The organism is Streptomyces sp. NPDC034037, assembly GCF_055575715.1.
Genome location: NZ_JBVISC010000001.1, coordinates 526701 through 757386 on the forward strand (window position 1 = coordinate 526701; position 230686 = coordinate 757386).

The 230686-nt window shown below is 72.7% G+C and carries 190 protein-coding genes, 4 tRNA genes, 1 other RNA gene and 6 pseudogenes (1 of these 201 running past the window's edge); 112 read left to right on the forward strand and 89 right to left on the reverse strand.

The annotated features are described in order from the left end of the window. Positions 1-81: 81 nt before the first annotated feature. Both ACZ516_RS02435 and ACZ516_RS02440 read right to left on the reverse strand, forming a co-directional pair. A complete protein-coding gene (locus ACZ516_RS02435) occupies positions 82-1254 on the reverse strand; it encodes a serine hydrolase domain-containing protein (RefSeq protein WP_469008116.1) in 1173 nt (390 codons plus the stop codon). Beyond that, positions 1209-2498 (reverse strand): Bcr/CflA family multidrug efflux MFS transporter, encoded by a 1290-nt coding sequence (locus ACZ516_RS02440; protein WP_361080673.1) that lies wholly within the window; start codon positions 2496-2498, stop codon positions 1209-1211. The genes ACZ516_RS02435 and ACZ516_RS02440 overlap by 46 nt, the downstream gene beginning before the upstream one ends. A gap of 471 nt (positions 2499-2969) precedes the next feature. Between ACZ516_RS02440 and ACZ516_RS02445 the strand changes: the two are divergent. Beyond that, positions 2970-3986 (forward strand): annotated as a pseudogene (locus tag ACZ516_RS02445) (glycosyltransferase); the annotation flags it as partial. Between the two features lie 1118 nt (positions 3987-5104). Here ACZ516_RS02445 and ACZ516_RS02450 read toward each other — a convergent pair. Then, positions 5105-6739 (reverse strand): alkaline phosphatase D family protein, encoded by a 1635-nt coding sequence (locus ACZ516_RS02450; RefSeq protein WP_469008117.1) that lies wholly within the window; start codon positions 6737-6739, stop codon positions 5105-5107. Between the two features lie 133 nt (positions 6740-6872). Between ACZ516_RS02450 and ACZ516_RS02455 the strand changes: the two genes are divergently transcribed. Together ACZ516_RS02455 and ACZ516_RS02460 are read left to right on the forward strand one after the other, a co-directional pair. Further along, positions 6873-7799, forward strand: a complete 927-nt coding sequence (locus ACZ516_RS02455; RefSeq protein WP_469008119.1) for an SDR family oxidoreductase — start codon at positions 6873-6875, stop codon at positions 7797-7799. A gap of 117 nt (positions 7800-7916) precedes the next feature. Beyond that, positions 7917-8387 carry a lamin tail domain-containing protein gene (locus tag ACZ516_RS02460; RefSeq protein WP_358585602.1) on the forward strand — a complete coding sequence of 157 codons (471 nt, stop codon included), beginning with the start codon at positions 7917-7919 and terminating at the stop codon, positions 8385-8387. A gap of 42 nt (positions 8388-8429) precedes the next feature. Here the strand turns inward: ACZ516_RS02460 and ACZ516_RS02465 are convergent, their stop codons facing one another. After that, complete coding sequence (locus ACZ516_RS02465; protein ID WP_361080679.1) at positions 8430-8756, reverse strand: nuclear transport factor 2 family protein; 327 nt, start codon at positions 8754-8756, stop codon at positions 8430-8432. A gap of 162 nt (positions 8757-8918) precedes the next feature. On the opposite strand from ACZ516_RS02465, the gene ACZ516_RS02470 reads away from it, so the two are divergent. Beyond that, the gene (locus tag ACZ516_RS02470; RefSeq protein WP_358585598.1) at positions 8919-9461 is read left to right on the forward strand and encodes a DoxX family protein; all 543 of its coding nucleotides are present in this window, start codon (positions 8919-8921) and stop codon (positions 9459-9461) included. 136 nt (positions 9462-9597) lie between these two features. Beyond that, positions 9598-10140, forward strand: a complete 543-nt coding sequence (locus ACZ516_RS02475) for an MOSC domain-containing protein (RefSeq protein ID WP_361080681.1) — start codon at positions 9598-9600, stop codon at positions 10138-10140. A gap of 9 nt (positions 10141-10149) precedes the next feature. On the opposite strand, the gene ACZ516_RS02480 is transcribed toward ACZ516_RS02475, so the two are convergent. From ACZ516_RS02480 to ACZ516_RS02495, 4 genes are all read right to left on the reverse strand, one after another. Then, positions 10150-11094, reverse strand: a complete 945-nt coding sequence (locus tag ACZ516_RS02480; protein WP_361080683.1) for an aminoglycoside phosphotransferase family protein — start codon at positions 11092-11094, stop codon at positions 10150-10152. A gap of 149 nt (positions 11095-11243) precedes the next feature. Beyond that, positions 11244-18656, reverse strand: coding sequence for a MupA/Atu3671 family FMN-dependent luciferase-like monooxygenase (locus tag ACZ516_RS02485; protein ID WP_469008121.1), 7413 nt, complete (start codon positions 18654-18656; stop codon positions 11244-11246). Next, positions 18653-22105: a type I polyketide synthase gene (locus ACZ516_RS02490; RefSeq protein ID WP_469008122.1), complete on the reverse strand. Its 3453-nt coding sequence runs from the start codon at positions 22103-22105 to the stop codon at positions 18653-18655. Before ACZ516_RS02490 ends, ACZ516_RS02485 begins: the two co-directional genes overlap by 4 nt. Continuing rightward, positions 22102-23367 (reverse strand): MFS transporter, encoded by a 1266-nt coding sequence (locus ACZ516_RS02495; RefSeq protein WP_469008124.1) that lies wholly within the window; start codon positions 23365-23367, stop codon positions 22102-22104. Before ACZ516_RS02495 ends, ACZ516_RS02490 begins: the two co-directional genes overlap by 4 nt. A 306-nt stretch (positions 23368-23673) precedes the next feature. Here ACZ516_RS02495 and ACZ516_RS02500 point away from each other — a divergent pair, with 306 nt between their 5' ends. Next, complete coding sequence (locus tag ACZ516_RS02500) at positions 23674-23919, forward strand: response regulator transcription factor (protein WP_358579886.1); 246 nt, start codon at positions 23674-23676, stop codon at positions 23917-23919. 407 nt (positions 23920-24326) lie between these two features. Here the strand turns inward: ACZ516_RS02500 and ACZ516_RS02505 are convergent. Further along, a pseudogene (locus ACZ516_RS02505) lies at positions 24327-24665 on the reverse strand (helix-turn-helix domain-containing protein); the annotation flags it as partial. A 231-nt stretch (positions 24666-24896) separates the two neighbouring features. On the opposite strand from ACZ516_RS02505, the gene ACZ516_RS02510 reads away from it, so the two are divergent. Then, positions 24897-25295 (forward strand): hypothetical protein, encoded by a 399-nt coding sequence (locus ACZ516_RS02510; RefSeq protein WP_469008125.1) that lies wholly within the window; start codon positions 24897-24899, stop codon positions 25293-25295. An 89-nt stretch (positions 25296-25384) separates the two neighbouring features. Here the strand turns inward: ACZ516_RS02510 and ACZ516_RS02515 are convergent, their stop codons facing one another. From ACZ516_RS02515 to ACZ516_RS02540, 6 genes and pseudogenes are all read right to left on the reverse strand, one after another. Continuing rightward, on the reverse strand, positions 25385-25627 hold the full coding sequence (locus tag ACZ516_RS02515; protein WP_469008126.1) for a DUF7848 domain-containing protein: 243 nt from the start codon (positions 25625-25627) through the stop codon (positions 25385-25387). Then, on the reverse strand, positions 25540-25917 hold the full coding sequence (locus ACZ516_RS02520; RefSeq protein ID WP_469008741.1) for a hypothetical protein: 378 nt from the start codon (positions 25915-25917) through the stop codon (positions 25540-25542). The genes ACZ516_RS02515 and ACZ516_RS02520 overlap by 88 nt, the downstream gene beginning before the upstream one ends. Beyond that, positions 25910-26302 (reverse strand): annotated as a pseudogene (locus ACZ516_RS02525) (DUF6881 domain-containing protein). Before ACZ516_RS02525 ends, ACZ516_RS02520 begins: the two are co-directional and overlap by 8 nt. Before the next feature lie 434 nt (positions 26303-26736). Next, positions 26737-33576 (reverse strand): polymorphic toxin-type HINT domain-containing protein, encoded by a 6840-nt coding sequence (locus tag ACZ516_RS02530; RefSeq protein WP_469008128.1) that lies wholly within the window; start codon positions 33574-33576, stop codon positions 26737-26739. 223 nt (positions 33577-33799) lie between these two features. Continuing rightward, positions 33800-37435, reverse strand: coding sequence for a LamG-like jellyroll fold domain-containing protein (locus ACZ516_RS02535; protein WP_469008129.1), 3636 nt, complete (start codon positions 37433-37435; stop codon positions 33800-33802). A gap of 32 nt (positions 37436-37467) precedes the next feature. Continuing rightward, on the reverse strand, positions 37468-39042 hold the full coding sequence (locus ACZ516_RS02540; RefSeq protein ID WP_469008131.1) for an FG-GAP repeat protein: 1575 nt from the start codon (positions 39040-39042) through the stop codon (positions 37468-37470). Positions 39043-39444: 402 nt separating this feature from the next. Here ACZ516_RS02540 and ACZ516_RS02545 point away from each other — a divergent pair, with 402 nt between their 5' ends. Both ACZ516_RS02545 and ACZ516_RS02550 read left to right on the forward strand, forming a co-directional pair. Beyond that, entirely contained in the window at positions 39445-40341 is an 897-nt protein-coding gene (locus ACZ516_RS02545; protein ID WP_469008132.1) for an alpha/beta fold hydrolase, read from the forward strand. Between the two features lie 108 nt (positions 40342-40449). Further along, on the forward strand, positions 40450-42279 hold the full coding sequence (locus ACZ516_RS02550; RefSeq protein ID WP_469008133.1) for a stealth family protein: 1830 nt from the start codon (positions 40450-40452) through the stop codon (positions 42277-42279). A gap of 7 nt (positions 42280-42286) precedes the next feature. Here the strand turns inward: ACZ516_RS02550 and ACZ516_RS02555 are convergent, their stop codons facing one another. Beyond that, on the reverse strand, positions 42287-42643 hold the full coding sequence (locus ACZ516_RS02555) for a hypothetical protein (protein WP_469008134.1): 357 nt from the start codon (positions 42641-42643) through the stop codon (positions 42287-42289). A gap of 187 nt (positions 42644-42830) precedes the next feature. On the opposite strand from ACZ516_RS02555, the gene ACZ516_RS02560 reads away from it, so the two are divergent. From ACZ516_RS02560 to ACZ516_RS02615, 12 genes are all read left to right on the forward strand, one after another. Further along, complete coding sequence (locus ACZ516_RS02560) at positions 42831-43124, forward strand: DUF6087 family protein (protein WP_469008136.1); 294 nt, start codon at positions 42831-42833, stop codon at positions 43122-43124. Between the two features lie 54 nt (positions 43125-43178). Continuing rightward, positions 43179-43412, forward strand: a complete 234-nt coding sequence (locus tag ACZ516_RS02565) for a hypothetical protein (protein ID WP_469008137.1) — start codon at positions 43179-43181, stop codon at positions 43410-43412. Between the two features lie 198 nt (positions 43413-43610). Next, on the forward strand, positions 43611-43874 hold the full coding sequence (locus tag ACZ516_RS02570) for a hypothetical protein (protein ID WP_358579896.1): 264 nt from the start codon (positions 43611-43613) through the stop codon (positions 43872-43874). Beyond that, a complete protein-coding gene (locus ACZ516_RS02575; RefSeq protein ID WP_358579899.1) occupies positions 43852-44364 on the forward strand; it encodes a DUF6879 family protein in 513 nt (170 codons plus the stop codon). Before ACZ516_RS02570 ends, ACZ516_RS02575 begins: the two co-directional genes overlap by 23 nt. A gap of 19 nt (positions 44365-44383) precedes the next feature. Next, positions 44384-45229 (forward strand): helix-turn-helix domain-containing protein, encoded by an 846-nt coding sequence (locus tag ACZ516_RS02580; RefSeq protein WP_361080715.1) that lies wholly within the window; start codon positions 44384-44386, stop codon positions 45227-45229. A 94-nt stretch (positions 45230-45323) separates the two neighbouring features. Next, the gene (locus ACZ516_RS02585; protein WP_469008139.1) at positions 45324-45713 is read left to right on the forward strand and encodes a hypothetical protein; all 390 of its coding nucleotides are present in this window, start codon (positions 45324-45326) and stop codon (positions 45711-45713) included. Positions 45714-46061: 348 nt separating this feature from the next. Then, a complete protein-coding gene (locus ACZ516_RS02590; protein WP_361080719.1) occupies positions 46062-46253 on the forward strand; it encodes a hypothetical protein in 192 nt (63 codons plus the stop codon). Positions 46254-46402: 149 nt separating this feature from the next. After that, positions 46403-46582: a hypothetical protein gene (locus ACZ516_RS02595; RefSeq protein ID WP_361080721.1), complete on the forward strand. Its 180-nt coding sequence runs from the start codon at positions 46403-46405 to the stop codon at positions 46580-46582. Positions 46583-46643: 61 nt separating this feature from the next. Continuing rightward, on the forward strand, positions 46644-47450 hold the full coding sequence (gene dapF / locus ACZ516_RS02600; RefSeq protein ID WP_469008140.1) for a diaminopimelate epimerase: 807 nt from the start codon (positions 46644-46646) through the stop codon (positions 47448-47450). Further along, a complete protein-coding gene (locus tag ACZ516_RS02605) occupies positions 47447-48538 on the forward strand; it encodes a D-alanine--D-alanine ligase family protein (RefSeq protein ID WP_469008142.1) in 1092 nt (363 codons plus the stop codon). Before dapF ends, ACZ516_RS02605 begins: the two co-directional genes overlap by 4 nt. Before the next feature lie 37 nt (positions 48539-48575). Next, positions 48576-49100 (forward strand): C39 family peptidase, encoded by a 525-nt coding sequence (locus ACZ516_RS02610; protein WP_469008143.1) that lies wholly within the window; start codon positions 48576-48578, stop codon positions 49098-49100. After that, positions 49100-49480, forward strand: coding sequence for a glutamate ligase domain-containing protein (locus ACZ516_RS02615; RefSeq protein ID WP_361080726.1), 381 nt, complete (start codon positions 49100-49102; stop codon positions 49478-49480). The genes ACZ516_RS02610 and ACZ516_RS02615 overlap by 1 nt, the downstream gene beginning before the upstream one ends. 236 nt (positions 49481-49716) lie before the next feature. Here ACZ516_RS02615 and rnpB read toward each other — a convergent pair. The 4 genes and pseudogenes from rnpB to ACZ516_RS02635 all read right to left on the reverse strand — a co-directional run bounded on the left by rnpB (position 49717) and on the right by ACZ516_RS02635 (position 53549). Continuing rightward, positions 49717-50120, reverse strand: an RNA gene (rnpB, locus tag ACZ516_RS02620) — RNase P RNA component class A. A gap of 118 nt (positions 50121-50238) precedes the next feature. Beyond that, positions 50239-51021, reverse strand: a pseudogene (locus ACZ516_RS02625) (DMT family transporter); the annotation flags it as partial. Then, positions 51018-51911: an AraC family transcriptional regulator gene (locus ACZ516_RS02630; protein ID WP_469008144.1), complete on the reverse strand. Its 894-nt coding sequence runs from the start codon at positions 51909-51911 to the stop codon at positions 51018-51020. The pseudogene ACZ516_RS02625 and the gene ACZ516_RS02630, both read right to left, overlap by 4 nt. A gap of 195 nt (positions 51912-52106) precedes the next feature. After that, a complete protein-coding gene (locus tag ACZ516_RS02635) occupies positions 52107-53549 on the reverse strand; it encodes an RNB domain-containing ribonuclease (protein ID WP_358913258.1) in 1443 nt (480 codons plus the stop codon). A gap of 475 nt (positions 53550-54024) precedes the next feature. On the opposite strand from ACZ516_RS02635, the gene yaaA reads away from it, so the two are divergent. Together yaaA and eda are read left to right on the forward strand one after the other, a co-directional pair. Beyond that, entirely contained in the window at positions 54025-54825 is an 801-nt protein-coding gene (gene yaaA, locus ACZ516_RS02640; RefSeq protein WP_469008146.1) for a peroxide stress protein YaaA, read from the forward strand. 82 nt (positions 54826-54907) lie between these two features. Next, entirely contained in the window at positions 54908-55534 is a 627-nt protein-coding gene (gene eda / locus ACZ516_RS02645) for a bifunctional 4-hydroxy-2-oxoglutarate aldolase/2-dehydro-3-deoxy-phosphogluconate aldolase (RefSeq protein ID WP_469008147.1), read from the forward strand. A gap of 15 nt (positions 55535-55549) precedes the next feature. On the opposite strand, the gene ACZ516_RS02650 is transcribed toward eda, so the two are convergent. Genes ACZ516_RS02650 through ACZ516_RS02660 form a run of 3 tightly spaced genes read right to left on the reverse strand, consistent with a single transcriptional unit; the run spans position 55550 to position 58869 of the window. Further along, entirely contained in the window at positions 55550-57253 is a 1704-nt protein-coding gene (locus ACZ516_RS02650) for a bifunctional RNase H/acid phosphatase (protein WP_469008149.1), read from the reverse strand. Positions 57254-57265: 12 nt separating this feature from the next. Then, entirely contained in the window at positions 57266-58009 is a 744-nt protein-coding gene (locus ACZ516_RS02655) for a zinc ribbon domain-containing protein (RefSeq protein ID WP_358580013.1), read from the reverse strand. After that, positions 58006-58869 carry a Nif3-like dinuclear metal center hexameric protein gene (locus ACZ516_RS02660; RefSeq protein ID WP_358579924.1) on the reverse strand — a complete coding sequence of 288 codons (864 nt, stop codon included), beginning with the start codon at positions 58867-58869 and terminating at the stop codon, positions 58006-58008. Before ACZ516_RS02660 ends, ACZ516_RS02655 begins: the two co-directional genes overlap by 4 nt. A gap of 205 nt (positions 58870-59074) precedes the next feature. Between ACZ516_RS02660 and ACZ516_RS02665 the strand changes: the two genes are divergently transcribed. Further along, positions 59075-60133 (forward strand): hypothetical protein, encoded by a 1059-nt coding sequence (locus ACZ516_RS02665; protein WP_361080742.1) that lies wholly within the window; start codon positions 59075-59077, stop codon positions 60131-60133. A gap of 34 nt (positions 60134-60167) precedes the next feature. Beyond that, the gene (locus ACZ516_RS02670) at positions 60168-60356 is read left to right on the forward strand and encodes a hypothetical protein (protein ID WP_361080744.1); all 189 of its coding nucleotides are present in this window, start codon (positions 60168-60170) and stop codon (positions 60354-60356) included. 118 nt (positions 60357-60474) lie between these two features. Here ACZ516_RS02670 and ACZ516_RS02675 read toward each other — a convergent pair whose 3' ends face one another. From ACZ516_RS02675 to ACZ516_RS02685, 3 genes are all read right to left on the reverse strand, one after another. Then, positions 60475-61416 carry a 3-oxoacyl-ACP reductase gene (locus tag ACZ516_RS02675; RefSeq protein WP_469008150.1) on the reverse strand — a complete coding sequence of 314 codons (942 nt, stop codon included), beginning with the start codon at positions 61414-61416 and terminating at the stop codon, positions 60475-60477. A 67-nt stretch (positions 61417-61483) separates the two neighbouring features. Beyond that, the gene (locus ACZ516_RS02680) at positions 61484-62560 is read right to left on the reverse strand and encodes a Zn-dependent alcohol dehydrogenase (protein WP_469008151.1); all 1077 of its coding nucleotides are present in this window, start codon (positions 62558-62560) and stop codon (positions 61484-61486) included. Positions 62561-62646: 86 nt separating this feature from the next. Continuing rightward, complete coding sequence (locus ACZ516_RS02685; protein WP_361080750.1) at positions 62647-63501, reverse strand: MaoC/PaaZ C-terminal domain-containing protein; 855 nt, start codon at positions 63499-63501, stop codon at positions 62647-62649. A 283-nt stretch (positions 63502-63784) separates the two neighbouring features. Here ACZ516_RS02685 and ACZ516_RS02690 point away from each other — a divergent pair, with 283 nt between their 5' ends. Beyond that, entirely contained in the window at positions 63785-65074 is a 1290-nt protein-coding gene (locus ACZ516_RS02690) for a sensor histidine kinase (protein WP_361080752.1), read from the forward strand. Here the strand turns inward: ACZ516_RS02690 and ACZ516_RS02695 are convergent. Further along, the gene (locus ACZ516_RS02695; protein WP_361080754.1) at positions 65041-65259 is read right to left on the reverse strand and encodes a hypothetical protein; all 219 of its coding nucleotides are present in this window, start codon (positions 65257-65259) and stop codon (positions 65041-65043) included. The genes ACZ516_RS02690 and ACZ516_RS02695 overlap by 34 nt on opposite strands. Positions 65260-65445: 186 nt before the next feature. On the opposite strand from ACZ516_RS02695, the gene ACZ516_RS02700 reads away from it, so the two are divergent. Then, positions 65446-66078 carry a response regulator gene (locus tag ACZ516_RS02700; protein ID WP_469008702.1) on the forward strand — a complete coding sequence of 211 codons (633 nt, stop codon included), beginning with the start codon at positions 65446-65448 and terminating at the stop codon, positions 66076-66078. Between the two features lie 13 nt (positions 66079-66091). On the opposite strand, the gene ACZ516_RS02705 is transcribed toward ACZ516_RS02700, so the two are convergent. Next, positions 66092-67540, reverse strand: coding sequence for an MFS transporter (locus ACZ516_RS02705; RefSeq protein WP_469008153.1), 1449 nt, complete (start codon positions 67538-67540; stop codon positions 66092-66094). A 188-nt stretch (positions 67541-67728) separates the two neighbouring features. Beyond that, complete coding sequence (locus tag ACZ516_RS02710) at positions 67729-68913, reverse strand: lipid-transfer protein (protein WP_358913270.1); 1185 nt, start codon at positions 68911-68913, stop codon at positions 67729-67731. Between the two features lie 267 nt (positions 68914-69180). Between ACZ516_RS02710 and ACZ516_RS02715 the strand changes: the two genes are divergently transcribed. The 5 genes from ACZ516_RS02715 (at position 69181) to ACZ516_RS02735 (ending at position 74867) form a co-directional block, all read left to right on the forward strand. After that, positions 69181-70923 carry an MFS transporter gene (locus ACZ516_RS02715; RefSeq protein ID WP_361080760.1) on the forward strand — a complete coding sequence of 581 codons (1743 nt, stop codon included), beginning with the start codon at positions 69181-69183 and terminating at the stop codon, positions 70921-70923. 94 nt (positions 70924-71017) lie between these two features. After that, the gene (locus tag ACZ516_RS02720) at positions 71018-71674 is read left to right on the forward strand and encodes a class I SAM-dependent methyltransferase (protein WP_469008154.1); all 657 of its coding nucleotides are present in this window, start codon (positions 71018-71020) and stop codon (positions 71672-71674) included. 22 nt (positions 71675-71696) lie between these two features. Beyond that, positions 71697-72704 carry an N-acetylmuramoyl-L-alanine amidase gene (locus ACZ516_RS02725; RefSeq protein ID WP_469008156.1) on the forward strand — a complete coding sequence of 336 codons (1008 nt, stop codon included), beginning with the start codon at positions 71697-71699 and terminating at the stop codon, positions 72702-72704. Positions 72705-72886: 182 nt separating this feature from the next. Continuing rightward, positions 72887-73741, forward strand: coding sequence for a hypothetical protein (locus tag ACZ516_RS02730; RefSeq protein ID WP_361080766.1), 855 nt, complete (start codon positions 72887-72889; stop codon positions 73739-73741). A gap of 115 nt (positions 73742-73856) precedes the next feature. Further along, positions 73857-74867, forward strand: a complete 1011-nt coding sequence (locus ACZ516_RS02735; protein ID WP_469008157.1) for an LLM class F420-dependent oxidoreductase — start codon at positions 73857-73859, stop codon at positions 74865-74867. A 7-nt stretch (positions 74868-74874) separates the two neighbouring features. On the opposite strand, the gene ACZ516_RS02740 is transcribed toward ACZ516_RS02735, so the two are convergent. Then, entirely contained in the window at positions 74875-75423 is a 549-nt protein-coding gene (locus ACZ516_RS02740) for a hypothetical protein (RefSeq protein ID WP_361080770.1), read from the reverse strand. A 117-nt stretch (positions 75424-75540) separates the two neighbouring features. Here ACZ516_RS02740 and ACZ516_RS02745 point away from each other — a divergent pair, with 117 nt between their 5' ends. Then, positions 75541-75834 (forward strand): hypothetical protein, encoded by a 294-nt coding sequence (locus tag ACZ516_RS02745; RefSeq protein WP_358579962.1) that lies wholly within the window; start codon positions 75541-75543, stop codon positions 75832-75834. Between the two features lie 19 nt (positions 75835-75853). On the opposite strand, the gene ACZ516_RS02750 is transcribed toward ACZ516_RS02745, so the two are convergent. The 3 genes from ACZ516_RS02750 to ACZ516_RS02760 are packed head-to-tail and all read right to left on the reverse strand — an operon-like array spanning position 75854 to position 79040. After that, positions 75854-76927 carry a prenyltransferase gene (locus ACZ516_RS02750; protein WP_469008158.1) on the reverse strand — a complete coding sequence of 358 codons (1074 nt, stop codon included), beginning with the start codon at positions 76925-76927 and terminating at the stop codon, positions 75854-75856. After that, positions 76924-77676 (reverse strand): class I SAM-dependent methyltransferase, encoded by a 753-nt coding sequence (locus ACZ516_RS02755; RefSeq protein WP_358579967.1) that lies wholly within the window; start codon positions 77674-77676, stop codon positions 76924-76926. The genes ACZ516_RS02750 and ACZ516_RS02755 overlap by 4 nt, the downstream gene beginning before the upstream one ends. Beyond that, positions 77676-79040: a glycosyltransferase family 4 protein gene (locus ACZ516_RS02760; RefSeq protein WP_361080774.1), complete on the reverse strand. Its 1365-nt coding sequence runs from the start codon at positions 79038-79040 to the stop codon at positions 77676-77678. The genes ACZ516_RS02755 and ACZ516_RS02760 overlap by 1 nt, the downstream gene beginning before the upstream one ends. 244 nt (positions 79041-79284) lie before the next feature. On the opposite strand from ACZ516_RS02760, the gene ACZ516_RS02765 reads away from it, so the two are divergent. Then, positions 79285-79905 carry a TetR family transcriptional regulator gene (locus ACZ516_RS02765; protein ID WP_358579971.1) on the forward strand — a complete coding sequence of 207 codons (621 nt, stop codon included), beginning with the start codon at positions 79285-79287 and terminating at the stop codon, positions 79903-79905. Between the two features lie 48 nt (positions 79906-79953). On the opposite strand, the gene ACZ516_RS02770 is transcribed toward ACZ516_RS02765, so the two are convergent. Together ACZ516_RS02770 and ACZ516_RS02775 are read right to left on the reverse strand one after the other, a co-directional pair. Beyond that, positions 79954-80190 carry a ferredoxin gene (locus ACZ516_RS02770; protein WP_361080776.1) on the reverse strand — a complete coding sequence of 79 codons (237 nt, stop codon included), beginning with the start codon at positions 80188-80190 and terminating at the stop codon, positions 79954-79956. Next, the gene (locus ACZ516_RS02775) at positions 80187-81653 is read right to left on the reverse strand and encodes an aldehyde dehydrogenase (protein WP_358699672.1); all 1467 of its coding nucleotides are present in this window, start codon (positions 81651-81653) and stop codon (positions 80187-80189) included. The genes ACZ516_RS02770 and ACZ516_RS02775 overlap by 4 nt, the downstream gene beginning before the upstream one ends. 188 nt (positions 81654-81841) lie before the next feature. On the opposite strand from ACZ516_RS02775, the gene ACZ516_RS02780 reads away from it, so the two are divergent. Further along, complete coding sequence (locus tag ACZ516_RS02780; RefSeq protein ID WP_469008161.1) at positions 81842-82900, forward strand: MBL fold metallo-hydrolase; 1059 nt, start codon at positions 81842-81844, stop codon at positions 82898-82900. Here ACZ516_RS02780 and ACZ516_RS02785 read toward each other — a convergent pair. Genes ACZ516_RS02785 through ACZ516_RS02795 form a run of 3 tightly spaced genes read right to left on the reverse strand, consistent with a single transcriptional unit; the run spans position 82875 to position 85677 of the window. Then, complete coding sequence (locus tag ACZ516_RS02785) at positions 82875-84632, reverse strand: M48 family metallopeptidase (RefSeq protein WP_469008163.1); 1758 nt, start codon at positions 84630-84632, stop codon at positions 82875-82877. The genes ACZ516_RS02780 and ACZ516_RS02785 overlap by 26 nt on opposite strands. Further along, positions 84629-85399: an RNA polymerase sigma factor gene (locus ACZ516_RS02790; protein ID WP_361080784.1), complete on the reverse strand. Its 771-nt coding sequence runs from the start codon at positions 85397-85399 to the stop codon at positions 84629-84631. Before ACZ516_RS02790 ends, ACZ516_RS02785 begins: the two co-directional genes overlap by 4 nt. Continuing rightward, the gene (locus ACZ516_RS02795) at positions 85396-85677 is read right to left on the reverse strand and encodes a hypothetical protein (RefSeq protein WP_361080786.1); all 282 of its coding nucleotides are present in this window, start codon (positions 85675-85677) and stop codon (positions 85396-85398) included. Before ACZ516_RS02795 ends, ACZ516_RS02790 begins: the two co-directional genes overlap by 4 nt. A 365-nt stretch (positions 85678-86042) precedes the next feature. On the opposite strand from ACZ516_RS02795, the gene ACZ516_RS02800 reads away from it, so the two are divergent. From ACZ516_RS02800 to ACZ516_RS02825, 6 genes are all read left to right on the forward strand, one after another. After that, on the forward strand, positions 86043-87269 hold the full coding sequence (locus ACZ516_RS02800) for a prenyltransferase/squalene oxidase repeat-containing protein (protein ID WP_361080788.1): 1227 nt from the start codon (positions 86043-86045) through the stop codon (positions 87267-87269). Continuing rightward, positions 87266-87970, forward strand: a complete 705-nt coding sequence (locus ACZ516_RS02805) for an SCO2322 family protein (RefSeq protein WP_469008164.1) — start codon at positions 87266-87268, stop codon at positions 87968-87970. Before ACZ516_RS02800 ends, ACZ516_RS02805 begins: the two co-directional genes overlap by 4 nt. A 42-nt stretch (positions 87971-88012) precedes the next feature. Beyond that, the gene (locus ACZ516_RS02810; RefSeq protein WP_469008166.1) at positions 88013-89254 is read left to right on the forward strand and encodes an energy-coupling factor transporter transmembrane component T; all 1242 of its coding nucleotides are present in this window, start codon (positions 88013-88015) and stop codon (positions 89252-89254) included. After that, positions 89251-90930, forward strand: coding sequence for an ABC transporter ATP-binding protein (locus tag ACZ516_RS02815; RefSeq protein WP_469008168.1), 1680 nt, complete (start codon positions 89251-89253; stop codon positions 90928-90930). The genes ACZ516_RS02810 and ACZ516_RS02815 overlap by 4 nt, the downstream gene beginning before the upstream one ends. Continuing rightward, complete coding sequence (locus tag ACZ516_RS02820; protein ID WP_469008169.1) at positions 90927-91820, forward strand: ECF transporter S component; 894 nt, start codon at positions 90927-90929, stop codon at positions 91818-91820. Before ACZ516_RS02815 ends, ACZ516_RS02820 begins: the two co-directional genes overlap by 4 nt. A gap of 337 nt (positions 91821-92157) precedes the next feature. Then, positions 92158-92613: an aggregation-promoting factor C-terminal-like domain-containing protein gene (locus ACZ516_RS02825; RefSeq protein ID WP_469008171.1), complete on the forward strand. Its 456-nt coding sequence runs from the start codon at positions 92158-92160 to the stop codon at positions 92611-92613. A gap of 152 nt (positions 92614-92765) precedes the next feature. Here the strand turns inward: ACZ516_RS02825 and ACZ516_RS02830 are convergent, their stop codons facing one another. After that, on the reverse strand, positions 92766-93935 hold the full coding sequence (locus ACZ516_RS02830) for a steroid 3-ketoacyl-CoA thiolase (RefSeq protein ID WP_469008173.1): 1170 nt from the start codon (positions 93933-93935) through the stop codon (positions 92766-92768). Positions 93936-94187: 252 nt separating this feature from the next. Between ACZ516_RS02830 and ACZ516_RS02835 the strand changes: the two genes are divergently transcribed. Together ACZ516_RS02835 and ACZ516_RS02840 are read left to right on the forward strand one after the other, a co-directional pair. Next, on the forward strand, positions 94188-95432 hold the full coding sequence (locus ACZ516_RS02835; RefSeq protein ID WP_469008175.1) for a cytochrome P450: 1245 nt from the start codon (positions 94188-94190) through the stop codon (positions 95430-95432). A gap of 99 nt (positions 95433-95531) precedes the next feature. Then, positions 95532-97154: a hypothetical protein gene (locus ACZ516_RS02840; protein WP_469008704.1), complete on the forward strand. Its 1623-nt coding sequence runs from the start codon at positions 95532-95534 to the stop codon at positions 97152-97154. Here ACZ516_RS02840 and ACZ516_RS02845 read toward each other — a convergent pair. Continuing rightward, positions 97108-99165 carry a bifunctional glycosyltransferase 87/phosphatase PAP2 family protein gene (locus ACZ516_RS02845; protein WP_469008177.1) on the reverse strand — a complete coding sequence of 686 codons (2058 nt, stop codon included), beginning with the start codon at positions 99163-99165 and terminating at the stop codon, positions 97108-97110. The genes ACZ516_RS02840 and ACZ516_RS02845 overlap by 47 nt on opposite strands. Before the next feature lie 325 nt (positions 99166-99490). Between ACZ516_RS02845 and proP the strand changes: the two genes are divergently transcribed. Together proP and ACZ516_RS02855 are read left to right on the forward strand one after the other, a co-directional pair. Further along, positions 99491-101008: a glycine betaine/L-proline transporter ProP gene (gene proP / locus ACZ516_RS02850; RefSeq protein ID WP_467464798.1), complete on the forward strand. Its 1518-nt coding sequence runs from the start codon at positions 99491-99493 to the stop codon at positions 101006-101008. 134 nt (positions 101009-101142) lie between these two features. Next, positions 101143-101835: an O-methyltransferase gene (locus tag ACZ516_RS02855; RefSeq protein WP_361080802.1), complete on the forward strand. Its 693-nt coding sequence runs from the start codon at positions 101143-101145 to the stop codon at positions 101833-101835. 45 nt (positions 101836-101880) lie between these two features. On the opposite strand, the gene ACZ516_RS02860 is transcribed toward ACZ516_RS02855, so the two are convergent. Beyond that, on the reverse strand, positions 101881-102273 hold the full coding sequence (locus tag ACZ516_RS02860) for a hypothetical protein (protein ID WP_469008180.1): 393 nt from the start codon (positions 102271-102273) through the stop codon (positions 101881-101883). A 246-nt stretch (positions 102274-102519) separates the two neighbouring features. Here ACZ516_RS02860 and ACZ516_RS02865 point away from each other — a divergent pair, with 246 nt between their 5' ends. The 4 genes and pseudogenes from ACZ516_RS02865 to ACZ516_RS02880 all read left to right on the forward strand — a co-directional run bounded on the left by ACZ516_RS02865 (position 102520) and on the right by ACZ516_RS02880 (position 104564). Continuing rightward, on the forward strand, positions 102520-103158 hold the full coding sequence (locus ACZ516_RS02865) for a hypothetical protein (RefSeq protein ID WP_469008182.1): 639 nt from the start codon (positions 102520-102522) through the stop codon (positions 103156-103158). 61 nt (positions 103159-103219) lie between these two features. Continuing rightward, a pseudogene (locus ACZ516_RS02870) lies at positions 103220-103543 on the forward strand (hypothetical protein); the annotation flags it as partial. Between the two features lie 31 nt (positions 103544-103574). Beyond that, entirely contained in the window at positions 103575-103901 is a 327-nt protein-coding gene (locus tag ACZ516_RS02875; protein WP_030777828.1) for an antibiotic biosynthesis monooxygenase family protein, read from the forward strand. Between the two features lie 75 nt (positions 103902-103976). After that, positions 103977-104564 (forward strand): GNAT family N-acetyltransferase, encoded by a 588-nt coding sequence (locus tag ACZ516_RS02880; protein WP_469008184.1) that lies wholly within the window; start codon positions 103977-103979, stop codon positions 104562-104564. Here ACZ516_RS02880 and ACZ516_RS02885 read toward each other — a convergent pair. Further along, on the reverse strand, positions 104491-106560 hold the full coding sequence (locus ACZ516_RS02885; protein ID WP_469008185.1) for a DHA2 family efflux MFS transporter permease subunit: 2070 nt from the start codon (positions 106558-106560) through the stop codon (positions 104491-104493). The two genes, ACZ516_RS02880 and ACZ516_RS02885, sit on opposite strands and share 74 nt — an antisense overlap. 358 nt (positions 106561-106918) lie before the next feature. On the opposite strand from ACZ516_RS02885, the gene ACZ516_RS02890 reads away from it, so the two are divergent. Together ACZ516_RS02890 and ACZ516_RS02895 are read left to right on the forward strand one after the other, a co-directional pair. Continuing rightward, positions 106919-107809, forward strand: coding sequence for a peptidoglycan-binding domain-containing protein (locus tag ACZ516_RS02890; protein ID WP_469008187.1), 891 nt, complete (start codon positions 106919-106921; stop codon positions 107807-107809). Positions 107810-107850: 41 nt separating this feature from the next. Beyond that, a complete protein-coding gene (locus ACZ516_RS02895) occupies positions 107851-109224 on the forward strand; it encodes an APC family permease (protein ID WP_469008188.1) in 1374 nt (457 codons plus the stop codon). A 397-nt stretch (positions 109225-109621) separates the two neighbouring features. Here ACZ516_RS02895 and ACZ516_RS02900 read toward each other — a convergent pair whose 3' ends face one another. From ACZ516_RS02900 to ACZ516_RS02910, 3 genes are all read right to left on the reverse strand, one after another. Beyond that, positions 109622-110320, reverse strand: a complete 699-nt coding sequence (locus ACZ516_RS02900) for a tectonin domain-containing protein (protein ID WP_358701632.1) — start codon at positions 110318-110320, stop codon at positions 109622-109624. Between the two features lie 268 nt (positions 110321-110588). Then, the gene (locus ACZ516_RS02905; protein ID WP_361080815.1) at positions 110589-111263 is read right to left on the reverse strand and encodes an HAD family hydrolase; all 675 of its coding nucleotides are present in this window, start codon (positions 111261-111263) and stop codon (positions 110589-110591) included. A 245-nt stretch (positions 111264-111508) separates the two neighbouring features. Then, positions 111509-112087: a TMEM165/GDT1 family protein gene (locus ACZ516_RS02910; RefSeq protein ID WP_358581745.1), complete on the reverse strand. Its 579-nt coding sequence runs from the start codon at positions 112085-112087 to the stop codon at positions 111509-111511. A gap of 496 nt (positions 112088-112583) precedes the next feature. Between ACZ516_RS02910 and ACZ516_RS02915 the strand changes: the two genes are divergently transcribed. From ACZ516_RS02915 to ACZ516_RS02930, 4 genes are all read left to right on the forward strand, one after another. Further along, the gene (locus tag ACZ516_RS02915; RefSeq protein WP_358700356.1) at positions 112584-113234 is read left to right on the forward strand and encodes an HNH endonuclease family protein; all 651 of its coding nucleotides are present in this window, start codon (positions 112584-112586) and stop codon (positions 113232-113234) included. An 89-nt stretch (positions 113235-113323) separates the two neighbouring features. Next, a complete protein-coding gene (locus ACZ516_RS02920) occupies positions 113324-114991 on the forward strand; it encodes an alkaline phosphatase D family protein (RefSeq protein ID WP_469008191.1) in 1668 nt (555 codons plus the stop codon). 121 nt (positions 114992-115112) lie between these two features. Beyond that, on the forward strand, positions 115113-117185 hold the full coding sequence (locus tag ACZ516_RS02925) for an FAD/NAD(P)-binding protein (RefSeq protein ID WP_469008706.1): 2073 nt from the start codon (positions 115113-115115) through the stop codon (positions 117183-117185). A gap of 49 nt (positions 117186-117234) precedes the next feature. Then, on the forward strand, positions 117235-117687 hold the full coding sequence (locus ACZ516_RS02930) for a DoxX family protein (protein ID WP_361080821.1): 453 nt from the start codon (positions 117235-117237) through the stop codon (positions 117685-117687). Between the two features lie 66 nt (positions 117688-117753). Here the strand turns inward: ACZ516_RS02930 and ACZ516_RS02935 are convergent, their stop codons facing one another. Then, positions 117754-118302: a superoxide dismutase family protein gene (locus ACZ516_RS02935; protein WP_361080823.1), complete on the reverse strand. Its 549-nt coding sequence runs from the start codon at positions 118300-118302 to the stop codon at positions 117754-117756. A gap of 262 nt (positions 118303-118564) precedes the next feature. Between ACZ516_RS02935 and ACZ516_RS02940 the strand changes: the two genes are divergently transcribed. Next, positions 118565-119179, forward strand: a complete 615-nt coding sequence (locus tag ACZ516_RS02940; RefSeq protein WP_361080825.1) for a DedA family protein — start codon at positions 118565-118567, stop codon at positions 119177-119179. Between the two features lie 133 nt (positions 119180-119312). Here ACZ516_RS02940 and ACZ516_RS02945 read toward each other — a convergent pair whose 3' ends face one another. Continuing rightward, positions 119313-119534 carry a DUF2277 domain-containing protein gene (locus tag ACZ516_RS02945; RefSeq protein WP_358581757.1) on the reverse strand — a complete coding sequence of 74 codons (222 nt, stop codon included), beginning with the start codon at positions 119532-119534 and terminating at the stop codon, positions 119313-119315. Positions 119535-119639: 105 nt separating this feature from the next. Here ACZ516_RS02945 and ACZ516_RS02950 point away from each other — a divergent pair, with 105 nt between their 5' ends. After that, positions 119640-120008: a hypothetical protein gene (locus ACZ516_RS02950; RefSeq protein ID WP_469008707.1), complete on the forward strand. Its 369-nt coding sequence runs from the start codon at positions 119640-119642 to the stop codon at positions 120006-120008. Positions 120009-120307: 299 nt separating this feature from the next. On the opposite strand, the gene ACZ516_RS02955 is transcribed toward ACZ516_RS02950, so the two are convergent. Then, complete coding sequence (locus tag ACZ516_RS02955) at positions 120308-120673, reverse strand: cupin domain-containing protein (RefSeq protein ID WP_469008709.1); 366 nt, start codon at positions 120671-120673, stop codon at positions 120308-120310. A gap of 439 nt (positions 120674-121112) precedes the next feature. On the opposite strand from ACZ516_RS02955, the gene ACZ516_RS02960 reads away from it, so the two are divergent. The 3 genes from ACZ516_RS02960 (at position 121113) to ACZ516_RS02970 (ending at position 124516) form a co-directional block, all read left to right on the forward strand. After that, on the forward strand, positions 121113-122393 hold the full coding sequence (locus ACZ516_RS02960) for an ice-binding family protein (protein ID WP_469008193.1): 1281 nt from the start codon (positions 121113-121115) through the stop codon (positions 122391-122393). Between the two features lie 145 nt (positions 122394-122538). Next, the gene (locus ACZ516_RS02965; protein ID WP_469008194.1) at positions 122539-123306 is read left to right on the forward strand and encodes a DUF5819 family protein; all 768 of its coding nucleotides are present in this window, start codon (positions 122539-122541) and stop codon (positions 123304-123306) included. A gap of 22 nt (positions 123307-123328) precedes the next feature. Further along, positions 123329-124516 (forward strand): HTTM domain-containing protein, encoded by a 1188-nt coding sequence (locus tag ACZ516_RS02970; protein ID WP_469008710.1) that lies wholly within the window; start codon positions 123329-123331, stop codon positions 124514-124516. Positions 124517-124652: 136 nt separating this feature from the next. On the opposite strand, the gene ACZ516_RS02975 is transcribed toward ACZ516_RS02970, so the two are convergent. After that, positions 124653-124724, reverse strand: a tRNA-Val gene (locus ACZ516_RS02975). Between the two features lie 182 nt (positions 124725-124906). On the opposite strand from ACZ516_RS02975, the gene ACZ516_RS02980 reads away from it, so the two are divergent. Next, complete coding sequence (locus ACZ516_RS02980) at positions 124907-126367, forward strand: hypothetical protein (RefSeq protein WP_469008195.1); 1461 nt, start codon at positions 124907-124909, stop codon at positions 126365-126367. 61 nt (positions 126368-126428) lie between these two features. On the opposite strand, the gene ACZ516_RS02985 is transcribed toward ACZ516_RS02980, so the two are convergent. From ACZ516_RS02985 to ACZ516_RS03000, 4 genes are read right to left on the reverse strand one after another with little or no spacing between them, the layout of a single operon-like run. Further along, positions 126429-126656: an FmdB family zinc ribbon protein gene (locus ACZ516_RS02985; protein ID WP_358581765.1), complete on the reverse strand. Its 228-nt coding sequence runs from the start codon at positions 126654-126656 to the stop codon at positions 126429-126431. Between the two features lie 9 nt (positions 126657-126665). Further along, on the reverse strand, positions 126666-127475 hold the full coding sequence (locus ACZ516_RS02990; protein ID WP_469008196.1) for an HAD family hydrolase: 810 nt from the start codon (positions 127473-127475) through the stop codon (positions 126666-126668). Next, entirely contained in the window at positions 127472-129952 is a 2481-nt protein-coding gene (locus tag ACZ516_RS02995) for a phosphoribosyltransferase (protein WP_469008197.1), read from the reverse strand. The genes ACZ516_RS02990 and ACZ516_RS02995 overlap by 4 nt, the downstream gene beginning before the upstream one ends. A gap of 14 nt (positions 129953-129966) precedes the next feature. Beyond that, a complete protein-coding gene (locus ACZ516_RS03000; protein WP_469008199.1) occupies positions 129967-131130 on the reverse strand; it encodes an HpcH/HpaI aldolase/citrate lyase family protein in 1164 nt (387 codons plus the stop codon). Between the two features lie 256 nt (positions 131131-131386). On the opposite strand from ACZ516_RS03000, the gene ACZ516_RS03005 reads away from it, so the two are divergent. Then, positions 131387-132319, forward strand: coding sequence for a TerD family protein (locus ACZ516_RS03005; protein ID WP_361080837.1), 933 nt, complete (start codon positions 131387-131389; stop codon positions 132317-132319). A 42-nt stretch (positions 132320-132361) separates the two neighbouring features. On the opposite strand, the gene ACZ516_RS03010 is transcribed toward ACZ516_RS03005, so the two are convergent. The 6 genes from ACZ516_RS03010 to ACZ516_RS03035 form a co-directional block, all read right to left on the reverse strand. After that, positions 132362-133102 (reverse strand): TerD family protein, encoded by a 741-nt coding sequence (locus ACZ516_RS03010; RefSeq protein ID WP_361081028.1) that lies wholly within the window; start codon positions 133100-133102, stop codon positions 132362-132364. 157 nt (positions 133103-133259) lie between these two features. Next, the gene (locus tag ACZ516_RS03015; protein ID WP_361080839.1) at positions 133260-134405 is read right to left on the reverse strand and encodes a DUF475 domain-containing protein; all 1146 of its coding nucleotides are present in this window, start codon (positions 134403-134405) and stop codon (positions 133260-133262) included. Between the two features lie 63 nt (positions 134406-134468). Further along, a complete protein-coding gene (locus ACZ516_RS03020) occupies positions 134469-135044 on the reverse strand; it encodes a TerD family protein (protein WP_469008201.1) in 576 nt (191 codons plus the stop codon). Positions 135045-135172: 128 nt separating this feature from the next. Further along, entirely contained in the window at positions 135173-135748 is a 576-nt protein-coding gene (locus ACZ516_RS03025; protein WP_358581783.1) for a TerD family protein, read from the reverse strand. 116 nt (positions 135749-135864) lie between these two features. Next, entirely contained in the window at positions 135865-136332 is a 468-nt protein-coding gene (locus tag ACZ516_RS03030; protein ID WP_358581785.1) for a peroxiredoxin, read from the reverse strand. Positions 136333-136514: 182 nt separating this feature from the next. After that, positions 136515-136946 (reverse strand): DUF3052 domain-containing protein, encoded by a 432-nt coding sequence (locus ACZ516_RS03035; protein ID WP_358581787.1) that lies wholly within the window; start codon positions 136944-136946, stop codon positions 136515-136517. 367 nt (positions 136947-137313) lie between these two features. Between ACZ516_RS03035 and aceE the strand changes: the two genes are divergently transcribed. Together aceE and ACZ516_RS03045 are read left to right on the forward strand one after the other, a co-directional pair. Beyond that, positions 137314-140046 carry a pyruvate dehydrogenase (acetyl-transferring), homodimeric type gene (gene aceE / locus ACZ516_RS03040; protein ID WP_361080842.1) on the forward strand — a complete coding sequence of 911 codons (2733 nt, stop codon included), beginning with the start codon at positions 137314-137316 and terminating at the stop codon, positions 140044-140046. A 97-nt stretch (positions 140047-140143) separates the two neighbouring features. Continuing rightward, entirely contained in the window at positions 140144-141100 is a 957-nt protein-coding gene (locus ACZ516_RS03045) for a potassium channel family protein (protein ID WP_469008712.1), read from the forward strand. Between the two features lie 440 nt (positions 141101-141540). Here ACZ516_RS03045 and ACZ516_RS03050 read toward each other — a convergent pair whose 3' ends face one another. Beyond that, positions 141541-141930 (reverse strand): peptidase inhibitor family I36 protein, encoded by a 390-nt coding sequence (locus ACZ516_RS03050; RefSeq protein ID WP_358581791.1) that lies wholly within the window; start codon positions 141928-141930, stop codon positions 141541-141543. Between the two features lie 340 nt (positions 141931-142270). Here ACZ516_RS03050 and ACZ516_RS03055 point away from each other — a divergent pair, with 340 nt between their 5' ends. Next, positions 142271-143491: an alpha/beta hydrolase gene (locus ACZ516_RS03055; protein WP_469008204.1), complete on the forward strand. Its 1221-nt coding sequence runs from the start codon at positions 142271-142273 to the stop codon at positions 143489-143491. A gap of 66 nt (positions 143492-143557) precedes the next feature. Then, positions 143558-144439: a DUF4429 domain-containing protein gene (locus ACZ516_RS03060; protein WP_361080846.1), complete on the forward strand. Its 882-nt coding sequence runs from the start codon at positions 143558-143560 to the stop codon at positions 144437-144439. Positions 144440-144481: 42 nt separating this feature from the next. Here the strand turns inward: ACZ516_RS03060 and ACZ516_RS03065 are convergent, their stop codons facing one another. Both ACZ516_RS03065 and ACZ516_RS03070 read right to left on the reverse strand, forming a co-directional pair. Then, entirely contained in the window at positions 144482-145483 is a 1002-nt protein-coding gene (locus ACZ516_RS03065; RefSeq protein ID WP_361081032.1) for an aldo/keto reductase, read from the reverse strand. A 78-nt stretch (positions 145484-145561) separates the two neighbouring features. Continuing rightward, positions 145562-146035 carry a MerR family transcriptional regulator gene (locus ACZ516_RS03070; protein WP_358581798.1) on the reverse strand — a complete coding sequence of 158 codons (474 nt, stop codon included), beginning with the start codon at positions 146033-146035 and terminating at the stop codon, positions 145562-145564. A gap of 178 nt (positions 146036-146213) precedes the next feature. Here ACZ516_RS03070 and ACZ516_RS03075 point away from each other — a divergent pair, with 178 nt between their 5' ends. Continuing rightward, positions 146214-147029 (forward strand): serine hydrolase domain-containing protein, encoded by an 816-nt coding sequence (locus ACZ516_RS03075; protein ID WP_361080850.1) that lies wholly within the window; start codon positions 146214-146216, stop codon positions 147027-147029. Positions 147030-147139: 110 nt separating this feature from the next. Here ACZ516_RS03075 and ACZ516_RS03080 read toward each other — a convergent pair whose 3' ends face one another. Then, a complete protein-coding gene (locus ACZ516_RS03080; protein ID WP_361080852.1) occupies positions 147140-147814 on the reverse strand; it encodes a pirin family protein in 675 nt (224 codons plus the stop codon). Positions 147815-147873: 59 nt separating this feature from the next. Between ACZ516_RS03080 and ACZ516_RS03085 the strand changes: the two genes are divergently transcribed. The 5 genes from ACZ516_RS03085 to fabF all read left to right on the forward strand — a co-directional run bounded on the left by ACZ516_RS03085 (position 147874) and on the right by fabF (position 152849). After that, a complete protein-coding gene (locus ACZ516_RS03085) occupies positions 147874-149139 on the forward strand; it encodes a PucR family transcriptional regulator (protein WP_361080854.1) in 1266 nt (421 codons plus the stop codon). Between the two features lie 89 nt (positions 149140-149228). Next, positions 149229-150140: an ACP S-malonyltransferase gene (locus ACZ516_RS03090; RefSeq protein ID WP_358581808.1), complete on the forward strand. Its 912-nt coding sequence runs from the start codon at positions 149229-149231 to the stop codon at positions 150138-150140. A 28-nt stretch (positions 150141-150168) separates the two neighbouring features. Then, entirely contained in the window at positions 150169-151170 is a 1002-nt protein-coding gene (locus ACZ516_RS03095) for a beta-ketoacyl-ACP synthase 3 (protein WP_469008208.1), read from the forward strand. 97 nt (positions 151171-151267) lie between these two features. Continuing rightward, positions 151268-151516, forward strand: coding sequence for an acyl carrier protein (locus ACZ516_RS03100; protein ID WP_030777934.1), 249 nt, complete (start codon positions 151268-151270; stop codon positions 151514-151516). Positions 151517-151586: 70 nt separating this feature from the next. Beyond that, the gene (gene fabF, locus ACZ516_RS03105) at positions 151587-152849 is read left to right on the forward strand and encodes a beta-ketoacyl-ACP synthase II (RefSeq protein WP_361080857.1); all 1263 of its coding nucleotides are present in this window, start codon (positions 151587-151589) and stop codon (positions 152847-152849) included. A 72-nt stretch (positions 152850-152921) separates the two neighbouring features. On the opposite strand, the gene ACZ516_RS03110 is transcribed toward fabF, so the two are convergent. Next, complete coding sequence (locus tag ACZ516_RS03110) at positions 152922-153416, reverse strand: DUF3145 domain-containing protein (protein ID WP_358581814.1); 495 nt, start codon at positions 153414-153416, stop codon at positions 152922-152924. Between the two features lie 342 nt (positions 153417-153758). Between ACZ516_RS03110 and ACZ516_RS03115 the strand changes: the two genes are divergently transcribed. Continuing rightward, positions 153759-154667 (forward strand): SGNH/GDSL hydrolase family protein, encoded by a 909-nt coding sequence (locus tag ACZ516_RS03115; RefSeq protein WP_469008210.1) that lies wholly within the window; start codon positions 153759-153761, stop codon positions 154665-154667. Positions 154668-154709: 42 nt separating this feature from the next. Here ACZ516_RS03115 and ACZ516_RS03120 read toward each other — a convergent pair. Both ACZ516_RS03120 and ACZ516_RS03125 read right to left on the reverse strand, forming a co-directional pair. Further along, positions 154710-155558: pseudogene (locus ACZ516_RS03120) on the reverse strand (glycoside hydrolase family 3 C-terminal domain-containing protein); the annotation flags it as partial. A 206-nt stretch (positions 155559-155764) separates the two neighbouring features. Continuing rightward, positions 155765-156736, reverse strand: coding sequence for a LysR family transcriptional regulator (locus tag ACZ516_RS03125; protein ID WP_469008212.1), 972 nt, complete (start codon positions 156734-156736; stop codon positions 155765-155767). 130 nt (positions 156737-156866) lie between these two features. Between ACZ516_RS03125 and ACZ516_RS03130 the strand changes: the two genes are divergently transcribed. Both ACZ516_RS03130 and ACZ516_RS03135 read left to right on the forward strand, forming a co-directional pair. Continuing rightward, on the forward strand, positions 156867-158102 hold the full coding sequence (locus ACZ516_RS03130; RefSeq protein WP_469008213.1) for an MFS transporter: 1236 nt from the start codon (positions 156867-156869) through the stop codon (positions 158100-158102). A gap of 270 nt (positions 158103-158372) precedes the next feature. Further along, positions 158373-159608 carry a pyroglutamyl-peptidase I gene (locus tag ACZ516_RS03135; RefSeq protein WP_469008713.1) on the forward strand — a complete coding sequence of 412 codons (1236 nt, stop codon included), beginning with the start codon at positions 158373-158375 and terminating at the stop codon, positions 159606-159608. Here ACZ516_RS03135 and ACZ516_RS03140 read toward each other — a convergent pair. Continuing rightward, positions 159566-160423 carry an EI24 domain-containing protein gene (locus ACZ516_RS03140; protein ID WP_358700706.1) on the reverse strand — a complete coding sequence of 286 codons (858 nt, stop codon included), beginning with the start codon at positions 160421-160423 and terminating at the stop codon, positions 159566-159568. The two genes, ACZ516_RS03135 and ACZ516_RS03140, sit on opposite strands and share 43 nt — an antisense overlap. A gap of 124 nt (positions 160424-160547) precedes the next feature. Between ACZ516_RS03140 and ACZ516_RS03145 the strand changes: the two genes are divergently transcribed. Then, a complete protein-coding gene (locus ACZ516_RS03145; protein ID WP_469008215.1) occupies positions 160548-163121 on the forward strand; it encodes a M14 family zinc carboxypeptidase in 2574 nt (857 codons plus the stop codon). 64 nt (positions 163122-163185) lie between these two features. Here ACZ516_RS03145 and ACZ516_RS03150 read toward each other — a convergent pair whose 3' ends face one another. Together ACZ516_RS03150 and ACZ516_RS03155 are read right to left on the reverse strand one after the other, a co-directional pair. Beyond that, positions 163186-163614, reverse strand: a complete 429-nt coding sequence (locus tag ACZ516_RS03150) for an organic hydroperoxide resistance protein (RefSeq protein WP_361080867.1) — start codon at positions 163612-163614, stop codon at positions 163186-163188. Between the two features lie 102 nt (positions 163615-163716). Continuing rightward, a complete protein-coding gene (locus ACZ516_RS03155; RefSeq protein ID WP_358699559.1) occupies positions 163717-164748 on the reverse strand; it encodes an NADP-dependent oxidoreductase in 1032 nt (343 codons plus the stop codon). A 117-nt stretch (positions 164749-164865) separates the two neighbouring features. On the opposite strand from ACZ516_RS03155, the gene ACZ516_RS03160 reads away from it, so the two are divergent. The 3 genes from ACZ516_RS03160 (at position 164866) to ACZ516_RS03170 (ending at position 167092) form a co-directional block, all read left to right on the forward strand. After that, positions 164866-165333, forward strand: a complete 468-nt coding sequence (locus ACZ516_RS03160; RefSeq protein ID WP_467464771.1) for a MarR family winged helix-turn-helix transcriptional regulator — start codon at positions 164866-164868, stop codon at positions 165331-165333. 260 nt (positions 165334-165593) lie between these two features. Beyond that, the gene (locus ACZ516_RS03165) at positions 165594-166145 is read left to right on the forward strand and encodes a DUF4232 domain-containing protein (protein WP_469008216.1); all 552 of its coding nucleotides are present in this window, start codon (positions 165594-165596) and stop codon (positions 166143-166145) included. Positions 166146-166225: 80 nt separating this feature from the next. Next, the gene (locus tag ACZ516_RS03170; RefSeq protein ID WP_361080871.1) at positions 166226-167092 is read left to right on the forward strand and encodes a YwqG family protein; all 867 of its coding nucleotides are present in this window, start codon (positions 166226-166228) and stop codon (positions 167090-167092) included. 41 nt (positions 167093-167133) lie between these two features. Here ACZ516_RS03170 and ACZ516_RS03175 read toward each other — a convergent pair whose 3' ends face one another. Next, positions 167134-168441 carry a PucR-like N-terminal domain-containing protein gene (locus ACZ516_RS03175; RefSeq protein ID WP_467464947.1) on the reverse strand — a complete coding sequence of 436 codons (1308 nt, stop codon included), beginning with the start codon at positions 168439-168441 and terminating at the stop codon, positions 167134-167136. A 12-nt stretch (positions 168442-168453) separates the two neighbouring features. After that, entirely contained in the window at positions 168454-168606 is a 153-nt protein-coding gene (locus ACZ516_RS03180; protein WP_358590719.1) for a hypothetical protein, read from the reverse strand. Positions 168607-168817: 211 nt separating this feature from the next. Between ACZ516_RS03180 and pgfA the strand changes: the two genes are divergently transcribed. The 10 genes from pgfA to ACZ516_RS03230 all read left to right on the forward strand — a co-directional run bounded on the left by pgfA (position 168818) and on the right by ACZ516_RS03230 (position 181198). Beyond that, on the forward strand, positions 168818-169852 hold the full coding sequence (pgfA, locus tag ACZ516_RS03185; protein ID WP_358698128.1) for a cell envelope lipid trafficking protein PgfA: 1035 nt from the start codon (positions 168818-168820) through the stop codon (positions 169850-169852). Positions 169853-170050: 198 nt separating this feature from the next. After that, positions 170051-171256, forward strand: a complete 1206-nt coding sequence (locus ACZ516_RS03190) for a glycosyltransferase family 4 protein (protein WP_361080874.1) — start codon at positions 170051-170053, stop codon at positions 171254-171256. Beyond that, positions 171257-171985 (forward strand): class I SAM-dependent methyltransferase, encoded by a 729-nt coding sequence (locus ACZ516_RS03195; RefSeq protein WP_361080876.1) that lies wholly within the window; start codon positions 171257-171259, stop codon positions 171983-171985. Next, positions 171982-176403, forward strand: coding sequence for an alpha-(1->3)-arabinofuranosyltransferase domain-containing protein (locus tag ACZ516_RS03200; RefSeq protein WP_469008219.1), 4422 nt, complete (start codon positions 171982-171984; stop codon positions 176401-176403). The genes ACZ516_RS03195 and ACZ516_RS03200 overlap by 4 nt, the downstream gene beginning before the upstream one ends. Continuing rightward, the gene (locus tag ACZ516_RS03205; RefSeq protein WP_469008220.1) at positions 176400-177854 is read left to right on the forward strand and encodes a condensation protein; all 1455 of its coding nucleotides are present in this window, start codon (positions 176400-176402) and stop codon (positions 177852-177854) included. Before ACZ516_RS03200 ends, ACZ516_RS03205 begins: the two co-directional genes overlap by 4 nt. After that, positions 177851-178588, forward strand: a complete 738-nt coding sequence (locus tag ACZ516_RS03210; RefSeq protein WP_358910543.1) for a class I SAM-dependent methyltransferase — start codon at positions 177851-177853, stop codon at positions 178586-178588. Before ACZ516_RS03205 ends, ACZ516_RS03210 begins: the two co-directional genes overlap by 4 nt. Before the next feature lie 17 nt (positions 178589-178605). After that, a complete protein-coding gene (locus ACZ516_RS03215) occupies positions 178606-179514 on the forward strand; it encodes a hypothetical protein (RefSeq protein WP_361081038.1) in 909 nt (302 codons plus the stop codon). After that, positions 179511-179738: a Trm112 family protein gene (locus tag ACZ516_RS03220; RefSeq protein WP_358588483.1), complete on the forward strand. Its 228-nt coding sequence runs from the start codon at positions 179511-179513 to the stop codon at positions 179736-179738. The genes ACZ516_RS03215 and ACZ516_RS03220 overlap by 4 nt, the downstream gene beginning before the upstream one ends. Before the next feature lie 67 nt (positions 179739-179805). After that, positions 179806-180609 (forward strand): FkbM family methyltransferase, encoded by an 804-nt coding sequence (locus ACZ516_RS03225; RefSeq protein WP_361080882.1) that lies wholly within the window; start codon positions 179806-179808, stop codon positions 180607-180609. Further along, positions 180590-181198 (forward strand): hypothetical protein, encoded by a 609-nt coding sequence (locus ACZ516_RS03230; RefSeq protein WP_469008221.1) that lies wholly within the window; start codon positions 180590-180592, stop codon positions 181196-181198. Before ACZ516_RS03225 ends, ACZ516_RS03230 begins: the two co-directional genes overlap by 20 nt. On the opposite strand, the gene ACZ516_RS03235 is transcribed toward ACZ516_RS03230, so the two are convergent. Next, the gene (locus ACZ516_RS03235; RefSeq protein WP_469008223.1) at positions 181182-182060 is read right to left on the reverse strand and encodes an ATP-grasp domain-containing protein; all 879 of its coding nucleotides are present in this window, start codon (positions 182058-182060) and stop codon (positions 181182-181184) included. The two genes, ACZ516_RS03230 and ACZ516_RS03235, sit on opposite strands and share 17 nt — an antisense overlap. Before the next feature lie 303 nt (positions 182061-182363). Between ACZ516_RS03235 and ACZ516_RS03240 the strand changes: the two genes are divergently transcribed. The 4 genes from ACZ516_RS03240 (at position 182364) to ACZ516_RS03255 (ending at position 186946) form a co-directional block, all read left to right on the forward strand. Next, a complete protein-coding gene (locus tag ACZ516_RS03240) occupies positions 182364-183269 on the forward strand; it encodes a LysR family transcriptional regulator (protein WP_361080887.1) in 906 nt (301 codons plus the stop codon). Positions 183270-183371: 102 nt separating this feature from the next. Continuing rightward, the gene (locus tag ACZ516_RS03245; RefSeq protein WP_361080889.1) at positions 183372-183941 is read left to right on the forward strand and encodes a cysteine dioxygenase family protein; all 570 of its coding nucleotides are present in this window, start codon (positions 183372-183374) and stop codon (positions 183939-183941) included. Then, a complete protein-coding gene (locus ACZ516_RS03250) occupies positions 183941-185026 on the forward strand; it encodes a YeiH family protein (protein WP_469008224.1) in 1086 nt (361 codons plus the stop codon). The genes ACZ516_RS03245 and ACZ516_RS03250 overlap by 1 nt, the downstream gene beginning before the upstream one ends. Before the next feature lie 432 nt (positions 185027-185458). After that, on the forward strand, positions 185459-186946 hold the full coding sequence (locus tag ACZ516_RS03255; protein ID WP_469008226.1) for an acyl-CoA synthetase: 1488 nt from the start codon (positions 185459-185461) through the stop codon (positions 186944-186946). A gap of 305 nt (positions 186947-187251) precedes the next feature. Here the strand turns inward: ACZ516_RS03255 and ACZ516_RS03260 are convergent, their stop codons facing one another. Then, positions 187252-190815 carry a S8 family serine peptidase gene (locus ACZ516_RS03260; RefSeq protein WP_469008227.1) on the reverse strand — a complete coding sequence of 1188 codons (3564 nt, stop codon included), beginning with the start codon at positions 190813-190815 and terminating at the stop codon, positions 187252-187254. On the opposite strand from ACZ516_RS03260, the gene ACZ516_RS03265 reads away from it, so the two are divergent. The 3 genes from ACZ516_RS03265 (at position 190789) to ACZ516_RS03275 (ending at position 194527) form a co-directional block, all read left to right on the forward strand. Further along, complete coding sequence (locus tag ACZ516_RS03265; protein ID WP_469008228.1) at positions 190789-191184, forward strand: hypothetical protein; 396 nt, start codon at positions 190789-190791, stop codon at positions 191182-191184. The genes ACZ516_RS03260 and ACZ516_RS03265 overlap by 27 nt on opposite strands. Positions 191185-191652: 468 nt before the next feature. Then, positions 191653-192690 carry a rod shape-determining protein gene (locus tag ACZ516_RS03270; protein WP_358590605.1) on the forward strand — a complete coding sequence of 346 codons (1038 nt, stop codon included), beginning with the start codon at positions 191653-191655 and terminating at the stop codon, positions 192688-192690. Positions 192691-192709: 19 nt separating this feature from the next. Next, the gene (locus ACZ516_RS03275) at positions 192710-194527 is read left to right on the forward strand and encodes a GAF domain-containing protein (RefSeq protein ID WP_469008230.1); all 1818 of its coding nucleotides are present in this window, start codon (positions 192710-192712) and stop codon (positions 194525-194527) included. Between the two features lie 20 nt (positions 194528-194547). Here ACZ516_RS03275 and ACZ516_RS03280 read toward each other — a convergent pair whose 3' ends face one another. From ACZ516_RS03280 to ACZ516_RS03290, 3 genes are all read right to left on the reverse strand, one after another. Continuing rightward, complete coding sequence (locus tag ACZ516_RS03280; RefSeq protein WP_469008231.1) at positions 194548-196575, reverse strand: ABC transporter permease; 2028 nt, start codon at positions 196573-196575, stop codon at positions 194548-194550. A 219-nt stretch (positions 196576-196794) separates the two neighbouring features. Next, positions 196795-197601: a molybdate ABC transporter substrate-binding protein gene (modA, locus tag ACZ516_RS03285; RefSeq protein ID WP_469008233.1), complete on the reverse strand. Its 807-nt coding sequence runs from the start codon at positions 197599-197601 to the stop codon at positions 196795-196797. Between the two features lie 16 nt (positions 197602-197617). Further along, positions 197618-198016 carry a TOBE domain-containing protein gene (locus ACZ516_RS03290; protein WP_469008234.1) on the reverse strand — a complete coding sequence of 133 codons (399 nt, stop codon included), beginning with the start codon at positions 198014-198016 and terminating at the stop codon, positions 197618-197620. 203 nt (positions 198017-198219) lie between these two features. Between ACZ516_RS03290 and ACZ516_RS03295 the strand changes: the two genes are divergently transcribed. From ACZ516_RS03295 to ACZ516_RS03305, 3 genes are all read left to right on the forward strand, one after another. Beyond that, positions 198220-199356, forward strand: coding sequence for a YihY/virulence factor BrkB family protein (locus ACZ516_RS03295; protein WP_469008236.1), 1137 nt, complete (start codon positions 198220-198222; stop codon positions 199354-199356). A 198-nt stretch (positions 199357-199554) separates the two neighbouring features. Continuing rightward, positions 199555-200805, forward strand: coding sequence for a helix-turn-helix domain-containing protein (locus tag ACZ516_RS03300; RefSeq protein ID WP_469008237.1), 1251 nt, complete (start codon positions 199555-199557; stop codon positions 200803-200805). A gap of 96 nt (positions 200806-200901) precedes the next feature. Next, the gene (locus tag ACZ516_RS03305; protein WP_469008238.1) at positions 200902-201384 is read left to right on the forward strand and encodes a hypothetical protein; all 483 of its coding nucleotides are present in this window, start codon (positions 200902-200904) and stop codon (positions 201382-201384) included. Positions 201385-202583: 1199 nt separating this feature from the next. On the opposite strand, the gene ACZ516_RS03310 is transcribed toward ACZ516_RS03305, so the two are convergent. From ACZ516_RS03310 to ACZ516_RS03320, 3 genes are all read right to left on the reverse strand, one after another. Further along, a tRNA-Ile gene (locus ACZ516_RS03310) sits at positions 202584-202660 on the reverse strand. Between the two features lie 186 nt (positions 202661-202846). Further along, a tRNA-Asn gene (locus ACZ516_RS03315) sits at positions 202847-202919 on the reverse strand. 5 nt (positions 202920-202924) lie between these two features. Further along, a tRNA-Asn gene (locus ACZ516_RS03320) sits at positions 202925-202997 on the reverse strand. A gap of 184 nt (positions 202998-203181) precedes the next feature. Between ACZ516_RS03320 and ACZ516_RS03325 the strand changes: the two genes are divergently transcribed. From ACZ516_RS03325 to ACZ516_RS03340, 4 genes are all read left to right on the forward strand, one after another. Then, positions 203182-203484, forward strand: coding sequence for a YtxH domain-containing protein (locus tag ACZ516_RS03325; protein ID WP_361080909.1), 303 nt, complete (start codon positions 203182-203184; stop codon positions 203482-203484). 75 nt (positions 203485-203559) lie between these two features. Then, positions 203560-204987, forward strand: coding sequence for an FGGY family carbohydrate kinase (locus ACZ516_RS03330; protein WP_469008240.1), 1428 nt, complete (start codon positions 203560-203562; stop codon positions 204985-204987). A 195-nt stretch (positions 204988-205182) separates the two neighbouring features. After that, positions 205183-206916 (forward strand): ABC transporter ATP-binding protein, encoded by a 1734-nt coding sequence (locus tag ACZ516_RS03335; protein ID WP_358584348.1) that lies wholly within the window; start codon positions 205183-205185, stop codon positions 206914-206916. Then, complete coding sequence (locus ACZ516_RS03340; protein ID WP_469008241.1) at positions 206916-208838, forward strand: ABC transporter ATP-binding protein; 1923 nt, start codon at positions 206916-206918, stop codon at positions 208836-208838. Before ACZ516_RS03335 ends, ACZ516_RS03340 begins: the two co-directional genes overlap by 1 nt. A 99-nt stretch (positions 208839-208937) precedes the next feature. Here the strand turns inward: ACZ516_RS03340 and ACZ516_RS03345 are convergent, their stop codons facing one another. The 5 genes from ACZ516_RS03345 to ACZ516_RS03365 form a co-directional block, all read right to left on the reverse strand. Next, the gene (locus ACZ516_RS03345; protein WP_469008243.1) at positions 208938-210392 is read right to left on the reverse strand and encodes an RNA polymerase sigma factor; all 1455 of its coding nucleotides are present in this window, start codon (positions 210390-210392) and stop codon (positions 208938-208940) included. Positions 210393-210511: 119 nt separating this feature from the next. Further along, entirely contained in the window at positions 210512-212410 is a 1899-nt protein-coding gene (gene dnaG / locus ACZ516_RS03350) for a DNA primase (protein ID WP_469008244.1), read from the reverse strand. 55 nt (positions 212411-212465) lie between these two features. Further along, complete coding sequence (locus tag ACZ516_RS03355) at positions 212466-213728, reverse strand: NAD(P)/FAD-dependent oxidoreductase (RefSeq protein WP_469008245.1); 1263 nt, start codon at positions 213726-213728, stop codon at positions 212466-212468. Between the two features lie 166 nt (positions 213729-213894). Continuing rightward, complete coding sequence (locus ACZ516_RS03360; RefSeq protein WP_469008247.1) at positions 213895-215220, reverse strand: deoxyguanosinetriphosphate triphosphohydrolase; 1326 nt, start codon at positions 215218-215220, stop codon at positions 213895-213897. A 47-nt stretch (positions 215221-215267) separates the two neighbouring features. Further along, complete coding sequence (locus ACZ516_RS03365) at positions 215268-216089, reverse strand: sirohydrochlorin chelatase (RefSeq protein WP_469008248.1); 822 nt, start codon at positions 216087-216089, stop codon at positions 215268-215270. A 542-nt stretch (positions 216090-216631) separates the two neighbouring features. Here ACZ516_RS03365 and ACZ516_RS03370 point away from each other — a divergent pair. Together ACZ516_RS03370 and ACZ516_RS03375 are read left to right on the forward strand one after the other, a co-directional pair. After that, positions 216632-217396 carry a SanA/YdcF family protein gene (locus ACZ516_RS03370; protein WP_469008249.1) on the forward strand — a complete coding sequence of 255 codons (765 nt, stop codon included), beginning with the start codon at positions 216632-216634 and terminating at the stop codon, positions 217394-217396. 297 nt (positions 217397-217693) lie between these two features. Further along, complete coding sequence (locus tag ACZ516_RS03375) at positions 217694-220006, forward strand: molybdopterin oxidoreductase family protein (RefSeq protein ID WP_469008251.1); 2313 nt, start codon at positions 217694-217696, stop codon at positions 220004-220006. A gap of 37 nt (positions 220007-220043) precedes the next feature. Here ACZ516_RS03375 and ACZ516_RS03380 read toward each other — a convergent pair whose 3' ends face one another. The 4 genes from ACZ516_RS03380 to ACZ516_RS03395 form a co-directional block, all read right to left on the reverse strand. Beyond that, complete coding sequence (locus tag ACZ516_RS03380; RefSeq protein WP_358910501.1) at positions 220044-220334, reverse strand: DUF6355 family natural product biosynthesis protein; 291 nt, start codon at positions 220332-220334, stop codon at positions 220044-220046. 238 nt (positions 220335-220572) lie between these two features. Beyond that, entirely contained in the window at positions 220573-221043 is a 471-nt protein-coding gene (locus ACZ516_RS03385; RefSeq protein WP_469008252.1) for a gamma-glutamylcyclotransferase family protein, read from the reverse strand. After that, on the reverse strand, positions 221016-221372 hold the full coding sequence (gene cutA / locus ACZ516_RS03390; RefSeq protein WP_469008253.1) for a divalent-cation tolerance protein CutA: 357 nt from the start codon (positions 221370-221372) through the stop codon (positions 221016-221018). The genes ACZ516_RS03385 and cutA overlap by 28 nt, the downstream gene beginning before the upstream one ends. Positions 221373-221470: 98 nt before the next feature. After that, the gene (locus tag ACZ516_RS03395; protein ID WP_469008254.1) at positions 221471-222145 is read right to left on the reverse strand and encodes an NADPH-dependent FMN reductase; all 675 of its coding nucleotides are present in this window, start codon (positions 222143-222145) and stop codon (positions 221471-221473) included. Positions 222146-222352: 207 nt separating this feature from the next. Here ACZ516_RS03395 and ACZ516_RS03400 point away from each other — a divergent pair, with 207 nt between their 5' ends. The 3 genes from ACZ516_RS03400 (at position 222353) to ACZ516_RS03410 (ending at position 224780) form a co-directional block, all read left to right on the forward strand. Then, a complete protein-coding gene (locus ACZ516_RS03400; protein WP_358698581.1) occupies positions 222353-223150 on the forward strand; it encodes an aminotransferase class IV family protein in 798 nt (265 codons plus the stop codon). Positions 223151-223459: 309 nt separating this feature from the next. Then, positions 223460-224011 carry a hypothetical protein gene (locus ACZ516_RS03405; RefSeq protein WP_358584334.1) on the forward strand — a complete coding sequence of 184 codons (552 nt, stop codon included), beginning with the start codon at positions 223460-223462 and terminating at the stop codon, positions 224009-224011. A gap of 118 nt (positions 224012-224129) precedes the next feature. Then, a complete protein-coding gene (locus ACZ516_RS03410) occupies positions 224130-224780 on the forward strand; it encodes a class F sortase (RefSeq protein ID WP_358584333.1) in 651 nt (216 codons plus the stop codon). A gap of 66 nt (positions 224781-224846) precedes the next feature. Here the strand turns inward: ACZ516_RS03410 and ACZ516_RS03415 are convergent, their stop codons facing one another. Further along, positions 224847-225629, reverse strand: coding sequence for a sulfite exporter TauE/SafE family protein (locus tag ACZ516_RS03415; protein ID WP_361080937.1), 783 nt, complete (start codon positions 225627-225629; stop codon positions 224847-224849). 343 nt (positions 225630-225972) lie between these two features. On the opposite strand from ACZ516_RS03415, the gene ACZ516_RS03420 reads away from it, so the two are divergent. The 4 genes from ACZ516_RS03420 to ACZ516_RS03435 form a co-directional block, all read left to right on the forward strand. Next, entirely contained in the window at positions 225973-227235 is a 1263-nt protein-coding gene (locus ACZ516_RS03420; RefSeq protein ID WP_361080939.1) for an NAD(P)/FAD-dependent oxidoreductase, read from the forward strand. Between the two features lies 1 nt (position 227236). After that, a complete protein-coding gene (nirB, locus tag ACZ516_RS03425) occupies positions 227237-229804 on the forward strand; it encodes a nitrite reductase large subunit NirB (RefSeq protein ID WP_469008256.1) in 2568 nt (855 codons plus the stop codon). Then, positions 229801-230139: a nitrite reductase small subunit NirD gene (nirD, locus tag ACZ516_RS03430; RefSeq protein WP_358587728.1), complete on the forward strand. Its 339-nt coding sequence runs from the start codon at positions 229801-229803 to the stop codon at positions 230137-230139. Before nirB ends, nirD begins: the two co-directional genes overlap by 4 nt. A 69-nt stretch (positions 230140-230208) precedes the next feature. After that, positions 230209-230686: the 5' portion of a TetR/AcrR family transcriptional regulator gene (locus tag ACZ516_RS03435; protein ID WP_469008258.1), read on the forward strand. 107 nt of this gene lie beyond the right edge of the window; 478 of the gene's 585 nt are visible here — the first part of the coding sequence; it begins with the start codon at positions 230209-230211; its stop codon lies beyond the right edge, outside the window.

Below are 230686 nucleotides of genomic sequence, written 5' to 3' on the forward strand. Positions count from 1 at the left end.
GCGGTTGCCGCGGCATCGGGCAGACGCGTGCGCGGGTCGTACGGGGCTGAGCGCGCCCCTCACCGAACCGGCCCGAGGTCGCTACGTTCGCGCCGCGCGAGCGAGGTGTGTGGCTGCCGTCGCTCGGGGGGCGTGGTCGGCGGGCCGGCGCCGGGGGTGGACGGTGTTGGCCAGCAGCACCAGGAACGTGTCCGTGGCCCGGTCGAGGACCAGCGACGTGCCGGTGAAGCCCGTGTGGCCCGCCGCGCCGCGCCCCGCCAGCTCGCCCATGAACCACGGCTGGTCGATGCCGAAGCCGAGGCCGGAGCCGGTGAACAGCAGCTCGACGAAGTCGGGGCCGAGGATGCGGGCCCTGCCGTGGGCGCCGCCGCACAGCAGGGTGCGGCAGAACACGGCGAGGTCCCGGGCGGTGGAGAAGAGCCCCGCGTGTCCGGCGACGCCGCCGAGCGCCCAGGCGTTCTCGTCGTGGACGACACCCCGCAGCATCCCCCGGTCCGCCTTGGCCCAGGGCCTGCGCTGGTCCTCCGTGGCGGCGGCGTCCGGCCGGGGTCCGAAGCCGGTGGCGGCCATGCCGAGCGGGCGGGTGATGCCCTCGCGCACGAGGACGTCGAGGGAGCGGCCGGTGAGGCGCTCCAGGACGTGCTGGAGGAGCAGCATGTTCAGGTCGGAGTAGACGTACGCGCCGGGCGCGGTGACCGGCGCCTCGGCGCGCAGGGCCGCGAGTCGGGCGGCGTCGTCCGGACAGTCGTACAGCGGGAGTTCGGGCCGCAGCCCGGAGGTGTGGGTGAGGAGCCGGCGCACCGTGATGCCGTGTGCGGCGGCGGCCCGGAACTCGGGGAGGTACGCCCCGACCCGCGCGTCGATGCCGAGCGTGCCGCGCTCCAGCTGCTGCACGGCGGCGACCGTGGTGAAGAGCTTGGTGAGCGAGGCCAGGTCGAAGGGCGTGTCGGCGCGCATCGGCACCTGCCGCTCGGGCGGCAGCTCGACGCCCGTGTCGGTCACCGGGTCGTACGAGGAGTAGCGCACCGCCCGGCCCACCGCCTCCTCGGCCGCGATCACCGGGCCCCGGCCGGCGAGCACCACGGCCCCCGCGCACCAGGGCCGGGGCCCGCGCGGCAGCGCCCGCACCTCGGCGAGGAGGTGGCCGATCTCGTCGGGGTCGAGGCCCGCGCTCTCGGGGGTGCCGGTGCGCAGGAGCCGGGGTGCGCTCAGTGGTCCGCCTCCTGCGTGGTCGCCTGCTGCCAGGGGCGGCACAGTCCCACGAAGCAGGCGATGGCCGCCAGCGCGCAGGCCAGTTGGACGACGGCCATGGGGACGGCCGTGTCCTCGCCCGCGATGCCGACGAGCGGCGAGGCGACGGCGCCGATGAGGAAGGAGGTGGTGCCGAGGAGCGCGGAGGCGGAGCCTGCGGCGTGCGGGGTGCGGGTGAGGGCGAGCGACTGGGTGTTGGGCATGACGAGGCCCATCGTCGACATCAGGACGAAGAGCCCGGCCGCGACGGGGAACAGCCCGACGTCGCCGAAGACGCCGGTGGTCATGAGCAGCAGCGCGGTCGCGGCGACGGTGAGGGCGGCCAGGCCGGTGGCGAGGACCTTGTTCAGGCTGACGCGGCCGACGAGGACCTTGCCGTTGAGCTGGCCGGCGGCGATCAGTCCGACGGAGTTGACGCCGAACAGGAGGCTGAACGTCTGCGGGGAGGCGCCGTAGATCTCCTGGATCACGAAGGGCGAGGCGGAGATGTACGCGAAGAGCGCGGCGAACGCGAAGCCGCCCGCGATCATGTAGCCGGTGAAGACGCGGTCGGCGAGGAGCGACCGCATGGTGCGCAGCGCCTCTACGGTGCCGCCGCTGTGCCGCTTGTCGGGGTCGAGGGTCTCGGGCAGGCGCCGCCACACCAGGAGCGTCAGCGCGGTGCCGACGCCCGTGAGGACGACGAAGACGCCGCGCCAGTCGGTGACGCGCAGGACCTGGCCGCCGATGAGGGGCGCGACGACCGGGGCGACGCCGGAGATCAGCATCAGGGTGGAGAAGAACCGGGCCATCTCCACGCCGTCGTACAGGTCGCGGACGACGGCGCGGGCGATGACGATGCCGGCGGCGCCCGCGAGGCCCTGGAGGAGGCGGAAGCCGATGAGGAGTTCGACGGTGGGCGCGAAGGCGCAGATCGCGGTGGCGGCGATGTAGACGAGCAGGCCGATCAGGAGGGGGCGGCGGCGGCCCCACTTGTCGCTCATCGGGCCGACGACGAGCTGGCCGAGGGCCATGCCCAGCAGGCAGGCGGTCAGGGTCAGCTGCACGGTCGCGGCGGGGGCGTGCAGGGCGTCGGTGACCTCCGGCAGGGCCGGCAGGTACATGTCCATGGAGAGCGGCGGTACGGCGGTGAGGCCGCCGAGGACGAGGGTGACGAGGGCGCCGGTGCGGCGGAGGGCGGCGAGCCTTCCGGGCTCCGCCGCCCCGGGTATCCGGTGCTCTTCCGTTGTCTGCCCGCACTCAGGCATCGTGCCCCTCCCGGTCGATCGGATCGCTGCCCATGGTCGCAGCTCCGGGTGCGTGCCCGGCACCGGATTTCACCTCGGGCGCGACCTCACGGGCCGTCCCGCGCGCGCGGCCGCCCTCGGGAAAACCTGGGACGCGGGGATAAGGAGGGGAGGGGAATTCCCTGCGCCCAGCGAATCCCGGGGCCGCCGAAAAAGCGTACAAGGCTTCCCTTTTCGATCACTATTACGTTCATGGCGAGCGGCGGATCAGCAATTGCCCCCGGCATTACTGTGCACCGGCACCCCCTTTTCCCTGGCGCCCGAAGTCAACTCGGCGACCGCCCGTTCACCGGACGGGGTGCCCCTCGGGCCCCGGAGCGTGTGCTCACCTCACGAGCACCCGGGAGGTGGAAGTGTGGCACCCCCCTGACCACTTGCCGATCCGGACAAGGCCCGATGAAAATCTCCTTTCTGCTGCAGAACGCTTACGGAATGGGTGGCACCGTCCGCGCCACTTTCAATTCCGCCGGTGCCCTCGCCGAACGCCATGACGTGGAGATCGTCAGCGTCTGGCGGACGCACGACCGGCCCAGCTTCCCGCTCAGCGGAAAGGTCCGGCTGCGGCCGCTCATCGACAGGCGTCCGCACTCCCGCCGGGGCGGCCCCGGAGCGGTGAGCGGGCCGAGCACGCTGGTCCCCCCGGTGGAGGCACGCGGCGCCGGCTTCGACCGGCTCACCGACCGGCGGGTGGCGCGGTTCCTCGCCCGCACCGACGCCGACGTGGTGGTGGCCACCCGGCCGGGACTGGTGATCTACCTGGCCGAGTTCGGCCGCCGCCACTACCTGCGGATCGGCCAGGAACACCGGGTCTACGGCACCCACGAGCCCGGCATCCGCGCCGCCCAGGACGCCGCCATCGCCGCGCTGGACGCGCACACCACCGTCACCGAGGCGGACGCCCTCACCCACCGCCGGCACCTCGCGGCCACGGGCACCCCGATCGCGCACCTGCCCAACTCCTCGCCGCCGCCCGCCACGGCGCCCTCGGACGGCGGCTCACGCCTGGTCGTCGCCGGCGGCCGCCTGATCCCGGTGAAGCGGTACGGCCTCCTCGTGGACGCCTTCGCCACCGTGGCCGCCGCGCACCCGGACTGGCGGCTGCGGATCTACGGCCGGGGCCCCCAGCAGGCCGCGCTGCGCGCCCGCATCGACGAACGCGGCCTGAACGACCACGTCTTCCTGATGGGCGCCAACCCCTGCCTCGCCACCGAGTGGGCCAAGGGCGCGATCGCCGCCGTCTCCTCGCGCGAGGAGTCGTTCGGCATGACCATCGTGGAGGCCATGCAGTGCGGCACTCCCGTGGTCGCCACCGACTGCCCGCACGGGCCCGGGGAGATCATCCGGGACGGCGAGGACGGGCTGCTCGTCCCGCCGGGCGACAGCAAGGCCTTCGCCCGTGCCCTGATCGGGCTGATCGAGGACGCGGACCTGCGGCGTGCCATGGGCACCGCCGCCCGGCGCAACGCCGAGCGGTACGCGCCGGAGCACATCGCCCGGCGCTACGAGGAGCTGATCGCCGGACTGCGGGCCTCCGTACCGCCCGCGCCGGTCCCGCTCGACCGCCGACTGGCGGCCGGCGTCGCCCACGCCGGGACGGCCGCCCGCCGGACGCTGTTGCGGACGGCGCGCACCGTGCGCCGGGCGGCGCGGGGACGCCCCGGCGGCCTGGGCCCGCTGCGCCCGAGGGCGGCGTGCGCCGTGGACGCCGGGGGCGGTCTCGTCGTACGTCTGGAGCAGGCGGGGATGCGGGGCGGCGCGTTCACGCTGACGGCGACGCTGCGGGGGGCCGAGGGCCGGGGCGAGGAGCCGCTCGCCGTGCCGCTGCGGCCGCCCGAGACGGACGGGGCGCCGTGGACGGCCGTCCTGGAGCGCGGCGCCCACGCGCTCGCCGAGGGCCGCTGGGACTTCCACGTCATCCGGTCGGACGACGGGGCCCGCCGCCGTGTCGCCGCCACGAGCGTCGACCAGCGCACGCTGGTGGACCTGGCGGCCCTGCCGGACCCGCCGTTCCGCTGGTGGATCCCCTATCCGACCGTCAAGAACAACCTCTCCCTGCGCACCTGGCGCCGCCCCGCCCACGCCGAGGCCCGCACGCTGACCACCGACCGCACGTCGTGCACGGTGGAGGGCGCCCTGCACGGCGCCGCGTTCGCGCCGGGCCAGCGCCCCCGCCTGCTCGCCGTGCCGCGCCGGGATCCCGCCGCCGCCTTCGAGACCGAGGTGACGACCTCCGGGGCGCACCGCTTCCGCTTCCGCCTGCCCTACGCCCTGGCCCTGGCGGCGGGCGACGGCGCGCCCGAGACCTGGGAGCTGTCGCTGCGCCTTGCGCCCGGGGCCGAGCCCGTGCGGGTGGGGCGCGTCCTCGGGGACGTCGTCGACCGCAGGCGGAGCGATGTGTACGCGGCCGCCGAGGCGCTCATGGGCGAGCCCGGCACGCCCGTCCTGGTGCGCCCCTGCTTCACCGCGCACCACGACCTGGCCCTGACGCTCAAGGAGGCACCGGCCCGGGCCGACCGGAGCCCCGCCGGCCAGGGCCTGACCGGACAGCGTCCGGGCGGGCAGGGCGACTACGCGGGCCGCAGCCCCGGGTCGCCCGCCTCGGTCACGAAGGACGCCGCCGTCCGGAGGGAGGCGCCGGGCGTCGTGACCGCCGAGACCGTCTTGAAGTCCGCCCGCGCCTCCTCGCGGCCGAGGCCGACCGTCACGTAGCCGCGGCGCCCGTTGTAGAACTTCAGGTGCGGGTTCGCCTTGGTGTAGGTGTCCCAGTTGGCCGGCTTGTCCGCGCCGTCCTTGCCGCTGGAGACGGACGTCGTGACGATCTCCGTGCCGACGGTCCTGGAGGACGGGTCGTCGAAGTCGGCCTTGATGTCGAAGGCGTAGCCGACGTGCACGTCACCGGTGAGGACCATGAGGTTCTCCAGGCCGGCCGCCCTGGCGCCCGCGAGGACGCGCGCGCGGGAGGCGCGGTAGCCGTCCCAGGCGTCCATGGAGAGCTTGGCCCGGTCGGTGAGGTCCAGTTTGCGCTGGGAGAAGGTGACCTGCTGCGGGACGACGTTCCACAGGGCGCGCGAGCGGCGCCAGCCGTCGAGGAGCCAACGCTCCTGGGCGGCGCCGGTGATGGTGCGCCTCGGGTCGTCCGTCTCGGGCCCGGGGGCGTGCGCCTTGTCGCCGTACGCCTGGTCGGAGCGGTACTGCCGGGTGTCGAGGATGTCGAACTGGGCGAGGCGGCCCCAGGTCAGGCGGCGGTAGAGGCGCGCGTCGGGGCCCTTGGGCCGCTGCGTGAGGCGCAGCGGCAGGTTCTCCCAGTAGGCGCGGTAGGCGGCGGCGCGGCGCAGCAGGAACTCGGCCGGGGGGTTGCCGTTCTCGTCGACGTCGTCCGCGTAGTTGTTCTCCGTCTCGTGGTCGTCCCAGGTGACGACGAAGGGGTGCGCGGCGTGCGCGGCCCGCAGGTCGGGGTCGGACTTGTAGAGGGCGTACCGCAGGCGGTAGTCCTCCAGGGTCAGCGTCTCCTTGTTGAAGTGCGCGGGCAGCGTGCGGTCGGTGTAGGCGCGGGCGCCGCCCCTGGCGTCGACCGCGTACTCGTAGAGGTAGTCGCCGAGGTGGAAGACGACGTCGACGTCGTCCTGCGCCAGGTGCTTGTACGCGGTGAAGTAGCCGTCGTGGTACGCCTGGCAGGAGACGGCCGCGAGGGTGAGGGTGCTCGCGGCGCCGCCCGGCGCGGGGGCGGTGCGGGTGCGGCCCGTCCCGCTGGTCCAGCGGCCCGCCTTGAAGCGGAAGTAGTAGCCGCGGCCCGGCTCCAGGTGGTCGACCTCGACGTGCACGGTGTGGTCGAACTCGGGGTGGGCGGTGGCGACGCCCCGTCTGGCGACACGCCGGAAGCGGGCGTCGTGGGCCAGTTCCCAGTGGACGGCGACGCGTTCGGCCGGCAGGCCGCCGCCGGGCTCATAGGGGGCGGGGGCGAGCCGGGTCCACAGCAGCACCGAGGAGGGCAGCGGGTCGCCCGAGGCGACGCCGAGGGTGAAGGGGTCCTTGCCGATGCGGCGGGCGTCCAGCTCGGCGGCGCCGGCGACACCCGCGACGGGCAGGTTGGTGGTGAAGGCGAGCGCGGCGGCGGCGCCGGTCACGGTGAGGAAGCGGCGGCGCCCGACGTGGCGTGCGGCGGCGCGGAGTTCGGGCGAGTACTGCTGGGCTGCGAGTGACATGTGGCCCTCCCCTGACGATTGCTGTCAGGGGCATGTAACTGGCGGGGAACGACCTGTGACTGTCGCGTACACAACAGCCGCATGGCGGGCGGGTGATGTCCCCGTGGCCGGGCCTCCCGTACGCTGCGGGGCCATGAACGCTGAGCGAACTGCCTCATCGACCGCGCCGGGCATTCCCGTGGAGACCACCGGGGACGGCACTGTGGAGACCACCGCGGAGGGCGTCGGGGAGCCGGCCGTGGTCGCCGCCGCCGAGAGCGTCGTGGAGAGCGCCGCGGAGAGCCTCGTGGAGAGCGCCCCGCACAAGACGCCGAAGGTCGCCGTGGTGACCGGCGCCGGGTCCGGGATCGGCCGGGCCGTCGCCGTCGAACTGCTCGCGGCGGGGTGGTCGGTGGCGCTCGCGGGCCGCCGCGTGGAGGCCCTGGAGGAGACGGCCGCCCTCGCCGTCGCGAAGGACGGCGCCACCTTGTGCGTACGGACCGACGTGTCGCGGCCCGAGGACGTGGCGGCGCTCTTCACCGGCGTACGCGAGCGCTTCGGCCGCCTGGACCTGCTCTTCAACAACGCCGGGACGTTCGGCCCCGGCGGCGTCCCGGTCGAGGAACTCCCCTACGACGCCTGGCGCCACGTCGTCGACACCAACCTCAACGGCGCCTTCCTGTGCGCCCAGGCGGCCTTCCGGCAGATGAAGGAGCAGCTCCCGCAGGGCGGACGGATCATCAACAACGGGTCGATCTCGGCGCACGCGCCGCGGCCGCACTCGGTGGCGTACACCGCGACGAAGCACGCCCTGACCGGTCTGACGAAGTCACTGTCCCTGGACGGGCGGCCGTACCGGATCGCCGTCGGGCAGATCGACATCGGCAACGCCGCGACCGACATGACCGCGCGCATGCAGTCCGGGGTCCCCCAGGCCGACGGCCGGCTGGCGAGCGAGCCCGTGATGGACGTGGCGGACGTGGCGCGCACGGTGCGGCACATGGCGGAGCTGCCGCTGGAGGCGAACGTGCAGTTCGCGACGGTCCTCGCCACCACCATGCCGTACATCGGGCGGGGTTGAGTCCGCCCGCGCCCGGCACATCTGCACAAGTGGAATGGGAACTACCGACTCAGTCCCGGGCGGTGGGCCCCGTATGCTCAGCTCCTCTCCACGAGAACTTCACACCTGGAGCACTCCTTGCGCATACGCACCATGGCCCCCGCTGTCCTGGCCGCCACCGCCCTGTCGGTGTCCCTGCTCGCCGCGTCGCCCGCCTCGGCGGTGACCGCGCGCCACCAGGGCGGGCTGCACCTCGGCTACATCCAGTACGACAGCCCGGGCAGCGACACCCGTTCGAACTCCTCGCTCAACGCGGAGTGGGTGAACATCCACAACAGCAGCTCGTCCGCGATCCAGCTCAAGGGCTACCGGCTCAAGGACGACACCGGCTACACCTACACCTTCGGCAGCTACCGGATCGGCGCCGGCAAGACCGTCAAGGTGCGCACCGGCAAGGGCTCCGACGCCTCCGGCGTGCGCTACTGGGGCCGGGGCAGCTACGTCTGGAACAACACCGGCGACAAGGCCCGCCTCGTCAGGCCGAGCGGCTCGCTCCAGGACTCCTGCTCCTGGACGCGCGCCGACCACGGCACGAAGAACTGCCACTGACCTGCGCCGAGGGGGCCGGGCCGGCGCGCGGTGCGCCGCGGGTCAGGCCTGGCCCGTCTCGAAACGGGAGATCCGGCCGTCGTCCTCGACGGTGAAGTACCACTTGGTGCGCATCTCGCCCCAGGTGTCGTTGCGGTAGCCGACGAGCAGCGTGCGGCCGCCGGCCGACTCCGACTCGACGTCCATATGGCCGTTGGAGGAGAAGATCTCCCGGTCGGCCCACTCGGCGAGGTCCCGGTCCGTGCCGTCGTCGGACATCGTCGCGTCCGGGGTCAGCAGCGCCTCGAAGGTGGCCCTGTCGTGGGCGTTCACCGCGGTGACGAAGGCCCGGACCGCGGGGTCGCCGAGCCGGTTTACCTGAATGGTCATGGGCCCACCGTCACATCGAGCCACCGGCCGCGCCACCGGGGGCCAGCGGACGTCTCACCCGTACGGCCGCGCGGGCCGGGTGCCCGGCGCCGGTCCGTCGGACGGTGGAGGAAAGGCAGGCCCACCTCACCGGCTTGCCGCCCCACCGACCCGGGAGCCCCGATGACCTGTTCTTGCCTGGACCGACGCGACCTCGGACTGCTGCTGCTGCGCGTGGGCACCGGAGGGGTGCTCGCCGCACACGGCGCCCAGAAGCTGTTCGGCTGGTTCGGCGGCGGCGGCCTGGAGGGCACGGGGGCGTGGATGGAGTCCATCGGCTACGCGCCCGGTAAGGCGAACGCCACGGTCGCGGGCCTCGCCGAGGCGGGCGGCGGCACGCTCCTCGCCCTCGGCCTCGCGACCCCGGCCGCCGGGTCCGCCGCGGCGGGCGCGATGGCGGGCGCCGCCGCCGTGCACACCCCGCACGGCTTCTTCAGCCAGGGCGGCGGCTACGAGTACCCGGCGTTCCTCGGCCTGGTCGCCGCGGCCCTCGCGGTCACGGGCCCCGGCCGCTACTCCCTCGACCACGCGCTCGGCCACTCCCTCAACCGCGCCTGGATGGTGCCGGCCGCGCTCGCCGGGACGGCGGTCGGGGTACTCGCGACACTGGGCGCCAGGAACAAGAAGGTCCGCGAACAGAGCGAGGACGCCGCCCCGCAGGCGTAGCCGCCGGTTCCGGCCGAACGGGCGTACACGTCCGGCGAGGCGCCGCCCGCGTTAGGGTCACGCGGGTACGGCGCGCGGCCGGCCGGGGTGGCCGGGGGCGCGGGCAGGACGGACGGGAAAGAGGGGGCCGCGCACGATGGGCGCGAGGGTCACGGCGGTCAGCAGCAATCCCACGTACTCCTTCAGCAAGCCGAACCGCGAGAGCGTCACGCTGCTCGCCGGGCTCGGGGTCGAGGGGGACGTGCACGCCGGGGAGAAGGTCAAGCACCGGTTCCGGATGCGGCGGGACCCGGACCAGCCGAATCTGCGCCAGGTCCACCTCATCCACGAGGAACTCCTGGACGAGCTGGTGGCGGACGGCTTCGCCGTGGCGCCGGGCGAACTGGGCGAGAACATCACCACACGCGGCGTCGACCTGCTCGGGCTGCCCACGGGCGCGCTGCTGCGCATCGGCGCGTCCGCCGTCGTGGAGGTCACGGGGCTGCGCAACCCGTGCCGCCAGATCGACGGTTTCCGGGCCGGCCTCATGAAGAAGGTCGTCGGACGCGACGAGAACGGCGCCGTCGCCCACCGGTCCGGGGTCATGAGCGTGGTCCGTCAGGGCGGCGAGATCCGCCCCGGCGACGCCATCGAGGTCGTCCTGCCCGAGGGACCGCACCGCCGGCTGAGGACGGTCTGACATCCCGCCCTACAGTCCCTGTCCGAACCAGGTCTCGGCCAGGGCGTCCAGCGTGGGCTCGGGCGGGGCGGGCAGTTCCCGCAGGTACCAGGGCAGGTTGCTGTACACGTGGAGCAGGGTGTACGCGAGGATCTGACGCGGCTCGTACGTCGTTCCGTACGCCTTCATGAAGCGCGGCAGCAGTCCCGGCTCGGCCCGGGTGACGAAGAGCCCGACACCCACGAAGTCGTACGCCGGGTCGCCGATCATGGCGGGTTCGAAGTCGAGGAGGCCGGTGAGACGCCAGCCGTCGGCGGGGTCGACGGTCAGGTGCTGGCGCATGAACTCCGTGTGCAGCAGGGCCCGTCGGGCGCCCGAGCCGTTGTCCGTCACGGGCAGGGGCACGGAGTCGAGGAAGCCGGGTATCTGCTCCCGCCAGTGCGCGGGCAGCGCGAAGGCGCTCTGCCGGTCCACCGCGCCCGCCCGCTGCCCGGCGAGGAAGGCGTCCCAGTCCTCGGGCCCGAGCACGTCCGCGAGGGGTTCGGGGTCCAGGGCGTGCAGCGCCGCGAGGGCCTCCGCCGCGTCGGTGACGATCCGTTCCCGGTCGGCGCGCGGGATGTCGGGCCAGGCGGTGGCGAGGCCCCGGCCCGGCAGGCGGGACATCAGGACGTAGCGCCAGCCGTTCTCGTAGTCGCCGAAGTCGTGCACCTGGGGGGTGGGGACGGGGAGTCGGCCCTGGACGTGGGCGAGCACGCGGGCCTCGGTCACGGCGTCCTGGGCGTCCAGGCCGGGGAAGAGCTTCACCACGTGCCGGTCACCGACCGCGTAGACGGGCTGGGACCCCTCCGGGTAGCGGGTCAGCGGCGCCCCGGCGAACCCGAGCCGCGCGCACAGGTCCTCCGCCCCCGGCCGCATGATCGCCTCGTCGGGGACGACGCGGTCCCACTCCTCGTCCGTGTACACCTCGGGCAGCATGAGGGGCACGGTAGTGCTCGCCGTGGCGGGGCCGCGAGCGAGTTTCCGCCGCCGGCGGGGCCGCGTGACGCGACAGGGCGGGGCGGGACGGGCGCGGCGGGGCGCGGCGGGGCGCGACCCCATCGGGCCGCGCCCCGCCGTGGGTCCGCTCAGCTCCCGCCTTCCGTCTCGGCGACGCTCTGGGCCAGCAGCTCGACGTACGCGGTGGTCCACGCCTCGACCGTGGCGCGGTCCCACAGGTCGGTCGAGAACTCCAGATAGCCGGAGAGGACGTCGCCCGTGGGGATCAGGCCGAAGTTGAACTCCGAGCGCGCGCCCGGCACCGCGAGGTCCTCCACCGCCGTGGTCAGGCCCGGCAGTTCGATGTCCGTCTCCAGCGAACTCTGGTACTGGAAGCCGAGCGGCAGCCGCTCGGGGACCTCGGTGCCCAGCGCCTCCCCGAGGTCCGCCGCCAGCGTCCGGATCGGCGCCGCGTGGTCGAGTGCCCCGACCGCGCCGCGCGCCACCTGGTCCACCAGCGCGCCGAACGTCGTCGCCTCGTGGCCCCTGATCCGCAGCGTGAAGGACGACACCGTGCAGGCGGCGAGGGCCTCGAACTCCCGCCGCTCGCGGTTGGCGTGGGAGATGCCGAGTACGACGTCCGGCTCGCCCGCGACCTTCTCGACCAGCCGGGCCAGGGCAGCCGCCGTCACCACGAAGGGCGTCGTGCGGTGCCGCCGCGCCAGCGCTTCCACGCCCGCCCGGGTCTCCCGGTCCACGGTGAACAGCACCACGTCGCCGGCGCCGCTCAGCTCCGCGGGACGGGGCCGGTCCAGGGGCAGCGGCAGGGCGAAGGGGGCGCCCTTCAACTGCCGGGCCCAGTAGTCGACCAGGCGGCCCTTGTCCCGCGTCAGGCCCTGCTCGCGCTGCCAGCGCGCGTACGCGCCGGGCTGCGGCACGCCGTCGGGGAGGCCGTGCGGCTCACCGGTGACCTCCGCCCGGTACAGCGCGGCCAGTTCGCGCAGCAGGACGCTGACCGACCAGCCGTCGCAGGTGGCGTGGTGCAGGACGAAGAGCAGCGTCCAGCGGTCGCGGCCGACGCGCGAGAGCCGGAACACCGGCGCGAGTTCGGCGCGTATGTCGAACGGCACCGCGGCCGTGGCGGCGGCCAGGCGCTCCGCCTCCGCCGCCGCGTCCCGCGCCGAGCCGAGCCGGGCGACCAGGTCGTCCTCCGGCAGCTCGACCGGGCGGGGGCGCAGCGCCTCCTGGCGCCACTCCCCCGTGCCCTCGTCCTCCACGAGCCGGGTGCGCAGCGCCTCGTGGCGGGCGACGAGCCGGGTCAGGGCGTTCCGCAGGGCCGGGACGTCCAGCTCGCCGGTGAGGGTGAGGCGCATCGCCACGTTGTAGATCTGCGGGCGGGGGTGGGTCAGGTGCCGGGTGATGAAGGCGCCTTGCTGGGCGGTGACGGGGGCGGTGGCGACCACGTCGTCCGGATCCTCGGCGGATCCGTTCAACTCCCCGGGCTCGCCCGCCCTGCCTGCCGCCCCCGGCTCGGTCTCGCCCGTCTCGCCCGTCTCGCCGGTGAGGTACGCCGCCATGGCCCGCAGTGACGGCTCCTCGTAGAAGCGGGCGACGGGGTACTCCGCGCCGAACTCCTCGCGCACGGCGTTGGCCAGGCGGATGGCCGTGATGGAGTGGCCGCCCAGCTCGAAGAACGAGGCGTCGGGGCCGATGGCCCCCGCGTCGGTCCCGAACTCCTCGGCCCACAGCTCCCGCAGGCGTGCCTCGACGTCCCGCCGGGCGGTGCGCGCGGGGGTGGGCGGGGCGGCGGGGCCGGTGGGCGAGGCGGTCAGGGCGGGCTCGGGCAGCGCGGCGCGGTCCAGCTTGCCGTTGCCGGACAGCGGGAACGCGGGCAGGACGGCCCATGCGCGCGGCACGAGGTGGTCGGGCAGCCGCGCGGCCAGCTCCCGCGCCAGACGGTCGGCGACCTCCTGGGACCGTGCCGTCCCCGCTGTGGGCGTCGCGGGGACGACGTAGGCGGCGAGGCGGGCGTCGCCCCGCCGGTCGCGGTGGGCCAGGACGACCGCCTCGGCGACCTCCGGCGAGGCGTTGAGGGCCCGCGTGACCTCTTCGGGCTCGACGCGGAACCCCCGTATCTTCACCTGGTCGTCGGACCGGCCCCGGAACTCCAGGGCCCCGGTCGCGTCCCACCGTACGAGGTCGCCCGTGCGGTACATCGGCGCATCGCCGCCCAGCGGGTCGCGGACGAAGCGCTCCGCCGTCAGATCGGGCCGGCCCAGGTAGCCGGTGGCCACCCCGGACCCGCCGACGTACAGCTCCCCCACCTCCCCGGCGGGCACCTCGCGGCCGTGCGCGTCCAGCACGCGCAGCGTGACGTTGTCCACGGGACGGCCGATCGGGATCGGGGCGTCGGCCGCGCCGGCGGCCGAGGTGCCCGGGGCGCCGGCGGGCTCCACCGTCTGGCTCGTGCAGAGCACGGTCACCTCGGTGGGGCCGTAGACGTTCACCGTCTCGTACGGGGCGCCGGGACGCGGCCGGGTGCGCAGTACGTCACCGCCGATCAGCAGGTGCCGCAGCGGGGGCTGGCGGTCGTCCGGCAGCGCGAGGACGGCCTCGCCGAGCGCGGTCGGCAGGATGGAGAAGGTGATGCCGTGGTCGGCGTACCAGCGGGCGAGGGCGGCGGGGTCCTTGCGGACCGTGTCGTCGGCGACGACGACCGTGGCGCCCGCGGTCAGCGCGGCCCAGATCTCCAGTACGGCGGCGTCGAAGCTCTGCCCGCAGACGGCCGCGCTGCGGTCGTCGGCCGTGAACCCGAAGCGCTCGTGGTGCCACTGGCACAGGTCCACGACGGCGCGGTGCGGCACGGCGACCCCCTTGGGGGTGCCGGTGCTGCCCGAGGTGTAGATGGCGAGGCAGAGCGAGTCGGGGCCCGGCTCGGCGTCCGCCGGGGCGGCGCCGGGCGCGGGGGCCGGCGGCAGGGCGTCGAGCTCCACCACGGTGGTGCCGTGCGGCGGTGTCGGCCGCTCGTCCGTACGCCCCCCGCCGCTCACCACGAGGAGGCGCGCGCCGCTCTCGCCGAGGATCGTCTCGGCCCGGGCCCTGCCCTGGCCGGGGTCCAACGGCACATAGCCGTGGCCTGACTTCAGGGAGGCGAGCATGGCGACGATCAGGTCCGCGCCGCGGGGCAGCCACAGCGCGACCGGCGCCCCGGTGCCGCCCGCCCCGCGCAGGACGGCCGCGAGCCGCTCGGCCCGCTCGTCCAACTCGCGGTAGGTCAGGGTCTGTTCGCCGCCGATCACCGCCGTGCGGCCGGGGGCCGCCTCGGCCCACCGCGACGCCAGGGCGTGCACGGTGCTGCGGGTCCGCCGGCGGACGGGCCCGTGCCGCCAGGCGTCGGGCACGGCGCCGGCGCGGGCGCCCACCGCGTCGGCGAGGACGGCACGGAACGTTCCGAAAAGGGCGTCGACGGTCACCTCGTCGAACAGGTCTGTGTTGTACTCCAGGTGGCAGCGGATGCCGTCGGGCTGGTCGGTGAAGTAGACGCTGAGGTCGGTCAGGGCCTTGTCGGGCCCCGAGTCGAGCGGGGTGGCCCGCACCCCGGGCAGGTCGAAGTGGAACGGGTCGCCGGTCTCGAACTCGGCGAGGGTCTGGAAGACGGGGGTCCTGTCCAGCGCCCGCGCGGGGGTGAGTTCCCGGACGACCGCCTCGAAGGGCACCTCGGCGTGGTCGTAGGCGTCCAGGGCCACCGCCCGCACCCGGTCCAGGAGCGTGCCGAAGTCCGGGTCGCCCGAGAGGTCCACGCGCAGCGCCAGGGTGTTCACGAAGAAGCCGACGACGTCCTCGTACGCGGGGGTGCGGTCGGACATGGGGGTGCCGATGACGAGGTCGTCCTGCCCGGTCACCCGGCCCAGCGCGGCCGCGTACCCGGCGAGCAGCGTCATGAAGAGGGTGCTGCGCCGCTCGCGGCTGAACTTCCGTACGGCGTCGGAGAGTCCGGTGTCGAGCGTCCGGAACAGGGCGCGGCCGTTCGACGTCATCACGCGCGGCCTCGGCCGGTCGGTGGGCAGGGCCAGGACCGGCAGGTCGCCGTCGAGCGCCTTCTTCCAGTACGCGAGGTCCTCCGCCGCCTTCGGGCCGCCGAGGGAGTCGAGCTGCCGGCGGGCGTGCTCGGCGTAGGTGTGCGGGAGGGCGGGCAGTTCGGCGGCCGGGGCGCCCGCGAGTTCCGCGCGGTAGAGGGCGGACACGTCGCGGGCGAGGACGGCGGCCGACGCGGCGTCCATCACGATGTGGTGCAGGGACAGGACGAGGACGTGCCGCTCGGCGCCCAGCCGGACCAGGCGGGTGACGAACAGGGGCCCGCTCGCCAGGTCGAAGCGGCGCTCGCTCTCCGCCTTGAGGGTGTCGGCGACGGCGTCACGGTCGCCCGCCGTGCCGTCGACGACGGCGAAGTCCACCTCGCCGGGTGCCCGCGCGAACTGCCGTGCCTCTCCGGCCACTTCCCGGAAGATGGTACGAAGCTGCTCGTGCCGGGCGACCAGTGCGCGCAGGGCCGACCGCAGCGCGCCCGCGTCCAGCGGGCCCGCCAGCTCGATGGCCTTGACCTCGTTGTAGGCGGTGCGGCCGGGGAGCATGCGCTCCAGGAACCAGATCCGCTGCTGGCCGGGGGACAGGGGCGCCCCGGGGTCGGACACCGGCACGGGGGCGTTCGCGGCCCGGGCGGGGGCGGGGGTGGTCGTCGCCGGGGCGGGGGCGGCTGTCGCGCAGGAGCGGCGCAGGGCGTCGAGGTGGACCAGGCCGGCCCGCAGGGAGGTGGGCCGCACGCCGAAGTCGACCAGAGCGACGACCTCGTCGGCGCCCGCGGCACGCACCTCGTCCACGACGGGCCGCACGCTCTCGGGGCTGCCGATGAGGGCGCGCTGGTCGCAGTAGCGGTCGTAGGCGCGGCGGAACAGGACGTCCAGGTCGTCCTCCGACATCGCCGACATGTCGACCTGGTGGCCCAGGCTGTTGGCGACCCCGCCGAACAGCGAGAGCGACGCCCGCATGTACCGCGACAGCGGTTCGCGGGCCTCGGCGCGGGCCGCCGCGTGGTCCTCGGCGAGGTAGGTGTGCAGGAGCACGGCGACGCGCCCCGCGTCCGGGTCCAGGCCGTGCTCGGCGCGTGTACGCCGGTAGAGGGCGACGTTCTCGCGGAGCCGGTCGATGCCCTGCGTCATGAGGTTGGTGACGATGCCGAGGTCGTGGCGGGCGGCCAGTGCGTACGAGGCGGGGTTGCCGACAACGGCCGTGTACATGGGCGGGGCGTCCTGGACGGGGCGCGGGAACAGGCGCAGGTCGCTCTCCCCGTCGCCGGTGGTGCGGCGCACCGTGTCGCCGCGCCACAACTGCCGTACCTGGGCGACCTGTTCGTACATCTTCTCCTTGTGGGTGCCGAAGCGCTCGGGGAAGAAGACGAAGTCGTTGGCGTGCCAGCCGCTGGCGCAGCCGATGCCGATCCGGCCCCCGGAGAGGTTGTCGACCATCGACCACTCCTCGGCCACGCGGATCGGGTCGTGGATCGGCAGGACGACGGAGCCGGCGTTGATGCGGACGCGGTCGGTCTCGCGGGCGAGGGCGGCGGCGAGCACCGCGGGGTTGGGGAAAAGGCCGCCGAAGGAGTGGAAGTGCCGTTCGGGGATCCACAGGGAGTGGAAGCCGTTGCGGTCGGCGAAGCGGGCGGTCTCCAGGAGGTGGTCGTACTTGCCGTGGCGGGGGCTGTTCTCGTCCTGCGGGTAGTCGCCGAAGAAGTAGACGCCGAAGTCGAGGGGGCGGGTGGGCGTGCGTTCCGTCGCCTCGGCCCGGGGCGCGGCGGCGGCCGCGGCGCCGTTCCAGGCCATGGCCTGCGGCCTGGACGCCGCCTCGGACCGGGGGCCGGGGGCCGTCGCCGTCACCGACGTCGTCCGGGGCGCGAGTGCTGTCTCCGGGCGGGGCAGGGGCGCCGCTTCCGCCGACGGCTTCCGCTCCGGGATCGCCGCGGCCGGCGTCGCCCGTGCCTTCGTACGGAAGAAGCCGGCGTCCCGCAGTTCCCGCAGGGAGCCCTTGACCGCGTCCACGATGAACTCGACGTCGTCGTCGGTGTGTTCGGTGGAGAGGAAGAAGTTGCGCCACTCCCACACGTGGACGCCGCGCAGCATGAGGTGGTGGTAGAGCAGCTCCATGTCCGCCCGGTGCTCGAACCGGAACATCGAGCCGAAGTGGCTCAGGCTCAGCGCGAACTCCTCCGCCTCGAAGAAGGCGTTGAGCGAGTCGGCCAGGTGGTCGGTGCGGGCGTTCAGCCGCTCCTGGAGCCGCGGACTGTGCTCCTTCAGGTGGGCCAGCACGGCCCGCGTGGCGACCATCGACACGGGGTGCTGGATGTACGTACCGCCGAAGAACGTCGTGTCGGCCGCGGGGTAGCTGTCGTCGCCGTAGCTCCAGTACCCGCCGTCGATGCCGTCCATGATGTCGGCCCGTCCGGCGATGGCGCCGATGGGGAAGCCGCCGCCGAGCAGTTTGCCGTAGGTGGCGAGGTCGGGGGTGACGCCGTACAGCTCCTGCGCGCCGCGCGGCGCGGGGCGGAAGCCGGTCAGCATCTCGTCGAAGAGCAGCACGATGCCGTGGCGCGCGGTCAGCTCGCGCAGCCGGCGCACGAAGGCGGCGGGCCGCAGCGAGGGGTGGCGGCTCTGCACCGGCTCGACCACGACCGCCGCGATCTCGCCCGCCTGCCGTTCGATGACGGCGAGGCTCTCCTCGCTGCCGTAGGGCAGCACGAGCAGGTCGGCGACGGCGTTCTGCGGGATGCCCGCGGACATCGGGACGGTGGTCAGGCCCTCGCCGCCGGTGTGCGGGGAGCGGCCGAGGACGTTGTCGTTGTGGCCGTGGTAGGCGCCCTCGAAGGTGATGATCTTGGAGCGGCCGGTCGCGGCGCGGGCCAGGCGGATGGCGGCGGAGTTGGCCTCCGTGCCGGAGTTGGCGAAGGCGACGCGCTCCATGCCGGTCAGCTCGGCGAGCAGCTCGGCCGCCTCGCCGGTCTCGACGTTGCGGGGGCCGAGCTGGATGCCGCGCGAGAGGTGCTCGCGGACCGCCTCGGAGACGAAGGCGGGCTCGTGGCCGAAGAGCAGCACGCCGAAGCCCATGGTGATGTCGACGTAGTGGTTGCCGTCGATGTCCTCCAGCCGGGAGCCGTGCGCCCGCCGGCCCGCGATGGGGTACAGCATCTCCTTCGTGCTGCTGCGGAAGCCGACGGCGGCCCGGCTGTCGGCGAGCACCCTGCGGTAGCGCTGGGCGATGCGCTTGGAGGTGGGCGTCTTGGCGGTGTAGCGCCGCACGAGGTCGTCCAGGTGGGCGCGCTGCGACGCCGGGGAGCCGCCGCGGACCATGCCGGAGGCGCGGGACACCTCCAGGCGGGGGCCGTGCTGGGCGGGGCGTTCCGCCTCGGCGGCGCTCCCGGCGCCCAGCTGCTCGGTGATGCGCCGCGACAGTTCGGCCATCGCGGCGAGGTCCTGGTCGACGGCGGCGGAGACGGAGCCCTGGCCCGCGCTCATCGGTTGGCCTGGCCGGTCTGGGCCGCCAGCAGCTGGGAGAGCTGCCCCATCAGTTGGAGCTGCATCTGCGAGAGCTGGTGGACCTGGCGTACGAGGTCCTCCACCTCGCGGCGGGTGGCGTACTCGGCGCCGGGGGCGGGGGCGGGGGCGACCGCCGGGACCGGCTCGGGCGGGTAGGCGGTGGCGGCGGCCGGCGTGGGGGCGTACGCGATGGGTGCGGGCGGCACGGCCGGCGTGGGGGCGTACGCGGTGGGTGCGGGCGGCACGGGTGGCGTGGGGGCGTACGCGGTGGGTGCGGGCACCGGTGCGGCCGGGGTGTACGGAGCGGGGGCGGGCGGGGCCGGTGGCGCGCTCGGGGCCGGTATCGCCTGCGGGGCCGGTATCACGTCCGGGGCGGGCGTCACGTCCGAGGCCGATGGGGCGCTCGGGGCCGACGGCGCCCCGACCCCCATCTTCCGTACGATGATCAGAGCGAGGCCCTTGGACGTGCCGGCCTCCTCGAACAGCTCCCGCATCGAGACCTTGACCCGGTGCTCCTCCTCCAACTCCCGCAGCACACCGATCATCTGCAGCGAGTCGGCACCGAGGTCGAAGAAGGAGGCGTCCTCCGCTATCTCGCTGGTGTCGTAGCTGAGGTGTTTCGCGGTGACCTTGATGATGTGCTGGAGCACACGCTCGACCGCTGCCTCGTCCTGTGCCACTTCGGCCCCATCCCTTGCCGGTTGTGCGGGCCGGGGAAGGAAATTCTCCGGCCCTGTCCAGTAGTCCTTGTGCTGGAATCGGTAGCCGGGCAGGGGGATCCTGCGGCCCGCCCCGGCCATGAGAGTCCGCCAGTCGACCGGCGCCCCGCGCCGGTACAGGCCCGCCGCCGCGTCCCACAGCGGTGCGAGCCCGGCGCCGCGCCGCAGCGTCGGATACGCCGCCCGGTCCGGCAGTTCGCGCCGCGCGAGCCCGCTGAGCGTGCCGTGCGGGCCGGCCTCCAGCAGCGTGCCGACGTCGGGGTGCGCGGCGCCGAGTTCGCGCAGCGCGTCGGCGAAGCGCACCGGTTCGCGCGCCTGCCGCACGAGGTAGTCGGCGTCCGGGAGCCAGCCGGGCGGCCGGGTGCGCCCGTCCAGGCCGCTCACGAACGGCACCGCGCACGGGCGGAACTCCACCCCGGCGCACAGCTCGCGCAGCCCGTCCAGCACGGGGTCCATCAGCGCGGTGTGGAACGCGTGCCGCACCGGCAGCTCCCGTGCCGGTATGCCCCGCCCGGCGAGCAGGGCGGTCAGGCGTGCCACGGCGGCGGCCGGGCCCGCGAGGACCTGGCTGTGCGTGCCGTTGCCGACGGCGAGTTCCACGCCGGGCACCTCGGCGGCCAGCTCCCGTGCCGCGCCCTCGGCGAGGGGTACCGCAACCATCGCGCCGGGTGCGCACAGGCGCTGCATGAGCGCGCCGCGTCCGGCGGTCAGGCGCAGACCGTCCTCGACGGAGAGGGCGCCGGCCGCGTGCAGCGCCGCGTACTCCCCCACGCTGTGCCCGGCGACCACGCTCGGCGTGATCCCGGATGCGCCCCACAGGCGTACGAGCGCGCACTGGAGGGCGTAGAGCGCGGGCTGCGCCATGTCGGTGGGCCACGGCGGCTCGGTCCCGTCCTCCCCCTCGGGCGCGAGCAGCGGGGTGAGGAGGCTGTCGCCGCCGGTGAGCGCCGCGTACTGCCGCTCGCAGGCGTCCAGGACCTCGCGTACGACGGGAAAACGCTCGTACAGGTCGCGGGCCGCGCCCCGGTGCAGGCTGCCCTGCCCCGTGAAGAGGAACCCGGTGTCGGCCCCGCCGGTACCGGCTCCGCCCGTCCTTGGCGCGTCCCGTGCCGGGTCCCGCGTCGGGTCCTGTGTCGGGTCCGCGAGCCAGGCGTCGAGGCCTGCGGTGAAGGCGGCGACGGTGTCGCCCCGCAGCGCGAGGCGGTGTCCGCGGTGGGCGCGGCCGAGCGCCAGCGTCGTGACGAGGTCGGCGGGATCCGTGCCGGGGTGGGCGCGCAGGTGGTCGCGGAGGGCGGACGCGTTGTCGATGAGGGCGGCCCGCGTGTGGCCCGCGACGAGGAGGATGCCGGGGGCCGGCGGGGCGCCGGTGGGGCGTGGCGCGGGTTCGGGGGCCTCTTCGAGGATGACGTGGGCGTTGGTGCCGCCGACGCCGAAGGAGCTGACGCCGGCCCTGCGCGGCTCCTCGCCCCTCGGCCAGGGGCGGGCGGATTCGGGGACGTAGAACGGGCTGGCCGCGAGGTCCAGGGCCGGGTTGGGGCGGCGGAAGTTGGCCATCGGCGGGATGACGCCGTGCCGCAGCACGAGCAGCGCCTTGATGAGGCTCGCCAGGCCCGAACAGACGTCGAGGTGCCCGATGTTGGCCTTGACGGAGCCGAGCGCGCAGTAGCCGGTGCGGTCGGTGTCGGCGCGGAACGCGGCGGTGGCGCCCTCGAACTCGATCGGGTCGCCCTTGAACGTGCCGGTGCCGTGGGTCTCCAGGTAGCCGACGCTTCCCGCGTCGACGCCCGCCCGGTCCAGGGCGCGCCGGATGGCGCCCCGCTGGCCGTCGGCGCTGGGGGCGCTGAACGCCCGCTTGTCGGCGCCGTCGTTGTTGACGCCCCAGCCCCGGATGACGCCGTGGACGTGGTCACCGTCCGCGAGGGCCCGGTCGAGCCGCTTGAGGACGAGGGCCGCGACGCCCGTGCCGCCGACGGTGCCGTCCGCGTCGGCGTCGAAGGGCCGCAGCCGGCCGCTCTTGGAGAGGATGGACCCCTTGACGTACTGGTAGCCGAGGACCTGCGGCACGTGGATCGCGGCGGCGCCCGCCACCGCGAGGTCGCACTCGCCGTGGACGACGGCCTGCGCGGCGGTGGTCACGGCGACCAGCGAACTGGAGCATGCTGTCTGGATGTTGAGGGCGGGCCCGGTCAGATTGAGGCGGTGGGAGACGCGGTTGGCGGTGAAGTCGGTGAAGTTGCCGACGGTGACCTGGAGTCCGGCGACCCAGTCGGCCACGCCGGCCGGCAGGACGTTGTTCTGGAGGTAGGTCTGGAGGGAGTAGAGGTGGTAGCCGGTGCTGGCGTAGACGCCGATGTCGCTGCCGCCGGCCCCTTGCCCGCCCGCGTACCCGGCGTCCTCCAGGGCGTGGTGCACGCACTCCAGGAACAGTCGCTGCTGCGGGTCGGTGATGCGGGCCTCGTGGGCGCTCATCCCGAAGAAGCCCGGGTCGAAGCCCGCGATGTCCTCCAGGACGCCGCTCGCCCCGACGAAGTCGTCGGCGCGGTACTGCTCCTCGCCGACCCCGGCGGCGGCCAGTTCGGCCTCGGTGAAGCGGCGTACGCGGTCGGCGCCGTCATGGATGGTGCGCCAGTACTCCTCCGGGGTGTCCGCGCCGGGCAGCCGGAAGGACATCCCGACGACGGCGACGGCATCGCGGGCGGCGGCACTCATCGGGCCTCGCTCTCGACGGAGGGCACCTCGCGTGGCGGCGGGGCGGGCGCGGCGGCGCGCTCACGGCCGTACCGCACGAGGACGACGAACATCGCGAGGCACAGCGCGATCGCGAGGCCGTGCAGCAGGCCTACGACCTGGAGCGGGCGGAAGTGGTCCAGGAGCGCGCCGCTGACGAGCATGCCGAGCCCGAAGCCGGTGTTCTCGACGGAGGCGGAGAGGCCGAAGAGCCGGCCGCGCTGCTCGTCGGGGGCCGCCTGGAGCCGGCTGACGTAGGCGATCTCGGTGAGCCCATCGGCCATGCCGGCGATCAGGGCGGCGGCGACGGCGACGACGGTGGGCAGCCCGGCGAAGACGACGATGAACGCGGCCGACATCACGCAGGCCCCGACGGCGAAGGCCCGCTCGCCCGGCCCCTGCCGCCCGTCGCGGCCTGTCCACAGGCGCCCGCAGAGCTGCTGCATGACGATGTTGCCGATGGCCCAGGTGGCCCAGAACTGGCTGACGAACGTGGCGGGGTGGGTGGGGTCGAGGGCGCTGGAGTAGACGGGCAGGGCGACGTTGTGGGACGAGGACCCGAGGCCGTCGGCGGCCCGGACGGCGATCATCACGGCGAGGACGGGCGCGGCGCGCAGCAGCACCAGGGAGCCGGTCCGCGGCGGCCGCTCGCGTCCGGCCTCGTCCTTCCCGCTCTCCGAGGCCCGGGCCGCTTTGGTACGGATGGGCAGGGCGAGGAGGACGCAGGCGGAGACGGCGAAGGAGGCGGCGTCGAGGGAGATGGCGGCGGTGTAGCCGAGCTGGGCGACGATGAGCCCGGCGGAGGCGAACCCGGCGATCATGGCGAGGGAACGCCCGGTGGCGAGCAGGGAGTTGGCGCGTACGCGCAGCTCACCGCCGACGATCTCCGGGATGCTGCTGCGCAGGGCGACGCCCGAGAGGGTGGAGCAGAACCCGGTGACGACGGCGAGGACGTACAAAAGCCCCGCCCGGCCTGCCTCAGGAGCGATCAACAGCGCTACCATGGCCAGGCACTGCGTGAGATCGGCGCCGACCATCAACCTCTTGCGGTCGTACGCCGAGACCAGCCGTCCGCTCACAAAGCCGGATACGACGCTGGTCATCAGGCGCACGGCCATGAAGAGCCCGGCGGCCAGGGCGCTGTCGGTCACCTCGTAGATGAAGACGTTCAGGGCGACCATGTTCAGGTAACTGCCGTACGCCGAGACGCCGTTCCCCACGACGAGCAGGCGAAAGTGCCTCAACGTTCCCCCTGGTCCGCCTCTGTACTGGCCCTGTGTTGTTTCTGTGCCGCCCTCGTGCTGCGGCTTCACACTCACTCGCCCCGAAGCGCGCCTAAAGTCACCCGAGTTGGTGACTTGACAGGTCCTGGGGCGCTCGGTACCGCGAGCCTCGGTGGGGAGTCGGGCACGGGCGGGGGATTCCTTTCTGTTTCCGCACGGGCGTGGTTAGATCAAGTGGCGGTCACAGCCGTGCAGAAGCGGTCGCCCCCTGTAGCGGCAGAAGCGGCCGCAGCCCCGCAGAAGTCGCCCGTCCCTCCGGGAGGGAAGATGCCAGCAACCACCCGCCCGCAGAGCGCACCGGCGCTGTCCCACAGGGAGCGTCAGGTGCTGGCGCACCTAGCGGAGGGCCTCTCCCACAAGCAGGTCGCCAGGCGCCTGGGCATCAGCGTGCACACGGTCAGCACGTACCTGCGCCGCATCCGCACCAAGCGGACGGCGCCGACGGTGGCGCATCTGATCCGCTTGAGCATGACGGAGAACGCGACGCAGACGGGGGCGCGCTCGATGCCTTGAGCGGCGCCTTGACCGCCGGCTTTGCGGCCCGTCGCCCCGCCGGGCAAGCGGCCGGCGACCGTGTCGGCTCGAATCGACGTACGCCCATGGTCCACCTGGCCCGCAGCCACCGCACAATCTTCAGGAGTCCCCGCAACCCCCGATGATCCCGCGATGGCCGCACCTGTCCCCAGCCGAATCCGCCACAAGATTGCGCATTCAGAACGGATTACCAGGCGTCGCGTCACCCTCGACATTGGCCCCATCTTGCGCAGTACCTTGAGCCGGCCACCTACTCATCAGCACTGATGCCCTGGTCGCCGTCCCATCCCTGAGAGTAATCTGGACCTTCGACGGAAATTTAGGATCATCCACCATTACCGAGCAGATCACAGAGCCACGGAAACCCGCGAATTGCATTGGGCGGTGGCGATCCGGTCGATCGGCAGCAGTGTCCCGTCCATGATTACGAACACCTTGGCCGAGGCGGCTGTCACCGCCGTCGCGAGATCGGGCGCCTGCGCCGCGAGCAGACCGACGGCTTCCGTGATGTACCGGTACACCGTGCTCACGCCCACCTCGCACCCGGCCGCGAGCTGCGCGTAGGTGTGCCCCAGGCGTAGGTGCGCCAGAACCAGCAGTGCCCGGCGGTCGGCGGACAGCCGGCGCCACCGGGTCACGCACGCCGCCCGATGCGCGGCCAACCGGTCGGCCAGGAACTGCAGGTGCCGGGTGGACAGGTCGAGGGCAGACGGGTAGACAAGCACATGAAGCTCCTGGCGGCACGGGTGATCTTGGTCATGAACCGTCTATCAGGAGCTTCATCGCGTGCGCAGACCAACCGGCGGAGTCAACAACCAAGTTGGCCGTCGACATCGTCACTGGGGGCTCTGTATAGGCTGAGGCACGTGGATGTGACGGGGTGTCTTGGGTGTGACCTTCTGACCGGGCGCCGGGAGTTGCCCGGGGGCGTCCTGCATGAGACCGCTGCTTGGGCGGTGAACCACGTCGTCGGTCCGATGAACCTCGGCACCTTGATCGTCGGTCCGCGGGAGCACGTCGTGGCCATTGCGGAGCTCGACGACACGGCAGCGGCAGAACTCGGCCCCTTGTTGCGCGATACCGCTCGTGTTGTGGAGACGTTGTGCCAGCCCGAGCAGACCTACGTCTGCATGTGGTCGCACGGCCGCGACGCGCGCAAGCACCTGCACATCGCGGTCCAGCCGGTGACCGCTGAGGTGCGGGCCCGCTACGGCGGGCTGCGCTCCGAGCAGCTCCAGGCCCGGATGCTGGCGGACGGTGACGAGCCGGACACCACGGAGGTCGAGCAGTTCTGCGAACGGGCTCGCGAGCTGTTCCGAGCGATCGCCGACAACAGCGCCGAAGACCGCGGCTGATCACCGGTACCGCGCCGACGTCACGATGCAGTCGGGCACCCATATGCGAGGAAGCACTGCAGTCTTCTATCCATCACGCCCCCTCAATGTCAGGTTGGAAAAGGCCCCGTGATTGTGCGGAGGGGCCGTGGAGTTTCCGTCACTACGGCCTGACATGCTCCGGGCTCGGCCTGGAGTATGGCGCGCACGGTCTGCTCGTAGTGCTGGTGGCCGGTCTTGGCACAGTGTTCGGTGATCCAGCGGGTCAGCTCGTCGAAAGGTGCAGGGGCGTCGGATACCGCACCGCAGTTGTGTTCCTCACTGGTGATGCAGAGCGCCGTGAAGGCTGGCACAGCCAGGGGGCGGGACGGTGGTCACGCGGCTCTCCGGTTTCAGCCTCGTCGTGCTTACTGTCGGTCGGCTCGGCGCTTCTGATCGCGGACATGCTGACCTCCTCGGGCACGCCCCCATCGGCGTCACCGCCGGCGTCTACGCCCACGTCCGACTCCGCCTCCAGCGAGACGCCGTCGATACCCTCGGCGTCGCCCTCGGCCAGGGCGACGATGCCCCCGACGACCACCCACCGCAGCCGTCGTCCGCTGACGATGCCGTTGCCGTTGCCGTTGCCGTTGCCGTCAAACACCTCTGGGGCCCACCGAATATCGGTGGGCCCCAGTGCCTGTTTTCGCCGGACAGAGAATTAAATTGCGCCGGACTTCGACCCCCCAAATGGAATTCAGGGAACCATCAGAAAGAAGAGCGGACCGAATCCACGCCTGCTCAAATTCCTTTCGATCGATCAACTCGGCACCGAACTCAGGTTGACTGGAAATTTCCTCAAGCGCTGAAAATGGAATTTCCGAGAGACCAATCGTCGCGGTCTCATGACTTTCGTCCGCCTACTCGGCTCGACCGTCCCGATATAACTGCACTTTCCGAGTTTCGTAACCGTCGCCACCTAGCTCGCTTAGGTAGAGCGCAGGATCGTCGGCGAAATCGTGCCTCCAAGCGACCCTGCCGTACCTCATGAATTTGAGTCACCGCGAGGAGAGTCAACCCCCAGGCAGGCAACAACCAGATCTAGCTCGGTATTCATGAAGAGCTGGAAGTAGTATCCACCCCGGCTACGATCATCGATGAATCCGATGGAAAGTTCGGCGCGGTCGTAAGCGCGGAGGGCATCAACAGCGTCACCGAACCCGATCGAGGACTGCCCAGAGCGCAGCATGCCGCGCCACCTCCTCTCATACACAGCGAGTAGTCGCTGAGCTGGCACAGCTTCAGGCCAGACCTCAAACGCGGCGCCGGCGCTTAGAGCCGATCGCGAAAGAAGACGCACTTCACCCTCTCCCGCCAGGAGCTGAATGAGACGACTTCTTTCCACGACACCCTCCACTAAATCACCAAACTTGCCCGACTCTGATCTAGCGACCTTCCGGCGCGCTAGATCTCGCATCGACTGTCACCCGCCGGGTATACGCCATGGCCCTCTATTGAGACTGATCTCCGCACCCTCAATCACTCCACGCAGGGCGTGTTCGGATTCCTCGTATACTTCATGCGCGGTTCCATGAATCTGCACATCTCTTCCAGCGGGGACACTCGAATGCGGAATCCGCATCACGATCCCTCCAGGACCCAGCTCATCTGCCGCGTCAAGAGCTACGTCCTCATAGTCATGAGTCCATGACGTGAATTCGCTATCCGTATTACCGCCCGCGTGACGCCCCGGATCGCCATGACCGCCGTGCGGGACAGCACGCCCCTCAAGTGCATCGTCATACTTCGGATGCCCATTAGGAACTCCGCGATAAAGGTAGCCATCCCCTCCGCCACAGTTATGCACGAGTACCGGCGTGGCCCCCGCCACCACATAGTACGTATGCAACCGTGCAACGGTGAGGTTGTGGACCCTCGTATTCGGGGTCGTCCAGCGCTTGAGCTTCGTCACCTGGACGCGCGTGTTCGCGCTGGTGCGCAGCGTCTCGCCGGCCTTCAGGGCCGTCGCGTCGATCCATTCGCCCAGCTCCGGGACCCAGAACGGGTGCCCGTCCGTGGCCGTGATCGAGGCGGTCTTGGTGCCCTTCTTGCCGTCCACGTCGATCGTGATGCGGACGAGGTGCTTGAGGCCCTTGCCCTTGATCTCCGCCGTGACCGTCTCGACCTTGGTCTTGCCGGCCCTGGGGTCGGTGGCCAGGACCTTGTCGCCGATGTCGACGTCCTCGATGGCCTTGGTCTTGCCGTTGGCCATCAGAACCCGGGTCTTGGGCGTGAAGCTGTTGCACGCCTCCGCCGCCTGCGCCGCCTTGTTGCTCTTGCGCCAGTCCTTGAACGTCCCCCACAGCTGCTTGCTGAGGGTCACGATCCGTTTGCCGAGCGCGTACGCCTTGTCCAGCCGGTTCCAGTACTTGGCGACCAGCTTCGCGGCGGGGCCACCGCCGATGAGGGACGTGACGATGTTGGCCGCCGTGGCGCCGCACGCGCCGAGCGCACCCGTGGTGAAGCAGTCCAGCGCGTCGGTGATGCCGAGCTCGTCCGCCAGGATCTTGCCGAGTTCCTTGGCGATGGCGATCGTCCGCTGCTTCGCGGCGTCCGCCTTCGCCCGCTGCTGGCGGGCCCGGAAGACGGCCGGTGACTCATCGGGAGCCTTGACGCCGTAGTACTTGTAATAGGTCTTGGTGGCCTGGACCTTCCAGCCACCGTTGCTCTTCATGCTGCACTGCACGCCCGCGTACATGCAGTCGTCGGGCTTCAGGCCGTCGGGGTCCGAGAAGCTGACCGGGTTGTTGTAGCTGTAGGCGTAGCCGTTGATCTGTTGGGGGTCGGTGTAGTCGATGACGGGGTCGGCCGAGATGAACCGGCCGGTCGAGGCGTCGTATTCACGAGCGCCCAGGGTGACCAGGCCCGAGGTGTCGTCGTTGGTGCCGCCGACGAAGCCCTTGTCGTCCACCCACTTGGAGGGGTCCCCCGAGTCGGCGTCACGGCCCGCCCCGAAGGGGTCGAGACGGCGTCGCTGTGTCGTGCCCGTCTTCGCGTCGACCGCGATCTGGGCGGTGCCGTGGTGGTCTGCGGCCAGGAACGTGACACCGTCGGAGTCGCGCACCGCCACCGTCTGACCGCCGAGCGCGTAGTACCGGGTCGCCTTGACCGCCTTGGTGGAGGCGTCGAGGTGCAGCTCCATACCGGGCAGGTAGAAGGTCGTCTCGGTCGGCGACTTGCGCAGCACGCGGCTGCCCGCGGCGTCATACACGTAGGAGGACGAACTGCCGTCCGCGTTGGCGGCCTTCGTCAGCTTGTTCTGCTGGTCCCAGGTCAGGCTCTGCCTGTCGCCGTTGAGAACGCGCGTCTCGGTGTTGCCGGCGGCGTCGTACGTGTAGGTGTCCAACGAGGTGACCGCGGGCTTCGTGCCGGTCGACGCCGTGTCCGTGGTGACCGACGTGAGCTGGTGCGGGCCCTCGCCGTTCTCCCCGTACTTGTACTTCTTCGTCGCCGTGGCGGTGCCGTCGATGCCGTGGTCGGTCTGGGCGGTGCGGTTGCCGGTGGCGTCGTACGCGTAGCTGTGCCAGAAGGGCGCGATGCCGCCCACCGTGCTCGCGGACGGGTCCGACGCGCAGGCCGCGTCCGCCTTGCCGGTGCCGAGGGCGCCGTCCGGCACCTGGGACGACGTCCAGTCGTCGGTCGTCCGGCGCAGGCTGTCGTGGCGGAAGCACTGGGTGTCGCGGGCCCCGCCCGTCGGGTTGTCGACGATGGACAGGACGTTGCCGCCCGCGTCGTAGGTGTACCGCGCGTCATAGGCCTCCGCGGCGGCGTCCTCGACCCTGGCGATCGTCCTGTTGACCCGCTTGGTGCCCTGCTCGTAGTAGTAGTTCAGCCAGGTCTTCTTGTCCGCCGCCCCACCGGTGGACAGCTCCAGCTGCTCCAGCTGGTTCGTGGGTGAGTACTTCACCTGCGGGACGTACGTACCGCCGCCCAGCGAGGTCTTGAGCGCCGTCGGGCGCTGCAGCGCGTCGTACTGGTACGAGACGGCTTCGCCCGCCAGTCCGCCCGCCGCGGGGAAGTTCTGGCCTCCCACCGTTCCGTCGCCGTTGTACTGGGTCTGGAACTCGTAGGTGCCGCCCAGCTCGGGCTCGGCCGTCTTGGACAGGTAGTACTTCGCCGAGGTGGGCTTGTAGTCGTTCTTCTCGTCGAGGACCGGATAGGTCACCGAGGAGTGGACCGCGCCGCCCTTGTAGGTGTAGGTGCCGTACAGGGCGCCCTTGGCGACCGTGTCGTAGGTGGAGACGGACAGTTTCGTACCCGTGTCCGCGGCGCCCTGCCAGGTCGACTTGGTGCGCCCCAGTTGGTCGTAGACGGTCGTGGTGGTGTTGTCGCGGGAGTCGGTCACCGACGTCTGGCGGTCGAGTTCGTCGTAGCCGAACGTGGACCGCCCGGTGTCCGGGTCGACGGCCTCGATCTTGCGGCGGCGCTGGTCGTACCCGTACGTCCAGGTGTTGCCGTCGTTGTCCGCCACCTTCGACAGCTTCCCGTCGGGCGTGTAGCCGTAGGTGGTGGAGAGGTAGTCCGCCGATGTGCCCGAGGGCAGCGGCTTGTCGCCCTTGTACTGGCGCAGCTCGACCGTGCGGTCGTCGGCGTCCGTGATGGTGGTGGTCGCGGTCTGGCCGGCCGGCGGATCCACGTGCACCCGGTCCCCGCCGTAGGTGTACGTGGTGCGGTGCTTCTCCACGCCGGCGACCTTGAGGATCGTCGCCGTGGGGCGGCTGTCGCCGTCGAACTCCGTCACCGTCTGCGCGTCGATGTCGTCGTTGCGCGGTGCGAAGAGCGTGGAACTGGGCGCGCCGGTCGTCCAGTACGTCTCGTTCGTCTTCACCGTGCGGCCGGAGCCGTCGTAGTAGGTGTCCGCGACGAGGCGGCCGCCGTCCTGTCCGTCCGTCTGCACTTGGCGGGGGCGCAGCATGCCGTCGAACAGTGCGTACTCGCTGCCGTAGGTGGTGCCGCCGTTCTCGATCCGCTGGGTGCGGATGTAGTTCGCGCCGGTGGTGCGGATGCCGTACGCGTACTTGATCGACGGGGAGAAGGAGTCCGCCTTGAGGCGGTCGGGGAGCCATACGGAGGTCAGCCGGCCCAGGCCGTCGTAGGCCAGGTCGGTGCGCTTGCCGTTCACGTCGATCTGTGCGACCGGCGAACCCCACTGCGGGGCGTACTCCGTCTTGTTCGTCCAGCCCAGCACATTGGTCTCGGTCTTGGCGGTCGCGAGGCCGTTCGTGTCGGTGTAGTCGATGGTCTTCGGCGTCCCGGCCGCGTCGGTGACCTTCACCGGTCGTCCGAACGGGTCGTACTTGGTCGTGGAGACCGTCTGGTACGTGCCGGCCGTGCCGTTGTGCGAGGTGATCCGCTTGACCGTGGTCGCGTTGCCCAGGCTGGGCGCCGCGCCGAGAGTGGTGGTGTCGTCGTACAGCGTCTGGTCGTCGGCGAGTACGTGCTTGGAGCGGTCCGGCGTGGTGGCGCAGTCGACGCTCACCGTCTCCACGCGGGAGACGTAGGCGTACATGTGCTTGTCCACGTTGTCGGCGTACTCGGTGCGGCTGCACTTGTTGTCGGAGACGCCCACCACACCGAGGTCGTTGGCCTTGGTGACACGACCGGTGTCGTCGTCGTAGCTGGTGACGGACGCGGACTGACGCCAGCCGCCGGACGCCAGTGCCTCGTAGGTGTCCGTGCGCTCGGGGCGGATGAACCGCGCCTCACGGGTGCCCCAGTCCTTGGTGCGGGTGGCGGTGACCTTGGTCCAGGGCGTGTTGATCGACTTCGAGACGACCTTGTCGCCGTTGTACGTCGTCGTCTCCAGCTCGAAGCCCGACTTCCAGTCGGAGTCGGTGTGGCTGGTCCCGGTGGAGTCCTTCACCGTGGACGATCTCGTCCCGCCGTCGGGGTCGCTGTCCCCGTCCAGGCCCTGGAAGAAGACGTGCTCGGACTTGGTGTTGGAGGCGTTCTCCGTGCCGTCGGAGGTGGTGACCCGGACCTTGCCGTAGCCCCGCCAGTCGCTCCAGGTCAGGTACTCGGACTTGGTGAAGCCGTCGGCCTTCGCCTTGCGCCAGCCGGCGTCGCCGAGGTAGGAGTAGGCGGTGATCTGGTCCGGGCTGTTGCCGACCAGGTCGGTCTCGACGACGGACGAGACGACGTACTTGTGGAACCACTCGGTGACGGGGTCCTTGATGCCCGGCGGGTTCCACTTGACGGGGTAGCAGCGGACGGTGGACTTCCCGGGAGTGGGATGGTCCGAGGAGGTGCACTGGGTGTCGGCGTAGTTGACCGACAGCACGCCCCCGGATTCGCTCTCCACCGCCGACATGCGGAAGCGGATGAACGGCTGGATGTTGTCGTTGGGCACGTCGACCCGGTTGGCCAGCTGCTTGCCGTACAGCTTCACCGACGGAACGGTCTCGTCCGTGCCCACCCGGCCCGTGTGGTCGATCGACTTCAGCCACAGCGACCTGGAACCGTCGCCGTTGTCGGTGAAGTCGTGGTTCAGCGTCCAGGAGTCGACGTCCGCGAAGGTGGTGGCTCCTGTGCGGATCTGGGTCGTGATCTTCTTCAGCTGTTTGCGGGTCCAGAACGTCGGTGAGTTCTGGCCGGTGCACTTCGTGTCGGCCTTGCAGTTGCTGTCCCACGGTACGTCCGGCCAGTCGGCGGCCGTGGCGTCGGTCAGCGCGCCGGAGGAGCAGTCGGTCAGGTCCCCGATGCACCGCTCACCGGTGGTGAACACGACGCGCGCCGAGGGCGCGGTGGCGTACACCTTGTCGGCACGCTGGCCGTAGTCGACCCGCTTGAGGTAGCCGCCGCGGGTGTAGGACTTGCCGTTCTCCCCGGTCTTCAGGCCCTGGGTGTAGTAGTTGGTCTCCTTGCCGTAGAAGTACGACATGGCGTTGCCGTGCGGGTCGATGACGTGGTCGAGGTTCCAGCGCCAGGCCTGTGCGCAGTGGGCGTCCGCGAAGTTCGCGTCGTAGCAGGGCTCTCCGGAGTCGTCGCCGTAGACCGGGACGGTCCACGCGGAGTTGGTCGACTCGTCGCCGGTGGCGTACCCCGGCAGCCGGTTCAGGCCGAAGAAGTACTGGGTGCCGTCGTCGTCGGTGACCTTCCAGTGCTCGCCGTTGTTGTCGCCGTTCGTGGTGCCGGTGAGTCGCTCGACCTTGCTGAAGTCGTCGGAGCTGACGCGCCACTTGCCGGTCTTGTCGTCCTGGATCAGTTCTCCGGAGGCGCCGCCCGCGAGGGAGATCGTGGCGTTGTATCCGCCCCAGCACTGGTCGCCGTAGGTGTCGCTGTGTCCGTCGTCGGCACATGGCTTGTAGCGGCGTTCGATGTAGCCCGGCTCGTAGGAGAAGCCCTGGCCGATCCACGAGCCCTGGTTGTTGGTGGTCGCGGTCTGCCCGTCGATCGACTGCGAGTTGTAGCCGAGGGAGACGGCGGGGGACAGGGTGCCCGGTACCGGTGGGGCCGAGATCGGATACGACCAGTTGAAGACGCCCGAGGAGTTCGAGACGCTCCACTGCGACGACGCCTGCAGCGGGGTGGCGGCGAAGTCACCCTGGTCGCCGGAGGAGCCGGCGACCGCGGCGAAGACGGTGACCGCCGCTCCCTTGTCGGCCGCGGCCGGAAGGGTCGCGCTCAGGGTCCGCTTCGCCGTGTCGTTGCCGCCCTTGAGCGGCCTGGGCGTGGCGCAGGACTTCTTGCGCGGAGTCGTCAGTACGCAGGACGGGTACTGGACCAGGCGCAGCCGGGATCCGTAGCCGCCCCCGTAGGCGCCGGCGAAGTCGGCGTAGTCCAGGGCGACCTCGACCGGCGCCGGCGTCTTGGCCCCGTCGGTCCGGGCCACCGTCATCAGCGGGGCCCGCACACCGGCGGCCCTGGCCTTGTCGCGGTTCAGGACCGCCACGCGTACCGAGGCCGGGCCGGCCTTTCCGGTGGTGGCCACCTTGAGGGGCAGCCCCTTGGCGCGTGCGCCCCGCTCGTTCCCGGGCAGGTCGACCTCGGCGGCGGCGGCCTTGGGCCAGCGGGTGGCGTCGGCGGACTTCACCGCGGCACGTGCCGCCGGGTCCGCCTTGCCGTACGTCTTGGCCCTGACGTTCTTGCCGTCGACGGGGTCGTCGAGGTTCTTCTGGGTGGCGGGGCGGCTCAGTCCGCCGTCTCTGGCGGTGGCCTCAGGGGCGTATTGCGGCAGCAGGCCGACGGCCAGGGCGACACCGAGCCCCAGGGCCGTGGTCCTGGCGGCCGGTATTCGCCACCGTGACCGGAAAGGCGAGCGCATGGCAGCTCCGAAGAAAGAGTTGGACCGTCGTGACGACGGAAGAGGGCAGTGCGGAGGGGTGGGGAACGAGGTGAGGGCGCTGAGCAGGGGCGGAGCGACAGGGTGAGGGGGCGGGCCCCCGGGGGCGCTCCCCCACCGTGTCGCCCCCGGGGGGCGCTCCGCCGCCGTGTCCCCACGACCTGCGCTGCGGAGCGCCCCCCTTGCCGTTCACGCCGTCAGGCCCTCATGTGACGGTCTCCTCGATGCTCGCCCCGGCCGGCAGCAGCGCCACGGTGGGCACGGCGCTCGCGTCCAGGGCCCCCCGGAACACCCGCAGTTCGTCGACGGCGCCGTCGAAGAAGGCGGACGGCGTGGAACCCGTCAGGGCTCTGCCGATCTGCAGGGACGCCGTGGTGAAGTCCCAGGTGTTGTCCCAGGGCACCTGTGCGGCGAGCGTGCCGTCGACGTAGAGCAGCGCGTCGCCGAAGACGGCCGAGTAGACCAGCGTCAGATGGTCGCCGTCGCCCTCACTGCTCGGGGCGAAGCCCTGGGCCCTGACGATCGACTCCTTCGCGCCGGTGGCGTCCTTGTCCGTCACGACGAGCGCCCAGCGTTTCTCCGCCGCCTGGTACTTCACCGTCAGCGCGCTCCCCCGGGTGCCGGCCAGTGACATGACCGTCTGGTCCTTCGTCGGGCCGGCGGTCGCCAGACGCGCGCGTGCCGTGAGGGTGAAGCTGTCCTCCTCGGCGAGCAGCCCGGCCGCGCGTGCCGCGTGGCCGCCGGTGCCGTTCAGCTGGAGGTGTCCGTCGCCCCAGAGCGGTTCGGCGGGCGCCTTGCAGGCGGGGTCCGCCTCCACGTCGCAGGTCTCGTCGGGCACGTAGATCGCGGCGCCACCGCCCAGCCTCAGACCGGTGCCTCCCGTCTCCTCGGGGGACACGCCGCTGTTTTCTCCGTCGACCTGCCAGTAGGCGAGCTGGCGTGCCGAGATGCCGCCCAGCGCCTCGCCCTCGGCCTCCGGCACCACCCGGTCGTAGATCTTGACGTCGGCGACGCTGCCCTTGAGGTGGGAGGTGTAGCCGTCCAGGGTGAGCTTGCGTCCGATCTGCACACCGCCGGTCGCGTTCCACTTCGTGCGCCGCCTCTGGACGTCCTCCTCGATCAGGTCTCCGTTGACGAAGAGGCTCAGGGTGCCGAGTTCGTCGTCGTAGACACCGATGAGGTGGGTCCAGCTGCCGGGTACGGCCCTGGCCCCGGACACCTTCCACGACCCCATGTTCTCCATGTCGTTCATCGGGGTGCGGAAGGTCCACGACCGGGTGTCCACGTCGTAGCCGAGATCGAATCCCGGTGCGGACGTCCCGTCCTGGCTGACCACGCTCACGTCGTCCTTCGGCCGCTCGGGCAGGTTCACCCAGGCGCTCACGGAGAACGTCCCGCTCGTGTCGACCGCGGGCTTGCCCGCGTCGAGGTAGGCCTTCTCCGAGCCGTCGAGAGAGGCGGCGGTGTCCGTCGGACCCAGCGGGCCCTCCGCGCCGAAGGTGACGCCCGCGCCCGCGGCCGCCGCAGGGGCCCCGCTCATGCCTGCCGCCGCCGTGGCCCCCTTGGCGTCGCCGAGGGTCCAGCCCGCGGCGGGGGCACGCCCGTCGCTGACGAGGAAGACATGCGAGGTCGGTGTCTTCTGCGCGTTGCCGGCGCCGTCGACCGCCTTCGCCTCGAGGGACATGGGGCCCTCGTCCGGCGGCATCCACCGCACGACGATCGGACCGCCCGGGCCGATGGCGTTGGCGGTCTTCCAACTGCCGCCGGTGAAACGGTACTTGTACTGCGCGACGTCCGGCGACGGCGAGTCGATGATGAAGGTGCCGTAGTCACCGACGCCCGCGTGCCAGGCGTCGTCGTCCGGATACCTCGTCGATGTGATCGCCGGGGCCTTGGGGGCCGTGGCGTCGTAGATGAACTCGCAGCGGGTGCCGTTGCCCGCCAGGCTCCAGGGCCCCCACGACCTTCCGTCGTGGCCGCGTACCGCCCAGCCGACGGTGACGTTCTGCGGGATGGTGTAGCTCGCGTCGTCGGGGTCCGAAGCCAGGTTGGTCCCGACCGTGTACGAGAACGACGCGCCGCCCGTCTGACCGCTCTTCGACGCGTCCACCGTGTCCTGCGCCTCCGTGGTGGAGTAGTGGTCGTACGTCTTGCCGCCGGTCGTCCAGAACACGTGGAACTGGGCGCGCAGACTCTCGGAGTTGCTGCCGATGTCACCGTGGTCGTAGTCCTTGAGGAACGCCTTCAGCCTGGGCGCGTCGGAGACGTAGTGCTCCTCGGCGCTGCCGTACTCGCACGAGCCGCCCGGGGTCATCTTCAGGTCGTCCATGGTCGGCTGCAGCGGCGGCCGGTTGTAGGTCACCTCCAGCTGCGCGTTGCCGCAGAAGCGCTTCCAGTACGCGTAGCTCCCCTCGTCCTCCGCCTTGAGGCGGAAGGTCGTCGTGTCCCAGCCGCTGCCGGCGGCCTTCTGCAGGGTGCCGCGCACGTCGAAGCGGACGTTCTGGTTCGTGGAGGTGCACGCGCCGGCCGGGTTCGTCGGCGACTTGGTGGTGATGGCGTCCTTCAGCGAGGGCTGGTTGTCCCAGTTGGTCCTGGAGCTGATGGCGCTCGCGCCACCCGAGTTGACACGTCCGAGCTGCACCGCCTTCCCGGCCTCGCTGTACGTGTGGACCATCGTCACCGCGAAACTCGCGGAGACGATGTCCTTGTCCTCGAAGATCCCCGTGGGCAGGGCGAAGAACTGCCGCTTGACGTCACTGCCGCTGGTGCAGCGGTAGGAGACGTCGGCCGGGCAGCGTCCGACGCCCTCGTCGTCGTCGAACTTCCAGAACTCCGAGGAGGAGTAGTACGAGGACACCATGGTCCAGCCGGTCCGGTGGGCCGTCTTGAAGACCGGATCGATGTACACGGGGTAGACCGTGTCCTCACCCTTGAGGAGTCCGGCGTCGGGCTCCAGCGTCACCGAGTCGGCGTCCGCGTCCACCGCCACCTCGGAGATCCGCGCACCCTGCGGGGGTACGTCCACGCCGTCCGGCCCGCTCATGCCCTTCCGCGCGGAGCGGCCGGTCCGCGGAGCGTCGGCCGCGTGGCCGGAGTCCCACATCATCGGCTGCGGGGCCTCGAAGACCGTGCCGCCACCGCCGTCCGCCTCGGCCTCCAGCCCGCCGTCCGCCGTCTCCTTGAGCGTGACGGAGTCGGTGTCCAGGGCCAGTTGGAGGTGGGCCAGGTCCGGATGGGCGGCGGCCTTCGCGTTCTTGACCACGAGGACGTGGGAGAAGCCCTCGGCGGAGGCGGTGACCTTGAGGTCCACTCCCTCCAGCACATCGCCGTACGTGGCGGTGGATCCGGTGACCCGCGGCTGTGGCAGCTTGTGCGGCCAGCCCAGGGCGAGCGAGCGGCCGTCCTTGTCGATCTCGGCGAACGTGGTGTCACCGCCGCCGGAGAAGGCCATGGCCGACAGCGCGGCCTTGGGTGCGTACCTTCCGTCGGGCCGCTCGACGAGCGTGGTGTCGATCTCCGTCCACCCGCCGTCCTTGCGGGTGCGGATCGGCTGGACGTACTGGGTGGTGGTGAAGGTGCCGTCCGGGTTGGCGACGGTGGTGCTGCGTTCGTTCCTGAGGGCCGCCACCTCCACCTTCTCGCCGGACTTCGCCGCCTCGGCCTGCGCGTCGGACGCGCTCTCGACCTGCGGCGCGTCCTTCTCCGCGGCGGCCGCCGGCCGAGGGGCGCCCGCGAGGCCCGGGGGCATCGCGCCCAGGCCGCCGGTCAGCAGCGCGGTCGCGGTGACGGTGACGGCGAGAGCCCGGAGCCGGGGGCGGGCCCCGGTGGTACTTCTCCTCATGATGGTCCGCTTCCTTCTGGCCATGTCGCCGGTCACCCGACCACGCCGAAGGACGTCCCGGCGTCGGGTATCCCGCCCGCGCCCGGCTTCAGGGTGGTGGTCCCCTCGGTGGTGGAACCGGTGATGTCCGTCCACGGGATGACGTAGAGGACACCCTTGGGCGTCCCCGACTCCTTGCTGTAGGGCACGCCGACGTAGAGGTTGACGCCGCCCGAGGTCAGGCTGATGCCGGTGTAGTCCCGTGATGTCGCCGTGCCGGGCAGGTCACTCCCGCTCGGGGCCCGCGTGATGACCTTGTCGTTCGCGCCGATCGACGTGTCCAGGGGGCGCAGGATGTGCACGGCTCCGGCGTCCGCGACACCCTTGACGTCGCGGCCCGGGACACCCACCGCGAGCCGGACGGTGGCGTCGCTGCTCACCACCGAGGTGTCGGTGTTGGTGAGGGCCACGCGCTGACCGAAGAAGTCGCCCTCGGTGGGCAGGCCTTCGACCCCGTCGCTCGAGGCGTCGACCGCCGCGATCTGGGTGTAGGCGCCGGACGGCTTGATCCGGACCACGGTCAGGGCGCCCGAGTTGGTCACCGAGCCGACGGCCTCGCCCGGGGTGCCGATCGCCAGGAGGGCGTCGGAGTTGTACGTCTGGTCGGCGGGGCGGAAGTTCGTCATGTCGATCGACGCGCCGAACTGGTCGTTCGCCTCCGCCGTTCCGTCCAGGCCCTCGTTCGCCGCTCCCTGGTCGAGGCCGGTCAGGGGGGTCGGTATGCCACCGGTGAGGGTGTGGTTGAACACCGTCACCGCCCCGGCGAACGGGGTGTCGGTGCCGATGGTCTCGCCCGGCGCCCCCACCGCGAAGTACCGGTTGGTGCCGGTCAGCGAGTAGCCGAAGCGGTCGTGGGCCTCGACGATGCCCGGGACACCCGGGTCGTCCTCGTTGACGGTCGTCTTGACGGTGCCCTGCAGGTAGTGCACGCAGCCGGCGTCGGCGAAGTCCTTGCCTCCGGCGCTGACGTTCTCCCCCGGCGCCCCGATGACCAGGTAGGGGGCGCCGGCCGAGGTGGTGCCCGCCTGCAGGGCGAAGCCGAAGCGGTCGTACTCCTCCGTCACGGTGCTCGCATCGAACTGGGTCTGCGTGTAGCTCTCGATCACCGAACCGGCGCCGATGCCGGCGGGGGTGCCGTGGACGACGTAGACCGCACCCGCGTCGTGGAGGTCCGCGCCGTCCTTCGTCACGTCCTCGTAGGGCGCGCTGATCACGAGGTCGGTGCAACCGTCCCCGTCGGCGTCATAGGCCGCGCGTGCGGCTCCGAACTGGTCACCGCGCTCAGGGACGGCGTTCATCCCGCTGGTCGCCTGTGAGATCTCGGAGACGCCCTTGCCGCCGCCGAGCACCACGCGCACCAGGCCGGCCCGCACCGACTCCGCCACGGTCGCCTGCGGATCGGCCACCACCGTGTCCGTGATGCCGTCGCCGTTGAAATCCGTCGCGGTTCCCCCGGTGCATGCGGCGGCCGCCACGGCCTGCTGCCCTTGTGGAACCGGTCCCCCGGCCACCACGAAGACGGCAGCCGCCATCGCCACCAACCCGGCCCCGCTCATGCGCCTACGCATGAGTCATCCCCCACCCCTTTGTATGTCGTTATCCGCCTCGTCGATGATTGCGGCGTGAAACTTTCAATTCTTTAGTCGCGCATCGACTCGGCGGGCGCAAAGGTAATTGCCGCGACAGCCTGTATGTCAAGACCGTGTCCGTTTTATGACAGAGAAATAGCTCCAAGCTCCCCACGGAAGCCGATTGGCGCCTTCTCCTGAAGTTTCAGGCAAGTCGGACATACAGCGAGGTGCTTGCTTGACGAGGTGTCAGTACACACTTCATAGTTTCTTCACCTCGAACACGCGGATCGTTCGGGGAGCCGACACACCGCTCCACGAAAAACTGCGCCACCAGGTGAACAAATCGGCACATCAGACGCATGTCCGGATGCCGATGGCACCAGAGGGAGAGAAGTTTTCGTGAAGCGGATCTTGGCGTGCCTGGCGGCCTGCGCGGTTCTCGCCGCCGGCTTCCTGAATGTGGAGACACCGGTCAGCGCGGCCGCCGCCGGACGCAGCGAGGCGACCTACTCATACGGCTCGCACACCAGGCAGAAACTGGACGCTTTCTGGAATGCCGCCGACTCGAAACGGCCGGGAATCGTCATCCTCCATGGCGGATACTGGTACGAGGATTCCGGCTGGACGACCTGGTCCCGGTACTTCACCGACAAAGGCATGGCTGTTTTCTCGGTCGACTACCGGCTGAATTTCGATGCCGCCTGGCCCGCACAGCGCAATGACGCCCTTTCGGCCATCGAATGGATCCGGTCGAACGCGGCGAAGTTCGACCTCGATCCGGAGCGCCTCGTGGTCCTCGGCTCCTCCGCGGGCGGTCAGATCGCGACCTCCCTCGCGACGTACGGCGCGGGCGGGGACCGGGTCAAGGGGGTCGTCGCGCTCTCCCCCGTGGCCTCGCCCTACCGCGCCTGGAACGACGGCAACCGCGACGACAGCGCGGCCAAGGAACGCAAGGTCCGGGACAATGCCGCGATCCTCGCCCGCTGCTTCCCCGACCCGGCCGACACCGATACCTCGCTGCACGCGAGCTGCTGGGACACGTGGAAGGACATGGTCGTCAAGAACCGTGCCTCCGGCGCGGACGACGCCCCCATGTACCTCATCCACTCCGAGGGCGACTTCGTCCCCGTCCAGCACTCCCTGGACCTCGAAGTGGCCGAGGAAGCCGATCACGACATGCCGGCGGACGGGGTGACCGTGGAGACGGTCGCGGGCAGCACCGCGCACGGCGGCGGGCTCCTGGACACCGCGGGCATGCCGGAGAAGGTCCTCGCGTGGATCAAGGCCCGCACCTGACGGGAAGCCCGTCGCCGCAACACGAACACGAACACGAACACGACAACTGACCACGACGACGGATCCCGTGGCCTCGCCCCGGGGCCGACCAGGTAGGAACGAACCCCCATGCCGTTACGCACGAAGAGACTCACCGCACGCCTGCTGCCCGCCCGGGCCCGCGCGGAACGAGCACGGCAGAGCAACGCCGTTCAGGCCGCGGACGCGGAACGAGCACGGCAGAGCACCATCGAGCAGGCCGCGGACGCGGAACGCGAGCGGCAGAGCAACGCCGATCAGGCCGCGGACGCGGAACGCGAGCGGCAGGAGAAGATCGCGGCGCGTCGGCGCGCGCTTCTGCGGTCGCATCCCGACGTCCAGGAGATCCGCTTCGAGGAGCGCACGTACTACGGCCGCGCCGTCGACCGTTTCACGGCCGCCGGGGCGTCCGCCCACAACCTCGACCTCGTGGTCGGCGCCCTGGAGCGTACGGGCGTCGACTACTTCCTGGCACCGGGCCGCTCGCACACCCGCCACGTCGTCGCGATCAACCTCGCGGACCGCAAGAAGCTGCTGGACGCGCTGCGTGCGATGTACGGGGCGACCGCCCTGTACGCCCTGAAGCCCGGCAGCGCCCCCCTGCCGGCCGACGCCGTGCTGTACGCGGACGGCTCACTGCCCACCGCGCTGAAGCGGCAGGACGTCATCCGTTTCGGGGAGATCCTGCTCGGCCCCTCCGGCCAGGTCCTCGCCGACCTGACCTACGGGTGCGACGTCGAGTTCTGGCAGGACGGAGGCCGGCTGCTCGACGACGAACGGGCCGCCGCGCGTCTGGACGCCCTGCGCACCCAGGCGCCGCCCGCCGTACTCGGCGACGCGCTCGTCGCCCCTCGTCCGAACTCCGTGACCGACACGCTGCCGCGCCAGGCCCGGGTGCCCGCCCGCCGCACCATCGGGGACCGCGACTACCCGACCTACGAGGCCTTCGCCCACCCCCGCGTGGACACCGTGGACTTCCCCGTCGACCTCGTCTACACGTGGGTGGACGGTGCGGACACAGCGCTGAGGGCCCGCCGCGAGCGCTATCGGGGCGACGGGCGGACGGACCTCATCCACGCGCGCGAGACCGGCGCCTCCCGCTACACCAGCCGCGACGAACTCAAGTACTCCTTGCGCTCGGTCGAGATGTACGCGCCGTTCGTCCGGAACGTCTACGTCGTGACCGACGGGCAGACGCCGGCGTGGCTCGACCCGGACGCGCCGGGCATCCGGATCGTGGACCACAAGGAGATCTTCACCGACCCGGAAGTGCTCCCCGTCTTCAACTCGCACGCCATCGAGACCCAGCTCCACCACATACCGAGCCTCTCCGAGCACTACCTCTACCTCAACGACGACTTCTTCTGCGTCCGCCCGGTCACCGCGGGCCACTTCTTCCACGGCAACGGCATCGCCAAGCTCCCCTTCTCCTCCTTCCAACTCGGCCTGGGCACCCCGCACCCGGACGAGCCGGCCCCCAACTCCGCGGGCAAGAACGTACGAAGACTCCTCCTCGACGCCCACAGCCGCCTCACGGTGAGCAAGTTCAAACACGCTCCGCAGCCGCAGCTCCGGTCCGTGATGGCGGAGCTGGAGGAGGCGTACGCGGCGGAGGTGACGCGCACGAGCCGCAGCCGTTTCCGCTCCGTCGAGGACATCGCGATGACCACGGCCCTGCACCACCACCACGCGTATCTCACCGGGCGGGCCGTGCCCGGCACGTACCGGCAGCGCTACATCGACATCGGGAAGACGGACGTACGGAAGGCCCTCGCGGAGTTCGGCCCCGGGCACAAGTACGACTTCCTGTGCCTCAACGACGTCAACACTCCGGCGGCCGACCAGGAACGGGTCACGGCGGAGCTGGGCGCGTTCCTCGACACCTGCTTCCCCTTCGCCAGCCGGTGGGAGCGGGCGTAGGCCCCGCTCAGGCGGTCACGGTGAACTCGCCGATCTTCCGCATGTCGCTGCCCTTGACCGACATGATCCAGAAGTTGATCTTCTTGCCTTCCTTGACCGAGTAGTCACACGTCTTGCTGCTTCGGCCCTTGGTGCTGCAGAAGGGCGTGAGGTTCTTGTTGGTGCCCACATACTGGCCCATGGCGTAGATGTACCGGTGATCGCTCTTGGTGTCCTTGACCTCGAGGACTTCGCCCTTGGCGGCCCAGGAGACCTTGGCACCGGGGTACTCGTACGTCGCGGCCTGGGCTCCCCCGGCGGAGAGACCCACCATGGCCACGGCCAGAGCGCCGGCGGCCAGGGGCATGGTCAGGTGCTTCTTCAACTGTGTTCCTTTGCTCGCTGTCCCATGTGACAGATGGCCAAAAGCCGACGCAACTCTCCCATGCGCCCGGAGACTGAAGATGGCCAGGTACGCGCAAACGGCGCTTCGCGAGACGGCGTTGGGGTCCGGTCCGGTCACACTTGCCCGCGCGGAGACGGCCGCCGCAGAGACCCACTACGCTCCGGGCATGGACGACGAGCCGCTCGCCGAGTGGGCCGAGCGCCGGGATGCGAGGATCGGGCAGCTTCGCGCCGTACCCCTCGTGACCGGCGAGGGCCCGCGGGCATCGCATCTGAACCCCGAGGCGCCCCGCGCAATCCAGCGGTGGAACGGCCACATGTGGGAGCCGCACGGCTTCGCGGCGAACCTCGCGGAAGCAAGGCGCGTCCTGTTTCCCCACGCCGGGGCTGCCTCCGCGCCGGAGACGACAACACCGAGGCTGGGCCCCGGGACCGGCAGGCACCGGAAACCGCCGCCCTGATATCTCTGCTGGAGTGCCGGGGCCTACGCCGAGCCCCCCAGCGTGGCCAGCTTCATGGCTACCTTCGTAGCGGCGAGGTGGGCGTCCTGTCCGCTCGAACTTGGTGAGTGGCGGGCGCTGTTCATGCGGTTCGCCCTCGACTGGCCCGATGCCCTGATCACTGCCCGCGACGGAGTGACCGACCGAGCCGTGCGGTATCGCGGCGAACGGGGTGTGGGCAAGCTCGCCACCTGGTTGAACGGTCGGGCCTACATCGACGGGTACGACGAGCTGGAGGCCGCCGCATAGGTGCCAGGACGTGGCGGTGAGGGATCACATCGGGCCAGGTCACAGACGTATGCGGCTGATCAACTGCTCGTTCCTTCCGCCACGTCCACTTAGGTCTTCGTCGAGGCCCTGGCAAGTTTTGGCAAGTTCCTCGCTTCCCGGTGACGCTACGGGCAAGCTCAGGCACACAGATCGTCTCCGACGTTCGAGGAGGACATCATGGCCCTGGTTGCGCTCGGCAAAGACCCGGAGAGCCCTAGCGGCGGATCGCCCACCATCTACCTCGACGATGAGAAGGACACCTACCTCGTCCAGGGGTGGAAGGTGGAAGAGGCCGAGCGCCTCGATGTGATGGACATCCCCGGCCACGAGTCGGTGGTAGAGATCCCCCGGCGCATGGTGCAGTTCTTCTTGGAGCTGAGCCAGGAGACCAAGGACGCCGACCCGGAGGTGAAGAAGGATGACGCGGACCCCGACGTTTGAGGAGCTCTTCCGCGACTGCCAGAGGACAGCCGTCCACCTGGAGATGCGCGACGCCTACATGAAGTCTGACCCGGCCTTCATCGACTGGAAGGCCGGCGTGGTCCTCGACCCTGCCGAGCGCTGGGCAGGCTGGCACGCAATCGTCACGGAAGCTGCCTCACGGGGTGTCGAGGTCCGACGCGCCCGCATCGTTTCGACGCCCGTCAGCGAGTACGTCCGTTTCGAGTACGACGTGACGGATGGGTTGAACATCGCTGCTGGGGAGAGCGTGCGTTGGCTCTCGCGACGCAACGCAACCGGGTTGACGCTTCCGGGCAACGACTTCTGGCTCTTCGACTCCAAGCTCGTGCTCGTCAACCACTTCGACGGCGAGGGCGAGAACATGGCGTTGGAGCTGACCGAAGACCCGAAGGTGGCGAAGCTCTGCGACTCGGCCTTCGAGGCCGTGTGGGAGCGTGCGACTCCACACGCAGAGTTCGAGCTGATCTGATAGCCCCAGCCACGATGACATGACATCGCCATCTTCGAGCGTCCAGGAAGCCCGCAAAGCGCTCGGAAAACGACTGGCTGATATCCGAACCGCAGCCGGAATCACTAAGCGGGAGTTGGCCAAGCGTTGCGGCTGGCACGAATCGAAGGCTTCGCGCTTCGAGAGGGGCACGCGCGCCCCCTCGGAGCGCGACCTTCGCGATTGGTGTGCCGCCTGTAACGCGCAAAGCGAAGCGGAAGACCTCATCTCGACAGCCCGCGGGATCGAGGGCATGTACGTCGAGTGGCGAGACATGGAGAGCAACGGCCTCAAGCTGGCCCAAGAGTCTGTCGTCCCCCTCTGGGAGCGCACAGAACGCTTCCGCATCTACTCGCCGTGGCTCATCCCTGGCCCCGTACAGACGGCCTCGTACATCACCGCCCTCCTGACCTCCCTCCGCAGTCGCCGAGGACTCATCGACGACGTACCGGCGGCAGTGAAAGTACGCGTTGAGAAGCAACAGGTCGTCTACGGAAGGCACACCTTCGCCATCATCCTGGAGGAAAGCGTCCTCCGAACCCGCATCGGCGGCACCGACGTGATGGCGGGACAACTCGGCTATCTGCTGAGCGCAATGGCACTCCCCTCCATCAGCATCGGCATCATCCCTCAGGACGCCGATCGCTCGGGCCTGTGGCCTGTCGAGGGGTTCTTCCTCTACGACGATGAACTCGTGAATGTCGAGCTGGTCTCCGCACACCTCACCATCGTCCAGCGGCACGAACTTGTCATGTATGCCCAGACGTTCGCCGAGCTGGCCGAACTTGCCGTCACGGGTGTCGCCGCACGCGAAATCATTACGGACGCCATCGACTCTCTCGGGTGAATGCCTGGCAAGTCCGGGCACACTCGTGGCCCCTCACCCACTCCTCTTTCTAACTTCATGGGCACGGCTCAAAACGTGCCCGGAGGGGGCAGTGATGACGTTGGCAAGTATCGGCAAGGAAAAGGGACTAGTCGGGAACACGGTGGACGGGCCCCCGACTGCCATCGACGTTGAGGCGATCTCCTCGCGCACCGACTCCGTACTCACCATGCGGATGGACTGCTCGACCCGTGCGGACATAGACGGCGTCACGCCGGCCATCGTCCGGCAGCTCAACTCTCTGCTCGGTGAGGACTTGGGTGCGGAGGATGACCCGCAGGTGCGGGAGCTCGTCCGCAAGGGCAATAACCTGATCGACCCCAAGAACCGGCCGACCGAGAACACTCCGGCTTTCGGGGCGTTCCTCTCCCTTCGGGACGCGGCAACGCTCACTCGACGACTCCTCTGGATCTACACCGAGCACAACGGGCTGGGTACGCCGTGAGCGTCAAGGAAGACCAGATCATCCGGGAGCTCTCGCACTACATCTACGAGCACCCGGACGAGCGGATGGCCTTGATGCCGGTGTACGACACCGCCGTTGACCACTCGCGGCGCCGGAGCTGTACCCACGACGAGCGTTGCCCTCTCATCGTGACGGGGGCCGTCGTCGTGAACGAGGAGGGCTCCGTCCTCTGCCTGCGGAACGGACCCCCGCTTCGCCCTGGCCGAGGCCGAACCGGAAGACGAGGACGACACGCTCAGCGGTGCCGCTCTGCGCCTGCTGGCTGAGCAGGTCGGTATTCGGGACGTGTGGAGCCAACCGGGCGCCGAGGGGGCCTTTCTGGTCGACGTGACCAGGCCGGGACACCACCACTACGGCCCTCGGCTCCGCGTCGGCATCCGCTACCTGTTCCGCGCGCACTCCGGCGCCGTCTTCCCCTCAGCGATCGAGATGGGCGCAGCAGCCTGGATGCCCCTCCCCGAGATCGGCATCGAGGCGGTTCAAGAGCGCGTCGAGAGCCTCTTGGTCGGAGCCCGATGAGTCACCGCGCACAGCAGCTCGCTTACATGGCTGCCGTCTTCTTGATCGGTGGAGCCATCGTGTTCGGAATCTGGAGGGACTGAATGCGGTACGTCCACCAGAGCAGCAAGGTTGCGCGTGCTGAAGCACCGCCTGCCCCAGTCGGGACCGTGAAGACGCACAGCACGCCCCACGAGGTCCGCATCGGCGACTTCGTACTTCTCGACGGCCAGTACCAGCGGATACGGGACATGCGATCCCTGGGCACCGCTTCCGTTCGCGTCCTGCACTTCGCCGGACGACCGCCCTGGATCATGCGCGAGGCACGCACCGTCTTCCGCCCCATCTGATCAGCCCGCTCGGGCTTCGCACCAAACACCTTCACCACCGCACGACGCGAGGAGCTTTGGCATGGAATTTCGCAAGGTCCATGGGGCGGGCAACGACTTCGTCCTCGTCACCAACGCGGAGCCGAGAGACGCCAGGGTCTGGGTCAAGACGGCAGAGCGCCTGTGTGCGAGGCGTACCGGCGTCGGCGCCGATGGCCTGGTCATCAGCCGTCCCGCCGAGGACGACACCAACGTGCTCGAAGTCGCCTGCTTCAACGCGGACGGGTCGGCGGCAACGATGTGCGGCAACGCGCTGCGGTGCGTGGCGTGGGTCGCCCACGACGAGAGCTCGGGGTCGACGACCGCCATGAAGCTCCGCATGGCGGGAGTCATGCACGAGGCGCTCGTCGACCAGGAAGCCGTATGGGTCACGGCCGAAGTGGGCGCCATCCAGCCCCGCGTCTTGCAGACGATCACCAACGGCAGGATGACGTGGTTCGACAGCGCGCACACCGGCACGGAACACGTCGTCGCCGTCGTGGACGACGTGGACGCCATCCACGCGGAAGTGGTCGGCCGAGTCGTGCGGCACCACAAGAAGGTGGCGCCGCTCGGCACGAACGTCAACTTCGTCCAGCGCCTCGGCCGCCAGGCGCTCAAGATCCGCACCTACGAACGCGGTGTCGAAGCCGAGACGCTCTCCTGCGGCAGCGGGGCCGTCGCAGCCGTCGTCATCGCCACCATGCGCGGTCTCGTCGCCAAGCGCGAGGTCACCGTTCACAACCGGGCCGGTGAGCCGCTCACCGTCCGTCCGCACGACGACCGCCCGGAACGAGCCGCCTGGGTTGGCGGGCCTGTCACCCAGACCTTCGAAGGGGTACTCGCATGACCGTCTTTCTCGACTCGACCTCGAAGCAGGCGGCGCAGAACGCCGCCGAGAAACTCCGCGAGTGGGCGCAAGGCCGGCAGGGCCTCGGCGTCGCTCTCATCTACGGGCCCGTGTCCGCCGAAGACAGGCTCTACCACTCCCAGTGCCCCGTCGAGCAGCGGTCCGTGACCGCCCTGGGCGAGGCCCTCGAAGAGATCGGCGCGCGGTGGAACGTGCTGGACCCCACCCAGCCCGACTTCATCAGGGAACTGGTCTCGTACGAGGTGGCCCTCTCTAACCTGCACGGCCCCTACGGTGAGGACGGCCGTCTTCAGGGCCTGCTCGACTACCTTCGCGTGCCCTACTGCGGCAGCGGGGTACAGGCGTCCGCGGTGGCCGTTGACAAGATCCTCTGCAAGCGGATCATGCTGACCCTCGGCGTCCCGACGCCCGGTTGGCGCGTCTGGTCCGGCGGCCCGGTGAACTGGGGCAGCCGAGCCGTCATGGTGAAGCCGCCCTTCGGCGGGTCCAGCGTGGGCATGAGCCTCGTCCGCGACGCGGTCGACCTGCCCGGCGCCCTGGCGGAGGCCGCAGGTGAAAGCGGCGACGAGGTGCTGGTCGAGGACTACGTGGTCGGCACACCCGTGACCGTGGGAATGCTGGAGCTTCCGGGCGGCTCGGTGATCGTCTTCCCCCCGCTGACCACCGAGGCGACCGATGCCGAGTTCTACGACGCCGACACCAAGCTCGACGTGGACTCGAAGGGCGCCGTCACCGTCCGCGCCGCCGAGCTGGAGACCGTAGCGATGAACCGGATCGCCAGGGACGCCCGGACGCTGTGGGAAGGGATCGGACTGCGCGGCTCGGCCCGCATCGACTTCATCGTCACCGAGAAGGGCGACGCGTACGTGCTGGAGGTCAACAGCACGCCGGGCATGTCCCGTGACAGCAACTTCGCGGTCGGGGCGGCGATGGTCGGACTCACGCACACGGATGTCGTACTGGCGATGCTTCATGAGGCCCTGACCCGGCCGCCGTACGATGTTCCCCTGCCCACTCCCGTGTTTTCCAGCACCACGGTGACGCGGGAGGCTGCCGTCTCCTTGTAGGAGCAATGCCGCTGTGCCGCGCGCCCACGAAGTCCCCATGTGCCGACAGCTCATCACCCCCGCCGAATGGGATCTCCACGGAGGGTGGGCACTGGGAGACAGGATCGAGTGGTCCAACCGGGCGTGCGGCCTGGCGTCACTGAGAATGATCCTGCTTGCCTACGGGCCGGAGGCGCCCACGGTGACTGAACTCCTGAAGCTCGCTGTGAAGCACGAGGTCCTGACCCCGCGTGGAGCACTTCACGCGGGGATCGCGAACCTGGCGACCGAGCTCGGAGTTCGTTCTCAGGCGGAAGCCGTCCCCGTTGAAAGCCTGCTCGGCCGCCTCGACGACGCTCCGCTCATCGTGTCCGTGACCGAGCAATTCCCCGAGGACGGCCGCAAGGGCGGGCACCTCGTCATCCTTCGCGGCTACGACGACCGCCCCGACCCGACGATCCTCTTCCGAGACCCCTCACGTTGGGGCCAGGCCCAGGATCGAGTCCCCCTCAGCCGCTTGTCCGCTTCTTACACGGGCCGCGCCATCACGTTCGCGCCCCTGACGGCCAACGGAGAGATTTAATGCCCGAGGCAGACGGCGAGACGACCGAAGCCACAGCCGGCCGAAGGATCGCCGTACTCGGCGAGATGCTGGAGCTGGGCGAGGAGGCGGTGGAAGCTCATCGCTCGGTCGGGCAGTTCGCCGCCGAGGTCGGCGTCGATCTCGTCCTTGCCATTGGCGGAGATCTAGCGAAGCAGCTTGCCCTCGCGGCCGGGGCCGCAGGAGTGCCCGACGTGGCCATGGTGGGCGACAACAAGACCGCCGCGACCTTCCTGCACAGCATCCTTCAGCCAGGGGACAAGGTGCTCGTCAAAGCGTCGCGCGGTGGTCAGCTCTGGCAGATCGCCCAGTCCCTCACGGGCCAGCCCGTCACGGATCTGTCTGGCCGGCATCTGACCTGAGACTCCCGTCTGACTCGCCGCCGTGGAGACCCGTGGCCGACCCTCAGATTCATCCAGCACCTATCCAGCACGGTAAACACCTAGGGGCGTTCTCGCCGCCACAGGATCGCCACACAGCACCGGGAAGCACCCGGAAACAGTCACAAAGAGTGAGGTAGTTGCTCGACTCCAGGGAGATGAAAGTGGCCCCTGACCAGGCAAAAGACCCGATCAGGGGCCTGCCCCCGAAGGGGCGGCAGACGAGTCGGGCTGTACGCCGGGTTCTGTGCCGCGGGTCCTCGCGGACGTCGCGGTGACGGCCATCCATCTAGGGCCGGCATTGCTGCCGGCCTCGTGCGGTCTACCCGCGGACTCGGGCGGGCAGCCCTCGGTCGTCCGCGCAGAGACGCCGGGGCGTCTCCTTTTGACCTTGCTCCAGGTGGGGTTTACCTAGCTGCCCAGGTCACCCTGGGCACTGGTGGTCTCTTACACCACCGTTTCACCCTTACCCGGCACCGAAGCGCCGGGCGGTCTGTTTTCTGTGGCACTGTCCCGCGGGTCACCCCGGGTGGCCGTTAGCCATCACCTTGCCCTGTGGAGCCCGGACGTTCCTCGGGAAGGTCCCCCGAAGGGGTCTTCACGCGGCCGTCCGCCCGGCTCGTCTGCCGTGCCGACCATGTTACCCGCCGGGCCCCCGGGCTCGGCGCCGTGGCCGCCGTCGCCAGGAAGGAGCCCGCCAGGATCAGCGTGAAGGCCGCCACGACGTCCGCCGTCAGCGGCTCGGACAGGAAGGTGACGCCGGCCGCCACCGCCACCGCCGGATTGACGTACGTGAAGACGACCGCCCGGGTCGGGCCCGCCTCCCGGATCAGCTCCAGGAAGACGACGAACGCCAGCGCCGTGCAGATCACGCCGAGGCCCGCCAGGGACGCCAGCGTCGGGGCGTCGGGCAACGTCCCCGGCCAGGTGGCCGCCGCCGCGGGAGCGTAGACCAGGGCCGCGAGGACCAGGCAGGGCGCGATCAGCTGGAGGGTGGGGACCTCGCGGAGGTGGCGGGCCGCGATGAGCGGGGCCACCGCGTAGCCCAGCGCGGTGAGCATGACCTCGGTCAGGGACCACGCGTCGCCGCCCCTGAGATGCGGCACGGTCAGCACCGCGACGCCCGCGAGGCCGAGGCCCAGGCCGGTCAGGCGGCGCGGGCCGAGGCGTTCCGTGTCGCCGAAGAAGCGGGCCAGCAGGGCGCCGATGATCGGCACGGCGGCGATGAGCAGCCCCGCCGTGGAGCTGGAGATGCGGCGTTCGGCGTCGGTCAGGGTCCACCACGGGCCGAGGATCTCCACGCCGGCGAAGGCCAGCATGGGGCGCCAGTGCGTCCTCAGTACGCGGGGCAGCCCGCCCTGTCGTACGGCGAAGGGCAGCAGGAGCGCGGCGCCCAGCGCACAGCGGGCGAAGACCACGAACGAGGGGGACAGGTCGCTGTCCACCGCCACTTTGATCATGAAGTAGGGGATGCCCCAGAGGACTCCCATGAGTGAGAAGAGGAACCAGCCGCGTGCCGTCATGCGGGCAGTCTCGGTCGCGTCGGCGCTCCCCGTCTTGAACGCTGTTGCGGGCCGACGCTGTCGCGGTACGCCGCCGGGGTCACCCCGAGCACCCTGCGGAACCAGCGCGTGAGATGCGCCTGGTCCGCGAAGCCCACCAGGGCGGCCGCCTCCGCCGGGCGCAGGCCCGCCTCCAGGTGCGCGCGGGCCAGTGTCACGCGGTGCTGGGCGAGCCAGGCGTAGGGCGGCATCCCCGTCGACGTACGGAAGGCACGCAGGAGTTGGTAGCGGGACAGGCCGAGCGGGGCGGCGAGTTCGGCGAGGGTGGGCGGGGCGAGGAGTTCGTCGGCGAGGCGGTCGCGGACGGCGCGGGTGAGGTGGTCGGCGCCCGGCACGCGGTCGGCGAGGGGGCGGGCGGCCCCGTGCCTGCGGGCGAGGGCGGTGAGCAGCCAGGAGAGCCGGGATTCCGCCTCCAACGGGTCGCCGTGACCGCCCAGTTCGGCGTGCGCCGCGCGCAGGGCCGCCGCCAGTTCGGGGTCGTCCATGACCGGCTCGGGGAAGTGCGGCGTGGTCGCGGTGCCCTCGGTGAGGAGGGACGGGGCGGGGTACATGGCCCGGTAGGCGTAGCCGCCGCTCGCGCCGGGGCCGCCGGTGTGCACCTCGCCGGGGGCGAGGACGACGATGGTGCCGGGTCCGACGTGCAGCTGTCCGCCCCGGTAGTCGATGATCTCGGTCCCGCCGACGCAGACGCCGACGGTGAACTCCGCGTGGTAGTGCGGGGCGTAGCGGTGCCGGTCGAAGCGCGCGGTCAGCAGGTCGAGGCTCTCGCCGCCCGGCCCGAGGGGCGCTCTGGCCCACTGCGCCTGTTCGCGTGGGCGGCCCGCCCGTGCCGTCGTCGTCCGCTCGTTCATGTGCCGCCGCTCCCCCGTGCCGCTCCGCGCGGGACGGCGCCCGCGGGACCTCGACCTTCCTGTACGAGGGGCAACGCCCGCACGTCCTGCTTCCATGCCGCGCCGGCCGGGGGCCGCACCCTCGGACCGGGATGTCCGGGACATCCAGGACGTTCGTGAACGCCGTCTCTCCGGTCGCGGCGGGTCCCTCCCGCGTCAGGCCGGGGTGAACCGGACCTTCGACGTCTCCGGGTCGGCCTGGGTGAGGCGTACGCGCAGATGCTCGCCCAGGGGGAGTTCCGTGGGGCCGCCCTCGACGCGGGCCACGATCGCCGGATCGGTCAGCTGCACGGTGCCGACGGCCGGCTGGTGCTCCTTGACGTCCACCACCACCGCGTCGAAGACCTCCCCCACCCGGTCCCTGAGCAGCGCGGCCTCCACGATGTCCACGCACTCGCGCTCCACGGTGTTGCCGCGGCGGGCGCCGTCCGCCATCTCCTTGGGCAGCTCGTCCAGGGCGGCGAGCACCCACTGCGGGACCCCCGCGTCCGCGCAGGCCGCGAGGCACAGCTCGGAGGCGTAGCGGTCCACCAGGCGGCGCAGCGGGGCCGTGCAGTGCGTGTAAGGGGCGGCGACGGCGGCGTGCAGGGTGTGTTCGGGGAGCGCGCCGCCGCTGAACGCGGTGTAGCCCGCGCCGCGCAGCAGCGTCGTGCACTCCTGGAGGAACGCGGCGTGGTGGGGGTGCCGGGGGTCGAGGGAGCGGACGAGTTCGGCGTAGGGGACGTGGTGCGGCCAGTCGATGCGCAGGGCCTTGGCGGTGCGGCGCAGACGCCCGACGGCGCCGTCGGGGGCGGTGGGCAAGGTGCGCAGGATGCCCGTACCGGAGTCGATCATCAGCTGGGCGGCGGCCATGCCGGTGAGCAGGGAGATCTGGGCGTTCCAGCCGTCGGCGGGCAGCGGGGCGCGGTAGGCGAGTTCGTAGGTGCCGGCGCGCTCGACGATCTCCTGTTCGGGCACGTTGAGGGAGATGCCGCCGCGCTCGACCTCCAGGTGCTCGCGCAGGGTCCCGATGTCCCGCAGCAGGGCGAGCGGCTCCTCCGCGGTGCCGTCGTCGATGGCCCGCTGCACGCCCGCGTAGTCCAGTTTCGCCCGGCTGCGTACGAGGGCACGGCGTACGTCGGTGTGGGTGGCGCGGCCGTCCGCGTCGAGGTCGATGGTCCACAGGACGGCCGGGCAGGTCTGGCCGGGCAGCAGGCTGGCGGCGCCCTCGCTGAGGGCCGCGGGGTGCAGCGGGACCTTCTCGTCGGGGAAGTAGAGCGTCGTGACGCGGCGGTGCGCCTCGGCGTCGGTCGGGCCGCCGGGTGTGACGTAGGCGGCGACGTCGGCGATCGCGTACCGCACCCGGAAGCCGCCGCTGCCGCGCCGCGCGAGGTGCATGGCCTGGTCCAGGTCGACGGAGGCGGGCGGGTCGATGGTGAACAGGGGGATGTCCGTGGCGTCGTGGTCCGGGAGCCGGGGTGCGGCGGCGGCCTGTTCCGCCTCGGCGAGGACGTCGGCCGGGAAGGCGTCGGGCACGTCGAGTGCCGTACGCAGTTCGCGCAGCGCGGCCCGCAACGGAGCCTCCGCTGCGCCGGTCACATGGAGCTGGCGGCGGGGCATGCCCCCGAGCGTAGGGCGCCGGGGACGGCTCGGCACCCTGTGCGGGCGGTCCGGTTTGTGGGGGGTGGGCGGGTGCCCCGGCTTGCGGGGGGGTGGGCCGGTGCGCCGGCTTAGCGGGCATCCCCGCTTACGTAAGGCTGGCAGGGGCGCCGGCTAGCGCGGACCGGCGCCGGGCACCCCGGCTTGCTGGGACCGTGCCGCCGCCCCGGAGCGCGCAGGCGGCGCCCGCGCCCCAGCTTGCTCGGACCGAGCGCCCCCGGCTCACGCGGACCGGCGGGCACCCCGGCTTACCCGGGCCGAGCAGGCGCCCCGGCTTGCCTAGGGCGGGCAGGCACCCCGGCCACCCAAGCCCGGCGTGCACCCGGGACCACGCGGCCCCCGCGAGGCCCCCGCCCGCGCGGACCGGCACCCGCTCGCGCCCCCGTAACCTTTTACGCGTCCCCCGTCACCCTCGTACCGCTCAAGGAGTCCGATCGTGCTCGTCCTGCTGCCGCCGTCCGAAGGCAAGGCCTCTTCGGGGCGGGGCGCCCCGCTCAAGTTCGAGGCCCTGTCGTTGCCGGGGCTGGCGGAGGCGCGTCGGGCGGTGTTCGACGAGTTGGTCGAGCTGTGCGCCGCCGACGAGGAGAAGGCGCGGGACGTGCTCGGGCTGAGCGAGGGGCTGCGGGGCGAGGTCGCCAAGAACGCCGAGCTGCGCACCGCGGGTGCGCGTCCCGCCGGGGAGATCTACACCGGCGTGCTGTACGACGCGCTGGACCTCGCCTCTCTGGACGCCGCCGCCAAGCGCCGCGCCGCCCGCTCCCTGCTCGTCTTCTCGGGGCTGTGGGGTGCCGTCGGCGTCAGCGACAAGATCCCCTCCTACCGCTGCTCGATGGGCGTGAAGCTGCCGGGCCTCGGCGCCCTCGGCGCGTACTGGCGTACGCCGATGGCCGACGTCATGCCCGAGGCGGCGGGCGACGGGCTCGTCCTGGACCTGCGGTCGTCGGCGTACGCGGCGGCGTGGAAGCCGAAGGGCGAGATGGCCGGGCGGACGGCGACCGTGCGGGTGCTGCACGCGCAGCTGGTCGACGGGGTGGAGAAGCGGTCCGTGGTCTCCCACTTCAACAAGGCCACGAAGGGCCGGATCGTACGGTCCCTGCTGGCGACCGGCGCGCAGCCGAAGGACCCGGCCGAGCTGGTCGAGGTGCTGCGGGAGCTGGGGCACGTTGTGGAGGCGCAGGCGCCGGTGAGGGCGGGGAAGCCCTGGGCGTTGGATGTGGTGGTGCGGGACATCCACTGAGGCCGGCCCCCGAGCGCCGGGGGGTGTTGCAGAATGCGCAACGGCCTTTGCGCATGCTGTGGGAGCGGGGCAGGATTCCGGCATGCCGTCTGCGAAGCCCTCTGTCCTCGATCTCGCTCCCGTCGTGCCCGTGGTCGTCGTCCACGATCTCGACGACGCCGTGCCGCTGGCACGGGCCCTGGTGGCCGGCGGGCTGCCCGCGATCGAGGTGACGCTGCGGACGCCCGTCGCGCTCGACGCGATCCGGGCCATCGCCGCCGAGGTGCCGGAGGCGGTCGTCGGCGCCGGGACCGTGATCAGCGCGCGGAACGTGGCCGACGCCACGGCGGCCGGCGCCCGCTTCCTCGTCAGTCCGGGTTGGACGGACACGCTGCTGGAGGCCATGCGGGGGTCGGCGGTGCCGTTCCTGCCCGGGGTCTCCACGACCTCGGAGGTCGTGGCGCTGCTCGAACGCGGCGTCACCGAGATGAAGTTCTTCCCCGCGGCGGCGGCCGGCGGCACCGCCTATCTGAAGTCCCTCGGCGGCCCGCTCCCCCAGGCCCGCTTCTGCCCGACCGGCGGCATCACGGCCGGCACCGCGCCCTCGTACCTCGCGCTGGGCAACGTCGGTTGCGTGGGCGGCAGTTGGATGCTCCCCGCCGACGCCGTGGCCGCGCGGGACTGGGCCCGCGTCACGTCCCTGACGCGCGAGGCGGCCGCCCTGCGCTGAGCCCGGCCGGCGGGGCTAGCGCAGGTGCGAGGTGTCGTTCAGGAGGCGCAGCGAGGCGTTGCCGTCGGCGTAGTACGCCACCGCGGAGACCGAGGCCGCCGCGAGTTCCATGCGGAACAGGGACTCCGGCGGGGCGCCGAGCGCGAGGCGCACCAGCGTCTTGATGGGCGTGACGTGCGTGACGAGCAGGACCGTGCGGCCCGCGTACGCCTTGGTCAGCCGGTCGCGTGCGGCCGCGACCCGGTGGGCGACCGTCGCGAACGACTCGCCGCCCGGCGGCGCCGCCTCCGGTGAGGCCAGCCAGGCGGTCAGCTGCTCGGGGTGGCGCTCGCGCACCTCACCGAAGGTCAGCCCCTCCCAGGCGCCGAAGTCCGTCTCGCGCAAGCCCTCTTCGACGCTGACGTCGAGTCCGAGGCGGGCGGCGACGGCGTGGGCGGTCTCCCGGCAACGCCTGAGCGGCGAGGAGACGATGGCCTGGATGGTGCCGCGCGCGGCGAAGGCGGCCGCGGCGCGGCGCGCCTGCTCGCGCCCCACGTCCGACAGGGACGGGTCGGAGCCGCCGCTCCCGGAGAACCTCTTCTGGGGCGTGAGCGCGGTCTCGCCGTGCCGCAGCAGTACGAAGGTGGCGGGCGCCCCGAGATCGGCGGACGCCCCCCAGCCGACGGACGGCGTCCGCGCGACACTCCCCGCCGCCCGCCGATCGCCCCTCTCCGCGCCGCCGACAGCGGTCACCGCGGAGGCGTCGGCCGCAGCGGTTACGCCGGCTGCGTCGGTTGCGTCGGCCGCAGCGGTCGCGCCAGCCGCGTCGGTCGCGCCGCCCGCACCGGCCACGCCGTTCGCGCCAGCCGCGTCGGTCGCGTCGGTCGCGTCGGTCGCGTCAGCCGCATCGGGCACGTCGGTCGCGTCAGCCGCATCGGGCACGTCGCTCGCGTCAGCCACGCCAGCCACGTCGGTCGCACCGCCCACACCGGCCGCCTCGGTCGTGCCAGCAACGCTGGTCCCGTCAGACCCGTCAGACCCGTCAGACCCATCAGACCCGCCAGACCCACCGGCCCCGCTGGTCCCGCCCCTCACATCGGCCGAGCCCGACGCGGCGGACCACGTCTGCGAGCCGCCCATACGGGAGGCGGACGAGGCCGAGGCGTCGGGGCCCGACGTTCCCGCCGCCAAGGCCTCCGCGAGGGCCGCCCGCGCCTTGGCCGCGCCCGCTGCCGCGTCCCCCGGCGGGTCCGCCGGCCCGGACGTCGCCGCCGTTCGCGCGGCGCCGGCGTCGAGGTCCGCCGTGGACGCCGCCGGCGACCACCGCTCGCCCCGCTTGCCCGCGTCCATCGCCTCGTTCGCGAGCCGGTCCGCGTGCTTGTTGCGCTCGCGCGGGATCCACTCGTACGTCACCTGGGACGGCGGGAAGACCCGCGCGGCCTCGGCGGCGAGCGGCTTCATGGCGGGGTGCTTGATCTTCCAGCGGCCCGACATCTGCTCGACGACGAGCTTGGAGTCCATGCGGACCCGCACCGAGGCCGCCGGGTCCAGCCGGTGGGCCGCCTTCAGGCCGGCCACCAGGCCTTTGTACTCCGCGACGTTGTTCGTCGCGACGCCGATGTACTCGGCGGCCTCCATCAGGGTCTCCCCCGTGGCCGCGTCGATGACCACGGAGCCGTAGCCGGCGGGCCCCGGGTTGCCCCGGGAGCCGCCGTCGGCCTCGACGATGAACTCGCGCACGGCCGGCGGTCCCTACAGGCCGGACTCGGACGTGCGGATCAGGATGCGGCGGCAGTTCTCGCAGCGCAGGACGGTGTCCGGGGAGGCCGCCTTCACTTCGTTGACCTCGGTGATGTTGAGCTCCAGGCGGCAGCCCTCGCAGCGCCGCTGGTAGAGCTTGGCCGCGCCGACGCCGCCCTGCTGCCCGCGGAGCTTGTCGTAGAGCTTGAGCAGGTCGGCCGGGATCGAACCCGCCACGACCTCGCGCTCCTTGGTGACCGTCGCGGCCTCGCCGTCCAGCTCCTTGAACGCGGCGTCCCTGCGGCCCGTCGCGTCATCGATCTTCGACTGGACGGAGGAGACCCGGCCGGTCAGCTCGGCGACCCGCTCCTGCGCGGACTCGCGGCGCTCCATGACCTCCAGGACGACGTCCTCCAGGTCACCCTGGCGCTTGGCGAGGGAGACGATCTCCTTCTGGAGGTTCTCCAGGTCCTTGGGCGAGGTGACCGCGCCGGAGTCCAGGCGCTGCTGGTCGCGGTTGGCGCGCTGGCGGACCTGGTCGACGTCCTGCTCCGCCTTGGTCTGCTCGCGGGCGCAGTCGCTCTCCTCGGTCGTCGCGGCGACGAGCAGGTCGCGCAGCTGCGTCAGGTCCTTGGTCAGCGAGTCGATCTCGTCGTGCTCGGGCAGCGACCTCTTCTTGTGCGCGAGCTGCTGGAGACGCGTGTCCAGGGTCTGGAGGTCGAGAAGGCGGATCTGGTCGGCGGGCGCGGCGTTCAGTTGGGGGCTCCTGTGGATCGAGAGGTGGGAGAGTGGGTGGACGCCGCGTGGGCGGTCCAGGGGTCGGTGACCGTGTGCGAGACGTGGACGCGAAGTCCCCATCCGTTCCGGTCGGAGATCTCGTCGAGCTGGGCTGCGGCCAGCTCGCACCAGGGCCACTCGGTGGCCCAGTGGGCGGCGTCGAGCAGCGCGAGCGGCGTGCGCTCGCGGGCCTCGGACGCCGGATGGTGGCGCAGGTCGGCGGTGAGGAAGGCGTCCACGCCCGCGGCACGTACGTCGTCGAAGAGGCTGTCGCCGGAGCCGCCGCTGACCGCGATGGTCCTGATCGGCGCGTCCGGGTCGCCCGCGACGCGGATGCCCTGCGCGGTGGCGGGCAGCCGCCCGGCCGCGTGCGCGGCGAGTTCGGCGAGGGTCAGCGGGTGGTCGAGCTCGCAGATCCTGCCGAGTCCGCGGCGGCCATGCCGGTCGGCGGGGTCCGGCACGAGGGGGCGTACGACCCGCAGGTCGAGGGCGCCCGCGAGCGCGTCGGAGACGCCGGGGTCGGCGCGGTCGGCGTTGGTGTGCGCGACGTGCAGGGCGATGTCGTGCCTGATGAGGTCGTGGACGACGCGGCCCTTGAAGGTGGACGCCGCGACCGTCGTCGTGCCGCGCAGGTAGAGCGGGTGGTGGGTGACCAGGAGCTGGGCGCCCAGGCGCACCGCCTCGTCGGCGATCTCCTGGACCGGGTCGACGGCGAAGAGGACCCGGGAGACCTCCGCGTCGGGGTCTCCGCAGACCGTGCCGACCGCGTCCCAGCTCTCGGCCAGATCGGCGGGCCACAGGGCGTCGAGGGAGGCGATGACTTCAGACAGACGGGGCACGGGGAAAGGCTACCTTCCCGCCGTGACCGGCAGGTCTCCCGTGACGGACCGTGCCCGGGCGCCCACGGAGGGGTGGAGTGCACAACCTCCCCCCGCTTCTCAGGCGAACCGGGACATCTCCACCCATCCGTGTGAAGCGGACGGCCACCCATGCCACGCCAGTGCGGACGAAACTAGCTTCAGGGCCGGAGGTGGCACCGAAACGATGACAGCGGCAACGATCACGGTGGACGGTTCCTACGCGGCGCGGCTCGCCCGGCGGGGCGAAGCGTGGTTCCCCGAGCGCTGGACGCTCGACTCCCCCGAGCCCTACGTGGTGCCGCTGGCCGGCCACCAGCCCGAGGAGCCCGGCACCGAGGTGCTGCCGATGTCCGACGGCCGCGTCCTCATCCACCGGCTCGTGGCCGGACGGCACGCCTTCGCGCTGCTCTACCCGACGGGCCCGGAGACCGGCGAGGTGCCGCTCGGCTCCGTGGAGTGCGAGGGCACCCTGCGGCTGCTGCCGCCCGCCCCCTGCGGGACCCGCGCCTACGCCCTCGCGGTCGGCGCCCGCTCGACGGACGTCTGGCTGGTGGCGGGCGGCTCGTTCGGGCCCGAGCATGTCGCCGAGGTGCCGGGGCGCTGCTCGGGCGGGGTCTGGCTGGACCGCGCGGGGCGGCTGCTCGCCCTGGACCGGGAGTTCGGCGGCAACGTCAAGACGGTGGCGGTCGACCTGGAGCGCGGCGGCGAGGTCTCGCCGCTGCTCCAGATCACCGAGGAGAGCGACGACCGGCTGCTGCTCGCCGACGCCGACAGCGGCCTGCTCCTCATCCGCTCGAACGCGCCGGGCCACGACCGGCTCGGCTGGGGCGTGCTGGGCAGCGCCCTGCCGGTGCGCTTCCCGGAGTCGCTGCGGCTGGCGGACTGCGCGGTGACGCCGTTCGCGATCCAGCCGGGGCAGACGCTCCTGCCCGAGGGCTGCGCGGTGGCGCTGCGGATCGACGGCGCGGCGGGCACCTGGCTCGGCGTCTGGCGGCCCGCCGAGCGGCGCCTGCGTCAACTGCGCGCCCCCGAGGGGTGGTTGGCCGGATCGGGGCGCTGGACGAAGGACGGCGAGCTGCACCTTCCCTTTGTGACGCGTGCGGTGCCCTGCGGTGTCGCGCGGCTTCCCGCGCCCGCGCAGGACACTCCCGCGACGGTGCGGATCGAGCCGGCACCGCCCGCCCCGACCCGGCCCGTCCCGTTGCAGCAGGCACCCCTGACCGGCCGGGTGGCGGCCGGTTAGACTCGCTCGGTTGTACGAAGGATCTTCTTACGGGGTGAGTAACGAGATGTCGACCGAGACCAGTACGGAGACGCAGTGGGACACCGAGCGGTGGCAAGGGGCGCACGCCGCCTCGCAGGCCGGCGCCCACTCCGGCGCGGGTAGGCACCGGGGCCCGGTGGCCGAGCACGACGAGGCCACGGCGCCGCGGGGCCGCCACCGCAGGCAGCCGTCGGATTCCTGAGCGACGCGTCGCGCCGTGACCCGCGGCGCCTCGCGCAGAAGTCCCGCTCCCCTGCCGCCACGAGCGGCGCGGGGGGCGGGACTTTCCCGTCGCCGCCCCCCTTCTCTCGCCCTGTTGGTCAGCTCCTTTTGAGCCCGAGGATTTCGGCGGCCGCGAACGTCTCGTTCGGCGGGCGGCCCGCGTAGTACGGCGTGAGCAGCTCGTCCAGCTCGTCGTACGTGAACGCCTCCTTCGCCGCGTCGAACTTCGCCGCCACCTTGGGGCGTTCGACGACCGCGACCATGCCGCTGTGCACGACGAGCAGCTGGCCGTTGACCTTGGCGGCGGCGGGCGAGGCGAGATAGCCCACCAGGGGCGGGACGTGCTCGGGGGAGAGCGGGTCGAGGCGGCCGTCGGACGGTTCCTGGAAGCCCTGGAAGACGTCCTCGGTCATGCGGGTGCGCGCCCGGGGGCAGATCGCGTTGGCCGTCACGCCGTATTTGGCGAGCGCCAGCGCCGTCGACGTCGTCAGACCGACGATGCCGCCCTTCGCCGCCGCGTAGTTGGGCTGGCCCGCCGATCCGGCGAGGAAGGCCTCCGATGAGGTGTTGACGATCCGCCCGTACACCGGCCCGCCCGCCGCCTTGGAGCGCTCGCGCCAGTGGGCGGACGCGAAGCGGGTGGTGTTGAAGTGACCCTTGAGGTGGACACGGACGACCGAGTCCCACTCGTCCTCGCTCATCGAGAAGATCATCCGGTCCCGCAGGATGCCCGCGTTGTTGACGAGGATGTCCAGCTTCCCGTACGTCTCGATCGCCAGCTCGATCAGGGCGTGCGACTGTTCGTGGTCGGCGACGTCGCCGGTGTGGGCGACGGCGTGCCCGCCCGCGGCCCGGATCTCCTCGACGACCTCCTCGGCGGGCGCCGCCGACGCCTCGCCGGAACCGTCGCGGCCCGGCCGGCCGAAGTCGTTGACGACGACGCTCGCGCCGAGCCGGGCCAGTTCCAGGGCCTCGGCGCGCCCGAGCCCGCGGCCGGCGCCGGTGACGATCGCGGCCAGGCCCTCAAGTGGCAGTGACATCTTTGTCCTCCCGGATCTACTGCGGTCCCTCAGATCCCCTGCGGCCTCTCGGATCCCGGACGGCCCCTCAGATCTCGATGCACGTGCGCAGGGCGGTCCCGGTCCGCATCTGCTCCAGGGCCTCGTTGATCTCGCCGAGCCGCACGCGGTGGGTGATCATGCGCTCCAGGTCGATGCGGCCCGCCCGCCACAGCGCGATGGCCCGCTCGTACGAGCGCAGGACGTCACCCCCGCCGTACAGGGAGGGCAGGATCCGCTTCTCGTCGAAGAACAGCTCGAACATGTTGAGCCGCAGGTGGTCGTCCATGGCCCCGGCGCCGACGACGCACAGCGTGCCGCCGCGCCGCGTCGCCTCGTACGCCGTGCGGGCCGTGGCGGACCTGCCGACGACCTCGAAGACGTAGTCGAAGCCCTCGCCGCCGGTGATCCGCTGCTTGGCGTCCGTCAGCTCCTCGGGGGCGACGGCCTCCGTCGCGCCGAACCCGAGGGCGGCCTCGCGGCGCGCGGCGACCGGGTCGACCGCGACGATCTGGGCCGCGCCCTTGAGCCGGGCACCCTGGATCGCGGAGACGCCGACGCCGCCGCAGCCGATGACCGCGACGGAGGAACCGGCCGCGACGTCGGCGGTGTTGATGGCCGCGCCGAGCCCCGTGGTCACCCCGCAGCCGATGAGGGCCGCGACGTCGAAGGGCACGTCGTCGGGGATCGGCACGGCGCACCCGGCGTCCACCACGACCTCCTCGGTGAACGTGCCGGTGCCCGCAAAGCCGAAGACGTCTCCCCCGGGGCGCCTGAAGTTGGGGGTGCCCGCGTTCAGGAAACCGGCGAGGCACAGATGGGTCTCGCCGCGCCTGCAGGCGGGGCAGGTGCCGCACGCGGGCAGCCAGCAGATCAGGGCCCGGTCGCCCGGCGCGAGGCCCCGCACGCCCTCGCCCACCTCGATGATCTCGCCGGCGCCCTCGTGGCCGGGGACGAAGGGCGCGGGCTGCGGCAGCACGCCGCTCATCGCGGAGACATCCGAGTGGCACAGGCCGGTGGCCCGGACCCGGATGCGCACCTTGCCGGGGCCAAAGCCCAGCGCCTCGACGTCGTCGAGGACCTCCAGCTTGTCCTGGCCTGTCTCGTGCAGTACGGCTGCGCGCATGGCGCGGCCTCCTCTCGTACGAAGAAGACTCGGTGAAGCCGGTACAGCGGGTGAAGCCGGTGGCGCAGTGGCGTGCCGGGCGGGGGTCAGGCGTACTCGACGACGGTGTCGGCGAGGACCGGTGCGTCGTCCCGCTCGACCGCCGTGACCGCCGCCGCCACGCGGCCCTCGCCCCGCCACATGCGGATCCGCAGGGTCTCGCCGGGGAAGACGATCCCGGTGAAGCGCGTGCCGTACCCGCGCACCCGGGACACGTCGCCGCCGAGCAGGGTGTCGACGACGGCCTTGAGCGTCATGCCGTAGGTGCACAGGCCGTGCAGGATCGGCCTGTCGAATCCGGCGAGCTTCGCGAACTCGGGGTCGGCGTGCAGGGGGTTCCAGTCGCCGGAGAGGCGGTAGAGCAGCGCCTGGTCCTCGCGGACGGGCCGCTCGACCTCCAGGTCGGGCTCGCCCTCGGGGGCGGGCGGCCGGTCGGCGGGGCCGCGGTCGCCGCCGAAGCCGCCTTCGCCGCGTACGTAGATCTGCGCGTCGCTCGTCCACAGCGGGCCCTCGGTGTCGGCGACCTCGGTGCGCAGGACGAGGACGGCGGCCTTGCCCTTGTCGTACACCGCGGCGACCCGGGACGTGGAGAGCGCCTCGCCCCGGACGGGCAGGGGGCGGTGCAGGGTGAGGGCCTGGCCGCCGTGCAGCACCGCGGCCAGGTCCACCTCGACGCCGGGCGCAAAGAGCCCGCCGACCACGCCCATGCCGGCGCCGGCGACGGTGGCGAAGCTGGGCAGGACGTGCAGCCGGGACTCCAGGGTGTAGCGCAGTTCGGCGGGGTCGGTGGCGGGCAGGCCCGCGCCGAGGCCCAGGTGGTAGAGCTGGACGTCCTTGTGGTCCCAGGCGATCTCGGTCGTCCGGGGTTCGGCGGCCACGGCCTTCGCGGCGTCAATGGGCATGGGGTGGCGACTCCTTGAGCTCCTGGGGCGACGGCGGAAGACCTCGGTGCGACCGTCCGCACCGTCGACCGCACCGAGGCCGCAACCGGGCCGTTCTAGAACGCGTTCCAGTCCGGCGTCCCATGTATAGCCGAGGCGCGGGGAGTTGGGAAGGCCATTGACAGGACGTCAGGTGAGGCGGGCACCGGTGACTTTTGTCCCGGCCGGGCCGGCACAGGCGTACCGGCCGGGTCGGGACAACCGCATCTGCCGCCGCCGCGCCCCGCTCCGTACCGTCGTCACCATGAGAACGACATCCCAGGACACGCCCGCCCGGCCGGATCGCGCCCGGCGGTTCCCCGGCCGGGGGGCCGGCGCGGGGAGCCGGCTCGCCCGGGCCCGCGCCCGGGTCCGCGCCCATGCCCGCGCCCGAAAGGGGTGCGGCCGCACGGGGCCCGAGGAGCTGGGGCCGCCCAACGGCTTCGCGATGCTGCCCTGGCTCCTGATGGGCATGGGCTCCTTCTCCAACCTCCTCCAGGGCAGGACCCCGAACCCCTGGATCGGCGGCCTCGGTCTGCTCGCCTTCAACTCCCTGTACATCACCGTCGTCTTCCGGGCCTTCGTCAAGGAGGCGCGGCAGGCCCGGCGGACGCGGTGGCTGCTGGCCGGGCTCACCGCGATCACCCTGGGCCTCGCCCTCGGTTACGGCGGGAGCTGGCTGATGTTCTTCCCCCTGCTGGGCCTGGCCACCGGCTCGGTGCTGCGGGGCCGGCAGCTCGCACCGGCGGCCTTCGGGCTGAGCGTCGCCGCCGCGGTCGTCGGCGGGGTGCGCGAGGGCTGGGAGGCGACCGGCATCGCGTACGGCACGTTCCTGTCCGTCATGGTGACGGCGGCGATCCTCGCCCTGTCGGAGACCGTCAAGGACCTGCGCGCCGCCCGCGAGGAGCTGGCCCGCGCCGCCGTCGAGAAGGAACGCCTGCGCTTCTCCCGCGACCTGCACGACCTGCTCGGGCACACGCTCTCGGTGATCGTCGTCAAGGCGGAGGCCACCCGGCGTCTGGCCCCCCGCGACCTGGCCGCGGCGCTCGGCCAGGTCACCGACATCGAGGCCGTCGGACGGCAGGCGCTCACCGAGATCCGCGAGGCCGTCACCGGCTACCGCGAGGGCAGCCTCGCCACCGAACTCGACCGCGCCCGCGACCTCCTGGAGGCCGCCGGTGTCGAGGCGGCCGTCCGTCAGTCGGGGCCGCCGCTCGCCCCGCCGACGGCGGCGCTGCTCGGCTGGGTGGTGCGCGAGTGCGCCACCAACGTCGTACGGCACGCCGGGGCCACCCGCTGCGAGATCGAGGTCTCCGGCGGCGCCGGGCAGGCCCGCCTGGTGATCGCCGACGACGGGCGCGGCGAGGGGGCGGGGCCGCCCGGCAGCGGGCTGAAGGGCCTGGCCGAACGGCTCGCGGCGGCGGGCGGCTCCCTCGCCTCGGGCCCGGTGGCCGGATCAGGCTTCCGGGTGACGGCCGTGCTGCCGGTCACCGAGCCGGATCCGGCCACCGGAACCGTCCGTCAGAAGCAGATCGTGGCGGACGGGGTGGCGTAGAGGTCCCGGTAGCAGGGCGGCAGGTCGCGCTCGCCCAGGGAGTTGACGGCGCTGACGACGTACTTGGGCCGGTCCTGCCTCTCCTGCGGGTAGCCGGGTCCGGCGTCGGCGGCCGCGGTGGCCGCGCCGCCGAGCAGGGAGGTGGCGGCCAGCGCCAGAGCGGCGAGTGCGGTCCGTGCACGCATGATTCCTCCAGTGGGAAGCAAGGGAAAGGTCACCCAGCACCCTGGCCGTCGGCGCCGCCCGCGGGCCTCGGGCACACGGGAGGTCACCCGATCGCCCCGCGCGTCTCACCCGAGTGCCCCCGGCGCGGCCCCTCTCCCGTCACCCGCCCGCCCCGCCGCCCGTCCTATTCTCTTCCCGTGACAGAGATGCCCCGGGACCACCGCCCGGCGAAATCCGTGAGAGTCCTGCTCGCCGAGGACCAGGGCATGATGCGCGGCGCGCTCGCGCTGCTGCTGGGCATGGAGAAGGACATCGAGGTCGTCGCCCAGGTCGGCGCGGGCGACCTCATCGTGGACGCGGCCCTGACCGCCCGCCCCGACGTGGCGCTGCTGGACATCGAGCTGCCGGGCCGCAGCGGCCTGGACGCCGCCGCCGACCTGCGCGAGGAGTGCCCCGACTGCCGGGTCCTGATCCTCACCACGTTCGGCAGGCCCGGGTATCTGCGCCGCGCCATGGAGGCGGGCGCCGTCGGCTTCCTCGTCAAGGACGGGCCCGTCGAGGAGCTGGCCGAGGCGATCCGCCGGGCGCTGCGGGGCGAGACCGTCGTCGACCCGGGGCTCGCCGCGGCCGCGCTGAGCGCCGGCCCCAGCCCGCTGACCGGCCGGGAGAGTGACGTGCTCAAGGCGTCGGTGGACGGCGCCACCGTCGCCGACATCGCGGGCGAGCTGTGCCTGTCGGAGTCGACCGTGCGGAACTACCTCTCCGCGGCCATCGGCAAGACGGGCACCCGCAACCGCATGGAGGCGGTACGGGAGGCCCGGCAGCGCGGCTGGCTCTAGACCGGCGCAGGCGCTACTCGGAGGCCTGGGCCGCCCGCTTCGTCCCCGGCATCCACAGCAGCAGGACCACCACGCCCGCCAGCAGGATGAACCCGCTCGTGCGGAACGCCATGGCGTAGCCGTCCGTCAGGGCCTGGCGCGAGGTCGAGCCGTCCATCCGGGCGGCGGCCACCGTGGAGAGCACCGCGAGGCCGAGCGCGCCGCCCATCGTGCGGGAGGTGTTGACCAGGCCCGAGACGAGTCCGGCGTCACCGGGCGCCGCCCCCGAGGTGGCCAGCGAGGCGAGCGGGGTCGTGGCGAGGCCCGCGCCGAACATCATCACGATGCCGGGCAGCATGATCGAGGTGACGTACGACCCGTCGACGGTCATCGCCGACTGCCAGCCGAAGCCGGCGGCGGCCACCACGATGCCGAGCACGGAGACGTTCTTCGCGCCGAGCACCGGCATCACGCGGGGCGCCAGCATCGAGCCGAGGACGATGGTGAGGGAGGACGGGATGAGGGCGAGGCCGGCCTTCAGCGGGGAGTAGCCGAGGACGTTCTGGGCGTACAGCGTCATGAACATCCACATGGCGAACATTCCGGCGCCGCACACGAACATCGCGGCGTTCGCCGCCGACACCGAGCGCACCCGGAACAGCTTCAGCGGCATCAGCGGCACCTTGGTGCGCGCCTCCACCACGAGGAAGGCGCCGAGCAGCGCGAGCCCGGCCGCGAGCGGCACCAGCGTCGCGGCCGCCGTCCAGCCCTTCTCCTCGGTCTGCACGATGCCGTACGCGAGGGTGGCGAGCCCGGCGGTGACGAGCACCGCGCCCGGCACGTCGAGGCGGCGGGCCTGTCCCGCCCTGCTCTCGGTGAGCCAGGCCAGGCCCGCGACGATCACCAGTGCGCCGATCGGTACGTTGATCAGGAGCACCCAGCGCCAGGAGAGCAGGTCGGTCAGGACCCCGCCGACCAGGCCGCCGGCCGCGCCGCCGCCCGCGCCGACCGCGGACCAGACGCCGATCGCCCGTATCCGGGCCGGGCCCTCGGGCACCGCGGAGGTCAGGATCGTCAGCGTCGAGGGCGCGAGGACCGCGGCGCCGAGTCCCTGCACGGCCCGCGCCACGAGGAGCTGCCAGTCGGCCTGCGCGAGCCCGCCGCCGAGCGAGGCGGCGGTGAACAGGCCGAGGCCGAGCAGGAACATCCGCTTGCGTCCGAAGAGGTCGCCGGCCCGTCCGCCGAGCAGCATGAAGCCCGCGAAGGCGATGGAGTAGGCGTTGACGACCCACTGGAGTCCGATGGCGCTCATGCCGAGGTCGGCCCGCATCGAGGGCAGCGCGGTGTTGACCACCGACACGTCGAGGACGACCAGGAACTGGCCGGCGCAGGCGGTGAGCAGGACCGCCCACACCGGCACCGGCCTCTTGGGCGGGGCGGTGGCGGGTGCGGTGGTGTAAGCGGCGGAAGGCGTCGGGACCATGACACCCATCCTCTCAAGCCCCGGAAGCGGACCGCATCGGAAATTGGCTGCACGCGTCCGGGCCGAAGGGCCTAGGTCCGAGGGGTCCGACGCCCCTGGGGCCCGTCTGACGATTCCCGTCCGCCTAGGGCGTGTTTCGAAAGTCCCGTCTGCCTGGCGGGCGGACGACGCTACTTCCGAAACACGCCCTAGCGCCGCAGCAGCGTCACCACCGCCGCGCCGCCGAGGCCGATGTTGTGCGCGAGGCCCACCCGGGCGCCGGTGACCTGCCGGGCCCCGGCCTCGCCGCGCAGCTGCCAGGTCAGCTCCGCGATCTGCGCGATGCCCGTCGCGCCGAGCGGGTGCCCCTTGGAGATCAGGCCGCCGGAGGGGTTCACGACCCAGCGTCCGCCGTAGGTCGTCGCGCCGCTCTCCACCAGCTCGCCCGACTCGCCGGGGGCGCACATGCCGAGCGCCTCGTACGTCAGGAGTTCGTTGACGGAGAAGCAGTCGTGCAGCTCGACGACGTCCACGTCCTCGATGCCGAACCCCGCCCTCTCGTGGGCCCGCCGCGCCGCCTCCCGCGACATCGGCTGCCCGACCACGTCGACGCAGGAGCCGGAGGCGAAGGACTCCGCGGTGTCGGTGGTCATCGCCTGGGCCGTGATCTCCACGGCCCGCTCCGCCAGGCCGCGGCGCTCCACGAACCGTTCGGAGGCGACGACCGCGGCGGCCGCGCCGTCCGAGGTCGGGGAGCACTGGAGCCGGGTGAGCGGCCGGTGGACGGTCTTGGCCGCGAGGACCTCGTCCACGCTGTACACGTCCTGGAACTGGGCGTACGGGTTGTTCGCCGAGTGCCGGTGGTTCTTGGCGCCGACCGCGGCCAGCTGCGCCTCGGTCGTGCCGTACCTCTCCATGTGCTCGCGGGCCGCGTCGCCGAAGATCTGCGCGGTGGGCGGGGTCGGGTCGAAGCCGTGCCGGGCGGCCATGATCCCGTAGTGGCGGGCGACCGGGGACGTCTTGAAGTCGCCCTCGCCGCCGCCCCCGAGCGGGCCGCGCGCCATCTTCTCGAAGCCGAGCGCCAGTACGCAGTCCTCCAGACCGCCCTCGACGAACTGCCGGGCCATCATCAGCGCGGTGGACCCGGTGGCGCAGTTGTTGTTCACGTTGTAGACGGGGATGCCGGTCAGACCCAGTTCGTAGACGGCGCGCTGCGCGGCGGTCGAGGGCTGGAAGCAGTGGCCGACGCAGGCCTGCCCGATGGCGTCGTAGGCGAGGCCGGCGTCCCCGAGGGCCTTGGTGCCGGCCTCCTTCGCCATGTCCCAGTACTGCCATTCGCGCGCCCCGGGCTTCTCGAACCGGGTCATTCCGACGCCGACGACGTAGCTCTTCACGAAGCGCTCTCCTTCGGTCACGGGAGCGCGACAGAGTAGAACACGTTCCATTGTGACGGAAGGTCAGAGGCTCCGCCGATCCGGAGCGTCCGGGGATCCACGGCCTCCCGGAGCGCCCGGACGAGGGGCCGGTCAACAGAAGGTCAAGAGTTCCCCTCGTACGACATTCATCGGAATAGTCGCCCGGGGAAACAAGTTCGAGCTACACGTATCTCCTGCCCGACCGACCCCCGCCGGGTCCGACTTCCGCCTCGGAGGCCCCACGCAATGTCGATGACGACGACCCACCCACGCGGCATACGCGGAGTCGTCCCCGTACTCGCCTTCTCCGGCATCGTCGTCGCGGTGATGCAGACCCTGCTCGTGCCGGTGATCAAGGACCTGCCGGCCCTGCTGGACACCGCCCCCTCGAACGCCACCTGGGTCATGACGGCCACGCTCCTCGCGGGCGCCGTCGCCACCCCGATCATGGGGCGCCTCGGCGACCTCTTCGGCAAGCGCAGGATGCTGCTCTCCAGCCTCGCCGTGATGGTCGTCGGCTCGCTGGTCTGCGGTTTCACCGACGATCTGCTCGTGATGATCGTCGGCCGCGCGCTCCAGGGCTTCGCCATGGGCGCCATCCCGCTCGGCATCGGCCTGATGCGCGACCAGCTGCCCCGCGAGAAGCTCGGCTCCGCGATGGCCCTGATGAGCTCCTCCATCGGCGTCGGCGGCGGCCTCGCGCTGCCGCTCGCCGCGCTCACCGCGCAGCACGCCGACTGGCACGCCCTGTTCTTCGGCGCCGCGGGCCTCGGCGTCCTCGCGATGCTGCTGACCGTCGTCTTCGTGCCGGAGAGCCCGATGCGGGCCGAGGGCACCTTCGACGTGCTCGGCGCGATCGGCCTCTCGGCGGGGCTCGTGCTCTTCCTGCTGCCCATCACCAAGGGCAGCGACTGGGGCTGGACCTCGGGCACCACGCTCGGCCTGTTCGCCGCCGCGGCCGTCGTCCTGCTCCTGTGGGGCGTGATGGAGCTGCGCGTCACGGCGCCGCTGGTGGACCTGCGCACCACCGCCCGCCGCTCGGTGCTCTTCACCAACCTCGCCTCGATCATGGTCGGCGTCGCCTTCTACGCCGTCTCGCTCGTCCTGCCGCAGCTGCTCCAGCTGCCCGCCGCCACCGGCTACGGCCTCGGGCAGTCGATGGTCGTCGCGGGCCTGTGCGTGATGCCGCTCGGCCTGACGATGATGTTCACCGCGCCGCTCTACGCCCGCCTCTCGGCGAGGTACGGCCCGAAGACGACCCTCATCCTCGGCATGCTGATCATCGCGGTCGGCTACGGCGCGGGCCTCGGCCTGATGAGCGCCGCCTGGCAGACGATCGTCATCGCGGTGGTCCTCGGCGCGGGCATCGGCCTCGCCTACTCCTCGCTGCCCGCGCTCATCATCGGCTCCGTCGACCCGTCCGAGACGGGCGCGGCCAACGGCCTCAACACCCTGATGCGCTCCATCGGCACCTCGGTGTCCTCCGCCGTGATCGGCATGGTCCTCGCCAACACCGCGGACCACGTCGGCGGCGTCGCCGTGCCCACCATGCACGGCTTCCGCGTCTCCTTCCTGATCGCGACGGGCGCGGTCGTCATCGGCCTGCTCTTCGCCCTGCTGCTGCCCTCCGCGCGCCGCCCCACCACCACGCAACTGCGCGCCAGCAGCGAGGAGGACGCCAACCTGGAGCGCGCGACCGAGGCCCTCACGGGTTTCCGGGGCCGGGTGCACAGCGCGGACGGCGCCCCGCTGGCCCGCGCGAAGGTGACGCTGATCGACCGCCGCGGCAAGCAGGCGGGCGCCGCCCTCACCGACGCCGAGGGCAACTACGCCCTGGCCGTCCCCGCCGACGGCTCCTACGTCCTCGCGGCCACCGCCGCCGGCCACGCGCCGCGCGCCTCGGCGGCCGCCCACGACGGGGGCGAGCAGCCGGTGCGGGTCGACCTGGCCCTGTCCGGCTCCGCCGATTCCGACGCACTGCCGGTCTGACCCGATAGGCGTACGCACGCACCCCCGTCACCCGGATGGCGGGGGCGCCGTGCATCATGGGCGGCCAGACCCGCGTACGACCTGGAGGAACCCCATGGCCGCCGAGCCCGAGCCCACGCCGGAGACCCTCGCCGCGTTCGAGGCCGCCAAGGGCTTCATGCCGCGCGGCGAGGGGCTCGCCCTGTACGCGGCCGCCGTCCGGGCCGGCGCGCTCGGGCTCCCGCTCCTGGAGGTCGGCACGTACTGCGGGCGCTCCACGATCCTGCTCGCCGACGCGGCCCGGCGGGCCGGGGTGAGCGCGGTCACCGTGGACCATCACCGCGGCAGCGAGGAGCAGCAGCCGGGCTGGGAGTACCACGACCCCCGAACGGTCGATCCCGAGGTCGGCCTGATGGACACGCTGCCCACCTTCCGGCGCACGCTGCACCGGGCGGGCCTGGAGGAGCACGTCATCGCCGTCGTCGGCCGCTCGCCGCAGGTGGCGCAGGTGTGGGGCGGGGCGCTCGGCCTGGTCTTCATCGACGGCGGCCACACCGACGAGCACGCCACCGCGGACTACGAGGGCTGGGCGCCGCACCTCGCCGAGGGCGGCCTGCTCGCCATCCACGACGTGTTCCCCGACCCCGTCGACATCATGACCGGCCAGGCCCCCTACCGGGTCTATCTGCGGGCTCTGGCGTCCGGCGCGTTCACGGAGGTCTCGGCCACGGACTCGCTGCGCGTGCTGCGGCGAACGGGAGCGGGGATGTGACCGCGCGACTAGGCTCGCCCTCGTGTCGTACGTAGGTCCGGAATTCGATCCGTCCCAGCCGCCCAGGCGCCGCCTCGGTCACCCGCTGACCGTGGCGGTGGCCGCGCTGGTGCCCACCTGCCTGGCCGGATGGCTGGTCTATCAGGCGACCGGCGGTGAGGGCGGCGGCCCCGCGCGAGCGCTGCCGGCGTCCCCGAGCGCCTCGGCCACCGCCTCCGCCGACGGGTCCCTGCCCCACGGCGGCGACTCCCCCGCCCCGTCGAAATCCGGCAAGGGGAAGGAAAAGGACAAGGACGGCAAGGGCGACGGCAACGATTCGACCACGAAGCCGTCCACGCACGCCCCGGCCCCCAACGGCCCCCTCAAGGGGAAGGTCGTCGTCGTCGACCCCGGCCACAACGAGGGCAACTTCCGGCACACCGCCGAGATCAACCGCCAGGTCGACATCGGCACCAACCGCAAGGAGTGCGACACCACGGGCACGTCCACGAACGACGGTTACACCGAGGCGAAGTTCACCCTGGACGTGGCCCGCCGCCTGCGGACCCTGCTCCAGGAGCAGGGCGCCACCGTCACGTTCACCCAGGACGGCGACCGCCCCTGGGGCCCCTGCGTCGACGAGCGCGCCCGGATCGGCAACGAGGCCCGCGCGGACGCGGTGATCTCCCTGCACGCCGACGGCTCGGGCGTGGGCAACCGCGGCTTCCACGTGATCCTGCCCGCGAAGGTGAAGGGCGGCGCGGCCGACACCTCCGCGATCGTCGCGCCCTCCAAGGAGTTGGGCGAGCGCGTCGCGGGGAAGTTCGTCGCCGCGACCGGCAGCGCCCCCTCCAACTACGTCGGCGGCGGCACCGGCCTCGACGTCCGCAGCGACCTCGGGGGCCTCAACCTGTCGACCGTGCCGAAGGTGTTCATCGAGTGCGGCAACATGCGGGACCCGCAGGACGCGGCGCTCCTGAAGAGCGGCGAGTGGCGGCAGAAGGCGGCGCAGGGCATTTCCGAGGGAATCGGCGGATTCCTGCGGCGGTAGCTCGGAGACGTCCGCGTATCAATACGTGCACGTCTTTATCCCGAGCAGACACCCCCTGTGTACGGACGATATTGTCCTCCCTACGATGAGGGGCCACCCCCGCGCTTCGCGCACCGCGGCACGAACGCGACTACGGCGACAGCGACGCCTCCACTGACGAGACGACTGACGAAGGACCTGAAGTGAATTTCCGCTCCCTCACTCGAGGCGACGGCGTGGTGATCGGAGCAGCGGTGTTGCTCTTCATTGCCTCGTTCCTCGACACCTTTGACGCCGACGGCGCCGACAGCGACAAGCTGCCCAACGCCTGGGACAACGGCAACCTGCTGCTGAGCGTGTACCTGCTCGGCATCATCGGTGCGGTGCTCATCGTCCTGGGCCGCGCGCTGCCGCAGCAGCGCAAGGTCGCGGGCCTGGACCTCGGCCAGCTCGGTGTGGCCTTCGCCATCGCGGCCGCCTGGAGCTCGCTCGGCGCGATCTTCGACACCGACCAGTCCTACAACTTCTTCTTCGACAGCGGCATCGGTCGAGGCGACTCCCCCGACGCCGGTGTCGGCCTCATCCTGGGCCTGATCGCCGCTCTCGTCCTCGCCGCCGGCGCGGTCGCGACGCTGGTCGTCCCGGCCCTGAAGGCCCCCCTCATGGGTGCCCCGCGACCGGCCGCCCCCGGCCCCTACGGCGGTCAGCCGCAGGGTGGCTACGGCTACCCGGGCGCGGGCCAGCCGCAGGCGGGCGCCCCCTACGGGCAGCCCGGCCAGCCGCAGGGCCAGTCCTTCGGCGGTCAGCCGCAGCCGCAGGCCGGGCAGACCCCGCCGCCCGCGCAGGCGCAGGCCTCCGGCGACTTCTCGCCGTTCTGGTTCGCCGTGCCGGTGCCGCGTCCGCTGTACGCGGAGGACGGCTCGTCCACGCCGATCGCCGAACTGGCGCCCGGCACCTGGTACTTGGCCGTGGAGCAGCGCGGTCCCGGCCTGGTGGCCCAGACGCAGGACGGCCGTCGCGGCGTCCTGCAGGACACCACGGGGATCCAGCGCGGCTGACCCTCTCGGCGCCTCGCGGCCCCTCGCCCTTCCGGGTGGGGGGCCGTTGTCGTACAGTCGCCCCCTCGCAGTGGACTGACGCTTCGTCAGGTTTGGACGGTGACCGGGAGGGCGTATGCGGCTCGGGCTCGCACTCGGCTACTGGGGGCGCGGCCCCGACCCTCGCCATGTCGCCCTCGCCCAGGAGGCCGAGCGGCTCGGCTACGACTCGGTGTGGACGGCCGAGGCCTGGGGCTCGGACGCCTTCACGCCGCTGACCTGGATCGCGGCCCGGACCTCGCGGATCCGGCTGGGCACGGCCGTCGCGCAGATGGCGGCGCGCTCTCCCGTCACCACGGCCATGCACGCCCTCACGCTCGACCATCTGTCCGGGGGCCGGATGCTGCTGGGGCTCGGTCTTTCCGGGCCGCAGGTGGTGGAGGGCTGGTACGGGCGGCCGTTCCCGAAGTCGCCGCTGACCGCGACGCGCGAGTACGTCGAGGTGGTCCGCCAAGTGCTGCGCCGACAGGGACCGGTGGAGCTGGCCGGGCGGTTCCACGCCCACCCCTACCGGGGCGCGGACGGCACCGGCCTCGGCAAGGCGCTCAAGCCGATCACCCATCCGCTGCGGGCCGACCTGCCCGTGCTGCTCGGCGCCGAGGGGCCCAAGAACGTCGCGCAGACGACGCGGATCGCGGACGGCTGGCTGCCGCTGTACTGGTCGCCGACGCGCCCCGAGGTGTACGAGGCCTCGCTGAGCGGGCTGCGGGAGGGCTTCACGATCGCCCCGATGGCGCGGGCCGAGGTGTGCGACGACGTCGCCGAGGGCCTGCTTCCCGTCAAGGCCATGCTGGGCTTCTACATCGGCGGCATGGGGCACGCGGCCCGCAACTTCCACGCCGACCTGATGGCACGGATGGGGTACGCGCGGGAGGCCCTGCGCGTCCAGGAGCTGTTCTCGGCGGGGCGCAGGGAGGAAGCCGTGCTGGCCGTACCGGACGCCTTCGCGGACGAGATCTCCCTGGTCGGCCCCCGCGAACGGATCGCGGAACGCCTTCGGCTGTGGCGCGCGGGCCCGGTCACCGACCTGCTGGTCCTCGCCCCGGACCCGCACACCCTGCGCGTACTGGCCGACCTCAACTCGTAGTCGTCGCCTAGCCCTTGCTCAGCTCGCCCGCCGAGGGCACCTTGTCCTTGACCTCCGCGCCCGCGCCCTTGCCCGCGTCCTTCACGGAGTCGATGACGCCGTCGAAGGAGTTGACGATCGAGTCCGTGGACTCGCCCTTGCGGAGTTTGGACGGCAGGTCCTTCAGCGCGTCGATGCCGGCGGTGAGCGGTGCCACGGCCTTGGCGAGGGCCGGGTCGCCCTGCGCGTTCTTGGTCGCCGCCTTCAGCCTGTTGTACGTGAACGCGCCCGCGAGGCCCGCCTTGACCAGGGCGATCCGCCGGCCGTCGGCGCCCTTCTTGAACTTGCCCGCGCGAAACGGCTTCACGATCCACTGGTAGGTCGCCCCGGCCGCGAGGCCCGCGTTGGCGACGAACCGCGTCTTGGCGAACTTCTGCTTCTCGGCGCTGCTGCTGGCCGAGGGGGCGGCGGCCTCGGCGTCCTTGTCGTCGCCGCCGCAGGCCGTCGCGCCGACGAGCAGGGTGCAGCACAGGGTGAGGGAGACTCCGGCACGGCGGACGGATACGGGGCTGGGCACGGCAGCGGCCTCCAGGGGTGAGCGGTCCTCACCGCAGCCTCACCCCCGGCGCGGGGCGCCGCCAGCGGGGCGGACCCGAACGGGTTCGAACAGAGCCCGTCCGGGTACGCGGAGCCCATGTCTCCCACGCGGCACTCCCACGGCAGCACAGCGGCACGGGTCATCGCGCTCGTCGCCGACGTCATGGCCGGCATCCTCGGCCTGTGGATCCTGATGTACCTGCTGGACGCGAACCGCGCCAACGACCTCGTCCAGGTCGTCCACGACGTGGCCCGCTGGCTCGCCGGCTGGTCGCACGATCTGTTCACCTTCGACGAGACCTGGGCCAGGGTCGTCGCGGGCTACGGCCTCGCGGCGGTGGTCTACCTGCTGGTCGGCCACGCCGTCGCGGGCCGCCTGCGCCGGTACTGAGCCCGGGACCGCGCGGGCGTCAGCCGCAGCACCCCGGGTCGAGTCCCCGCGGCAGGCGCTCGCCGGAGAAGACCGCGCACGTCGCCTCGTCGCCGCCGAGCGCCGCCACGGCCAGCAGCAGCGAGCCCGCCGTCCAGGCGGTCAGCTCCTCGGGCCAGACGGCCTTGTCGTCGAAGACGTAGCCCGTCCAGTACAGGCCGCTCGCGTCGTCGCGCAGGTGCTGGATGGACTGGAGGATCTCCAGGGCGCGGTCGGATTCGCCCACCACCCACAGGGCGAGGGCGAGTTCGGCGCTCTCGCCGCCGGTGACCCACGGGTTCGGGTCGACGCAGCGCACGCCGAGGCCGGGCACCACGAAGCGGTCCCAGCCCCGCTCGATGCGGGCCTTGGCCTCCTCGCCGGTCAGGGCGCCGCCGAGGACCGGGTAGTACCAGTCCATGGAGTAGCGGTCCTTGTCGAGGAAGCGCTCGGGGTGGCGTCGTACGGCGTGGGCGAGGGCCCCGGCGGCCAGCTCCCAGTCGGGCTGCGGCTCTCCGCGCTGGTCGGCGACGGCGAGGGCGCAGCGCAGGGCCTGGTGGATCGAGGAGGAGCCGGTGAGCAGCGCGTCGGTGACGGGCGTGCCGTCGGGCTCCCGCTTCCAGCCGATCTGCCCGCCGGGCTGCTGGAGGGCCAGGACGAACTCGACGGCGGCGACCACGGAGGGCCACATGCGGTCCAGGAACGCCTCGTCGCCGGTGGCGAGGTAGTGGTGCCAGACGCCGACCGCGATGTAGGCGCAGAAGTTGGTCTCGCGGCTGCGGTCGGTGACGTCGTGCGGGTCCCCGTCGGCGTAGGCCGCGTACCAGGAGCCGTCGGGGTTCTGGTGGCGGGCCAGCCAGTCGTAGGCCCGCTCGGCGGCCGCGTGCTCGCCCGCCGCGTCCAGGGCCATGGCGGCCTCGGTGTGGTCCCAGGGGTCGAGGTGGTGCCCGCGGAACCACGGGATGGCGCCGTCCGCGCGCTGGCCGGCGAGGATGCCGCGGACCGTCGCCGCCGCCTGATCGGCCGTCAGGACGCCGGGCAGGACGAGGTGTTCGGTGCGCTCGGGGCTCGTCACTTGGCGGCCACCGCGGCGTCGGCCGCCGCCCGCGGCAGGTGCGGTTTGGTGGCGTAGGCCACGAAGCTCTTGCCGACGACCGGGTTGAGCAGCTGCTCGGCGACGCGCGTGGCGAGGGGCTTCTTCATGATGTCCCACACGAGCAGCTTGTGGTACGCCCGCACGGGCAGCGCCTTGTCGTTGTCGACGCCGAACGCGCACTTGAGCCACCAGTACGGGGCGTGCAGCGCGTGGGCGTGGTGGGTGCCGTACGGCTTGAGGCCCGCCTCGCGCATCCTGGCGAGGAGTTCGTCGGCCTTGTAGATGCGGATGTGGCCGCCCTCGACCTCGTGGTAGGCGTCGGACAGCGCCCAGCAGACCTTCTCGGGGCCGTAGCGCGGGACCGTCACGGCGATGCGGCCGCCCGGCTTGAGGACGCGCACCATCTCGGCGAGGACGCCCTTGTCGTCGGGGATGTGCTCCATGACCTCGGAGATGATCACGACGTCGAACGACGCGTCGGGGAAGGGGAGGTTGAGGGCGTCGCCCTCCATGGCGGTGGCCGTGGCGCCCGCCGGGGCCTCGCCCGCCTCCTTCATCGCGGCGAACCACTTGGCGACCTCGCGGATCTCCTCGGCGTTCTGGTCGAGGGCCACCACCCGAGCGCCGCGCCGGTAGCACTCGAAGGCGTGCCGGCCCGCGCCGCAGCCCAGGTCCAGGACGCGGTCGCCCGCGGCGAGCGGGAAGCGGGTGAAGTCGACGGTCAGCATCAGCGATGGCTCCCGGAGTGCGTCGGGGTGGCCGCGGCGCGGCCGGGGTTCGTGGCGGCGGAGCGGCTCATGGCCTCGCGGTAGCGTTCGGCGGTGCCCTTGGCGGCCTGCGCCCAGGTGAACTTCCGCAGCACCCGCTCGCGGCCCGCGCGGCCGAGACGGGTGCGCAGTTCGGGGTCGCCGAGCAGCCGCTTGAGGCCGAGCGCGAGCGCTCCCGCGTCGCCGGGCGGTACGGCGAGGCAGGTCTCGCCGTCGGGGCCCGCGACCTCGGGGATCGCGCCGCCGGTGGTCGCGAGGAGCGGCGTGCCGGTGGCCATCGCCTCCGCCGCGGGCAGGGAGAACCCCTCGTACAGCGAGGGGACGCAGGCGACCTGCGCCGAGCGGACGAGGTCGACCAGTTCGGCGTCGGTGATGCCCTTGACGAACTCGATGCTCCCCGCGAGGCCGTGGCGTTCGATGGCGCGGGCGACTGGCCCGTCCTCGGCGCGCTTGCCGACGACGACGAGGTGGGCGCCGGGGTGCTCGCCGCGCACCTCGGCGAGCGCCTCCACGAGGTGGACCAGGCCCTTGAGCGGGACGTCGGCGCTGGAGGTCGTGACGATCCTGCCGGGCACCTCGGGCACGGCCGGGTCCGGGGAGAAGAGGCCGGTGTCGGCACCGATGTGGACGACGTCGATGCGGTCCTCGCGGACCCCGAGGTGGTCGACGATCTCCTGGCGGGAGGTGCCGGAGACGGTGAGGACCGACGGGAGGCGGCGCGCGACGCGCTTCTGCATGCGCGTGAAGGCGTACCAGCGGCGCACGGAGAGCCGGCGCCTGAGGTCGGGGGCGGCGTCCAGCTCCAGTCGCCGGTCGACGGTGATGGGGTGGTGGATGGTGGTGACCAGGGGCGCGCCGAGGTCGCCGAGGAGGCCGTAGCCGAGGGTCTGGTTGTCGTGCACGACGTCGAACTCGCCGCGCCGGGCGCGCAGATGGCGCCGGGCCCGCAGGCTGAAGGTGACGGGCTCCGGGAAGCCGCCGGTCCACATGGTCGCCACTTCGAGGGCGTCGATCCAGTCGCGGTACTCGTCGCGGCCCGGGGTGCGGAAGGGGTCCGGCGAGCGGTACAGGTCGAGGCTCGGCAGCTCGGTGAGCCGCAGGCCTTCGAGGCCCTGGCCCTCGTCGAGGACGGGGTAGGGCTGCGCGCCGATGACCTCGACGCTGTGGCCGAGCCGTGCCAGCTCGCGCGAGAGATGACGTACGTACACGCCCTGGCCCCCGCAGAACGGGTTCCCCTTGTACGTGAGGAGGGCGATGCGCAGCGGGCGGTCGCCGTCGGCGTCGGTGCCCTTGCGGGGGCCCGCCTCCATGGCCTCAGCGGTCACTCTCGGCCCCCTTCTCCGTGCAGTTGTCCGCGAGGTTACGCCGGGACGCTAATCTAGAACAAGTTTCAGACTCGATCCCTGGGTGATCTCTGGCGGATCGCCGGGTGATCGGTGGATGATCGCTGAACGAGCTTTGAATCTACCGGCAGGTAGGCGAGGTGTACGGCCCGGATCAGGTGATTCGCGCCACGACGGGCTCCCTGCCATGCTGTGCGATCTCGCGAGGCGTTTCGGAGGGGCCCACATGACAGCGGAAGCCAAGGCGGCGAGCCCTGCGACGCCGCCCCTCACCGAGCGTCAGGAGGCGCGGCGCCGCCGCATCCTGCACGCCAGCGCCCAACTGGCCAGCCGGGGCGGTTTCGACGCGGTGCAGATGCGCGAGGTGGCCGAGGCCGCGGGTGTGGCCCTCGGCACGCTCTACCGCTACTTCCCCTCCAAGGTGCATCTGCTGGTCGCCACCATGCAGGACCAGCTCCAGCACATGCACACGACGATCCGCAAACGCCCGCCGGCCGGGCGAACGCCCGCGGAGCGGGTCGCGGAGACGCTGATGCGGGCCTTCCGCGCCCTCCAGCGCGAGCCGCACCTGGCGGACGCGATGGTGCGGGCCCTGACCTTCGCCGACCGCTCGGTGAGCCCCGAGGTCGACACGGTCTCGCGGCTGACGACGGCGATCATCCTGGAGGCCATGGGCCTGACCGAGCCGCCGAGCGCCCGGCAGCTTTCGGCGGTGCGCGTCATCGAGCACACCTGGCACTCGGCGCTGATCACCTGGCTCTCGGGGCGGGCCTCGATCGCCCAGGTGAAGATCGACATCGAGACCGTCTGCCGCCTCATCGACCTCACGGCCGAACCCGGTACGTGAGCCCGCGGCGGCCCGGCGGCGGGGCGCCTCGGACCTCCGGCGGGCCCGTCAGTCCTCCGGGGGGAAGACCACCTCCCCGGTGTCGGCCAGGGTGATGGTGATCGCCTCCACGGGGCAGCCCTCGGCGGCCTCCAGGACGCGCTCGTCGGCGTCGCCCTCGGGGGTGGCGGGGCGGGACTGCCGGGCGGTGTCCAGCGCGAAGCCGCCGGGCGCGGTGACCACGCACATGCCCGAGCCGATGCAGAGCGACCTGTCGACCTCCACGCGCCAGCGGTCGCCCCTCACGCGCCGCTCCCCTCGTGGCCGGCGGGCAGGTGGATCATCTTGTGCTCGAAGTACTCGCCGTACCCCTCGGGCCCGAACTCCCGGCCCAGGCCGGAGTTCTTGTAGCCGCCGAAGGGTCCGAGCATGTCGAGGCTGAAGGTGTTCACGGAGTACGTGCCGGTGCGCACCCGGCGGGCGACGTCGATGCCGCGCTCGACGTCGGCGGTCCAGACGCTGCCGCTGAGGCCGTACTCGGAGTCGTCGGCGATCCGCACCGCCTCGTCCTCGTCGCCGTACGGCAGCAGGCAGACGACGGGGCCGAAGATCTCCTCGCGGGCGACGCGCATGGAGTTGTCGACGCCGCCGAAGAGGGTCGGCTCCACGTACCAGCCCCGGTCGAACCCGGGGGGACGGCCGCCGCCCGCGAGGATCTTGGCGCCCTCCTCCTGGCCGATGCGGATGTAGTCCAGGGAGCGGCGCTGCTGGCGTTCGGCGACCAGCGGGCCGAGCTCGGTGGCGGGGTCGAGGGGGTCGCCGACCTTGAGCGCGGACGCGGCGGCGGCGAAGGCGTCAGCGAACTCGTCGTAGCGGGTGCGCGGCACGAGGACGCGGGTCTGGGCCACGCACGCCTGGCCGTTGATCATCCAGGCGAACGGCACGATGCCGGCGACCGCGCTCGCCGCGTCGGCGTCGGGCAGGATCACCGCGGCGGACTTGCCGCCCAGCTCCAGGGTGACGCGGGTGAGGTTGCGGGCGGCGACCTCCATGACGCGCCTGCCCGCGGCGACGGACCCGGTGAAGGACACCTTGTCGACGTCCGGGTGCCCGACGAGGTACTCGCTGACCTCGCGGTCGGCGCACAGGATCGAGAGCACGCCCTCCGGCAGGCCCGCCTCGGCGGCGATCTCCGCGAGGATGTAGGCGTCCAGGGGTGCCTCGGGCGAGGTCTTCAGGATCACCGGGCAGCCCGCGAGCAGCGCGGGGGCGAGCTTGGCGGCGGCGGTGAACTGCGGGACGTTCCAGGGCACGACGGCCGCGACGACGCCCATCGGCTCGCGGCGCACGAGCAGTTTCCCGAGGACGCCGTCGCGGGGCTCCTCGTACGGGAAGTCGCGGGCGACGGTGATCGCCGCGTCCCACACCATCATCGCGGCGAGGGCCTGCACCATCACGCCGGAGGTGTACGGCGTGCCGTTCTCGGAGCTGATGACGCGGGCGATCTCCTCGTGGCGCACCGCGAAGCCGTCCTTGATCCTGGTGACGACCTCGATCCGCTCGTCGACGGTCAGCCGCGGCCAGGGCCCCTCGTCGAACGCCTTGCGGGCGCATGCGACGGCGCGGTCCACGTCGGCGGTGCCCGCGTGCGGCACACGGGCGAAGACCTCGCCGGTGTGCGGGGAGACGACGTCGATGACGTCCCGGCCGAGCGGGTCCACCAACTTCCCGCCGATCAACAGCTGTCCGTGTTCCACGAGCTCCGTCATGGCTGACTGCCTCCTGCGGGCCGTTTTCTGACCTGGTGTCAGAACTGATACCAGTTCCACTTGGCGGAGTCCACGCGCCGGACGGTCAACTCGCTTTTGAGCGGGTCGACTTCGGGGGCCATGGAACGGGTTCTAGTTATAGTGAGAGCGTCGGTCGGCGAGCGGCGTCGGCGGGAGACGAGGCGCCCATGGCCCAGGTGAGCGAACCACCGGTGATCGAGCACGGCGGAGGCGTCTGGAGCCTGCGGGTCCCGATCCCCGACAACCCCCTCGGCTGCACCCTCGTCCACCTCCTGGACACCGACGCCGGGCCCGTCCTCGTCGACACCGGCTGGGACGACCCGACGTCCTGGGCCGCGCTCACCGCCGGGCTCGCCGCCTGCGGTACCTCGGTCGAGGAGGTGCACGGCGTGGTCCTCACGCACCACCACCCCGACCACCACGGCCTGTCCGCGCGGGTGCGCGAGGCGTCCGGGGCGTGGCTCGCGATGCACGAGGCGGACGCGGCCGTGGTGCGCCGCACCCGCGCCAACCCGCCGAAGCGCTGGTACGGCTACCTGGCCGCGAAGCTGGCCGCCGCGGGCGCCCCCGCCGAGCACGTCGCCCCGCTGCTCCGCGCGCGCGACGCGGACCGCCCCCGCGGGCTGCCCGGCCTGCGGCCCGCGCTGCCCGACCTCGGCATCGCCCCCGGTGAGCTGCTCGGCCTGCCGGGGCGCCGGCTGCGCGCCGTCTGGACGCCCGGCCACACCCCCGGGCACGTCTGCCTGCACCTGGAGGAGGCCCACCCCGCCGCCCTGCCGGGCACCGGTCGGCTCTTCTCCGGCGACCACCTGCTGCCCGGCATCACTCCGCACATCGGCCTGTATGAGGACCCGGACGACGCCACGGTCACCGATCCCCTGGGCGACTACCTCGACTCCTTGGAGCGCGTCGCCCGTCTGGGCCCGGCCGAGGTGCTGCCCGCGCACCAGCACGCGTTCACCGGCGCCGGCGCCCGCGTCCGCGCGCTGATCGCCCACCACGAGGAGCGTCTGGCCGGGCTGCTCGGGCTGCTCGCCGAGCCCCGCACCCCCTGGGGGCTCGCCGAGCGCATGGAGTGGAACCGTCCCTGGGCCGAGATCCCGCACGGCTCGCGCACCATCGCGGTCTCGGAGGCCGAGGCCCATGTGCGGCGCCTGGTGAAGCTCGGGCGGGCGGAGGCGGTGGCCGGGAGCGACCCGGTCACGTTCGTCGCGGTGGGACGCTGAGCTCCAGCGGGGGGACGCGGCTCGGCAGGGGAATGCGGGACGGCAGGTCCAAACGGCGGTCGTAGTCGGGCAGACGGTGGTCGTAGTCGGGCAGATGATCGGGCACCGCGTAGTCCGGCGGCTCGTGTCCGCCGTAGTCCGTCCGCGCGGGCAGGGGCGTCCGGTACGACGGTGCCGGGTCGTCCCCCGAGCCGTAGTCCGGCACCGCCGCGGCCACGATCAGGACGACGGACACCGCCATCGCGCGCGTCAACCGCAGCGTGCGCGTGGCCGGGGTGCGGACGGCCGCCGCGACACACCGGTGGGGCGCCGGCAGCGGTGCGAGCCGGCGGTCCAGGTCGCCCGCGCCCGCCCGCTCCCGCGCCACGGCCAGGTCGAGCAGCCCCTTCCACTGCGCGTGCGTCAGTCCGCCCCGCCGCTCGGCCGCGCGCAGCCGGGCGGCCCGGTCGGTGCCCGCCTCCGTGTACAGCAGCGTCCGCATGCCCCGCAGGGTCGGGCGCTCGGGGACCCGGTAGGCGCCCGCGCGCCAGTACAGGTCGTACAGGCGGTGCAGCCGCTCCTCGGCCCGCACCGCCTCCAGGCGCCGCACCTCCGTCAGCCAGTCCGCGACGGGCAGGACGTCGCCGGCGCACTCGCAGCCGAACATCCGCGCCCCCACCTCGGCGGGGAGCGCCTTGGCCAGGACCGCCGCCAGGCCGGGACCCTCGGACCAGGCGCCGACGGCGTGCTCCCGGGGCCCCGGCGCCCCGGTGAGCGCCGTCAGGCGCGCGGGCATCGTCGGGTGGGTGCCGGGGTGGCGCCGCTGCCGGGGCGGGTGCGGCGCGTGGGCCGCCACGAGGGTGCGCAGCTCCGGGTCCCGGCGCACGGCGAGGAAGGCCGCGAAGGGGTCGTCGGGCATCCGTGCGCGGTGGTGGAGCAGGGTGAGGACGCCGCCCCGGAACGTGCCCCAGTCGCGGTGGACCGCCTCCGCCGACCCCAGCGCGCGGGCGAGAACGGCGGGCGGGACCACCCGGGCGGCGAAGGCGTCCGCCGCGTGCTCCTGGCGGCGCAGGACGGGCGAGGTGACGCCGGCGTAGAGGTACGCGAAGCCGCCGAAGAGGCCGCGCAGCACGTACGCGTACCCCTTCAACAGCGTGTTGGCGAGCCGGACATCGGTCATCGGGAGCGCGGGGCGGCTGAGCCCCGCGTCGATGTCCCGCAGCTTGGCGGCGCCCCGGTGGACCAGGGCGGAGAACCACGGGTCGCGGCGTGCGTAGTGCCCCAGTTCGTGGGCGAGGACGGCGCGCAGTTCGTCGGTGTCCAGGGTGAGGAGCAGCGGCACGCCGAGGTAGAGGGAGCGTCTGCGGCGACGGCGGGTCAGGCCCGTCAGCCGCACCTTCGCGTTGGCGCCCGCGGTGAGCCACAGGTGGGTGGGGGCGGGCGTGCCCGCCCGGTGGGCGAGTTCCTCGACGAACCTCCACAGGTCCGGCGCGTCGAGCCCGGACACGCGCCGCGCGCCGGGCTCACCGCGCCCGACGCCGCCGCGCACGGCGCCGAACACGGTCTTCACGACGGGCAGGACGGCGGCCTTGCCGATCACGAACAGCGGTGACATCGTGATCAGCAGGACAGCGGCCAGCGCGAGGACGGTGATCGACCCGACCACGACGACGGCGGCCAGCAGGTAGAGCAGCGCCAGAAGGGTCAGGACGAGCCCCGCGGCGAGCCCGCGGGACCATCGGTCACGGATCAACTACCGCCCCCCTCGTGTCCGTTGACGCCATTGTCCGCCGCCGCGCGCCGGTACACCTCCGTGAGCCGGGAATTCGTCCGTACGGGATGGGCCCGTGCCGCGCAGGCGGCGGTGAGCCACTCCTCGGCGTGCCGCACGGCGTCGGCGACCGGGTCGCCCTGCGCGGACGGCGTGTACGGTGCCCGGGCCGCCGGGCCCACCGCGCACACGGGCGCGGGCAGCAGCGCGTCGCCGCCGCCCTCGCCGACGGGGGCGAGGTCGAGGTCGAGCGCGCGCGCCAGCCGGCGGCGGGCCTGGTGCAGGCTCGCGGCGACCGTGCCCCGGCTGATGCCCAGCGCCTCGGCGATCTCCTTCTGCCCCATGCCCTCCAGGCAGTACAGGACCATGACCTCGCGCTGCCGCGGGGGCAGCCTCGGCATGGCGTCCAGGACCGCCCTGACCTCCGCGGTGTCCTCGACGCGGGCGGTGGGCGGCGGGGCGATCTCCAGCTCCCGCCGCCGCGACCACCGCTTGAACGCCCTGTGCTGCCGTCGCCTCATCACCAGATACACCCACGCTTCGGGGCTGTTGTAGGTGCGCACCTTGTCCCAGTGGCGCAGCAGTGCGACGTACGCGTCCTGTACCGCATCCTCCGCCTCCCCCAGGTCGCGCCACTCCATGAGCGCCCGCGCGAGGGTGCGGGGGTAGGTGCGGCGGTAGAACGTGTCGAAGTCCTCGTGGTCCGCGGGGTCCGCGGGGCGGTCGTGGGTGCGGTCGCCGTGGCTCACCGCTGCTCTCCCGTCGTCGTCGCGTGGTCCGTCCGGTCGGTCTTGTTCGCTCGGTCCGTGTCGCTCGTTCGGTCCGGCCGGCCTGTCCGGTCGCCTTTGTCTGCGGGGGACGAGGTGTACTCCCACGCGGTTGCGCGGCCGTGGACGCGCAGGGCGCGGGTGACGGCGCGGCGGTGGCCCCCCTGGCCCTCCAGCCACGCCCGGAGCAGGTTCCCCAGCGCGGCGACGGCGCTCAGGGCCGCGGTGAGGACGGCGGGGTCCCGTACGAAGGTCGGCATCTTGCCTCCTGGAATCGGTGACGACACCCTTGAGCACCCCGCGGCGGCCGATGTGTTTAGCGCTCCCCGCACCTTTCTTCTTTCCCCCGCGCTCCCCACCCCCGCCGCCCCTCCGGTGTCCCCGCCGCGGAATCCCGGCCACCGGTACGGGCCGGTAGAGTGGCCGGGTCGTCCTCACGTCCGCCGTGTACCGGCCGCTCGGTCGGTGAGCCGGATTGCCCGGCGCGGAACCGTGACCGGCTCGCTTCATCGGGGCCCCCGATGAGCGGCACCGTCGAGGTACACGGAGCCGGAGCCGCCCGGAACCCGTGCTCGCACGGGCCGTGCCGCCCCGCTCCCCGCAGGGAGAGGCAACCCGCCGCATCATGAACGTTCGCCGCAGCGCAGCGGTCCTGGCCGCCGTCGCCGTGTTCGGCCCGGCCGCCGCACCGGCCGCCTTCGCGGATGACACCTCGCCGTCGCCCGCCGCCCTCCCCTCGGGCCTGTACGGCACGTCCGACCCGAAGTTCGACGGCGTCTTCCGGCAGTCGTACGCCCTGCTCGCCCAGGACACCGTCGGCGTGAAGCCCGCGGCCAAGGCCGTGCACTGGCTGACCGGACAGCAGTGCGCGAGCGGCGGCTTCGCGCCCTACCGCGCCGACGCGAGCGAGCCGTGCGACTCCAAGACGCCGGTCGACAGCAACTCCACGGCCGCCGCCGCGCAGGCGCTCGCCGCGCTCGGCGACGACGACAAGAGCCTGGCCAAGACGGTCGACAGGAGTGTCGACTGGCTCAAGTCCGTGCAGAACCAGGACGGCGGCTGGGGCTACAACCCGGGCCAGCCCTCCGACGCCAACTCCACCGGCCTGGTGGTCGGCGCGCTCGTCGCCGCCGGCGAGAACCCCGCGCGGTTGAAGTCCCAGAAGGGCAGGTCCGCCTACGACGCGCTGCCGAAGCTGGCCCTGGACTGCGGCAAGGACGGCGGCGCCTTCGGCCTCGCCGACGCCAAGACCAAGAAGCTCTCCCCGAACGCGGACGCCACCGCCGCCGGCGTGCTCGGCAGCCTCGGCAAGGGCCTCGTCGTGGCCCCCGCCCCCAAGGCGGACGACTCCGCGCCCAAGTGCGCGAAGCCGGACACCGCCTCGCAGGCCGCGAGCAACGGCGCGGGCTATCTCCTGAAGACGCTCAAGGCCGGGGACGACCACCTCACCGGCGCCGGCGACGTGCCCGACGTCGGCAACACCGCCGACTCCGTGGTCGCCCTCGCCGCCGCGGGGCAGCGCGAGCAGGCGGAGAAGTCCGCCCGCTGGCTCGCCGGGAACTCCGCGAAGTGGGCGAAGGACTCGGGCCCCGCCGCCTACGCCCAGCTGATCTTCGCCGCCCACGCGACGGGCATGGACCCGCGCGACTTCGGCGGCGCCGACCTCGTGAAGCAGCTCGGCGCCCAGGGCCCGCCGGCCGCGACCGCCTCCGACTCCTCCGCCGCGGACGCGGACCGGGACGAGAAGAAGGACGAGGGCGTCAACATCTGGTGGATCGTCGGCGTCGGCATGGTCGCCGGCATCGGCATCGGCTTCCTCTACAGCGCCAACCGCAGGAAGCAGCAGCCGTGACGCGCCGCCGGACGCGGCCGGCGCCGGGCCGCGCCCGGCGCCGGCGCGGGGCCCTCGGCGCGCTCGTCGCCGCGCTGCTCTGCCTGCTCGCGGCCGCGCCCGCGCAGGCCGCCGGGTACCGCTACTGGTCGTTCTGGGAGCGCGCCGGCGACACCTGGACGTACGCGAGTCAGGGGCCCGGCACCGACCGGCCCGAGGACGGCGACGTGCAGGGCTTCCGCTTCTCGGTCTCCGAGGACTCGAAGGACTCCGCGCGGCCGCGCGGCTCCGCGGACTTCCGGGACATCTGCGCCGGCACCCCCGCCGAGGACGGCCGCAAGCGGGTCGCGCTGGTCATCGACTTCGGCCTGTCCGGGGACGCGCCCGAGGGCGAGGCGCCGCCCGCCCCGCGCGAGGCCTGCGCGCGGGTCACGAAGGACGCCACCACGGCGGACGCCCTCGCCTCGGTCGCCGAGCCGCTGCGCTACGACAGCAAGGCGCTGCTGTGCGCCATCGCGGGCTACCCGAAGTCGGGCTGCGGCGAGCAGGTCTCCGGCGACGGCTCGGCGCGTACCCGCCCCGGCAAGGACGGGAAGGGCACGGACGCCGGGGGCAGGGTCGAGGGGGAGCGCGGTCCCTCCGTGGGCCTGATCGCGGGGGCGGTCGCGGTCGCGCTGGTCGGCGGCGCCGCGTTCTGGCAGGCCCGGCGCCGTCGCGGCTGACCGGCCCCGAAAACGGACGCGGACACGGAGACGGACAGCACGATGACGCAGCACGGCAGCGGCGCGCCCAGTCGCCTGAGGCGCCGCCCGGCGCCGCTGGCGCACCGGGGCAACGCCCTGCACCCGGGCGCCTGGTGGGTGTGGGCGCTCGGCCTCGGCACCGCGGCGTCCCGCACGACGAACCCGCTGCTCATCGGGCTGCTGATCGGCGTCGCGGGCCATGTCGTGGCGGCGCGGCGGACGTCCGCTCCGTGGGCGAGGTCCTACGGCGCGTTCGTGAAGCTGGGTCTGCTCGTCATCGCCGTCCGGCTGGTCTTCGCCTTCGTGCTCGGCTCCCCGATCCCGGGCACGCACACCCTCGTGACCCTGCCCGAGGTGCCGCTGCCCGAGTGGGCCAAGGGCGTGCGGATCGGCGGCCGGGTCACCGCGGAGGGTATGGTCTTCGCGCTCTACGACGGGGTCAAGCTGGCCGGTCTGCTGATCTGCGTCGGCGCCGCGAACGCCCTCGCGAGCCCGTCCCGGCTGCTGAAGTCGCTGCCGGGCGCGCTGTACGAGGTGGGGGTGGCCGTCGTCGTGGCGATGACCTTCGCGCCGAACCTCATCGCGGACGTGCAGCGGCTGCGGGCCGCGCGGCGGCTGCGCGGGCGGTCGGACAAGGGGATGCGCGGGCTGCTCCAGGTGGGCCTGCCGGTACTGGAAGGGGCGCTGGAGCGGTCCGTCGCGCTGGCGGCCGCGATGGACGCGCGCGGCTTCGGGCGCAGCGCACCCGTGCCGGCCCGGGTGCGGGCGCTCACCGCCGTGCTGACGCTGGGCGGGCTGATGGGCGTGTGCGTCGGCGTGTACGGGCTGCTGACCGCGCGGGGTGTTTCCTACGGTCTGCCCGCCCTCGGCGCGGGGCTGCTGGCCGCGCTCGCGGGGCTGCGGCTCGGCGGGCGCCGCGCGGTGCGCACCCGCTACCGGCCCGACACGTGGGGCGTGCGGGCCTGGCTGGTCGCCGGGTCGGGCCTCGCCGTCGCGGCCCTGACGATCTGGGCCGCGTCCCACGACGCCGCCGCCCTGCACCCCGGTGTCGTACCGCTGGTCGCGCCGACGCTGCCGCTGTGGCCCGCGGCGGCGGCGCTGATCGGGCTGCTGCCGGCGGTCGTGGCGCCCGTCCCCGCCGAGTCCTCGAACACCGGGAAGCCCGTGCCGCCCCAGAACCCCGTGCCGCCCGAGAGGTCCGTGCCGCCCGAGAACCCCGTGCCGCCCGAGAAATCCGTGAAATCCGTGGAGGAGACGCCGTGATCCGCTTCGAGGACGTCTCCGTGACGTACGAGGGCAGCGCGGGGCCCACCGTCCGGGGCGTCGACCTCACCGTCCCGGAGGGCGAGTTGGTGCTGCTCGTCGGCCCGTCCGGCGTCGGCAAGTCGACGCTGCTCGGCACGGTCAGCGGCCTGGTGCCGCACTTCACCGGCGGCACCCTGCGCGGCCGGGTCACCGTGGCGGGCCGGGACACCCGTACGCACAAGCCCCGCGAACTCGCCGACGTCGTCGGCACGGTGGGCCAGGACCCGCTCGCGCACTTCGTGACGGACACGGTCGAGGACGAGCTGGCCTACGGCATGGAGTCGCTGGGCCTCGCCCCCGACGTGATGCGCAGGCGCGTCGAGGAGACCCTGGACCTGCTCGGCCTCGCCGGGCTGCGCGACCGGCCCATCGCCACGCTCTCCGGAGGGCAGCGCCAGCGCGTCGCCATCGGCTCGGTCCTCACCCCGCACCCCCGCGTCCTCGTCCTGGACGAGCCGACCTCCGCGCTCGACCCGGCCGCCGCCGAGGAGGTGCTGGCCGTGCTCCAGCGGCTCGTCCACGACCTCGGCACGACCGTCCTGATGGCCGAGCACCGCCTTGAGCGGGTCGTGCAGTACGCGGACCAGGTGCTGCTGCTCGCGGCGCCGGGCGAGCCGCCGGTGCTCGGCGACCCGGCCACGCTGATGGCCCGCTCCCCCGTCCATCCGCCGGTGGTCGCGCTCGGCCGCCTCGCGGGCTGGTCGCCGCTGCCGCTGACCGTGCGGGACGCGCGGCGCGCGGCGGGCGCGCTGCGGGAGCGGCTCGCCGGGTCGGGGCCCCGCCAGGAGACGGCGGCCGGGCGGCCCGAGGAGCGGCCGGCGAGCCGCTGGCCCCGGCTGCGCAGGGAACGTACGTCCGGCGAGGAGCCCGCGGCGGCCGTCGAGCGGCTGGCCGTGCGGCGCGGGCGCGTCGAGGCGCTGCGCCGCGTCGACCTCACCGTCCTGCCGGGCGAGACCGTCGCGCTCATGGGCCGCAACGGCGCCGGCAAGTCCACCCTGCTGGCCACCCTGGTCGGCCTCCTGGAACCCACTTCGGGCACCGTCCGCGTCGGCGGGCGCGTCCCCCACCGCACCGCACCGCGGCAGCTGATCCGGCACGTGGGCCTGGTCCCGCAGGAGCCGCGCGACCTGCTGTACGCGGACACCGTGGCCGGGGAGTGCGCCGCCGCCGACCGGGACGCGGACGCGGATCCCGGCACGTGCCGGGCCCTGGTGAGCGAACTGCTGCCCGGCATCGCGGACGACACCCACCCCCGGGACCTCTCCGAGGGCCAGCGGCTGGCGCTCGCCCTGGCGGTCGTGCTGACCTCGCGCCCTCCCCTGCTCCTGCTGGACGAGCCGACCCGCGGCCTGGACTACGCGGCCAAGGCCCGCCTGGTCACGATCCTGCGGGACCTCGCGGCCGAGGGGCACGCGATCGTGCTGGCCACGCACGACGTGGAGCTGGCCGCCGAGATCGCCCACCGCGTGGTGATCCTCGCGGACGGCGAGGTCGTCGCGGACGGCCCGACCCCGCAGGTGGTGGTGGCGTCGCCGGCCTTCGCGCCGCAGGTCACGAAGATCCTCGCGCCGCGCGAGTGGCTGACGGTGGCGCAGGTGCGCCGGGCCCTCGCGGCGACGGAGGACGCGTCGTGAGCGGCGCGGGGCGCGAGGGGCGCGAGGGTCGGCGGAGTGCGGACGGCGTCGGACACGAGGGGCGGCGCGGTGGTGCCCCGCAGGTGCGGCCCATCCGGCTCGGTCCCCGGTCCGTCGCCGCGCTCGTGCTGGTCAGCGCGGTGGGCGTGGTCGCCATCGGGTGGCCGCTGCTCGCGGGCGCCGAGTCGGGGTTCACCGAGCACGCGCAGGACGCCCCGTGGCTGTTCGCGGCGCTGCTGCCGCTGCTGCTCGCCGTGGTCGTGGCGACCATCGCGGACGTCGGCCTGGACGCGAAGGCCATCGCCATGCTCGGGGTGCTGGCCGCCGCGGGTGCCGCGCTGCGGCCGCTGGGCGCGGGCACGGCGGGCATCGAGCCGATGTTCTTCCTGATGGTATTGAGCGGGCGGGTGCTCGGCCCCGGCTTCGGGTTCGTGCTCGGGGCGGTGTCGATGTTCGCGTCGGCGCTGCTCACCGGGGGCGTCGGGCCGTGGATGCCGTTCCAGATGCTGTCGATGGGCTGGGTGTGCATGGGCGCGGGGCTGCTGCCCGGGGCGCACACGCTGCGGGGGCGCGCCGAGCTGTGGATGCTCGCGGCCTACGGTGCCGTCTCCGCCCTCTTCTACGGCACGGCGATGAACCTCCAGGGCTGGACCCTGCTCGGCGGGATGGCCACCGGTGTCTCCTACGACCCGAGGGCTCCCCTCGGGGAGAACCTCGGCCACTTCGTCGCGTACTGCCTGGCGACCTCGCTCGGCTGGGACCTGTCGCGGGCCTTCGTCACGGTCCTGCTCGGCCTCGCGCTCGGGCCCGCGATCCTGCGGGCGCTGCGCCGGGCCACGCGGCGGGCGGCTTTCGAGGCGCCGGTCACATTCGAGGCCCCGAAGTCGTGAGGGTTCTTCTGCTCTCCGTGACATCGGGGGCGCAAACCCGTGAGGCGGCCCACAGGACTTTGGTCCTCCACTAGGTCGCCCAGTAGCCACCGTCTCTTGATGTACACGCATCAATAGGGGGTCTGACCTGCGGATTGAGAGCCACATCACAGAGGGGTCATTCGGCCGGGATGCGACGTCCACTAGTAACAGGGGTCATTGCGGCGGCGTCCCGGGCCTGTTTCTCTGGAGGAGTCGCACGGCGCCGACGACCCCCCGGGGACGCGGCGCCTCCGCATGTCCCCCACGTTTCACGGCGTGCGGCGCGACGCTCCCGTCCCCCACCGGAAGGTCCTCTGTGTCCGCCTCGCTCATCCGCCGCATCGCTTCCCCGAAGAAGGCCATCACCGGCGGCATCGTCGCCGCCGCCACCACCGGCATGGTCTTCGCCGCGGCACCGGCCCAGGCAGCCACCCCGACCACCGCGAAGGCCGCCGCCCCGGCCGCCGCTCCCGCCGCCGCCCCGACGTCCGCCAAGGCCATCGCCCAGAAGCTGATCTCGGACCCCGCGCAGTTCGCCGCGTTCGACAAGATCGTCTCGCACGAGAGCGGCTGGAACGTCAGCGCGACGAACTCCTCCTCCGGCGCCTACGGTCTGGTCCAGGCGCTGCCCGCCTCGAAGATGGCCTCGGCGGGCGCGGACTGGAAGACCAACCCCGAGACCCAGATCAAGTGGGGTCTGAACTACATGAACGACCGCTACGGCAGCCCCGTCGGCGCGTGGAGCCACTGGCAGGCCAACGGCTGGTACTGAGTCTGGCGGGGCGCCTCTAGCTGCGTTCCTTAGACGTACCGTCGGTCACCGGCTTCGCCGGGTTCGTCCTCAAACGCCGGACGGGCTGGATATTCACGCCGGGCAGGTTGGATATCTCCAGCCCGTCCGGCGTCTGCCGTTTCCCGGATCTTCTACAGGCGTTGGATGATGGTCGCCGTGGCCAGGGCGCCGCCCGCGCACATGGTGATCAGGGCGAACTCCTTGTCGCGGCGCTCCAGTTCGTGCAGGGCCGTCGTGATGAGCCGCGCTCCCGTCGCTCCCACGGGGTGGCCCAGCGCGATCGCGCCGCCGTTGACGTTGACCTTCTCCAGGTCCTGGTCGAAGACCTGCGCCCAGCTGAGCACCACGGAGGCGAACGCCTCGTTGATCTCCACCAGGTCGATGTCCTTCAGGGACATCCCCGCCTTGCCGAGCACCGCGCGCGTCGCGTCGATCGGACCGTCCAGGTGGAGGTGCGGGTCGGCGCCGACCAGCGCCTGGGCGACGATCCGGGCCCGCGGCCTGAGCTTCAGGGCGCGGGCCATCCGCTTGGACGCCCACATGAGGGCCGCCGCGCCGTCGGAGATCTGCGAGGAGTTGCCGGCCGTGTGCACCGCGGTCGGCATGATCGGCTTGAGGCCCGCGAGCGCCTCCGTCGTCGTGTCGCGCAGCCCCTCGTCGCGGTCGACGAGCCGCCACATGCCCTGCCCGGCGGCCTGCTCCTCCTCCGTGGTCGGCACCTGGACGGCGAACGTCTCGCGCTTGAAGCGCTCCTCGGCCCAGGCGGCGGCCGCCCGCTCCTGCGAGAGCAGGCCGAGACGGTCCACGTCCTCGCGGGTGAGGCCGCGCTTGCGGGCGATGCGCTCGGCGGCCTCGAACTGGTTGGGCAGGTCGACGTTCCACTCGTCGGGGAACGGCTTGCCCGGACCGTGCTTGGAGCCGGAGCCGAGCGGCACCCGCGACATGGCCTCGACCCCGCAGCTGATCCCGACGTCGATGACCCCGGCGGCGACCATGTTGGCGACCAGGTGGCTCGCCTGCTGCGAGGAGCCGCACTGGCAGTCCACCGTCGTCGCCGCCGTCTCGTACGGAAGCCCCATGGTGAGCCAGGCCGTGCGCGCGGGGTTCATGGACTGCTCCCCGGCGTGCGTCACCGTGCCGCCGACGATCTGTTCGACGCAGTCGGCGTGGATGCCGGTGCGCCCGAGGAGTTCGCGATAGGTCTCCCCGAGCAGATAGGCGGGGTGGAGGTTGGCGAGCGCGCCCGCGCGCTTGCCGATGGGGGTGCGTACGGCTTCGACGATGACAGGTTCCGCGGCCATGGGGCTGGTCCTCTCCGTCCATGTCCCGCGAGCCGTCCCGGCGCCTCGCGGGAGGAACTAGTACGCGTTCTAGTTCTCTCCAGCAGTCTGCTGAGCCGGACCCCGGCCCCGCAAGGGTCGTGCACCCACCTTGCGCGGCGGGCGCGCACAATCGGCCGCGTCATGGGCCTTGCCACTTGTGGAACCCGTTATTACCTTGCGGCGCAAGCCTCCTGATGGCCTGTCAGACCCATTCCATGCCGGGAGATGCCGATGCCCTGCCCAGCGCTGCCCGACGGGTTCGACTTCACCGACCCCGATCTGCTGCAAGAGCGCGTCCCCCTCCCGGAGTTCGCCCGGCTGCGGCAGAGCCAACCGGTGCGTTGGATCGCCCAGCGCCCGCGCGTCTCCGGGTTCGACGACGCCGGCTACTGGGCCGTCACGCGGCACGAGGACGTCAAGTACGTCTCCACCCATCCGGAGTTGTACTCCTCGACCCTGAACACCGCGGTCATCCGCTTCAACGAGTCGATCAGCCGCGACCAGATCGACGTCCAGAAGCTGATCATGCTCAACATGGACCCGCCCGAGCACACCCGGGTCCGGCAGATCGTGCAGCGCGGCTTCACGCCCCGCGCCATCCGCTCGCTGGAGGACACCCTGCGCCGGCGCGCCACCTCCATCGTGGCGGAGGCCCTGGAGAACGCCGGTCCCGACGGCGCCTTCGACTTCGTGACGAACGTCGCCGTGGAACTCCCGCTCCAGGCCATCGCCGAGCTGATCGGCGTGCCCCAGGAGGACCGCTCCAAGATCTTCGACTGGTCCAACAAGATGGCGGGATACGACGACCCGGAGTACGCCGTCACGGAGGAGATCGGCGCCGAGGCGGCGATGGAGATCGTCTCCTACGCGATGAACCTCGCCGCGGCCCGCAAGGAGTGCCCGGCCAAGGACATCGTCACCCAGCTGGTGGCGGCGGAGGACGAGGGGAACCTCGCCGGCGACGAGTTCGGCTTCTTCGTGATCCTGCTCGCGGTGGCCGGCAACGAGACCACCCGCAACGCCATCACCCACGGCATGCACGCCTTCCTCACCCACCCGGACCAGTGGGAGCTGTTCCTCCGCGAACGCCCCGCGACCACCGCCGAGGAGATCGTGCGCTGGGCCACGCCGGTGGTCGCCTTCCAGCGCACCGCGACCGAGGACACCGAGCTGGGCGGGGCCACGATCAGGCGCGGCGACCGCGTCGGCCTCTTCTACTCCTCCGCCAACCATGACCCCGACGTCTTCGCGGACCCCGGCGCGTTCGACATCACCCGCGACCCCAACCCGCACCTCGGCTTCGGCGGGGGCGGCCCGCACTACTGCCTCGGCAAGTCGCTCGCGGTCCTGGAGATCAACCTCATCTTCGACGCGATCGCCGACGCCATGCCCGGCCTGCGGCTGGCCGCCGCCCCGCGCCGGCTGCGCTCGGCCTGGCTGAACGGGGTCAAGGAACTTCGGGTCACCACCGGCTGACCGCCGCCGTTTCGCCCGACGGGGCCGACCTCTCCGTTGCGGGCCGCGTCCCGAGAGGTGAACCTTGCCTCTCCAGGACTTCGAACGGAAACGGTGGCCGTGGTCTTCGCCGACTTCTCGACCGTCCCGCCCGGCAGCGCGTCCACCGAGCGGAAGTCAGCCTTCCGTACCTTCCTGCGGCGGTACCGGGTGCCGCTGCTCGCCACCGCCCCCACCCTTCCCCTGTACGCGGTGTGGGCGGCGTTCCTGGCCACGGGCGGCGGCGACCTCGCCGCCCAGCAGGCGTGGGCGCGGTTCGCCGCCGAGCACGGCGCGAGCGCGTACAGCCTCTTCTGGTACGGCGGCATGCACACCGCCAACTACAGCCTGATCTCGCCCTATCTGATGGCCGCCGTCGGCGTGCGGACCGTGACGGTGCTCTCCGGGATCGCCGGCGCGTGGCTGGTCGCCGCGCTCATCGAACGCACCGGCGTCCGCAGGCCCCTGTGGCCGGCGGTCCTCGCCTCGCTCGGCGTGTGGTGCAACGTCGCCTCGGGGCGCACCACCTTCGCCCTCGGCACGGCCTTCGCCTTCGCGGCCTGCCTGGCGCTGGTGCGGGAGCGGCGCGCGGTCCTCGCCTCGGTCTGCGCGGCGCTCGCCACCATGGGTTCACCCGTGGCGGGCCTGTTCCTGCTGGTCGCGGGCGCCGGCTACCTGCTCGTGCGCGACGTCGGGCGTGCCGCGGCGCTCGCCGTGCCGCCGGTGGTGGTCGTCGCGGTCACCACCCTGCTCTTCCCGTTCGACGGCGAACAGCTGATGCCCTTCGACCGGATCTTCCCGCCCGTGCTGTTCGGCCTGGCCCTGGTCCTCGCGGCCCCCCGCGAGTGGCGGGTGCTGCGCCTGGGCGCGGGCGTGTACGCGGCCGGGACCGTGCTCGCGTACCTCATCCCCTCGCCCATCGGCACGAACGTGGAGCGCCTCGCGGAGCTGGTCGGCCCCGCCGTGCTGCTCGCGGCCCTGCTCGTGCCGGGCCGCGACCTGCTGCGGCGGGCCGCGCTGGCCGTGGCGCTGGTGCTCTGCTCGGGCTGGCTGGTCCAGAAGACGTACGACGATCTGGTGGTGTCCACGAAGGTGCCCGGCTGGGCGGCCGACACCCGGGGCGTCGTGCGGGCGCTGGAGCGCCTGGGCGCCGACCGGACGCGCGTGGAGGTGGTCCCGGCCCGCAACCACCGCGAGGCCACCGCCCTCGCCCCCTACGTGCACATGGCGCGCGGCTGGAACCGCCAGCTGGACATCCGGCGCGGCCGGCTCTTCTACGACGGGACGTTCTCGGCGGCCACCTACCGCGCGTGGCTCGACCGGTGGGCCGTCGGCTATGTGGTGCTGCCCGCGGGCAAGCCGGACGGGTTCGCCGAACAGGAGGCGGAGCTGGTGGCGAGCGGGCCCGCGTGGCTGAAGCCGGTGTGGGGGGACGGGCACTGGCGGGTCTTCCGGGTGCGGAAGCCGGTGCCGCTGGTGTCGGCGCCCGCCTCCGTGGTCCGCACCACGGGCTCGGACGTCGTCGTGCGGGTCCCCGAGCGCGGTTCGGTGACGGTGCGGCTCGTGTACTCGCCGTGGCTGCGGGCGCGGGGCGCCTGCCTGCGGCGGCAGGGTGAGTTCACCCGGCTCTCGGTGCCCGCGCCGGGCACCTACCGGATCACTTCGGGCTACGGTCCTTCGCCGCGTCCCTCGGCGTGCCGCTGACCGGGGCCGCCGCGCGGGCCGTCGGGGGCGGGCTCGCCCGGGGGCCCGAGAGGAGGTGGGTGAGGCCGAAGCCCGCGCCGACCACGGCCGCGCCGCCCACCGCGTCGAGCACCCAGTGGTTGCCGGTGCCCACGATCGCGCAGAGCGTGAGGAAGGGGTGCAGCAGGCCGAGCGCCTTCAGCCACCACCTGGACGCGAGGACCACGACGACCAGGCCGCACCACAGGGACCAGCCGAAGTGCAGCGAGGGCATCGCCGCGTACTGGTTGGTGAGGTCGGTCAGCGTGCCGTAGTTCGGCTTGGTGAAGTCCTGGACGCCGTGCACGGTGTCGATGAAGCCGAGGTCCGGCATCAGGCGCGGCGGGGCGAGCGGGTAGGCCCAGAAGCCGATGAGCGCGAGGACCGTCGCGAAGCCGAGCGCCGAGCGCGCCCAGCGGTACGCGGCGGGGCGGCGCGCGTACAGCGCGGCGAGGACGGCGAGCGGCACCACGAAGTGGAGCGACGTGTAGTAGAAGTCGAAGAAGTCCTCCAGCCACCCGGTGCGGGCGGTGAGGTGGTTGAACCGGCGCTCGACGTCGAGGGACAGGAACCGCTCGATGGCGTGGACCTGTTCGCCGTGGTATTCGGCGGTGGCCCGGCCGCCGGAGATGGTGCCCCCGGTCGCGGCGAGCCTGACCTGCTGGTACGCGGAGTAGCCGACGCGGATCAGGAGCAGTTCGAGGAGCAGGTTCGGGCGGGTCACCACGCGCCGCCAGAACGGCACCAGCGGCACCCGGCTCCAGCGGGCGGGCACCGGTTCGGCGTACTCGGTGGGGATCGGGTCCCGGTAGCGCGGGTGCGTGCGGGACAGGAACGGCACGGCGGTGGCGGCGGCGAGCGCCGTGAGCAGCACGACGTTGTCGCGGATCGGCTGGGTGGCCGGCAGGTTCGGCAGCATCATCGTGGCGGGCAGCGTCGAGACGAGCACGACGGTCACGGGCCACACGTACCGGTCACAGCGGCGGCTGCCGACGCGGCCGACCACCGCGAGGAGCACCCACAGCAGCTGGTGGCGCCAGGTCGTCGGGGACACGGCGACGACCACGCAGCCGGTGACGGCGACGGCCAGGAGCAGCTGCCCGTCCTCGGCACAGCGCACGGCGCGGCGCAGCCCGAGGTGGGCGACGGCCGCGCCCAGGGTCAGGAAGAGCCCTGTCTCCAGGGGGCCTTGGAGGCCGAAGCGCAGCAACATGCCGTGCAGCGACTGGTTGGCGCCCGCGTCCGGGCTCGCGCCGAGGCCCGCTCCCGCGAGGTGATGGACCCAGTACGCCCATGAGTCCGCCGGCATCGCTGCCCACGCGAGGGCCGTGCAGGCGGCGAAGGTGAGGCCGGTGGAGGCCGCGGCCTTCTCGCGGCCGGTGCACCACAGCAGCACGGCGAAGAGCAGCATCGTGGGCTGCAGCGCCGCGCCGGCGCCGATCAGGGCCCCGCCGGCCCGCTCGCCGCGCACGGCGAAGAAGCCGAGCAGCACCAGCAGGACCGGCAGGATGCTCGTCTGGCCCAGGTGCAGGGTGTTGCGCACGGGGAGGGAGAGGATCAGCAGGCTGATGGCCACGGGGGCGGCGAGCAGCGAGGTGCGCCGCGAGACGGGCGGCGGCAGCGCGCGGGCGGCGACCAGACCGAGGACGACGACGAGTCCGAGCGTGCCGAAGGTCCAGGCCCAGCCGAGCGCCTGCTCCCCCGGGCTGGCGAGCGGTTTGAGGACGAGCCCGGCGAAGGGGGTGCCGGTGAACCGGTCCGCGTCGTACAGGGAGCCTGCGACGTGCAGGACGCCGTCCGGTCCCAGCCAGGTCTCCAGGTCGATGAGACGTTCACCCCTCGGGGTGCCCAGGACATCGGCCACCTGGCGGATCGCGAGGACGGCGGCGATCAGCCACAGGGCCGCGCGGAGCGCGCCGATCCGCGCGCCGGGCTCGCCGGCCGACCCCGTCCGCACCGCGTTTCCGGGTCCGCCGTGCTCAACGTTCGCCACGCGCCGTCGGCCCTTCCGCCCCGTCCGTCCTGCCTGCGGTCCGATCCGTCATGCCCGCGACCCCGTCCGTGGAGAGCCGCGTCCCCTCTCGCGGGACGCGTGCGACCGCTCGTTCACCCGACGGCCACACCGCTTTCTATCGGCATTTATCGGTCATTCCCAACCACCATCCGGTGTGGTTCCGGTGGCGTGGTTCCGGGCCGGGCAGCGACATAGATCACAAGATCGGCGCTCGCCCGCTCCCGGAAGAAACGGCGTTTGACCTGCATAAGGGGCCTTTCCTCGCCCTCTGCGGTCGCCCGGCAGCCGTCCGTAATGATGGCTGATGCACCTATGGTCGCTTTTCGGGTCGCCCCGGGTAAGCGCGGGCGGCCCCGTCCTTGTCGTCGACCGAAAGCGGGCGAGCGAACCCTTGCCGAGCGCCACTCCCGTCGCACTCCGGAAGCCCGAGTCCGCACCGGGGACCGTCCCCCCGCCCGCCGCCGGCGGCGTCACCGTCACCGACCCCGCGATGGTCAGGCGCGCGGTGAAGGCGGCCGCCCTCGGCAACGCGATGGAGTGGTTCGACTTCGGCGTCTACAGCTACATCGCCGTGACGCTGGGCAAGGTCTTCTTCCCCTCGGGCAACCCCACGGCCCAGCTGCTCTCCACCTTCGGCGCGTTCGCCGCGGCCTTCCTGATCCGACCGCTCGGCGGCATGGTCTTCGGCCCGCTGGGCGACCGGGTGGGCCGCCAGAAGGTCCTCGCCCTCACCATGATCATGATGGCGGCGGGCACGTTCGCGATCGGCCTGATCCCCTCCTACGCGACCATCGGCGTCTGGGCGCCGGTGCTGCTCCTGCTCGCCCGGCTGGTGCAGGGCTTCTCCACGGGCGGCGAGTACGCGGGTGCCTCCACGTTCATCGCGGAGTACTCCCCCGACAAGAAGCGCGGCTTCCTCGGCAGCTGGCTGGAGTTCGGCACGCTCGCCGGCTACATCGGCGGCGCCGGCCTGGTCACCCTGATGACGGCGCTGATGTCGTCGCAGGACCTGCTGGCCTGGGGCTGGCGCATCCCGTTCCTGATCGCGGGCCCGATGGGCCTGATCGGCCTCTACCTGCGGATGCGGCTCGAGGAGACGCCGGCGTTCGCCGCCGAGCTGGAGAAGGCCCACCAGGACGAGCAGGCCCGCGCGAAGGTCCGGCTGCGCGACATGGTGACGGGCCAGTGGAAGGCCCTCCTCCTGTGCATGGGCCTGGTCCTGGTCTTCAACGTCACCGACTACATGCTGCTCTCCTACATGCCGAGCTATCTGACCAGCGAGCTGAAGTACGACGAGACGCACGGGCTGCTCGTCATCCTCGGCGTCATGGCGCTGATGATGTGCGCCCAGCCGTTCGTCGGCGCGCTGAGCGACCGGGTGGGCCGCCGCCCGGTCATCGCCACGGGCTGCGCGGGCTTCCTCCTGCTCTCCGTCCCCGCGCTGCTGCTGATCCGCGAGGGCTCGCTGTGGGCGATCGGCCTCGGCCTCGGCGCCCTCGGCCTGCTCCTGGTCTGCTTCACGGCCGCGATGCCCGCGACGCTCCCGGCCCTCTTCCCCACCAAGGTCCGCTACGGCTCGCTCTCCATCGGCTTCAACATCTCCGTCTCGGTCTTCGGCGGCACGACGCCGCTGGTGGTGACGGCACTGATCGGAGCGACGGGCGACACGATGATGCCCGCGTACTACATGATGGCGGCGGCCGTCATCGGCGGGATCGCCGTCTGGTACCTGACGGAATCAGCGGGCAAGCCCCTGCCGGGCTCCCCGCCGGCGGTGGAAGGCCCCGGTGACCGGGCAGGTTTCAGCACCTCCGGCGTTTGAGGAGCGGGGTCCGGGGCGCAGCCCCGGCAGCCGGGCCGAGCACGGACGGCACCGACACCGACACCGACACCGATCAGGCAAGGCGCCCCCTGCCGCGGGACTAACCGGCGGGGCCGGTGGGAACGTACGCCCTCATGAGCCCCCAGCCCCAGCCCCCGCAGCCGTGGACCTCCGTCGACGACTACTTCTCCGACCTCCTCGCCCCGTCAGACGAGGCCCTCACCGCCGCCCTCCGCGACAGCGACACCGCGGGCCTGCCGCAGATCAACGTGACCCCGAACCAGGGCAAGCTGCTCCACCTCCTGGCACGGACACAGGGCGCCCGCCGCATCCTGGAGATCGGCACCCTCGGCGGCTACAGCACCATCTGGCTGGCCCGCGCCCTGCCCGCCGACGGCCGCCTGATCACCCTGGAGTACAAGCCCGAGCACGCGGAGGTGGCCCGCGCCAACCTCGCCCGCGCCGGGCTCGACAAGGTCACCGAGGTCCGCGTCGGCCCCGCCCTGGACTCGCTCGCCGCGCTCGGCGCCGCGCACGCCGAGCAGCCCGCGCCCTTCGACTTCGTCTTCATCGACGCCGACAAGGCCAACAACCCGCACTACGTGGAGTGGTCGCTCGAACTGACCCGCCCCGGCAGCCTCATCGTCCTCGACAACGTCGTGCGCGGCGGCGCCGTCACCGACGCCGACGACCCGGACCCGGCCGTGCGCGGCACCCGCGCCGCGCTCGACCTCATGGCACGGCACCCGAAGCTGAGCGCGACGGCGGTGCAGACCGTGGGCGCCAAGGGGTACGACGGCTTCGCGCTGGCCCGCGTACTGGACTGACCCCGCTCCGCCCTCCACCGGGAGAGGCCTTCTGCCGGGACCGGCTCAACCCTCGTGGTAGAAGCCGACGTTGACGCTCCGCGGCCCGGACCTCTCCTGGACGAGCACCTCGCCCGAGCCGCCCCGGGGAAGCGGCGCCGCCCCTCCGTACGCGAGGGGCCGCGCCGCGCCCCCGGACACCACCCGCACCTCGGAGGCGGGGTCGGGGTGCGAGCCGCGCAGCCAGGTCACCGACCAGGCCCCGTCGGCTCCGCAGCGGAACTCCAGGTGCGTACGGGAGACGAACAGCCAGTCGTCCGGCGTCACCAGCCGGCACGCGCTCGCGTCGCGCCCCACCCGCAGCACCGCGCCCGGCTCGCTCGGCGCCTCGGCCATGAGCATGCCCGCGGTCGCGCCCGCGTCCGCCCCGGAGACCGAGGCCATCGTCAGCTCCAGCACGTGTGTACGCTCCTTCGACTCGGGGCGGCGCGAGCGCCGTCGCTCCACGCGCGCTGCGGCATTTTAGGGCGCTCCCGGGGGCGGACGCACGGGCTTGCGGGACGACGGAGGGCCAAGGCCCGGCGGGCCGGGTCGGTCAAGCCCCGTTTGACGGCGCGCTTACGGGCAACCCGGTCCGAGGACAGGTGCGGGGGCGGCGTGCGGCCCCGCATCGCAAGGCCCACCCCCCGGGAAGGCACCCCATATATGTCCACAGTCATGATCATCATCCTGATCGCGGTGGTCGTCGTCATCGCCGCCGCCGCGCTCGTCCTGCTGAACCGCAAACGCAACGCGGGCGGCGGGCAGAGCCTCAAGCGCCGTTTCGGTCCCGAGTACGACCGCGCGGTCGCCCGGCACGACGGTGACACCAAAGCGGCCGAGCGCGACCTGGGCGAGCGGGTGAAGCGCCACGGCTCCCTCCAGGTACGGCCGTTGGAGCCCGCGGCGCGCGAGCAGTACTCCGCCCGCTGGAACCACGCCCAGGAGCGGTTCGTCGACTCCCCGCGCGAGGCCGTCGCCGAGGCGGACCGGCTCATCGCCGAACTGGCCGGAGCCCGCGGCTTCCCCGACGCCGGCCACTACGAGGACCAGGTGGACGCCCTCTCCGTGCACCACGCCACCCACGTCCACGGCTACCGCAAGGTGCACCGCGCGGCGCTCGGCACGGACACCGCCGAGGGCGGCGCCGACACCGAGCAGCTGCGCGAGGCCATGGTCGAGGCGCGGGCGCTCTTCGACGCCCTGGTCACGGACCGCACCGAGCACTCCGGCGCCCACTTCGGCAAGCACACGGCCGACAAGCACTCCGGCGGCATCACCCGAAAGGGAGTCCAGCATGGCTGACACGACGACACTGTTCCCGGCCGAGGAACGCGACAAGCTGACCCTGCGTCTGCAGAACGCCGTCAACGGCTTCGTCGACGGCCCGCGCGGCTCCGTCGAGGAGGTCGACCACGTCCTGGAGGAGGCCATCGCCCATCTCACGGACACCCTCGCGGAACGCCGCCGCGTCCTGCGCTCCGCCTGGCAGACCACCCCCGCCCGCTCCACGGCGGACGCGGACGGCGGCGCGCCCCCGGCCGCCGGGATGGCCCCGGGCGGCGCCCTGGCCACCGAGGGCACCGGCGCCCACACCCCCGCCCCCGAGGCCTCGACCACCGACACCGAGCAGCTGCGCCTGGCCCTGCGCGACTACCGCGAGACGGCCGAGCGCCTGCTGCGGCTCTGACGTCACCGGCACCGTACGGCAGGATGGCCGCATGAGCATCGTGAAGATCAACGCCCTGACCGTCCCCGAGGAACAGCGCGAGGTCCTGGAGAAGCGCTTCGCGTCCCGCGCGGGCGCGGTGGAGAACTCCGACGGCTTCGAGTGGTTCGAACTGCTGCGCCCCATCGAGGGCACCGACCAGTACCTCGTCTACACCCGCTGGCGCGACGAGGCCTCCTTCCAGGCGTGGATGGAGGGCCCCATGAAGGCCGCGCACCAGGGCGGCGGCGAGGGTGGCGGCGAGCGCCCGAAGCCCGCCGCCTCCGGGTCCACGGTGTGGTCCTTCGAGGTCGTCCAGCAGGCCGCGCCCAAGAGCTGACCCCGTACGGCACGACGGCGCCCCGTGAGCAATCCGCTTGCGGGGCGCCGCTCTTGTGCCCCGAGAATGACCCCCATGACCGCAACCCCCGCCCGCTCCGCCTCCTGGACCGTCACCCCCGAGGCGTACGACGCGCCCGTGGCCGCCGCGCTCTGGCGCGCGTACTACGCGGAGGTCAGCGACCGCTGGTATCTGCGCCACGACGGGCGCCGCACCGACCCCCGGGAGCTGGAGCGCGGGATCGCCGCCGAGACGGGGGCCGATCTCGCGCCGCCGGGCGGGGTGCTGCTGGTCGCGCGGTACGGCGGCGAGGCCGTCGGCACGGCGGGCGTACGGCTCCTGGAGGCGGGGACCGCCGAGCTGCAGCGGGTCTTCCTGCGGGCGGACGCGCGGGGCAGGGGCGGCGCCCCGGTCCTGCTGGCCGCCGCCGAGGACGCGGCCCGCGCCCTCGGCGCCCGGCGGATCGTCCTGGACACCCGCACCGACCTGGTGGAGGCCCGCGCGCTGTACGCGCGGCACGGCTACGCGGAGACCGCGCCCTACGAGGAGCGGCCGTACGCCGAGCACTGGTACGGCAAGGACCTCGTCCCTACACCGCCCGCAGGCGGCGCGTGGCCCCGTCGTGCGGGCGCTCCGACTCCGAGCCGCACAGCTCCGCGCTGAGCTGCTCGACCAGCTGGACCAGATCGGTCGGACGGCGCGGGTCCCACCAGTCGCCGAGCAGCTCGGACAGGGACTCCTCGCGGGCCTTGGCCAGGTGTGCGGCGACCTCGCGGCCCTCGTCGGTCAGCCGCATCTCCAGGCCCCGTCGTTCGGCGAGGCGCCGCTCCTCCACCTGGCGGGCGGCGGCCGTGATGACACTCAGCGGCACGGTGGTGCGTTCGGCGAGCACGGCGGGTTCGACGGTGCCGTGCCGGGCGATGCGCAGGAGGAGCCAGCCGGCGGCGGGCAGCAGGTCGTAGCCCGCGCGGGCGGTGATCCGCTCGTAGATCTCCCGGCGGCCCTCCCGCGTCCCGAGCACCGACAGGGCGCGCGCCACCTCGTCGTACGACGAGCGTTCGACGGGGTTGCTCGCGAGCGTCTGCGTCGTGTCGGGCGCGGTGACCGAGCCCCGCAGCTTGTCCTCGCGCAGGAACCAGGCGAGGACGAAGGCGGCCAGCGCAACCGGTGCCGCGTACAGGAAGACGTCCGTGATCGAGGAGGCGTACGCGTGCAGGGCGCTCGGCCGCAGTTCGGCGGGGAGGCGTGCGATGCCGCGCGGGTCGGCCTCCAGGGTGCTCACGCCGACGCCGGGCGGCAGCTGCTGTCCGGCAAGGGCGTCGGTGAGCTTGTCGCCGAGGCGGTTGGTGAAGATCGTGCCGAAGATCGCGACGCCGAAGGAGGCGCCGATCGAGCGGAAGAAGGTCGCGCCGGAGGTGGCGACGCCGAGGTCCTCGTAGCCGACCGCGTTCTGCACGATGAGCACGAGGACCTGCATGACCAGGCCGAGTCCGAGGCCGAAGACGAAGAAGTACGCGCTCATCTCGCCGGTGGAGCTGTGCTCGTCGAGCCGGTGCAGCAGGAGCAGGCCGACCGTGGTGACGGCGGTGCCGACGACGGGGAAGACCTTCCAGCGGCCCGTGCGGCTGACGATCTGGCCGGAGGCGGTGGTCGACAGGAGCATGCCGGCCACCATCGGCAGCATGTGCACGCCCGACATGGTCGGTGAGACGCCCTGGACGACCTGGAGGAACGTCGGCAGGTAGGTCATCGCGCCGAACATCGCGAAGCCCACGACGAAGCTGATGACGGCGGAGAGCGTGAAGGTGCGCACGCGGAACAGCCGCAGCGGGAGCACCGGCTCCGCGGCCTTGCGCTCCACGGCCACGAAGGCCGCGGCGAGGACCGCGCCGAGCACGGCCAGGCCGATGATCCGCGGCGATCCCCACGCCCACGTGGTGCCGCCGAGGGAGGCGACGAGGACCAGGCAGGTGGCGACGGAGGCGATGAGGAACGTACCGAGGTAGTCGATGGTGTGCCGGGTGTCGCGCTTCGGGATGTGGAGGGTGGTGGCGATGACGAGGAGCGCGACCACGCCGATCGGCAGGTTGACGTAGAAGACCCAGCGCCAGCTCAGGTGCTCGGTGAACAGGCCGCCGAGCAGCGGCCCGAGGACGCTGGTCGCGCCGAAGACCGCGCCGAACAGTCCCTGGTACTTACCGCGTTCGCGGGGCGGCACGAGGTCTCCGACGATCGCCATGGACAACACCATGAGCCCGCCGCCGCCAAGGCCCTGGAGGGCCCGGAACCCGATGAGCTGGGGCATGTTCTGCGCCATGCCGCACAGCGCCGAACCGACCAGGAAGATCATGATCGCGGTGAGGAAGAGCCTCTTGCGGCCGTACTGGTCGCCGAGCTTGCCCCAGAGCGGGGTCGCGGCCGTCGCGGCCAGCATGTACGCGGTGACGACCCAGGACAGGTGGTCCATGCCGCCCAGCTCGCTGACGATGGTCGGCAGGGCGGTCGAGACGATGGTCTGGTCGAGGGCGGCGAGCAGCATGCCGAGCAGCAGCGCGCCGATGGAGACCAGCACGCCGCCGTGAGGATGCCCGTTCACCCCCGGCCCGTGCGCGGGGTCGGGGCCCGGCCCGGCCGGGCGGGCGCTGACGTCCTGCGTCATGGGCACCTCCTGGAGGTTCCTGGGTCGGCCCGGAGCTGAGGGCGCTCCCCCTCCATCGTGGTCCGTGTGACCGGTTATGGCCTGTTGAAGCCGGGCCCCGCGTACTTCGCTGGACTCCTCGGGCGGACGGGACGGACGGGGCGGACGGGGCAGCGAGGACTGGGGGACGACGATGACCGAACCGGACAGACGGCGGTGCCCCGGGTGCGGGGCCGTGCGGGAGCCCGGCGGGGCCTCGGTGTGCGGCTGCGGCGGCCTCGGGGGGCGGTGCCCCGGGTGCGGGGCCCTGCGAGGGCCCGGCGGGGCTTCGGTGTGCGGCTGCGGCGGCCTCGAGGGGCGGTGTCCCGGGTGCGGGGCCGTGCGGGGGCCCGGCGGGGCCTCGGTGTGCGGCTGTGCGGGGCGTGCGGGGGAGGACGTCCGGCGGGAGCGGGCCGCGCAGGCGGCGGTCGCCGAGGACTTCGATCCGCTGCGCATCCGCCCGTACGTGTCCCTGCCCGCCCCGCCCCCGCCGGGCACCGCCACCCTGCCGACCGCCGCCGCCGTGGGCCTGCCGTCCGCTCCCCGGGGCGCCAGGGACGGGGCCGGGTCCGCTGAACCCGGCGCGGGCGCGGCGAGCGGGGACGCCGAAGCCGGCGGCCCTAGGGCCGGGCGGGGACGGGCGTACGTCCTGGTCGGCGGGGCCTGCGCGGTGGCGGCCGTCACCGCTGCCGCCGTCTTCGCGACCGGGCTCTTCTCGTCGGCCGCCGACCGGCCGACCCGGAACCACGCGCTGCCCGACGCCCCGGCACCGGCCCTCGCCCACCCGACGGGGTCCACCCCGCCCGCCGCGAGGCGCCCCGCGTCCCCGCCCCGCACCCACGCGCCCTCCGCCGCCCCGCCGACCGCGCCGAAGCCGTCCGCCTCGCCCACCCGCTCGGGACCGCCGAGACAGTCGTCGCCGCCCGCGCCGCCTCCCTCCGCACCGCCCTCGACCCTGCGCGCCACGGGCTCCGTGGACACCACGGGGTCCGGCGGACCGGCCACCGGGACGACCCTGCGGGAGGGCGACACGGGCCCCGGGGTCAGGGAGCTGCAGGCCCGTCTGGCGCAGCTGCGCCTGTACGCGGGCGAGCCGGACGGCGCGTACACCCGGGCCGTCACCGCCGCCGTGCTGCGCTACCAGTGGGCCAGGGGCCTGGCCGCCGACCGGCCGGGCGAGTACGGCCCCCGGACGCGGCGCAGCCTGGAGGCGGAGACACGGGAGCCATAAGTCCCGTGGTCGAGGACGCCGCACCGGGTATACGGCTCTGCGTGAAAGATCCCCGCTCCACGCCGCAGGCGGCCACCGCCCCGACGGCGCTCAAGAAGGCCCTGACCACCCCGCTCCTGTACTTCTTCATCCTCGGCGACGTCCTCGGCGCGGGCGTGTACGTCCTCGTCGGCCAGATCGCGGCCGACTCCGGCGGCGCCGTATGGGTGCCGCTGGTCGTCGCGCTGTGCCTGGCGCTGCTGACGGCCGCCTCGTACGCCGAGCTCGTGACGAAATACCCCCGCGCGGGCGGCGCCTCCCACTACACGACGCTCGCGTACGGGCCCTTCGCGGGGTTCCTCGCCGGGTTCTGCATGCTCGCCGCCGGCATCGTCTCGGTGGCCGCGCTGGCCCGCGGCTTCGCCGGTGACTACCTGACGGAGTTCGTCTCCTTCCCCGTCGCCCTGGTCGTCGTGGTCTTCCTGGCGGCGCTGGCGCTGCTGAACGCCCGGGGCATCAGGGAGTCGACGCGGGCCAACGCCGTCGCCACGGTCGTCGAGGTGAGCGGGCTGCTCATCGTCATCGGGCTCGGCCTGTGGATCGTGCTGCGCGGTGACGGGGACCCGGGGAGGCTGACGCAGCTGGGCACCGACAGCCACGGGCCCGCGGCGGCGGTGCTGAGCGGTGCGGTGCTCGCGTACTACTCGTTCGTGGGGTTCGAGACGTCCGTCAACGTGGCCGAGGAGACGCGGGACCCACGGCGTTCGTATCCGAGGGCGCTGTTCGGTGCCCTCATCACGGCAGGCGCGGTGTACGCGCTGGTGGGGGCGGCGGCCGCGGCGGCCGTGCCGACCGGGAGGCTGGCGGAGTCCAGCGGGCCGCTGCTCGAAGTGGTCCGGGAGGCCGGCGGTGTCCCCACGTCGCTGTTCAGCGCCATCGCGCTGGTCGCGGTCGCCAACGGCGCGCTGCTCACCGGCATCATGTCCTCGCGGCTCGCGTTCGGCATGGCGCGGGACGGCCTGCTGCCGGGGTTCCTGACGAAGGTGCTGCCGGGGCGGCGCACGCCGTGGGCGTCGATCGCCGCCACGACGGCGCTGTCCCTGCTGCTCGCCCTGACCGGCGACGTGGCCACGCTGGCCTCGACGCTGGTGCTGCTGCTCCTGGTGGTCTTCTTCCTGGTCAACACCTCGGCCCTGGTACTGCGCCGACGCGCCGCAACCGCCGGGGGCGCCGGGAGCGCCGGGGGCGCCGGGGAGCAGCCTGTCGGGGACCACTTCAAGGCGCCGGTGGCGGTGCCGTTCCTCGGCGCGGTCTCCTGCGTGGCGCTGGCGACCCAAGTGGAGCGCGAGGTGTGGTTCCGGGGCCTGATCGTGCTCGCGGTCGGCGCGGTGTGCGGCGCCTTCGCAGCGGCCCGCCTCCGCCGCGCCGCCCGCTGAGGCACCCGGCCCCGGGGGGGCCAGTCCCCCGCCGTGACGCCGGGCAAGGCGCATGGCGGGGGGCGGGGCGCCGGCAAGGCGCATGGCGGGGGGGCGTGGCGGGGCGCCGGCAAGGCGTATGGCGGGGGGCGTGGCGGGACGCCCGGCCGGTCACCCGACGGCACGCCCGATGGGGGACGTGGCGGGACGCCCGACAAGGCGCATGACGGAGACGCCGGCCGGTCACCCGGCGGGAGGCATGGCGGACGCCCGGAAAGGCCTGGCGGGCCGCCCGCCGGGGCGCCCCAGGTAGACGCCCGGCCGACGCCCGCCAGGGCGCCCGGTGAAACGCCGGCCGGGGGCGTGGCGCAGCCCTGTGCCACGCCCCCCGCCTGGCGCTCTGGGCGGCGGGAGTCGGTCAGGCGGGCAGGTCACCGGTGTAGCGGTAGATGTTGCCCGCCGAGTTGACGCCCCAGACCGTGCCGTCCGCACCCGCACCGATGTCCGTGAGCGCACCCGGCACCTGCGCCCAGGGACTCGCGTCGTTGTTCGCGAAGCGGTAGATGTTCCCGCCCGCGTTCACTCCCCACACCGTGGTGCGGGAGCCGGCCGCGATGCCCTTCAGGCCGCCGCTGATCTGCTTCCAGTGGCCCGCTTCCTGGTCACCGGTGTAGCGGTAGATGTTGCCCGCCGAGTTGACGCCCCAGACCGTGCCGTCCGCACCCGCACCGATGTCGGTGAGCGCACCCGGCACCTGCGCCCACGGGCTGGCGTCGTTGTTGGTGTAGCGGTAGATGTTCCCCGCCGCGTTGACACCCCACACGTTGGTCCTCGACCCCACCGTGATCCGGACCAGGCCGCCGCTGATCTGCTTCCAGTGGCCGGACTCCTGGTCACCGGTGTAGCGGTAGATGTTGCCCGCGGAGTTGACGCCCCAGACCGTGCCGTCCGCACCCGCACCGATGTCGGTGAGCCCACCGGGCACCTGCGCCCACGGGCTGGCGTCGTTGTTGGTGTAGCGGTAGATGTTCCCCGCCGCGTTGACACCCCACACGTTGGTCCTGGACCCCACGGCGATCCGGACCAGGGCCCCGCTGATCTGCTTCCAGTCGGCCATGTGCCGACTCCTCTCGCTGGGAAGTGGTGCCAGGACGCTTCCACAGCGGAACGGTTCTTCTGTTGAGCGGATTTAATACGGCAGGGGACTCATTGTCCGTAAGAGTACGTTTACGGAGAGGGTCACCCGCCCCGACTGGGTCACCGGCGCCGCACCCGGTCATGGAGCGACGCGAATGATCGTCGCCCGTGTGGGTTACTCACCGGCGCCAGGTTGACGGCGGGAACGTCACGCCGTGGCCCGTCCGGTCACCGCCCCGGCCCCCGCGTCACCCGAACGTCAGCCGGAACGCCCCGTCCCCCGCATCCGCGACCCGCACCCGCGTCAGGTCCGCCACATGGACGGTCGGCTCCAGCGAGGCGGCGCGTGCGCCGACGCCCACCACGCGCATCCCGGCCGCCCGGCCCGCGAGGATGCCCGCCCGCGAGTCCTCGAAGACCACGCAGTCCGCCGGGTCGACCCCGAGCGCCGCCGCCCCCTTGAGGAACCCCTCGGGGTCCGGCTTGCTCGCGCCCACGCTCTCCGCGGTCACCCGCACCTCCGGCAGCGCCAGCCCCGCCGCGGCCATCCGACCGGTGGACAGCGGCACGTCGGCGGAGGTCACGAGCGCGTGCGGCAGGCGCAGCCGGGCCAGCGAGGCCAGGAACGCGGGCGCGCCGGGCACCGGCACGACGCCCTCCATGTCGGCGGTCTCCGCGGCGAGCATCTCGCGGTTCTCGGCGTGGTTGTCGGCCATGGGCCGGTCCGGCAGCAGCAGCGCCATGGAGGCGTACCCCTGCCGTCCGTGGACGACCTCGATGACCTCGCCGAAGTCGAGCCCGTGCCGCTCGGCCCAGCGCCGCCAGCAGCGCTCGACGACGGCGTCCGAGTTGACGAGGGTGCCGTCCATGTCGAGGAGGACGGCCCGGACGGTCAGTGCAGAGTCGGCGGTCGTGGCCGTCATCGACGTACTCCAGGGCGCAGAGGAAGATCCCGCGGGAAGAGCCGCCACGGGCCGGACCCGCGACGGGAGGATCAAGGCGGCCCCGCCCGCCGGTCAGGGAGTACGGGCGGAGCCACTTTGTTCCTGCACGGTACAAAACAAGCACGCCAAAAGCCAACGCCGCAGGTCAGATGGGCCAAGGTCGGCAAAACGGACCGCATCACGCAAGCGCACGGACCGAGGTCACGCAAGCGCACGGACCGACGTCACACAAGCGCCTCGTAGAGGCTCCACACGCCGAGGCCCAGCATCAGCAGCGCCGCGATCTTCGTGATGAGCGCCAGCGGAACCCGCTTCATCAGCGCCTTCCCGCCGACGATGCCGAGCCCGGCGACCGCCCACAGCGCGAGCACCGCGCCGAGGCCCACGGAGAGCGGGTCGTCGTAGCGGGCGGCCATGTTCGCGGTCATGATCTGCGTCAGATCGCCGAACTCGGCGACCAGGATGAGCATGAAGCCCGCCCCGGCGACCTTCCAGAAGCTCTGGTCCTCGGGCTGCCTGACCTCTTCCTCCTCACCGGCGCCCTTCAGCAGCAGCATCGCGGCGCCGCCGAGGAAGAGGACGCCGGTCAGGGCGTGGACCAGCTGCTGCGGCAGCAGGGTCAGCACACTGCCCGCCGCGACGGCGAGCACCACATGGACGGTGAAGGCGGCCGCGACCCCGGCGAAGACGTACGAGGCGCGGTAGCGCGTGCCGAGGACGAGGCCGGCCAGGGCCGTCTTGTCCGGCAGCTCGGCAAGGAAGACGACGCCGAAGACGAGTGCCGTCACGGTGATGCTGATCAAGGGTTCCTCAATCGGTCGGGGCCGCCCCACCGAGAGTGTTCCACCGCTTCGCGTACGACACCTCGGCACGGCAGCGCACACGGACGCGCACGGATGTGCGCGTCCGGGCACACGCGGTTCGCGCATGCCCGCACTGCTTGCCGAAGGTCTCGCTGGCCGGCCCAACGGGGCCTGCCTCCGGGCGCCGGCTCAGACGAGCTGAGCAGTATGTCGACGGTCCGGCGAAGAGCTACTCCCCTTCTGCGCCGTCCATCGTACGGGACGGCGCACGACACGCGGCCAGGGCCTTTCGGCCCGCGCCGGAGCGACGCCAAGTGACCTGGATCACTCGAACGCAACTCCCGCCCCACGCAATGCACATGACGGCGCGCCAGAACCATTGAACTTTCCACCTGATTGACGCGACCCTGTCATCAGACACACACCCCCCGGCCATCCCGCCCCACGAGCCTGGCCGCCCCACCGGTCAACGTCCCCCCACGTCAAGGGAGTTCACATGTCCTCTGTCTACGCGCGTCGACACCGCACGGCCGCCCTCGGCGCCACCGCCCTGCTGGCCTGCGCGGCCGTCCTCACCACCGGCACCCCCGCCCAGGCCGCTCCCCCCGAGCCGGTGAGCGCCGCCACCGCGCGCACCTACCTCGGCGAGCTGACCGTCAAGGCGGAAGGTTCCTCCGACGGCTACAGCCGGGACAAGTTCCCGCACTGGAGCACCCAGTCCGGCACGTGCAACACCCGCGAGGTCGTCCTCAAGCGCGACGGCACGAACGTCCAGCAGGACGCCGCCTGCGCGGCGGTCTCCGGCACCTGGAAGTCCCCCTACGACGGCGCCACCTGGACCGCCGCCTCCGACATCGACATCGACCACGTCGTGCCGCTCTCCGAGGCCTGGCGCTCCGGCGCCAGCGGCTGGACCACCGCGCAGCGCCAGGGCTTCGCCAACGACCTCTCCCAGCCGCAGCTGATCGCGGTCACCGACAACGTCAACCAGGCCAAGGGTGACCAGGACCCCGCCGAATGGATGCCGCCCACGGCCTCCTACCACTGCTTCTACGCCCGCATGTGGGTCGACGTGAAGCAGCACTACAAGCTCACGGTGGACCCCGCCGAGAAGAGCGCCCTGACCTCGATCCTCAGCGGCTGCTGAGCCCCTCGCCGGGCCGGACACCCCGGAATCGCCCCACCGGCCTCCGTCGTTCCGTACCGTACGGGGACGACGGAGGAGGGTGATCGCCTGTGGCACGGCTGCGGCTCGGTCCACTGCTGAGACATGTCGACGGCGCCTCGGCGACCGTCTGGGTCGAGACCGACGGGCCCTGCGCCGCCGAGGTGCGGTGCGCGGACGGCTCGCGCGGCTCCGCGCGCACCTTCCAGGTCGCGGGGCACCACTACGCCCTGATCCCGGTCACCGGGCTGACGCCGGGCACCGAGACGGCGTACGAGGTGCGGCTGGGCGGCGCCGAGGGTCCCGGGGACGGCGAGCACGTCGTCTGGCCCCTGCCCGACTCCCGCTTCCCCGCCAGCACCATCCGCACCCTCGCCGAGGACGGCACCGCCGAGCTGCGCGTCACCTTCGGCTCGTGCCGCTGGGCCGCGCCGCCGTCCGGCGGGGACGACCCCGTGGGGCCCGACGCGCTGGACACCCTCGCCACCCGCATCGCCGCCGACCCGACCGCCGCCCGCCCCGACGTCCTGCTGCTCCTCGGCGATCAGGTGTACGCCGACGAGACCTCCCAGGCGATCCGGCGCCGGCTCGCCGCGCGCAGGGACCTCTCCGAGCCGCCGGGCGCCCAGGTCGCCGACTACGAGGAGTACACCTACCTCTACTACGAGTCCTGGCTGGACCCGGAGGTGCGCTGGCTGCTGTCCACCGTGCCGAGTTGCATGATCTTCGACGACCACGACGTGATCGACGATTGGAACACCAGTGCGACCTGGGTGGCCGACATGCGGGCCACCCCCTGGTGGCGCGAGCGCATCCTGAGTGGCCTGATGTCGTACTGGGTCTACCAGCACCTCGGCAACCTGCGGCCGGCGGAACTGGAGAGCGACGACGTCTACGCCGCCGTCCGCGCCACGCCCGACGGCACGGACGCGCTGCGCGCCTTCGCCGCGGCCGCCGACGAGGATCCGGCCTCGACCCGCTGGAGCTACCGGCGGGACTTCGGGCGCGTACGCCTGTTGATGGTCGACACACGCGCGGCCCGCGTGCTGCGGGAGGACGAGCGCGCCATGCTGGACGCGGGCGAGGCGCGCTGGCTGCGCGAGCAGGCGGTGGAGGGCGCGGGCGGCTTCGACCACCTCCTCATCGGCTCGTCCCTGCCCTGGCTGCTGCCGCACCTCATCCACGACGCCGAGGGCTGGGCCTCGGCGCTGTGCCGGGGGGAGCGGGGCGAGCGCTGGGCCCGGTTCGGCGAGAACCTGCGCCGCCGCGCCGACCTGGAGCACTGGCCGGCCTTCCCGGCGTCCTTCGAGGCGCTGACCGCGCTGGTCGCCGAGGCGGGCACGGGCGAGGGCGCGCCCGCGACGGTGCTGGTGCTCTCCGGGGACGTCCACCACGCCTATGTCGCCGAGCCCGCCTGGCCCAAGGGCACCGGCCCCGACGCCCATGTCCTCCAGCTGACCTGCTCCCCCGTCCACAATTCCATCCCCACCTCGGTCACGCTCGGCTTCCGCTTCGGCTGGAGCCGCGTCGGCCGGGCGCTGGGCCGGCGTTTCGCGCGGCACGCCGACGTCACCCAGGCGGGCATCGACTGGCGGCGCACGGGCGGCCCCTGGTTCGGCAACCAGCTCATGACCCTGACCCTGCGCGGCCGCACCTGCCTCCTGCGCCTGGAGCAGGCCCGGCGGTCCCGCGGCGCCGAGGCCCGCCTGGAGACGACGGAGGAACGACGCCTGTCCTAGGGCCTGACTTCCGGATCTCGCCGGGCTCGCCCGGCGAGCCCCTCGCGCCCCACGTGACACACCCCACACCCTTCGACGGATCCTCCGTGCGGGGTTCGGCATCCGGGGTCACGGCGGCATGATGAGGCGGACCATCCGCTTCCAGCGTTCACCAAGCGTTCTCTATGCACCGGGAGTCACGCCTTTGTCCGCATCTCTGCCCGTGCCGCGCCCGTCCGCGCCACGTCCGCCCGCACCGAAGGCGACCGTCGCCCTCGCCCTGGTCGGCGCGGGCCCCCGCGGCACCAGCGTGCTCGAACGGCTCTGCGCCTCGGCGGGCGAGCTCCTCGCCCCGGGGACACGGCTGACGGTGCACGTCGTGGACCCCGCGCCGCCGGGCGCCGGGCAGGTCTGGCGGACGGCGCAGCCCGAGACGCTCCTGATGAACACCGTCGCCTCGCAGGTGACCCTCTTCACCGACGAGAGCGTGGACTGCTCGGGCCCGATCCGGCCGGGACCGAGCCTGTACGAGTGGGCGGCGGCCGGCCGCGTCCCGGGGCTCGGGCCCGACGACTACCCGAGCCGCGCCTGCTACGGCCGCTACCTGGAGTGGGTCTTCGCCGAGACGGTGCGCGGCGCCCCGGGGCCGGTCCGCGTGCAGGTCCACGCGGCGCGCGCCGTGCGCCTCGACGAGACCGCCGCCGACGGCACGCAGCACCTCGTACTGGACGACGGCCGCGAGCTGACCGGCCTTTCGGCCGTCGTCCTCGCCCAGGGTCATCTGCCCACCCGCGCCGACCGCGAGGAGGAGCGCCTGGCCGGGCACGCCGCCGCGCACGGCCTGCGCCACTTCGCGCCCGCCAACCCCGCCGACCTCGACCTGACGGCGATCGCCCCCGGCGAGCCCGTCCTGCTGCGCGGCCTCGGCCTCAACTTCTTCGACCACATGGCGCTGTTGACCGGCGGTCGCGGCGGCCGTTACACCCGCACCCCCGACGGCGCCCTGCGCTATGAGCCCTCCGGTCGGGAGCCGCGGCTGTACGCGGGCTCGCGGCGCGGCGTTCCGTATCAGGCGCGCGGGGACAACGCGAAGGGCCCCTACGGGCGGCACGAGCCGGTCGTCCTCACCGACGACGTCATAGCCGGCTTCCGCAAGCGCGCGGACAGCGGTGACGCCCCCGACTTCCTGGACGAGATATGGCCCCTGGTCGCGAAGGAGGTGGAGACGGTCCATTACGCGGCGCTGATCGCCGCGCGCGGCGGCGACCCCGAGGAGTTCCGGGGGAGGTTTCTCGCCACCGCCCACCGCAGCCCCCAGGAGGCCGCGCTGCTGGACGCGGCGGGCATCGCCGAGGCCGACCGCTGGTCCTGGGACCGGCTCTCGCGGCCGCACCCCGACCGGCCCTTCGTCACCCCCCAGGAGCACCGGAGCTGGCTCCTCGCCCATCTGCGCGAGGACGCCGCGCAGGCCGCGCTCGGCAATGTCGCGGGCCCGGTGAAGGCCGCGCTCGACGTCCTGCGCGACCTGCGCAACGAACTGCGCAGGATCGTCGACCACGGCGGCCTGTCCGGCGCCTCCCGCCGCGCGCACCTGGATCGCTGGTACACGCCGCTCAACGCCTTCCTCTCCATCGGCCCGCCGCGCCGCCGCATCGAGGAGATGGCGGCGCTCGTCGAGGCGGGCGTCCTGGACGTGCTCGGCCCGCGCCTGGCCGTGCGGCCCGACGGCGGCGCGTTCCTCGCGTACTCGCCGGACGTGCCGGGTTCCGATGTGCGCGTCACCACACTGATCGAGGCCCGGCTGCCCGAGCCGGACGTGCGCCGCACCGCCGACGAGCTGCTGCGCGACCTCCTCGAAGCGGGCCGGTGCCGCCCCCATGTGGTCGACGGCTACGAGACCGGGGGCCTGGACGTGACACCGCGCCCGTACCACCTGATCGACCGTCAGGGGCGGGTCCACACACGGCGCTTCGCGTTCGGCGTGCCCACGGAAGGGGTGCACTGGGTGACGGCGGCCGGCGCCCGGCCCGGGGTCGACTCGGTCACGCTGTCGGACGCGGACGCGGTGGCCCGGGCCGCGCTGCGCGCCGCCGCCGAGGACGCCGGCGCGGCCCTCTCCAAAGGCGGGCAACCGCGGCCGGCCCCCGAAGTGGAGTCCCCGGAGTCCCAGGCTGACCAAATGTTGAACTTGCAAGCACTAATTAGGTACCCCTAATCTTGGGCCTCCGCTCGGTTCCCGTCCCCAACCGAAGGAGTCCCCTGCCATGACCGAACACCTCAACAGAGCCCAGCCCTACGCCCTCGGGCTGTTCCGCATCGTGATCGGCCTGCTCTTCGCCTGCCACGGCGCCGCCTCCCTCTTCGGCGTCCTCGGCGGCGCGGGCGGCGACGGCAGCACCGTCGACGCCGGCACCTGGCCCGGCTGGTACGCGGCCGTGATCCAGCTCGTCGGCGGCGGTCTGGTCCTGCTCGGCCTCGGCACCCGCGCCGCGGCGTTCATCTCGTCCGGCTCGATGGCCTACGCCTACTTCAAGGTCCACCAGCCGGAGGCCCTGTGGCCCATAGAGAACGGCGGCGAGGCCTCGGCGATCTTCTGCTGGGCGATGCTGCTCCTCGTCTTCACCGGCTCCGGCGCGTTCGGCCTGGACCGGCTCCTCGCCGCGCGCGGCGCCCGCGAGGACGACAAGCCCTCGGAGCGGGCGCCCGTCGCGGCCTGAGCCTCTCCCGACCGACAGCACCCTCTCGTACGCCTGTACACGTCCGTCCCTGCGTACGAGAGGGTGCTAGCGCGGCTCGAACGGCACCGTGAAGCAGGCCAGGCGGTCGCCCGCGCCGCCCTGCTCGCGGTGCAGGACCACGGAGGCCGCCTCGCCCGGCCGGAAGCCCCAGCGATGGTGCGCGCGTGCCGAACCGGTGCCGTCCGCCTCGGCGGTGAAATCCAGCCACACCTCGTTGCGCGGGTTGAGATAGGCGGGGTCCTTCGACGGCTGCACCGGGTCCACGCGGTGCTGGTAGTGGCCGCCGGAGGCCTCCGGGCGCGCGCCGCACGGCTTGCGGTGCACATGGACGCCGTACGCGTGTCCCGGCTTCAGTCCCCTGACCCGCAGCGTGACGGTCGTTCCGCGCTCGTCGCCGTGCTGGCGCACCAGGATCCAGGACGCCGCGGGCACCAGCCGCATGTCGTAGGTGACCGCGGGCGAGGGGATGAACGCCGTGGGCGGCGCGAACCGCCCCTCCGCCAACACCTCGTGGGATGTGGCTCCGCCGCCGCCGAGGCCGCCCGCGGCCAGTACCGCCGTCGCCACGGCGCCGACCAGTGTCGCTGCCACCATCACTAACTCCTGTCGTTCGCGCCTGCCGTGGGTGGGATCGCGCGGCCACCTTCGTCCTGCCTCGTTCGTACGGGATTCCGGGGCCGCGCGCTCCACCGGAGGGGGCAGCCGGGTGAACGTGACGCGGCGGTCACCCGGGCCCCCAGTGGATCTACGGCACGGTGTGCGGCGTACGCTGTACAGCTGTCATCAGGCCGCCCCTGCCGTTTCCCCGGGACACAGCGGCAACGCGCTGCCGATCGGGGAGTCACGGGGAGTTGTGGTGCTTGTCGAGAGTGTGGGGGCGCTGACCGGCAGTCCATGGATCTACGCGGTCGTGGCCCTGTCCGTCCTGTTCGACGTGTTCGTGCCGGTCCTGCCGAGCGGCGTCCTCGTCATCATGTCGGCCACCGCCGCGGCCGCCGCGGGCACGGGTCGTGTGCCGCACAACGTCCCGGACATCCTGCTGCTGACGCTCAGCGCCGCCACCGCCTCGGTGCTCGGTGACATGGCCGCCTTCCGCCTCGCCTGGCGGGGCGGCGAGCGCCTCGACCGAGCCATCGCCCGCTCCCGCCGGCTGACCAGCGCGCAGGAACGTCTCGGCGCGGCGCTCTCGCGGGGCGGCGGCGCGCTCGTCGTCATCGCGCGCTTCGCCCCGGCGGGCCGCTCGATCGTCTCGCTCGGCGCGGGCGCGGCCCATCGCAGGCTGCGCGAGTTCCTGCCCTGGTCGGCGCTCGCGGGTCTGGCCTGGGCCGGCTACAGCGTGGCGCTCGGCTACTTCGGCGGCCAGTGGCTCGGCGCGACCTGGCTGGCCACGGGCGTCTCACTGCTGCCGCTCTTCGCGGCGGGCGCGGCAGCGGCGTTCCTCGTCCGCCGCCCCCGGACGAGGGCCGCCTGACCCTCGCCGACTTAGGCACGGGCCGGGGCGAGGGGTGGCTGGCGCCGCTCATGATGTGCGGGCCCCGGCGAGAGCTGGCTGACCCCCGGTCTACAAGGCGCGGGCCCGGACGACGACCGGCCGATCCCCCGCTTTACGAGGCGCGGGCGCCGCGTACCTCCAGGTCGTCCAGCAGGTGCGCGGTCGCCTCGGCGACGGCTTCGACGGCCCGGTCGAAGACCTCGCGGTTGTGCGCGGCCGGGGCGCGGAACCCGGACACCTTGCGCACGTACTGGAGCGCGGCGGCCCGGATCTCCTCCTCGGTGGCGTCCTCGGGGATGGCGGGCGGGCGGAGCGTCTTGATGCTTCGGCACATGCCTCCAGCTTGCCACCGTGCTTCCCCGGCCTCCATACGCCCGGATGGGGCGAACTCCGACATGACCCGGGTGTCACTCGCACAACAAATTCGAACAGGAGTACCATTCCCCTCGTGCCCGCATCCCCTTCCGCCCGTGACTTCCCGAGTGACCTCCTCGCCGGTCAGGAGGAACTGCACCAGGTCCGCTCGGAGCTTCTCGCGCTGCTCAAACGGCTCCCCTGGTCGGTCGCGCCCCACGACGGCTTCAGCGACAGCGGCGGCTGGCGCAGCGTGGAACGGTCCGCCTCCCCCGGCTGGACGCCGGAGGAACAGGCCGAGGTGGAGAAACTGCGGGCGCGGGAGCGGGAGTTGGCGATCTTCGTGACCTGCCACCGCTACTGGCAGCAGCTGTCCGGCCCCGATGCGGTCGCGGCGCGGGCCGCCCTCAAGCACGCGCACGAGGCGCCGGACGAGCCCGGGCCCGCAATCTAGGGGGCGGCGTAACGCGTCACGTCGGTGATCCGGCAGGTCACCTGCCCGGACGCCTCCCGCGTACCGGTGGCCGTTTCGTTGGCCACCCGGCCCGGGGACCAGATGGTTCGTACCGGTGGAGCCGTCGGAGACGCGTTCGCCCCGCGCATCGAGGAACTCGACATCAACCCAGTAGTTCGCGGTCTTGGAACTGTGGTCGGTATTGCGCACCTCGGCGGTCGGCCACCGCATGCCTTCCAGGACGGCGCACTTGGTGACGCCCCCAACAACTCACGCGACTCACGGCCGAGAACCGCGGATCATCCCTCCGCCGCTCGCGCGTAGTCCTGTGCCATGCCGCCGGCGAAGTCGTACAGGACGACCGCTTCGTCGCCGACGACCCAGGCGTCGTGACCGGGCGAGCACACGAAGACGTCTCCGGGTCCGACCTCACTCTCGGCCCCGTCGTCCATGCGCAGATGCATCCGCCCCTCGACGACGTAGCCGTTGTGGTGGATCTGGCAGCTCTCCGTGCCCGCGAGCGGGGCCACGGACTCCGACCAGCGCCAGCCGGGCTCGAAGGTGCCCACGGCGAAGTCCAGCCCCGTGAGATGGACGGCTTCCAGATGCCCCCGCGGAAAATCGCGCCGCTCATCCGACTTCTCGACCGTCTTGACCTCCATCATGACGATCTCCTCCTCCACTCGGGCCGCCCCTTCCACTCCATCGTCCGTCTGTCAAACGGGGGGCGCCACTTGGGGGTTGTAGGGCGGCAGCGCGCACGACAGAGCCCCACCAATTCAGGTGCGAGGCTCCGCCACTGGTCAGACCCGCGAGACCACCGAGATCACCGAGTCGTTTCCCTCTCGGTCACGATCGGCCGGTGCGTGGACGCGCGACGGCCGTATTTCCTCACCAGGCCGCATCCAGAAAGGCAGCGTCAATTGGAAGTCGATTTTCCATTTCTTCATATATTACATGATGTATTTGGTGACCCCGTCCCGAATCACCCTGAGAGATCTCAACCCAAGGAAGTTGCCCGCGTAATATGCCAGGCGACAGAAATGGCGATTTCCGGATATCCGGCATTCGCGCGCCACCATCCCGTCAGGAGCTGGCTTCTCGATGAGACTGAATACATTCGCCGCACCTCACTGGCCCCGAACATCGGCCTGGCTGGCAGCGCTGCTCGCTGCGGTGATCGCCGCCGCTGTCGTGGCCGTGACGCCGACGCGGGCAAACGCGATCGCCCTACCGGTGCCCCTGGGGACCGCTGACAGCTTCGCGGTTCTGGCCGGGGAGTCGGTCACCAACACCGGCCCCTCGGTCATCACCGGCGACGTCGGAGTGCACCCGGGGACCGCCATCTCCGGTTTCCCGCCGGGAGTGGTGAACGGGACGTTCCATTCCGCGGACGCCGTGGCCGCAGGAGCCAAGAGCGACCTGGTCGCGGCCTACAACAATGCGGCCGGGCAGTCCTCGGACGCCGATCTCCCTCCGGACGCCGGCGGTCTGACGCTCGCCCCGGGCGTCTACACGGCGTCGTCCACTCTCGGCCTCACGGGCACGCTCACCCTGGACGGCGAGAACAACCCCGATGCCATCTGGGTGTTCCAGGTCGGTTCGGGCCTGACGACGGCCTCGGCCAGCAGCGTCAGCCTCATCAACGGCGCCTCGCCGTGCAATGTGTTCTGGCAGATCGGCAGCTCGGCCACCCTCGGAACCGATTCCGACTTCGTCGGCACCCTCATGGCCATGACGTCGATCAGCGCCACCACGGGGGCGGACATCGAGGGCCGGGCGCTGGCCCGTAACGGGTCCGTGACGCTGGACACCAACACGATCACGCGACCTGCCTGCACCGGGCGCACCACGGGCGGGACGACCGGTGGTGCCATCGCGGGCACGACCGGCGGGACCGCCACGGGCGGCCTGATCGCGGGCACGACCGGAGGAACGAACGGGGGCACCGCCAGCGGGGGTACCTCCAACGGCGGTACCACGGGCGGCACCGGCGGTGTGATCGCCGGTGTCACGACGGGCGGTGCCACTGGCGGAGTGCTCGGCGGAGTGCTTGGTGGGGTGACGACGGGCGGCCTCATCGCGGGCACCACGGGTGGCACTACAGGCACGACGACCGGCGGCGCGACAGGCGGAGGCGGCCACAAGCCACCGGGCAAGCCTGGCCATGAGCACGGGCACGGGCACGACAAGCCTGGCCACGGCCATGGGCACGGGGACGGGCATGGGCACGGGGACGGGCATGGGCACGGGGACGGGCATGGGCACGGGCACGACAAGCCTGGCCACGGACATGAGCACGGCCATGGGTACGGGCACGACAAGCCTGGCCACGGCCATGGGCACGGGTACGGGTACGGCAAGTCCGGCGGCAGCCACGGCTGACCCGGCGGTCACGTGGGCCCGTAATCCCTCGCGTCGAGCGCGTCGGGCCGGCCGGTTGCCTGTGGGTGGGTAAGACGCGGGGCGTGCGGGTGGGTGGTCAAGTGACTCCCCCCGCACGCCCCGCGCGACAACGGAAGAAGCGGAAATGAGCAGCGAGATGGGACGGTCGGGCAGCATCTTGCCGAGCTGTGCCGAGCACGCGGAAACAAGAAAACCGGAGCCCTCCGGCGCCGGCTCGGCGGAAAGTGGACGCAGCGGAATGCTCGACGCCGGTCATGGTGGGGCGGGGCGACCGTGTCGCTCACTGCGGGCGGCCATGCAGGCCACCGTGGTCCTGTGCCTTGCCGTGACAATAATTCATGTGATCCTCGTATTTCTCCACGTGGCGCCGACGAATGCCATCTCGCAGCGGTACACCAAGCAGATCAACGCGTGGGTCTATCCGTTGTTCGAGCAGAACTGGCGACTCTTCGCCCCGGATCCGGAAAGGGTCAACAGGCAGATCTCGGCACGCACTGCGCGGACCACTCCGGACGGCACCGTGCGGGTGAGCCGCTGGCTCGATCTGAGTGGCGTGGACAATTCCGCGATCGAGCACAACCCCTTTCCGAGCCATACGACGCAGAACATGCTGCGCCGAGCCTGGAGCTCGTACCTCGAAACGCTGGGAGGCAACGACCAGCCGCGATCGGAGCGGGCCGTGATGATCCAGCAGTACCTCCGCAACATCGCGGCGGATCGCATCGCCGACCGGCGCGGCGGCACCTTCGACTCCCTTCAACTGCGGGTGGTGACGCTGCCCGTCGCTGCCCCCGGTCGGTCCGGAGGCAGTCGTTCGGACCGTGCCACGCACAAACCCGTGGACACCCGTTACCTGCCCTGGTGGAAGGTGGCCCCCCATGGCACCCGCTGAGCCGACCCCGACCACGCCACCCATGCCGGTGAAGCGCGACACCGAGCGAGCAGGCACACCCGCCACGACGCAGCGCGTGCTCGACCGCATCGCCGCGTACTGCACCCTGCTGGTCGAGCGGCCGCACTCCCTGTACGCGGCGGCAGTGCTGCGCATCGGCTACGGCCTGCTCTACCTCGTCTTCCTGCTACGTGAATTTCCGCACCGCAACGAGATCTGGGGGCCGGATTCGCCGTGGGCCCCCACATTGGCGAGACAATTGTTCGAACAGACGGGATGGGCGAGCTTCCTCACCCTGTCCGACAACCACGCGTATTTCGAGTTCTGTTACGCGACGGCCGTGCTCACGTCCGTGTTGTTCACGCTCGGTTGGCGGACCAGGGCGATGTCCGTACTGTTCGCCGTCGTCGTGGCGTCCTTCCACGCCAGGGCGATCTTCATGACGGACGGGGGAGACAATCTCATCCTCCTCATGGCCGTCTACCTCGCGTTCACGGCCTGCGGCCGACGCTGGTCCCTCGACGCCCGCCGGGCCCGGCTGGGCTCAACCGGGGGGCCAAGGACACCCTTCCCCCTGAGGGCCGGGGGCGAGCGCCTGCCCCATCTCCGCGACGCCCGACTGGGCGTGGTCACAGTCCTGCACAACTGTGGCATGTTCGTCATCGCCGCCCAGGTGTGCTTCCTCTACGGATCGGCGGGCCTGTACAAGGTGCAGGGCGGTACCTGGGGCGACGGGACCGCCCTGTACTACGCCCTGAACCTCGATCTGTTCCAGCCCTGGCCCGCGCTCTCGCACATGGCCGACGACCACCGGATGCTGATCGCGGCCGCCTGCTACCTCACCGTCTTGTTGCAGGTGGCTTTCCCCTTCGCCCTCTTCGGCAGGCTCAAATACCCGGTCCTGGTCATGCTGCTGACCATGCACACCGGCATCGCGGTGCTCATGGGCCTGCCGCTCTTTTCCGCTGCGATGATCGTCGCGGACGCGGTCTTCCTGCCGGACCGCTTCTACCGCTTTTCAGAACTGGTCTGCCGGCGTGCACTCCGGCGCGTCGGCCCCGGCGGCCGGGTCCCGGCATCCGGGCCGGAAGCCGACCTCGTGCCAGCCCAGCCGAACCGGGCTCCTGAATGCCCGTCCTGTCGGACGCGAACACCCTCACCCGTGTCGTCGGCGCCCCGGGCCGCAACGTCCACGACGGCGAAGGGCTGAAGCCCGTGATCGCGGGTCACCGGACGCCCGTTGCGATGCCGCCCCACATCCAGACCGGGCAGGGCGCGAAAAGGCCCCCCGACCGATCACGGTCGAGGGGCCGGTAACAGGCTTCGCCTGCTCTCGTACCACCCGGTGGGCGCGGACGGTTTCGAACCGCCGACATCCTCCTTGTAAGGGAGGCGCTCTACCCCTGAGCTACGCGCCCGGGACGAGTGGACAGCCTACCTTGCCGCAGGCGGTGCCCCGCAAACCCGTCCGCCCGCCGCGAAGGCCGCGGGCCCACCGCGCGCGCCGCGAACTGATCGGCCCGTGTGTTCGTCCCTCACCGGTGGGAGAATGTGACACCGGGGCAGGGCGGACAGGGCGGAACAGCACGGGAGAGGGATAGTGACGGCGACACTTTGGCAGCCGTACACACCGGACGGATCGGAGACCGAGAGCGGGAGCGGGTCCAGGGAGGGCGTCGGCTTGAGTGGCGGGAGCGTATGCCCCCGTGCCCCCCGTGCCCCCCGTGGTGGCGCCCGCGGAGCTCTGCGGGACGTTCTCGCCCTCGCCCTGCTGCCCCTGCCGCTGCTCGCCCTCGTCGCCCCGGCCGCGTTCGCGGGCGGCGGCACGCGCCGGTGGTTCGGCGGGCGCGGCGAGAGCGAGCGGGCCGAGGCGCAGGCCGCGAAGGACGCCGCGGCCGCCGCCTTCTACGAACTGGACACCGCCCAGCGCGATCTGCGGATCTCCATCGAGACGATCACCGCGGTCGACTCCTCGCCCGCCGCTCAGCGCGCCGTCTCCGACTTCGCGGCGATCGGCCGCCGCATCGACGAGGCCAGCGGTCGGTACATCAGCGCGGTGGATGCCCACGACCTCGACCGGGACGATCTGGAGGCCTCGGTGGCGTCCCGGGCCAGGGCCGAGCTGACGCGGGCCACGGACGAGCTGACCCAGGTCCGCGCCGACCTGGACCGCTTCCAGCAGGGGCTCGGCCCGCTGCTGGACAAGGCGGAGACCCAACTGGCCCGCCTCGCCCCCGCCGTCGAGCGGGCCCGCCAGACGCTGCTCGCCGCGAGCAACGCCCTGGACGCGGTGCGGGCCGCGGGCCTGAAGGCCGACGACCTGGCCGCCCGCCTCGCCGCCCTCGGCCCCGAGCTGACCAAGCTCAACCAGGGCGCGGGCCGGCACGGCGTACCGGAGACCCTTCAGCGCGCCGACCGTGTGCTGCGCGACGCCGAGGCCGTGCGCGCCGAGGCCGAGCGGCTGCCCGAGCGCGCCGCCGAGATCGACCGGCGGCTGGTGTCCCTGCGTACCCGCGCACAGGCGCTGACCACCCGCAGCGGCCAGGTCGAGCCGATCCTCAGCGAGCTGCGCCGGCGGTTCACGCTGGCCTGCTGGCAGGACCTCCAGCACGTGCCCGAGCAGGCGGCGCAGAGCGTGCACCAGGCCGAGGCCAAGCTGACGGAGGCCCGTCAGGCCCGCGAGGAGCAGCGCTGGCCGGACGCCACGGCGCTGCTCTCCACGGTCCGGGCCCTGCTGAACTCCACGGACGAGGCGGTCTCCGCCGCCGGTGACCGGCTCCAGCGGCTCAACGCCGTGGCGAAGGACCCCCAGCAGGAGATCGAGCGGACCCGGTTCGCGATCCGCGACGCCCAGCGGCTGGCCATGGCGGGCCGCCAGACCCCCGAGCCGCGCCACGCCCGCCCACTGGACGACTCGGTGGCCCGCCTCGACCGCGCGGTGGCGTCCCTGGAGGGTCGCCACCCCGACTACTGGCACTTCCTGACCGAGACGGAGGCGGTCCGCGCCACGGTGGCCCGCGTGGTCACGCAGATCCGCGAGGAGCGCGGCCACGGCGCGTGAGGGGCACGCACGCATACGTGAGGGACACGCACGCATAAGGGACACGCACCCTCACGCCCCCTCAGCCGCAGCAGCCCCCACCGCAGCAGCCCCCGCCCCCGCCGCCCCCGCGAGGCGCGGACGCGGGCGCGGAGGCCGAGGAGGAGCCTCCGACGGCAACGGTCGACAACAGCTTCACCGTGTCCTCATGCCCGACAGGGCACACCGCGGGATCGGCGGACTCCGCCATCGGACGGCTCAGTTCGAACGTGTCGCCGCAGGACCGGCACCGGTACTCGTATCGAGGCATGCGCACAGGCTAACCGGGCTTCCCCGCCCCGAGGAATGCCCGCAGGATCTCCTCCCCCGCCGCGATGCCGCGCTGCGGCAGCACCGTGAGGCCCGGCGCGACGAAACCGGCGTCGGCCAGTTCGCCGTGGCCGGGGCGCCAGGAGCGGTCGCCGGCGAGCAGCAGGTCGGTGTCGAGCAGCGAGTCGCCGGCGGTGAGGATCTCGTCCGCGCCGATCCGCCGCGCGACCTCCCGGACCGCCGCGCTCTTGGTGAGCGGCTGCGGCACGGCGTAGATCTTGCGGCCCTGGAGCGAGACGGTCCAGCCGCGGGCCAGGGCCCACTCCCCCAGTTCCTTGACCCAGCCCTCGGGCAACAGTGAGCGCTCTACGACGAGGTACGCGAAGAGGTCCTCGGCGACGCGTTCCTTGAGGAGCCAGGCGGGGTCGGCGGTGCGCACGAGGTGCGCGCGGACCTCGTCGAGCGAGGCGCACTCGTCGGCCAGGCGGCGCGCCACCCGCGCACGCCACTCGGGGTCAGGGGCGCCGTCGACCAGGATGTGCCCGCCGTTGGCGCAGATCGCGAAGCGCGGGGGCGGGCCCGGGAGATGGATGCGGCCGTACTGTTCGCGGGTGCGGGTCGTGGTCGGCACGAAGACCGTGCCGCGGCCCAGTTCCTCGAGGAGACCGGCGGCGGTCTCGGTGAGGTAGGAGAGCGGCCTGCCCTCGTACACCTCGACGCAGAGCAGGCGCGGCGCCTCCGCGTCAGGCATGGTCAGGCCTAGGGCGGCGGCGGAGTAGATGAGGGTGCGGTCGAGGTCGCTGGCGACGAGTCGGGTCACTGGGACGCCACCGCCCTGCCGTCCGCGCCGGTCGCGCCCCGCGTGTACTTGGGGTGGATCAATCCCACGCAGCTGTACGGGAGTTCACCGACCTCCTCGACGGGTACGCCCCGCTGTTCGGCGAGCAGCCGGATGTGGTCGAGGTCCGCCCCCGCTCCGGTGCGGGCCAGGATCTTCCAGGGGACGCGGCGCAGCAGCACCCGGGTCGTCTCGCCGACGCCCGGCTTGACGAGGTTCACGTCGTGGATGCCGTACTCCTCGCTGATGCGCTCCACGGCGGCCCAGCCCTCCCAGGTCGGCGCCCTGTCGGCGGACAGCGCGTCCTTGACCTGGACGTCCACCGCGTCGGCGACCGCGTCGAAGTGGGCGGTGACCGTGTCGACGAAGTGTCCGGACACATCGGCGTCCGCCAGTTCGCGGTAGAACTTCGCGCCGTGGAAGTCGTCCGGGCCGACCAGGTCCGCGCGCAGCACTGTGCGCGAGATCAGGCCGGACACCGTGGAGTTGAGGCAGGCGGAGGGGATGAGGAAGTCCTCGCGGGTGCCGTAGGTGCGCACGCACGAGCCGGGGTCGGCCAGCACCGCGATCTCGGGGCGGAAGCCCACCGCGCCGCCGTCTGCCTCGAACTCCCTGATGGCGTCGGCGAGTTCGCGGGTGATCGCGCCCTTGCCGGTCCAGCCGTCGACGAAGACGATGTCGGCGGGGTCGTGATGGGCGGCGAGCCAGCGCAGCGCGTTGGCGTCGATGCCGCGGCCGCGCACGATGGAGACCGCGTAGTGCGGCAGGTCGATCCCGTGCCGGTGGGCGGCCCAGCGGCGCATCAGGACGCCGACGGGCGTGCCGGCGCGGGCCAGCGACACGAGGACGGGGCGGGGCAGCCGCTCGGCGAGGACGATGTCGGTGACGGTGCCGACGGCCTGGGCGATGCGGGCGGCGGAGGTGTCGAGCGCGGCACGGAACAGGTCCTGGTAGCGCTCGCTCGGCTGGTATTCGACCGGCAGCGACTCGGCGTAGTGCGCGCCACCGCTCTGGATCGCCTCCTCGCGCTCCTCGGTGGGCGCTTCGAGCGTCACGCCCGAGAGGTCCTGGAGCAGCCAGCCCACGTCGTCGGGCGCGTACGAGGAGAAGGCGGGGCCACGGAGCGGCTCGGGGAGCATGGGGGACCTTTCGGGGACGTCCGCACCCCGCGTCGCGGCGACGCGGGAGGGGACGTACGAGGGGACGACGGCCAGCAGCACCTGTGCGGTGTGCGCGGAGAGCTGCGCCAACAGGCCGTCGGCGGCGTGCAGTGACGGGGTGTCCGCGACGGAGTCCACCACCGCGACGACCGCGTCGAAGCCGCCGCCCGCGACGTTGTAGGCGAACCGGGGTCCGGCCCCGTCGGCGGGCGCGTCGTGCGCGGGGAAGACCAGGCGGGTGCGTATCGCGTAGCCGGGGTCGTCCACGGCGAGGACGGGCGAGCGGGTCGTGGTGGAGTACCGCACCTCGGCCTCCACCTGCCGCTCCAGCTCCACGCCGAGGGCGAGCGGCGCGTACATCAGCTCCTCGAAACCGAGGACGAGTACGCGGCCGCGGCGCGCGCCGTCCGGCAGGGCCCGCGCGATCCGCTCGGCCATGCCGGGCAGCGCCGCGCGCAGCCGCTCCCGGTGGACGGGCGTGAAGCCGTGCCGCCCGCCGTCGGGTACTCCGGCCGGCCAGTCCAGCTCGACGCGGGAGACCGTGCCGCGCTCTCCGCGCGGCGGCGGCGGGGCGGGGTCCGTCTCGTGCTCGGCGACCAGGCGCCGCCCCTTCTCCAGGACGTCGTCGGGCAGCCGCACGGTCCCCGACGCCAGCGCGATGAGGTCGACGCGGGCGCCTATCTCGTCGGCGAAGGCGGCGAGGCGGCCCTGGTCGTCCGGCGAGCGCATGTCGACCAGCGCCACGATCACGTACCGCTCGCGCGGGAAGCTCCCGTGCAGGTCGCGGATGGTGTTCAGGACGGTGTTGCCGGTGGAGAACTCGTCGTCGACCAGGACCAGCGGGCCGTCCCCGGCGAGCAGGCGGGGGTCCTCGGGCAGGAGCAGGTGCGAGGTGGCGTGCGAGTGGGCCTCCTCGAAGCCGCCCGCGCGCGCGACGCCCTCGACGGGGCGCCGGGTGGAGTGCAGGTAGGGCGCGAGGGCGACCCCGTCGGCGACGGCGTGGCCGAGGCCGGTCGCGGTCTCCGCGTAGCCGAGGACGACGGCCCGTCCGGCCTCGTCGTCGCCGAGCAGGGCCCGCACCCGGACCCCGAGGTCGTGCCCGGCCGCGTACACGACCGAGGGGTGCTGCGGCACGTGCTTGCCGAGCACGTTGGACACCAGGAGGTGCGCCCGCTTGGGGTTGCGGCGCAGCGCGAGGCCGAGCAGGCCGGGCAGCGCCTCGTCGCCGTCGAGATCGACCCCGAGCCGTTCGGCGACCCAGCTCCCCGACCACACCGCGTCTTGTCTCACGTACGTCATGTTCCTCACGTTCATCAGCCGGGCAACCCGGCGGTGAGCAGCTCCACGAAGCCGATGTCCTCCCTGGCGACGCCGAAGACCTCGGCCCGCCGCAGGGTCCGCTCGGCCCAGGCGCGGTGCGGCTTCACCTCGTTCATCTTGTTCGTGTACGAGGAGCGCAGGACGCCGCCCCCACCGCGCTCCGGGCGCAGGATGTCCTCGGCGTCGCTGAACTCCTCGTGGCTGACGACGGACAGGGCGTGCACGGGCAGCACGTGCGAGGGGTGGATGCAGGTCTTGCCGAGCAGGCCGTTGGCGCGGTCCAGCTCGATCTCGCGCAGCAGGCCGTCCATGTCGTGCTCGATCAGGGCCTGCCGCAGCTCCTCGGCGCGGCCCGCCAGGAAGGGGCTGCGGCGCAGCTGCGGCTTGAACATGCGCTCCTGGACGCGGAAGTACTCCCACACGGGCCCGGTCACGGTGAAGCCGGTGCCGTCGGCCCGGCCGAGGACGTTCACCACGTCCGCGATGACGGAGGCCACGATCCGCACGTCGTAGGCGGTCATGTCCGGCGGTCTGCGCAGTCCGTAGGCCGAGCAGAAGTCGGTGACGCCGAGGCGCAGCGCGAGCACCCGGTCGCGGTACTTGTCGACGGTGCGGGCGATCCCGGCGAGGGTCTCGGCGCGGCTCTCCAGGTGCAGCAGCTCGGGCGACTCCAGGACCGGCATGGCGAAGAGCCGGCGTCCGCCGTCCGCCTCGGCGGCGACGATGGCCTCCAGGAACGGAACCCCCCGCTCCTCGGTGAACTTCGGCAGGACGAATCCGGACAACAGCCGAAGGCTCGGTCCGAGCCTTCGGGTCAGGTCGGGGATCTGCTCGGCGGCCCGGACCCGGATGAACAGCAGCGGGGGTTCCTGGCCCCGTTCCGCCAGGTCGCGGAAGTGCCGGACGAGGTTCTCCTCGGCGTCGGCCACCTCGGAGTCGTCGATGGAGTCCTCCAGGCAGATCACCATGGAGGTCACGCCGCGGCCGGCCTGCTTCAGGATGTCGTCGGCGAGGCGGGGGCGGGTGGCCGGGCTGTAGAGCGTGGCGCCGAGCGCGGATGCGAGCAGGTGGGGCGGGGAGTCCGCGCCGAAGGCACAGGGCTCCCGGTGGAAGATGCGCTGTCGCACCTCTGGGGCGATGTGCCCGAAATGACGCATGAGATTCCCTTTTTCCGCCGTTATCGCCTGTTTCGTCGGCATGGACCGTTGTGATGTGGCCGGTAATAGTACGTAGGGACGGGTGCCGGGGGTTCCCTCCGGGCATGAACTTCAGGTAACCCGGCCATGTCGCACACCCTCACCACACAACCGTCGCACGCTCGCACCGCCCGCAGGTCAGGGGCCTGTCGACGCGGTCGGGACCGGGAAAGCCCCCGCGTTGTCCCGCCCGTGCGGGGGAAGGCAGGATGACCGCATGACGCACGCGATGTTGAAGGGGTCCAACGTCCCTCTGGAGGCCTCGGCGGTCCGCGCCGTGCTGCGCTGGACCCCCGGCCAGGGCGTGCCCGACGTCGACGCGTCGGCGCTGCTCCTCGGCGGCGACGGCAGGGTGCGCTCGGACGAGGACTTCGTCTTCTACAACCAGCCGCGCCACCCCGGCGGCACGGTCTGGCGGCTCGGCAAGAAGCGGGCCGCCGAGGGCCTGACCGACACCATCCAGGCGGATCTGGCCGGCATGGAGGCCGGCGTGAGCCGCGTCCTGCTGGCCGCGTCCGCGGAGGGCGTCGCCTTCGAGCACGTGCCGTCGCTGCGCATCCTCCTGTACGACGCCGCGGTCACCGAGGGCGAGCCGCTCGCCTACTTCGACATCACCCCGCAGACCGGCGAGGAGACCGCGCTGATCTGCGGAGAGCTGTACCGCCGCGGCGAGGGCTGGAAGTTCCGGGCGCTCGGCGAGGGCTACTCCAACGGCCTGGAGGGACTCGCCTCCGACTTCGGGATCTCCGTGGACGACACGGACTCCGGCGCGACGGCGCCCACCGCGGCCGTGCCCGCCGCGCCGGCGGCGTACTTCCCGCTGCCGCCCCAGCAGAGCGCGCCGCAGCCGCAGCCGTCCCTGGTCCAGCCGCCGCCCTCCGTCGCGCAGCCGCTGCCCCGGCCGGCCGCGGCCCACCCCGGCCCGCAGCCGTCCCCGCAGCCCTCCTACGGCCATCCCCCGGAGCCGCCCCGGTACCCGGCGCCCCAGCCCGCGTACGGCTACCCTCCGGCGGCTCCCACGCATCCGGCGCCGCTCGGCGGACCGCCACCGGCGCCGGCTCCCTCGTACGGCTATCCGCAGCCAGTGGCCCCCCTGCCCGACCCGAACTTCCGGCTGCCTCCCCAGGGGCCGCAGTTCCTGCCCCGCTGAGGTCGGGGGAGGACCGACCCGGACGCCCGGGGGCGCTCGGGCTCAGCCGACCTTGGTCTTGTAGCCCCGGCCCCACTGGAGTCCCCAGCCGTAGAGCCGGTCCAGCTCGGCCTGGAAGCCGTAGACGAACTTCACCTCGCGCCGCACGACCAGCTCGCCCTTGACGTTCTCGACGGACACCACGGCGCACGAGCGGGCCTGCGGCTGGCGCTCGTCCAGGTCGATCTCGATCCTCGGCCCGTTGCTGGGATAGAGCGTGACCTTGGCGTGCGTGCGGTCGAAGGCGGGCGTCTGGTCGTAGATGTACGCGAAGACCAGCAGCCGCTTGATGGACTCGCGGTGGTCGAGATTGACGTAGATCGTCTCGCCGGAGGGCGAGCCGAACCGGTCGTCGCCGCTCAGCTTCACGTACGGCGGCGCGTTGAGGCTGCCGAAGAAGCCTCCCAGCGGCTGCACGACCCCCTTGGTGCCGTCCATCAGCTCGTACAGGCAGCCGATGTCGAGGTCCACGTTGACCACGCCCTGGGTGTGGGCCTGGACCACGTCGGGCTGGAACAGCTTGAGCGGGTGCCGCAGCAGGCCGCCGCGGCGGCGCTGCTTGCCCATGAAGTCGGACGTCCGCATCTGCCAGGAGAGGTTGACGCGCAGATTGCCGGTGGCCGCGCCCTGCTTGCTGAGCGAGACCGTCGGGCTGCGCTTGGTCAGTTCGATGGAGTTGGTCGCGGCGCCGCCCGAATCGAAGTCCATCGATCGTCCTCGCCACAGACCGTCCCAGAAGGACATGCCGCCCCCAAGTGTCCTCGTGCCCCATACGTACGGCGACGGGGCGGCCATGAGGACTCCTCCTCGACGGCCGCCCCGCACAGAGCGTTCCTCACCGGGGCCGCCGTCACACTCCGCGGTGCGGAATCGGCCGGCCCGGTGCGGGAATCGGTCGGTGTCAGACCCCGGACGGGACCTCGGTCTTCTCCCCGGAGCTGCCCTGTCCCTCGCTCGCCGCGAGCCGCTTGTTGCGCCGCACGGAGGAGAGGAACGACCAGGCGATCAGGAGGACGCCGATGGAACCGGTGATGACCTCGTGGATCTCGTACTGGATGGTGACCAGGAGGAGGACGGCGAGGGCGCCGATCGCGTAGTGCGCGCCGTGCTCCAGGTAGACGTAGTCGTCGAGGGTGCCCTGGCGGACCAGGTAGACCGTGAGCGAGCGGACGTACATGGCGCCGATGCCGAGGCCGAGCGCCATCAGGACGATGTCGTTGGTGATCGCGAAGGCGCCGATGACCCCGTCGAAGGAGAAGGACGCGTCCAGGACCTCCAGGTAGAGGAACATGAAGAACGCGGCCTTGCCCGCCATCACGACGGCGGGAACCTTCTTGCCGCTCCGCTTGGCCTCCTCCTCGGCCTCGTGCTCGCGCTCCTCGTCCTCCTCCAGCTTGTTCTCGAAGTAGCTGGAGAGGCCGCCCACCACGAGGTAGGTGATGAGGCCGGCGATACCGGAGATCAGGACGGTCTGCGCCTTGTCCACATGGATGCCGCCGTGCTGGTGGGCGTGGGTGGCGACGGTCATCGAGCTGATCAGGAGCACGACGAGCGCGATGCAGACCGACAGCATGTCGACCTTGCCGAGCTTGGCGAGCGGGCGCTCGATCCAGCCCAGCCACTTGATGTCACGGTCCTCGAAGATGAAGTCGAGGAAGATCATCAACAGGAACATGCCACCGAAGGCGGCGATCGACGGGTGAGCGTCGGTGACCAGCTGCTGGTACCGGTCCTTGTCGTTGAGCGCGAGGCGGACCGCCTCGATCGGACCGATCTTGGCACTGATGGCCACGATGACGACGGGGAAGACCAGCCGCATGCCGAAGACCGCGATCAGGACACCGACGGTGAGGAAGATCTTCTGCCAGAAGGCACTCATCTTCTTCAGGATTCCGGCATTGACCACCGCGTTGTCGAAGGACAGCGAGATCTCGAGGACGGACAGGATCGCGACGACGCCGAACCCGGTCCACCCCCCGTAGAGCACCGCGGCGACAAGGCCGAGCGCGGTCACCGCGAACGACCAGCCGAAGGTTTTCAGAATCACTGGTTACCCAATCGTGTGTGTACGGGCTCCCGTTCAGCGGTCTCCCCCGCGCCGGTCCCGGCTTTACGAAACGTTGACCCCGAAGTCTAGAGCGATACCACGCAGGCCCGACGCGTACCCCTGCCCGACGGCGCGGAACTTCCACTCGCCGCCGTGGCGGTAGACCTCCCCGAAGATCATGGCGGTCTCCGTGGAGGCGTCCTCACTGAGGTCGTAGCGCGCCAGCTCCTGCCCGTCCGCCTGGTTCACCACCCGGATGAACGCGTTGCTGACCTGGCCGAAAGCCTGACCGCGCGTGTCCGCGTCATGGATCGAGACCACGATGACGATCCGGTCGCAGTGGGCCGGCACCTGCGAGAGGTCGACCAGGAGCGACTCGTCGTCGCCGTCGCCCTCACCGGTGAGGTTGTCCCCGGTGTGCTCGACGGAGCCGTCGGGGCTCTTCAGGTTGTTGTAGAAGACGAACCAGTCGTCGCCGAGGACCCGGCCCGCGCCGCACAGCAGCGCGCTGGCGTCGAGGTCGAAGGGGGCGCCGGTGGTCGAGCGCGCGTCCCAGCCGAGGCCGACGAGGACCTGGGTGAGGTTCGGTGCGGCCTTGGAGAGGGAGACATTGCCTCCCTTGGCGAGTGTGACGCCCATGTTCGTGGTCCTCCCCGGTGATGACGGCGGTGTCCCCGCGGTGGCGGGGGCACGGGGTGATGAGCGCGTCCGGCGCCGCACCTTCGACATGTGCGGCGCCGGACGGGACGGCGGAGGGGCTGCTCGGCTCAGACGTTGACGCCGAAGTCCTGCGCGATGCCGCGCAGGCCCGAGGCGTAGCCCTGGCCGACCGCGCGGAACTTCCACTCGGCGCCATGGCGGTACAGCTCGCCGAAGACCATGGCGGTCTCCGTCGAGGCGTCCTCGGAGAGGTCGTACCGCGCGATCTCCGCGCCGCCCGCCTGGTTCACGACGCGGATGAACGCGTTGCGGACCTGGCCGAACGACTGCTGGCGCGTCTCCGCGTCATAGATGGAGACCGGGAAGACGATCTTCTCGACGTCGGCGGGGACCGCCGAGAGGTCGACCTTGATCACCTCGTCGTCGCCCTCGCCCTCACCGGTGGTGTTGTCACCGGTGTGCTCGACGGAGCCGTCGGGGCTCTTCAGGTTGTTGAAGAACACGAAGTTCTGGTCACTGCTGACCTTGCCCTCCGCGTTCGTCAGGATCGCGCTGGCGTCCAGGTCGAAGTCCGTACCGGTGGTGGTACGCACGTCCCAGCCGAGGCCGACCAGAACCGCGGTCAGGCCGGGCGCCTCCTTGCTCAGCGATACGTTGCCGCCCTTGCTGAGGCTGACTCCCACTAGTCCTCCCAATTGGTGTCCAGGGGCGGGGAGCCCCAAGCGTTGCGTTGCCATCGGATCAACGAGTGGATCCTAGTGACCGGTTCCCGGCGACCCCGGGCTCTGCGGCCGAAGTGTCACAGGGTGTCGAGCGCCTCGAGGTACTCGTTCAGGTCACGCGCGTCGGGCAGGTCGTTGACGACGCTCCAGCGCACGACGCCTTCCTTGTCGATGATGAAGGTGCCGCGCACCGCGCAGCCCTTGTCCTCGTCGAAGACGCCGTACGCCCGCGAGACCTCGCCGTGGGGCCAGAAATCGGAGATCAGCGGGTACTCCAGGCCCTCCTGCTCGGCGAAGACGCGCAGGGTGTGGATGGAGTCGGTGGAGACGGCGAGCAGCTGCGTGTCGTCGTTGACGAACTTCGGCAGCTCGTCGCGGAGCGCGCACAGCTCGCCCGTGCACACGCCGGTGAACGCGAACGGGTAGAAGAGCAGCACCACGTTCTTCTCGCCGCGGAAGTCGGACAGTTTCACGGACCGGCCGTGGTTGTCCTTCAGCTCGAAGTCCGGGGCCTTGGTGCCGGTGGCGATTCCAGCGAGCGCCATGGGTACGCATCCCTTCGACGGGGCCCCTCGGATGGGGCCGTTCGGGTGACACCACCCTACGTGCGCCGATCTGTGCCCCTCGTGGGCCCGTTCACACACGCGTGAGGCCCTCGCCGACGGATGGTCGTCGGCGAGGGCCTCACGGTTGACTCTTCTGGGGTCGCGGCTCGGCGCGCGGGTGGCTAGCGCTTCTTGGCGGCGCCCTTGGGGGTGCTCAGCCGGCTGCCGTTCCAGTCCTTGCCGGCGTTGATGCTCTTGGTCTGGGAGAGGCCCGCGGTGGTGGCCGCCTCGCCGATCTCGCTCGGCTCGACGTACCCGTCACGACCGGTCTTCGGAGTGAGCAGCAGGATCGAGCCGCCTTCCTCCATGTAGGCGATGGCATCCACCAGCGCATCGGTCAGGTCCCCGTCGTCCTCACGGAACCAGAGCACCACGGCATCGGCCACGTCGTCGTAGTCCTCGTCGACGAGCTCGGAGCCAATGGTCTCTTCGATGAGCTCGCGGAGCTCCTGATCGACGTCGTCGTCGTAGCCGATCTCCTGGACCACCTGGTCGGGCTGGAAACCAAGCCTTACGGCAAGGTTCGTCTCCGCGTGGTCCGCGGTCGCGCTCACGGATTGCCTCCTGATCATGTTTCTGAAAATGCCTGTCAGCCACGCGCGGGCGCGGGGCATTGGCCGTAGTCCACACGGGCGGGGCGGATCGCGCAAGTACCCGGCCGCCGAGACCGCCGAAACGGTGACGTTCCCCGCCGTGTCGCCGCAACTGCCGCCTCATCCGTACGGGACCGAACGGCTCTGCGAAGCGGCTAGGCAGGATGGGCGTATCGTTGCGATTTGGTCGAGCCTACCCCAGGGACACTGGGCGATCGCCTCGGTTACCCATTGGTAGAGATGACGTTCGCGTCAGCCGGGTACACGATGGGGAGCGGTGTACGGCCAGGCAGAACCCAGGCGAGAGCCCCAACAGCGAAGGAACAGCGTGGCTTCCGGATCCGATCGCAACCCGATCATCATTGGCGGCCTGCCGAGTCAGGTCCCGGACTTCGATCCCGAGGAGACCCAGGAGTGGCTGGACTCCCTCGACGCCGCGGTCGACGAACGCGGCCGCGAGCGGGCCCGCTACCTGATGCTCCGGCTGATCGAGCGCGCGCGCGAGAAGCGCGTGGCCGTCCCCGAGATGCGCAGTACGGATTACGTCAACACGATCGCCACCAAGGACGAGCCGTTCTTCCCCGGCAACGAGGAAATCGAACGCAAGGTCCTTAACGCGACCCGCTGGAACGCCGCGGTGATGGTCTCGCGCGCCCAGCGCCCCGGCATCGGGGTCGGTGGCCACATCGCCACCTTCGCCTCCTCCGCCTCGCTCTACGACGTGGGCTTCAACCACTTCTTCCGAGGCAAGGACGAGGGCGACGGCGGCGACCAGATCTTCTTCCAGGGGCACGCCTCCCCCGGCATCTACGCCCGCGCCTTCCTCCTGGACAGGCTCTCCGAGCAGCAGCTCGACGCGTTCCGCCAGGAGAAGTCCAAGGCGCCGCACGGCCTGTCCTCGTATCCGCACCCGCGCCTGATGCCGGACTTCTGGGAGTTCCCGACCGTCTCCATGGGCCTCGGTCCGCTCGGCGCGATCTACCAGGCGCGGATGAACCGCTACATGGAGGCGCGCGGCATCGCCGACACCTCCAAGTCGCACGTCTGGGCCTACCTCGGTGACGGCGAGATGGACGAGCCCGAGTCGCTCGGCCAGCTCTCCATCGCCGCCCGCGAGGGCCTGGACAACCTCACCTTCGTCGTCAACTGCAACCTCCAGCGCCTCGACGGCCCGGTGCGCGGCAACGGCAAGATCATTCAGGAGCTGGAGTCCCAGTTCCGCGGGGCCGGCTGGAACGTCATCAAGCTCGTCTGGGACCGCAGCTGGGACCCGCTGCTCGCCCAGGACCGGGACGGCATCCTGGTCAATAAGCTGAACACCACCCCCGACGGCCAGTTCCAGACGTACGCGACCGAGACCGGCGCCTACATCCGCGAGCACTTCTTCGGCGACGACCACCGCCTGCGCGCCATGGTCGAGAACATGACCGACGAGCAGATCCTGCACCTGGGCCGCGGCGGTCACGACCACAAGAAGGTCTACGCGGCCTACGCGGCGGCCAAGGCCCACAAGGGCCAGCCGACGGTGATCCTCGCCCAGACGGTCAAGGGCTGGACCCTCGGCCCGAACTTCGAGGGCCGCAACGCCACGCACCAGATGAAGAAGCTGACGGTCGACGACCTCAAGGGCTTCCGCGACCGTCTGCACATCCCGATCACGGACAAGCAGCTGGAGGACGGCGCCCCGCCGTACTACCACCCCGGCCGTGACTCCGAAGAGATCCAGTACATGCACGACCGCCGCAACAGCCTGGGCGGTTACGTCCCGACCCGCGTCGTGCGCGCCAAGCCCCTCCAGCTCCCCGAGGACAAGACGTACGCGACCGCGAAGAAGGGCTCGGGTCAGCAGTCGATCGCCACCACCATGGCGTTCGTCCGCATCCTGAAGGACCTCATGCGGGACAAGGAGATCGGCAAGCGCTTCGTGCTGATCGCCCCGGACGAGTACCGCACCTTCGGCATGGACGCGTTCTTCCCGAGCGCGAAGATCTACAACCCGCTCGGCCAGCAGTACGAGGCCGTCGACCGCGAGCTGCTCCTCGCCTACAAGGAGTCGCCCACCGGTCAGATGCTGCACGACGGCATCTCCGAGGCGGGCTGCACCGCCTCGCTGATCGCCGCCGGCTCGGCGTACGCCACCCATGGCGAACCGCTCATCCCGGTCTACGTCTTCTACTCGATGTTCGGTTTCCAGCGCACCGGCGACCAGTTCTGGCAGATGGCCGACCAGCTGGCGCGCGGTTTCGTCCTCGGGGCGACCGCCGGCCGCACGACGCTGACCGGTGAGGGCCTGCAGCACGCCGACGGCCACTCGCAGCTGCTCGCCTCGACCAACCCGGGCTGCGTCGCCTACGACCCGGCCTTCGGCTACGAGATCGCGCACATCGTCAAGGACGGCCTGCGCCGGATGTACGGCCCCGAGAGTGAGGACGTCTTCTACTACCTCACCGTCTACAACGAGCCGATCCAGCACCCGGCCGAGCCGGCGGACGTCGACGTCGACGGCATCCTCAAGGGCATCTACCGCTTCAAGTCCGGCGAGCAGGGCACCATCCCGGCCCAGATCCTCGCCTCCGGTGTCGCCGTCCCGTGGGCGGTCGAGGCCCAGCAGATCCTCGCCTCGGAGTGGGACGTCAAGGCGGACATCTGGTCGGCGACCTCCTGGAACGAGCTGCGCCGCGAGGCCGTGGACGTGGAGCGCCACAACCTCCTGCACCCGGAGGAGGAGCAGCGCGTCCCGTACGTGACGCAGAAGCTCTCCGGTGCCCAGGGCCCGTTCGTGGCCGTCTCCGACTGGATGCGGAGCGTCCCCGACCAGATCTCCCGCTGGGTGCCCGGCACGTACCAGTCGCTCGGCGCGGACGGCTTCGGCTTCGCCGACACCCGGGGTGCCGCCCGCCGTCACTTCCACATCGACGCGCAGTCGATCGTGGTCGCGGTCCTGACCGAGCTGGCCCGCGAGGGCAAGGTCGACCGCTCCGTCCTGAAGCAGGCGATCGACCGCTACCAGCTTCTGGACGTCACGGCCGCCGACCCCGGCGCGGCCGGCGGCGACGCGTAGCCGCATCCGCGGGACGCCTCCGGAGGGCGACGGGCCACGGGTCCCGTCGCCCTTCGGCGTTTCCTACGATGCGCCCATGAAGGAACGACCGCCGCAGGTGCGCGGTGAGCGGAAGTCCCGGGACCGGCGCCGGGAGCGGGAGCGGGAGCACCGGGGATCGGACCGCCCGGGGCGCGGGAGGTCGGGGCGTTGGGAGACGAGCCGCTGGGAGAAGGACCGCTGGGAGCAGCTCACCCAGGGGCCGCTCCTCGGGCTCGCCGTAGCGTTCGCCGTCGCGTACGCCGTGCCGATCGTCGTGCCCGACGCCGATCCGGCCGTGTCGCGGGCCTGCACGGTCGTGGAGTGGGTCGTCTGGGGTTCGTTCGCCTTCGACTATCTCGTGCGTCTCCTCCTCACCGATCACCGCGGACAGTTCATCCGCACGCACTGGCTCGACCTGTGTGCCGTGATCCTTCCGATGATCCAGCCGCTGCGGCTGCTGCGGCTCGTCTCCACGCTGATGCTCGTCGGCCGGCGTGCCCGCATGGCGTCGCAGATCAGGTTGACGACGTATGTGGTGGGCTCGGTGGTCGGCCTGCTGATGTTCGGTTCCCTCGCGGTGCTCTCCGTGGAGCGGGACTCACCGGACGGGAACATCAAGACTCTGGGTGACGCGGTGTGGTGGTCCTTCACCACCATGACGACGGTCGGTTACGGCGATCACGCCCCGACGACGGGCCTCGGCCGGGTGCTCGCGGTCGGGTTGATGCTGTCGGGCATCGCGCTGCTCGGTGTGGTCACCGCGAACATCGCGGCGTGGTTCATCGCCCGCTTCGAGAAGGACGACGTGGAGGAACGGCGCCAGACGGCCGCCATCGAGGCGTTGACGGCCGAGGTACGGGCCCTGCGGGCGCAGGTGACGGCTCTGTCGGGAGCCGGCTCGGCACCTCGCCCGGTGGGCGGGGAGGGCCCCGTGGGGGACCCCGCCGCCGGGGAGGCCGCCCCCGGGAAGGCCGCACCCCGCGAGGCCGCCGCCGGGGAGGCCGAGGCGCTCGGTGGGCGAGGGACGGCCTGACCCCGGGGCGGGGCGGCGGACGCCAGCCCGGCTGGGCACCAGGGCGAGGCAGCAGCCAGGATGCGTCTCAGGGCGGGCGCTGGCCCGGATGCGCCTCAGGGCGAGACGGTGGCCCGCCTGTGCCGCAGGGCGAGGCGGCCGCCCAGCTGTGCCCCGGGGCGAGGCAGTGAGCCGGCTGCGTTCTCAAGGCGAGGCAGCGGCCCGGATGCACCTCAGGGCGGGGTGGTCGCCGGCGGGCCGAGGGGGGGCCTCGGCCCGAGGGGCCCGGCGATCGTGTGGATGGCTTTGGCCCTTTCGGGTGGCGCGCGGTCCGGCCCGCTCCGCGACCACGTGCGGCCGCGTGAGCGAGGGTTCTCGCGCGTGCTGTGCCCGAAGCCCGAGACCCGCCGTCATCGCCCTTGACGCGGCCGGTTCGGGCCCGTCACCGCGAGTACCCCTCCTCAGCTCTCCCAGACCTTGAAGGCCCGTACGCGGTAGGGGGATTCGGGCGCCCAGGTGCCGCTGCCCGGGTAGGTGTTGAATTCACCGGTCTCCGCGCATTTCGCGGACTGGTACGCGGTGACGGGGCGGCCGGTGCGATTGGAGACGGCCTGCGCGCTGCCCCCCTCCGGCAGCGCGACGCAGCTCTCGATGTCGATGTCGGTCAATTCGTAGGCGTGCCGCGCACCCTTGAATCCCGCTTTCTCCCAGAAACACACCGCGCCGGGGTCACACCTGCCGAGCGTCGGCGGAGCGGCGGCCGCGAGGTGTGCGGGAGAGAGGATCAGCGCGCTGAGCCCGGCGAGTGCGGTGAGTGCGGCCGCCGTGACGGCTGCGACGCTCGTGGGCATGGTCCTGGGCATGGTCGTACGCATGTGTTCAACCCCCGTGTGGTGTGGATCAGTTGTCCGCGCCGTGCGGACCTCACGTCAGAACTGTGGACCGCCCGACCGCGCCATCGGAAGGGGTACGAATGTGCGTCACCCGGATAGGCGAAAGCCCCCCAGAACACCCCTTAAGGGTTCCCCCCTGCGCCACACCTCCGGCCCCCGCATCACGCCCGCACGCCGCACACGGAGCGTGACGACACCACTCAAACGCGCCCGCTTTTACCCCGATTACCCACTCGAAACCGTGATCTGTCTCACGCGATGCACGGTATGCATCGGGGTTCTCCTAGGCTGTTCCGCAGTGACTTCCTTCGACTCATCCCCTCAACTCAACGCCTGGCGCACTCTGCTCGCGCTGGCCGTCGTGTTCGTCATGCTGGCGACCACCGGCTGGACCGCCGTACGCGACCACAAGGGCGAATCCTCGCCCCTGGAGGCCGCGCGCTCCGCATGGGAGCGGGGCAGCATAGGCGGACACGCGCTGCCCGACCCCGAAGGTCCCGCCGCCCGGCTCGGCCACTTCTTCGCCTCGCTCGACGAGCGGCAGCGCGACCGGCTCGCCCGCCGCTACCCCCTCGCCGTCGGCAACATGAACGGCGCGCCCGTCGACCTGCGCTACCGCGCGAACCGCGTCGCCCTGGCCCAGGCCCGCAAGGTGGAGCGGCAGCGCATGCGCGACAAGCGCCTCTCGCCCTTGGGGCAGCAGGAGGCCGAGCGCAGGATGAAGCGGTTCGGGGTCATGATGCGTCCCAGCCGGCACGTCCTCGCCTTCGACCCCATGGGTACCGGGCGCATGGCCGAGGTCTTCGGGGATCTCGACACGGCGCGCCGGGTCTCCGTCGTGGTGCCCGGCGTCGACACCACCGTGCTGACGTTCGAGCGGACGTTCCGCAAGTACTCGGCTCCGGTGGGCATGGCGAAGGCGCTCTACCGCGAGGAGCGCGCCGTGGACCCGCGCGCGCGTACCGCCGTGATCGCCTGGGCCGACTACACCGCGCCCGTGGGCATCGGCGTGGACGCGGCCACGGCCATGCGCGCCGAGAGCGGGGCCGTACGCCTCGACTCCCTGGTGCGGGCGCTGCCCGGACGCTCCCCCGTGGCGCTCTACTGCCACAGCTACGGCTCGGTGGTGTGCGGGGTGGCCGCGCGGACCCTGCCCGACCGGGTCACCGACATCACGGTCGCGGGCAGCCCCGGCATGCGCGCCGAGAAGGCCTCGCAGCTGGGGACCGAGGCCCATGTCTGGGCCGCGAGGGACAGTGACGACTGGATCCAGGACGTGCCGCACCTGGAGGTCGGCGGGCTCGGCCACGGCGCGGACCCGGTGTCCGGCGGCTTCGGCGCGCGAGTGCTGTCCGCGGCGGGCGCGGCCGGGCACACCGGTTACTTCGAGCCCGGCACGCAGAGCCTGCGCAACTTCGCCGAGATCGGCACCGGGACCTACCGCGACGTGCGGTGCGCGAGCGGGGACGGCGCCTGCCGGAAAGGCCTTTTTGGCGGGGCAGCGGCCCGACGCGCGTAGAAATCGTCGAAACAGCGGCCCGCCGCAGGAGGGACGGAGGCACGCGTGCCGCCTACGATGAGCCGCATGGGTGATGTTCTGGCCGGATTTCACGCCGCCTGGGAGTTCGAGTCCGACTCCGTGCTCATCCGCTTCGAACGGGGGATCCGCACACCGAAGCTCTACCAAGCGCTCGGTGAGCGGCGTATCCCGCTTGAGGCGATCGCGGCGGTGACGCTCTCCCCGGGCAAACGCGGGACCGTCGTCCTGCATGCCGTGCCGAGACCGGGCGCCGATCCTCTGATGGAGGCGGCGGCGGGGCAGCTCAAGGACGGCTGCGACCCGTATCGTCTGGTGCTGCCGGCCGAGCGGGAGACGCTCGCCGAGTACTACGCGGACGAGCTGCGGGCGCTGCTCCCGGCGCACGACCGCGGGCCCTGCGATCGCTACCTGGTGGCCGCGCCCGAGGCTCCACTGCAGTTCAAGGCGTACGACGGCAAGGCGTCCTTCGACGGCAAGCAGGTGTCCTTCCGGTGGTTCTGGACGGGCGCCTCCTCGGCGAAGTGGAAGGCCGGGGACCAGAGCTTCCCCGTGACGGACCTGTGCGGCATCGAATGGCGTTCACCGGAGGTCTTCGAAGGCCATCTGCGGCTGCTGCGCCGGGAGAGCCCTGTCACGCAGCCCGCGCAGGCCGACCAGGACCCGGCGGCCGTCGTCTTCGGTCTCGGCTACGGCCCGGTCCACGAGTCGCTGCCGTTCGCCGCGTCGGTCCTGGCCGCCGTACGGGCCTCGGGGCCGCTCGCGCCGGGCGACGGGGTCGGCGCGAGCGTGGCCGTCGCCGCGGTCGTCCGCCGCGACCCGGCCGACATCGCGGACCGCATCCGGCACCTCGGCGAACTGCACCAGGCGGGTCTCCTCACGGATGACGAGTTCACGACGAAGAAGGCCGAGCTGCTGGCGGAGCTGTGAGCGGCCGGCGCGGCGGCGCGATGCGGGGGCGGTGCGGCCCGGTTACTCCCGGCCCGCCGAGGTGAAGGTCATGTCGGCGTACCGGTCGCCCGCGACCTCCGCGGCGATGGGGTCGAGCAGGGCGAGCTCGTCGTCGCTGAGGGTGATGCGGGTGGCCGCGGTGTTCTCCTCGACGCGGGTGCGCTTGCGGGTGCCGGGGATCGGGACGACGGACAGGCCGTGGACCGCGGACCGCTGCTGCACCCAGGCCAGGGCGATCTGGCCGAGGCTCGCGCCGTGGGCGTCGGCGACCGTGCGGACGGGGGCCAGCAGGGCCGCGTTGGCGGCGGCGTTGGCGCCGGTGAAGCGGGGCTGCTGGCGGCGGAAGTCGTCCTCGCCGAGTTCCTTGTCGGCGTGGACGAACGCGCCGGTGAGGAAGCCGCGGCCGAGCGGCGAGTAGGGCACGAGGGCCACGCCGAGCCCGGCGGCCGCGGGGACCACGCCCCGCTCGATGTCGCGGCTGAAGAGCGACCATTCGGACTGGACGGCGGCGATGGGGTGGACGGCGTGGGCGGCACGCAGCTCGTCGCCGGTGACCTCGCTCAGGCCGAGGTGCCTGACCTTGCCCGCGGCGACGAGTTCGGCCATCGCGCCGACCGTCTCCTCGATGGGGACACTCGGGTCCCGGCGGTGCATGTAGTAGAGGTCGATGACGTCCGTGCCGAGGCGGCCGAGGCTGGCATCGACGCTGGAGCGGATGTAGGAGGGGGAGTTGTCGATGCGCCGCTTCGCCGGCTCGTTCGGGTCGATGGCCAGGGCGAACTTGGTGGCGATGACGATCTCGTCGCGGTGCGCCTTGAGGAAGGGGGCGAGGAACTTCTCGTTCTCGCCCATGCCGTAGACGTCGGCGGTGTCGTAGAGGGTGACGCCCAGTTCGAGGGCGCGCTCCAGGGTCGCCCGGGCCTCGTCGGTGTCGGTGGGGCCGTAGGCGAAGCTCATGCCCATGCAGCCGAGGCCCTGGACACCGATCTCGGGGCCGTCGGCGCCGAGGCGGGTCGTGGCCATGCCGTGAGCAGTGGTGTCGGGCGTCGTCGTCTTGCCGGGCGTCGTCTTGTCAGGCGTCTTGTCAGGCGTCATCGCAGTTCAGAGCCTCTCCGGCGCCGTGCGGGCGCCAGCGTACGTATTGATCTTGTGGTCGAGGACCGCGAGCGTGTCCCGCAGCTCCGCGATACGGGCGCGGACGTCGTGCCGGGTCCGCTCCAGGAGGTCCTGGCGCTCGGAGAAGGTGTGCTCGCCCTCCCGCACCAGTTCCGCGTAGCGGACCATGTCGGCGACGGGCATGCCGGTCAGGCGGAGTTTGCCGACGAAGGCGAGCCAGTCCAGGTCGCGGTTGCGGTAGCGGCGCTGGCCCGTGTGGGAGCGGTCGATGTGGGGCATCAGGCCGATCCGCTCGTACCAGCGCAGGGTGTAGGCGGTGAGGCCGGTGAAGGCGGCGACTTCGCTGATCGTGTAGTGGTCCTGCCCGTCCGGGCGGCGCGGCCCGGCGGGCGCGGGGGCGCAGGGGTCGGCACCGCGGGCCGGGCGGGCTGGTGCAGGCGTGGTCTCCATCACCGTCATGTCCCTCACGCTATGACCTTGGAGTGCGCTCCAAGCAAGTGGGTCAGGAGGAATTCCCGGGAACGTCTCACCTGACGAGCGGGCCCAGGAGCCCGGCCTTCACTGGTGCCCGGCGCCCCCCAAGTCCCCGGTGTCCCCGGTGTCCCTGGAGTCCCCGGGAGGAATTAGGCTCGGCGGCATGCAGAGCTTGGCGATGATCGAGAACTGGCCGGTCCCCACCGCTGCCGCCGCTGTGGTCCGCGCGGACGGGACGATCGCCGGGGCGCACGGGCCGACGGACCGGCGCTTCGCACTCGCCTCGGTCACCAAGCCGCTCGCGGCGTACGCGGCGTTGGTCGCGTACGAGGAGGGCGCGGTCGAGCTGGACGAGCCCGCCGGGCCCGAGGGGTCCACGGTGCGGCATCTGCTCGCGCACACCAGTGGCCTCGCCTTCGACGAGCACCGGGTGACGTCGGCGCCGGGGACGCGGCGGCTGTACTCCAACGCGGGGTTCGAGGTCCTCGGGGAGCACATCGCCAGGGCGACGGACATCCCGTTCGCGGAGTACCTGCGGCAGGCGGTGCTGGAGCCGCTCGGGATGAGCGCCACGGCGCTGGAGGGCGGCGGTTCGCCGGCCAAGGACGGGGTGTCGAGCGTCGACGACCTCGTCAGGTTCGCGGCGGAGGTGCAGGCGCCTCGGCTGCTGGACGCGCGGACGGTGGCGGCGGCGATGACGGTGACGTATCCGGGGCTGAAGGGTGTGCTGCCGGGCTACGGGCACCAGAACCCCAATGACTGGGGGCTCGGGTTCGAGATCCGGGACGGCAAGGCGCCGCACTGGACGGGCAGTACGTCGTCGCCTCGGACCTTCGGGCACTTCGGGCAGGCGGGGACGTTCCTGTGGATCGACCCGGACGCGGGGGCGGCCTGTGTCGCGCTGACCGATCGGCCCTTCGGCCCTTGGGCCGTGGAGGTCTGGCCCGCGTTCACCGACGCGGTGCTCGCGGAACTCTGAGGACGGCCGCACGGCAAGCACCACGTACGCCCGCACGGCAAGCACCGCACAGCAAGCGCCCCGCACGGCCAGGACCCCGCCCGGCGAAGACAGGCGTGCCCCCGGCCCCGTCAGCCCCGCTCGGCCCCCGCCATCTCCCACACCAGCAGCTCCGCCGGGGCGCTCGCCCCGGCCACCGCCTCCAGGGCCCGCTCGTCCGTGGCCCGCGCCGAGTCCCCCGGCCCCAAGTGGTGCTCGCCGAGCCGTATGTCGCCGCGGACGACGTGGACGTAGGTGAAGGGGGCGTCCGGCAGGGCGGTGCGTTCGTCCGGGGCGAGGCGGCGGATGTGGAGCAGGGCGCCGGCGCCGGGGATCTCGTACGGGGTGGAGTCGGCGATCCCGTGGACGACCGCGTAGGACGGGTCGCCGCCCGGGGAGAGCGGGGCCAGCCACATCTGGACGAAGACGAGGGGGGTGTCGCCGTCGTTGCGCTCCACGTGCCGCACACCGCCCGCCGCCGAGAGGTGCTGGAGGTCGCCGGGGCGCACGAGTGACTCCCGGCCCGTCGAGTCGCGGTGGGTCAGCTCGCCCGCCACGACCCAGGTCACGATCTCCGTGTGGCTGTGGGGGTGTTCGTCGAAGCCCGCGCCGGGTGCGAGGCGTTCTTCGTTGCAGGCCAGGATCGCGCCGAAACGGAGGTTGTCGGGGTCGTAGTGGGGCCCGAAGGAGAAGGCGTGGAAGGACTCGATACCGGCCTCCGCCTCCCCGCCGCGGTACCGGTCGCCTGAGCGCCGCAGGTCTATCACGGACCCCACGTTAGCCCCGGCACCGCATGTCCCCGCCCCGATAAGGCAGTCTTGTCCCCGTGCCCGAACCCTCAGCGAACGAAGACCGCCAGGAGTCCCCGCCGGGGTCCGCCCCCGGGTCCCCCTCGGATCCGGGAGCCGGTCCCGGCCGGGACCGCCGCACCCCGCACGCGCACACCGCGACCCTCAAGCGCCTGGAGAAGTCGTCGGGGAGCCTCGCGGCGCAGGCGATCGCGCGCATGGACGAGACGCTGTCCTGGTACCGGGCCATGCCGCCGGAGAACCGCTCCTGGATCGGCCTGGTCGCGCAGGCCGGTATCGCCGCCTTCACCGAGTGGTTCCGGCAGCCGGACGCCCCGCAGGCCATCTCCACCGACGTCTTCGGGACCGCCCCCCGCGAGCTGACCAGGGCGATCACCCTGCGCCAGACCGTGGAGATGGTGCGTACGACGATCGAGGTGATGGAGTCCGCGATCGACGAGGTGGCGGCCCCGGGCGACGAGTCCGTGCTCCGTGAGGCGCTGCTCGTCTACGCCCGCGAGATCGCCTTCGCCACCGCCCAGGTGTACGCGCAGGCCGCGGAGGCACGCGGTGCCTGGGACGCCCGGCTCGAATCGCTCGTCGTGAACGCGGTGCTCTCCGGGGAGGCCGACGAGGGTGCCGTCTCCCGCGCCGCCGCGCTCGGCTGGAACTCCCCCGAACACGTGTGCGTACTCCTCGGCACCGCCCCGGACGGCGACAGCGAGCTGACCGTGGAGGCCATCCGGCGCGCCGCCCGACATGCGAAGCTGCAGGTCCTGACGGGCGTCCTCGGGGCTCGCCTGGTCGTGATCGCGGGCGGCAGCGACAATCCGCTGGCGGTCGCGAAGGCGCTGATCGGGCCGTACGCCGCGGGTCCCGTGGTGGCCGGGCCGATCGTGCCGGACCTGCTCGCGGCGACGCGCTCCGCGCAGGCGGCGGCCGCCGGGCTCAAGGCGAGCATCGCCTGGCAGGACGCCCCGCGGCCCGTCCTCGCGGACGATCTGCTGCCGGAGCGCGCGATGGCCGGGGATCCCTCGGCCCGCGAACAGCTGGTGGAGGAGATCTACAGACCGCTGGAGGAGGCGGGCTCCGCGCTCCTGGAAACACTCAGCGTCTATCTGGAGCAGGCGAGCAGCCTGGAAGGCGCCGCGCGGATGCTGTTCGTTCACCCCAACACCGTGCGCTACCGGCTCCGACGTGTGACTGACGTCACCGGATGGTCGCCCTCCGATGTGCGCTCCGCGTTCACGCTGCGCATCGCGCTCATCCTGGGGCGTCTGGCCGACGGGGATCCTCAGTCGTAGGGTTTTGTGGGGCCCCTACAATTCCCCCACCCGTTCTTCGTCCCTGTCCCCACGGGCGGCTCAGGCCGTCGACAAGAGAGAGTGTGAGAGTGCTCGTACTCGTCGCTCCCGGCCAAGGCGCTCAGACGCCCGGCTTCCTGACCCCCTGGCTCGACCTCCCCGGCGCCGCGGACCGCCTCGCCGCCTGGTCGGACGCCATCGGGCTCGACCTCGCCCACTACGGCACGCGGGCCGACGCGGACGCGATCCGCGACACCGCCGTGGCCCAGCCGCTGCTGGTGGCCGCCGGACTGTTGTCCGCCGAGGCACTCGGTGACATCGCGCCGGGCGCGGTCGCCGGACACAGCGTCGGTGAGATCACGGCCGCCGCGTACGCGGGTGTGCTCGGCGACGACGACGCCCTGCGTCTGGTGCGCAAGCGCGGGCTCGCCATGGCCGAGGCCGCGGCCGTCACGGAGACCGGCATGGCGGCGCTGCTCGGCGGCGACCCCGAGGTCACCGTCCCGCACCTGGAGAAGCTGGGCCTGACCCCGGCGAACATGAACGGCGCGGGCCAGATCGTGGCCGCCGGCACCAAGGAGCAGCTCGCCGCCCTGGAGGCCGACAAGCCCGAGGGGGTGCGCAAGGTCGTCGTCCTCAAGGTCGCGGGCGCCTTCCACACGCACCACATGGCCCCGGCGGTGTCCCGCCTGGAGGAGGCCGTCCAGGGTCTCGCCCCCGCCGACCCGAGGACCACCTACGTCTCGAACCGCGACGGCCGGGCGGTCACCACCGGCGCCGAGGTGATCGAGCGCCTGGTCGGCCAGGTGGCCAACCCGGTCCGCTGGGACCTGTGCATGGAGACCTTCCGCGAGCTGGGCGTCACCGCGCTGATCGAGGTGTGCCCCGGCGGCACCCTGACCGGCCTGGCCAAGCGTGCGCTGAAGGGCGTGCAGACGCTCGCGGTGAAGACCCCCGACGACCTCGAAGCGGCCCGCGCGCTCGTCGCCGAGCATTCCTGAGCCGACGACAGACAAGGAGCCGTTGCGCATGTCGAAGATCAAGCCCAGCCAGGGCGCACCGTACGCGCGGATCATGGGTGTCGGCGGCTACCGGCCCACCCGTGTCGTGCCGAACGAGGTGATCCTGGAGACGATCGACTCGTCCGACGAGTGGATCCGTTCCCGTTCGGGCATCGCCACCCGCCACTGGGCCTCCGAGGAGGAGACCGTGGCCGCCATGTCGATCGAGGCGGCCGGCAAGGCGATCGCCGACGCGGGGATCACTCCCGAGCAGATCGGCGGCGTGATCGTCTCGACCGTCTCGCACTTCAAGCAGACCCCGGCCATCGCGACCGAGATCGCGGACAAGATCGGCGCGGGCAGGCCCGCCGCGTTCGACATCTCCGCGGGCTGCGCCGGCTTCGGCTACGGCCTGACGCTGGCCAGGGGTATGGTCACCGATGGTTCGGCCGAGTACGTCCTGGTCATCGGCGTGGAGCGGCTGAGCGACCTGACCGACCTGACCGACCGCGCCACGGCGTTCCTGTTCGGTGACGGCGCCGGCGCCGTGATCGTCGGCCCCTCCAAGGAGCCGCGGATCGGTCCGACGGTCTGGGGCTCGGAGGGCGACAAGTCCGAGACCATCAAGCAGACCGAGTCCTGGGAGGCGTACCGCAACGGCGCGCCCGACAAGTTCCCGGCCATCACGCAGGAGGGCCAGGCGGTGTTCCGCTGGGCCGTGTTCGAGATGGCGAAGGTCGCCCAGCAGGCGCTGGACGCGGCCGGGATCAGCGCGGACGACCTGGACGTCTTCATTCCGCACCAGGCCAACGAGCGGATCATCGACTCGATGGTGAAGACTCTGAAGCTGCCCGAACACGTCACGGTCGCCCGTGACGTGCGCACCACGGGTAACACCTCGGCCGCCTCGATCCCGCTCGCCATGGAGCGGCTCCTGGCGACCGGCGAGGCCAAGAGCGGCGACACCGCGCTCGTCATCGGCTTCGGGGCGGGTCTCGTGTACGCCGCCACGGTCGTTACCCTCCCCTAGGCATCACGTCCGGATCGCGAGGTCCGGACGGTCCCACCAACCTGCCGCTGCCGCGGCGGGCGCCACACCCTCTGGATACATACGAAGGAGCGCCAACATGGCCGCCACTCAGGAAGAGATCGTCGCCGGTCTCGCGGAGATCGTGAACGAGATCGCCGGCATCCCGGTCGAGGACGTCCAGCTGGACAAGTCCTTCACCGACGACCTGGACGTCGACTCGCTGTCCATGGTCGAGGTCGTCGTCGCCGCCGAAGAGCGTTTCGACGTCAAGATCCCGGACGACGACGTCAAGAACCTCAAGACGGTCGGCGACGCGACCAAGTACATCCTCGAGCACCAGAACTGACCGAGCCCGAGCTCAGTCGCCACCCGGCGGTGGCGCCGTTGATCCCCTCAACACCGTGGAGAAAATTCCTGTGAACTCGACCAATCGCACCGTGGTCGTCACCGGTGTCGGCGCAACCACACCGCTGGGTGGCGACGCGGCCTCGACGTGGGAGGGCCTGCTCGCGGGCCGCTCCGGCGTCAGTCTGCTGGAACAGGACTGGGCGGCCGAGCTGCCGGTCCGCATCGCCGGTCAGATCGCCGTGGAGCCCGGCGAGGTCATCCCGCGCCCGCAGGCGCGCAAGCTGGACCGCTCGGCGCAGTTCGCGCTGATCGCGGCCAAGGAGGCGTGGGCGGACGCCGGCTACACCGCCAAGGCGGGCGAGGACTCCTCCGTGGACCCGGACCGCCTCGGCGCGGTGATCGCCTCCGGCATCGGCGGCGTGACCACCCTCCTGGACCAGTACGACGTGCTCAGGGAGAAGGGCGTACGCCGCGTCTCCCCGCACACCGTGCCGATGCTGATGCCCAACTCCCCGGCGGCCAACGTCGGCATCGAGCTGGGCGCCCAGGCGGGCGTCCACACCCCGGTGTCGGCCTGCGCCTCGGGCGCGGAGGCCATCGGCTACGCGGTCGAGATGATCCGTACCGGCCGGGCCGACGTCGTCGTCGCGGGCGGCACGGAGGCGGCGATCCACCCGCTGCCCATCGTGGCCTTCGGCAACATGATGGCGATGTCCAAGAACAACGACGACCCGCAGGGCGCCTCGCGCCCCTACGACGCGAACCGCAACGGCTTCGTGCTCGGCGAGGGCGCCGGTGTGATCGTCCTGGAGTCCGAGGAGCACGCGAGGGCCCGCGGCGCCAAGATCTACGCGGAGGCCGTCGGCCAGGGCATCTCGGCCGACGCGCACCACATCACGCAGCCCGAGCCGTCCGGCAACGGCATCGCCGCGGCGCTGCAGAACCTGCTCGACACGACGGACCTCAAGCCGGCCGAGATCGTGCACGTGAACGCGCACGCCACCTCGACGCCGCAGGGCGACGTCGCCGAGATCAAGGCGCTGCGCAAGGCCTTCGGCGACGACGTCGACCACATGGCGATCGCCAGCACCAAGTCGATGACGGGTCACCTGCTCGGTGGCGCGGGCGGCGTGGAGACCGTGGCCACGGTCCTCGCGCTCAAGCACCGCATCGCCCCGCCGACGATCAACATCGAGAACCTCGACCCCGAGGTCGACGCGGACGTCATCCGCGACGAGGCCCGCCCGCTGCCCGAGGGCCGCATCGCGGCGCTGAACGACTCGTTCGGCTTCGGCGGCCACAACGTCGTCCTGGCGTTCAGGACCGTCTGACCCGGATCCGATGTCACCCGAAGGGGCCTCCACCGCATGGTGGGGGCCCCTTCGGGTTACCCGGCCCAGATGTCAGACGACCTGGTGCAGCCACCGCACCGGCGCGCCCTCGCCGGCGTACCGGAAGGGTTCCAGCTCGTCGTCCCAGGGCTTGCCGAGGAGCTTGGCCAGCTCGGCCTCCAGGTCGCTCTCGCCGCGCTGCGAGCGGGCGAGGGCGGCGCGCAGCCGGTCCTCGGGGATGAGGATGTCGCCGTGCAGGCCGGTGACGGCGTGGAAGATGCCGAGGGCGGGTGTGGCGCTGTACCGCTCGCCCTCGGCGTTCTGGCTCGGTTCGGCCGTGACCTCGAAGCGCAGCAGGGACCAGCCGCGCAGCGCGGAGGCGAGCTTGGAGGCGGTGCCCGCCGAGCCCTGCCAGGAGAATTCGGATCTCCAGGTGCCCGGCGCGGCGGGCTGCCTGATCCAGTCGAGGCTCACACGCGCGCCGAGCACGCCCGCGACGGCCCACTCGACGTGTGGGCACAGCGCGCGCGGGGCGGAGTGCACGTACAGAACTCCACGTGTCGTCACCGGGACCTCCAGTGTGGGTCGAGGTTCGCCTTCCCCCGGCGGCCTCGCGCCCGTGCCGAGCAATTTTCCCCAAATGCTAGAGAAACCTGGGAAAAGGGGACAGATGTGACGTGATGTAATTTAGCGGAACCACGGCAGCGGGGCGTCACCGGGTGGATCTCCCGCCTGTCGCCGCCGTGACAGCGGTGGCCGGGCGGCTACGGGGCGAGGCTACCGTGCGGCGGGGCAAGGAGTGTGACGTACCGTCGGTCCCGGGGCCAGAAAAGTCCGACCTTTCACCCGGCGGGGCGCAACCCCGGGCACGCGCACGGCGTCACGTTGAACGACAGAGGGGACCAGGGGATGCGGAACCGCAGGCACCGTTCGCGTACCGTCGTCGCCCTCGCGGCGGCGGCCCTGCTCGGCACATCGCTCGGCGCGTGCGACGCCCAGGGCGGGAACTCCCCGGCGCCCGGCCCGTCCGCGCACCGCAAGCCCTCCCCCAGGCCCACGCCCGCCTGGGACACCACGCCCCGTTCGCTCGCCGCGGTCGGCGACTCCATCACGCGAGGCTTCGACGCCTGCTCGGTGCTCTCCGACTGCCCCGAGGCGTCCTGGGCGACCGGCACGGACGTCGAGGTCAAGAGCCTCGCCACACGGCTGCTGGGAAAGGAACGGGCCGCCTCGCACAGTTGGAACCACGCCAAGACCGGCGCCCGCATGGCGGATCTGACCGGCCAGGTCCAGCAGGCCGTCATCGAGCGGCCCGAGCTGGTGACGGTGATGGTGGGCGCCAATGACGCCTGCCGCCCCTCGGTCGGCGCCATGACGCCGGTCGGCGAGTTCCGCGCCGACTTCGAGGAGGCGATGCGCACCCTGCGCCGCTCGCTGCCGAAGGCGCAGGTGTACGTGGCGTCCGTGCCGGACCTCAAGCGGCTCTGGTCGCAGGGGCGCACCAACGCCCTGGGCAAGCAGGTGTGGAAGCTCGGGATCTGCTCCGCGATGCTGGCCGACCCGGACGACCTGGGCCCCGCGGCGTCCGAGCGGCGGGCGCGGGTGCAGGACCGGGTGGTGGCGTACAACGAGGTGCTCGAAGAGGTGTGCGACGAGGACCGCCGGTGCCGGTACGACGGCGGGGCCGTCTTCGACTACCGCTTCGACGGCGACCAGTTGAGCCACTGGGACTGGTTCCACCCCAGCAAGAACGGCCAGGCGCGCCTCGCCGAGCTGGCCCACCGTCAGGTGACCTCCAGGAAGCCCGTGGCCCGGTGACGGTGTACGGATTCGCCGCGGGGTGATGTCGGGCGCCGCCCCTCACGCCGCCAGGGGTGCGCACAGGCGCCGGTCCGCGAGGGAGCGGCCCGCCTCCACCTGGCAGGAACCGCCTTGGTGGGCCCAGGCGTTGCGCTTCTCGTCCCAGATCTCGAAGGCGCGGCGCGGGAGTTCCACGCGCGCCTCGACGACCTCGCGGCCCGCGCGGCGCCCGTGGTTGCGGACGCGGGCGGTGGCCGTCGTGGCGTTCACGGTGAGCGACTCGTACGTCCAGTCGGTGTAGCCGAGGCCGTGGCCGAAGGGGTACGACGGGGTGGCGCCGGCCCTGTCCCAGGCTCGGTAGCCGATGAAGACGCCCTCGTCGTAGGCGAGTTCGCCGTCGGTCGGGGCGACCCGGGTGACGGGGGCGGCGGCGAGGTCGCCCCAGGTGGTGGGGAGCCGGCCCGTCGGCTCCTCGGCGCCGAGCAGGACGTCGGCGAGCGCGGCGCCGCCCTCCTGGCCGGGGAACCAGCTCAGCAGCACCGCGGCGACCTCCTCGCGCCAGAAAAGCTCCACCGGGGAGCCGGAGTTGACGACGACGACCGTGTTCGGGTTGGCGGCGGCGACCGCGCGGACCAGGTCGTCCTGGCGGCCCGGCAGCCGCAGGTCCCGGCGGTCGAAGCCCTCGGACTCGACGCGCTCGGTGGTCGCGACGACCACGACGGCGGTGTCGGCCTGCCGCGCCGCCTCGACGGTCTCGGACATCAGTTCGTCGGCGGCGCGCCGCGGCCCGAGGTGGACGAAGGAGAACATGACGGCGGGCAGCGGGGTCGCGAGCGCCTTGTCCGGCCGGTGCAGCAGGGAGACCGCGACGGGCTCGCCCGCCGTGAGCGCCACGGTGCCGCGCTCGACGGACGGTCTCGGCGACCGCCCCCTCGGCGACCTCGCCGGCGCGGACGGCGGCGGCCGGGCCCGGGTGCCGTGCGCCTGGATGCCGCCATGGCGGTGCCTCCTCGGTGAGCCGTCCCGGCCGTCCGTGCCGGTCGCTCCCATCCTGCCCGCGGGGCGGCGCGAGGCCGAGGGGCGGGGAACGGCCCGTGGAGATCCTTCGGCGGGGTCTACCGTCCGCCGGGTGCGGCCCGGCGCCCCTCGGGCGGGCGCGGTGTCATGGCCCAGGTGGGGCGCCAGACCGGTTCGGGCGGCGGGGTCAGGCCCGCGAAGTGGCCAAGGACCGCCCGCAGCCCCGGATGGGGGTCGGCCCGGGGGCGGATGAGTGAGAGCGGGTACGCGAGCGTCGGGCCGAGGATCGGGATGCGGCGCAGGTCGTGGCCGGTCGGCCAGAGGTACCGGTCGCGCGAGCCGACGAGCGTGGCGACGTCCGGGGAGTCGGCGAGGACGTCGAGGAGCACCTCGTTGCCGAAGTTCGGGCCCGCCGCGTCCACGCGGAGGTCGAAGGCGGTGGCCAGCTGGTCGTAGAAGTCCGCCCACTCGCTGCGCGGCGCGATGCCGGGCACCCAGATCCGGTGTCCGCGCAGCCGGGAGGGCGTCAGGGTGCGCGCGGAGGCGAGCGGGTGCCTCGGGCCGACGAGGAGTTCCAGCGGGGAGTCGCACGCGTGGACCATCCGCACGTCGTGCGGCAGCGCCGCCGGGTCGGTGACCGAGCGGAAGGAGGCGTCGATGTCCCCCGCCCGGACGGCGGCGACGGCCTCGCGCGGGTCGTCGACCCTGAGCGTCACCACGTCGAGGTCGGTCCCGGGGTGCGAGCGCCAGTAGTCGTGCAGGACGACGGCCTGCGCGGAGCGCAGTCCGAGCACGTCGATCCGCAGGGCCCGGGAGCCCGGTCCGAGCGCGGTGACGGCCCGGTCGGCGGCCGCGACGATGCTCCGGGCGTGCGGGAGGAAGGCCTGGCCGTCGAGGGTGGGCTCGACGCCCCGGGCGGTCCGCGTGAACAGGCGTACGCCCAGTCGGCGTTCCAGGGCCGCGATCCGCTTCGACACGGCTTGCTGGGTGACGCCCAGCTCGTCGGCCGCGTGCTGGAGCCGGCCCAGCTCGGCCGCGCGGACGAAGGAACGCACCGCCTCGGTATCCATGGGCCCAGCCTATGCGTGCCCAACCGATGGTTGTGGACGGAGCGGGGCCGGTTGTTTGATCTGGAGCCGGTCCGGGCGGTGGGATGCCGGTGCACGAACATCGGTTGTCGGCGAGGAGGGGCGGATCCCTGTGCCTGTGCGTCTGGGGCGCGATGTCGACCGGCTGTGGTCGGCCTACGCCGTCAGCACCTACGGGACCTGGCTCGCCTTCGGCGCCTTCCCGCTCATCGCGGTCCGGGTCCTGCACGTGTCGGCCTTCGCCGTCTCGCTCCTGGAGGCGGTGGGCCCGGCCGTCGCGGCGCTCGTCGCGTTCTCGCTCGGGCCGTGGATCGAGCACCGGCCCAAGCGGCCGGTGATGATCGTGCTGGACCTGGTCCGGTTCGCCGCGCTGGCGAGCGTGCCTCTCTCGTACGTGCTCGGGCTGCTCGCCTACGGGCAGTTGCTGGGGGTCGCGGTCGTCTGCGGCACCGCGAACATCGCCTTCGGTGCCGCGTCCGGCGCGTATCTGAAGCATCTCGTCCCCGGCGAGCGCCTGCTGGTGGCGGCCGGGAGGTTCGAGGGCACGAACTGGCTGGCGACCGCGGCGGGGCCGCCCCTCGGCGGCGCGCTCGTCGGCCTGCTCGGCCCGGTCGTCACGGTCACGGCCGACGCCGTCAGCCACCTCTTGTCCGCGCTCGGTGTCCTGCGCATCCGCGGGACCGACGTCGCCGTGGCCCATGAGGAGGGCGCGGGGGCGCGTGGCGGAACGCGCCGTGACGCTCTGCTCGCCGGGCTGCGGCGCATTCTCCGGGACCGGGTGCTCAGCCGGCTTTTCCTCAACTCCACGCTGGTCGGGGGGCTGATCATGGCCACCGCCCCGCTCCTCGCCGTCCTGCTCCTGGGCCGCTACCACCTGCCGGCCTGGCAGTACGGCCTCGCCTTCGGCGTGCCCGCGCTCGGCGGGTTCGCGGGCGCCCGCCTCTCCGCGCGCCTCGCGGCCCGCTACGGCCGCCACCGGGTCCTGATCGTCTCCGGCCGCCTGCGTTCGCTCTTCCCGCTCGGGCTCGCGTTCGTCGGCCCCGGGGTCCCCGGTCTCCTCACGGTGATCGCCGTCGAGGGCCTGCTGATCACCTGCATGGGCGTCTTCAACCCCCTCCACGCGGCCGAACGCCTGCGCCGGACTCCCCCGGAGCTGGCCGCCCGGGTCCTGAGCACGTGGAGCGCCGTCAGCAGACTCGTGCAGGCCGCCCTGGTGGTGCTCTGGGGCGCCCTCGCCACGCTCACCGGACCACTCACCGCGATCACCGTCTCCGGGGTGCTCCTGCTCGCCACCCCGCTGCTGCTGCCCGTGCGGGAGCTGAGGGCGACCGCCGTGTCCGTCGGCTGACCGGCCGGGGCTTCAGCGGCTGCCGGGGCGGGGCACGCTGCGGCAACTCATCCGGCGGCGGGCCCGAAATCTCCGCCGCCCGCCGCCGATCCGGCGGCCCGCGTGGCACGCGCCATGGCGTTCGCCCCGTCCGTCCCGCGATACTTCCGCCACCCCACCGGTCACGGAAGGACTCGCGTGCTCTCTCGACCCCGTACCCCCTCTCGACCCCGTACCCCCTCTCGCCCCCGTACCCTCGCCCGGCTCGGCGCCCTCGGTGTCGCCGCCCTGCTGGCCGGTCTCACCGCCCCGGGGCCGGCCGCCGCGGACGACGGTGGCGGCGCCGCCACCGTCGAGGAGCGGCGCCTGGAGCGGGCCGCCCCGCAGGAGATCCTGCGGCGCGGCGGATTCGACTCCCTCGCCCCGGAGTTGGCGCGGGCCCTGGGCAAGGCCCGCTCTTATGACCAGGCCCGCCGGATCGTCGTACGGGACGGCAGGGCGCTGTGGCGGCGTGCCGTCGACCGGGCGCAGGGGCGCGGCCCGGCCGGCGGGGACCTGAGCCGCGACGACGACCGGCCGCTGTACTGGGCGCGGCTCGCGATGACGCGGGAGCTGCGGCAGTGGGAGCCGGCCCGGTTCGCCCTCGGCGAGGAGCGGCGGGCCCGGCTCATATCGGCCCTGGAGCGGACGTCCCGAGGGCAGGACGGCGTCCGCTTCCCCGGAACAGGGGACGGTGGTGACGGGCGCGGTGGCAAGGGGCGCCCCGTGAAGCGGATTCTCGTCACCGGCTTCGACCCGTTCACCCTCGACCGGGATGTCCGCATCAGCAATCCGTCGGGTGCCACCGCCCTGGCGCTGGACGGCACGACGATCCGTACCGCCGACGGGCCCGCCCGCGTGGAGGCGGTGACCTTCCCCGTGCGCTGGCGGGACTTCTCCGAGGGGGCCGTGGAGCGGGCGCTGCGTCCGTACCTGCCGCACGTGGACCTTTTCACCACCATCAGCCAGGGCCGCGTCGGCCGCTTCGACGTCGAGCGGACCAACGGGGCCTGGCGCGGCGGGTTCCCGGACAACGAGAACGTCTCCCGGACGGAGACCGTGCCGGTGGCCGACCCGGCCTCGCAGCCCCAGTGGACGACGACGACCCTCCCGTACAAGAGGATCGTGGAGGCCGGGACGGGCCGTTTCCCCGTGTACGACAACACGTCGGTGACCGAGATCCCGGCGGGCGGCGGCGCTCCCGTGGTCCGGCCCGACGGGCCCACCGAGGGGTCGACGGCCCGTGCGGGCGGCGGCGGGGACTACCTCTCCAACGAGATCGCCTACCGGGTGACGCTGCTGCGCGACCGGCTGGGGCTGCGCCAGCGGCTGCCCGGCGGCCATGTGCACACGCCCGTCCTCCAGTTCGGCGCGGGCAACACCGACCCGGCGACGGGCGCGGTCACCGATCCGCAGTTCGTGCGCAACCGGCTCGACATCATCGATCAGGTGCGGGGGATCCTGCGGGCTGCCGCCTCGTCCTCCTGACGGCCTCCGAAGTCGCCCTGAAGGCCTCCGGAGTCGCCCCGCCGGCCTCGGGAGTCGCCGTCGTCGCCGTCCGCGCCGTTCTCGCCCATCAGGTCCCGTGCCATCAGCGTCGCGCCCGCGACCGCGCCCGGCATCAGGAACACCGCGACGAACGGCACCAGGAAGGCGACGGCGAGCGGCGTCCCGAAGCCCCAGGCGAGGCCCTTGCGGGAGCGCAACAGGGCGAGCCGGTCGCGCAGTTCGACACCGCGGCGCTGGAGCGCGACGGCGGTCAGCTCCTCGGTCAGGAAGAAGCCGGTGACGCAGAAGCCGATCACCGGCACCACGGTCTGGCCGGCGACCGGGATGAAACCGAGCGCGAAGACCAGGACGCCCCAGAGCGCGGCGCGCACGACGATGCGCAGACTGTCGCGTCCGGAGATCCACAGGTCGCGCCAGAGCGGGAGCCCCGACTCGGGGGCGTGGCCCGACTCGGCGATGTCGACCTTCTCGGACAGCGACTCGTAGAAGGGCTGCCCGATCAGGAGCGTCACCGCGGTGAAGGTGAGGACGGACAGCAGCAGCGCGAGGGCAAAGAGCAGCACCGTCAGGAAGCCGCGGAAGAGGCCTTGCCACGGCGCGGACCAGTCGTCGGCGAAGGGCGTGGCCCAGCCGACGGCGTCCTGCCCCCATACGGCGAGGGCGACGAGCGCCGCCACGTAGAGGACGAACGTGAGGAGGCCGGGCAGCAGTCCCCATCCGTACTGCTTGCCGTGCTGGGCGACCCAGCGCTGCCCCTTCATCAAGTAGCCGAAGCCCACACCCAGATCGCGCATGCGGCACACCTTAGCCGCAGGCCGGGGACGCTCCGGCGGGTGATCCCGGTGTGCCGCGAACGCCCTCTTGTTGCGGGGGAGTCGAACCGGTAGACCTCCCTCTATCGATCTCCCGGAGGTACGTATGGGCATATCCCGGCCATCCCGGCCACGCGGCCCCGTTCTGCTGACCACCGCCGTCACGGCCGGTGCGCTGGTCCTCACCGCGCTCGCCCCGGGCAGCGCGACCGCCGATCCGACGCCGCGCCCGGTCACCCGGGAGGGTTCCCCGCTCGGCGACGACCGGGCGGCCACGGCCCCGAAGGGCGCGGCCGAGCGGGCGCTGGCCGACCCGGGCGCCGCCGGGCTCGGCGGGGAGCGGGGCCGCGGCTATCCCCGGGAGCGCAGACTCGCCCGACCCCCGGTGAATCCTGCCGACAAGTCGATAAAACTGGGGCTCGTGCCGTATCACGGCATCGCCCCGAGGCTGAACGAGCTCCAGCGGATCGGCGACCGCGTCAGCGTGGAGATCGCGGGCCGCTCGGCGGGCGGCCACCCGCTCTACCTGGTGACGGTCACCGCACCCGAGTCCGCGCGCGAGACGGCCCGCCAGGAGCGGATGCGCGAGCGCATCGAGAACGCGCCCGCGGCCGCCGCGAAGGACGAGGCGATCAAGGCCGGGTACAAGACGCCCGTCTTCATCAACAGCAACATCCACGGCAACGAGTGGGAGGGCACCGACGCGGCCCTGAAGCTCATCGAGAAGCTGGCGAAGGCGAAGGACGGCTCCAGCCGGTCCCTGCTCGCGCACAACCGCCTCTACTTCAACATCACCGCCAACCCCGACGGCCGTATCGCCGGAACCCGCGCGAACGCGGGTGGCTTCGACCTCAACCGGGACTTCATCACCGCCTCCCAGCCCGAGGCCCGCGCGATCCGCGAGATCGCCGTCGCCAAGCAGCCGGTCGTGATGATCGACCTGCACGGCTATGTGAACGGCACGCTGATCGAGCCGACCACTCCCCCGCACGGCGAGAACTACGAGTACGACCTGTTCCTCAAGAACTCCTACGCCAACGCCCTCGGCATGGAGGCCGCGGTCAACGGTCTCGGCTACACGGAGGCGAAGGACGGGGTGCGGCCCGCCGTCATCCCCTTCCGCGACCAGGAGGAGGGCTGGGACGACTGGCCGCCCGTCTTCACCCCGCAGTACATGCCCTTCCACGGCGCGGTCGCCGCGCACACCATCGAGTTCCCGATGCAGGTGAACAACGCCGAGTACGACGACCAGCCGGTCGCGGAGCTGCGACGCAGGGCCGGCATCAACGTGGACATCGCGGGCGCGGCCATGCGCGCGAGCATCGGCTACGCCGACCGCCACCGCGCCGCGCTGATCGCCGACCAGATCGAGGTGTTCCGCCGGGGCGCGACGGGCGCGCGGCAGGTGCCGGTGTCGGAGCGGACCGTGCCGGGCGTGCCCGGGATCGGCCCGGAGGACGTGTACACCACCGACTTCCCCCGCGCGTACGTCATTCCGGCGCGCGGGCGTTCGGCGCCGGCGGCGGCGCGGCTGGTGGACCACCTGCTCGCCAACGACGTACGCGTCGAGCGGGCGAGCCACGCCTTCCGGCTCGGCGGGCGGGCGTACGCGAAGGGGTCGTACCTCGTCGACATGCGTCAGCCCAAGCGCGGCCTGGCCAATGTGCTGCTGGCCGACGGGCGGGACATCAGCGCCAAGGTGGCGACCATGTACGACATCTCGGGGTGGAGCCTCGGGCGGCTGTGGGGCGCGAGCGTCGACGCCGTCGAGGGCGGTGACCTGGACGGCGTGCGGGCGCGCGCGGTGCGGGCCGCCTCGCGGGTCGGGTACGTGGCGCCGCGCGGCGACCTGCGGCTGCGGCTGGACGACCCGCGGGAGATCGCCGCCGTCAACCACCTGCTCGCCGAGGGTGTCGTGGTGCGCCGGGACCGGTCGGGCGCGGCGCTCGTGCCGGCGTCCGCGCGCGGTGCGGCAAGGGCGGCGGCGAAGAAGTACGACGTCGCGTTCGACGCCACGAAGGCGAAGGGCGGCCCGGTGCTGCACCGGACGCGGGTCGCGGCGGCCGTCACACCCGGTGAGCTGTTCGCACTGCGGGAGATGGACTTCGACGTGGTGCCCGTGTCGACCGCCGTGCTCAACGCGGGCTTCGACTGGAAGCGGGCGGACGTGCTCTTCGTGTCGGCCGGGCTCGATCACGGCAGGCTGAACGCGGCGGCGAAGGCCGGCCTGGACCGGTTCCTCGCCCGGGGCGGCGGTCTCGTGGGCCGGGGCGCGGCGGGCGCCGCGCTGAACACCGGCGCGAAGCTGCTCCCCGTGCGGCCGGTGGAGGGCAACGGCGACGCCAACGGCGTGGTGCGTGTGGTCAACAGGGGCGGCACGCTCACCGGTGGCGCGCCGGACCACAGCTTCGTCTACTCGCCGATGTGGTTCACCGGCCTCGGCTCCGGGGTGCGCGTGGAGCAGCGGTACGGGACGGGGAACCCGCTGGTGGCGGGGCACTGGCGGGCCCTGGCGGACGGCGGCGGGGGCCCGGCGGCCGCCGCGGGGCGCGCCGCGGTGGTCAGCGGGTCGGCGCGGGGCGCCGAGGTGGTCCTGTTCGGCACCGAGCCGCTCTTCCGCGCCCACCCGAAGGGGGTGTTCCCGCAGGTGGGGCGGGCGTTGCTGAGCGTCGGCCGGTAGTCGGCACGGCGCAGGGCCGCACCCCCGGGTTCGGGGTGCGGCCCTGCGCCGTGCGAGCGGGTGGTCAGGCGACCGCGAGCTCGACCTTGATGTTGCCGCGCGTGGCGTTCGAGTAGGGGCACACCTGGTGGGCCTTCTCGACCAGGGACCGCGCGGTGTCCGCGTCGACGTTCGGGATGGAGGCGGTGATCGCCACCTCCAGGCCGAAGCCGCCGGACTCGTTCTGGCCTATGCCGACCTGGGCGGTCACGGTCGAGCCGGAGATGTCGGCGTTCTCCTTGCGGGCGACCACGCCGAGGGCGCCCTGGAAGCAGGCGCTGTAGCCGGCGGCGAACAGCTGCTCGGGGTTGGTCCCCGCGCCGCTGCCGCCCATCTCCTTGGGCGGGTTCACGACGACGTCGAGCTTGCCGTCGTCGCTGGCCACGCGGCCGTCGCGGCCGTTCTCGGCGGTGGCGACCGCGGTGTACTTGACGTCGATCTTCTGGATGGACATAGGTGCCGGCTCCTCCTGAGACGGGCCGCGGTGCGCGCCCACAACCGCGGCCGAGTGGAATCAGGTTATCGGATGCCGGAAACCAGGAAAGGGGTGGTCGCCTCAGACGAGGGAGACGATCATCTTTCCGGTGTTCTCGCCGCGCAGCATGCCGAGGAAGGCGTCCACGCCGTTCTCGACGCCCTCGACGACCGTCTCGCGGTACTTCAGCTCACCGGAGCGGACCCAGGCGCCGACCTCGCGGACGAACTGGGGCTGGAGCGCGCTGTGGTCCTGCACGAGCATGCCCGTCAGGCGCAGGCGCTTGCCGATGACCAGGGCGAGGTTGCGCGGGGCCGGGGTCGGCTCCTTGTCGTTGTAGCCGGCGATCATGCCGCAGATGGTGACGCGGCCGTGCACGTTCAGACGGCTGATGGCGGCTTCCAGGTGCTCGCCGCCGACGTTGTCGAAGTAGACGTCGATGCCGTCGGGGGCGGCCTCCTTGAGCTGCTCGGCGACCGGCTTGGCGTCCTTGTAGTTGAAGGCGGCGTCGAAGCCGTACTCCTCGACCAGCAGCTTCACCTTCTCGTCCGAGCCCGCCGAGCCGATGACGCGCGAGGCGCCCTTCAGCTTGGCGATCTGGCCGACCTGGCTGCCGACGGCACCGGCGGCGCCGGAGACGAACACGGCGTCGCCCTCCTTGAAGGAGGCCACTTCGAGCAGACCCGCGTACGCGGTCAGGCCCGTCATGCCGAGCACGCCGAGGTAGGCGGAGAGCGGCGCGGCCTGCGCGTCGACCTTGGTGGCGTGCTGGGCGGGCACGGAGGCGTACTCGCGCCAACCGGCGAAGTGCAGGACGTGGTCGCCCACCGCGAAGCCCTCGGCGTTCGAGGCGATGACCTCGCCGACCGCGCCGCCCTCCATGGGGTGGTCGAGCTGGAACGGCGGGACGTACGACTTCACGTCGTTCATCCGGCCCCGCATGTACGGATCCACCGAGAAGTGCAGGTTGCGGACCAGGACGCGGCCCTCGGCCGGGGCCAGGACGGGGGCCTCGCGCAGTGCGAAGTCCTCGGGGACCGGCCAGCCGTCGGGGCGGCGCACGAGGTGCCATTCACGGCTGACGGAGGGGAGCTGCTCGGGGGTGACGGTCATGGGGGGCGTCCTCCTGTTGCGTACGTGAGGGTGGGAGGGGGCGGAAGTGTCTCGCGCCCAAAAATGCTTCATGTTGTGAAACAACCATGCTCTTGGATATTTCATGATGTCAAGTAAATGGGTAACCTGGTCACCATGGCCACGAGCAGCTCGCGTACCCCCTCGCCCCGCGTCGACCCCTTGACGCGGGAAGTCGTCGAGCTGATCGGCACGGTGGTGGCGCGCTACCACGAGGAGTACGAGGAGGCCGCGGCCGAGCACGCGCTGACCGGGGCGCAGGCGCGCGTCCTCGGGCTGCTCTTCATCGAACCTATGCCCATGCGCCGCATCGCGCAGAAACTGAAGTGCGAGCCGTCGAACATCACGGGCATCGTCGACCGTCTGGAGGCACGGGGCCTGGTCGAGCGGCGGCCCGACCCGGCCGACCGGCGCGTGAAGCTGGCGGCGCCGACGGCCGAGGGCGAGGAGGTCGCCCGCGGTCTGCGCGACTCCCTGGACTTCGCGCGCGAGCCGCTGGCGGGGCTCTCCCGCGAGGAGCGGCTCGCCCTGCGGGGGCTGCTGCGGAGGATGCTGGGCGAGGAGTAGGGGCGTCGGCCTCTCTCGGGGGCGGAGGGCTGGGCCGGGTGGGTGTCCGGCGTCCCAGGCGGGCGTTCCAGGGGGTCGGTGTTCGCGCAGGTCAGGGGCCGTTTCGGTGTTCCGGCGTCCCGTATCGGCGGGTGGTGGTGGCGGGCGGGACGGCGCGCGGGCCAGGGTGTGGATCGGCCCAGCGGCTCGCCGGACGTCAACGCCCGGCCGGCCGTTCGAGGCCGCTCAGCCAGACCGTCACCGCACCCATGGAGTCCTCGATGCGTTCGTCTCTCGCCGCCCGTTCCGGTTCCGCCCGCTCCTCGCGTTCCGCCCGTCTCGCCCTCACCGCGGTGGCCGCCGCGGCCCTCGCCGCCACCACCGCCGGGACCGCTCTCGCCGTCGGCCAGAGCAAGGCCCCCGTCGAGCAGATCTGCGGGACCAACGACCTGACCTTCAAGGTCAGCGAGAGGACGCAGGCCGGCGGCTACCTCCTCGTGACCGCGAAGGCGCGGCCCGGCATCACCTGCCACCTGGAGGGCACCATCCCCTCCGCCGCCTTCGGCTCCCACCCCGACCGGCAGGTCGCCCCCGTCGAGCAGGCCGTCACCGACAGCATCCGGCTCTCCGGGTCCACCGCCGCGTACGCCGGCATCAACCCGAAGTCGACCAACGACGACCACGGCGCGGAGTTCGACCGGATGATCATCGCCGTCGCCGGGGACGAGGGGAGCGCCACCTCCGTCCGGCTGCCCGGCCCGACCCTGATCGACAGGCCGCTGAGCACCAACTGGCACGCCGGCCCGGCCGACGCCGTCCCGTTCGGCGGCTGATCACCGCGCCGCCCCGCCCCCCGGGCCCCGAACAGGCCGGCGTGGCCGCGTTGTCAGTGGTGGGGGGCATGATCGGGGGCATGACGCCGAACTCCGCGGGCGAGCTGCACGCCCTCGCGCACGAGCACCTTCCCTCCGACGTGGCCGAGCGGTGGCTCGGGCTGCTGCGGCCCGGCATCCGGCTCGCCCCGGCGGGCGGGGACGAGGCGGTGGTGGGGCAGTTGGGCGGGGAGCCCCGGCTGCCGGACGACGTGGAGTGGCCGGAGTGGGAGGGGCACGGTCCGCTGTCGTTCGTCGCCTCGGTGGACTGCGCCGCGCTGCCCCCGGCGGCGCTCGACGTGCCGTTCCCCCCGGCGGGCACGCTCGCCTTCTTCTACTTCGACGGCCAACTGGACGACGGGGAGGCGGTGGTGGACGTGGCCGACGTCCCGAGCAGGGCGGGCGCCCGGGTCGTGTACGTCCCGGCGGGGGTCCCGGCCGTCCGCCGGGACACGCCGGACGAGCTGGACGCCCACCCCCATGTGCCGCTGGCCGCGCGGGTGGAGCCGACGGCGGCGGAGCCGACCCATCCGCGGGTGCAGCGGGTCTTCGCACCGGACGCGGAGCCTTTCCAGGACTACGAACACCCGGTGTGCGCCGAGGAGTTCGTCGACGCCCTGTGGGAGTACGAGGCCGATGCGGGCCACCGGCTCGGCGGCACCCCGCAGTCGGTGCAGGGGCCCGTCGAGCTGGAGGTCGCCCGGGCGGCGCTGGGCCCGGGGGTGGACTGGGACGATCCCCGGCTCCCGGCCGAGATGGACGAGTGGGTGCTGCTCGCCCAGTTCGACTCGGACGAGACGGCGGACATGATGTGGGGCGACGACGGCTGCCTGTATTGGCTCATACGCCCCTCCGATCTGGCGGAACTACGGTTCGACCGGGCGCTGTTCACCTGGCAGTGCTGCTGACCGCCCTCGGGCGCCACCGATCCCCCCCTCTGGGGCCGGACCTAGGACCGGCCCAGGAGGCCCCTCAACCGCCTTGCGCGCAGCACCAGTTCCAATTCGAAGCGGCGGTCCGGGTCGTCGACCTCGTCGCCCCACAGCTCCCTTATCTGGCGCAGGCGGTAGCGGACCGTCTGGGGGTGGACGCCGAGGCGGGCCGCGACCTCGGGGGCGCCGCCGCGGGTCTCCAGCCAGGCCAGCAGGGTCTCGGCGAGGCGGCGGCCGTGGGCGGGACCGCAGTGGTCCAGGGGGGCCAGGCAGCGCCGGGCCAGGTCCTCGATCAGCTCCTCGGGCTGGAGCAGCACCAGCGCCTCGGTGTGCTCGGTGCAGTGCAGCACCTCGCCGCCGGGCAGCAGACCGCGCTCCATGAGCCGCACCGCCGCCTCCGCCCAGCGCAGCGACTTCGCGGCGTCGGCGAGCGGCACGGGCGGGCCGATCGCTCCCGACCAGCCCGTCATGGCGCGCCGCAGCAGCTCGGGGCGCCCGGCGGCGTCCGGATCGGGCACGACCATGCGGGGCTGCTCCGCCTCCATGTCGAGCAGGACGCCCGCGCCGACGGCGGGCGCCACGGCCTCGGGCGCCGGGCGCAGCAGGACGCCCACCGCGACCCGCTCGGGCAGCTGCCAGCCGACGCGGGCGGCCCGCTCGCCGAGGGCGTTGCCGAAGGGGGCGCCCGGGGTCGCCGAGGGGCCGGACACCGCGCCGCCGGTGGTCTCGGCGCGCCGCTCCGACAGGAGCAGCTCCATCAGCTTGCGCTGGAGGCGCAGCCGCTCGCCCGCTTCCCGGGCGGCGGCCTCGGCGTAGCCGCGTACGGACTGGTCGACCAGGCCGTCGAGGTACTCGAAGCCCGACTCGGCCAGTTCGTACATGGCCGGGGGCGGGATCTCGAGCTGCTGGCCGATCTCGGCGAGGCGGCGCCAGGCGAGGCGTACGCCGAGGCGGTAGATCGCCTGGAGGGAGTCGAGGCTGCGGCCGTGCAGGCCCTCGCCGCGGCCGAATTCCTGGAAGACCTCCAGGTGGTAGCGGGGCCGCCCTTCCTGGGACGCCAGCTGCTGGACGAAGCCTTCCAGGGCGCGGCGGATGCCCACCAGGGCCATGGGCTCACCGGCGTCGTTGAGGACGACGGGCAGCCCGGGGAACTCGGCGCGGATCTCGCGCAGGATGTCCTGGGCGAGCGCGGGCACCTCCTCCAGGGCGAGCGCGGCGAACCTGCGCACCTGGCGGGGCGGCACGTCCCGCCAGGCGGAGCGCGCCTGCGCGGGGCCGTGGCTCCCCGTGGGGGCGGCCTCGGGCGGCGGCTGGATGTCGGTCACGGCCACGGTCGCTCACTGGCTCCGCGGTGGCGCGTCGTAGTGGACCAGCGGCGTGTTCGGCTGGTCCGGCGTGGCGTCGAGGAGCGCGACGACGCCGAGGGCCGCGCCCACGGCGAGGAGCGCCGCGGCGGCGACGGTGAGTGATGCGGCGAGCAGTCGGTGCATGCGAGGGCCAGCCTCTCGTTCGGAGGTCGTCCCCACCCCGGATCATCCAGGCCTGGTCATACAGTCCTGGTCGTACAGTCCCCGCCGGCCCCGTCCGGCGCGTGCCCAGTGTCTGCATCCATTGACACCCAGTCAAGGGTGCGCCTACGGTTCCCCGCCCATACGTACGGCTCGGTAACACTTCTCCCGCCCTTAGCCCAGGAGTGCCCCCATGCGCCGCACCACCTCGCCATTTTCCCTGGTCATCCTCGGTCTTGGCGCGTTTCTTCTGGTCCTGGCCCCCCTGCTGGCCTGGTATGTCGAGCCGCGCGCGAAACGGACCCCGACCGATATCGACACGATCACGGTTTTCAAAGGAAGAGGAAGCTACTTCGACACCGAGAAGATCAAGACGGTCCACGACAAGAACCTCACGATCACCCGGCAGGTCCGCGGCGACGTCGCCGACAGCGAGAAGAGCGGCCGGGCCGTCTGGGACGTGTCCACGTCCGTCGATCCGGACAAGTCGCTGCCCGCGGCCGACCCGCACGACTCGCTCCAGTGGACCGTCGAGCGCTGGGTCACCGACCGCAGGACGAACCGGCCCGTGCACTGCTGCGGCGAGAAGCCGTACTTCGAGGGCGAGGCGTACCTGAAGTTCCCCTTCGACGTGGAGAAGCGCTCCTACCGCTGGTGGGACAACACCCTCGGGGCGACCGTGCCGCTCACCTACCGGGGCACGAAGAAGATCCAGGGGTACGAGGGTCTGCGCTTCACGGGGTCGGTCGAGCCCACCCGGACCGGTACCCGGCAGGTGCCGGGGCGGATGGTCGGGCAGCCGAAGAAGAGCCAGGTCATGGCGGAGGAGTACTACGCCAACCACGGCATCGAGCTGGTCGCGGACGAGCGCACCGGCCGGATCATCTACGCCGCGATCGGGCCCCGCAAGACACTGCGCGCCCCCGGCTCGGACAAGGACGCGACGGTGCTGCTGGACAGCGAGCGCATCGCTTTCACGCCGGACACGCAGAAAGCCCAGGTCAAGCTGGCCAAGGACGACAGCGGACGACTGAAGCTGCTCGGTGAGACTCTTCCGGTGCTCGCCGGGGTACTCGGGGCGGTGCTCGCGCTCGTGGGCGGTGTCTGGGTCGTACGGGGGCGCCGGGACGACGGCGCGGACGGCCCCGGAGGGCACGACGGTTCGGTGGAGCCGGGGAGTCCGCATCCTGGTACGTCCAAGACCGCCCTGCAATCCAGCACGATGTGATGAGGCGTCAGCCCGGAAAAGGCCGGAAATTGTCACTCCGGTGAGTAGACCCGCGGTAAGGGGCGGCGAAAACTAACCACCCCCACCCCAGCACAGTCCCCGCACCACCTCGGCAGTACCTCCGCAAGCCCCACAGCAGGACCGTTTCACCCGCCCGGCCCCCCACAGTTCCGCACCCTGAGACGAGTTGGAGCACGCATGCCCCAGCACGTACCGTCCTCGCTGCGCGCAGCCGCCCCGCGGCACGCGCAGCGGCTCCCGGCGCCTCCCCCACAGCCGCGCCGGATCGTCTTCCTTGCCCACCGCGACCTCGGCAATCCGGCCGCGGGGGGCTCCGAACTCCTCGTCGACCGGCTGGCCGACGGCCTCAGCAAGCTGGGCCACCAGGTCACGCTGCTGTGCGGCGGGCCCGCGGCCCACCGCGACTACCGCGTGGTCTCCGCCGGTGGCGACCTCGGTCACTACCTGCGGGCGCGCTCCGCCTTCACCCGCCGGATCGGCGACTGCGACCTGCTGGTGGAGGTCTGCAACGGCATGCCGTACCTGGCGCCGCTGTGGCACCGCGGGCCGACCCTGTGCCTGGTCAACCACGTGCACACCGATCTGTGGGGGATGCGCTTCCAGGGCGCCCTCGCCCCCGCCGCCCGGCTCGGGCGGCGACTGGAGCACTGGGCCCTGTCGGGCGCGCAGCGCGGCAACCTGCTCGTGGCCGTCTCGCCGTCGACGGCCACGGCGCTGCGGGCGATCGGCGTGGAGCGCGAGCGCATCCGCGTCGTGCACAACGGCGTGGAGGAGCCGGGCCCGCTGCACGCCCGCTCCGACGAGCCCTTGTTCCTCGCGATGGGCCGCCTCGTGGAGTACAAGCGGATCGATCTGCTCCTGCGGCTGTGGGAGCGGGTCAGGCCCGTCACCGGCGGCCGGCTCGTGATCGTCGGCGACGGCCCCGAGCGGGCCCGCCTCGAACAGCTCGCCGGTCCCGGCGTGGAGTTCCGCGGCCATGTCTCCGAGGCCGAGAAGCACCGGCTGCTCTGCGAGGCCTGGATGCTGCTGCATCCCTCGGCCGTGGAGGGCTGGGGCCTGGTCATCACCGAGGCGGCGACCCGTTCGACGCCCTCGGTCGGCTTCGACGTCCCCGGGGTCCGCGACTCCATAGCGGACGGCGTCACCGGCCTCCTCGCCCGCGGTGAGAGTTCCTTCGCCGCCGCCTGGTGCACGCTGGCGCTCAGCGCCGAGCGGCGCAGGGCGCTGGGCAAGGCCGCCGGCGAGCGGGCCGCGCAGTTCCGCTGGGGCAACACCGTCCGCCAGTTCCAGGCGGTGGCGGCCGAGGCGGTCGCCGCCCACCACGCGCCCGCCGGGCCCCTCATACCCGCGCCCGCCGGGCCGCCGACCGCACAGGGGACCTGAGTGAAAGACCCGTCCCTGCGCCGTTCCGCCACCCTGTTCCGTGCCTTCCTGCGTGAGCAGCAGGACCCGGAGCGCTGCTACACCCTCCTCGCGAAGGACGCCGCCGACCAGGTCGAGGCGCACGTGAAGGTGAAGGACCGCGTCGTCGTCGACATCGGCGGCGGAGGCGGCTACTTCACCGAGGAGTTCCGGCGGCGCGGCGCGCAGTCCTACCTCTTCGAGCCCGATCTCGCCGAGATGAAGGCGTCCGGCACCAAGCCCCCCGAGGGTTCGGTGCTCGCCGACGGCTATCTGCTGCCGCTGGCGGACGCCGTCGCCGACGTCACGTTCTCCTCGAACGTCCTGGAGCACGTCGACGACCCGCAGACGTTCCTCAGCGAGATGGTCCGGGTCACCCGGCCCGGCGGGCTCATCTATGTCTCGTTCACCAACTGGCTCTCCCCCTGGGGCGGCCACGAGTGGGCGCCCTGGCACTACCTGGGCGCCGAGCGGGCCCGCGCCCGCTATGAAAGACGTACCGGAAAAGCCGCGAAGCACACCCTGGGCGAGAACCTCTTCGCCCACCACGTCGGAGCGACCCTGCGCCAGGTGCGGGGCCGCTCCGACGTGGCCGTGGTGTCCGCGCGCTCGCGCTACTGGCCGTTCCTGGCCGGGGCGATCACAAAGGTGCCCGGTGTGCGCGAGATCGCCACCTGGAACCTCCTCCTCATTCTCAGGCGGTGTCCATGACCACGGTCCAGGCCCCACCCCCGGCCGCCGTACGGCCCACGACCGCTGCCCCTGAACCCTCGCGGGGGCCGCGCTCGCGGCGCTGGCTGCTGGGGTTCTGGGCCGTGGCGTTCGTGGCGTTCCTCGCGGTGAGACCCGGGCGGATGACGTTCGACACCAAGCTCGGTGTCACCGTCGACCCCTGGCAGTTCCTCTCCGACCTCGGTCAGCTCTGGCACGACCGGGGCGGCTTCGGCGGCATCCAGGACCAGTACGTCGGCTACGCGTTCCCGATGCTGCCGTTCTACGGCCTGGCCGACCTCGTCCAGCTCCCCGTCTGGCTGGCCGAGCGGCTGTGGCTCTCGCTGATCGTGAGCGCGGCCTTCTGGGGTGCGCTGCGGCTGGCCGAGCGGCTGGGCATCGGCAGCCGGCACAGCAGGCTGCTCGGCGCGGTGGTGTACGCGCTGTGGCCGACGTTCACCATAGTCGTCGGCTCCACGTCGGCGGCCGCGCTGCCCGGCGCGGTCCTGCCGTGGGTCCTGCTGCCGCTGACGAACGAGCGGATCAGCGCCCGCCTCGCCGCCTGCCGCTCGGCGCTGATCATCCCCTGCATGGGCGGGGTGAACGCGGCGGCGACCCTCGCCTCCCTGCTCCCGGTGGCCCTCTATCTCCTGTCGCGCCCGGGCGGGCCGCGCAAGCGGAAGCTGATCACCTGGTGGGTGCCGGGCGTCATCCTGGCCACCGCCTGGTGGATCGTGCCGCTCCTCATGCTCGGCATCTACGGCGAGAACTTCCTGCCGTACGTGGAGAACTCCGCGACCACGACCGCCACCATGTCGGCCACCGAGACACTGCGCGGCGCCGGCAACTGGGTCGCCTACCTGAACTTCGGCGAGGCCTGGCTGCCGGCCGGCTGGACGGTGGCGACGGCCGTCGTGAGCGTCGTCTGCTCCGCGCTCGCCGCGGCCCTCGGCCTGGCCGGGCTCGCCCGCCGCGACCTGCCCGAGCGGCGCTGGCTGGTCCTGACCGTCCTGTCCGTCGCCCTGATCACGCTGGCCGGATACGGCGGCGCCCTCGGCGCGCCCTTCCACGAGAGCGTCCAGTCCTGGCTGAACGGCGGGCTCGTCCCCTTCCGCAACATCTACAAGTTCCAGACGGGCCTCGCGCTCGCCCTCGCCCTCGGCCTGGCGCACCTGGTCGGGGTGGCCGCGCAGGCACGCGGGGCCCGGCCGGTGCGGGGCCGGCGGTACGCCGCGCTGGCCGCCGCGGTCCTGGTGCTGCCGGGGCTGGCCTGGCCGTACCTCAACGGCTCGATCCTCCAGCCGGGTTCGTTCCAGAAGCTGCCCACGTACTGGCAGACGACGGCCGACTGGCTGGAGAAGTACTCCCCCGACTCCCGTGCCCTCGTCGTCCCGGCGACCGCGCACGGCATCTACACCTGGGGCTCGCCCATCGACCAGCCCCTGGACGTGCTCGCCGACTCGCGGTGGGCGCAGCGCGACTACGTGCCGTTCGGCACGGCGGGCAACCGCCGCGCGATGGACGCGGTCGAGCAGGCGCTGATGACGGGCGGCAAGGTGCCGGGCCTGAGCGACTACCTGACCCGGGCCGGCCTCTACTACGTCGTCGTGCGCAACGACCTCGACCCCGACCAGGTCGGCCATGTCCCGACCTCGACGGTCAAGCGCACCCTGGAGGAGTCCGGCTTCAGCCGCGTCACCGGCTTCGGCCCGCAGACCACCGGCGGCACCATCCCGGCCGACACGCCCCTCCAGGTGGAGGGCCTCTACCCGCGCCAGCGCGCCGTGGAGATCTACGCCCCCGGCGACAACGCCCGGCGTCCCGGGCAGGCCGGCCTGAAGCCCGTGTCCAACACGGCGGTCGTCAGCGGCGGCCCCGAGTCGCTGCTGCCGCTCTCCGCCGACCCGTCGATGCGGGACCGGCCGACCGTGCTGACCGGCGACAACCACCCGGGCGTCGGTACGCCGGGCCTGCTGGCCGTCGGTGACGGACTGCGCCGCGCCGACACCCGCTTCGGCCTGGTCAACTCCAACACGTCCTACACCTACACCCGCGACGAGCGGAACGCGCCCGACGCCGCCCAGGACCCCGGCAAGAAGCCGCACCAGATCCTGCCGACGGACGGCGTCGAGCACCAGACGACGGCGGAGCTGCGCGGCGCCAGGTCGGTGACCGCCTCCTCCTACGGCAACTGGCTCTTCCACCTGCCGCAGTACGACCCGGTGAACGCCTTCGACGGCAACCCGGCCACGGCCTGGGCCGAGGGCGGCTCCGGTTCGCCGGACGGCGAGTGGATCAAGGCCGAGTTCAACGCGAAGATCAACGTCCCGGCCGCGTTCCGTGTCACCCCGCTGCCGCAGGACGGCGTGCGGGCGGCGCCCACCCGGGTGCGCGTGGAGACGGAGCGGGGCTCGGTCACCAGCTCGCTCAGGAGTGACGGCACGGCGCAGCGCGTCAAGGCCCGTCCGGGCACCACGAGCTGGATCAAGATCACGATCGTGGACACCGAGGAGGCGCGCCCCGGCCTGACCGGCGCCGGCTTCTCGGAGATCAGCCTGCCGCAGGTGCGCGTCACCAAGCTCCTCCAGCTGCCCGCCGACGCCCAGAAGGTCACGGGCGCCGAGGCGACCACGTACGCGCTGCACCGCTCCTCCGACCCGAGCGCCCTGTCGCCGGTCAACGCCGAGTCGGGGCTGCACCGCCGCTTCACCACCATGGGCGGCGGCGAGTACGAGATGAAGGCGAGCGCGGTGGCCGTGCCCGGCACCGAACTGGACGAGCTGCTCTACAAGGTGGCTCCCGAGCAGCGGCAGCAGATCATCGCGACGGCCGACTCGACGGCGAGGCTCGGTGAGGGCCTGACGCCGCGCAACCTCACCGACGGCGACCTGACCACGGCGTGGATCGCGGGCGACACCAAGCGCCCGGTGATCCACCTCAGGTGGCCGGGCAAGCAGCCGGTGGGCGAGATCGTGCTGCCCGCCGCGGGCGGCCTGTCCACCCGCCCGCAGAAGATCGAGATCAGCTCGCCGGACGGCGCGGCGACCGCGGGGGTGGACGAGAACGGCAACGCCCGGTTCGCGCCGATCACCACGGACCGGATGGACATCACCATCACGGAGACCGCTCCGCTGACGGTCCACAACCCGGTGGCCGACGACAACCTCCAGCTGCCGGTGGGCCTCACCGAGGTCTACGTCCCCGCGCTCGACCAGTACCGCACGCCGCGGCCCAAGGCCTCGCAGCGCTTCTCGCTGCCCTGCGGCCAGGGCCCGATGGTGTCGGTGGACGGCGAGCTGTTCGAGACCGCCGCCCAGGGCAAGGTCCGCGACCTCACCGAGCGCCGCCCGGTGGAGATCAGCCTGTGCCAGCGGGGCAAGAAGGACACGGCGGTCCGGCTCGACGCCGGCGCGCACAGCGTCGAGACCGGTGACGCGGGCCCGCTGACCGTCATGGACGCCTCCCTGACCCGGGGGACGCCCGGCACGGTGGACGAGACGGCCCGCGAGCTGAAGATCAAGGACTGGCTGGGCGACCGCCGCGAGGTGAGCGTCGGCGCGGGAGCGGCCTCGTACCTGACGACGTACGAGAACGTGAACGACGGCTGGAAGGCCACCCTCGACGGCAAGGAGCTGACCCCGCTGCGCCTCGACGGCTGGCAGCAGGGCTGGCTCGTGCCCAAGGGCGAGGGCGGCACGGTCAAGCTCACCTACGAGCCCTCGCGGGTCTACGAGATCGGGCTGATCCTGGCCGGTGTCGGCGTGCTGGCCCTGGCCGGGCTGGTCCTGGTGCGGCGCCGCGAACCCAACACGGACGCCGTGGCGCCCGCGCCGCCCGCCCCGGGCCCGATCCTCGGCACGGTGGCGCTGACGCTGGTCGCCGCGGTGATCGCGGGACCGTTCGCCCTGCTCGTCCCGGCACTGGCCCTGCTGGCCTGGTGGCGGCACACGCTCCTCGTCCCCCTCGCGTTCCTGGCGATGGCGGGCGCGGGCGTCGCGGCGGCGACCGGGGCCGGCGAGCCCGCCGACGCCGACGCGGGGGCGTTCGGCCCGGTGGCCCAACTCCTCGCCCTCATCGCGCTGTTCGCGGCGCTGGTGACCGTAAGGGAGAGGGAGCGGCACACCGCGTCCGACGACGCCGACACGCTGGTGTACGGACCGGGCGACGGACCCGCCCCGGGGCAGCCCGCGCACCCCGCCGGGCCCCCGCTGCCACACCGCGAGCACGGCGGCACACACACCCCGAAGGCGCCGCCGGCGCCACCGGCCCCGGCGCACCCGGGGTCGGGCCCCACGGTCTCGGCCCGTGGGCCCGAGCCGGCCGGGCCCGTCCCCGCGCCGCAGGACGACGCGACGGTCCGCTTCCCGCGGCACGGGCGCCCGCCCACCCCGGAAACAGGAGAAGGCACGCAGCGATGACCGCACTGGAACACCCGGCACGGCGTGCGGACGGCCCCGGCCGGCCGCCCGCGCGCGTGCCGTTCCCCGTCGTCGACGAGGTCTCCCGGCACTGCCTCCAGGAGGAGGAGCCGGAGACCGTGCACATCGAGGTGCACCTGCCGGGCATCCCCGACCCGGCCCGGCTGAAGGCGGCGTTCACCGAGGCCCTGCGCCGCCACCCCCGCATCCTGATGCGGGAGGCGCGGGGCCCCTGGTACCGCCGCCGCTACGAGTGGGAGCTCACCGCCGAGCCGGACACCGAGGTGGTGACCTTCCCGGCCCCGGAGCCGGACGCCCTCAAGCGGGCCCGCGAGCGGGCGCTGGCCAAGGCGCCCTCCCTCGCGGCCTCCCCGCCCATCCGCCTGGAGGTCGTGGCGGCCGAAGCGGGCCTCGCCTCCCGGCCGGAGCCGGGCCCGGACACGGCGACGGGGCCGGGCTCGGTGCTGTTCCTGACCGTCAATCACACCGCATTGGACGGCCCCGCCTGCATGCGGGTCCTCGCGACGGCCGCCGAGATCTACGCGGGTGAGGGCGGCTCCCCCGCACCGGTGGCGCCCCCGCCCACCCGCGCACCGGAGCGCCCGGGGACCGCCGCCCAGCCGCCGGACGCGCCCTCCGGCTGGGCGCCGCCGGCCAGGGTGCTGCGGGGCACGCCCGAGCCCTCGCCGGGCAACGGTCTGCTGGTCGACGAGCTGCCCGTGCCGCGCCGCCCGAAGGGCTCCCCGTTCACCGTGAACGACCAGCTCATGGTGGCGACGGCGCTGATGATCTCCCACTGGAACCGGGAGCACGGCGCCCGGCCGCGCCCGCTGCGCATCACGATGCCGGTGGACGACCGGCCCCGCGACGCGAGCATGCCGATCGGCAACGGCACCCGACTGGTGGAAGTGCCGTTCGGCGCGGCGGAGTTGGCCCACCGGGAGTGGACCCCCGACGCCATACACGACCTGCTGCGCCGCACCTCCGACCGCACCCGCGCCCTCAAGGCGCTGCCCCGGCCGCAACTGGGCCACGGGGCACGCCTGTTGACGGCCCCGGTGCTGCCGGTCACCCTCCGGGCGGCCGTCACGCGGGGGCTGCGCCGGGCGGCCGCGCCCTGGACATCTACCACGCTCTTGAGCAACATCGGGCGGGTGCCCTACCCCCTGGACTTCGGTGACGCGGGGCGCGCGCACGCCGTGTGGTTCTCCGCGCCGGCGCGCCTGCCGCGCGGCCTCACCGTGACCACGGCGTCCACGGCGGGGCGGCTGCACGTCGCCCTGCGCTGGTCGAAGACGCTGCTCGGCCCCGGCGACGGCGCGCACCTGCGGGACCTGTTCGAGCACTATCTGCACGCCACCGAGCAGACGGAGCGGCCGGCGCGCACCGAGCGCGCCGGGAGCGGCGGACCCGACCCCGCGCCGCCCGGGAAGAGCGGAGGGCCGAAGTGACCGCCACGACCAGCGGGCGCCGCGCCGGCCTGCGCGACTTCTACGAGGACCCCGCCGTGCCGGTCGCCTCGGGCGACGCCCGCAGCCTGCGCCAGGCCCGCATCCTCGCCGATGCGCTCGGCCCCGCCACGACCCGCACCGCCACCGTCCTGGACATCGGCTGCGGCGACGGCACGGCCGCCGCGACCGCGGCCCCGCTGCTGGCCGGCCACCGCGTGATCGGCGTGGACTGGTCCCAGGACGCCCTCAAGCGCGCGCACGCCCGGCTGCCGTACGTGGTGCGCGGGGAACTCACCGACGGGGGGCTGCCGTTCGCGACCGGAGCGGCCGACGCCGTCCTGTTCAGCGAGGTCATCGAGCACCTGGTGGACCCCGACAGTGCGCTGGACGAGCTGCGACGCGTCCTCAGACCGGGCGGGCACCTCATGCTGTCCACCCCCAACCTCGCCGCCTGGTACAACCGCGGGCTGCTCCTGGCCGGGGTGCAGCCGGTCTTCTCCGAGGTGAGCCTGCGCGGCATCCACGGCCGCCCGGGCAAGGAGGTCGTGGGCCACCTGCGGCTGTACACGGCGCGCGCGCTGCGGGAGTTCGTCGCGGCGAGCGGTTTCGAGGTCGTACGCCTGTCCGGCGCGCCCTTCCACGGCGTGCCGCGGCCGCTGCGCGCCCTGGACCGGCTCGCGTGCGCCGTGCCCAGCGCCTCCTCCATCCTGCTGCTGCACGCCCGAAGGACCTGAGCCCGATGTGGTGGGGTGTGGCCGCGGCGCTGCTCGCCAACCTGCTGTACAGCACCGGGTTCGTCCTGGAGAAGCGGGCGCTGACCACGATGCCGTCGGTCAGCGTCCGCAACCCGGCCCGGCTGCTGCGGCAGGTCCTCGGCAGCCCGCTGTGGATCGGCGGCTCGCTCGCCCTCGCCGCGGGCTTCGGCGCCCAGCTCGCGGTGTACCGCACGCTGCCGATCGCCGCCGCGCAGGGCATCTTCGTCTCCGGCCTCGTCCTGTTGCTGCTCCTGTCCTCGGTGCTGCTCGGCGAGCGGACATCGGGGCGGGAGCGGTACGCGGTCGCCGCGATCCTCCTCGCGCTGCTCATGGTCGTGCTCTCCCTGGACGAGGGCGACGACACGGTGAGCCGCGGCGCGCCCGTGCCGCTGGTCCTGACCGTCTGCCTGCCCTCGCTCGCCGCGGGCCTGTGGCTGTACGGGGCGGCGGAGCGCCGGGCCAAGCACCGGCACCGCATGCCGTCGGCGGGCGTCGAGTACGGCGTCGCGGTCGGCCTGCTGTACGGCGTCAGTTCGCTGGCCATCAAGGGCGTCTCCAGCCATCTGACGACGCGGGACATGGGCGGCGCGCTCGTGGACCTGCTGCGCTCGCCGTACCCGTACCTGCTGCTGTTCACCGGCGCGTTCGGCCTGGTCATGTCGCAGGCGGCGCTCCAGCGCTGCCGGGCCTCGCTGATCGTCCCGGTGTGCACCACAGTGACCGCGCTGTTCACCGCGGTGCTCGGCACGCTGGCCTTCGGTGAGGCGCTGCCGCACGAGCCGGTGCGCCTGGCCCTGCGCATCGCGGGCACGGTGCTCGCCGTGTCCGTGCTCCTCGTCATGCCCAAGCACGACGGGCCCCCTCCCCAAGCCTCGCCCCCGACCAAGGAGTTGACTGGCGGATGAACGCCGACGACCCGCTGCTGAAGATCCTCGCCTGTCCGCTCGACAAGGGCCCGCTGCATCTGCTCGCCCCTGCGGAACCCCTCGTACCGGAGGAGGCGCTCTACAACCCGCGCCTGCGCCGCCGCTACCCCGTGGTCGACGGCATCCCGCAGCTGCTGCCCTCCTCCGGCGAGCAGGTCCCCGAGGACGAGCACGAGCAGCTGCTCAAGCGGATATCCCTGTGACGGGGGGTGTACCGGTGGCGGCCCGTTCACTGGTACCGGTGAGCGGCCCCGCGGCGAGGAGCCGTCCGTGACGCTCGCCGCGCGCCTCGCGCCCTACGTCCCCGACCGCCTCATCGCCTCGCTGGCCCGGCTCGTCTATCCGCGCTTCGAGCTGGAGCTGGCCCGCCTCGGCGACCTGTGCCCCACCGGCTGCGGCACCGCCGTGGACGTCGGCGGCTGGTACGGGCCCTGGTCGCGCCGCCTGGCCTCGCGCGCCGCCCGGGTGGTCACCGTCGAGCCGGTGCCCCACCTGGCGCGGCTGCTCGACTCCAGCACGCCCGGCAACGTCCGCGTCGTGCAGGCCGCGGCCGGCGACCGGAACGGCACGGCCCGGCTCTGGCTGCCGCACGGGGACCACGGCGAGCGGGGCGTGTCGTCGCTGGTCCGCCGCGACATCCACGCCACCGCCGTCGACGTGCCGTGCCTGACCCTGGACGGCCTCGGCCTGCGGGACGTCGACTTCGTCAAGATCGACGTGGACGGCAACGAACTGCCGGTGCTGCGCGGCGCCGAGGAGCTGATCGCCCGCGACCGGCCCGCCCTCTTCATCGAGCTGGAGTGCCGCATCCAGCCGATCGCCCCGATCGTGGACCTCCTCACGCGACGGCACGGCTACCGGGGCTGGGTCCTGCCGGACGACACCTGGCTGCCGCTTGCCTCCTTCGACCTGGAGGCGCACCAGCGCGCCACCTCGTACGTCGTCTCGCAGGGCCTGCTGCGCCGGGTGCTCACGCCCCGGCGCCCCCGCTACGTCAACTCCGTGCTGTTCCTGCCGGAAGGCCGCCGCCCGGGAGCGCGCGCGGTGCGCGACGATGGGGCGCATGCCCGCTAGCCCGTCCTCCGCGCCCTTCACCCCGCTGGACTTCCAGCTGGTCCTGCTGCGCCGCATGGCCGACCACAACCCGGACCTGGTGGAGGACGCCCGCCGTGCGCTGGGCGCCTCCGTCGCCGAGATGCGCGAGGCCAACCGGCGCTGGCAGGCGATGTCCCGGGGCCCGCGCTCCCGGGGCGCCGCGGCGCGCTACCGCTCGGTCCTCGGCGCCCCGGAGTCCACCGCCCGCCGCCGGATCGGCGACCTGGAGTGCGAGGCGCTGCGGTGGCCGGTGCCGCTCTGGCCCGACCTGCGCTTCGAGGTGCTGCGGGCGCCCGGCGGGGCGGTGTGGAACGAGTGGCTGGTGCGCGCCCCCGGGGCGCCGGGGCCCGAGCTGCGGACCGTGGACGACCTCGCCCCGTGGTCGTGCACGGTCGACGAGGCGGTCCGCGCCTTCGCTCCCGTGCGGCCCATGGAGGGCACGGCGCCCACGCGGTGGGGGCTGGCCTTCACCGCGCCGGACGCGGGCGGCGAACCGCGCCGCTGCGTCGCGGAGTTCACCTGGGGGCTGCTCCAGCGCGTGGGTCACGAGGTCATGCCGCCGCCTTGATGATCTGCTCCGTGACGAGGGCCAGGGAGGGGGAGTGCGGGTGCACGGCGAGGAAGAGGTTGGGCTCGACCAGCTCCAGCTCCATGAGGACCGGGGCGCCCTCGGGTCCGTCCACGAGGTCGACGCGGGCGTAGAGCAGCTCGGGCGATCCCGGCACCGCCGCCAACGCCCGCTCCGCGACGTCCAGTTCGGCGTCGGCCGGCTGCCAGGGGCGCAGGTCGGGGTGCGGCGTCTTCTCGGCGTCGTAGGCCGTGCCGGGGGTGAGCACCGCGCCCTTTTGGACGGCGTGCAGGAACTGGCCGGCGAAGAAGACCAGGGCGCGCTCGCCGGTGACGTCGATGCGCCCCATGTAGGGCTGCACCATGGCGGCGAGCCCCTCCGCGTGCAGGTGCCCGATGTGGGCGAGGGCGTCCGCACGCTCCTCGGCGCGGTAGCGGGCGGCGTCCCGCGCCCCCGCCCCGGAGGCCGGCTTCACGACGAACTCGCCCGCCCGGACGGGGAGGTCGACGCGCTCGCCGGGCGCGCAGTAGTACGTCGGCACGGTGGGGACGCCCGCCGCGGCCAGGTCGCCGAGATAGCGCTTGTCGGTGTTCCACCGCACGACGTGCGCGGGGTTGGCGAGCCGGGTGAGCCGCGCGCACCGCTCGGCCCACGCCACGTACTCCGCCGCGCGCCGGCTGTAGTCCCAGGTGGAGCGGATCACCGCGAGGTCGAACGCGGCCCAGTCGGCGCCGGGGTCGTCCCACCCGACGACGTGGACGTCCGCCCCCGCCTCGCCGAGGGCGCGCGCCAGGTGCGGCAGGTCGTGGTCGTGGGCCGGCTGCGGGCGGCAGGTCACCAGGGCTATCCGGGGGCTGGGCACGGGCGGGGGCTCCTCTGCTTGCGCGGCTGCGGGCCGGTTCGCGGGCCCTGGTGGCCGACCGTACAGAGGCCCTGCGGGCCGGCCGTGCGGGGGCCTGCGGGCCGACCGTGCGGAGGCCTGCAGGCCGGCCGTGCGGGGGCCCTGCAGGCCGGCCGTACAAAGGCCCCGCGGGCCGGCCGTACAAAGGCCCCGCGGGCCGGCCGTACAAAGGCCCCGCGGGGCGACCGTGCAAGCGGGCCGGATACGTACGGGGGACGCCCCCGCCCATGTTCGACCCTCCCAAAATCCGCTTATGATTCAGCGGTGTTCGATTCACGGCACATCAGGACGTTCCACGAGGTGGTCCGGGCCGGTTCGTACTCGGCGGCCGCCCGTTCCCTCGGCTATACGCAGCCCGCGATCACCCAGCAGATGAAGGCGCTGGAGCGGTCCGTGGGGACGCCGCTGTTCACCCGCGTCGGGCGGCGCATGCGGCTGACGGAGGCCGGGGAGGCCCTGTCGCGGCACGCGGGGATCATCCTGGAGGACATCTCCGCCGCCCAGCGGCAGATGAACGCGATCACCCGGCTGCGGTCCGGGCGCGTGCGGGTCTGCGCCTTCCCCAGCGCCAACGCCACGCTCATCCCCGAGGCCCTGGCCCGTCTGGCCGCCGGGCATCCCGGGGTGCGCGTGGAGCTCCTGGAGGACGAGCCGCCGGAGTCGCTGCGGCGCGTGGTGCGCGGCGAGTGCGACATCACCCTCGCCTTCACCTACCCCGGCCTGCACGAGGAGGTGCCCGGTGAGCTGGCGGAGATCCCGCTGATGGAGGACCAGCTGACCGTGCTGCTGCCCACCGGGCACGCGATGGCGCGCCGGCGTTCGGTCAAGCTCGCCGAGCTGGCCGAGGAGCGGTGGATAGCCGGGTGCCCGCGCTGCCGGGCCAACTTCCTGCACGAGTGCGCCGAGCAGGGCTTCGCGCCGGACATCGCCTTCACCACCGACGACAATCTGGTCGTGCAGAGCCTGGTCGCCGAAGGCCTCGGCATCGCGATGATGCCGGGCCTCGTCCTGAACTTCCTGTGCCACCGCAAGGTGACGGGCCGCGCCCTGGACCCCGCCTCGCGGCGCAAGGTCTCCGCGTACGTCCTCAAGGACCACCTGCGCATCCCGGCGACCGCCCTCGTCCTGGACGAGCTGACGACGGTGGCGACCAACCGCGTCGGCTGCTGAGCGCGACGCCCCTAGGGGCGGGCGCTTCCATAAGCGGAAGTTGCAGGGACGCCAAACAACTGTCGTTGGACGTGATGGTTCGCGCGGCGCGACGCTGCCGGTATGACCACTCCGACCACGTACCGGGCCGCCCGGACCACAGAGCGCCTCGCCGCCCTTGTCGCCGACGTCCGCGAGGCCGTCGGGCGGGGCCTGCCCCCCGACCTGACCGCGTACCTGGTCGGCGAGCGGCTGGCCCCCCACCTCGGCACCGCCGACCTGCTCACCGCCGAGCAGTGCGAGGGCGATCCCGACCGCTACCGCCAGCACGTCCTGCACGCCGAGAGTGACGGCAGCTTCTCGATCGTGGCCCTGGTCTGGCTGCCGGGCCAGCGGACCTCCGTGCACGACCACGTGTCGTGGTGCGTCACCGGCGTCCACGAGGGCGAGGAGCACGAGCGGCGCTACCGCCTCGTGCCCGCCGCCGAGCCCGGCGGGAGCGGCCGCCTCGTCGCCACGGAGGACGTCGTCAACCCGCGGGGCTCGGTGTGCGGGTTCGCGCCCCCCGGCGACATCCACCGGGTGTGGAACGCCTGCGGCACCCGCGCGATCTCCCTGCACGTCTACGGCGCCGACATAGCCCGCCTGGGCAGCAGCGTCCGCCGGGTGTACGAGCTTCCGGCCGACCGGTGATGGCGCTCCTCGGCGAACGCCCCAAATCCCGTACGCGACAGGCCCCTTCCCCGGCGGTGCACCGACCCGGGAAGCTTGCCGGGCTGGCGCTCGCCACGACCGGCGTGGCCGTCGCCTGGGGCACGCACCGGCTCGTGCCCGGCGTCCCTATGCTCACCGCGGCCGTGGTCCTCGGCATCGCGGCGGCCCATCTGCCGGGCGCGGCACGGCACTTCGTACGCGGTCCCGGCAAGGCCGGTCTGACGTTCGCGGCCAAGCGGCTGATGCGGGTCGGCATCGTGCTGCTCGGCCTGAAACTGGGCCTGGACGACGTGCTCGGGCTCGGCTGGGCCTCGGTCGTGATGGTGCTCGGCGTGGTCGCCGTCACCTTCCTCGGCACCTGGTGGCTCGGCCGCCGCATGGGCCTGCGTGGCGATCAGCCGCTGCTCATCGCCACCGGCTACTCGATCTGCGGCGCGTCCGCGATCGGCGCGGTCAGCGAGGCGTCCGGGAGCGACGAGCGGGACACGGCCACCTCGGTGGCCCTGGTGACGCTGTGCGGGACGCTCGCCATCGCCGTACTGCCGCTGCTCCAGCACCCGTTGGGGCTGACCGACGCGGAGTTCGGGCGCTGGGTCGGGGCGAGCGTGCACGACGTGGGGCAGGTCGTGGCGACCGCGCAGACGGCCGGACCCGGGGCGCTCGGGGACGCGGTCCTGGTCAAGCTGATGCGGGTCGCGCTGCTCGCGCCGCTGGTGGCGGCCGTCGCCCTGTCGGTGCGGGCGCGGTCACGGTCGCGGTCCGACGCCGCGGGCGGGGCCGCGGGAGTCTCCGTGGGCGCCAAGCGGCCGCCGCTCGTGCCGCTGTTCGTCGTCGGGTTCCTCGCCATGGTCGCCCTGCGCACGACCGGTCTGCTGCCGGGCGGCGTTCTGGACGCCGCGCAACTGGCGCAGGAACTCCTGCTGGCGGCGGCCCTGTTCGGCCTCGGCAGCGCGGTGGACCTGCCGTCGCTGACCCGCACGGGCGGCCGGGTCGCGGCGCTGGGCCTCGCGGCGTGGGCCGTCATCGCCGGCATCTCGTACGTGGGCGTCATCCTGACGTACTGAGCGCCACGGGCGTATGGAGCACCACGGGCATATTGAGCACTACCGGCCTGGCCGGCCCGTGCCCCCGGGGCGTGTCCCGGGGGCGGGCGCGTCACGGGGCGGGCGCGTTCCGGGGCGGGCGTGTCCCGGGGCGGGCGCGTTCCGGGGCGGGCGCGTCACGGGGTCATTGGGTGGGCTCGCGCATCTCCTCGCGGATGCGCAGGTCGTCCGCACCAGCTCTTCGAGGTCGACGGCCTCCGGTTCCTGGACGGCGTTCTCCTCGGTGATCAGGCCGGCGGCCGCGGCCGTGTTGCCATCCCCTCAGGCACACATCGGCACGTCGCTCCGCGCACCGCGAGGGACTCCGCCCGACCACCGAGAGGGCTGGGCGGCGCCCTGTGTGAGACTGCACGTGCCCGCACCGGTCGAGCAGCCCCCAGAGGAGTACGAGACGTGGACCCCCTCTTCCCGACCCTGGCCGCCCCGCACGGACGTACCTCCGTGGCCGGGGAAGCGCTGCGCTTCGGCGACCGCGCGCTCAGCCACGGCGAACTCTCCACCGTGGCGGGGACGTTGGCGGTACGCCTGAGCGGGGCGGGCCGCGTCGCCGTCTGGGCCACGCCCTCCCTGGAGACCGCCGTGGGCGTGGTCGCCGCTCTGCTCGCCGGGGTGCCCGCCGTACCGCTCAACCCGAAGTCGGGCGGCGGCGAGCTGGCGCACATCGTGGCGGACAGCGCCCCGTCGCTGGTCCTGACCGCCCCCGGCACGGAACTGCCCCCGGCGCTGGCCGAGGTGCCGCGCCTCGAAGTCGACGTAACCCCGGACGCCGACCCGGACGCCCACCCGGACGGACAGGGCACGGGCCCGTGGGCCGAGCCGGACGACCCCGAGGCCGCCGCCCTGGTCGTCTACACCTCGGGCACCACCGGCCCGCCCAAGGGCGCCGTCCTGCCGCGCCGGGCGATCGCCACCACGCTGGACGCCCTGGCGGACGCCTGGGGATGGACCGCCGACGACGTCCTGGTGCACGGCCTGCCGCTGTTCCACGTGCACGGCCTGATCCTCGGCACGCTGGGTCCGCTGCGGCGCGGCGGCTCGGTGCGCCATCTGGGACGGTTCAGCACCGAGGGCGTGGCGCGCGAGCTGGGTTCCGGGGCGACCATGTTGTTCGGGGTGCCGACGATGTACCACCGGATCGCCGAAGCCCTGCCCGGGGAGCCAGAGTTGGCGAAGGCGCTGGCCGGGGCGCGGCTCCTGGTGTCGGGCTCGGCCGCCTTGCCGGTGCACGACCACGAGCGCATCGCGGCCGCCACGGGGCGCCGCGTCATCGAGCGGTACGGCATGACGGAGACCCTCATGAACACCAGCGTCCGCGTGGACGGCGAGCCGCGCGCGGGCGCGGTCGGGGTGCCGCTGCCGGGCGTCGACCTGCGCCTGGTCGACGAGGCGGGCGAGGAGATCCCGGGGGGCGATCCCGAGGCGGTGGGCGAGATCCAGGTGCGCGGCCCGAACCTGTTCACCGCGTACCTGAACCGCCCCGACGCCACCGCCGCCGCCTTCGCGCCGGGCGGCTGGTTCCGCACCGGCGACATGGCGGTGCGGGACCCCGACGGCTATGTGCGGATCGTCGGCCGCAAGGCCACGGACCTCATCAAGAGCGGCGGTTACAAGATCGGCGCGGGCGAGATCGAGAACGCGCTCCTGGAACACGCGGGGGTGCGGGAGGCCGCGGTCACCGGGGAGCCGGACCCCGACCTGGGTGAGCGGATCGTGGCGTGGATCGTCCCCGCCGACCCGGGGCCCCCGCCGTCGGCCGAGGAACTGGCCGGCCATGTCGCCGACCGACTCGCCCCGCACAAGCGACCGCGGGTGGTCCGCTACCTGGAGGCGCTGCCGCGCAACGACATGGGCAAGATCATGAAACGGGCGCTACGGAGCTGAGGCCGACCCCGCCGGAACCTCGCTGGGTCGCCCCGTCGGAACCTCGCGGGGTCACCCCGTCGGAACCTCACGGGGTCGTCCCGGCGGACCCTCACGGGGGGCTGCCCCACCCAGACCGTCCCGCACTGACTTGGGCAAGCTCATGAAGCGAACCCCGGGGGACCGAGAACCCACCCCGCCGGAATTCCGCGAGGCAGCCCCGCCGGACCCTCGCGGGGTCGTCCCGCCGGAACCTCACGGGGCCGCCCCGGCGGTATGTCGCACGGCGGCCCCACCCCCGCCGCCCCGCACTGACCTGGGCAGCATCACGAAGCGGGCCCTGGAAGGCTGAGAACCGGCCCCGCCGGAACCCCGCGAAGCAGCCCCGGCGGAAGCTCGCGTGCCGCCCCCTCCGGAACCCCGCGAGGCCGCGCCCTCGAAGTGTCGCCCAGCGGTCCCACCCCCACCGCCCGCACGATCTCCTGGGAGACTCTCCCGCCCCGGTCATCGCTCGCCGACGCCCGCAGGGACACGGAGCCGGCGCCGCGCGGCACCTGCAACCTCCCCTGCCAGGAGGCCTTCCCGGCCTTCCCGCCCTCCCGGTCCAGCGCGACGCCCCGCCACGACTTGCCCTCGTCGTACGACACGGACAGCGCGCCGGCGCCGATGGTCCCGGTGTCCGCCGCCCCCTTGACGTACTCGGCGAAGATCCGCACCGGGATCGTGCGCCCGCCCGGCACCTCGCCCGCGAGGGAGGTGTCGACGTCGAAGCCGAGGTTGAGCAGCGGCAGGCGGGTCCCGCGGTCCTCCGGAGTCCGCCGCGAGCGGAAGGTCCACTCCGTGTGGCCCTTTGTGGCGAGCCGCCACCGCGCCGGGTCGAGGCTCGTGTCGGTGACGACCGTGTATGTGCGCTCGGCGGGGTCGGCGCCGTCGACGTACACGCCGGGCCCCTCGCCCCCACCGACGCGGACGCCGTCCACGAAGACCTCGCTGACCTGCGTCATCGTCGGCTCGTTCCACACGTCGCCGAAGCCGGTGTGGTCGGGCCCGGAGTCGCCCCAGCCGGGCACGTTGAACTCCAGGCTGTCGCCGCGGCGCGTCTGCCCCCAGCCGAGGCCGGTGCCGAGCCAGGGGTGCAGCACCGGCTTGAACCAGTTCAGGCCGGTCCGTACGCCCCCCTCATAGGTCACGAGGCCGCCGCGCTCCTCCAGGGCGCCCGGCCCCACGGAGACGGCCTCGTGCCACAGCTGCCCCGCGCCCGTCGAGACGTACTCCGTGCGCGTCGCCGGCAAGTCGATCTTCTCCTGGAAGCCGATGCCGATCGGGAAGGTGTCGGTGAGCGAGTAACGGAACTCGCCGCCTTTCGCCGACCGCACCGCGTGGAACTTCGCGTCCAGGACTGCCAGTTCACTCTTCCCCGGCCGATAGCGGAGATCCTCCGGAACGGCCTTCTCATGTCCCGCGGAGAGGTCGTAGAGGAAGGGCGTCGCGGCGGTCCCGGTGCTCTCGACCTTCGCGCCCGCCCGCGCCGCCGCGATGAGCCGGTCACCGTCGGCGGCGTCGACGGCGGCGATCTGCAAGGGCCGGTCGACGTTGTCGTCCGTACCGAACCAAACTTTGAGGCGCCCGGGTTGACGATCGGTCACGAACAGCGCCGCGACTCCCGCGTCCTGCGCGGCCTGCCCCAGCCGGGCCGGCGTGACCTCGCCCGAGCGGCGCACGACGACGGCCTTGCCCCGCACGTCCTTGCCCGCGTACGCGTCCGGGGTGCCGTCGCCCGCGTCCACCAACGCCCACCTGTGCCGCCCCTCGGCGAGGGTCCCGCCGGGTTGCGCGACGGCCTCGCTCAGGCCCTTGACCCGCAGCAGCGGTGCGCCGAGCCGCCAGACCGTGCGGAATTCGAAGGTGCCCTCGGTGACCTCTTCGGTGGGGGCGGCGAAGACGCTGTCGTACTTCACGGGGACCTGGACGGCGCCCTGGAGCGCGGCCCCGCCGGCCTTCCTGTCGTACTCCATCAGCAGCTGCCGGGTCTCGGTGCGCCGGCCGACCTCGGCCCGGATCTCCCGCAACCGCCCTCCGTCGAGCGTGACATGGCGGTCCCGGTCGAGACGGATCTGCGGGTCGGCGAGGAAGCCGAGCCCCAGCGAGTCCGCTCCCCCGGCGCCGCGCACGTCGAGGAACGAGGTCAGGGCGTACGTCCCCGGCTTCAGGCGCAGCCGCAAGGTCCCGGACGCGCCCACGGCCGCCGGAATGGGTTCGGCCCCCTCGGCGAGCCGCTGCACCAGGACGTCGGCGGGGGCAGGCTCACCGCCCCGGTCCTTGACGTGGACGGTGAGGGTGTACCGCTCCTCCTCCTTGACCAGGCCGAACGCGGTGTGCGCGACCTCCCGCCCGGCGGCGCTCGCCACCACGACGCCGCTGGTGTTCCCGACGGGCGCCCTCGTGCCGTCGCCGGTGACGGTGGTGGAGGCGGTGCCGTGCGGCGGAACGGTCAGGGTGGTGTCGCCGAGCCCGACGACCCCGTCGGCGGCACCTCGTACCGTCAAGCCCAAATCCACCGGCGTATCGCTGGAGTTGCGATAGGTGAGCGTCCTCGTCACCGGTTCACCGGTGTCGTACGGCCAGGCGTGGAAGCCGAGGTCGACGCTGCCGCTCGCGGTGACCCGCGCGCCGATCGCACCGGGCACGGCGACCCGCCCCGCGCCCACCTCGTACACCGACGCGTCGAGGCGTTCGGAGGTGGACATCAGGGCGTCCTTGAGCCGGGCGCCCGTCCAGTCGGGGTGCCGCTCGGCGAGCAGGGCGGCCACGCCCGCGACGTGCGGTGTCGCCATCGACGTACCGCTCATCTCCGTGTACGGGCCCTCCCCGCCGGTGAGCCGGGAGCGGGCCGCGAGGATGTCGACGCCGGGCGCCGACAGGTCGGGCTTGAGGGCGTGGTCGCCGAAGCGGGGGCCCTGGCCGGTGAAAGGGGCGGCGCGATCGTCGGAGTCGACCGCGCCGACGGTCAGCGCGGAGTCGGCGGCGCCGGGCGAGCCGATGGAGGAGGGCGCGCCGGCGTTGCCCGCCGCGACGACGAAGAGGGCGCCGGTCCGTTCGGAGAGTGTGTTCAGGGCGGTGGCCATCGGGTCCGTGCCGTCGCTCGGCTCCAGCGAACCGAGGCTCATGGACACCACCTCGGCGCCGACGTCCTCGGCGGCCCACTCCATGCCCGCGATGATCTGCGACTCGCTCCCGTAGCCCTCGTCGTCGAGCACCTTGCCGACGGCCAGCGAGACGCCGGGCGCGACGCCCTTCTCCTTCCCCTCCGACGCGGCGCCGCTGCCGCCGAGGGTGGAGGCCACGTGCGTGCCGTGCCCGCTGCGGTCGGCGACCTCCTCGCCGGGGACGAAGCTCTTGCTCACGGCGACCCGGCCCTCCATGTCGGGATGTCCCTCGTCCACGCCCGTGTCGAGGACGGCGACGCGCACACCCTTGCCGGTGAGCCCGGCCGCCCATGCCACGGGCGTGCCGATCTGCTCGTTGCTCCGGGCCATGTCCGCGCGGACCCGGCCGTCGAGCCACACCTTGTCGACGCCGGACGCCTTGTCGCGCACGGCCCGCCACAGGGCGCCGGCCTCCTCGACGCGCACGGCGACGCCCGTCACGCTCGGCAGGGACCGCACCTTCTCCACCCCGCGAGGCAGGCGGACGCCGGCGCCCCACACGGTCTTCCGGTACGTCACGATGAGCGGCGCCGCCGACGCCGATGTACGGCCGCGCCCGGCGGCCCCCTGCCGGATCAACTCCGTCACGTCGAACAGCCGCTCGTCCAGCACCCCGGAGCGCAGATACGGTCGCGCCTCGTCCGGTACGACGGTGATGTGACCGCCCGCGATCCGGCTCCGCACGGCACCCCCCGCCCCGGCGAGCCGCTCAACCCCGACGGTCCGCCGCCCACCGGGCAGCCGGGTGACGGTGACCTTGTCGCCGGTGACGAGGGTGACGGTGTGGACGGGATGGGGGGTGCGGTGGGCGGAACGGGGGGTGCGGTGGGCGGCGGCTTGGGCTGGGGCGCGGTGGGGGGCGGCTATGGCTGTGGCTACGGCTGGGGCGCGGTGGGCTGCGTCTGGGGCGCGGTGGGCTGCGGCTGGGGCTGCGGCTACGGGGTCGTCGCCGACGGCGCCGCCGGCGACGGTGACGGTGACGCCCTGCCCGCCGGGAACCAGGGCGGCCACGAGCCCGACAACGCTGACAACGCCCACGCCCCCCACTCTTGACCGTCCGGGACCTCTGGCCATCGACCGCCGCCTCTCTCCCCCGCCCCCGGGCGGGACCGCGACCCGAGACTGAGAGAGTGCCAGCGCCCACCCCCCACAAGGCAGCCACCCACCCTGGCGGAAACCCGCCACCCCTAAGCCCCCAGAACCACGAACCCCACAAAACCGACGGCCCCCTCCCCGTTCAGGCCCCCGAAACCCCCTCAGGGGCGCGAGGAACTGCGCGACCAGCCCCCACCACCCGCACAAGAGCCCCACGAGGCACCACCCCAGGGGCGCGAGGAACTGCGCGACCAACCCCCACCACCCGCACGGGACCCCCCAGACACCCCCGCCAAAAGAAACACCCGTCCAGCCCCGCCCCACCCGGCCCACCCCAACAGGCACACCCCCCGAACCCCCCGCACGATGCGAATCAGGACCGCCGACCGCCGGTCCGTACGGTCCGCGCTCTCGGGAGGCCCCGCCATGACCGTCAGTCTGGAGCAGCTGCGCCGCTGCCACATCGCCGTCGATCTGGGCGCCGCACGCACCCGCGTATTCGTGAAGGGCGCAGGCCTCGTCGTGGACGAGCCAAGCGCCGCCGCGGTGAACACCCGTACGGGCGCACTCATCGCGGTCGGCCACTTCGCCGAGCAGATGACAGGACGCACGCCGGGCTACATCCGCGTGGTCCGCCCGGTCTCCGGCGGCACCGTCGTCGACATCGAGATGGCCCAGCGCATGCTGCGGCACCTGCTCGGCGAGAAGCTGCGCCGCACCCTGCGCCGCAAGCCGAGGCTGCGCGCCGCGGCCTGCACCCCGCACGACGCCGACCCGCTGGCCCAGCGCGCGGCGGTGGAGACGATGGTCGGCCTCGGCGCCCGCCGGGTCGAACTGGTCGACACCCTCATCGCGGCGGCCGTCGGCTGCGGACTCCCCGTGGAGCGCCCCGAGGCGACGATGATCCTGGTCTGCGGCGCCGCCACGACCCAGGTGGCGGTCCTGTCCATGGGCTCGATCGTGACGGCCGAACGCATTCCCGTGGGCGGCGAGGCCATCGACCACGCCATCGTCCAGCACCTGCGCCACCAGCACGAACTGATGCTCCCCTCGCAGTCCGTACGCCCCCTCCAGCTCGCCCTGAGCGGCAACGGCCTCACCCCGCACGGCCCGGAGTCCACCGAGATCCACGGCAGGGACGTCGCGACGGGTCTGGCCCGCTCGGTCCACGTCGACACCGCCGCCGTCCGCGACGCGATCCACACCCCGCTCACCGCCGTGCTCGACGGGATCGGCAAGGTGCTGCGCGACTGCCCGCCGGACCTGGTGGCCGACCTCGCGGACCGCGGGATCATGATGGTCGGCGGCAGCGCGCGGCTGCCGGGCCTCGACCAGATGCTGCGGGACGCGACCGGAATGCCCGTACAGATCGCGGAACGGCCCGACGTGTGCGCCGTGCTCGGCCTCGGTGCGATGCTGGAGGGCAAGATCCAGCCGCTGGTCCTGGACCCGCTGTCCGGCTGACCCACTGTCCGGGAGAGAGATGCCCGACGGAGCGGACGCGCCGCTGCCCTCGATGCCGCTGCTCGACGCGGTCCTCGGCGTCGGCGCGGACCTCGACCTGCGCGCCACGCTCCAGCACATCGTGGACAGCGCGAGACGGCTGACGGGCGCGGCGTACGGCTCGCTCGGCATGACCGCCCCCTCCCAGGAGGGCCCGGCCGAGCTGTTCGTCTCAGGCGAAGACGAAGGCACGTACGAGAACAAGGGCGAGGCCAAGGGCCACAGGACCAACGACAGCGACAGCGACAGCGATGGTGACGGTGACGGTGACGGTGACAGCGTTGATGACGTCGTACGCGTCCCCATCCACGTCCACGACGAGGCGTTCGGCGACCTCCTGCTCGCGGGCAAGGCGGAGGGCCCGTTCACCGAGGAGGACCGGCAGCTGCTGAGGGTGTTGGCGAGCCAGGCGGGCATCGCGATCGGCAACGCCCGCCTGTTCGAGGCGGCCCGCCAGCGCGAGCGCTGGATCGAGGGCGCCGCGGCCGTCACCACGGCGCTGCTCACGGGCGAGGCGGCGGCGGACGCGCTGATGACGGTCGCGGACCGGGCGAGGATCCTCGCGGGCGCGGCGGCGGGCGTGATCCTCCAGCCGACGGAGTCGGGCGGCATGCGCATCGTCGCCGCCTCCACGGACGGCCCGCCCCCGGGCCGCCCCACCCCCACGGAGGGGCACCCCCCAAAGTCCCCCGGGTCCGCCACGGCCCTGACGCCCCCTCACCGGGAATCCCCGTCGGGGGTACCCGCGCAGAACGCCGACCCCGACCCGGGCCCCGACGAGACCGCAACCCCCCTGCCCGTCACCGGCGCCAGAACCCCGCCCGCCGACCTCACCTCACCCACGCCACCCGACGCCACCCCCACTCCAGACCCAGCGGCCGACGGCAACAGGGACAGCAACGGCACCGGCACCGCCACCGCCACCGCCACCGCCACCGGCGACGACCTCATCGGCACCACCATCGAGCCCGGCAGCGCCGTCCTGACCCAACTGCTCGGCGGCGAACCGGTGTTCATCGAGGACTCCGCGACCGACCCCCGGATGACGACGCACGTACGCGCCCGTTTCGGGCCCAGCATGATGCTGCCGCTCCAGGCCGGCGGGCGGCTCATCGGAACGCTCGCCCTGCCCCGCAGGCGCGGCGCCCCCGCCTACACCGCGGCCGAGCGGCTGCTCGCCACCCAGTTCGCCTCGCAGGCGGCACTGGCGCTGGTCCTCGCCGACGCCCAGCAGAGCCGGCAGCGCCTCGCGGTGTTCGAGGACCGCGACCGCATCGCCCGCGACCTGCACGACCTCGTCGTCCAACGGCTCTTCGCGACCGGCATGATGCTGGAGTCGACCCGCCGCAAGGCGCACTCCCCGCAGGTGGAGTCCACGCTCGGCCACGCCGTGGACGAGCTGGAGTCCACCATCCAGGAGGTCCGCACGGCCATCTTCGCCCTCCAGCAGCCGCCCGCCGACGCCCCGACGACCTTCCGCGGCAAGGTCCTGCGCGAGACGGCGGGCGCCGCGGCGGTCCTCGGCATCCAGCCGTCGGTGCACTTCGGGGGCGCCGTCGACACCCGGATCACGGACCCGGCGGCGGGCCATCTCCTGGCCGCCCTGCGCCGCGCACTGGCCGCCGCCTCGCGCCGCACCGGCGTCACCCGGGTCGACGTGGCCGTCGACGCGCGGGCGACGCTGCCCGACGGCCGCGAAGGCGTACGCCTGACGGTGTACGACGACGGGGCCACGGACGGCGTGGGCGCGGAGGCGGGCACGACGGTGACCTGGCAGTCACCGCTCCAGGCCCTGTGACCGCCGTCCCGCGCCCCCGTTCACAGCGCCACCACCGACACCTCCGTGGCCTTCACGCTCGTCCACACCCGCGCCCCGTCCGCCAGGCCCAGTTCCGCCGCCGCCTGCGGAGTGATCTCCGCGACCAGGTCGGGCGCCTCGTCCGAGACGACGAGGACGCGCAGCCTGCTCCCGGCGGCGGTGACCTCGCGCACCGTCCCCCGCCACACGTTCCGCGGGCTCCCCCCGGGCCGCTCACGGTGCACGGACACCGCCTCCGGGGCGATGACCGCCAGGGCCCGCGCGCCCTCCGCCGGCGGATCGGCGACGACCAGACGCCCGCGCCCCGCCAGGACGAGCGTGCCGTCCGCCGCCCCCGTGCCCGGCCAGGCGTTGCGGCCGAGCATCCGCGCCACCCACGGCGAACGCGGATGCCGGGCGACCTCGGCGGGCGGCGCGTCCTGCAACGTACGGCCGTCATCGAGTACGAGGATGCGGTCGGCCAGCGACACGGCCTCCACGGGGTCGTGCGTGACGACGAGGCACACGCCGCCGAACCCGTCGAGGTGGCGCCGCAACAGGTGGCGGACGTGCGCGCGGGTGGTCTGGTCGAGGGCGGCGAGAGGCTCGTCCAAGAGCAGCAGCCGGGGCCGGGCCGCGAGCGCCCGCGCGAGGGCGACCCGCTGGGCCTGGCCGCCGGACAGCTGGCCGGGTCTGCGGTGCGCGAGGTGACCGACGCCGAGCCGGTCGAGCCAGGCCCGCGCCTCGCCCCGGGCCGCCGCCCGCCGTACGCCCTGGGCGCGCAGCCCGTACGCGGTGTTGCCGAGGGCGCTCAGATGCGGGAAGAGCGCGCCGTCCTGGGGCACCCAGGCCACCTTGCGCCGGTGCGGCGGCAGGGCGGTGACGTCGTGCTCCCCGAGCCGCAGCCGGGCGTGGGCGCGCGGGGTCAGGCCGAGGAGGGCGCGCAGGAGGGTCGTCTTGCCCGCGCCGTTGGGTCCGACGACGGCGATGGTGGTGCCGGGTTCGGCGTCGAGGGTCAGTTCGTCGGAGCCGGTGACGGTGGCATGCAGGGCCCATTTCTCCTGCGCGTTCTTCTCCGGGTCCTCCTGCGGGGCGGGCACCGTGCCGGGCGCTTCCCCCACCGCGACCTCAGGGGTCTCCGGGACCCCCGCAGCCTCCACGGCCCCTGCCGCCTCCGAGACCTCCGGGGCCCCGCCCCTGCCCGACCCCGGCGCCCGCACCCGAGTGCCCGCCCCGGCCGACCACCGCCCCCGCAACCCCACCAGCACGGTCATGGCGATGGCGAGCAGCAGCAGGGAGAGGGAGGTCGCGGCCTGCGGGGACTCCTGGAGCAGCAGGTAGACCTGGAGCGGCAGGGTCTGGGTGGTGCCGGGGAGATTGCCCGCGAAGGTGATGGTCGCGCCGAACTCCCCCAGCGCCCGCGCCCAGGTCAGCGCGGCGCCCGCGACGAGTCCGGGGGCGACCATCGGCAGCGTGACGGTGCCGAAGACCCGTAGGGGGGAGGCGCCGAGCGACGCCGCCGTCTCCTCGAAGCCGGGCCGCAGTCCGCCGAGGGCGCCTTCCAGGCTGATGACGAGGAACGGCATCGACACGAACGTCGCGGCGACGACCGCGCCCGAGGTGTGGAAGGGCAGGACGATGCCGAAGGCGCTCTCCAGCCAGGGCCCGAGCAGCCCGCGCCGCCCGAAACCGAGCAGGAGCGCGACGCCGCCGACGGTCGGCGGCAGCACCATCGGCAGCAGCACCAGGGACCGTACGAAGGCCTTCCCGGGGAAGTCCACGCGGGCGAGCAGCCAGGCCAGCGGCACCCCGAGCAGCAGGGAGAGCCCGAGCGCCCAGAAGGACACGAGCATCGACAGCTTCAGCGCCTGGGTGACCCCGGGCGCGGACAGATGAGCGCCCAGCTCACCCCACTCGGTGCGGGCGAGAATCCCGATCAGCGGCATGAGCAGGAACGCGATCGCCAGGAGCGCGGGCAGCGCGAGGGCGAGGGGCGCCCGGGTGCGGCCCGTGGCGGGGGCGCGGAGGCGAAGACGGGGTCGGCTCATCGGCGGTCCTGGGATCGGTGAGGGTGAGACGTACGACGTTGACACGAGCCCCGACCGCGAGGGGCGCGGCATGCGGACGTACGCGGCAGGAGAGGACGTACGACCGGGCGCCCGTGGCGGGGAGGCGGCGGGCGCCCGGAAGTCGATGCGCCGGGCAGGTGCCGGCGGCCGCGCCGGCATGCGAGCGGGCCCGGCACGCAAGCCGGACCCGCGTGCGCGCTAGGGCTTCTGGAAGCCCGCGTCCCGCAGGATCTTCTGCGCCTCGGCGGTGCTGAGCCACTTCACGAACGCGGCCGCGGCCTCCCCGTTGCCGGAGCCCTTGAGGGTCGCGGCCGGGTAGGAGGCCACGGCGTTCTGCGCGTCGGGGATGTCGACGGCGTCGACCTTGTCGGGTGCGGTCGCGGCGTCCGTCCGGTAGACGAGGCCGGCGTCGGCCTCGCCCAGCTCGACCTTGCTGAGCACGGACCGGACGTTGGCCTCCTTGGAGACGGGCTTCACCGTGACGTGCTGCCGGTCGAGGATCTGCTTGCTGTAGCGCCCGACCGGCACGGTGTCATCGGCGAGGACGACCTTCAGCCCGCTGTCCGCGAGGTCCTTGAGCCCCTTGATCCGGTCGGGGTTGCCCTCACGGGTGGCGATCACGAGCCGGTTCCTGGCGATCACGGTGGGGGTGCCGGTCTCGCCCTTGAGGCCGTCCATGGTGGTGGTGTCGGCGGTGACCAGCACATCGGCGGGCGCCCCCTGCCGGACCTGCGCGGCCAGTTCCTGGGAGCCGGCCGCGGAGATGGTCAGCCGCGTGCCGGGGTGGTCCTTCTCGTACTCCTTCTTGGCCGTGGCGAAGACGTCGGTGAGGGAGGAGGCGGCGAGGACGGTCAGCCGCACGTTCTTCCCGCCACCGTCCTTCCCGCTCTCGCCACTGTCGCCGCCGCCGCACGCCGCGAGCGGGACGAGCAGCGCGGCGGTGACGACCGCGCCGGCGACCCGGCGGGCGCCGGGGACGCGGAACTTCGGGGACACGGGAAACATGGGAGTCGCTCCTGGCTCAGACGCGGTCGATGTGCACGCTCGTGGACTTCACCCGGGCGGTGGCCTGCATCCCGACCTCCAGGCCGAGTTCCTCCACCGCCTCGCGGGTCAGCAGCGAGACCAGGCGGTGCGGGCCCGCCTGGATCTCCACCTGGGCGGCCACGTCACCGAGCTTCACGGCGGTGACGATGCCGGGAAAGGCGTTGCGGGCGGAGGTGTACGGACTGTCGTCGTCGCCGGTGCCGGCGCTCTGGGCGACCTCGACGCAGAACGCGGCGAGATCCCGGCCGTCGACGAGCCGCCGCCCGCCCTCGTCGCGGTGCGTGGCGAACCGCCCGGCGTCGGCCCAGCGGCGGGCGGTGTCGGCGCTGACCCCCAGCAGACGCGCGGCCTGCCCGATCGTGTAGGACTGCATGTGCGCCAAGATAAGGGCAAAAGCCTGGCACCTGGAACCATTTCTGCGGATCCTCCATGGCAGGTGCGAGGAGTCATGGAGGAATCACCGAGACCCCTCCGGGACGCGCACCGAGGCCTCTGGGGGATGTCGGAGACCCCGAACACACAACCTTCTCGCCGTGAACAGGCATACGTCGGCCGAGTCGGCCAACTCACCACCACATGGCACTCTTCGACAAACACGAAAACAAGCAGGACCGCGAGCCGGGACGCGACAAGGACGGCGACGACCACGCCCGCACCCACGACCAGCCGCACGAAGGCGAACCGGAGCCTGCGGCCGGCCCGGAGTCTGCGGCCGGTCCGGAGTCCGCGGCCGGTCCGGGACCGGCGGTCGAGGAGGCGGCCCCCGACGAACCCACCGAGCTGCCCGCCCGCTCCTGGTGGGCGGTGGCGCGGCGCACCGGCAAAGAGTTCATGGACGACGACCTGCCCGACCGGGCCGCCGCGCTGACGTACTACGGCGTGCTGTCGCTCTTCCCCGCGCTGCTCGTCCTGGTCTCGGTGCTGGGCGTGATCGGGAAGAAGGCCACCGACTCAGTCCTGGACAACCTGGAGAAGCTCGCGCCGGGCCCGGTCCGCGACCTGCTGAGCGACGCCGTACGCCAGCTGCAGGGCAGCGGCAGCACCAGCGGCGTGATGGCGATCGCGGGCCTGCTGCTCGCGGTGTGGTCGGCGTCCGGTTACGTGGGAGCGTTCATCCGCGCCTCCAACGCCGTGTACGACCTGCCCGAGGGCCGCCCGGTGTGGAAGCTGACGCCGCTGCGGATCGGCCTGACCCTGGCCCTGATGATCCTGCTGGCCGCCAGCGCGCTGATCGTGGTCTTCACGGGTCCGATCGCCCGGCGTGCGGGCGACGCCATCGGCCTGGGCGACGCGGCGCTCACCGCCTGGTCCATCGCGAAGTGGCCGGTGCTGCTGATCATCGTCATCCTGATGATCGCCCTGCTCTTCTGGCGCGCCCCGAACGTCCACGGCCCCGGCTTCCGCTGGCTGAGCCCTGGCAGTGTCGTCGCGGTGCTCCTGTGGCTGGTGGCCTCCGCCGGCTTCGCGCTGTACGTCGCGGGCTTCGCCTCGTACAACAAGACGTACGGCACGCTGGCGGGTGTCGTGATCTTCCTGGTCTGGCTGTGGCTGTCGAACCTGGCCATCCTGCTCGGCCTGGAATTCGACGCGGAACTGGCCCGCCAGCGCGCCATCGCCGGCGGCATGCCCGCGGAGAAGGAGCCCTACGTGGAACCCCGCGACACCCGCAAATGGCCCCACCCCAACGGCACGGACCCCAACCCCACCTCCTGACCCCGCCCCACCCCTCGCCCGAACCCCGGGCACCTACTCCCTCCGGGACGCCCCCGTGGCCCCAGGCCCCCTTCCACCTCCGGGTGGAAGGGGGGTGGCCTCGTGCCAGGGCGCATCGTTCACCGACCAAAGCCCTCACACGAACCTGGCCCCGCCCCTACCCTGACGGTGCCGAGCTGTTCAGAGAGGGGCGAGACCGTGCCATCTGATACGACCCCGGACCCGTACGCCGACCCATTGCGCTTCGGACAACGGGTACAAATTCTCCGTGAGCGACGCGGTATGACGCGCGCTCAGCTCGCCGACTTCATCGGAGTCTCACCCCACACGCTGCGGAAGATCGAGAACGGCCAGCAGCACTCGCCGGGTCTCGCCATGGTGATGCGCATCGCCGAGGCACTCCGGGTAAGGGACCTCGCCGAGCTGACAGGGCATCGCGATATGCGCGTGGACCTCTTCATCGGCCCCGGCCACCCTCGCCTCGGCGCGGTGAAGGCGGCCGTCGACTGCTTCTCCCTCTCCGAGAGCGTCGAACCGCCGCCCGTCGCCCATCTGACGGCGCGGCTCCACGCGGCGTGGAAGGCGCGTCACTCCGCCCCGAACCATCGCGAGGCCGTCGGGAGGCTGCTGCCCGACCTGATCCGTGACGCGCAGGCGCTCGCACGTACGGCTGACACGGCAAGGGACCGTCGCGCGGCCCAAGAGCTGCTCGCCGAGACGTACTCCCTCGCGCAGTTCTTCGTCGCCTACCAGCCCGATTCCGCGCTCCTGTGGCGCGTCGCCGAACGTGGCATGGTGGCCGCGCAGGACTCCGGCGCCCCCCACTGGATCGGCGTGGCCGCGTGGCTGCTGGCACAGGCACACCGCGACAGCGGGCCGAACCACTTCGACGCGGCTGACGCCATCAACCTCGAAGCCATCCGGATCCTGACGCCCCTGCTTCCCGACGCGGACGCCGACCTCCTCGCCATCGCGGGCGCCCTGGAGTTCGAGCTGGGCTATACAGCGGCCCGCCGCCGGGACACGGGAACGGCGTGGCGGCACTGGGACAGGGCCAACGACATGGCCCAACGGTTGCCGAGCGAGTACTCCCACCCGGTCACATCCTTCTCGCGCGCCATCATGGGAGCGCACGCGGTCACCGTGGCCGTCGAATTGCACCAGGGCGGGGAATCGGTGCGACAGGCCGCCCGGGCGGACACAGCCGTCATCAGGTCGCGACCACGACGGGCCCGACACCGTATCGAGGAGGCTCGCGGCTACCAGCTGGACGGGCAGCCCGACGTGGCGATCGCAACTCTCGAGAAGGCGTACAAGGCCGCACCGGAAACGATCAAGTACAACGGGTACGCGCGGCGGATCATCCTGGAAGAGACCGAGTCGAAGGAGACAAACCGGCGGCGCCGCGCCTCACGCCTCGCCGTGAACGTTGGTCTCTTGTCTGCCTGAAACGAGGTGACCGGATCCCGGTCATCAGCCGGGACGCACCCCTCCTACCGTCGTCATCAGACCTGATCGACGCTGACGACGGCAGGGGCCCGGACGGTGGATAGGCAGACGATGAACGTCCTCTCGGACTGGTTGGCACACTCCCAGCAGGCTCCCGAACAGGCCCGGCGCGAATGGGCCGATACCGGCGTGGCGCTGCTTCCGCTCGGCCGGCGCTTCGAGGCGGTCCGCCTGCCCGAGCGGCTCGTGCTCGCGGCAGTGTGCACGACCGACCCGCAGCAGATCGCCCTCCTGCTCGGCCGCGCCCTCAACGGCCCCGTCATCCACGACAACCGAGCCATGGGCGACACGTACTACGCCCTCACACGGCCCCGCACCGGGCGCGCGTGGGCGCACCAGGCCATCGCCCCCTGCCTGGGGACAGGAACCTACCTCGGCGTACCCCGCCTCGACCGCAGGAAGCCGCCTGGCACGCACTGGACGATCCCCCCACGCTTCGAGGGCGACCTGTGCGAACCGTGCACGGTAGCGGCGCTCATCACCTACGCGGTCAGCGTCAGCCCGGAGCCAGAACAATGACCGCCCACCCCAGGCCCCCAGAGCTGAACCCGTTGGAAATCCGCCAAGCGATCGTCAAACACACCTACGACTGCCCCACGTGCAAGTCCATGGGCCGCATCTGCGCGAAGGGCCGCCGCCTACGCCGAACCCTGGAAGCGGCCAGCGAACAGCCACCCGTACGCCAAGGCGGGGCCAGGGATGAGTGAGGGCACCCGATACTGCTGGCACTGCGACACCCCCGATCACCAAAAACCACCCGGCACATTCGCAGTGAAGCTCTCCATCTCGACCGACGACGCCATCACCTGGCTCCACACCAAGTGCCCACAACCGCCCCGCTTCGTGCGACGCACACCCCGGTAGTCCCTCATCGCAGTTCCGCCGGAGAAGCAGACGGCGGGCAGGGGCGACGATTCGCTCCAAGCAGAGTGTTCAGCCGAGAGGCACGGTTAACACAGGTGGAATCGTTCCTGTGCCCTGACGCCTGGGTGGAGCGGGTGGAACTCGAACGCTCCAAGTGCCGCCTCTCGACTACGGAGCCGCCGAAAGCACGGAAATACCACTCGCTTCCATGCGGCTGGCCCTTCGCCCTCCTCAAGCGGGGATCAGTCAAGCGTTCACCACACGGCTGCTCCCCCGTGGGCGCCACTCGGCCTGCCCTAACTCCACGTCGCCAGCGTGCTGGCGCGGAGCCGCCACGTGCACCGACGAATGACTTCCGCAGGTACAGCGCAAACACCACAAGCATCACCAGAGCTGCCGTAGAGGTGGAAGTGCGCTTGAGGTACTGGGCAAACTCCGCTGGCGCGTCGCAAACTCGGCACGCGAGCCTCTCAGCAGACGGCTGGGGCCGCGAACGTGTCAGCGCCTGCGAACCCACCTCAAGCCCCGCACATGCGGGAGTTCCCTCCTACAGCCAGAACCGAAGAGCAAGCCGCAGCTGTGCCGGAAGCACCCTCCCCGCACGAGGGCCTCACGTTAGCCACGCCTCCGCGCGGCAAGCACCACACGCGCGACGCCCCCGAGAAGCACGCTCCCCAGACCGGAACGATCTTGCTCGGGGATGGCCGGCGGGCGAGGCCCGGCGATGGGGGTGCCCGTCAGGGGCTCAGGCCGGCAGGGGGCGGCCAACGGCCTTTGGCGTGTCGCTCCAAGGAGGGCGAACCGCCTGGGGGCACAGTTGACGCAGGTGGAATCGTTCCTGCGCACTGGCGCCTTGGTGGGGCGGGTGGGACTCGAACCCACGGCCGACGGATTATGAGTCCGCTGCTCTAACCGGCTGAGCTACCGCCCCTAACGGCGCGTCGCGCACATTTGTGCGCGCCGTCTGCCGCAGCATAGCCGCTCATACGATCTCCTGCTTCGGATGGTCGGCTTCGCTCGACCATGAGGACAGCGGGGCCGCCCGCGCGGTTCCACCAGGGGGGCAAACGGTATGAAAAAGGACCCCGGAGGGGGTCTCCGGGGTCCTTCCGTACAGCTCTCCCGACTGGACTCGAACCAGTAACCTGCCGGTTAACAGCCGGCTGCTCTGCCAATTGAGCTACAGGAGACCGAGCTCCCCCGACTGGACTCGAACCAGTAACCTGCCGGTTAACAGCCGGCTGCTCTGCCAATTGAGCTACAGGGGATCGTCTCGTTGTGCATCGAACGCATCCACCTGGGAACTCTCCGGGCGGCGGGCGCTCGCTGCGACACATACATTAGCGCAAGCAGGGGGGTGCTCCGCCAATCGGTGTCCCTCAGCTGATTCGGGATACGAGTGACAGGCGAGCGACAGACGCGCGACGCGGACGCAAGGGAAGGGTGGCAGCCATGCGGTACCGGCTCACATTCGTGGCAGGACTGGCTCTCGGGTACGTGCTCGGGACCCGGGCCGGACGCGAGCGTTACGAGAAGCTGAAGAAGTCGGCCAGGGAGATCGCGCAGAACCCGGCCGTGCGCAACACCGTCGAGTCGGCGGGACAGCAGGGACGCGAGGTGGCGGGCAAGGCCTTCCACACGGTCTCCGAGAAGATGGGCGACCGGATGCCCGACTCGGTCTCCGAGCGGGTGCGGTCGCTGCGCGAGCGCGGCCAGGGCCCCGGACAGGACGACTGGGGCACCAGCAACACCTAGCGGCGGCGGGCCCCCGCGATCACGGACGGCGAACACAGGTACGGACCGGTCCGGCGGTGCGGCAGAATTCCCGGCATGGGGATAGTCGCAGGGTTGGACAGTTCGCCCGATTTCACGCGCATCGTGGTCTGTGACGCGGACACGGGTGCCGTGCTCAAGCAGGGGTACGCCCCGCATCCGGTGGAGGCCGCCGAGGGGGGCGGCCGCCCGGCCGACGTGGATCCACAGGCCTGGCTGCTCTCCCTCGGCGAGGCCGCGAGCGGCGGGCTGCTCGACGGCGTACAGGCGATCGGCGTGTCCGCCCAGCAGAACGCGCTGGTGCCGCTCGACAACCACGGCAACACCGTGCGCCCCGCGCTCGTCGGCAACGACCGGCGGGCGCAGGTCGCCGCCGTCGACCTGATCGACGCCCTCGGCGGCCGCGAGGCCTGGGCGCAGGCCGTGGGGTGTGTCCCGCAGTCCGCGCAGCCCGTGACGAAGCTGCGCTGGCTGGCCAGGACCGAACCGGAGGCGGCCCGGCACGTCACCGCCCTCATGCAGGCCCCCGACTGGCTCGTGTGGCAGCTCCTGGGCCGTCCCGCCCGGCGCACGACCGACCGCGGCGGGGCCTCCGGCACCGGCTACTGGTCGGCGGCGACCGGCGCGTACCGCCCGGACCTGGTCGAACTGGCCCTCGGGCACCAGGCGGTGCTGCCCGAGGTGATCGGGCCCGCCGAGCCGGCCGGGACGACCCCCGAGGGGCTGCTGATCTCCGCCGGGACCGGCGAGACGATGGCGGCCGCCTTCGGGCTCGGCGTGCAGCAGGGCGATGCCGTGGTCTCCCTCGGGGCGTCGGGTTCGGTGATGGCGGTGCACCACGAGGCGCTGGTCGACGCGGGCGGGATGATCACGTCGCTCGCCGACGCCACGGGCATGCACCTTCCGGTGGTCCACACGATGAACGCCGTACGGGTGCTGCGCGGCACCGCCGAGATGCTGGGCGTCGTGGACCTGGAGGAGCTGTCCGCGCTCGCCGTGAAGTCGACGCCGGGCGCCCACGGCCTCGTACTCCTGCCGTATCTGGAGGGCGAGAAGACGCCCAATCTGCCGCATGCCGCCGGCACGCTGACCGGGCTGCGGCGCGAGTCGATGAAGCCCGAGCATCTGGCGCGGGCCGCGTTCGAGGGCATGCTGTGCGGGCTCGGGGACGCGCTCGACGTGCTGCGGGCGCGCGGGGTCGAGGTGCGGCGGGTGTTCCTGCTGGGCGCCGCCGCCGAGCTGCCCGCCGTGCAGGCGGCGGCCCCCATGCTCTTCGGTACGCAGGTCGTCGTGCCGCAGCCCGCCGACTACGCCGCGATCGGCGCCGCGCGCCAGGCCGCGTGGGCGCTGACCGGCCAACTGCCGTACTGGCAGGGGGCCGCGGCGCAGGTCTTCGAACCCGGTGAGGAGCTGGCGGTGGGCCAGGCGGTGCGGCAGCAGTACGCGACGGTGCGGGAGCAGGCGCACCCCGGGGCGTTCTCCTGAGGGTGACCCGGATGGCCCCGGCGGGTCCCCGTAGGGCGGAATGAGCGCTTTCGGGTTTCTTGAGCGAGGCTAGTTCTGTACCGGGGAAGATTTTTGACTCGGTCATGGGTTAATCGGTTGCCGCCCGGGGGGTCGGGTGTCGCAGGATAGGGAACGACCTCGCCTGCCGACACCCGACTCCTCGAGAGACCGAGCGTGCTCATACGACTCCTGCGGACGTACCTGCGTCCGTACAAGAAACCCATCGCCCTGCTGGTGCTCCTGCAGTTCCTGCAGACCTGCGCCTCGCTCTATCTGCCCACCCTGAACGCCGACATCATCGACGAGGGCGTCGTCCGGGGAGACACGGGCCACATCCTCACCTACGGCGGCATCATGATCGCCGTCACCGTCGTGCAGATGGCCTGCAACATCGGTGCCGTCTTCTACGGCGCGCGCACCGCCTCCGCCCTCGGGCGCGACGTCCGGGCCGCCGTCTTCGACCGCGTGCAGTCCTTCTCCGCGCGCGAGCTCGGGCAGTTCGGCGCGCCCTCCCTCATCACGCGCACCACCAACGACGTCCAGCAGGTCCAGACGCTGGCCCTGATGTCGTTCACGCTGATGGTGACCGCGCCCATCATGTGCGTCGGCGGCATCGTGATGGCGCTCGGCCTGGACGTGCCGCTCTCCGGTGTCCTGGTCGCCGTCGTGCCCGTCCTCGCCGTCAGCGTGAGCCTGATCGTGCGGCGGCTGCGGCCGCTGTTCCGCAGCATGCAGGTACGGCTCGACACGGTGAACCGCGTGCTGCGCGAGCAGATCACCGGCAACCGCGTCATCCGCGCCTTCGTCCGCGACACGTACGAGAAGGAGCGCTTCCGCAAGGCCAACGCCGATCTGACCGCCGTCTCGCTCGGCAGCGGCAAGCTGCTCGCGCTGATGTTCCCGATCGTGATGACCGTCGTGAACCTCTCCTCCGTCGCGGTGGTGTGGTTCGGCGCGCACCGCATCGACGACGGCGGCATGGAGATCGGCGCGCTCACCGCGTTCCTCGCCTACCTGATGCAGATCGTCATGTCCGTGATGATGGCCACCTTCATGTTCATGATGGTGCCGCGCGCGGAGGTCTGCGCCGAGCGCATCGAGGAGGTCCTGGACACCGACAGCAGCGTGGTGCCGCCGGCCGACCCGGTCCGGGCGCTGCGCAGCCACGGGCACCTGGAGATCCGGGGCGCGGGCTTCCGCTACCCCGGCGCCGAGGAGCCCGTCCTCAAGGGCATCGACCTGATCGCCCGGCCCGGCGAGACGACCGCCGTGATCGGGTCGACCGGCAGCGGCAAATCGACGCTGCTGAGCCTCGTACCGCGACTGATCGACACGACGGAGGGGCAGGTCCTGGTCGGCGGCGTGGACGTGAGCACCGTCGAGCCCGCGCTGCTGGCCAAGACGGTGAGCCTCGTCCCGCAGAAGCCGTACCTCTTCGCCGGCACGGTCGCGACCAACCTGCGGTACGGCAACCCCGACGCGACGGACGAGGAGCTGTGGCACGCCCTTGAGGTCGCCCAGGCCAAGGAGTTCGTCGCGGGCCTGGACGAGGGGCTCGACGCGCCCATCTCGCAGGGCGGCACCAACGTCTCCGGTGGCCAGCGCCAGCGCCTGTCCATCGCGCGCAGCCTCGTGCAGCGCCCGGAGATCTACCTCTTCGACGACTCGTTCTCCGCGCTCGACTACGCCACCGACGCGGCCCTGCGCCGCGCCCTGTCCCGCGAGACCGCCGGGGCGACCGTCGTCATCGTCGCCCAGCGCGTCTCCACCATCCGCGACGCCGACCGCATCGTGGTCCTCGACGAGGGCCGGGTCGTGGGCACCGGCAGCCACGGCGAGCTGATGGAGAGCAATGAGACCTACCGGGAGATCGTGCTCTCCCAGCTGACGGAAGCGGAGGCCGCGTAATGCCCCCTGGCCTGGGTGGCCCCATGATGGGCCCCGACTCCCGGTCGATGGACTTCAAGGGTTCCGGCAAGCGGCTGCTCGCGCAGTTCAAGCCGGAGCGCTCCACGATGTACGGGATGATCGCGGCCGGGATCCTGAGCGTCGCGCTCTCCGTCCTCGGCCCGAAGATCCTCGGCAAGGCGACCGACCTGCTCTTCGCGGGCATCGTCGGCCGCGACTTGCCCGACGGCCTGACGAAGGAACAGGTCATCGAGCGCATGCGCGACAAGGGCGACGGCGGCATGGCCGACATGCTGACCGGCGTCGACTTCACGCCCGGCGAGGGCATCGACTTCGGCGCGATGGGCGAGGTCCTGCTGCTCGCGCTGGGCACCTTCCTGGCGGCGGGCCTGCTGATGGCGGTGTCCACCCGGCTCTCGAACCGCGCCATCAACCGGACCGTCTTCCGGATGCGGGGCGACGTACAGGAGAAGCTGTCGCGGCTGCCGCTGTCGTACTTCGACAAGCGGCAGCGCGGCGAGGTGCTCAGCCGCGCCACCAACGACCTGGACAACATCAACCAGACGCTCCAGCAGACCATGGGCCAGCTCATCAACTCGGCCCTGACGATCGTCGGCGTGCTGGTGATGATGCTCTGGGTGTCACCGCTGCTGGCGCTGGTGGCGCTGGTCACCGTGCCGCTGTCGTTCCTCGTGGCGAAGAAGGTCGGCAAGCGGTCGCAGCCGCAGTTCGTGCAGCAGTGGAAGACCACCGGCCAACTGAACGCGCACATCGAGGAGATGTACACCGGGCACGCCCTGGTGAAGGTGTTCGGCCGGCAGGAGGAGTCGGCGAAGGCGTTCGCCGAGCAGAACGAGCGGCTGTACGAGGCCGGGTTCAAGGCGCAGTTCAACAGCGGCGTCATGCAGCCGCTGATGTTCTTCATCTCCAACCTCAACTACGTGCTCGTGGCCGTCGTCGGCGGCCTCCGTGTCGCCTCCGGCTCGCTGACCATCGGTGACGTGCAGGCCTTCATCCAGTACTCGCGGCAGTTCTCGATGCCGCTCACCCAGGTCGCCTCCATGGCGAACCTGGTGCAGTCGGGCGTCGCCTCCGCCGAGCGGATCTTCGAGATCCTCGACGCCGAGGAGCAGGGGGCCGACCCCGTGCCCGGCGAGCGGCCCGAGAAGCTGCGCGGGCGCGTGGCGATGGAGCACGTCTCCTTCCGCTACGCCGAGGACAAGCCGCTCATCGAGGACCTGTCCCTGGTCGTGGACCCGGGGCACACGGTCGCCATCGTGGGCCCGACCGGCGCGGGCAAGACGACGCTGGTGAACCTGCTCATGCGGTTCTACGAGGTGACGGGCGGGCGCATCACCCTGGACGGGGTGGACATCGCCAAGATGTCGCGGGACGAGCTGCGGACCGGGATCGGCATGGTCCTGCAGGACACCTGGCTGTTCGGCGGGACCATCGCGGAGAACATCGCGTACGGCTCCGCGAAGGACATCACGCGTGAGGAGGTCGAGGAGGCGGCGCGCGCCGCCCACGCGGACCGCTTCGTGCGCACGCTCCCCGACGGGTACGACACGGTGATCGACGACGACGGCACGGGGGTGAGCGCGGGCGAGAAGCAGCTCATCACCATCGCGCGGGCGTTCCTGTCCGACCCGGTGATCCTGGTGCTCGACGAGGCGACGAGTTCGGTGGACACCCGGACCGAGGTGCTCATCCAGAAGGCGATGGCCCGCCTCGCGCACGGGCGCACTTCCTTCGTCATCGCGCACCGGCTCTCCACGATTCGCGACGCCGACACGATCCTGGTCATGGAGGACGGGGCGATCGTGGAGCAGGGGACGCACGACGCGTTGCTGGCGGCGGACGGGGCGTACGCGCGGTTGTACGCGGCGCAGTTCGCGGAGGCCGTCGCGGAGGTCGACTAGGGGCGCCGTCGGGGCTCGGGGGCACTGTGGGTGCCGGCCTCTGGTGGCTGGTCGCGCGGTTCCCCGCGCCCCTTCGGGGCGCTGCCCGGACGGAGCGCCTCAGTCGAGGTAGCCCCGCAGTTGGTCGGCGAAGGCGTGGTCCCTCAGTTTGTTGAGGGTCTTGGATTCGATCTGGCGGATGCGTTCGCGGGTCACGCCGAAGATGCGGCCTATCTCCTCCAGCGTGCGCGGGCGGCCGTCCGCCAGGCCGTAGCGCAGCTGGACGACCTTGCGTTCGCGCTCGCCGAGCGTGGAGAGCACCGCTTCCAGGTGCTCGCGCAGCAGCAGGAACGCGGCGGATTCCACGGGCGAGGCCGCGTCGCCGTCCTCGATGAGGTCGCCGAGCGCGACGTCGTCCTCCTCGCCGACCGGGGCGTGCAGCGAGACCGGCTCCTGCGCGAGCCGCAGCACCTCGCTGACCCGCTCGGGGAGCAGGTCGAGCTGGGCGGCCACTTCGTCGGGCGTGGGCTCGTACCCGCGCTCCTGGAGCATGCGGCGCTGGACGCGCACGACGCGGTTGATCAGCTCCACGACGTGCACGGGCACGCGGATGGTGCGGGCCTGGTCGGCCAGGGCCCGGGACATGGCCTGCCGGATCCACCAGGTCGCGTACGTGGAGAACTTGTAGCCCCGGGCGTAGTCGAACTTCTCGACCGCCCTGATCAGGCCGAGGTTCCCCTCCTGGACGAGGTCGAGCATGGTGAGCCCGCGGCCCACGTAGCGCTTGGCGACGGAGACGACCAGGCGCAGATTCGCCTCGATCAGCCGGCGCTTGGCCATCCGGCCCCTGACCACCAGCTTGTCGAGGTCCAGGGCGAGCTGGGAGTCCAGGTCGGGGGTGCTGCCCAGCTTCTCCTCGGCGAACAGGCCGGCCTCCACGCCGCGGGCCAGCTCCACCTCCTCCGCCGCGGTGAGCAGAGGGATGCGGCCGATCTCGCGCAGGTACTGGCGGAACAGGTCGGAGGACGGGCCGCCGGTGTCGGCGCGGCCGCGGGGCGCGGGCAGGTCAATGGTCTCCGGTTCGAGGGCCGGCGGCGGCTCGGCGGCTTCGACGCTTTCGACGACTTCGGGGCCTTCGGGGACTTCGGTGACGCCGGTGACGCTGGTGTCTTCGGTGACGCCGGTGCCTTCGGTGACGCCGGTGACGCCGGTGGCTTCGGGAGCCTCGGTGGCGTCCGTGACCTCCGTGACCTCCGCGGCCTCCGCGGCCTCCGCGGCCCCGGGGGCCTTCTGCCCGGTCGCTGTCGACTCCGGGTGCCGGGGCGCGCGGCCCTGCTGCGGGACCGCCTCCAGGACGTCCGCGTCCGCCGGCGTACGCGCGGCGGCCCCGGTCTGGGCGAGGGGCTGGGTCTGGGTCTGCACGGGGGCGACCTCCAGGGTGATCGCTGCTGAGGCGTGCGGCAACGGGAGAGGGACCACGGCCTCGCCGCTGTCCGTCCCGGACACGATGAGTGGAACGGCGGGGGTGTCGGGCCCGCTGTCTGCGGGCCGGCCGCGCTCCGAGGACTCAGGCACCGGAACCCAGTGTGGGGTACGACACACGGCCGCCACGAGGGGCGTGCGGTGACTTTTTGCGTCCGTTCCGTGACCGCGTGGTGACCCGACGGGTAACCCTTGGCCTCAAGGCCACGCCTCTAGAGCGCGTCGGCTCCACGGTCGCGCAGCGCCTGGCCGTACTGCTGGAGGACCCACAACTCGTTCTGCACCGCGATCAGTTGCTGCGGGTCACCGCCCGCGCCCAGCCGGGCGAGGCTGCCCTGGACGTCGCGGATGCGGCGGTCGACGGCGCGCAGCCGGACCTGGACGAGCTGCATGCCCGCGTACACCTCGTCGACGGTCTTGCGCAGGATCGCCTCGACGGCCAGCTCGGTGACCATGCGGCGCACCGTGTCGTCGGGCGCCGCGTCGAGCACGCGCGCGAGGTAGGCCTGCGGTTCGGCGATGCCCGCCTCGGCGCCGCCCGCCTCCTCGATGCACCGGCGCACGGCGGCGTAGGGCGGGGCGGTGAACTCGTCCATCCCGTACGCGTCGAAGGCCGGGGAGACCAACTGGGGGTACTGGAGGGCCAGTTTGAGCAGCTCGCGCTCGGTGCGGTGGGCGGGGCTGCGCAGGGTCAGCGCGGGGCCGCTGGAGGGGGCCGGACCTTGCGCGTACGTCTGCTGGGGCCCGGCCTGCGGCTGCGCGGGGCCCCTGCCGCCCCGGTCGCGGGCCCAACGGGCCAGCTGCGCCACGCGCTTGACCACGAACTGCGTGTCCAGGATGCCGAGCATGCCGGCGAGCTGGACGGCCACCTCGTGCTGCGCGCCGCTGTTCTTGATGCGGGCCACGACGGGGGCCGCCTCGTCCAGGGCGGCGGCCCGGCCGGCGGGGGTCTCCAGGTCGTACCGCGAGACGATCTGGCGCAGCGCGAACTCGAAGAGCGGCGTGCGGGGCCGGACCAGGTCGGCGACCGCCTCGTCGCCCTTGGCCAGGCGCAGCTCGCAAGGGTCCATGCCGTCGGGGGCGATGGCGATGTACGTCTCGGCGGCGAACTTCTGGTCGTCCTCGAAGGCGCGCAGGGCGGCCTTCTGGCCCGCCGCGTCACCGTCGAAGGTGAAGATCACCCGCGCCGAGCCGTTGTCCATCAGGAGGCGGCGCAGGATCTTGATGTGGTCGCCGCCGAAGGCCGTGCCGCAGGTCGCGATGGCGGTGGTGACACCGGCGAGGTGGCAGGCCATGACGTCCGTGTACCCCTCCACGACGACGGCGTGGGAGGTCTTGGCGATCTCCTTCTTGGCCAGGTCGACGCCGTAGAGCACCTGGCCCTTCTTGTAGATCGGGGTCTCGGGGGTGTTGAGGTACTTCGGGCCGTTGTCGTCGTCGCGCAGCTTGCGGGCGCCGAAGCCGACGACCTCGCCGCCGATGTCGCGGATGGGCCACATCAGGCGGCCCCGGAAGCGGTCGATGGGGCCGCGGCGGCCCTCCTGGGAGAGGCCGGAGAGGGTCAGCTCCTTGTCGGAGAAGCCCTTGCCGCGCAGGAAGCGGGTGAGGTGGTCCCAGCCGGCGGGGCTGTAGCCCACGCCGAAGTGCGCGGCGGCGGCCTGGTCGAAGCCGCGCTCGGCGAGGAACTTGCGGCCGATCTCGGCCTCGGGGCTCTCCAGCTGGTCCACGTAGAACTGGGCGGCGATCTTGTGGGCCTCGACCAGGCGGATGCGCTCCCCGCGCTGGTGGCTGGGGTTGTACCCGCCCTCCTCGTAGCGCAGCGTGATGCCCGCCTTGGCGGCGAGGCGCTCGACCGTCTCGGAGAACGTGAGGTGGTCGATCTTCATCACGAAGGCGATCGTGTCGCCGCCTTCCTGGCAGCCGAAGCAGTGGAAGAGACCCTTGCTCGGGCTGACCTGGAAGGACGGGGACTTCTCGTCGTGGAAGGGGCACAGGCCCTTGAGGTTCCCGCCCCCGGCGCTGCGCAGCTGGAGGTAGTCGGAGACCACGGCGTCGATCGGGACCGCGTCCCGAACCGCCTTCACGTCCTCGTCATTGATCCTGCCTGCCACGTACGAATACTACGGCTCGCCCGTGGCGCTCCCGGCCGGACCGGTGCCCGGGCGCTCACGCCAGCAGCGACTCCAGGGGGACGGACGGGTCCGCGAGGCGGTCGATGTCGGGCCGCGCGCCGGTGCGGATCAGCTGCTGCACGGTCTCCGTGACGTCCCACACATTCACGTTCATCCCGGCGAGGACGCGGCCCTCGCTCAGCCAGAACGCGATGAACTCCCGCTTGCCCACATCGCCGCGCGCCACCACCTGGTCGTACGTGCCCGGGGGCGCCCAGCCCGAGTACTCCAGGCCCACGTCGTACTGGTCGGAGAAGAAGTAGGGCACGCGGTCGTGGCGGACGTCCTGGCCGAGCATGGCGCGGGCCGCGGCCGGGCCGCCGTTCAGGGCGTTCGCCCAGTGCTCGACGCGCAGCCTGGTGTCGAAGAGGGGGTGGTGCGGGGCGGCCACGTCGCCCGCGGCGTAGATGTCCGGGTCGCAGGTGCGCAAGGAGGCGTCGACCATGATGCCGCCGCCGTGCGCGGGCTCCGCGAGCTCCAGGCCCGCGGCCTCGGCGAGCGCGGTGCGCGGGGCCGCGCCGATCGCCGCCAGCACGTCGTGCGCCGGGTGCTCCTCGCCGTCGTCGGTGTGGACGGCGAGGACCATGCCGTCCTGGCCGACGATCTCGGTGAGGGAGGCGCCGAAGTGGAAGCGCACCCCGTGCTCGGCGTGCAGGTCGGTGAAGACCTGCCCGAATTCGGGGCCGAGGACGGCGTGCAGCGGCGTCGGCTCGCGCTCGACGACGGTGACCTCCGCGCCGTACTCCCTGGCGGCGGCCGCGATCTCCAGGCCGATCCAGCCCGCTCCGGCGATCACCAGGTGGCCGTTGTCCCTGCCGAGGGCCGTCAGGACCTGCCGCAGGCGGTCGGCGTGGGCGAGGCGGCGCAGGTGGTGGACGCCCGCGAGGTCGGTGCCGGGGATGTCGAGGCGGCGGGGCTCGGCGCCGGTGGCGAGCAGCAGCTTGTCGTAGTGGACGGCCGTGCCGTCGCCCAGGCGCACGCTCTTGGCCTCACGGTCGATGGCGACGACGGGCTGGCCGAGGTGCAGCTCCACGTCCGCCTGCGCGTACCAACCCGGTTCGTGGACGAAGACGCTCCCGCGCTCCTCCTTGCCCAGGAGGTAGCCCTTGGACAGGGGCGGGCGCTCGTAGGGGTGGTCACGCTCGTCGCCGACGAGGATGACCCGGCCGGTGAAGCCCTCCGAACGGAGGGTCTCGGCCGCCTTGGCGCCGGCTAGACCTCCTCCCACAATGACGAACGTCTGATGCGCGTCGACCACTTGATGCCTCCTTGCCGGGGGTACCGGGGGTGTCCCCCGGAAGAACACGGCCTTGCCGCCACAGCGAGCGTCCCGCACGGAGCGTGATGGGGGAAGGGGGCGTGGCCCCAAGAGGCCACTTTTCGTCACGCCCCGTGGTCACTCCATGGTCACTTGCCCGCTTTCCCTAGTGTCTCGCCGTCAATCGCGTGTGCAGGGCGCGGGCCGCCGCGTCCGTGAGTGACGCGATCTGATCGACCACGACGCGCTGGGCGGCCCGGTCGTCGGGCGCCGCGTCGTACAGGGCGCGGAACTGGGGGTCGAGCCCGTCGGGCGCGCGGGTGGTGAGCGCCTGGGCCAGCTCGGCCACCACGACGCGCTGGTCGGCGCGGAGCCGCTCCTGTGCGGGGCGCTGCATCACGTAGCGGTCGGCGACGGCCTTGAGCACCGCGCACTCGTGGCGGGCCTCGCGGGGCACGACGAGTTCGGCGGCGTACCGCGTGAGGGGGCCGGGGCCGAACCGCACGCGCGTGGCGCTCTCCGCGGCCAGGCAGAAGCGGCCGATGAGCTGGCTGGTGGCGTCCTTCAACCGGGCCTGCGCTATGGCCGATCCGTCGTACCCGTGCGGCCACCACTCCTGGTCGAGGAGGCGGTCCAGGGCCTGGTCCAGCTCTTCGGGGTCGGTGTCCTTCGGCACGTAGCGTCCGAGGGCCACGGCGTAGATGTCCTGCCGCTCGGGCTCGGCGTGCAGTGCGTTCGGGTCGATGTGCCCGGCGTGCAGGCCGTCCTCGAAGTCGTGGACCGAGTACGCGACGTCGTCCGACCAGTCCATGACCTGGGCCTCGAAGCAGACGCGCCGGCCCGGGGCCTCCTTGCGGACCCAGTCGAAGACCGGCCGGTCGTCCTCGTAGACCCCGAACTTCGAGGACTGCGGGTCGGTGGGGTGCCCGCCGCGCGGCCAGGGGTACTTGGTGGCGGCGTCCAGGGCGGCGCGGGTGAGGTTGAGTCCCACGCTGACCAGGTCGCCGGTGGCGTCGGAGGGGACGAAGCGCTTGGGCTCGATGCGGGTGAGCAGGCGCAGCGACTGGGCGTTCCCCTCGAAGCCGCCGCAGTCCGCCGCCACCTCGTTCAGCGCCTGCTCGCCGTTGTGGCCGAAGGGCGGGTGGCCCAGGTCGTGCGAGAGGCAGGCGGTCTCGACCAGGTCGGGGTCGCAGCCGAGGGCGGCGCCCAGCTCGCGGCCCACCTGGGCGCACTCCAGGGAGTGCGTCAGCCGGGTGCGGGCGCTGGCGTCCCAGGCCTGGCTGCGCGTGCCGGGCGTGACGACCTGCGTCTTGCCGGCGAGCCGGCGCAGCGCGGCGGAGTGCAGGACGCGCGCGCGGTCGCGCTGGAAGGCCGTGCGCCCCGGCCTCTTGTCCGGCTCGGCGGCCCACCGCTCGACGGCGGCTTCGTCGTAGGTGTCGTAGGCCTCGTGTCGCGCGTTCGGTGCTGTGCCGTTCGGTGCTGTGCCTTCCATGCACCGACAGTAGACGCAAGCACTGACAAAGGGGACCTGGCCCCTCGTCAGACGGCGGTCAGGCGGCGCGGTCCGGCCGTGGCGGGGGTGGCGGCGCGGGCCTGGTCGTAACGGTGCAGGACGAGGCGGGCGAGCGCCGGGTGGGCGCCGAGGGGGGCGGCGGCGAGCCACGGGGCGGCGGCCGTGCTCTGGGTGGCGAAGCGGCCCGGGGCGGTGAAGTACGCGGCGACGGCGGTCCGGGTGCGGCCCTCGGCGGCCAGGGCCGCCAGCGCCGTGGACACGGTCCGGGTGCAGGCCTCGGTGGGCGCCGCGTAGGCGGGGACCACGGGGACGCCCAGGCGGTCGGCGAGCAGGGCGGCGGCGGTCGCGGTGTCGGCGGCCGAGTCCGGGTCGCGTGACCCGGCGGCGGCGAGGACCACGGCGTGCCGGCGGCGCTCCGGGGCGCTAAGGGGCCGGGCGGGCCAGCCCGCCTGGACGAGGCGGGTGTGCAGGGCCTCGGCGAGCAGCGGGTGCGGGCCGAGCGGCGCGGCCACCCGGGTGTGGAGGTGGGGTGCGGCGTCGGCGGCGGCCGGGATGTCGCGCTTGACGTGCTGGCCGCGGCTCAGGAGCAGCGGTACGAGCACGGCCTCGCCGCCGCGCTGGGCGGCGAGGGTGCCGGTGAGCAGCGGCTCGTTCAGCTCGATGTGCCCGAGCCGCACGGCGAGGCCGGGACGCTGTTCGCGGACCCGTTCGGCGAGGGCCGTGACGGTGGCGAGGGCGCGGGGGTCGCGGCTGCCGTGGCCGACGAGGACGAGCGTCGGGAGCGGCACGGGGCGGCGCCTGCCGTGGGGCGGGGCGAGGCCGGGAGGGCGGGGGTACGACGGCGTCATGGACCGAGGATGTCCGGAGCAGATTGCGGGGGCGTTGCGTACCGGTGACGGCTCTTTGCGGCGGACTCACCGAGGGAGGTGGGGCGGGGTCAGGGTGTTTTCGGGGCGGGGGTGGGGGCGGGGTCCAGGGAGCGGGTCTCGGGGTCGGTCCCGGGGCGCGGTCAGGCGTTGGTCTCGGGGCGGCGGGGTTTCCGGGCTGGGCATCGGGGTGGGGTCCCGCGGGGCTGGGCATCGGGGCCGGGTCCGGGGCGCGGTCAGGCGTTGGTCTCGGAGCACGGTCAGGCGTTGGCTCGGGACGCGGTCAGGCGCGGGGCCGCCCGCTGGCTCGGGGCCGGGTCTCGGGGCACGGTCAGGCGTTGGTCCCGGGCGGGGTCCAGCGGGCGGGGTCTCGGGGCCGGGGCTCGGGGGTGGGTCGGGGGGATTTCGGGGGCGGCTCCGGGGTGCGGGGCCTGCTCGTCGTCGGCGTGGTCGCTTACGGTTGTGGCAGTGATCGGATCAGGGGAGATCCGGTGCGGCACGGGGGCGGGACGCGTATGGACGGGATGGGCAGGGCGGGATGGGCGGGGCTGCGGGACCGGGTCCCGGCGTGGCTGCGGCGGTCGGAGCGGCCGCGGCGACCCGACTGGCTTCGGCGGCCGCGATGGTTGCGGGTGCCGCGTACGCCGAAGGGGCGGCGGCGGGCCGTGCGGGCGGTGGTGGCGCTGTGCGTGCTCGCCCTGCTGCCCGCGACCTGGCTGTTCGTCACGACGGACGATGAGATCGGCACGGTCGCGGACGCCCCGCGCGCGCCGGTCGCGGTGGTCTTCGGCGCCGGGCTGTGGAAGGGCGAGCCCTCACCGTATCTCGCGCACCGCCTGGACGCGGCGGCCGAGTTGTACCGCAAGGGACGGATAGAGGTCGTGCTCGTCACGGGCGACAACAGCCGCGAGGACTACGACGAGCCGGACGCGATGCGTGCCTATCTGAAGAAGCACGGCGTGCCGGGCCGGCGGATCGTGAGCGACTACGCGGGGTTCGACACCTGGGACAGCTGCGTCCGCGCGAAGCAGATCTTCGGCGTGGACCGGGCGGTGCTGATCAGCCAGGGCTTCCACATACGCAGGGCGGTCGCGCTGTGCGACGCGGCGGGCGTCTCGTCGTACGGCGTCGGGGTGGACGCGGTGCACGACTCGACCTGGTACTACGGGGGCGCGCGGGAGCTCCTCGCGGCGGGCAAGGCGGCGCTGGACGCGGCGCTCCGCCCCGACCCCCGCTTCCTCGGGGAGCGGGAGCCGGGTGTGGCACGGGCGTTGGCCTCGGCGCGCTGACCGGGCGGGACCGGCCTCGGAACGCCTCCGTTACTCGGAGCGCATCCCTTGCTCGGAGCGCATCCCTTGCTCGGAGCGCATCCCTTGCTCGGAGCGCCTCTCTTGCTCGGAGCGCCTCCCTTACACGGAGGATGTCGGGGCTGCCCGCACCCACGCGTGCCACCCGGCGGTGCGCGCCTTGCGAGGGCCTTCGCGCCGGACCTCACAGCGGGGTACGGCCCCGGCTGAGGTCGGCTTACCGCGTGCGTAACGCGAGCGCGTCGGGCCGCGTAACAAGGACGGCGGACGCTGGGCGGCATGCACTCCAGGGCGACACCCGCGACACCGGCGACCCCCGCGGCCAGGGCCGTGACGGCGACCCACTGCCCGTACTGCGCGCTGCAGTGCGGCATGGGCCTGACGGCGGGCCCCGGGGGTGGCGTGGAGGTCGTGGAGCGCGCGGCGTTCCCCGTGAACCGGGGCGCCCTGTGCGGCAAGGGCCGTACGGCGCCCGCTCTGCTCTCCTCCCGGGTGCGCCTGACCGAGCCCCTCGTCCGCTCCCGTGCCACCGGCAAGCTCGCGCCGGCCACCTGGGAGGACGCCCTCGACCGGATCGCCGAGGAGCTGACCCGTGTGCGCACGGAGCACGGCGCGGACGCGTGCGGGGTGTTCGGCGGCGGTGGGCTGACGAACGAGAAGGCGTACCTGCTGGGCAAGTTCGCGCGGGTGGTGCTCGGCACGTCGCAGATCGACTACAACGGACGGTTCTGCATGTCGTCGGCGGCGGCGGCCGGGCAGCGGGCGTTCGGGCTCGACCGGGGGCTGCCGTTCCCGCTGGAGGACATTCCGCGCACCGGCTGCGTGATCCTCGTCGGGTCGAACCTCGCCGAGACGATGCCGCCCGCTCTGCGCTACCTCACCGAACTGCGGGAGAACGGCGGCACGCTGATCGTCGTGGACCCCCGCCGGACGCGGACCGCCGAGCAGGCCGACCTGCATCTGGCGCCGCGCCCCGGCACGGACCTCGCCCTGGCGCTCGGTCTGCTGCACCTGGTCGTGGCGGAGGGCCGGACGGACGAGGAGTTCATCGAGGGGCGGACGAGTGGGTGGGAGGAGGCACGGGCGGCGGCCATGGCGCACTGGCCGGAGCACGTCGAGCGGATCACCGGCGTGCCGGTTCCCCAGTTGCGCGAGACGGTGCGGATGTTCTGCGACGCGCGGACGTCGATGGTGCTGACCGCGCGTGGGCCGGAGCAGCAGTCCAAGGGGACGGACACGGTCGGGGCGTGGATCAATCTGTGCCTGGCGACGGGGCGGGCCGGGCGGCCGCTGTCCGGGTACGGCTGCCTGACCGGTCAGGGCAACGGGCAGGGCGGGCGCGAACACGGGCAGAAGGCGGACCAGTTGCCCGGCTACCGCAAGCTGACGGATCCGGCGGCGCGGGCGCATGTGGCCGCGGTCTGGGGGGTGGACTCCGATGCGCTGCCGGGCCCCGGCAGGTCGGCGTACGAGTTGCTCGACGCGCTCGGCGGGGACGTGCGGACGCTGCTCCTGATGGGTTCCAATCCGGTCGTCTCGGCGCCGCGGGCCGCGCATGTGGAGGAGCGGCTGCGGTCGCTGGACTTCCTCGCGGTGGCGGACGTGGTGTTGTCCGAGACGGCGGAACTGGCGGACGTGGTGCTGCCGGTGACGCAGTGGGCCGAGGAGACGGGGACGGTGACGAATCTGGAGGGGCGGGTGCTGCTGCGCCGCCGGGCGGTGTCCGCGCCGGCCGGGGTCCGCAGCGACCTGGAGGTGCTGCACGGGCTCGCGGCGCGGCTCGGCCACGGGAAGGGCTTCCCGACCGACCCGGAGGAGGTCTTCGAGGAACTGCGGAGGGCGAGCGCGGGCGGGCCCGCGGACTACTCGGGGATCTCGTACGAGCGGTTGGAGGAGGGGGAGGGCGAGGGCGTCTTCTGGCCGTGCCCCGCTCGGGAGGGCGTGACCGAAGGGGCTGACGGGAGTGACGGGGCCGAAGAGGGTAACGGGGCCGAAGGGGGTGACCGGGCCGAAGGGGGTGACGTGGCCGGAAGCGGTGGCGGAGTCGGGGCGGGGGCTGGGCTCGTGCACCCCGGGTCGCCGCGGCTGTTCCTGGACCGGTTCGCCACGGAGGACGGGCGGGCGCGGTTCGTGCCGGTGGCGCACCGGGCCGCCGCGGAGGAGCCGGACGCGGAGTACCCCGTGCTGCTCACGACCGGGCGGGTGCTCGCGCAGTATCAGTCGGGGGCGCAGACGCGGCGGGTCGACGAGCTGAACGCGGCGGCGCCGGGGCCGTTCGTGGAGCTGCATCCGCGGCTCGCGGCGCGGCTCGGGGTGGCCGACGGCGCGGCGATCGCCGTGGTGTCGCGGCGGGGCCGGGCGGTGGCCCCGGCGCGGGTGACGTCGTCCATCCGCTCGGACACGGTGTTCATGCCGTTCCACTGGCCGGGCGAGGGGCGGGCCAACGCACTGACGAACCCGGCGCTGGATCCCGTGTCGCGGATGCCGGAGTTCAAGGTCTGCGCCGTGCGGCTCGAACCGGTGGAGGGGGCCGGAGCCGGCGAAGACGGAGGTGGGGGCGGGGCCCGGGACGGCGTGCGCCCGGGCCCGTAGGAGGAGGCCCGTAGGAGGAGCCCCTAGGAGGAGCGGATCAGCAGGTGCGTCCGATGTACCAGGCGCCGTCCACGTCCCCGGCCTCGCCGATCCAGGTGACGCCGGGGCCGACGCACCTGACCGTGTTGGGGCCCCAGTCGTCGATCTCGATGAGGATCTTCGAGCCGTCGCTGGTGCAGTGGTTGTAGTAGGCGTCGCTGTGCGTCTCGTAGAACCCGCAGGGGTTCTGGACGGCCGGCGAGGCGGCGGTGGCGCTCCCCGTCATCGACATGCCGAGGGCGAGGGTGACGGCTCCGACAAAAGCCGGCAGGGAACGGCGCATTCGCATGAGGCGGCTCCTTCTTGAGGGCGTGGCGCTTGAGGCCGTGGCGCTTGAGGCCGTGATGCTTGCGGCCGTGGTGCACGCCGGTCGCGTGCACCGTTCGGCGCGCACGCAGAGTCTGCATGTCGCGACTCCGCGTGGTCACGCGCTATCGCTCGGACGAGTGGTGGAGTACGCCGGATCGAGTGCGCCGGGGTTTGAGCCGCGGCTTCCGCCTCGCGGGGGCGGAGGTGACCGAAGAGGCTCAGCGGCCGCGGCGGAAGGCCGTCCAGTCGCCTCCCTCGATCACCGCGCCCGACGCCCGCAGGTATGCCGTGACGCGGGGCGCCGCCACATAGACCCAGGCCCGTACCGTCGCCCCGTCGGCGGTGCGGGTGACCTCGCGCGTGACGCGGTCGTAGAGGTTGCGGGGGTCGCCCGGCGCGTACTCCTCCAGGAGGTCGAGGGCGGCGAGCAGCCGGTCGTGGGCGTGGGGCGCGGCCGTCACCAACTCGCCGTGGACGGGCCCGGCTTCCGGGTCTTCCACCGCGTACGGGTAGCCGGGCCCCTCGTACAGGACCGCGCCCGGGAGCAGGGCGGGCTCTTGCGCGTCCACGTCGTCGCCCCGGAGGTGGACGGCGTGGTTCCGCTCCCCCGGGCGCAGCGTGCCGTACACGAAGAACGGCAGCCGGGGCGCGGGCCGCTCGGTCACCCGGTGGTCTCCCGTTCCACCCATGCCAGATAGGCCGCACTCCCCCGGGTCACCGGTGTCGCGATGATCTCGGGGGTGTCGTAGTCGTGGGCCTCGGTGAGCCACGCCTCCAGGGCGGCGTAGCGGTGGGCGGTCGTCTTGAGGAGCACCTGCCATTCCTGGGCGGTTTCGATGGCGCCCTCCCACCGGTACACGGAGGTGACGGGGCCGGCGATCTGCGCGCAGGCCGCGAGCCGCGCCCGGACCGCCTCGCGCGCGAGGTCACGCGCCTTGCCCTCCGCGTCCGTCGTGGTCAGCACGGTCAGTACGGTCGGCACGGTCAGCACGGTCGGCGTTGTCTGGTCGTCGTCCATACGCCGATTGTGCACAGCGGGGCGGGCGGGAGCGGACCGGGCATCCTCGGAGTCACCCCTACGGATCGCTCACCGCCGCGCCCAAGGGCCGCGCCCCCTCAACTGCCGTACGGGCGCTCCGCCTTGGCCTTGCGCAGTGCCCAGCCCCACCACGCCACCTGGTCGAGCATGGCCTTCGCCGCGGCATCGGCGGCCGCGGGGTCGCGGTGGCGGCCCGCGTCGTCGAAGAGGGCGCCGGCGTTGTGGAAGGAGACGGTGTCGCGGATGGTCACGGTGTGCAGCTCGGCGAAGACCGGGCGCAGGTGCTCGACGGCGCGCAGACCGCCGGAGAGCCCGCCGTACGAGACGAAGGCGACGGGCTTGGCCTGCCACTCGCCCTTGTGCCAGTCGATGACGCTCTTCAGCGACGCCGGGTAGGAGTGGTTGTACTCGGGGGTGAGGACGATGAACGCGTCGGCGGCGGCCAACTTGGGCGTGACCTTGGCGAGTTCGGTGGAGACGGCGGCGGAGGGGCGGAAGGAGAGGGACGTCGGCAGGTCCACCTCGGCCAGGTCGACGACGTCGACGGTCAGGTCGGACCGCTCGCGGACCCGGGCCAGGAGCCATTCGGCGACGGTCGGCCCGAAGCGGCCCTCGCGGTTGCTGCCCACGATGACGGCGACCCGCAGCGGCGCGTCGTCCCCTCCGACGCCGAAGGCCGAGGCGAGGGAGGTCGCGGCGGAGGAGACGACGGCGGGGGCAGGGACGGGAAAGGAAGACGTGGTGTCGGTCATGGGTGAAGCCTCGTAGCTCAACCATGGTTGAGGTCAAGCGGCTCTGCCGACCAATCCGAGCGCGCGGCGAGCACATCGTGGGGCGAGCCGGTGAGCGCGGGCCGAGGGGCTCGCCTCCCCTCCTTGAACCGGAGTTGAGCGCCTGCTCGGGCGGGGCAGGGGACGGGGGCGGCCGGGGTCCCCTCGGCGGTCTCGTAGCGTGGCCGTATGACATATCCGGCGCTGGTGCAGCGCATCGAGATCGACGGGCAGCCGGTCACCGCGGGGAGCCTGCTCTGGCCGGCCCTCGTCACCACCGGGCACTTCACGGCGATGCAGGTCAGAGGCGGCAAGGTGCGCGGCATCGGGCTGCACCTGGCCCGGCTCGACGCGGCCACGCGCGAGCTGTTCGGGCGGGAGCTGGACGGGGAGCGGGTGCGCGGCGTGGTCCGGCACATCCTGCGGGACGACATCGACGACGCGTCCGTACGCGTCTACGTCCACGCGCCCGACGGGGAGCCGTCCCTCATGGTCACCGTGCGGCCGCCCGTCGAGCTGCCCGCGGGCCAGGAGGCGCGCGCGCAGTCCCTGATGTCCGTGGCGTATCAGCGGCCGTTCGCCCACATCAAGCACCTGGGCGGTTTCGGGCAGGCCCGGCACGGTGAACTGGCGCGGGGCGCCGGCTTCGACGACGCGCTGCTCACCGGGGACGGCGGGCGGATCAGCGAGGGCGCCGTCACGAACATCGCGTTCTTCGACGGCACCGGGATCGTGTGGCCGGACGCACCCCATCTGGCCGGTGTCACGATGCAGCTTCTCGAGGCGTGCCTGCCCGGGGCGGGCCTGCCCACGCGGCACGCCCCCGTCACCCTCGCGGACCTGCCGTCGTACCGGGCGGCCTTCGTCACCAACTCCTGGGGGGTCTGTCCGGTGCGGCGGATCGACGACGTGTCGTACGGCATCGACGAGCAGCTGATGACGACGGTCACGGACGCCTACGAACAGATCCCCTGGGACACGATCTGACGCCGCCGCCACCTCCCCGATGCCCCTCCCCCGGCGGGGCGCCCCTTCCCCTCCCCGGCCGCCCCCGGTCACCCATTCACAGCCGCCCCGCCCGCTCTTCGGAGTCCGGCGGGTGAAAAGGCGGTGACCTGCTGGAACGCCGGTTCCCTTGTGGCGTGGAGCCGCTCGTTCGGCGGCTTTTCGACGAGGTCTCAGGAGGCGTGGGTCGCGCGGTGCCACTTACCTCGGTAGAGCGGGGCTCGACCGACGCAGCGGCACTTGGGGGTGCCGCGGGCCGTGTTCCGCGAAGGCCTCGGAGGAACCAGCACCATGCGCAACACCCGCCTGCTGTCCGGTACCGCGCTCGCCGTAGCGGTGGCGGGCGCCCTGGCCGCTCCCGCCGCCGCCGCGCCGGCCGGCGGCCTGGAGATCCAGCCGTCCACCGTCACCCCCGGCACCGCCGTCACCGTGCACACCACCGCCTGCGGCCCGGGAGGGACCGCGACGGGCGACGCGAGCGCGGTCGGGGCGGGCACGTTCAGCCTGGCGCCCGGCAAGGCACCCGGTGAGGCGGCCGGGCGGTTCGAGGTGCCGCCGTCGGCGCAGCCGGGCACCTACGAGATCGTCGCGAAGTGTTCCGGCGCCGGTGGCCGGGCGACGAAGGACAAGCAGGTCGCGGGCGATCTGGTGGTGACCATCACCTCCACCGCGGCCGCCGGGGAACGGCCGCGGCCGCACCCCAAGGGACACGTGAAGACGGGGGTCGGCGGCGCGCTCGGTCCCGACCCCGCACAGACCGCGGCGGGAGTGGCGGCCCTGGCCGTCGCCGCTGCGGGCGGTACCTGGCTCCTGCATCGCCGGGCGAGAGGCGACAGGATCTGACGGACACCCTCCGCTGTCCGACCGGTACCGCCGCCCCCGCCCCCTCCCGGCCCGTGTCCCCTCGTGGGCCGGGAGGGGGACGAGGGTCCGGCCCCACCGACCCCGAGGGGGACGCCGTATGCGCGAGAAGACCGGCAACGCCGTCATAGCGACCGTCAGCCTCGTGGCGCTGTGCTCCGGCGCCTGGCTGCTGAGCAGTGGCACCGCCGCGCACCCACCGCCGCAGCCCTCCACCGCGCAGGCGGCGCAGGCCGCGCAGAGCCCGCGGGCCCCGCGTCCCGACCCGCGCCCCGATCCGGGCACCGCGCCGCTGGCGCCGTCCCCGCCGGACCGCGTGCGGATCCCCGCGATCGGCGTCGACGCGCCCCTGATGGGGCTCAAACTCACCCCGCAGGGCAGCCTGGACGTGCCGCCGCCCGAGCGCGAGAACCTCGCGGGCTGGTACGAGGCGGGCACCACGCCGGGTGAGCGCGGCACCGCGATCGTGGCGGGCCACGTCGACAACAAGGAGGGCCCGGCCGTCTTCTACCAACTGGGCGCGTTGGCCAAGGGCCGCACGATCGAGGTCGAGCGCAGGGACGGCAGCGTCGCCGTCTTCACGGTCCACGCGAACGAGGTGTACGACGCCAAGGACTTCCCCGACGAGAAGGTGTACGGTCCGGCGCCCCGGCCGGAACTGCGGGTGATCACCTGCGGCGGCAAGTACTCGAAGCGGACCGGCTACCAGGGCAACGTGGTGGTCTTCGCCCACCTGACGGCGGTGCGCTGAGCCCGGTCGTCGCCGGGGGCGCCACCCGCGCCTCGGGCTCCCTGACGCCTCGGGCCATCCAGCCCCTCAGGCCACCCACTGCTCGTACGCCATCTTGACGACGAGGCCGAAGACGGTGGTCAGCAGCACGACGCGGACGAACCCGCTGCCCTTCTTCAGCGCGGTGCGCGCGCCCAGCATGCCGCCGGCGAGGTTGAAGAGGGCCATCAGCGCGGCCAGTTGCCACAGGACCACGCCCTGCCAGGCGAACATCGCGAGGGCGCCCGCGTTGGTGCAGCAGTTGACGATCTTGGCGGTGGCCGAGGCGGTGACCAGGTCCAGGTGGAGCACGGCGGTCAGGGCGAGCACGAGGAAGGTGCCGGTGCCCGGGCCGATGAAACCGTCGTAGAAGCCGATGCCGAGGCCCGCGAGGCCGATCGCGGCGAGGATCCGGCGCGGCGAGGCGGGCCCGGTGGCGGGCGCGGTGCCGAAGGCGGGCCGCAGGATCACGAAGGTGCCGACGCCGACGAGCACCACCATGATCACGGGCTTCAGTACGTCGGTGCTCATCCCGGCCGCGAAGAAGGCGCCGGCCATCGACCCGGCGAGCGCGGCGAGGCCGATCCGCACGGCGGTGCGCACGTCGACGGGTGCCTTGCGCGCGTACGTCACCGCCGCGCCCGCCGTGCCGACGATCGCCACGGCCTTGTTGGTGCCGAGCGCGTGCGGGGCGGAGGTGCCGCCCGGCAGACCGAGCAGCAGGGCGGGCAGCAACAGCAGTCCCCCGCCCCCGACCACGGCATCGATCCAGCCGGCCGCGAGCGCGGCGAGACACAGCACGACGACCACGGCCAGCGATATGTCAGGCATGATCGCGACCTTATAACCCCCACGACGCCCCCCCCTACGGCAAGGGCCGAACGCCGCGAGACGGGCAAGCCGTGCCCCTACGGCAAGGGCCAGACGCGGCGAGACGGGCGGGTGGGTGGGAAAAGCCCCTACGGCAAGGGCCAGACGCGGCGAGACGGGCGGGTGGGTGGGAAAGGCCCTTACGGCAAGGGCCCGACGCCGCGAGACGGGCAGGTGCGTGGGAGAACCGCAGCGGCACCCCAGCGCCCCTCACACCGCCCGCGGCCCCCCGCTGAGCGCACCGTTCCCCGAGGGAAACAACCCGGCCCCGACCGGGAAACACCCACCCCGCAGGCTGCGGAACATGACATCCACGGCAGTGGTGATCGGCGCGGGCCTGGCCGGCACCCGCGTAGCGCAGCGCCTCGGCGCCGAGGGCCCCGGGGCCACCGACACCGTACTCATCGGCGAGGAGGACCACGCCCCGTACAACCGCGTCCTGCTGGCGGAGGTCCTCGCGGGCCGGTACGGCGCGGACGTGATCACCCTGCCGACCCCCACGGGCACCGTGCTGCGCACCCGCGCGGTCCGCATCGACCGCGCGGAGCGCCTGGTGCACTGCGAGGACGGCACGGTCGTCCCGTACGGCACCCTGGTCCTCGCGACCGGCTCCAACCCGGTCCTGCCGCCGCTGCGCGGCCTCTTCGCGCCCGGCGCGCGGGAGCTGCCACGCGGTGTGCACGCCTTCCGGACGATGGACGACTGCCTCGCCCTGTCCGCCGCGGTGACGCCCGGCGCCCGGGTCGTGGTCATCGGCGGTGGCCTCCTCGGCGTCTCGGCGGCCCGCGCGCTGGCCCGGCGGGGCGCCCAGGTCGTCCTGACGCAGCAGGCCGAGCGGCTCATGGAGCGCCAGCTCGACCCGGCCTCCTCCGAGCTCGTGCGGGCCCACCTGACGGGCCTGGGCGTCGAGGTGCACACGGAGTGCCGGGTGCGCGGGGTCGGCGTGACCGACGGCGCCGTGCGCCACGTGGAGCTGGCCGACGGCTACGCGCTGGAGGCCGAGCTGACCGTGCTCGCCTGCGGGGTGCGCCCCCGCACCGGTCTGGCGCTGGCCGCCGGACTCGACGTACGCAAGGGCGTCGTCGTGGACGACCGGCTGCGCACGTCCGATCCGCACATCAGGGCCGTCGGGGACTGCGCGGAGCACGCCGGGCGGGTCTACGGCCTGGCGACCCCGTCCCTGGAACAGGCCGACGCGCTGGCCGACACCCTGCTCGGCCGGGCCCGCGCGCCCTACGCCGGCAGCCGCATGCTCACCCGCCTCACCCTGTCCGGCCCGGGCCCCCTGGACCTCGCCGCGTTCGGTGACCCCGAGGCGCTCCCCGACGACGACGTCATCCAGCTCGCCGACGCCACCCGCGGCACCTACCGCAAGGTCGTCGTCCGCGGCGACCGCCTGGTCGGCGGTGTCCTGGTCGGCGATCTCGCCTCGGTGGGCGCGCTGGCCCGCGCCTGGGAGGCGGACGAACCACTGCCCGACGACGACAGCCCCCTGCTCCACCTGCTCACCCATCCCCAAGCTCTCGACTCCGTTCGAGCAGGGCAGACCCCCATCGGAGGCCGCTGACATGCCGAAGCCGAACCCCGCACAGACCCCGCACCGCCCCACGATCGTGCTCGTCGGCCACGGCATGGTCGGCCAGCGCTTCCTGGAGGCCGCCGTCGAGCGCGGTCTGGCGGCGAGCCACCGGATCGTGGTGCTGTGCGAGGAGCCGCGCCCCGCCTACGACCGGGTGCAGCTGACCTCGTACTTCTCGGGCCGCACGCCCGACGAACTCTCCCTCACCGACCGGGAGTTCCTGGACCGGCACGGCATCGAGCTGTACGTCGACGAGCCCGCCGAGCGCTTCGACCGCGCGGCGCGGACCGTCACGGCCCGCTCCGGGCGCGTCTTCCCGTACGACACGCTGGTCCTCGCCACCGGTTCGTACCCCTTCGTGCCGCCCGTGCCCGGCAAGGACGCGACGGGCTGCTTCGTGTACCGCACCATCGAGGACCTCCTGGCGATCGAGGAGTACGCGAAGAAGCACGCGACGACCGGCGCGGTGGTGGGCGGTGGTCTGCTGGGCCTGGAGGCGGCGGGCGCGCTGCGCGGCCTCGGTCTCGCCACGCACGTCGTGGAGTTCGCGCCGCGCCTGATGCCCGTACAGGTCGACGAGGGCGGCGGCGCGGCCCTGCTGCGCACCATCACCGGCATGGGGCTGAGCGTGCACACGGGCACCGGTACGCAGGAGATCGTGACGGGCGAGGACGGCGCCGTGCGCGCCATGAAGCTGTCCGACGGCAGCGAACTGGCCACCGATCTGGTGGTGTTCTCCGCCGGTGTCCGCCCGCGCGACCAGCTCGGCCGCGAACACGGCCTGAGCGTCGGTGAGCGCGGCGGCATCACCGTCGACGCGCAGTGCCGCACCAGCGACCCGGACGTGTACGCGATCGGCGAGTGCGCGCAGGCCGTGGACGGCCGCGTGTACGGCCTGGTCGCGCCCGGCTACGAGATGGCGCAGACGGCCGCCGCCGCCATCGCCGCCGACCGGGAGGCGAGCTTCACCGGCGCCGACCTGTCGACCAAACTGAAGCTCCTCGGCGTGGACGTCGCCTCCTTCGGTGACGCGCACGGCACGGCGGAGGGCTGCCTCGACGTCGTCTACTCCGACTCGCGTTCGGGCACGTACAAGAAGCTGGTGATGGGTCCGGGCGGGGAGCTGCTCGGCGGCATCCTGGTCGGTGACGCGGAGGCGTACGGCCTGCTGCGCCCCCTCACCGGGAGCGTGCCGCCGCTGCCGCCCGAGCAGTTGGTGCTGCCCGAGGGCGCGGGCGCCCCCGTCGCGCTCGGCCCGGAGTCGCTGCCCGGCTCGGCGGTGATCTGCAGCTGCCACAACGTCACCAAGGACGCCATCCAGGCCTGCGCCACGCTGCCCGAGGTCAAGAAGTGCACCAAGGCCGGTACGGGCTGCGGCAGTTGCGTGAAGGTGATCGGGCAGCTGCTGCCCCGGTCCGGCGACCAGGGGCTGTGCGGCTGCTTCACCCAGACCCGCCAGGAGCTGTACGAGATCGTGCGCGTCCTGCGGATCACGTCCTTCCGGGCGCTGCTCGACGGGCACGGCCGGCAGGCGGCGCGCGGCGGCGAGGGCTGCGAGGTGTGCAAGCCGACGGTCGGCTCCATCATCGCCTCGCTGGCCCCGACGATCGGCGCCGAGGGCTACGTCCTGGACGGTGAGCAGGCCGCGCTGCAGGACACCAACGACCACTTCCTCGCCAACCTCCAGAAGAACGGCTCCTATTCGGTGGTGCCCCGCATCCCCGGCGGCGAGATCACCCCGGACAAGCTCATCGTCATCGGCGAGGTGGCACGGGACTTCGGCCTCTACACGAAGATCACCGGCGGTCAGCGCATCGACCTGTTCGGGGCGCGCGTCGAGCAGCTGCCGATGATCTGGACCCGGCTGGTGGACGCCGGTTTCGAGTCCGGGCACGCGTACGGCAAGGCGCTGCGCACGGTGAAGTCCTGCGTCGGGCAGACCTGGTGCCGCTACGGCGTGCAGGACTCCGTGCGCATGGCCATCGATCTGGAGCTGCGCTACCGCGGGCTGCGCGCCCCGCACAAGCTGAAGTCGGCGGTGTCCGGCTGCGCCCGCGAGTGCGCCGAGGCCCAGTCGAAGGACTTCGGCGTGATCGCCACGGCGAGCGGCTGGAACCTGTACGTCGGCGGCAACGGCGGCGCCACCCCGCGCCACGCCGATCTGCTCGCGCAGGACCTGGACGACGCCGGCCTGGTCCAACTCATCGACCGGTTCCTGATGTTCTACATCCGCACCGCCGACCGTCTGGAGCGCACCGCCGCCTGGCTGGAACGGATCGACGGCGGCCTGGACCACGTGCGGGACGTGGTCGTCCACGACTCGCTGGGCATCTGCGCCGAACTGGAGGCGCTGATGGCCGACCACGTCACGCACTACCGCGACGAGTGGGCCGAGACCCTGGACGACCCGGAGCGCCTGGCGCGCTTCGTGTCCTTCGTGAACGCGCCGGGTGTACCGGACCCGACGGTCGGCTTCGTCCCGGAGCGCGACCAGATCAAGCCGGACCTGCCCCTGCTCTCCCTCAGCCCCCGGCCCCTGGAAGGAGCCTCCCGATGAGTACGACGCCCACCCGTGTCCAACTGCGCCTGGCGGACGACTGGTTCGAGGTCTGCGAGCGCGCCCGGCTGACGCCGGGGCGGGGCCTGGCCGCCCTGCTGCCCGACGGCCGGCAGGCCGCGCTCTTCCTCGACCGCGAGGGCCGGGCGTACGCGATCGACAACCGCGACCCGTTCACGGGCGCCGCGGTGCTCTCCCGGGGGCTGCTCGGCTCGCGGGGCGGGCGGCCGTTCGTCGCCTCGCCGCTCCTGAAGCAGCGGTTCGACCTGGAGACGGGGCGGTGCCTGGACGACGACGAGGTGGCGGTGGCCGTGCACCCCGTGCGCATCGCCTGACCTCACCCGGCCTCGCGCGCCCCCCAAGGTACTTGACCGACCGTTCCAGAAAAACGTAGAGTCACCGTCGTGGCCAGGACCAAGGAATTCGATCCGGACGCCGCGTTGCAGTCGGCCCTGGAGCTGTTCTGGCGGCGCGGCTACGAGGCGACGTCGATGGCGGATCTCGTCGAGGCGCTCGGCATCGGGCGCGCCAGCATCTACGCGACCTTCGGCAACAAGCACGCGTTGTACCTGAAGGCCCTGGAGCGGTACGCCGAGATCCAGAACCCGCGCCTGCTGGCCACGCTCTCCCGGCCGGGCCCGGCACTGCCCGCGGTGCGCGAGGTCGTACGCCGCTTCGGCGGCGAGGCCGCCTCCGAGGAGGACCGCCGCAGCGGCTGCTTCGTCACCAACACCGCGGCCGAACTGGGCCCGCACGACGAGGCGGCCCTGCGCCGCGTGGAGCGCAGCTGGGAGCACATCGAGACCCTGCTGCACTCCGCGCTCGTGCGCGCCCAGGCCCAGGGGGAGCTGGCGGCGGACCGCGATCCGCGGGCGCTCGCCC

What these genes read in the sequence shown, in the direction of transcription:
- ACZ516_RS02440 (WP_361080673.1), bottom strand. Translation starts at nt 2,498, where the DNA reads ATGCCTGAGTGCGGGCAGACAACGGAAGAGCACCGGATACCCGGGGCG.
- ACZ516_RS02450 (WP_469008117.1), bottom strand. Translation starts at nt 6,739, where the DNA reads ATGTCACTCGCAGCCCAGCAGTACTCGCCCGAACTCCGCGCCGCCGCA.
- ACZ516_RS02455 (WP_469008119.1), top strand. Translation starts at nt 6,873, where the DNA reads ATGAACGCTGAGCGAACTGCCTCATCGACCGCGCCGGGCATTCCCGTG.
- ACZ516_RS02465 (WP_361080679.1), bottom strand. Translation starts at nt 8,756, where the DNA reads ATGACCATTCAGGTAAACCGGCTCGGCGACCCCGCGGTCCGGGCCTTC.
- ACZ516_RS02470 (WP_358585598.1), top strand. Translation starts at nt 8,919, where the DNA reads ATGACCTGTTCTTGCCTGGACCGACGCGACCTCGGACTGCTGCTGCTG.
- ACZ516_RS02475 (WP_361080681.1), top strand. Translation starts at nt 9,598, where the DNA reads ATGGGCGCGAGGGTCACGGCGGTCAGCAGCAATCCCACGTACTCCTTC.
- ACZ516_RS02480 (WP_361080683.1), bottom strand. Translation starts at nt 11,094, where the DNA reads ATGCTGCCCGAGGTGTACACGGACGAGGAGTGGGACCGCGTCGTCCCC.
- ACZ516_RS02485 (WP_469008121.1), bottom strand. Translation starts at nt 18,656, where the DNA reads ATGAGCGCGGGCCAGGGCTCCGTCTCCGCCGCCGTCGACCAGGACCTC.
- ACZ516_RS02490 (WP_469008122.1), bottom strand. Translation starts at nt 22,105, where the DNA reads ATGAGTGCCGCCGCCCGCGATGCCGTCGCCGTCGTCGGGATGTCCTTC.
- ACZ516_RS02500 (WP_358579886.1), top strand. Translation starts at nt 23,674, where the DNA reads ATGCCAGCAACCACCCGCCCGCAGAGCGCACCGGCGCTGTCCCACAGG.
- ACZ516_RS02530 (WP_469008128.1), bottom strand. Translation starts at nt 33,576, where the DNA reads ATGCGCTCGCCTTTCCGGTCACGGTGGCGAATACCGGCCGCCAGGACC.
- ACZ516_RS02535 (WP_469008129.1), bottom strand. Translation starts at nt 37,435, where the DNA reads ATGAGGAGAAGTACCACCGGGGCCCGCCCCCGGCTCCGGGCTCTCGCC.
- ACZ516_RS02540 (WP_469008131.1), bottom strand. Translation starts at nt 39,042, where the DNA reads ATGCGTAGGCGCATGAGCGGGGCCGGGTTGGTGGCGATGGCGGCTGCC.
- ACZ516_RS02550 (WP_469008133.1), top strand. Translation starts at nt 40,450, where the DNA reads ATGCCGTTACGCACGAAGAGACTCACCGCACGCCTGCTGCCCGCCCGG.
- ACZ516_RS02560 (WP_469008136.1), top strand. Translation starts at nt 42,831, where the DNA reads ATGGACGACGAGCCGCTCGCCGAGTGGGCCGAGCGCCGGGATGCGAGG.
- ACZ516_RS02565 (WP_469008137.1), top strand. Translation starts at nt 43,179, where the DNA reads ATGGCTACCTTCGTAGCGGCGAGGTGGGCGTCCTGTCCGCTCGAACTT.
- ACZ516_RS02570 (WP_358579896.1), top strand. Translation starts at nt 43,611, where the DNA reads ATGGCCCTGGTTGCGCTCGGCAAAGACCCGGAGAGCCCTAGCGGCGGA.
- ACZ516_RS02575 (WP_358579899.1), top strand. Translation starts at nt 43,852, where the DNA reads ATGACGCGGACCCCGACGTTTGAGGAGCTCTTCCGCGACTGCCAGAGG.
- ACZ516_RS02580 (WP_361080715.1), top strand. Translation starts at nt 44,384, where the DNA reads ATGACATCGCCATCTTCGAGCGTCCAGGAAGCCCGCAAAGCGCTCGGA.
- ACZ516_RS02585 (WP_469008139.1), top strand. Translation starts at nt 45,324, where the DNA reads ATGACGTTGGCAAGTATCGGCAAGGAAAAGGGACTAGTCGGGAACACG.
- dapF (WP_469008140.1), top strand. Translation starts at nt 46,644, where the DNA reads ATGGAATTTCGCAAGGTCCATGGGGCGGGCAACGACTTCGTCCTCGTC.
- ACZ516_RS02605 (WP_469008142.1), top strand. Translation starts at nt 47,447, where the DNA reads ATGACCGTCTTTCTCGACTCGACCTCGAAGCAGGCGGCGCAGAACGCC.
- ACZ516_RS02610 (WP_469008143.1), top strand. Translation starts at nt 48,576, where the DNA reads ATGTGCCGACAGCTCATCACCCCCGCCGAATGGGATCTCCACGGAGGG.
- ACZ516_RS02615 (WP_361080726.1), top strand. Translation starts at nt 49,100, where the DNA reads ATGCCCGAGGCAGACGGCGAGACGACCGAAGCCACAGCCGGCCGAAGG.
- ACZ516_RS02630 (WP_469008144.1), bottom strand. Translation starts at nt 51,911, where the DNA reads ATGAACGAGCGGACGACGACGGCACGGGCGGGCCGCCCACGCGAACAG.
- ACZ516_RS02635 (WP_358913258.1), bottom strand. Translation starts at nt 53,549, where the DNA reads ATGCCCCGCCGCCAGCTCCATGTGACCGGCGCAGCGGAGGCTCCGTTG.
- eda (WP_469008147.1), top strand. Translation starts at nt 54,908, where the DNA reads ATGCCGTCTGCGAAGCCCTCTGTCCTCGATCTCGCTCCCGTCGTGCCC.
- ACZ516_RS02665 (WP_361080742.1), top strand. Translation starts at nt 59,075, where the DNA reads ATGACAGCGGCAACGATCACGGTGGACGGTTCCTACGCGGCGCGGCTC.
- ACZ516_RS02675 (WP_469008150.1), bottom strand. Translation starts at nt 61,416, where the DNA reads ATGTCACTGCCACTTGAGGGCCTGGCCGCGATCGTCACCGGCGCCGGC.
- ACZ516_RS02680 (WP_469008151.1), bottom strand. Translation starts at nt 62,560, where the DNA reads ATGCGCGCAGCCGTACTGCACGAGACAGGCCAGGACAAGCTGGAGGTC.
- ACZ516_RS02685 (WP_361080750.1), bottom strand. Translation starts at nt 63,501, where the DNA reads ATGCCCATTGACGCCGCGAAGGCCGTGGCCGCCGAACCCCGGACGACC.
- ACZ516_RS02690 (WP_361080752.1), top strand. Translation starts at nt 63,785, where the DNA reads ATGAGAACGACATCCCAGGACACGCCCGCCCGGCCGGATCGCGCCCGG.
- ACZ516_RS02695 (WP_361080754.1), bottom strand. Translation starts at nt 65,259, where the DNA reads ATGCGTGCACGGACCGCACTCGCCGCTCTGGCGCTGGCCGCCACCTCC.
- ACZ516_RS02700 (WP_469008702.1), top strand. Translation starts at nt 65,446, where the DNA reads ATGCCCCGGGACCACCGCCCGGCGAAATCCGTGAGAGTCCTGCTCGCC.
- ACZ516_RS02705 (WP_469008153.1), bottom strand. Translation starts at nt 67,540, where the DNA reads ATGGTCCCGACGCCTTCCGCCGCTTACACCACCGCACCCGCCACCGCC.
- ACZ516_RS02715 (WP_361080760.1), top strand. Translation starts at nt 69,181, where the DNA reads ATGTCGATGACGACGACCCACCCACGCGGCATACGCGGAGTCGTCCCC.
- ACZ516_RS02720 (WP_469008154.1), top strand. Translation starts at nt 71,018, where the DNA reads ATGGCCGCCGAGCCCGAGCCCACGCCGGAGACCCTCGCCGCGTTCGAG.
- ACZ516_RS02735 (WP_469008157.1), top strand. Translation starts at nt 73,857, where the DNA reads ATGCGGCTCGGGCTCGCACTCGGCTACTGGGGGCGCGGCCCCGACCCT.
- ACZ516_RS02745 (WP_358579962.1), top strand. Translation starts at nt 75,541, where the DNA reads ATGTCTCCCACGCGGCACTCCCACGGCAGCACAGCGGCACGGGTCATC.
- ACZ516_RS02755 (WP_358579967.1), bottom strand. Translation starts at nt 77,676, where the DNA reads ATGCTGACCGTCGACTTCACCCGCTTCCCGCTCGCCGCGGGCGACCGC.
- ACZ516_RS02765 (WP_358579971.1), top strand. Translation starts at nt 79,285, where the DNA reads ATGACAGCGGAAGCCAAGGCGGCGAGCCCTGCGACGCCGCCCCTCACC.
- ACZ516_RS02775 (WP_358699672.1), bottom strand. Translation starts at nt 81,653, where the DNA reads ATGACGGAGCTCGTGGAACACGGACAGCTGTTGATCGGCGGGAAGTTG.
- ACZ516_RS02780 (WP_469008161.1), top strand. Translation starts at nt 81,842, where the DNA reads ATGGCCCAGGTGAGCGAACCACCGGTGATCGAGCACGGCGGAGGCGTC.
- ACZ516_RS02795 (WP_361080786.1), bottom strand. Translation starts at nt 85,677, where the DNA reads ATGCCGACCTTCGTACGGGACCCCGCCGTCCTCACCGCGGCCCTGAGC.
- ACZ516_RS02800 (WP_361080788.1), top strand. Translation starts at nt 86,043, where the DNA reads ATGAACGTTCGCCGCAGCGCAGCGGTCCTGGCCGCCGTCGCCGTGTTC.
- ACZ516_RS02810 (WP_469008166.1), top strand. Translation starts at nt 88,013, where the DNA reads ATGACGCAGCACGGCAGCGGCGCGCCCAGTCGCCTGAGGCGCCGCCCG.
- ACZ516_RS02830 (WP_469008173.1), bottom strand. Translation starts at nt 93,935, where the DNA reads ATGGCCGCGGAACCTGTCATCGTCGAAGCCGTACGCACCCCCATCGGC.
- ACZ516_RS02835 (WP_469008175.1), top strand. Translation starts at nt 94,188, where the DNA reads ATGCCCTGCCCAGCGCTGCCCGACGGGTTCGACTTCACCGACCCCGAT.
- proP (WP_467464798.1), top strand. Translation starts at nt 99,491, where the DNA reads ATGCACCTATGGTCGCTTTTCGGGTCGCCCCGGGTAAGCGCGGGCGGC.
- ACZ516_RS02855 (WP_361080802.1), top strand. Translation starts at nt 101,143, where the DNA reads ATGAGCCCCCAGCCCCAGCCCCCGCAGCCGTGGACCTCCGTCGACGAC.
- ACZ516_RS02865 (WP_469008182.1), top strand. Translation starts at nt 102,520, where the DNA reads ATGTCCACAGTCATGATCATCATCCTGATCGCGGTGGTCGTCGTCATC.
- ACZ516_RS02875 (WP_030777828.1), top strand. Translation starts at nt 103,575, where the DNA reads ATGAGCATCGTGAAGATCAACGCCCTGACCGTCCCCGAGGAACAGCGC.
- ACZ516_RS02880 (WP_469008184.1), top strand. Translation starts at nt 103,977, where the DNA reads ATGACCGCAACCCCCGCCCGCTCCGCCTCCTGGACCGTCACCCCCGAG.
- ACZ516_RS02885 (WP_469008185.1), bottom strand. Translation starts at nt 106,560, where the DNA reads ATGACGCAGGACGTCAGCGCCCGCCCGGCCGGGCCGGGCCCCGACCCC.
- ACZ516_RS02900 (WP_358701632.1), bottom strand. Translation starts at nt 110,320, where the DNA reads ATGGCCGACTGGAAGCAGATCAGCGGGGCCCTGGTCCGGATCGCCGTG.
- ACZ516_RS02905 (WP_361080815.1), bottom strand. Translation starts at nt 111,263, where the DNA reads ATGACGGCCACGACCGCCGACTCTGCACTGACCGTCCGGGCCGTCCTC.
- ACZ516_RS02915 (WP_358700356.1), top strand. Translation starts at nt 112,584, where the DNA reads ATGTCCTCTGTCTACGCGCGTCGACACCGCACGGCCGCCCTCGGCGCC.
- ACZ516_RS02925 (WP_469008706.1), top strand. Translation starts at nt 115,113, where the DNA reads ATGAGGCGGACCATCCGCTTCCAGCGTTCACCAAGCGTTCTCTATGCA.
- ACZ516_RS02930 (WP_361080821.1), top strand. Translation starts at nt 117,235, where the DNA reads ATGACCGAACACCTCAACAGAGCCCAGCCCTACGCCCTCGGGCTGTTC.
- ACZ516_RS02935 (WP_361080823.1), bottom strand. Translation starts at nt 118,302, where the DNA reads ATGGTGGCAGCGACACTGGTCGGCGCCGTGGCGACGGCGGTACTGGCC.
- ACZ516_RS02945 (WP_358581757.1), bottom strand. Translation starts at nt 119,534, where the DNA reads ATGTGCCGAAGCATCAAGACGCTCCGCCCGCCCGCCATCCCCGAGGAC.
- ACZ516_RS02955 (WP_469008709.1), bottom strand. Translation starts at nt 120,673, where the DNA reads ATGATGGAGGTCAAGACGGTCGAGAAGTCGGATGAGCGGCGCGATTTT.
- ACZ516_RS02960 (WP_469008193.1), top strand. Translation starts at nt 121,113, where the DNA reads ATGAGACTGAATACATTCGCCGCACCTCACTGGCCCCGAACATCGGCC.
- ACZ516_RS02965 (WP_469008194.1), top strand. Translation starts at nt 122,539, where the DNA reads ATGAGCAGCGAGATGGGACGGTCGGGCAGCATCTTGCCGAGCTGTGCC.
- ACZ516_RS02970 (WP_469008710.1), top strand. Translation starts at nt 123,329, where the DNA reads ATGCCGGTGAAGCGCGACACCGAGCGAGCAGGCACACCCGCCACGACG.
- ACZ516_RS02985 (WP_358581765.1), bottom strand. Translation starts at nt 126,656, where the DNA reads ATGCCTCGATACGAGTACCGGTGCCGGTCCTGCGGCGACACGTTCGAA.
- ACZ516_RS02995 (WP_469008197.1), bottom strand. Translation starts at nt 129,952, where the DNA reads ATGACGTACGTGAGACAAGACGCGGTGTGGTCGGGGAGCTGGGTCGCC.
- ACZ516_RS03000 (WP_469008199.1), bottom strand. Translation starts at nt 131,130, where the DNA reads ATGCGTCATTTCGGGCACATCGCCCCAGAGGTGCGACAGCGCATCTTC.
- ACZ516_RS03005 (WP_361080837.1), top strand. Translation starts at nt 131,387, where the DNA reads ATGACGCACGCGATGTTGAAGGGGTCCAACGTCCCTCTGGAGGCCTCG.
- ACZ516_RS03010 (WP_361081028.1), bottom strand. Translation starts at nt 133,102, where the DNA reads ATGTCCTTCTGGGACGGTCTGTGGCGAGGACGATCGATGGACTTCGAT.
- ACZ516_RS03020 (WP_469008201.1), bottom strand. Translation starts at nt 135,044, where the DNA reads ATGGGCGTCACACTCGCCAAGGGAGGCAATGTCTCCCTCTCCAAGGCC.
- ACZ516_RS03030 (WP_358581785.1), bottom strand. Translation starts at nt 136,332, where the DNA reads ATGGCGCTCGCTGGAATCGCCACCGGCACCAAGGCCCCGGACTTCGAG.
- ACZ516_RS03050 (WP_358581791.1), bottom strand. Translation starts at nt 141,930, where the DNA reads ATGCCCACGAGCGTCGCAGCCGTCACGGCGGCCGCACTCACCGCACTC.
- ACZ516_RS03060 (WP_361080846.1), top strand. Translation starts at nt 143,558, where the DNA reads ATGGGTGATGTTCTGGCCGGATTTCACGCCGCCTGGGAGTTCGAGTCC.
- ACZ516_RS03065 (WP_361081032.1), bottom strand. Translation starts at nt 145,483, where the DNA reads ATGGCCACGACCCGCCTCGGCGCCGACGGCCCCGAGATCGGTGTCCAG.
- ACZ516_RS03070 (WP_358581798.1), bottom strand. Translation starts at nt 146,035, where the DNA reads ATGACGGTGATGGAGACCACGCCTGCACCAGCCCGCCCGGCCCGCGGT.
- ACZ516_RS03075 (WP_361080850.1), top strand. Translation starts at nt 146,214, where the DNA reads ATGCAGAGCTTGGCGATGATCGAGAACTGGCCGGTCCCCACCGCTGCC.
- ACZ516_RS03095 (WP_469008208.1), top strand. Translation starts at nt 150,169, where the DNA reads ATGTCGAAGATCAAGCCCAGCCAGGGCGCACCGTACGCGCGGATCATG.
- ACZ516_RS03100 (WP_030777934.1), top strand. Translation starts at nt 151,268, where the DNA reads ATGGCCGCCACTCAGGAAGAGATCGTCGCCGGTCTCGCGGAGATCGTG.
- ACZ516_RS03115 (WP_469008210.1), top strand. Translation starts at nt 153,759, where the DNA reads ATGCGGAACCGCAGGCACCGTTCGCGTACCGTCGTCGCCCTCGCGGCG.
- ACZ516_RS03125 (WP_469008212.1), bottom strand. Translation starts at nt 156,736, where the DNA reads ATGGATACCGAGGCGGTGCGTTCCTTCGTCCGCGCGGCCGAGCTGGGC.
- ACZ516_RS03140 (WP_358700706.1), bottom strand. Translation starts at nt 160,423, where the DNA reads ATGCGCGATCTGGGTGTGGGCTTCGGCTACTTGATGAAGGGGCAGCGC.
- ACZ516_RS03145 (WP_469008215.1), top strand. Translation starts at nt 160,548, where the DNA reads ATGGGCATATCCCGGCCATCCCGGCCACGCGGCCCCGTTCTGCTGACC.
- ACZ516_RS03150 (WP_361080867.1), bottom strand. Translation starts at nt 163,614, where the DNA reads ATGTCCATCCAGAAGATCGACGTCAAGTACACCGCGGTCGCCACCGCC.
- ACZ516_RS03155 (WP_358699559.1), bottom strand. Translation starts at nt 164,748, where the DNA reads ATGACCGTCACCCCCGAGCAGCTCCCCTCCGTCAGCCGTGAATGGCAC.
- ACZ516_RS03160 (WP_467464771.1), top strand. Translation starts at nt 164,866, where the DNA reads ATGGGTAACCTGGTCACCATGGCCACGAGCAGCTCGCGTACCCCCTCG.
- ACZ516_RS03165 (WP_469008216.1), top strand. Translation starts at nt 165,594, where the DNA reads ATGCGTTCGTCTCTCGCCGCCCGTTCCGGTTCCGCCCGCTCCTCGCGT.
- ACZ516_RS03170 (WP_361080871.1), top strand. Translation starts at nt 166,226, where the DNA reads ATGACGCCGAACTCCGCGGGCGAGCTGCACGCCCTCGCGCACGAGCAC.
- ACZ516_RS03180 (WP_358590719.1), bottom strand. Translation starts at nt 168,606, where the DNA reads ATGCACCGACTGCTCGCCGCATCACTCACCGTCGCCGCCGCGGCGCTC.
- pgfA (WP_358698128.1), top strand. Translation starts at nt 168,818, where the DNA reads ATGCGCCGCACCACCTCGCCATTTTCCCTGGTCATCCTCGGTCTTGGC.
- ACZ516_RS03190 (WP_361080874.1), top strand. Translation starts at nt 170,051, where the DNA reads ATGCCCCAGCACGTACCGTCCTCGCTGCGCGCAGCCGCCCCGCGGCAC.
- ACZ516_RS03200 (WP_469008219.1), top strand. Translation starts at nt 171,982, where the DNA reads ATGACCACGGTCCAGGCCCCACCCCCGGCCGCCGTACGGCCCACGACC.
- ACZ516_RS03205 (WP_469008220.1), top strand. Translation starts at nt 176,400, where the DNA reads ATGACCGCACTGGAACACCCGGCACGGCGTGCGGACGGCCCCGGCCGG.
- ACZ516_RS03220 (WP_358588483.1), top strand. Translation starts at nt 179,511, where the DNA reads ATGAACGCCGACGACCCGCTGCTGAAGATCCTCGCCTGTCCGCTCGAC.
- ACZ516_RS03230 (WP_469008221.1), top strand. Translation starts at nt 180,590, where the DNA reads ATGGGGCGCATGCCCGCTAGCCCGTCCTCCGCGCCCTTCACCCCGCTG.
- ACZ516_RS03245 (WP_361080889.1), top strand. Translation starts at nt 183,372, where the DNA reads ATGACCACTCCGACCACGTACCGGGCCGCCCGGACCACAGAGCGCCTC.
- ACZ516_RS03250 (WP_469008224.1), top strand. Translation starts at nt 183,941, where the DNA reads ATGGCGCTCCTCGGCGAACGCCCCAAATCCCGTACGCGACAGGCCCCT.
- ACZ516_RS03270 (WP_358590605.1), top strand. Translation starts at nt 191,653, where the DNA reads ATGACCGTCAGTCTGGAGCAGCTGCGCCGCTGCCACATCGCCGTCGAT.
- ACZ516_RS03275 (WP_469008230.1), top strand. Translation starts at nt 192,710, where the DNA reads ATGCCCGACGGAGCGGACGCGCCGCTGCCCTCGATGCCGCTGCTCGAC.
- ACZ516_RS03280 (WP_469008231.1), bottom strand. Translation starts at nt 196,575, where the DNA reads ATGAGCCGACCCCGTCTTCGCCTCCGCGCCCCCGCCACGGGCCGCACC.
- modA (WP_469008233.1), bottom strand. Translation starts at nt 197,601, where the DNA reads ATGTTTCCCGTGTCCCCGAAGTTCCGCGTCCCCGGCGCCCGCCGGGTC.
- ACZ516_RS03290 (WP_469008234.1), bottom strand. Translation starts at nt 198,016, where the DNA reads ATGCAGTCCTACACGATCGGGCAGGCCGCGCGTCTGCTGGGGGTCAGC.
- ACZ516_RS03295 (WP_469008236.1), top strand. Translation starts at nt 198,220, where the DNA reads ATGGCACTCTTCGACAAACACGAAAACAAGCAGGACCGCGAGCCGGGA.
- ACZ516_RS03325 (WP_361080909.1), top strand. Translation starts at nt 203,182, where the DNA reads ATGCGGTACCGGCTCACATTCGTGGCAGGACTGGCTCTCGGGTACGTG.
- ACZ516_RS03330 (WP_469008240.1), top strand. Translation starts at nt 203,560, where the DNA reads ATGGGGATAGTCGCAGGGTTGGACAGTTCGCCCGATTTCACGCGCATC.
- ACZ516_RS03340 (WP_469008241.1), top strand. Translation starts at nt 206,916, where the DNA reads ATGCCCCCTGGCCTGGGTGGCCCCATGATGGGCCCCGACTCCCGGTCG.
- ACZ516_RS03360 (WP_469008247.1), bottom strand. Translation starts at nt 215,220, where the DNA reads ATGGAAGGCACAGCACCGAACGGCACAGCACCGAACGCGCGACACGAG.
- ACZ516_RS03365 (WP_469008248.1), bottom strand. Translation starts at nt 216,089, where the DNA reads ATGACGCCGTCGTACCCCCGCCCTCCCGGCCTCGCCCCGCCCCACGGC.
- ACZ516_RS03370 (WP_469008249.1), top strand. Translation starts at nt 216,632, where the DNA reads ATGGGCAGGGCGGGATGGGCGGGGCTGCGGGACCGGGTCCCGGCGTGG.
- ACZ516_RS03375 (WP_469008251.1), top strand. Translation starts at nt 217,694, where the DNA reads ATGCACTCCAGGGCGACACCCGCGACACCGGCGACCCCCGCGGCCAGG.
- ACZ516_RS03380 (WP_358910501.1), bottom strand. Translation starts at nt 220,334, where the DNA reads ATGCGAATGCGCCGTTCCCTGCCGGCTTTTGTCGGAGCCGTCACCCTC.
- ACZ516_RS03385 (WP_469008252.1), bottom strand. Translation starts at nt 221,043, where the DNA reads ATGGGTGGAACGGGAGACCACCGGGTGACCGAGCGGCCCGCGCCCCGG.
- cutA (WP_469008253.1), bottom strand. Translation starts at nt 221,372, where the DNA reads ATGGACGACGACCAGACAACGCCGACCGTGCTGACCGTGCCGACCGTA.
- ACZ516_RS03395 (WP_469008254.1), bottom strand. Translation starts at nt 222,145, where the DNA reads ATGACCGACACCACGTCTTCCTTTCCCGTCCCTGCCCCCGCCGTCGTC.
- ACZ516_RS03400 (WP_358698581.1), top strand. Translation starts at nt 222,353, where the DNA reads ATGACATATCCGGCGCTGGTGCAGCGCATCGAGATCGACGGGCAGCCG.
- ACZ516_RS03405 (WP_358584334.1), top strand. Translation starts at nt 223,460, where the DNA reads ATGCGCAACACCCGCCTGCTGTCCGGTACCGCGCTCGCCGTAGCGGTG.
- ACZ516_RS03410 (WP_358584333.1), top strand. Translation starts at nt 224,130, where the DNA reads ATGCGCGAGAAGACCGGCAACGCCGTCATAGCGACCGTCAGCCTCGTG.
- ACZ516_RS03415 (WP_361080937.1), bottom strand. Translation starts at nt 225,629, where the DNA reads ATGCCTGACATATCGCTGGCCGTGGTCGTCGTGCTGTGTCTCGCCGCG.
- ACZ516_RS03420 (WP_361080939.1), top strand. Translation starts at nt 225,973, where the DNA reads ATGACATCCACGGCAGTGGTGATCGGCGCGGGCCTGGCCGGCACCCGC.
- nirB (WP_469008256.1), top strand. Translation starts at nt 227,237, where the DNA reads ATGCCGAAGCCGAACCCCGCACAGACCCCGCACCGCCCCACGATCGTG.
- nirD (WP_358587728.1), top strand. Translation starts at nt 229,801, where the DNA reads ATGAGTACGACGCCCACCCGTGTCCAACTGCGCCTGGCGGACGACTGG.